The organism is Mesorhizobium sp. WSM3866, assembly GCF_002294795.1.
GTDB lineage: Bacteria > Pseudomonadota > Alphaproteobacteria > Rhizobiales > Rhizobiaceae > Mesorhizobium.
The window spans coordinates 1-230686 of the sequence record NZ_NSGC01000007.1; the positions used below are offsets into that span (position 1 = coordinate 1).

The 230686-nt window shown below is 64.0% G+C and carries 208 protein-coding genes, 1 tRNA gene and 3 pseudogenes (1 of these 212 cut by a window edge); 128 read left to right on the forward strand and 84 right to left on the reverse strand.

Translation table 11 applies throughout. The features are described 5' to 3' along the window. From CK222_RS16870 to CK222_RS16885, 4 genes are all read right to left on the reverse strand, one after another. On the reverse strand, positions 1-532 hold a 532-nt coding region (locus CK222_RS16870), incomplete at its 3' end, for a TCP-1/cpn60 chaperonin family protein (RefSeq protein ID WP_280951769.1). Between the two features lie 69 nt (positions 533-601). After that, positions 602-898, reverse strand: a complete 297-nt coding sequence (groES, locus tag CK222_RS16875; RefSeq protein ID WP_095801333.1) for a co-chaperone GroES — start codon at positions 896-898, stop codon at positions 602-604. A 258-nt stretch (positions 899-1156) separates the two neighbouring features. Next, on the reverse strand, positions 1157-2002 hold the full coding sequence (locus CK222_RS16880) for a hypothetical protein (protein ID WP_095801137.1): 846 nt from the start codon (positions 2000-2002) through the stop codon (positions 1157-1159). A 316-nt stretch (positions 2003-2318) separates the two neighbouring features. After that, the gene (locus CK222_RS16885) at positions 2319-3113 is read right to left on the reverse strand and encodes a methyltransferase domain-containing protein (protein ID WP_095801138.1); all 795 of its coding nucleotides are present in this window, start codon (positions 3111-3113) and stop codon (positions 2319-2321) included. A gap of 73 nt (positions 3114-3186) precedes the next feature. On the opposite strand from CK222_RS16885, the gene CK222_RS16890 reads away from it, so the two are divergent. Further along, the gene (locus tag CK222_RS16890; RefSeq protein ID WP_095801139.1) at positions 3187-4038 is read left to right on the forward strand and encodes a hypothetical protein; all 852 of its coding nucleotides are present in this window, start codon (positions 3187-3189) and stop codon (positions 4036-4038) included. On the opposite strand, the gene CK222_RS16895 is transcribed toward CK222_RS16890, so the two are convergent. Beyond that, positions 4035-4796: an SDR family oxidoreductase gene (locus CK222_RS16895; RefSeq protein ID WP_095801140.1), complete on the reverse strand. Its 762-nt coding sequence runs from the start codon at positions 4794-4796 to the stop codon at positions 4035-4037. The genes CK222_RS16890 and CK222_RS16895 overlap by 4 nt on opposite strands. A gap of 106 nt (positions 4797-4902) precedes the next feature. Here CK222_RS16895 and CK222_RS16900 point away from each other — a divergent pair, with 106 nt between their 5' ends. Beyond that, entirely contained in the window at positions 4903-5802 is a 900-nt protein-coding gene (locus CK222_RS16900; protein WP_095801141.1) for a LysR family transcriptional regulator, read from the forward strand. A 204-nt stretch (positions 5803-6006) separates the two neighbouring features. Here CK222_RS16900 and CK222_RS16905 read toward each other — a convergent pair whose 3' ends face one another. Further along, positions 6007-6633: a TetR/AcrR family transcriptional regulator gene (locus CK222_RS16905; protein ID WP_095801142.1), complete on the reverse strand. Its 627-nt coding sequence runs from the start codon at positions 6631-6633 to the stop codon at positions 6007-6009. 92 nt (positions 6634-6725) lie between these two features. Between CK222_RS16905 and CK222_RS16910 the strand changes: the two genes are divergently transcribed. From CK222_RS16910 to CK222_RS16925, 4 genes are all read left to right on the forward strand, one after another. Next, positions 6726-7910: an MFS transporter gene (locus CK222_RS16910; protein WP_095801143.1), complete on the forward strand. Its 1185-nt coding sequence runs from the start codon at positions 6726-6728 to the stop codon at positions 7908-7910. Between the two features lie 13 nt (positions 7911-7923). Continuing rightward, the gene (locus tag CK222_RS16915) at positions 7924-9204 is read left to right on the forward strand and encodes a D-arabinono-1,4-lactone oxidase (protein WP_095801334.1); all 1281 of its coding nucleotides are present in this window, start codon (positions 7924-7926) and stop codon (positions 9202-9204) included. Continuing rightward, entirely contained in the window at positions 9201-10337 is a 1137-nt protein-coding gene (locus CK222_RS16920; RefSeq protein ID WP_095801144.1) for an alanine racemase, read from the forward strand. The genes CK222_RS16915 and CK222_RS16920 overlap by 4 nt, the downstream gene beginning before the upstream one ends. Before the next feature lie 135 nt (positions 10338-10472). Further along, positions 10473-11408 (forward strand): bifunctional helix-turn-helix transcriptional regulator/GNAT family N-acetyltransferase, encoded by a 936-nt coding sequence (locus tag CK222_RS16925; protein ID WP_095801145.1) that lies wholly within the window; start codon positions 10473-10475, stop codon positions 11406-11408. Positions 11409-11573: 165 nt separating this feature from the next. Here CK222_RS16925 and CK222_RS16930 read toward each other — a convergent pair whose 3' ends face one another. Next, positions 11574-12407, reverse strand: coding sequence for an AraC family transcriptional regulator (locus CK222_RS16930; protein WP_095801146.1), 834 nt, complete (start codon positions 12405-12407; stop codon positions 11574-11576). A gap of 145 nt (positions 12408-12552) precedes the next feature. On the opposite strand from CK222_RS16930, the gene CK222_RS16935 reads away from it, so the two are divergent. Beyond that, positions 12553-14046, forward strand: a complete 1494-nt coding sequence (locus CK222_RS16935; protein WP_095801147.1) for a winged helix-turn-helix domain-containing protein — start codon at positions 12553-12555, stop codon at positions 14044-14046. A gap of 112 nt (positions 14047-14158) precedes the next feature. Here CK222_RS16935 and CK222_RS16940 read toward each other — a convergent pair whose 3' ends face one another. From CK222_RS16940 to CK222_RS16960, 5 genes are all read right to left on the reverse strand, one after another. After that, complete coding sequence (locus CK222_RS16940; RefSeq protein WP_127242041.1) at positions 14159-14491, reverse strand: hypothetical protein; 333 nt, start codon at positions 14489-14491, stop codon at positions 14159-14161. Between the two features lie 30 nt (positions 14492-14521). Then, positions 14522-14935: a hypothetical protein gene (locus CK222_RS16945; RefSeq protein WP_067324856.1), complete on the reverse strand. Its 414-nt coding sequence runs from the start codon at positions 14933-14935 to the stop codon at positions 14522-14524. Between the two features lie 76 nt (positions 14936-15011). Then, positions 15012-18116 carry an efflux RND transporter permease subunit gene (locus CK222_RS16950; protein ID WP_095801149.1) on the reverse strand — a complete coding sequence of 1035 codons (3105 nt, stop codon included), beginning with the start codon at positions 18114-18116 and terminating at the stop codon, positions 15012-15014. A 118-nt stretch (positions 18117-18234) separates the two neighbouring features. After that, a complete protein-coding gene (locus CK222_RS16955; protein ID WP_164746711.1) occupies positions 18235-19815 on the reverse strand; it encodes an FAD-dependent monooxygenase in 1581 nt (526 codons plus the stop codon). A gap of 2 nt (positions 19816-19817) precedes the next feature. Next, entirely contained in the window at positions 19818-20954 is a 1137-nt protein-coding gene (locus tag CK222_RS16960) for an efflux RND transporter periplasmic adaptor subunit (RefSeq protein WP_245433064.1), read from the reverse strand. A 9-nt stretch (positions 20955-20963) separates the two neighbouring features. Between CK222_RS16960 and CK222_RS31660 the strand changes: the two genes are divergently transcribed. After that, complete coding sequence (locus tag CK222_RS31660) at positions 20964-21191, forward strand: hypothetical protein (RefSeq protein WP_127240133.1); 228 nt, start codon at positions 20964-20966, stop codon at positions 21189-21191. Here the strand turns inward: CK222_RS31660 and CK222_RS16965 are convergent. Genes CK222_RS16965 through CK222_RS16990 form a run of 6 tightly spaced genes read right to left on the reverse strand, consistent with a single transcriptional unit; the run spans position 21173 to position 26980 of the window. Beyond that, positions 21173-22108 carry a phosphatidate cytidylyltransferase gene (locus CK222_RS16965; RefSeq protein ID WP_066996678.1) on the reverse strand — a complete coding sequence of 312 codons (936 nt, stop codon included), beginning with the start codon at positions 22106-22108 and terminating at the stop codon, positions 21173-21175. The two genes, CK222_RS31660 and CK222_RS16965, sit on opposite strands and share 19 nt — an antisense overlap. Continuing rightward, the gene (locus CK222_RS16970; RefSeq protein ID WP_095801151.1) at positions 22108-22767 is read right to left on the reverse strand and encodes a lysophospholipid acyltransferase family protein; all 660 of its coding nucleotides are present in this window, start codon (positions 22765-22767) and stop codon (positions 22108-22110) included. Before CK222_RS16970 ends, CK222_RS16965 begins: the two co-directional genes overlap by 1 nt. Further along, the gene (locus tag CK222_RS16975) at positions 22764-23207 is read right to left on the reverse strand and encodes a hypothetical protein (RefSeq protein WP_095801152.1); all 444 of its coding nucleotides are present in this window, start codon (positions 23205-23207) and stop codon (positions 22764-22766) included. Before CK222_RS16975 ends, CK222_RS16970 begins: the two co-directional genes overlap by 4 nt. Continuing rightward, a complete protein-coding gene (locus tag CK222_RS16980) occupies positions 23204-24535 on the reverse strand; it encodes a phosphatase PAP2/dual specificity phosphatase family protein (RefSeq protein WP_095801153.1) in 1332 nt (443 codons plus the stop codon). Before CK222_RS16980 ends, CK222_RS16975 begins: the two co-directional genes overlap by 4 nt. A 12-nt stretch (positions 24536-24547) precedes the next feature. After that, positions 24548-26335, reverse strand: a complete 1788-nt coding sequence (locus tag CK222_RS16985; RefSeq protein WP_176477659.1) for a bifunctional alpha/beta hydrolase/class I SAM-dependent methyltransferase — start codon at positions 26333-26335, stop codon at positions 24548-24550. A gap of 36 nt (positions 26336-26371) precedes the next feature. Next, a complete protein-coding gene (locus tag CK222_RS16990) occupies positions 26372-26980 on the reverse strand; it encodes a CDP-alcohol phosphatidyltransferase family protein (RefSeq protein ID WP_095801155.1) in 609 nt (202 codons plus the stop codon). A 272-nt stretch (positions 26981-27252) separates the two neighbouring features. On the opposite strand from CK222_RS16990, the gene CK222_RS16995 reads away from it, so the two are divergent. The 3 genes from CK222_RS16995 (at position 27253) to CK222_RS17005 (ending at position 30742) form a co-directional block, all read left to right on the forward strand. Then, positions 27253-27732 carry a MarR family transcriptional regulator gene (locus CK222_RS16995; RefSeq protein ID WP_095801336.1) on the forward strand — a complete coding sequence of 160 codons (480 nt, stop codon included), beginning with the start codon at positions 27253-27255 and terminating at the stop codon, positions 27730-27732. After that, on the forward strand, positions 27729-28913 hold the full coding sequence (locus CK222_RS17000; RefSeq protein ID WP_095801156.1) for an HlyD family secretion protein: 1185 nt from the start codon (positions 27729-27731) through the stop codon (positions 28911-28913). The genes CK222_RS16995 and CK222_RS17000 overlap by 4 nt, the downstream gene beginning before the upstream one ends. Before the next feature lie 296 nt (positions 28914-29209). Beyond that, entirely contained in the window at positions 29210-30742 is a 1533-nt protein-coding gene (locus tag CK222_RS17005) for a DHA2 family efflux MFS transporter permease subunit (RefSeq protein ID WP_067324872.1), read from the forward strand. A 206-nt stretch (positions 30743-30948) separates the two neighbouring features. Here CK222_RS17005 and CK222_RS17010 read toward each other — a convergent pair whose 3' ends face one another. Next, complete coding sequence (locus tag CK222_RS17010; protein ID WP_095801337.1) at positions 30949-31455, reverse strand: CAP domain-containing protein; 507 nt, start codon at positions 31453-31455, stop codon at positions 30949-30951. Positions 31456-31623: 168 nt separating this feature from the next. Here CK222_RS17010 and CK222_RS17015 point away from each other — a divergent pair, with 168 nt between their 5' ends. Beyond that, positions 31624-32448 (forward strand): DUF2189 domain-containing protein, encoded by an 825-nt coding sequence (locus tag CK222_RS17015; RefSeq protein WP_095801157.1) that lies wholly within the window; start codon positions 31624-31626, stop codon positions 32446-32448. Between the two features lie 55 nt (positions 32449-32503). Then, positions 32504-33385 (forward strand): dienelactone hydrolase family protein, encoded by an 882-nt coding sequence (locus CK222_RS17020; RefSeq protein ID WP_245433066.1) that lies wholly within the window; start codon positions 32504-32506, stop codon positions 33383-33385. A gap of 25 nt (positions 33386-33410) precedes the next feature. Here CK222_RS17020 and CK222_RS17025 read toward each other — a convergent pair whose 3' ends face one another. The 5 genes from CK222_RS17025 to CK222_RS17040 form a co-directional block, all read right to left on the reverse strand. After that, positions 33411-34043 carry a LysE family translocator gene (locus CK222_RS17025; protein WP_095801158.1) on the reverse strand — a complete coding sequence of 211 codons (633 nt, stop codon included), beginning with the start codon at positions 34041-34043 and terminating at the stop codon, positions 33411-33413. Then, positions 34019-34195, reverse strand: a complete 177-nt coding sequence (locus CK222_RS32300; RefSeq protein ID WP_176477660.1) for a hypothetical protein — start codon at positions 34193-34195, stop codon at positions 34019-34021. Before CK222_RS32300 ends, CK222_RS17025 begins: the two co-directional genes overlap by 25 nt. After that, entirely contained in the window at positions 34188-34616 is a 429-nt protein-coding gene (locus CK222_RS17030; protein WP_095801159.1) for a DUF4440 domain-containing protein, read from the reverse strand. The genes CK222_RS32300 and CK222_RS17030 overlap by 8 nt, the downstream gene beginning before the upstream one ends. A 100-nt stretch (positions 34617-34716) precedes the next feature. Next, positions 34717-36690, reverse strand: coding sequence for a pilus assembly protein TadG-related protein (locus CK222_RS17035; protein WP_176477673.1), 1974 nt, complete (start codon positions 36688-36690; stop codon positions 34717-34719). A 26-nt stretch (positions 36691-36716) separates the two neighbouring features. Further along, positions 36717-38678 (reverse strand): pilus assembly protein, encoded by a 1962-nt coding sequence (locus CK222_RS17040; RefSeq protein WP_095801160.1) that lies wholly within the window; start codon positions 38676-38678, stop codon positions 36717-36719. Positions 38679-38976: 298 nt separating this feature from the next. On the opposite strand from CK222_RS17040, the gene CK222_RS17045 reads away from it, so the two are divergent. Beyond that, positions 38977-39837, forward strand: a complete 861-nt coding sequence (locus tag CK222_RS17045) for a TIGR01459 family HAD-type hydrolase (RefSeq protein ID WP_095801161.1) — start codon at positions 38977-38979, stop codon at positions 39835-39837. Between the two features lie 47 nt (positions 39838-39884). Continuing rightward, positions 39885-40868: a bifunctional riboflavin kinase/FAD synthetase gene (locus CK222_RS17050; protein ID WP_067325110.1), complete on the forward strand. Its 984-nt coding sequence runs from the start codon at positions 39885-39887 to the stop codon at positions 40866-40868. Positions 40869-41054: 186 nt separating this feature from the next. Here CK222_RS17050 and CK222_RS17055 read toward each other — a convergent pair whose 3' ends face one another. After that, entirely contained in the window at positions 41055-41609 is a 555-nt protein-coding gene (locus tag CK222_RS17055; protein WP_095801162.1) for an HdeD family acid-resistance protein, read from the reverse strand. Between the two features lie 143 nt (positions 41610-41752). Between CK222_RS17055 and CK222_RS17060 the strand changes: the two genes are divergently transcribed. The 3 genes from CK222_RS17060 to CK222_RS17070 all read left to right on the forward strand — a co-directional run bounded on the left by CK222_RS17060 (position 41753) and on the right by CK222_RS17070 (position 44472). After that, positions 41753-43303, forward strand: coding sequence for an acid phosphatase (locus CK222_RS17060; protein ID WP_245433068.1), 1551 nt, complete (start codon positions 41753-41755; stop codon positions 43301-43303). Between the two features lie 23 nt (positions 43304-43326). Continuing rightward, positions 43327-43539, forward strand: coding sequence for a hypothetical protein (locus tag CK222_RS17065; protein ID WP_066996644.1), 213 nt, complete (start codon positions 43327-43329; stop codon positions 43537-43539). A 135-nt stretch (positions 43540-43674) separates the two neighbouring features. Next, positions 43675-44472, forward strand: a complete 798-nt coding sequence (locus tag CK222_RS17070) for a MipA/OmpV family protein (RefSeq protein WP_095778378.1) — start codon at positions 43675-43677, stop codon at positions 44470-44472. A 1-nt stretch (position 44473) separates the two neighbouring features. Here CK222_RS17070 and CK222_RS17075 read toward each other — a convergent pair whose 3' ends face one another. Next, on the reverse strand, positions 44474-44671 hold the full coding sequence (locus tag CK222_RS17075; RefSeq protein ID WP_067325119.1) for a hypothetical protein: 198 nt from the start codon (positions 44669-44671) through the stop codon (positions 44474-44476). Between the two features lie 53 nt (positions 44672-44724). On the opposite strand from CK222_RS17075, the gene ileS reads away from it, so the two are divergent. Continuing rightward, positions 44725-47709 (forward strand): isoleucine--tRNA ligase, encoded by a 2985-nt coding sequence (ileS, locus tag CK222_RS17080; protein ID WP_176477661.1) that lies wholly within the window; start codon positions 44725-44727, stop codon positions 47707-47709. Positions 47710-47956: 247 nt separating this feature from the next. Beyond that, positions 47957-48634 (forward strand): hypothetical protein, encoded by a 678-nt coding sequence (locus tag CK222_RS17085; RefSeq protein WP_082953915.1) that lies wholly within the window; start codon positions 47957-47959, stop codon positions 48632-48634. 85 nt (positions 48635-48719) lie between these two features. Here the strand turns inward: CK222_RS17085 and CK222_RS17090 are convergent, their stop codons facing one another. Then, on the reverse strand, positions 48720-49181 hold the full coding sequence (locus tag CK222_RS17090) for a nucleoside deaminase (protein ID WP_066996659.1): 462 nt from the start codon (positions 49179-49181) through the stop codon (positions 48720-48722). Positions 49182-49362: 181 nt separating this feature from the next. On the opposite strand from CK222_RS17090, the gene CK222_RS17095 reads away from it, so the two are divergent. The 10 genes from CK222_RS17095 (at position 49363) to CK222_RS17140 (ending at position 64225) form a co-directional block, all read left to right on the forward strand. Continuing rightward, entirely contained in the window at positions 49363-51441 is a 2079-nt protein-coding gene (locus CK222_RS17095) for a pseudouridine synthase (protein WP_095801164.1), read from the forward strand. Then, positions 51422-51976: a 16S rRNA (guanine(966)-N(2))-methyltransferase RsmD gene (gene rsmD / locus CK222_RS17100; RefSeq protein ID WP_067325125.1), complete on the forward strand. Its 555-nt coding sequence runs from the start codon at positions 51422-51424 to the stop codon at positions 51974-51976. Before CK222_RS17095 ends, rsmD begins: the two co-directional genes overlap by 20 nt. A gap of 125 nt (positions 51977-52101) precedes the next feature. Beyond that, a complete protein-coding gene (locus CK222_RS17105; RefSeq protein ID WP_066996668.1) occupies positions 52102-53463 on the forward strand; it encodes a pitrilysin family protein in 1362 nt (453 codons plus the stop codon). A gap of 209 nt (positions 53464-53672) precedes the next feature. Then, a complete protein-coding gene (locus CK222_RS17110; protein ID WP_245433078.1) occupies positions 53673-54998 on the forward strand; it encodes a pitrilysin family protein in 1326 nt (441 codons plus the stop codon). After that, a complete protein-coding gene (locus CK222_RS17115) occupies positions 54995-55846 on the forward strand; it encodes a patatin-like phospholipase family protein (RefSeq protein WP_095801166.1) in 852 nt (283 codons plus the stop codon). Before CK222_RS17110 ends, CK222_RS17115 begins: the two co-directional genes overlap by 4 nt. 457 nt (positions 55847-56303) lie before the next feature. After that, positions 56304-59564 carry a VCBS domain-containing protein gene (locus CK222_RS17120; RefSeq protein ID WP_141247072.1) on the forward strand — a complete coding sequence of 1087 codons (3261 nt, stop codon included), beginning with the start codon at positions 56304-56306 and terminating at the stop codon, positions 59562-59564. 177 nt (positions 59565-59741) lie between these two features. After that, on the forward strand, positions 59742-61442 hold the full coding sequence (locus tag CK222_RS17125) for a type I secretion system permease/ATPase (RefSeq protein ID WP_095801168.1): 1701 nt from the start codon (positions 59742-59744) through the stop codon (positions 61440-61442). After that, complete coding sequence (locus CK222_RS17130; protein ID WP_095801169.1) at positions 61439-62779, forward strand: HlyD family type I secretion periplasmic adaptor subunit; 1341 nt, start codon at positions 61439-61441, stop codon at positions 62777-62779. The genes CK222_RS17125 and CK222_RS17130 overlap by 4 nt, the downstream gene beginning before the upstream one ends. A gap of 148 nt (positions 62780-62927) precedes the next feature. Continuing rightward, positions 62928-63359 (forward strand): hypothetical protein, encoded by a 432-nt coding sequence (locus tag CK222_RS17135; protein ID WP_095801170.1) that lies wholly within the window; start codon positions 62928-62930, stop codon positions 63357-63359. Further along, positions 63359-64225 carry an alpha/beta hydrolase gene (locus CK222_RS17140; protein WP_095801171.1) on the forward strand — a complete coding sequence of 289 codons (867 nt, stop codon included), beginning with the start codon at positions 63359-63361 and terminating at the stop codon, positions 64223-64225. The genes CK222_RS17135 and CK222_RS17140 overlap by 1 nt, the downstream gene beginning before the upstream one ends. Before the next feature lie 23 nt (positions 64226-64248). Here the strand turns inward: CK222_RS17140 and CK222_RS17145 are convergent, their stop codons facing one another. Together CK222_RS17145 and CK222_RS17150 are read right to left on the reverse strand one after the other, a co-directional pair. Then, entirely contained in the window at positions 64249-64857 is a 609-nt protein-coding gene (locus CK222_RS17145) for a hypothetical protein (RefSeq protein WP_095801172.1), read from the reverse strand. Next, a complete protein-coding gene (locus tag CK222_RS17150; RefSeq protein ID WP_176477662.1) occupies positions 64854-66047 on the reverse strand; it encodes a cytochrome P450 in 1194 nt (397 codons plus the stop codon). Before CK222_RS17150 ends, CK222_RS17145 begins: the two co-directional genes overlap by 4 nt. 337 nt (positions 66048-66384) lie before the next feature. Here CK222_RS17150 and CK222_RS17155 point away from each other — a divergent pair, with 337 nt between their 5' ends. The 8 genes from CK222_RS17155 to CK222_RS17190 all read left to right on the forward strand — a co-directional run bounded on the left by CK222_RS17155 (position 66385) and on the right by CK222_RS17190 (position 75905). Beyond that, on the forward strand, positions 66385-67233 hold the full coding sequence (locus CK222_RS17155) for an Lpg1974 family pore-forming outer membrane protein (RefSeq protein ID WP_127239977.1): 849 nt from the start codon (positions 66385-66387) through the stop codon (positions 67231-67233). A 19-nt stretch (positions 67234-67252) separates the two neighbouring features. Continuing rightward, positions 67253-68107 carry an alpha/beta hydrolase gene (locus CK222_RS17160; RefSeq protein ID WP_176477663.1) on the forward strand — a complete coding sequence of 285 codons (855 nt, stop codon included), beginning with the start codon at positions 67253-67255 and terminating at the stop codon, positions 68105-68107. Positions 68108-68283: 176 nt separating this feature from the next. Further along, on the forward strand, positions 68284-70725 hold the full coding sequence (locus tag CK222_RS17165; RefSeq protein WP_095801176.1) for an ATP-binding protein: 2442 nt from the start codon (positions 68284-68286) through the stop codon (positions 70723-70725). Between the two features lie 5 nt (positions 70726-70730). Beyond that, positions 70731-71117 carry a response regulator gene (locus CK222_RS17170; protein WP_095801341.1) on the forward strand — a complete coding sequence of 129 codons (387 nt, stop codon included), beginning with the start codon at positions 70731-70733 and terminating at the stop codon, positions 71115-71117. Between the two features lie 183 nt (positions 71118-71300). Beyond that, positions 71301-71693, forward strand: coding sequence for a response regulator (locus tag CK222_RS17175; RefSeq protein ID WP_095801342.1), 393 nt, complete (start codon positions 71301-71303; stop codon positions 71691-71693). Then, on the forward strand, positions 71693-73441 hold the full coding sequence (locus tag CK222_RS17180) for a YaiO family outer membrane beta-barrel protein (RefSeq protein ID WP_095801177.1): 1749 nt from the start codon (positions 71693-71695) through the stop codon (positions 73439-73441). Before CK222_RS17175 ends, CK222_RS17180 begins: the two co-directional genes overlap by 1 nt. A gap of 2 nt (positions 73442-73443) precedes the next feature. Continuing rightward, positions 73444-74481 (forward strand): HEAT repeat domain-containing protein, encoded by a 1038-nt coding sequence (locus tag CK222_RS17185; RefSeq protein ID WP_095801178.1) that lies wholly within the window; start codon positions 73444-73446, stop codon positions 74479-74481. Further along, the gene (locus CK222_RS17190) at positions 74478-75905 is read left to right on the forward strand and encodes a glycosyltransferase family 2 protein (protein WP_067329678.1); all 1428 of its coding nucleotides are present in this window, start codon (positions 74478-74480) and stop codon (positions 75903-75905) included. The genes CK222_RS17185 and CK222_RS17190 overlap by 4 nt, the downstream gene beginning before the upstream one ends. A 15-nt stretch (positions 75906-75920) precedes the next feature. Here the strand turns inward: CK222_RS17190 and CK222_RS17195 are convergent, their stop codons facing one another. Continuing rightward, positions 75921-76226: an Hpt domain-containing protein gene (locus CK222_RS17195; protein WP_082954100.1), complete on the reverse strand. Its 306-nt coding sequence runs from the start codon at positions 76224-76226 to the stop codon at positions 75921-75923. Between the two features lie 42 nt (positions 76227-76268). On the opposite strand from CK222_RS17195, the gene CK222_RS17200 reads away from it, so the two are divergent. Both CK222_RS17200 and CK222_RS17205 read left to right on the forward strand, forming a co-directional pair. Beyond that, entirely contained in the window at positions 76269-77021 is a 753-nt protein-coding gene (locus CK222_RS17200; protein ID WP_245307703.1) for a class I SAM-dependent methyltransferase, read from the forward strand. A 156-nt stretch (positions 77022-77177) separates the two neighbouring features. Then, complete coding sequence (locus tag CK222_RS17205) at positions 77178-78950, forward strand: SLC13 family permease (RefSeq protein WP_095801179.1); 1773 nt, start codon at positions 77178-77180, stop codon at positions 78948-78950. A gap of 51 nt (positions 78951-79001) precedes the next feature. Here CK222_RS17205 and CK222_RS17210 read toward each other — a convergent pair. Then, positions 79002-80080, reverse strand: a pseudogene (locus CK222_RS17210) (mechanosensitive ion channel family protein). Positions 80081-80556: 476 nt separating this feature from the next. Between CK222_RS17210 and CK222_RS17215 the strand changes: the two are divergent. From CK222_RS17215 to CK222_RS17240, 6 genes are read left to right on the forward strand one after another with little or no spacing between them, the layout of a single operon-like run. After that, the gene (locus tag CK222_RS17215; RefSeq protein WP_280951770.1) at positions 80557-81525 is read left to right on the forward strand and encodes an amino acid ABC transporter ATP-binding protein; all 969 of its coding nucleotides are present in this window, start codon (positions 80557-80559) and stop codon (positions 81523-81525) included. 41 nt (positions 81526-81566) lie between these two features. Further along, positions 81567-82385, forward strand: coding sequence for a transporter substrate-binding domain-containing protein (locus tag CK222_RS17220; RefSeq protein ID WP_095801180.1), 819 nt, complete (start codon positions 81567-81569; stop codon positions 82383-82385). 54 nt (positions 82386-82439) lie between these two features. Beyond that, positions 82440-83153, forward strand: a complete 714-nt coding sequence (locus CK222_RS17225; protein WP_095801181.1) for an ABC transporter permease subunit — start codon at positions 82440-82442, stop codon at positions 83151-83153. 1 nt (position 83154) lies between these two features. Next, positions 83155-83874: an ABC transporter permease subunit gene (locus tag CK222_RS17230; RefSeq protein WP_067329696.1), complete on the forward strand. Its 720-nt coding sequence runs from the start codon at positions 83155-83157 to the stop codon at positions 83872-83874. After that, entirely contained in the window at positions 83862-84215 is a 354-nt protein-coding gene (locus tag CK222_RS17235) for a cupin domain-containing protein (protein ID WP_067329699.1), read from the forward strand. The genes CK222_RS17230 and CK222_RS17235 overlap by 13 nt, the downstream gene beginning before the upstream one ends. Positions 84216-84262: 47 nt before the next feature. Beyond that, complete coding sequence (locus tag CK222_RS17240) at positions 84263-85594, forward strand: FAD-binding oxidoreductase (RefSeq protein ID WP_095801344.1); 1332 nt, start codon at positions 84263-84265, stop codon at positions 85592-85594. 186 nt (positions 85595-85780) lie between these two features. On the opposite strand, the gene CK222_RS17245 is transcribed toward CK222_RS17240, so the two are convergent. Further along, entirely contained in the window at positions 85781-86455 is a 675-nt protein-coding gene (locus CK222_RS17245; RefSeq protein ID WP_095783156.1) for an FCD domain-containing protein, read from the reverse strand. A 137-nt stretch (positions 86456-86592) separates the two neighbouring features. Here CK222_RS17245 and CK222_RS17250 point away from each other — a divergent pair, with 137 nt between their 5' ends. The 6 genes from CK222_RS17250 to CK222_RS17275 all read left to right on the forward strand — a co-directional run bounded on the left by CK222_RS17250 (position 86593) and on the right by CK222_RS17275 (position 94981). Continuing rightward, positions 86593-88089 carry an NAD-dependent succinate-semialdehyde dehydrogenase gene (locus CK222_RS17250; protein WP_095801182.1) on the forward strand — a complete coding sequence of 499 codons (1497 nt, stop codon included), beginning with the start codon at positions 86593-86595 and terminating at the stop codon, positions 88087-88089. 322 nt (positions 88090-88411) lie between these two features. Further along, positions 88412-89467: a LacI family DNA-binding transcriptional regulator gene (locus CK222_RS17255; RefSeq protein WP_095801183.1), complete on the forward strand. Its 1056-nt coding sequence runs from the start codon at positions 88412-88414 to the stop codon at positions 89465-89467. Positions 89468-89531: 64 nt separating this feature from the next. Next, positions 89532-90779, forward strand: coding sequence for a sugar ABC transporter substrate-binding protein (locus CK222_RS17260; protein ID WP_095801184.1), 1248 nt, complete (start codon positions 89532-89534; stop codon positions 90777-90779). 396 nt (positions 90780-91175) lie between these two features. Then, positions 91176-92099, forward strand: a complete 924-nt coding sequence (locus tag CK222_RS17265; protein WP_095801185.1) for a sugar ABC transporter permease — start codon at positions 91176-91178, stop codon at positions 92097-92099. After that, entirely contained in the window at positions 92099-92956 is an 858-nt protein-coding gene (locus CK222_RS17270; protein WP_067000383.1) for a carbohydrate ABC transporter permease, read from the forward strand. Before CK222_RS17265 ends, CK222_RS17270 begins: the two co-directional genes overlap by 1 nt. A 27-nt stretch (positions 92957-92983) precedes the next feature. Continuing rightward, positions 92984-94981: a glycoside hydrolase family 127 protein gene (locus CK222_RS17275; RefSeq protein WP_095801186.1), complete on the forward strand. Its 1998-nt coding sequence runs from the start codon at positions 92984-92986 to the stop codon at positions 94979-94981. 10 nt (positions 94982-94991) lie between these two features. Here CK222_RS17275 and CK222_RS17280 read toward each other — a convergent pair whose 3' ends face one another. Together CK222_RS17280 and CK222_RS17285 are read right to left on the reverse strand one after the other, a co-directional pair. After that, positions 94992-95792: an endonuclease/exonuclease/phosphatase family protein gene (locus tag CK222_RS17280; RefSeq protein ID WP_095801187.1), complete on the reverse strand. Its 801-nt coding sequence runs from the start codon at positions 95790-95792 to the stop codon at positions 94992-94994. A gap of 25 nt (positions 95793-95817) precedes the next feature. Then, on the reverse strand, positions 95818-97278 hold the full coding sequence (locus tag CK222_RS17285; RefSeq protein ID WP_095801188.1) for a phospholipase D-like domain-containing protein: 1461 nt from the start codon (positions 97276-97278) through the stop codon (positions 95818-95820). 282 nt (positions 97279-97560) lie between these two features. Here CK222_RS17285 and CK222_RS17290 point away from each other — a divergent pair, with 282 nt between their 5' ends. Beyond that, complete coding sequence (locus CK222_RS17290; protein WP_095801345.1) at positions 97561-100239, forward strand: PAS domain S-box protein; 2679 nt, start codon at positions 97561-97563, stop codon at positions 100237-100239. Between the two features lie 40 nt (positions 100240-100279). Further along, complete coding sequence (locus CK222_RS17295; RefSeq protein WP_095801189.1) at positions 100280-100741, forward strand: response regulator; 462 nt, start codon at positions 100280-100282, stop codon at positions 100739-100741. On the opposite strand, the gene CK222_RS17300 is transcribed toward CK222_RS17295, so the two are convergent. Both CK222_RS17300 and CK222_RS17305 read right to left on the reverse strand, forming a co-directional pair. Next, positions 100672-101001, reverse strand: a complete 330-nt coding sequence (locus CK222_RS17300; RefSeq protein WP_176477664.1) for a hypothetical protein — start codon at positions 100999-101001, stop codon at positions 100672-100674. The two genes, CK222_RS17295 and CK222_RS17300, sit on opposite strands and share 70 nt — an antisense overlap. Before the next feature lie 77 nt (positions 101002-101078). Next, positions 101079-101828: a DUF899 family protein gene (locus CK222_RS17305; protein ID WP_067329733.1), complete on the reverse strand. Its 750-nt coding sequence runs from the start codon at positions 101826-101828 to the stop codon at positions 101079-101081. Positions 101829-101962: 134 nt separating this feature from the next. Here CK222_RS17305 and CK222_RS17310 point away from each other — a divergent pair, with 134 nt between their 5' ends. Continuing rightward, positions 101963-103183, forward strand: a complete 1221-nt coding sequence (locus CK222_RS17310; RefSeq protein WP_095801190.1) for a helix-turn-helix domain-containing protein — start codon at positions 101963-101965, stop codon at positions 103181-103183. 31 nt (positions 103184-103214) lie between these two features. After that, positions 103215-103853, forward strand: coding sequence for a PQQ-binding-like beta-propeller repeat protein (locus CK222_RS17315; protein ID WP_095801191.1), 639 nt, complete (start codon positions 103215-103217; stop codon positions 103851-103853). Positions 103854-103892: 39 nt separating this feature from the next. Here CK222_RS17315 and CK222_RS17320 read toward each other — a convergent pair whose 3' ends face one another. The 3 genes from CK222_RS17320 to CK222_RS17330 all read right to left on the reverse strand — a co-directional run bounded on the left by CK222_RS17320 (position 103893) and on the right by CK222_RS17330 (position 107055). After that, on the reverse strand, positions 103893-104981 hold the full coding sequence (locus CK222_RS17320; RefSeq protein WP_095801192.1) for an acyltransferase family protein: 1089 nt from the start codon (positions 104979-104981) through the stop codon (positions 103893-103895). 113 nt (positions 104982-105094) lie between these two features. Then, on the reverse strand, positions 105095-106336 hold the full coding sequence (locus CK222_RS17325; protein WP_095801193.1) for an MFS transporter: 1242 nt from the start codon (positions 106334-106336) through the stop codon (positions 105095-105097). Beyond that, positions 106324-107055, reverse strand: coding sequence for an MBL fold metallo-hydrolase (locus CK222_RS17330; protein ID WP_095801194.1), 732 nt, complete (start codon positions 107053-107055; stop codon positions 106324-106326). The genes CK222_RS17325 and CK222_RS17330 overlap by 13 nt, the downstream gene beginning before the upstream one ends. Positions 107056-107156: 101 nt before the next feature. Here CK222_RS17330 and CK222_RS17335 point away from each other — a divergent pair, with 101 nt between their 5' ends. The 7 genes from CK222_RS17335 to CK222_RS17370 all read left to right on the forward strand — a co-directional run bounded on the left by CK222_RS17335 (position 107157) and on the right by CK222_RS17370 (position 115158). Then, positions 107157-107822, forward strand: a complete 666-nt coding sequence (locus tag CK222_RS17335) for a metalloregulator ArsR/SmtB family transcription factor (RefSeq protein WP_067000409.1) — start codon at positions 107157-107159, stop codon at positions 107820-107822. 537 nt (positions 107823-108359) lie between these two features. Further along, the gene (locus tag CK222_RS17345; RefSeq protein WP_245433071.1) at positions 108360-109379 is read left to right on the forward strand and encodes an ABC transporter substrate-binding protein; all 1020 of its coding nucleotides are present in this window, start codon (positions 108360-108362) and stop codon (positions 109377-109379) included. A gap of 46 nt (positions 109380-109425) precedes the next feature. Continuing rightward, complete coding sequence (locus CK222_RS17350; protein ID WP_095801196.1) at positions 109426-110433, forward strand: ABC transporter substrate-binding protein; 1008 nt, start codon at positions 109426-109428, stop codon at positions 110431-110433. A 20-nt stretch (positions 110434-110453) separates the two neighbouring features. Continuing rightward, on the forward strand, positions 110454-111014 hold the full coding sequence (locus tag CK222_RS17355) for an SCO family protein (protein ID WP_128293172.1): 561 nt from the start codon (positions 110454-110456) through the stop codon (positions 111012-111014). Continuing rightward, positions 110980-113634 (forward strand): GAF domain-containing protein, encoded by a 2655-nt coding sequence (locus CK222_RS17360; protein ID WP_176477665.1) that lies wholly within the window; start codon positions 110980-110982, stop codon positions 113632-113634. Before CK222_RS17355 ends, CK222_RS17360 begins: the two co-directional genes overlap by 35 nt. Further along, positions 113631-113996, forward strand: coding sequence for a response regulator (locus CK222_RS17365; protein WP_095783172.1), 366 nt, complete (start codon positions 113631-113633; stop codon positions 113994-113996). The genes CK222_RS17360 and CK222_RS17365 overlap by 4 nt, the downstream gene beginning before the upstream one ends. Before the next feature lie 13 nt (positions 113997-114009). Then, complete coding sequence (locus tag CK222_RS17370; protein WP_095801199.1) at positions 114010-115158, forward strand: response regulator; 1149 nt, start codon at positions 114010-114012, stop codon at positions 115156-115158. Between the two features lie 196 nt (positions 115159-115354). Here the strand turns inward: CK222_RS17370 and efp are convergent, their stop codons facing one another. After that, entirely contained in the window at positions 115355-115924 is a 570-nt protein-coding gene (gene efp, locus CK222_RS17375; RefSeq protein ID WP_067000944.1) for an elongation factor P, read from the reverse strand. 129 nt (positions 115925-116053) lie between these two features. On the opposite strand from efp, the gene epmA reads away from it, so the two are divergent. From epmA to lpxK, 7 genes are all read left to right on the forward strand, one after another. Further along, on the forward strand, positions 116054-117097 hold the full coding sequence (epmA, locus tag CK222_RS17380) for an EF-P lysine aminoacylase EpmA (protein ID WP_095801200.1): 1044 nt from the start codon (positions 116054-116056) through the stop codon (positions 117095-117097). 218 nt (positions 117098-117315) lie between these two features. After that, positions 117316-118659 carry a TldD/PmbA family protein gene (locus CK222_RS17385; RefSeq protein ID WP_095801201.1) on the forward strand — a complete coding sequence of 448 codons (1344 nt, stop codon included), beginning with the start codon at positions 117316-117318 and terminating at the stop codon, positions 118657-118659. Between the two features lies 1 nt (position 118660). Further along, positions 118661-119455, forward strand: a complete 795-nt coding sequence (locus tag CK222_RS17390) for a 3'(2'),5'-bisphosphate nucleotidase CysQ (protein ID WP_095801202.1) — start codon at positions 118661-118663, stop codon at positions 119453-119455. A gap of 75 nt (positions 119456-119530) precedes the next feature. Beyond that, a complete protein-coding gene (locus tag CK222_RS17395) occupies positions 119531-119776 on the forward strand; it encodes a DUF4170 domain-containing protein (protein ID WP_040973997.1) in 246 nt (81 codons plus the stop codon). Positions 119777-119781: 5 nt separating this feature from the next. Next, positions 119782-120558 carry a lysophospholipid acyltransferase family protein gene (locus tag CK222_RS17400; protein ID WP_095801203.1) on the forward strand — a complete coding sequence of 259 codons (777 nt, stop codon included), beginning with the start codon at positions 119782-119784 and terminating at the stop codon, positions 120556-120558. Further along, entirely contained in the window at positions 120555-121871 is a 1317-nt protein-coding gene (gene waaA / locus CK222_RS17405) for a lipid IV(A) 3-deoxy-D-manno-octulosonic acid transferase (protein WP_095801204.1), read from the forward strand. Before CK222_RS17400 ends, waaA begins: the two co-directional genes overlap by 4 nt. Positions 121872-121933: 62 nt before the next feature. Continuing rightward, positions 121934-122971, forward strand: coding sequence for a tetraacyldisaccharide 4'-kinase (lpxK, locus tag CK222_RS17410; RefSeq protein WP_095801205.1), 1038 nt, complete (start codon positions 121934-121936; stop codon positions 122969-122971). A 6-nt stretch (positions 122972-122977) separates the two neighbouring features. Here lpxK and CK222_RS17415 read toward each other — a convergent pair whose 3' ends face one another. Continuing rightward, entirely contained in the window at positions 122978-123211 is a 234-nt protein-coding gene (locus CK222_RS17415; protein WP_095801346.1) for a DUF2093 domain-containing protein, read from the reverse strand. Between the two features lie 112 nt (positions 123212-123323). On the opposite strand from CK222_RS17415, the gene CK222_RS17420 reads away from it, so the two are divergent. Further along, positions 123324-123905 (forward strand): hypothetical protein, encoded by a 582-nt coding sequence (locus tag CK222_RS17420; protein WP_095801206.1) that lies wholly within the window; start codon positions 123324-123326, stop codon positions 123903-123905. 10 nt (positions 123906-123915) lie between these two features. Here CK222_RS17420 and CK222_RS17425 read toward each other — a convergent pair whose 3' ends face one another. Further along, entirely contained in the window at positions 123916-124842 is a 927-nt protein-coding gene (locus CK222_RS17425; RefSeq protein ID WP_095801207.1) for a LysR family transcriptional regulator, read from the reverse strand. Positions 124843-124932: 90 nt separating this feature from the next. Here CK222_RS17425 and CK222_RS17430 point away from each other — a divergent pair, with 90 nt between their 5' ends. After that, positions 124933-125826, forward strand: a complete 894-nt coding sequence (locus CK222_RS17430) for a DMT family transporter (RefSeq protein WP_095801347.1) — start codon at positions 124933-124935, stop codon at positions 125824-125826. 184 nt (positions 125827-126010) lie between these two features. On the opposite strand, the gene mutL is transcribed toward CK222_RS17430, so the two are convergent. Continuing rightward, complete coding sequence (gene mutL, locus CK222_RS17435) at positions 126011-127888, reverse strand: DNA mismatch repair endonuclease MutL (RefSeq protein WP_095801208.1); 1878 nt, start codon at positions 127886-127888, stop codon at positions 126011-126013. A 45-nt stretch (positions 127889-127933) separates the two neighbouring features. Beyond that, positions 127934-128836 (reverse strand): LysR substrate-binding domain-containing protein, encoded by a 903-nt coding sequence (locus tag CK222_RS17440; RefSeq protein ID WP_067000463.1) that lies wholly within the window; start codon positions 128834-128836, stop codon positions 127934-127936. Between the two features lie 90 nt (positions 128837-128926). On the opposite strand from CK222_RS17440, the gene CK222_RS17445 reads away from it, so the two are divergent. Continuing rightward, positions 128927-130477 (forward strand): trimethylamine methyltransferase family protein, encoded by a 1551-nt coding sequence (locus CK222_RS17445; RefSeq protein WP_095801209.1) that lies wholly within the window; start codon positions 128927-128929, stop codon positions 130475-130477. 51 nt (positions 130478-130528) lie between these two features. Here CK222_RS17445 and CK222_RS17450 read toward each other — a convergent pair whose 3' ends face one another. Further along, the gene (locus tag CK222_RS17450) at positions 130529-131212 is read right to left on the reverse strand and encodes a GntR family transcriptional regulator (protein ID WP_067000956.1); all 684 of its coding nucleotides are present in this window, start codon (positions 131210-131212) and stop codon (positions 130529-130531) included. 247 nt (positions 131213-131459) lie between these two features. On the opposite strand from CK222_RS17450, the gene CK222_RS17455 reads away from it, so the two are divergent. From CK222_RS17455 to CK222_RS17475, 5 genes are all read left to right on the forward strand, one after another. Continuing rightward, positions 131460-132500: a proline racemase family protein gene (locus tag CK222_RS17455; protein WP_095801210.1), complete on the forward strand. Its 1041-nt coding sequence runs from the start codon at positions 131460-131462 to the stop codon at positions 132498-132500. Between the two features lie 215 nt (positions 132501-132715). After that, positions 132716-134365 carry an ABC transporter substrate-binding protein gene (locus CK222_RS17460; protein ID WP_095801211.1) on the forward strand — a complete coding sequence of 550 codons (1650 nt, stop codon included), beginning with the start codon at positions 132716-132718 and terminating at the stop codon, positions 134363-134365. 100 nt (positions 134366-134465) lie between these two features. After that, the gene (locus tag CK222_RS17465; protein ID WP_095801212.1) at positions 134466-134939 is read left to right on the forward strand and encodes a DUF3828 domain-containing protein; all 474 of its coding nucleotides are present in this window, start codon (positions 134466-134468) and stop codon (positions 134937-134939) included. A gap of 4 nt (positions 134940-134943) precedes the next feature. Then, a complete protein-coding gene (locus CK222_RS17470) occupies positions 134944-135531 on the forward strand; it encodes a hypothetical protein (RefSeq protein WP_095801213.1) in 588 nt (195 codons plus the stop codon). A 25-nt stretch (positions 135532-135556) separates the two neighbouring features. Next, positions 135557-136420: an alpha/beta fold hydrolase gene (locus CK222_RS17475; RefSeq protein ID WP_095801214.1), complete on the forward strand. Its 864-nt coding sequence runs from the start codon at positions 135557-135559 to the stop codon at positions 136418-136420. A 16-nt stretch (positions 136421-136436) separates the two neighbouring features. On the opposite strand, the gene queF is transcribed toward CK222_RS17475, so the two are convergent. Then, entirely contained in the window at positions 136437-136898 is a 462-nt protein-coding gene (gene queF / locus CK222_RS17480) for a preQ(1) synthase (RefSeq protein WP_067330169.1), read from the reverse strand. A gap of 199 nt (positions 136899-137097) precedes the next feature. On the opposite strand from queF, the gene CK222_RS17485 reads away from it, so the two are divergent. Beyond that, entirely contained in the window at positions 137098-139143 is a 2046-nt protein-coding gene (locus tag CK222_RS17485; RefSeq protein ID WP_095801215.1) for an NADH:flavin oxidoreductase, read from the forward strand. A gap of 105 nt (positions 139144-139248) precedes the next feature. Continuing rightward, positions 139249-139986: an HD domain-containing protein gene (locus tag CK222_RS17490; RefSeq protein WP_095801216.1), complete on the forward strand. Its 738-nt coding sequence runs from the start codon at positions 139249-139251 to the stop codon at positions 139984-139986. Between the two features lie 124 nt (positions 139987-140110). On the opposite strand, the gene CK222_RS17495 is transcribed toward CK222_RS17490, so the two are convergent. Beyond that, the gene (locus tag CK222_RS17495) at positions 140111-140518 is read right to left on the reverse strand and encodes a hypothetical protein (protein ID WP_095801217.1); all 408 of its coding nucleotides are present in this window, start codon (positions 140516-140518) and stop codon (positions 140111-140113) included. A gap of 168 nt (positions 140519-140686) precedes the next feature. On the opposite strand from CK222_RS17495, the gene CK222_RS17500 reads away from it, so the two are divergent. After that, positions 140687-141115, forward strand: coding sequence for a MarR family winged helix-turn-helix transcriptional regulator (locus tag CK222_RS17500; RefSeq protein ID WP_095801218.1), 429 nt, complete (start codon positions 140687-140689; stop codon positions 141113-141115). Here CK222_RS17500 and CK222_RS17505 read toward each other — a convergent pair. Then, positions 141112-143181, reverse strand: a complete 2070-nt coding sequence (locus tag CK222_RS17505) for an EAL domain-containing protein (protein ID WP_095801219.1) — start codon at positions 143179-143181, stop codon at positions 141112-141114. The two genes, CK222_RS17500 and CK222_RS17505, sit on opposite strands and share 4 nt — an antisense overlap. 299 nt (positions 143182-143480) lie before the next feature. On the opposite strand from CK222_RS17505, the gene CK222_RS17510 reads away from it, so the two are divergent. Genes CK222_RS17510 through tdh form a run of 3 tightly spaced genes read left to right on the forward strand, consistent with a single transcriptional unit; the run spans position 143481 to position 146214 of the window. Then, on the forward strand, positions 143481-144668 hold the full coding sequence (locus CK222_RS17510) for a glycine C-acetyltransferase (RefSeq protein WP_095801220.1): 1188 nt from the start codon (positions 143481-143483) through the stop codon (positions 144666-144668). A 27-nt stretch (positions 144669-144695) separates the two neighbouring features. Then, entirely contained in the window at positions 144696-145139 is a 444-nt protein-coding gene (locus tag CK222_RS17515; protein ID WP_095801221.1) for an SRPBCC family protein, read from the forward strand. A gap of 40 nt (positions 145140-145179) precedes the next feature. Then, entirely contained in the window at positions 145180-146214 is a 1035-nt protein-coding gene (gene tdh / locus CK222_RS17520; RefSeq protein ID WP_095801222.1) for an L-threonine 3-dehydrogenase, read from the forward strand. Between the two features lie 82 nt (positions 146215-146296). Here the strand turns inward: tdh and CK222_RS17525 are convergent, their stop codons facing one another. Then, the gene (locus CK222_RS17525; RefSeq protein ID WP_164746692.1) at positions 146297-146740 is read right to left on the reverse strand and encodes a MarR family transcriptional regulator; all 444 of its coding nucleotides are present in this window, start codon (positions 146738-146740) and stop codon (positions 146297-146299) included. Between the two features lie 135 nt (positions 146741-146875). Between CK222_RS17525 and hmgA the strand changes: the two genes are divergently transcribed. The 5 genes from hmgA to CK222_RS17550 all read left to right on the forward strand — a co-directional run bounded on the left by hmgA (position 146876) and on the right by CK222_RS17550 (position 150505). Then, positions 146876-148189, forward strand: a complete 1314-nt coding sequence (hmgA, locus tag CK222_RS17530; RefSeq protein WP_095801224.1) for a homogentisate 1,2-dioxygenase — start codon at positions 146876-146878, stop codon at positions 148187-148189. 106 nt (positions 148190-148295) lie between these two features. Then, a complete protein-coding gene (locus CK222_RS17535; RefSeq protein WP_095801225.1) occupies positions 148296-149321 on the forward strand; it encodes a fumarylacetoacetate hydrolase family protein in 1026 nt (341 codons plus the stop codon). Positions 149322-149325: 4 nt separating this feature from the next. Continuing rightward, a complete protein-coding gene (locus CK222_RS17540) occupies positions 149326-149862 on the forward strand; it encodes a DinB family protein (RefSeq protein WP_095801226.1) in 537 nt (178 codons plus the stop codon). A gap of 75 nt (positions 149863-149937) precedes the next feature. Beyond that, complete coding sequence (locus CK222_RS17545; protein WP_095783194.1) at positions 149938-150198, forward strand: BrnT family toxin; 261 nt, start codon at positions 149938-149940, stop codon at positions 150196-150198. Next, positions 150185-150505, forward strand: coding sequence for a BrnA antitoxin family protein (locus CK222_RS17550; RefSeq protein WP_095801227.1), 321 nt, complete (start codon positions 150185-150187; stop codon positions 150503-150505). The genes CK222_RS17545 and CK222_RS17550 overlap by 14 nt, the downstream gene beginning before the upstream one ends. A gap of 29 nt (positions 150506-150534) precedes the next feature. Here CK222_RS17550 and hppD read toward each other — a convergent pair whose 3' ends face one another. Further along, the gene (hppD, locus tag CK222_RS17555; RefSeq protein ID WP_095801228.1) at positions 150535-151650 is read right to left on the reverse strand and encodes a 4-hydroxyphenylpyruvate dioxygenase; all 1116 of its coding nucleotides are present in this window, start codon (positions 151648-151650) and stop codon (positions 150535-150537) included. A gap of 138 nt (positions 151651-151788) precedes the next feature. On the opposite strand from hppD, the gene CK222_RS17560 reads away from it, so the two are divergent. Further along, entirely contained in the window at positions 151789-152256 is a 468-nt protein-coding gene (locus CK222_RS17560; RefSeq protein WP_059187534.1) for an Lrp/AsnC family transcriptional regulator, read from the forward strand. Between the two features lie 77 nt (positions 152257-152333). On the opposite strand, the gene CK222_RS17565 is transcribed toward CK222_RS17560, so the two are convergent. From CK222_RS17565 to aztA, 4 genes are all read right to left on the reverse strand, one after another. Next, the gene (locus tag CK222_RS17565; RefSeq protein WP_067000965.1) at positions 152334-152672 is read right to left on the reverse strand and encodes a TIGR01244 family sulfur transferase; all 339 of its coding nucleotides are present in this window, start codon (positions 152670-152672) and stop codon (positions 152334-152336) included. A 144-nt stretch (positions 152673-152816) separates the two neighbouring features. Beyond that, a complete protein-coding gene (gene aztC / locus CK222_RS17570; protein ID WP_095801229.1) occupies positions 152817-153758 on the reverse strand; it encodes a zinc ABC transporter substrate-binding protein AztC in 942 nt (313 codons plus the stop codon). 25 nt (positions 153759-153783) lie between these two features. Beyond that, a complete protein-coding gene (gene aztB, locus CK222_RS17575; RefSeq protein WP_067000522.1) occupies positions 153784-154659 on the reverse strand; it encodes a zinc ABC transporter permease AztB in 876 nt (291 codons plus the stop codon). Beyond that, positions 154659-155477 carry a zinc ABC transporter ATP-binding protein AztA gene (gene aztA, locus CK222_RS17580; protein WP_067330176.1) on the reverse strand — a complete coding sequence of 273 codons (819 nt, stop codon included), beginning with the start codon at positions 155475-155477 and terminating at the stop codon, positions 154659-154661. The genes aztB and aztA overlap by 1 nt, the downstream gene beginning before the upstream one ends. Positions 155478-155707: 230 nt before the next feature. On the opposite strand from aztA, the gene CK222_RS17585 reads away from it, so the two are divergent. Then, entirely contained in the window at positions 155708-156052 is a 345-nt protein-coding gene (locus tag CK222_RS17585) for a RidA family protein (RefSeq protein WP_095801230.1), read from the forward strand. 50 nt (positions 156053-156102) lie between these two features. Here the strand turns inward: CK222_RS17585 and hutC are convergent, their stop codons facing one another. Together hutC and CK222_RS17595 are read right to left on the reverse strand one after the other, a co-directional pair. Continuing rightward, a complete protein-coding gene (gene hutC / locus CK222_RS17590; RefSeq protein WP_095801231.1) occupies positions 156103-156849 on the reverse strand; it encodes a histidine utilization repressor in 747 nt (248 codons plus the stop codon). Between the two features lie 5 nt (positions 156850-156854). Next, entirely contained in the window at positions 156855-158210 is a 1356-nt protein-coding gene (locus CK222_RS17595; RefSeq protein ID WP_095801348.1) for a formimidoylglutamate deiminase, read from the reverse strand. 98 nt (positions 158211-158308) lie between these two features. Here CK222_RS17595 and hutI point away from each other — a divergent pair, with 98 nt between their 5' ends. From hutI to CK222_RS17640, 8 genes are all read left to right on the forward strand, one after another. After that, complete coding sequence (hutI, locus tag CK222_RS17600) at positions 158309-159538, forward strand: imidazolonepropionase (protein ID WP_176477666.1); 1230 nt, start codon at positions 158309-158311, stop codon at positions 159536-159538. Next, on the forward strand, positions 159535-161070 hold the full coding sequence (hutH, locus tag CK222_RS17605; RefSeq protein WP_095801232.1) for a histidine ammonia-lyase: 1536 nt from the start codon (positions 159535-159537) through the stop codon (positions 161068-161070). Before hutI ends, hutH begins: the two co-directional genes overlap by 4 nt. A 220-nt stretch (positions 161071-161290) precedes the next feature. Next, positions 161291-162106, forward strand: coding sequence for an N-formylglutamate deformylase (gene hutG, locus CK222_RS17615; RefSeq protein ID WP_095801234.1), 816 nt, complete (start codon positions 161291-161293; stop codon positions 162104-162106). A 36-nt stretch (positions 162107-162142) separates the two neighbouring features. After that, entirely contained in the window at positions 162143-163813 is a 1671-nt protein-coding gene (gene hutU, locus CK222_RS17620; RefSeq protein WP_095801235.1) for a urocanate hydratase, read from the forward strand. Positions 163814-163817: 4 nt separating this feature from the next. Next, positions 163818-164405, forward strand: a complete 588-nt coding sequence (locus CK222_RS17625) for a HutD family protein (protein ID WP_095801236.1) — start codon at positions 163818-163820, stop codon at positions 164403-164405. Positions 164406-164675: 270 nt separating this feature from the next. Then, the gene (locus tag CK222_RS17630) at positions 164676-173255 is read left to right on the forward strand and encodes a glucoamylase family protein (protein ID WP_095801237.1); all 8580 of its coding nucleotides are present in this window, start codon (positions 164676-164678) and stop codon (positions 173253-173255) included. 376 nt (positions 173256-173631) lie between these two features. Further along, positions 173632-175401, forward strand: a complete 1770-nt coding sequence (locus tag CK222_RS17635; RefSeq protein ID WP_067000546.1) for a glucan ABC transporter ATP-binding protein/ permease — start codon at positions 173632-173634, stop codon at positions 175399-175401. Between the two features lie 207 nt (positions 175402-175608). Then, on the forward strand, positions 175609-176367 hold the full coding sequence (locus CK222_RS17640; RefSeq protein ID WP_067000549.1) for a heme ABC transporter permease: 759 nt from the start codon (positions 175609-175611) through the stop codon (positions 176365-176367). A gap of 233 nt (positions 176368-176600) precedes the next feature. Here CK222_RS17640 and CK222_RS17645 read toward each other — a convergent pair whose 3' ends face one another. Next, positions 176601-177659 (reverse strand): D-TA family PLP-dependent enzyme, encoded by a 1059-nt coding sequence (locus CK222_RS17645; RefSeq protein WP_095801350.1) that lies wholly within the window; start codon positions 177657-177659, stop codon positions 176601-176603. Between the two features lie 207 nt (positions 177660-177866). Here CK222_RS17645 and CK222_RS17650 point away from each other — a divergent pair, with 207 nt between their 5' ends. Continuing rightward, positions 177867-178553 (forward strand): D-lyxose/D-mannose family sugar isomerase, encoded by a 687-nt coding sequence (locus CK222_RS17650; protein ID WP_067329872.1) that lies wholly within the window; start codon positions 177867-177869, stop codon positions 178551-178553. Positions 178554-178570: 17 nt separating this feature from the next. Here the strand turns inward: CK222_RS17650 and CK222_RS17655 are convergent, their stop codons facing one another. The 7 genes from CK222_RS17655 to CK222_RS17685 are packed head-to-tail and all read right to left on the reverse strand — an operon-like array spanning position 178571 to position 184810. Beyond that, positions 178571-178843 carry a hypothetical protein gene (locus CK222_RS17655; RefSeq protein ID WP_164747543.1) on the reverse strand — a complete coding sequence of 91 codons (273 nt, stop codon included), beginning with the start codon at positions 178841-178843 and terminating at the stop codon, positions 178571-178573. A 19-nt stretch (positions 178844-178862) separates the two neighbouring features. Next, the gene (locus CK222_RS17660; protein WP_095801239.1) at positions 178863-179726 is read right to left on the reverse strand and encodes an RDD family protein; all 864 of its coding nucleotides are present in this window, start codon (positions 179724-179726) and stop codon (positions 178863-178865) included. Further along, entirely contained in the window at positions 179713-180729 is a 1017-nt protein-coding gene (locus CK222_RS17665; RefSeq protein WP_095801240.1) for a stage II sporulation protein M, read from the reverse strand. The genes CK222_RS17660 and CK222_RS17665 overlap by 14 nt, the downstream gene beginning before the upstream one ends. Further along, a complete protein-coding gene (locus CK222_RS17670; protein WP_095801241.1) occupies positions 180726-182030 on the reverse strand; it encodes a DUF58 domain-containing protein in 1305 nt (434 codons plus the stop codon). The genes CK222_RS17665 and CK222_RS17670 overlap by 4 nt, the downstream gene beginning before the upstream one ends. Continuing rightward, positions 182027-182983 (reverse strand): MoxR family ATPase, encoded by a 957-nt coding sequence (locus CK222_RS17675; RefSeq protein ID WP_067000979.1) that lies wholly within the window; start codon positions 182981-182983, stop codon positions 182027-182029. The genes CK222_RS17670 and CK222_RS17675 overlap by 4 nt, the downstream gene beginning before the upstream one ends. Continuing rightward, positions 182970-184181 carry a hypothetical protein gene (locus tag CK222_RS17680; RefSeq protein ID WP_095801242.1) on the reverse strand — a complete coding sequence of 404 codons (1212 nt, stop codon included), beginning with the start codon at positions 184179-184181 and terminating at the stop codon, positions 182970-182972. The genes CK222_RS17675 and CK222_RS17680 overlap by 14 nt, the downstream gene beginning before the upstream one ends. Continuing rightward, positions 184178-184810 carry a DUF4129 domain-containing protein gene (locus CK222_RS17685; RefSeq protein ID WP_095801351.1) on the reverse strand — a complete coding sequence of 211 codons (633 nt, stop codon included), beginning with the start codon at positions 184808-184810 and terminating at the stop codon, positions 184178-184180. Before CK222_RS17685 ends, CK222_RS17680 begins: the two co-directional genes overlap by 4 nt. Positions 184811-184953: 143 nt before the next feature. Here CK222_RS17685 and CK222_RS17690 point away from each other — a divergent pair, with 143 nt between their 5' ends. Together CK222_RS17690 and CK222_RS17695 are read left to right on the forward strand one after the other, a co-directional pair. Next, positions 184954-185730 carry a hypothetical protein gene (locus CK222_RS17690; RefSeq protein WP_095801352.1) on the forward strand — a complete coding sequence of 259 codons (777 nt, stop codon included), beginning with the start codon at positions 184954-184956 and terminating at the stop codon, positions 185728-185730. Between the two features lie 254 nt (positions 185731-185984). Continuing rightward, positions 185985-186767 (forward strand): hypothetical protein, encoded by a 783-nt coding sequence (locus CK222_RS17695; RefSeq protein WP_095801243.1) that lies wholly within the window; start codon positions 185985-185987, stop codon positions 186765-186767. A 45-nt stretch (positions 186768-186812) separates the two neighbouring features. Here the strand turns inward: CK222_RS17695 and CK222_RS17700 are convergent. From CK222_RS17700 to CK222_RS17715, 5 genes and pseudogenes are all read right to left on the reverse strand, one after another. Further along, a pseudogene (locus CK222_RS17700) lies at positions 186813-187040 on the reverse strand (hypothetical protein); the annotation flags it as partial. A gap of 17 nt (positions 187041-187057) precedes the next feature. Further along, positions 187058-188698 (reverse strand): ABC transporter substrate-binding protein, encoded by a 1641-nt coding sequence (locus CK222_RS17705; RefSeq protein WP_095801244.1) that lies wholly within the window; start codon positions 188696-188698, stop codon positions 187058-187060. 270 nt (positions 188699-188968) lie between these two features. Further along, a complete protein-coding gene (locus CK222_RS17710) occupies positions 188969-189646 on the reverse strand; it encodes an isochorismatase family protein (protein WP_067329902.1) in 678 nt (225 codons plus the stop codon). Next, positions 189643-189972 carry a hypothetical protein gene (locus CK222_RS31680; protein ID WP_141247075.1) on the reverse strand — a complete coding sequence of 110 codons (330 nt, stop codon included), beginning with the start codon at positions 189970-189972 and terminating at the stop codon, positions 189643-189645. The genes CK222_RS17710 and CK222_RS31680 overlap by 4 nt, the downstream gene beginning before the upstream one ends. Next, on the reverse strand, positions 189969-191264 hold the full coding sequence (locus CK222_RS17715) for a Xaa-Pro peptidase family protein (protein ID WP_095801245.1): 1296 nt from the start codon (positions 191262-191264) through the stop codon (positions 189969-189971). The genes CK222_RS31680 and CK222_RS17715 overlap by 4 nt, the downstream gene beginning before the upstream one ends. A gap of 198 nt (positions 191265-191462) precedes the next feature. On the opposite strand from CK222_RS17715, the gene CK222_RS17720 reads away from it, so the two are divergent. Next, positions 191463-191810 carry a hypothetical protein gene (locus tag CK222_RS17720; RefSeq protein WP_067329908.1) on the forward strand — a complete coding sequence of 116 codons (348 nt, stop codon included), beginning with the start codon at positions 191463-191465 and terminating at the stop codon, positions 191808-191810. Between the two features lie 2 nt (positions 191811-191812). Here the strand turns inward: CK222_RS17720 and CK222_RS17725 are convergent, their stop codons facing one another. Then, positions 191813-192709, reverse strand: a complete 897-nt coding sequence (locus tag CK222_RS17725; RefSeq protein WP_245433081.1) for a GlxA family transcriptional regulator — start codon at positions 192707-192709, stop codon at positions 191813-191815. A 191-nt stretch (positions 192710-192900) separates the two neighbouring features. Between CK222_RS17725 and CK222_RS17730 the strand changes: the two genes are divergently transcribed. Beyond that, positions 192901-193398 carry a GAF domain-containing protein gene (locus CK222_RS17730; RefSeq protein ID WP_067000588.1) on the forward strand — a complete coding sequence of 166 codons (498 nt, stop codon included), beginning with the start codon at positions 192901-192903 and terminating at the stop codon, positions 193396-193398. A gap of 122 nt (positions 193399-193520) precedes the next feature. Beyond that, the gene (locus CK222_RS17735; protein WP_095801246.1) at positions 193521-194954 is read left to right on the forward strand and encodes an aldehyde dehydrogenase family protein; all 1434 of its coding nucleotides are present in this window, start codon (positions 193521-193523) and stop codon (positions 194952-194954) included. 109 nt (positions 194955-195063) lie between these two features. Here CK222_RS17735 and CK222_RS17740 read toward each other — a convergent pair whose 3' ends face one another. Then, on the reverse strand, positions 195064-195297 hold the full coding sequence (locus CK222_RS17740; RefSeq protein ID WP_067329916.1) for a hypothetical protein: 234 nt from the start codon (positions 195295-195297) through the stop codon (positions 195064-195066). Between the two features lie 997 nt (positions 195298-196294). Beyond that, a complete protein-coding gene (locus tag CK222_RS17745; protein WP_095801247.1) occupies positions 196295-196558 on the reverse strand; it encodes a hypothetical protein in 264 nt (87 codons plus the stop codon). 101 nt (positions 196559-196659) lie between these two features. On the opposite strand from CK222_RS17745, the gene CK222_RS17750 reads away from it, so the two are divergent. The 3 genes from CK222_RS17750 to CK222_RS17760 are packed head-to-tail and all read left to right on the forward strand — an operon-like array spanning position 196660 to position 197955. Beyond that, on the forward strand, positions 196660-197124 hold the full coding sequence (locus tag CK222_RS17750) for a hypothetical protein (protein ID WP_067329922.1): 465 nt from the start codon (positions 196660-196662) through the stop codon (positions 197122-197124). 46 nt (positions 197125-197170) lie between these two features. Beyond that, positions 197171-197686: a metallophosphoesterase gene (locus tag CK222_RS17755; protein ID WP_067329925.1), complete on the forward strand. Its 516-nt coding sequence runs from the start codon at positions 197171-197173 to the stop codon at positions 197684-197686. A gap of 44 nt (positions 197687-197730) precedes the next feature. Next, on the forward strand, positions 197731-197955 hold the full coding sequence (locus CK222_RS17760) for a hypothetical protein (RefSeq protein ID WP_067329928.1): 225 nt from the start codon (positions 197731-197733) through the stop codon (positions 197953-197955). A 10-nt stretch (positions 197956-197965) separates the two neighbouring features. Here CK222_RS17760 and CK222_RS17765 read toward each other — a convergent pair whose 3' ends face one another. Beyond that, complete coding sequence (locus CK222_RS17765) at positions 197966-198859, reverse strand: lipid kinase (RefSeq protein WP_067329930.1); 894 nt, start codon at positions 198857-198859, stop codon at positions 197966-197968. A 772-nt stretch (positions 198860-199631) separates the two neighbouring features. Here CK222_RS17765 and CK222_RS17770 point away from each other — a divergent pair. The 6 genes and pseudogenes from CK222_RS17770 to CK222_RS32915 form a co-directional block, all read left to right on the forward strand. Beyond that, a complete protein-coding gene (locus tag CK222_RS17770) occupies positions 199632-201587 on the forward strand; it encodes an HWE histidine kinase domain-containing protein (RefSeq protein ID WP_245433073.1) in 1956 nt (651 codons plus the stop codon). A gap of 173 nt (positions 201588-201760) precedes the next feature. Next, positions 201761-203230 carry a winged helix-turn-helix domain-containing tetratricopeptide repeat protein gene (locus tag CK222_RS17775; protein WP_245433075.1) on the forward strand — a complete coding sequence of 490 codons (1470 nt, stop codon included), beginning with the start codon at positions 201761-201763 and terminating at the stop codon, positions 203228-203230. Positions 203231-203328: 98 nt separating this feature from the next. Beyond that, entirely contained in the window at positions 203329-203574 is a 246-nt protein-coding gene (locus CK222_RS17780) for a hypothetical protein (protein WP_067329942.1), read from the forward strand. 451 nt (positions 203575-204025) lie between these two features. After that, a complete protein-coding gene (locus tag CK222_RS17785; protein WP_095801250.1) occupies positions 204026-204376 on the forward strand; it encodes a hypothetical protein in 351 nt (116 codons plus the stop codon). A 92-nt stretch (positions 204377-204468) separates the two neighbouring features. Next, a complete protein-coding gene (locus CK222_RS17790; RefSeq protein ID WP_095801251.1) occupies positions 204469-204654 on the forward strand; it encodes a hypothetical protein in 186 nt (61 codons plus the stop codon). 292 nt (positions 204655-204946) lie between these two features. Continuing rightward, positions 204947-205066 (forward strand): annotated as a pseudogene (locus tag CK222_RS32915) (PilZ domain-containing protein); the annotation flags it as partial. 692 nt (positions 205067-205758) lie between these two features. Here the strand turns inward: CK222_RS32915 and CK222_RS17805 are convergent. Beyond that, a tRNA-Gln gene (locus tag CK222_RS17805) sits at positions 205759-205832 on the reverse strand. A gap of 144 nt (positions 205833-205976) precedes the next feature. Then, on the reverse strand, positions 205977-206909 hold the full coding sequence (locus tag CK222_RS17810) for a YbhN family protein (RefSeq protein ID WP_067000626.1): 933 nt from the start codon (positions 206907-206909) through the stop codon (positions 205977-205979). A gap of 249 nt (positions 206910-207158) precedes the next feature. Here CK222_RS17810 and CK222_RS17815 point away from each other — a divergent pair, with 249 nt between their 5' ends. Beyond that, the gene (locus tag CK222_RS17815; protein WP_095801354.1) at positions 207159-208496 is read left to right on the forward strand and encodes a Ppx/GppA phosphatase family protein; all 1338 of its coding nucleotides are present in this window, start codon (positions 207159-207161) and stop codon (positions 208494-208496) included. Then, positions 208493-209188 (forward strand): RlmE family RNA methyltransferase, encoded by a 696-nt coding sequence (locus CK222_RS17820; protein ID WP_095801252.1) that lies wholly within the window; start codon positions 208493-208495, stop codon positions 209186-209188. Before CK222_RS17815 ends, CK222_RS17820 begins: the two co-directional genes overlap by 4 nt. Before the next feature lie 45 nt (positions 209189-209233). On the opposite strand, the gene CK222_RS17825 is transcribed toward CK222_RS17820, so the two are convergent. Then, the gene (locus tag CK222_RS17825; protein WP_095801253.1) at positions 209234-210655 is read right to left on the reverse strand and encodes an MFS transporter; all 1422 of its coding nucleotides are present in this window, start codon (positions 210653-210655) and stop codon (positions 209234-209236) included. A gap of 209 nt (positions 210656-210864) precedes the next feature. Here CK222_RS17825 and CK222_RS17830 point away from each other — a divergent pair, with 209 nt between their 5' ends. The 5 genes from CK222_RS17830 (at position 210865) to CK222_RS17850 (ending at position 214227) form a co-directional block, all read left to right on the forward strand. Then, positions 210865-211110, forward strand: coding sequence for a type II toxin-antitoxin system prevent-host-death family antitoxin (locus CK222_RS17830; protein WP_095783229.1), 246 nt, complete (start codon positions 210865-210867; stop codon positions 211108-211110). Continuing rightward, the gene (locus tag CK222_RS17835) at positions 211107-211556 is read left to right on the forward strand and encodes a PIN domain-containing protein (RefSeq protein ID WP_095801254.1); all 450 of its coding nucleotides are present in this window, start codon (positions 211107-211109) and stop codon (positions 211554-211556) included. Before CK222_RS17830 ends, CK222_RS17835 begins: the two co-directional genes overlap by 4 nt. Positions 211557-211698: 142 nt before the next feature. Further along, on the forward strand, positions 211699-213201 hold the full coding sequence (gene guaB / locus CK222_RS17840) for an IMP dehydrogenase (protein ID WP_067000642.1): 1503 nt from the start codon (positions 211699-211701) through the stop codon (positions 213199-213201). A gap of 43 nt (positions 213202-213244) precedes the next feature. Continuing rightward, on the forward strand, positions 213245-213793 hold the full coding sequence (locus CK222_RS17845; protein ID WP_245433083.1) for a hypothetical protein: 549 nt from the start codon (positions 213245-213247) through the stop codon (positions 213791-213793). Positions 213794-213807: 14 nt separating this feature from the next. After that, complete coding sequence (locus CK222_RS17850; protein WP_067000646.1) at positions 213808-214227, forward strand: MAPEG family protein; 420 nt, start codon at positions 213808-213810, stop codon at positions 214225-214227. Between the two features lie 105 nt (positions 214228-214332). On the opposite strand, the gene rnd is transcribed toward CK222_RS17850, so the two are convergent. The 3 genes from rnd to CK222_RS32920 form a co-directional block, all read right to left on the reverse strand. Beyond that, positions 214333-215484, reverse strand: coding sequence for a ribonuclease D (gene rnd, locus CK222_RS17855; protein ID WP_067329970.1), 1152 nt, complete (start codon positions 215482-215484; stop codon positions 214333-214335). Between the two features lie 168 nt (positions 215485-215652). Beyond that, on the reverse strand, positions 215653-216891 hold the full coding sequence (locus CK222_RS17860) for an MFS transporter (RefSeq protein ID WP_095801255.1): 1239 nt from the start codon (positions 216889-216891) through the stop codon (positions 215653-215655). A 129-nt stretch (positions 216892-217020) separates the two neighbouring features. After that, entirely contained in the window at positions 217021-217509 is a 489-nt protein-coding gene (locus tag CK222_RS32920; RefSeq protein ID WP_245307725.1) for an MFS transporter, read from the reverse strand. Between CK222_RS32920 and CK222_RS32925 the strand changes: the two genes are divergently transcribed. From CK222_RS32925 to aspS, 3 genes are all read left to right on the forward strand, one after another. Continuing rightward, positions 217394-218092 (forward strand): hypothetical protein, encoded by a 699-nt coding sequence (locus CK222_RS32925; RefSeq protein ID WP_245307713.1) that lies wholly within the window; start codon positions 217394-217396, stop codon positions 218090-218092. The two genes, CK222_RS32920 and CK222_RS32925, sit on opposite strands and share 116 nt — an antisense overlap. Then, positions 218079-218255 (forward strand): hypothetical protein, encoded by a 177-nt coding sequence (locus CK222_RS32930; RefSeq protein ID WP_245307716.1) that lies wholly within the window; start codon positions 218079-218081, stop codon positions 218253-218255. The genes CK222_RS32925 and CK222_RS32930 overlap by 14 nt, the downstream gene beginning before the upstream one ends. A gap of 118 nt (positions 218256-218373) precedes the next feature. Further along, positions 218374-220161 carry an aspartate--tRNA ligase gene (gene aspS, locus CK222_RS17875; protein ID WP_067329976.1) on the forward strand — a complete coding sequence of 596 codons (1788 nt, stop codon included), beginning with the start codon at positions 218374-218376 and terminating at the stop codon, positions 220159-220161. A gap of 310 nt (positions 220162-220471) precedes the next feature. Here aspS and CK222_RS17885 read toward each other — a convergent pair whose 3' ends face one another. Beyond that, positions 220472-221662, reverse strand: coding sequence for a hypothetical protein (locus tag CK222_RS17885; protein ID WP_067329980.1), 1191 nt, complete (start codon positions 221660-221662; stop codon positions 220472-220474). A 391-nt stretch (positions 221663-222053) separates the two neighbouring features. On the opposite strand from CK222_RS17885, the gene parC reads away from it, so the two are divergent. Both parC and CK222_RS17895 read left to right on the forward strand, forming a co-directional pair. Continuing rightward, positions 222054-224309, forward strand: a complete 2256-nt coding sequence (gene parC / locus CK222_RS17890; RefSeq protein WP_095801256.1) for a DNA topoisomerase IV subunit A — start codon at positions 222054-222056, stop codon at positions 224307-224309. 242 nt (positions 224310-224551) lie between these two features. Further along, the gene (locus tag CK222_RS17895; RefSeq protein WP_095801257.1) at positions 224552-225751 is read left to right on the forward strand and encodes an AI-2E family transporter; all 1200 of its coding nucleotides are present in this window, start codon (positions 224552-224554) and stop codon (positions 225749-225751) included. Here CK222_RS17895 and CK222_RS17900 read toward each other — a convergent pair. The 3 genes from CK222_RS17900 to CK222_RS17910 form a co-directional block, all read right to left on the reverse strand. Further along, positions 225739-226635, reverse strand: coding sequence for a DMT family transporter (locus tag CK222_RS17900; RefSeq protein ID WP_095801258.1), 897 nt, complete (start codon positions 226633-226635; stop codon positions 225739-225741). The genes CK222_RS17895 and CK222_RS17900 overlap by 13 nt on opposite strands. A gap of 121 nt (positions 226636-226756) precedes the next feature. Then, complete coding sequence (locus CK222_RS17905; RefSeq protein ID WP_095801259.1) at positions 226757-227521, reverse strand: arginyltransferase; 765 nt, start codon at positions 227519-227521, stop codon at positions 226757-226759. A 139-nt stretch (positions 227522-227660) separates the two neighbouring features. Continuing rightward, positions 227661-228131 carry an RDD family protein gene (locus tag CK222_RS17910; protein WP_067329997.1) on the reverse strand — a complete coding sequence of 157 codons (471 nt, stop codon included), beginning with the start codon at positions 228129-228131 and terminating at the stop codon, positions 227661-227663. Between the two features lie 200 nt (positions 228132-228331). Between CK222_RS17910 and sthA the strand changes: the two genes are divergently transcribed. Beyond that, entirely contained in the window at positions 228332-229720 is a 1389-nt protein-coding gene (sthA, locus tag CK222_RS17915; protein ID WP_067330000.1) for a Si-specific NAD(P)(+) transhydrogenase, read from the forward strand. Between the two features lie 25 nt (positions 229721-229745). On the opposite strand, the gene CK222_RS17920 is transcribed toward sthA, so the two are convergent. After that, positions 229746-230408 carry an alpha/beta hydrolase gene (locus CK222_RS17920; protein ID WP_095801260.1) on the reverse strand — a complete coding sequence of 221 codons (663 nt, stop codon included), beginning with the start codon at positions 230406-230408 and terminating at the stop codon, positions 229746-229748. 203 nt (positions 230409-230611) lie between these two features. On the opposite strand from CK222_RS17920, the gene opgC reads away from it, so the two are divergent. Continuing rightward, a protein-coding gene (opgC, locus tag CK222_RS17925) for an OpgC domain-containing protein (RefSeq protein ID WP_067330202.1) crosses the window boundary here: on the forward strand, positions 230612-230686 show its beginning. It continues 1098 nt past the right edge of the window; the window shows 75 of its 1173 coding nt (coding positions 1-75); its start codon is at positions 230612-230614; its stop codon lies off the right edge, out of view.

A 230686-nucleotide genomic window follows, 5' to 3' on the forward strand; every position in this document is an offset into this window, starting at 1 on the left:
CGACGGTGATGACGCCTTCGTTGCCGACCTTCTGCATCGCTTCCGCGATCATCTTGCCGACCGACTCGTCGCCATTGGCCGAGATCGTGCCGACCTGGGCGACTTCCTCGGAGGTCTTGATCTTCTTGGCAGCCTTGCCGAGAGCGGTAACGACTTCGGTGACGGCGAGGTCGATGCCGCGCTTCAGATCCATCGGGTTCATGCCGGCGGCAACGGCCTTGTTGCCTTCCTGGACGATGGCCTGGGCGAGAACGGTCGCGGTGGTCGTGCCGTCGCCGGCGATGTCGTTGGTCTTCGAAGCGACCTCACGCACCATCTGCGCGCCCATGTTCTCGAACTTGTCCTCGAGCTCGATCTCCTTGGCGACGGTGACGCCGTCCTTGGTGATGCGCGGGGCGCCGAACGACTTGTCGATGACGACGTTGCGGCCCTTCGGACCGAGGGTGACCTTCACCGCGTCGGCGAGGATGTTGACGCCGCGCAGCATGCGCTCGCGGGCATCACGGGAAAACTTTACGTCTTTTGCAGCCATTGTAAGCTCCTGGCAGGGGTTCGGGTCGAACCCGCAGATTCAAGATTCAGTTGACGGTGAGGCCGATGATCAGCCGATGATGCCCATGATGTCGGATTCCTTCATGATCAGAAGGTCCTCGCCATTGAGCTTGACTTCAGTGCCCGACCACTTGCCGAACAGCACACGGTCGCCGGCCTTGACGTCCAGCGGCACGAGCTTGCCGGCTTCGTCGCGAGCGCCGGAGCCGACGGCGATGATCTCGCCTTCCTGCGGCTTCTCCTTCGCCGTATCCGGGATGATAATCCCGCCGGCGGTCTTGGATTCGGATTCGACCCGGCGAACGACCACGCGGTCATGAAGCGGGCGGAACTTGGACTTTGCCATGTTGTCTTCCTCGAATGAGAACGGTGAGAACTGTTCCTCCATCCGGCGAGGCCGGATATAAGTTAGCACTCACCTAAGGCGAGTGCTAACGTGGCGCTGAGATAGGCTGATGGCATGCGAGAGTCAAGGCGCGCGGGGAGGGGCAATGGCGCAAAATTTTTTCAATGTACCGACGTGGTTCTGAAACACAGTGGTTGCCCCACGACTACTTGGCAGAAATTGCTCGTGAGTTCGATGGGACGGCCGGGCATCGGCTGCTTAATATCCAAGCCGCAAGCCGATCTCCTGAGTTTCAAGATCGACGAGCAAGCTGTTTCTTTCAAAATACCGGATACCGACGATATTATGTTCAAGGCCAGGGACAATTTCCACCTCAGGCTTGTAGGTGGTTGTAAAATTCCAATCGTCCTGGCCTTCGGTTTTCACCACCACCTTGGTGCCGACATTCAATGATGCATACGGTTTGGATGTATCGGTTGGGACCATTATGGTTGAGTTGCCGGTGTCGTACAGCGTCGGCCGACAAACCGGCTCAGAGCCCCATGAGAGACAGGAGTCAAGAGTGGGGAAATTGTATCGCGGGCTGGCCTGTTTCCATTTTTGTATCTTGAAATTCTTCTTCACGTCATCTGGGATGCCGACGTGGAGGGCTTCTACCTGTGGGCAGTTGCCGGCCTCATTTGTGCAGGCTTTCCACTTACTGCCGATCGCAGAAAGGTAGTAACCTCTATGCAGGCCGGGTCCCACGCTCACTGCGTCCATTGGCGATTTGATCATCTGATGTGGCCCGTCGCCCCCAATGGGCGAGATGCCAAAGATGCCTTTTGGCCAAAGCGGGCCGCCGACAACTTCACCTGTGTCGCGCCTGACTTTCTTGTAGCGGATTAGGAACGATATTCGCCTGTCCGTGGAGGCCAGCGCGCTTGACGAACCAAAAGTCACACGCGCCGAAGCGATATTTCCATACTCATCGTAGGTGCCATAGTGCATGACCACTTTTTGGGTCGTGACAATTATACCGTCCAATTCCAGGGTTTTCGCAACCTTGATACCGTTCTCGGAGCATAATCCGGCGGGGAGCGTCGAACGACAATCGATCGTCATTCCGCTTGAGCCGGTATCCAGCAAAAGAGGCTGATTTGATTTTCCGGTTTCCGAGAGAGAGAATTCTCACATAGAGCATACGAATATTCTTAGGGTTCCCCGGATACTCAAGTTTTATCAAGGGAATGGTTGCGGGAGTGCCATCGGCTCCGGCAGGAGAGGACGGATAGAGGAGTGCGCACAACAGGATCGACAGCAATGCCGCAAGTATCTTCATGCCCGAGCCCATCTTTTTGGCCGATAGATTTCGACGTGGCGAAGATGAATTATTGCAGGGCGCTTTGCAATTTTTGCGTCACAGCTCTGCCTGTAGATTTCAGCGGTTAGGTGGCCCCAGCACCAGCAGCGGACACCGCTCGGCGAGCCCGTAGCTTCCGGTCGAGGCCAATCGGACGTCTTTGAAGAAGACCTCGGCTTCCTCGATCAAGACGGCCGCCGGCGCAAAACTATAGACGGCGGACGAGTTCCGGTAGACGTCTATGGTTCCGATGACCGGTAGTTCCCATCCGGTTCGGGCCGACAGCTCCTCGCGGTCGGGAAACACCCTTTCGAAGTGTTCGAGGATGGCTTTGACCGGGATCGTGTAATCCGGCGCGTCGCCGATCGCGGTCATGGCCACGCGCCATTTGAGCTCATGGAAAGTCGAGACGCCGCCGCTTAGTGCCAGAGCGCGGACATCCTTCGGGTCGTCCGGCGTTGCGGGAGAGGCGTAAAGCCTGATGCCGGCGCGGCCGTCGGACTTGAGCGCGCGCGCGATCGACGCAAATAGGGTGCGCCTGAGGCCGGCGGCGCCGATGACCGAGAGACATCCGTCGCCGATCAGCGCCTCGACGCTTGCATCGGCGAACGGCAGATCGAACCAGTCGCCCCGCACCGCCTTGCGCGTATCGGTGTCGCCCGGCCAGATGCCGGCAATCATGTCCGAAGACTCGTCGACCGCCGTCATCGTGGCGCCGAGCCCGGCGAGCTCGGGTGTCACGCCAAGCATCACGACATCCGACGGGGCAAGGTCGAGCTCGCGGTCGTAGGTTTCGACAACCTCCGCCGGCGGCCGCAGGGGTGAGCCGAGCAACTGCCAATGTTTGCGAATTGCATTCCAATGCTCGGTCATGCAAACCCCAGCCCGGTAGCGCGTTGTATTCGATCGAATAGTGGACGACGCTTGATGCGCCAAGTGGGGAACAATGGCACGCATCGCCGTCATCACGCATGAGTTCGACCGGTTCCAAAGCCGGCGCGGGCTGCTATGGCGCCGGGACAGCCCATACATGCTCTTCGATCTGCTGGAGGAACTGAAGCGCCGCGGCCATTCGGTGCAGGTCCTCAGCGGCACGTCGGCGAAGCCGGCCGCCGACATCGCGGTGCTGCATGTCGACGCGACCGTAACGTCGCCCGATTATGTCGAGTATGCCCGCGCCTTTCCCTTCTGCCTCAATCTCGGCGCCGCCGATATTTCCAAGCGCCGCATCAGCGGCGCCGTCGTCGGCAAGGACGACGGCTGGAAGGGGCAGGTTATCGTGAAGAGCAGCCTCAACCATCGGGGAACGCCGGAACAGCAACTGAATCGGCGCGCGCGGCGCGCCGGCAAGCCGATGCCGTTTCCCGGCGTCCAGTCTTTCGACAAATACGAGACCCATGCCTCGCTCGCCGACGTTCCGGCGGAGCTGTTCGGACGCGAGGACCTCATTGTGGAAAGATTCATTCCCGAGCCTGAGCCGGATGGCTTTGCCGCCCGTTTCTGGCTGTTCTGCGGTGAGCGCGAGCGCTGTACACGCCATGTCTCGCCGCAGAGCCTGGTCAAGGGCGACGACACGATCCGTCGCGAGGCGGTTCCGGTGCCGGACGAGCTTCGCGCGCTAAGGCGCAAGCTCGGCTTCGACTACGGAAAGTTCGATTTCGTCATGCATGAGGGCAGGGCGGTGCTGCTCGATGCCAACAAAACGCCTGGACGCGCCCGCAATCTGTCGAGCTTCATCGCCGCCGGCAATGCCAATCTTGCCGACGGCTTCGAAGGGTTGATCCGCCAACACGCTTAGATATTCATGCCGCCCGAGACCTCGATGCGCTGGGCGTTGACCCAGCGATTGTCCTCCGACAGCAGCGAGGCGATCATCGGCCCGATATCGTCGGCGACGCCGGCGCGGCCGAGCGCCGTCATGCCAGCCACGACGCGGTTGATCTCGGCGTCGTCGCGCACATGGCCGCCGTTGAAGTCGGTGGCGATGGCGCCGGGCGCCACAGTGTTGGCGGTGATGCGGCGCTGGCTGAGCTCCTTGGCGAGGTAGCGCGTGAACACCTCGATGCCGCCCTTCATCATCGCATAGGCGGCCGAGCCCGGAACCGAGAAGCGCGCCAGCCCGCTCGACACGTTGACGATGCGGCCGCCATCGTTGATCAGCGGCAGCAGCGCCTGGGTTAGGAAGAACACGCCTTTGAGATGGATGTTCATCAGCGTGTCGAATTCCTCTTCCGTCGTCTCGGCGATCGGCTTGCGCAGGCCGGTCCCGGCATTGTTGACGAGATAATCGAAGCGGTCGCGCTGCCAGGTTCCCTGAAGCGTCTTTCTCAATGCCGCGACGAAAGCCGGGAAGGTGGTAACGGCGCCGGTGTCGAGCTCGAGCGCCGCGGCGCGGCCGCCTGCGGCCTCGATCTCGGCGATCGCCGCCTTCGCCTCGTCGGCGCGCGAGCGGTAGGTGAGGATGACGTCGACGCCCTTGCGGGCGAGGTTGAGCGCTGTGTTGCGGCCGAGGCCGCGGCTGCCGCCGGTGATGAGGGCAATGGCGCGAGTGGTCATGGTGAAAATCTCCGTCTTGGCGATGGTGATCCATATACTCGCGCGAATGACCGATATAATCTGGCATGGATTGCCAACTCTATTCAAGATTTGCGAACAATCCGCGATGGACAGGTTCGACAGCATGCGGCTCTTCACCCGCGTCGTGGAACGGCGCAGCTTCACGGCGGCCGCTGCCGATCTCGGCCTGCCGCGCTCCAGCGCCACCGCCGCGATTAAGCAGTTGGAGGAGCGGTTGGGCGTGCAGCTGCTGCGTCGCACCACGCGCCACGTCACCACCACGCTCGACGGTGAAGCCTATTACCAGCGTTGCATCGGCATCCTCGCCGACATCGAGGATGCCGAGGGCGGCTTCGGCGCGCATGAGGTGCGTGGGCGCCTCAGCGTCGACGTCAACGGCCATATGGCGCGCACCTTCCTGCTGCCGGAACTGCCGGCGCTGCTCGCCCGATATCCGGGCCTGACCGTGCATATCGGCGAAGGCGACCGCCTCGTCGACCTCGTGCGTGAAGGCGTCGATTGCGTCATCCGGGCCGGCACGCTTCCCGACAGCGACATGATCGTGCGGCGTCTCGGCATCGCGCGCGAAATCACCGTGGCCAGCCCCGCCTATCTCGAACGCCACGGCGTGCCGCGCACGCCGGACGACTTGGCTGGGCACATGATGATCGGCTTCGTGTCGTCGCGCACGAGGCAGGTGATGCCGCTGGAATTCACCGTCGACGGCATGGTTCGCGAGATCGTCCTGCCGTCGCGGGTCACGGTCGCCAATTCGGACACGAGTGCTGCGCTGGTCCGGCTGGGCTTCGGGCTGTTCCAGGCGCCAAGGCTCCGATATGCGGACGACCTCGAGGCAGGCCGGCTGGTCGAAGTGCTTCCCGATTTTCCGCCGACGCCCACGCCGATCTCGGTGCTCTATTCGCCGAGCCGGCAGTTGTCGCCACGGGTCAGGGTGTTTGTCGATTGGCTGGTGGAGATCCTGGGGCCGAAGCTGGATGCGGGGTAAGTTGGCAATCGCGGAGGGGATCGTATCCAGCGGTCGTCATCCTAGGGCGGAGCAAGGAGCGAAGCGACGCGCGCAGACCCTAGGATCCATGCCGTGACGCTAAGGCGTTGCAAGGATTGCAGAATTCTCCGCCGTTGCGCTCTATGACGGAGTCGCGGCATGGATCCTCGGGTCAAGCCCGAGGATGACCACCGTTAGGCATGCCTACAAAAACAGCCGCAACTGCGCGTGGATGATCGACCGGTAATCCTCGATCGTGCGCCGGCCTTCCGCCTCGTCCTGCGTCAGCGCCAGCCGCACGACGCCGCCGGCGAGCTGAAAGATCAGGAACACCACGCGCCCGAACGCCTCGCGCTGCTTAAGCTTCAGCGTCGGCGCCACACGGTCGCAGAACATCTTCGCCTGATGCCGCGTCTCGGCGATGTCGAGATGCTGCAGCGCCTTGTCGGCCTGGATCGCGTTCTGCAGATCCTGGATCGCCGGATCCGCCGCGACACGGCCGTAGTAATCGTCGAGCAGCCGATCGGCTGCAGCGGTCACGTCATCCACTCCCCGGATATCGGCGATGATCGCGCCGAAGCGAGCCCGGCTCTCCTCCGAGAAACGCTCGTAGAGCATCGCCAAGATCGCCGACTTGCTTGGAAAATAATGATAGACCGTGGCGATCGGCCCGCCCGCCAGCGCGCCGACTTCCTTCATCGTGACCGCGTCTATGCCCTTCTCGCCGATCAGCCGCATGGTCGTAGCGAGGATCGCGTCGATGCGCTCGCGGCTGCGCTCCTGCTTGGGCCTGCGTCTGGGTTCCGTCGCCGTTTGCCCAGTTTGCCTCATCTCGCGCCGGCAGTCGTTGATTCTCGGTTGACAGGAACGTGAATGCTGACAACTTGTCAGCTTTTTCACCGGGCTGCAAGGGAGGGCGCCTCGTGACTGCAACCGATGCCGCGCATGCGGAAAATGGCGACTGGCTGGTCGGCAACCCGACCGGCCTGCAACTCGCCGCGGCGCTCTGGATCGGCTCGGTCGGCCTGCTCATCCTGGGCTTGCAGCCGGTGCTGCTCGGCGCGCTCTACAGCGAAGGTCATGTCACCGGTGACGAGCTGGCACTGGTCGCCACCGCCGAGATGATCGCGATCGCCATCGGCTCGGCGATCGTGGCGATGCTCCTCCCGGCGCGCAACATGCGCTGGAAGAGCGCCGCGCTTTTGGTGCTGCTGGCGCTCGCCAATTTCTGGACCGCCTATGCGATGAGTTCCAATGCGCTGATCGGGGCGCGCACGCTCGCCGGGCTTGCTGAGGGTGGCTTGGTCGCCGTGGCGACCGAATTGATCGCCCGCTCGCGCCGGGCCGAGCGCATCGGCGGCTATTTCGTCACGCTGCAGACCTTGGCGCAATGCGCGCTGGCGCTGCTGCTCGCGCTTTATGCGGTGCCTGCCGCGGGCGCGGCCGGCGGATTCGTCGCGCTTGGCGTTCTCTGCCTGTTGTCGCTCGTCGTCGCGTGGATCGTGCCGGACGACTACGCCGACCTGCCGAAGGACGAGCATTTTGCCAATGTGCTCACCTTGCCGGCGCTCACGGCGCTGCTGTCGATCTTCTGCTACTTCATGTTCTTCGCCGCCGTCTGGGCATTTCTGGAGCCGCTCGGCGCCGAGTTCGGCATAGACGGCCGCACCGTCGGCCTGATGGTCTCGGCAAGCCTCGCCGCGCAGGTCATGGGCGCCATGACCGCCACTGTCTTCGAAGCGCGCATCGACTACCGCTTCGCCATCACCGTCATCGGCGCCATCGCGACGATCAGCTCGGTGCTGCTCGCTTCCGGCCCTGGGCTTTTGGTCTTCTGGTCGGTGGCGCTGGTGATGGGCTTCATCCTGCTCTTCATCGTGCCCTACCAGATCCGGCTGGCGATCACCGCCGACGAGACGCGCAATGCGGTACTGCTTGTGCCGGCGGCGCAGCTCTTCGGCCTCGCCATCGGCCCGGTGGCCGCTTCGCTGCTGATCGACGGCCAAAATTTCCGGCCGGTGCCGGAATTCGCCGCGGCAAGCGCGTTGGCCAGCGTGGCGCTGCTCGGCGTCTTCGTGCTGGTTGCCGGGCGCCGCGTTCCAGCCTGAGCGGGAGGTGACCATGGCAAACGCCTGGAGCAACTGGTCGGGTTTCGTGAACGCCGCGCCGAAGCTGATCGGCACGCCAGCCGATGTCGGCGAGCTGGCCGATCTGGTGCGTTCCGCGCCCGGTCCGCTGCGCGTCGCCGGCGCCGGCCATTCCTTCACGCCGCTGGTGCAGTCCGACGGCACCATCATCTCGCTGGCGAAGATCGAGGGGCTGGTTTCGCATGACGCCGCAGCCAATCGGGCACGCGTGAGGGCGGGGACAAGGCTTGGCGCGCTGATGCACATCCTGCAGGACATCGGCCAGGGCCTGCCCAATATGGGGGACATCGACAAGCAAGCGATCGGCGGCGCGCTGGGCACCGCGACGCATGGTTCCGGCCCGACGCTCGGCGCCTATCATACGCAGCTCGAGGCGGTGCAGTTCGTCGACGGGCAAGGCAAGCTGCGCGAATATAGCCGGGCGGGCGACCAGGATATGATCCATGCCACCGGCGTCGCGCTCGGCGCTTTCGGCGTGCTCACCGAAGTGACGATGAACAACATCCCGACCTACCGGCTGCGGCGCCGCAAATGGGTGTTACCGATCGGCGAAATGCTGCGCGACTTCGAGACGATGATGGGCGCACACCGTTCGGCAGAGTTCTATTACATCCCGTTTTCCGGCTATGCGCAGTTCATCGCCAGCGATCTCAGCGACGCAACGCCGGCGTCGCGGCCGACCGAGGATGACGAGGAGGGCCTGGCGACGTTGCGCAAGCTGCGCACCGTGCTGCGCCGGCTGCCGGCGCTCCGCCGGGCGCTGATCAAGGGTGCGGTCAAGAAGGTGCCGGCCGAGGATTATGTGCAGGACTGGCTCAACGTCTACGCCAGCGACCGTCGCACCAAATTCAACGAGATGGAGTACCACCTGCCTTACCAGGACGGTCCCCGGGCGCTGGCCGAGATCATCGCGCTGACCGAAAAGCATTTCCCGGAAGTCTATTTCCCGATGGAGGTGCGTTCGGTCGCCCCGGACGAATTCTGGCTCTCGCCCTTCCACAGGAGGCTGACCTGCTCGATCGCCATCCATCACGACGCGGCGAACGATCCGCTGCCCTTCATGCGCGCGGCCGAGCCGATCTTCCGCAAATATGGCGGGCGGCCGCATTGGGGGAAGATGCACAGCTTGACGGCGGCGGATTTCAAGAAACTCTATCCGCGCTGGGACGACGCAATGGCGGTGCGCCGCGACATCGATCCCGAGAACCGCTTCGTGTCGTCCTATATGGCCAGCCTGTTCGGCATCCAACAATGAGCGCCTATTTCGCCGAGCTGTCGAAGGCGCTCAAGGCCGCCGAAATCTTTCGGCCCTGCCTGGTGCTCGACCGCGACCGGCTGGACGCCAACATCGCGCTGGTGAAGCAGAGGCTGGCGCCGGGTCTTGCCGTGCGGTTGGTCGATAAGTCGCTGCCTTGCCTGCCGCTGCTTTCGCATATCTCCAAGTCGCTCGAAACCGGCCGCTTCATGACCTTCCATCCGCCGGTGACGCAGGCGGTGCTCGACGCCTTTCCCGCGGGCGATCTCCTCTATGGCAAGCCGATGCCGGTAGGTGCGGCGAAAGCGGCGCTGGCTAGAGGCGACGCCGGCGGGTGGTCGCGCGTCTGCTGGCTGATCGACACGCCGGAGCGCCTGTCCGAATACGGTGCGCTCGCCGCAGCGTTCGGCACCGAACTCCGCTTCGCCTTCGAGGTCGATGTCGGCCTGCATCGCGGCGGCTTTTCCGGTCCTGCCGAGATCAGGGCGCTGGCCATACCGAAGGACCTGCGCTGCGAAGGCATCATGGCCTATGAAGCGCATGCGCCGGAAATTCCCGGGCTGTTCGGCGGCGCGGCCGGCGCGCTGAAAAAGGCCGCGGCGAAGGCTGCCGAGTTCGTCGCGGCCCTCGATGCGGACCAGCGCCGCATCCTCAACATCGGCGGTTCCAAGACGGCGCTGCTGCATGGCGGCGGCGTGGCCAACGAAGTGTCGATCGGCTCGGCCTTCGTGCTGCCCAGCGATTTCGATACGCCCGGCCTCGACGGCTTCCGGCCGGCCGCTCTCATTGCGACGCCGATTCTGAAGGCGCTCGATCCGGTGCTCCCCGGCCCGGCGGCTATCTTCCGCACGCTGCAGGCGCTCGGCCTCTTCCCGAAGAAGGCCTGCTATCTCTATGGCGGCAAGTGGATGGCCGAACCGGTGTTCCCCGCAGGCATGAAGCCGAACGGCCTGATCGGGCTGTCTTCCAACCAGCAATTCATGGGGCTGCCGGCGGGCGCGGAGGTGAAGCCCGGTGACTACGCCTTCCTGCGGCCGACGCAGAGCGAGGCGGTGCTGCAGCATTTCGGCTCGCTCGCGGTGTTTGCCGGTGGGCGCATCGTCGAGTTCTGGCCGGTACTGCCGATGGGGTGAGGGGCGCCCCAACTGTCTTCGTCGCGATCCTTCGCGCCCCCCTCTGTCCCGTCGGCCTAAAGAAGTTCGGCACAATCAATTTATTTGACTCAGTCAACTAAATGATCGATCCTGTCCGCGACAGGAGGAATTCCCATGACCATCCACGATCACCCCGGCAAGCAGCGCATCGATGCCGTGCGCGCTTTCAACCGCTTCTACACCCGCCAGATCGGCCTGCTCGACGAGGGCCTCCTGAAGAGACCGTTCTCGCTGACCGAGGCTCGCGTGCTTTACGAGCTTGCCCATCGCGACGGGCTGGTCGCCAGCGACCTGGTGCGCGACCTCGATCTCGACCCCGGCTATGTCAGCCGGCTGCTGAAAAAATTCGAGGAGCGCGGCCTGGTCGAACGCGCCGCCACGGAGGCCGACGCGCGGCGGTCCTCGATCGCGCTGACGCCCGCGGGCAGGGAGGCCTTCGCGCCGCTCAACCAGGATTCGCACGACCAGGTGCGCGCGCTGCTCGATCGCCTGGCGCCGACCGACCAGGAGCGGCTGGTCAAGGCGATGCGCACGGTGCAGGACCTGCTCGGCGACAAACCCCAACCCAAAGTGCCTTATATCCTGCGGCCGCTGCAGGTCGGCGACATCGGCTGGATCACGCATCGCCAGGGCCTCATCTACGCGCAGGACTATGGCTGGGACGAAACCTATGAGGCGCTGGTTGCCGAGATCCTCGGCGAGTTCGTCAAGAACTTCGTTCCGCAATGGGAGCGCAGCTGGATAGCCGAGCGCGAAGGCGAGGTGGTCGGCTCGGTTTTCGTCATGCGCAAGTCGCCCAAGGTGGCGAAGCTCAGGCTGCTCTATGTCGAGCCGTCGGCGCGCGGCCTCGGCATCGGCCGGCGGCTGGTCGACGAGTGCATCGCCTTCTCGCGCGCCAAGGGCTACAAGACGCTGACGCTGTGGACCAACGACATTCTTGGCTCGGCCCGCCGCATCTACCAGGCGGCGGGCTTCAAGCTGGCCGAGGAAGAGCGCCACCATTCCTTCGGCAAGGATCTTGTCGGCCAGACCTGGAACTTGGAGCTGTAGCGCCTTTTCCTTCTCCCCTTGTGGGAGAAGGTGGATCGGCGCGCAGCGCGAGACGGATGAGGGGTGTTCCAGGGAACGCCACCGTCTCACTCCGCTGGAACACCCCTCATTCGTCGCCTTCGGCGACACCTTCTCCCACCGGGGGAGAAGGAGAGGGGCAGCGTCTCAACCTTCGATCGGCACCCAGATCTCCAGCCCGCCATTGCCGCTGCGCGGACCGAATTCGGGGCCGTAACGCTCGAAGTCGGGGGCGTCGGCGATCTCATGTCCGGATGCAGGCAGCCACTTGTTCCAGATGGTGTTGACCGTGCGTCGGATGGTCGAGATGTGTTCGCGATGCGCAAACACGGCATATTTGTGCGCCGGCACTCGAACCCGGTAAAAATCCTCCGGCAGATCGGAGAAATCCGACACCTCGACGCCGGCGACATAGTCGAAATTGCCGGCATCGTCGCCATTGGTGCAAACGCCGTAGGCGACGCCGGGAACCTCGCCGGGAATGTTGCCGACATAGGGTCCGAAGCGCTGCCACAGCATTGGGATGCCGGCGCTGGTCGCGCAGCTGTAGCGCTCGCCGAGCCCGGCGATGAGAAACGCCCGGCTGGTCTCGAAGCGCGGCGGCTCGAGCGCGGTGAGAAGCGAACTGTCCATGAGGATGGGCTCCACGAGGTCGAGGTTTTGGGTCGAGCCTCCAGCGCGCACCAGTTCCGGCGTGGTGCCGAACTGGTCGCGGAAGGCCCGTGTGAAAGCCTCATGCGAGCCGTAGCCGGCATCGAGCGCGACCGCCAGGATGTCGCTCGCGCCGCCCGCGAGCTTGCGCGCCGCTTCGCTGAGCCGCCGCGCCCGCATATAGCCCATGACCGACCGGCCGGTGGCGGCGCTGAAGGCGCGCGTCACATGGAAGCGCGACACGCCGCTGCTTGCCGCGACATCGTCGAGCGAAATCGCATCCGGCAGATGGCTTTCGACAAACCACAGCGCTTTCTCGGTCGGGTTCATGGCTCCTCGCATTTGGCGCGGCCACACTAGTCGGCGCGCCGACGGGCAGTTTGATCGAAATTGCGCAGTGCGCAATAATAGCCACGCTCATGCCGGGTTGAGTGGGATCGACTTGGCATTAGCGGCACGCGGAAGGGGTGTCCCGATGACGACGGCGACGGCCGATCAGGTGTTCCGATTTGGCGGGTTCACGCTCGACCTCGCCAAGGGAACGCTGCGCGGCATCAACGAGCCGCTGTTCCTGCGGCCGAAAGCCTACGCGCTGCTTTCGCATCTCGCCCGCAATATGGGCCGAGTCGTGCCGAAGTCGGAGCTGATGGATGTCGTCTGGCCCGGCGTCTATGTCACCGAGGATTCGCTCACCCAGTCGGTGCGCGAGATCCGCAAGGTGCTGGGCGAGGACATGGTGCGCACCGTCTCCAAGCGCGGCTATATGCTTGCCGCGGAAGCCGAAGCGGCGCCCGAGATCAGCAGCCAGCCGATCGTGGCGGTGGTGCGCTTCCGCAACGAGAGCGGCGATCCGGCCGACGAGGCGATGGTCGACGGCTTTGCCGAGGATCTCATCAACGGCGTGGCGCGCTTTGGCACCGTGACGGTGCTGGCGCGCAATTCAAGTTTTTCCTTCGCCTCTTTCGGCCGCGCCGAGTGGCCGCAGATCCGCGCTCGCATCGGCGCCGATTATCTGGTGGAGGGCTCGCTGCGCCGCCAGGGCGAGCATGTCGTAGTGGCCGTCAGCCTCGTCGACATCGCGAGCGCCAGCCAGCTCTGGGGCGACCGCTACCAGTCACAGGGCGCCGGCCTGTTCGCGATCGAGCGCGACATCGTCGAGCAGATCGTCAGCCGCCTGGTCACGCGGGTCACCAACGCCGGCCTCGAGCAGGCCTCGCGCAAGCCGGTGACCAGCCTTGCCGCGTACGAGCTCCTGCTGCGCGGCTTCGCGCTGCTGCGCGATCCCGCTCAGACCGACCAACGCGGCGCCGAGGCCTTGTTCGAGGCGGCGATCGCAAAAGATCCGAATTACGGGCTTGCCTATTCTTATCTCGCTTTGGCGCGCTCCCTGGACGGCGAGTTCGGGCGCGCCAGCGATGCTGTCCTGGAAAATGCGCGCGACCTTGCCGACAAAGGGCTGGCCCTGTCGCCCGACCAGCCGACCGGCCACCGCGTGCAGTCGCTGATCCGCCTCTATATGCGCGATCACGAGGCGGCCGAGCATCACATGCGCATCGCCTTGCAGCTCAACCCGTACGACGCCGACAGCATCGAGCAGATGGGCATGCTGCTCACCATGCGCGGCCGGCCGCTCGAAGCGCTGACCTGGCTGGCGCGCGGCATTCGCATCGATCCGCTGCATCCGCACTGGTACCAGTTCGACCGCGCCCTGGCGCTCTACATGATGGGCGAATATCGGCAGGCGGCGGAAGCGCTGGAGCTCGCGACGCGGCCGGCGCCCTGGATCAGGACGAGGCTGGCCGCCTGCTATGCCCAGATGGGCGACAGGGACAAGGCGCGGCGGCAGATCGCCCTCATCGAGGAGGGCGCTTCCTTCTCGCCGCTCGACTATGCGCTGCACGGCGTGCCGTTCGAAAATCCGGCCGATGCCGAGCATCTCTGCGAAGGCGTCAGGCTTGCCCTCGGCTAAAACATCTCGCCCCGGAAGTGTGCAGCGGTTCTGGGATATCAAAACAAAAACTTAAAGCGCGTCGCCCGAATCCGTTTCAGCGCGACGCGCTTTGGGCTGTGCCCGAGCCGCCTCAATCGACGACGACCACGATGTAGCGGCCTTGATAGGGCCGGTAGTAGGTCCGGCCGCAGCGCCAGACGTCGAAGCCGTTGACCTTGGTGCGAACGCAGCCTGCCGGCAGCGTGGCGACCCAGGCGGTGGTGTGCCTCAGCACACGCCATGTCGTGGCGCGCCGGGCGACGCCCGCGGCGCTGTGCGGTGTCCAGGGCGCCCCGATGCGGGCTTCGGCGGTACCGACCAGCGACAGGGCCGGCACGGCCGTGCCGACAATCTCGACGGCGGCGAGGCCGATGGCGAGCAACGCAGCGGCCGAGCGCATTTTCCTGAAAGATTTCACAGGCACTTTCGTTTCTCCTGAGGTTGGTGTTCAGTTCTAGTGGGAGGATGAAGCGGCCAGCCGGGTCGAACCCGTCAGCGCCGCCAGGTGAGCAACCACGAACAGCCAGTGCGCCGCGGTTGTTACGTAGCCGACGACGAGCACGTCGGCGGCGATGAAGAACTGCCAGAACAGAAGGTTGGCCGTTCCGAGCAGCACATGCACGGCAGCCAGCACGGCGTGCCAGTTGCGGGAGTAGGCGATGCGCCAGAGCGTCACGCCGATGATCAGGGCCAGCCCGTGCGCCTCGATGAAGCCGATGCCGGTGCCGGGTGCGTTGTTGAGCAGCACGGCTTCAGCCCCGCGCCCGAAGAACGAGCCGGCAATGTCGGTGGCGAGCCCGCCTGCGGAAGCAAGGACCAGGAAGCCGGCATTCACGCGAACGAGAAGATTTCCAAAGAAGGGTGTCATGATCGTTCCTTTCCGTTTTGGGTGATAAAGGTCGCCACGGCGGCGTTGGCCGCCGTGGCTGCTGGGAGGGCGCCGCTCAGGCCACCAGCGGCTGGGGCTCGGCTGCGGCCGCGGTCGGTTCGGCCGCGGGGGTGCTCTCAGCCGGCGCCTTGATGCCGAACCAGGTGACGTAGAGCGTCGGCAGGAAAACCAGCGTCAGCACGGTCGCCACCAAGAGGCCGCCCATCACCGCATAGGCCATCGGCCCCCAGAACACCGTCGGCGCGATCGGGATCATGCCGAGGATGGCGGCCGCCGCCGTGAGCAGGATCGGCCGCAACCGATGCGTGGTGGCGCTGATCACCGCTGCCCATGGTTCCTCGCCGGCGGCGATGTGCTGGTCGATCTGCGCGATCAGGATCACCGAGTTGCGGATCACCATGCCGATCAGCGACATCACGCCGAGGATCGCGACGAAGCCCATCGGAGCGCCCGACAAGAGCAGCGCGCCGGCGACGCCGATGATCGCAAGCGGAGCGGTGAGCAGCACCAGCACCAGGCGCTGGAAGCTCATCAGCTGCACCATCAGGACGGTGGCCATGATGAACAGCATCAGCGGGAACACCACGAAGATCGAGGCCTGGGCCTTGGCGCTGTCCTCGATCACGCCGCCCTGCTCGACGCTGTAGCGCGCCGGCAGTTCCGCCTTGAAGGCGGCGATGGCGCTCTCCAGCCGCCGCGTGACCAGCGTGGCATTTTCGCCCGGCGCGACATCGGCCTGGACGGTCACGGTCGGCAGCCGGCCGCGGCGCCAGATCAGCGGCGGCTCGGTCTGGTAGGTGAGCTTCGCCACCTGCTCGAGCGGCACCCGCCGTCCGCCGGAGGCGCTGATCGTCAGGCCGCGCAGCGTGTCGATGCTGGCGCGTTCGGTTTCCACCGCGCGGGCAACGATGTCGACGAGGTAGATGTCGTCGCGCATCTGGGTGATCTTCGAGCCGGAGAGCACCGCGTTGATCGTCTCCGACAGCTGCTGCGAGGAGATGCCCAGCGCGCGCGCCCGGTCCTGGTCGACATCGACCTTGATGACCTTGGCCGGCTCGTTCCAGTCGTAGTTGATATTGCGCACCGAGGCGTCGCTGCCCAGCACCTGCGCGAACTGCTGCGCCAGGCTGCGCGTCTTGTCCGGATCCGGACCGCTGACGCGGAACTTCAGCGGCCAGCCGACCGGCGGGCCGAGCTCCAGCGGCGTGACGCGCGCCATGACGTCGTCGAAGCCGGTCGACAGCTGCTTCTCCAGCCGGTCGATCACCGCCTGGCGCACGGCGTGGCCCTTGGTAACGACCACCGCCTGGGCGAAGAAGTCGTTGGCGAGCTGTGCGTCGAGCGGCAGGTAGAAGCGCACCGCGCCCTGGCCGACATAGAAGCTCCAGTGGTCGATATCTGGATCGGCGGCGAGCAGCTTCTCGACGCGCTCGACCACGGCATCCGTCGACTTGATCGAAGCGGTGCGCGGCAAAGTGAGGTCCAGCATGACCTCGGGCCGGTCGGACTTCGGGAAGAACTCCTGGCCGACGAAGCCCATCGCCACGACGGAGAGCGCGAACAGTCCGGCCGTCGCCGACAGCACCAGCCACTTCGCCCGCATCGCCATCTCGAGCAGCGCCTGGAAACCGCGGCCGATGCGCGAGGGCTGATGGCTGCCACCATGACCCTTGATGCGATCGGGCAGCAGGAAGACGCCGGTGAGCGGTGTGAACAGCACCGCGACCACCCAGGAGACGACGAGCGCGATCGCCACGACAGCGAACAGCGAGAAGCAGTATTCCCCGGCGCCGCTCTTGGCGAAGCCGACCGGCACGAAGCCGGCGATCGTCACCAGCGTGCCGGTGAGCATCGGGAAGGCGGTAGAGGTATATGCATAAGTGGCGGCCGAGATCTTGTCGTAGCCTTCCTCCATGCGCGAGATCATCATCTCGACCGCGATCATGGCATCGTCGACCAGCAGGCCGAGCGCGATGATCAGCGCGCCGAGCGAGATGCGCTGCAGCGAGATGCCGAAATACTCCATGGTGACGAAGGTGATCGCCAGCACCAGCGGGATGGCGACCGCTACGACGACGCCGGGACGCCAGCCGAGCGCCAGCAGCGAGACGGCGAGCACGATGGCGATCGCCTCGCCGAGGCTCTTGGTGAATTCGCCGACGGATTCTTCCACCACATGCGACTGGTCGGCGACCAGGCCGAGCTCGGCGCCGAGGGGCAGCTCGGCCTGCATCTCATGCATCTTCTCCTTGACGGTCTCGCCCAGCGCCAGCGCGTCGCCGCCCGAAGTCATCGAGATGGCGATGCCGACCGCAGGCTTGCCGTTGAAGCGGAACGTCGGCTGCGGCGGGTCGGAATAGGCGCGCTTGACCTCGGCGACGTCGCCCAGCCGGAAGTAATGGCCGTTGGCGTAGAAGTTGATGGCCTTGAGGCTTTCCTCGGAGGTGAAGCTGCCGGAGACGCGGATGGCGATGCGCTCCGGGCCGGCATCGACCGTGCCGCTCGGCGTCAGCGCGTTCTGTGCCTGCAGCGCCTGCGACAGCGTGCCGACATCGAGGCCGAGCGCCGCCACCTTCTGCGTCGAGAATTCGAGATAGATCTTCTCGTCCTGCTGGCCGATGAGGTCGACCTTGGCGACGTCCTTCACCGTCAGCAGCCCGGCGCGCAGGCTGGTGCCGAGATCCTTCAACTCGCGATGGCTGAGGCTGTCGGAGGTGAGCGCGTAGATCAGCGAATAGGTGTCGCCGAACTCGTCATTGTAGAACGGCCCCTGCACGCCGGACGGCAGCGTCGGCTTGATGTCGTCGAGCTTCTTGCGCACCTGGTACCAGAGCGGCTGCACCTGGTCGGCGGCCACCGTGTCCTTGAGGTTGACGAAGACGACGGATTCGCCGGGCTTGGTGTAGCTCTTGACGTAGTCGAGGTCCGGCAACTCCTCGAGCTTCTTCTCAATGCGATCGGTGATCTGCTCCACCGTGTCGCTGGTGCTGGCGCCCGGCCACATCGTCTTCACCACCATGGTCTTGATGGTGAAGGGCGGGTCCTCTTCGCGGCCGAGGCCGCCATAGGCGTAGAGGCCGGCAAGGGCGGCCGCTATCATCAGGTAGACAATGAAGCTGCGGTGCCGAAGCGCCCATTCGGAAAGATTGAAGCTGGTCATGATGTGGTTCCTTTTCAGGGCGCGCGCAAGCGCGCTCCGCCGGCGCCTGCCGGCTGGCCAAAACAAATGACGGTTTGGGTTCGGTCAGCGCCCGCCGCTTGGCGGGCACTGTCGCAATTCAGGCCAGGCTGTGCATGGTGCCCGGCACACGGTAAGGCGCGCGCTCGGCGGTTCTCGGCCTGATGGCGAGGCCCGCGAGATAGCGCTGAAAGGCGGCTGCCTCCTGGACTGGCGAGGCGAGCGCGACATGGCCGTCCGGCCTCACCAGATAGGCTGCGTCTCGCTGCAGGCCGGCCTTCCCGGCTGCGTCTGTCCAGGCGAACGCATGCACTGCAATTCCTGTCGGTGCGAGCATCGCCCGAAAATCGCAATTGACCTCGCCATAGACATGGACCTGCCAGTCGAGCGAGCGCAGCGGCTCGAAATTGTCGCCGCCCGCGCCCATGACGTTGCCGGCGACATAGGGCAGGCGGTCGCCGCCGCTGACCTTGCCCGCCATGCCCGAACTGATCGGCCCGGCGCGGTACTCGATCGCCGTCTGCGAGATCACGCCGAAGAATGCGCGAGACCCGAACGATGTGTGGAGCCCGATGTTCATGACCTTCGGCATCACGTAACGCCGGAACAGGCCGACCAGTCGCGAGCGGTTGGTGATGAAGCGGAACACCTTGTCGGTGCTTTCGATCAGCTTGTGGGCAAAGGCGATGCGCTCCGGCTCGTAGCTGTCGAGCAGGCGCGGATCGGCACGGCCCTGCACCACGGCGCCTAGCTTCCACGCGAGGTTCACAGCATCGCCCATGCCGGTGTTCATGCCCTGGCCGCCGGCCGGGCTATGGATGTGTCCGGCATCGCCGACGAGGAACACGCGGCCGGCGCGGAAGCGCTCGGCGACGCGATGATGGACGCGATAGGTCGAGAACCAGTTGACCTCCTCGACCGTGACGCCGGTGTCGCGCTCGACATCGGCGCGGATCGCCTCGAAGCTGATCGTCTCGTCGGCCTCATGCGCCTTCGGCACGATGCCAATGAGGCGCAGCGAGCCCGACTGCCGGACCGGCATCACGATAGCGAAGCCATAGGTGCTGATGGTCGTGTCCATGCCATTGCGGGTGACGTTGCCCGTGCCCTTCACGTCGGCGACGTAGAAGGCCTGCTCGTAGGTACCGCCCGGAAAGCCGATGTTCAGCCCATGGCGAACCGTGCTGCGGGCGCCGTCGCAACCGGCAAGATAGGCTGCGCTGACGGTCTCGGTCTTGCCGTTCCGCGAAAGCGTCGCGATGACCGCGTCACCCTTGTCCTGGAAGGCAACGAGCTCCGTACCGCGCTCGACCTCGACGCCGGCGCGTTCCAGATGCGTGATCAGCACGCGTTCATGGATATCCTGCGGCAGCGCGAAGGCGAAGGAGTAGGGGCTGATGCCGCGGCCGAAATCGGAAAGCGGCAGCCGCGCTGCGACGCCGGCCGGCGTATGCAACGTAAGCCGTTCCAGCCGGATGCCCTCGGCAAGGATGTCCTCGACGATGCCGATCTGGCGATGGAACTCCAGCGTGCGGGCCTGGACGGCGAGCGCGCGCGAGGTTTCACCCGGACCGGTGGCCTTGTCGAAGATGCGGACCGGGACGCCGAGCCTGGTCAGCCAGAGAGCGAGCGTCAGCCCGGTCGGACCGGCGCCGGCAATCAGGACCTTTGTCTTGGACATGGTCATTTTTCCTCTCCTTCAACGATACGCACTTTTTCGTGTTCCCGCAGCCGGTTCACGCCGGCGGTGACGACCAGATCGCCTTTGGCGAGGCCGCCGCTGACCACGACACGGTCGGTCTCGTATCGGGCAACCGTGACCGGCTTGAGCTCCACCGCCGACGAGGCGGACACGACCCACACGGCCGGCTTGCCGTCCTTGTCGAACAGCGCGCTGCCCGGCAGCACCATGACCGGCGCGCCGCCCATCTCGGCGCGGCCGGAAACACTTGCGCCGAAGCGCATCTCGTTGGGCGCATTCTCGATCGAGACCTTTACCTGGAAGGTGCGGGTCGCGGCGTCGGCCATAGGCGCGATCTCGCGGATGCTGCCGACCGCGGTGATCGCCGGATTGCTGAGCAGCGAGACAGTCACTTTTGGCGGGTGCTTGGTATCGGGTGCGTTGGCGAAGACCGCTTCGGCGATCGAGAACACGGCGTCGCGGCTCTCCGGATCGGCAACCCGCGCCACCATCTGTCCGACATTGACCGACTGGCCGGCTTCGGCACCGGTGGCGGTGACGATGCCGTCGAATTCCGCATGCAGCTCGGTATAGCCGAGTTGGTCCTTGGCCATCTCGAAGGCGATGTTCGCCGACTTGAGCTTGGCCTGCGCCGAACGCAGATTCTTCAGTGTCGCGTCATAATTGGCTCGGGTGGTAAAACCCTTGCCGAGCAGCGCACCGATCCGGGCCTCCGCAGCTTTTGCTTCGACAAGCACGGCCTGTGCCGCCGCGACATCGGCCTCGGCGCTGGCGAGCCGGTTGCGATAGTCCTGGTCTTCGATGCGGGCCAGCACCTCGCCTTTCTTCACCGTCGAACCGATCTCGGCGACACGTTCGAGCAGCTTGCCCGACACGCGGAAGCCGAGGTCGCTTTCTAGCCTCGGCCGGATCTCGCCGATGGCGATGCGGGTATCGGCGCTGAGCATCGGGACGGCCGCGATGGCCGTGACAAGCTTTGTCTCGGCTGCGGCGGGCTTCACGTTCGAGGCCTCGCTTCTGGCGCCGTGCCAGACCATGGCGCCGCCGCAGGCAAGAACGGCGATCGATCCGGCGACAAGGCGGCGCCGCAGCGGCCTGTTATGAAAAAGTGCAATCATGTTGTCTCCATGACCAAGGTTGCGGCCGCGCTGGGAGGATGCGGCGACCGGGAAATCAGTTGGCTGGAGAGGGAGATCGGGCTTTGCGGCCTGTCTTTTCGCCAGCCCGATCTTCTTGGCGCTTCCGGCTCCGGAAATCCCGAACGGTTTCTGAAAATTTTCCGATGTTTGGGTGAGGCGACCTTGGAATTGCGCAGGGGAGACGCCGATGCCGACGCTCAAACCGTCCAGAAATAGCGCACCAGGTGGAAGAAGATCGGCGCGGCGAAGACCAGGCTGTCGGTGCGGTCGAGCATGCCGCCATGGCCCTCGATCAGATGCCCCCAATCCTTCACGCCCTGGTCGCGCTTGATTGCGGAAGCGACCAGCCCGCCGAGGAATCCCATCGTGCAGGCGACGAAGGCGACGGCCGAGGCCTGCAATGGCGAGAACGGCGTGATGAAGGCGAGCAGCGCGCCGAGCAGGCTCGAGGCGACGAGCCCGCCGATCAGCCCCTCCCAGGTCTTCGACGGCGAGACCTTTGGCGAGAAGCGGTGCTTTCCGAACAGCTTGCCGAAGATGTACTGCAGCACGTCGCTGCCCTGCACGACGATGATCAGGAAGGCGACGAGCAGCAGGTTGCGGCCCTCGAAGCCGGGCACGTTCAGCGTCAGCAGCGCAGGGACGTGGCTTACGCAATAGACCGCGATCATGATCGCCCATTGCTGCGCCGAGACGCGCTCCAGGAAGCGCTCGGTATCGCCGTGCAGCGCCGTGATCGCCGGCATCAGCAGGAAGCAGTAGACCGGGATGAAGATCACGAACAGCCCGTACCAGGCCGTCCACACCAGCCAGTACTGGAACGGAATGACGATGCCGAACATGCCGAGCAGAACCCAATGGTCGCTGCGGCGGCTGTGCGTCAAGGTCACGAACTCGCGCAGCGCCGCGAACGAGATCAGCGCGAACAGGATGGTCATGCCGTAGCGGCCGAAGAAGAAGGCGACTGTCATCAGCGCCACCATCACCCACCAGGCATTGATGCGCTGGGTGAGGTTGGTGAGCGTCGCGCTGAGCGGCTTCGGCGCGCGCGCCGACAGCACGGCGGCGGTGGCGCTGGCGGTGGTCAGCACCACGAAAAGGCCGATGATCAGGATGCTGATTTCGTGGCGCATCATTCGTCTCGATCAGGGCGCGGATTGAGCGCCAGAAGTTCGGCCCGGGCGCGTTCGAGGAAGGCGCGGCGTTCCTCGCCCGGCGCCACCGCCACCGGCGCACCGAAGACGACGCGGCAAAGCAGCGGCACCGGCAGGAACTGGCCCTTGGGCAACACGCGCGACATGTTCTCGATCCAGCACGGGATCAGCTCCACTTCCGGCCGCGCCATCGACAGATTGTAGAGCCCGGAGCGGAACGGCAGCAGCTCGTCGCTCATGTTGCGCGTGCCTTCCGGGAAGATGATCAGCGAATGGCCTCGGTCGAGGACGGAAAGCATCACGGAGATCGGGTTCTCGTCCGGCCTCGTCCATTGCCGGCTGATCAGCACGGAGGACAGCATGTCCTCGGCAATGAAGCGGCGCAGCCGCGACTTTCGCCAATATTCGGCGGCGGCGACCGCATGTGTGGTGGCGCGTTCTCTTTCGCTGAGGCAGGCCGACAAAAGGATGAAGTCGCCATGGCTGGTGTGGTTGGCGAAATAGATGCGCTGCCCGTCCGATGGCTGGCAGCCGCTCCAGATCGGACGCACGCCGGTCACCGCCCGCGCCAGCGCCGACAGGCCGACCGAAGTCGCCGTCTGCAGCAGCGTGAAGGTCCGGAGCGACAGCTTGTTCATCCCGGCATCCAGAATCCGGCTGTCAGGAACGCGATGACGAAGATCGCGAAGGCGATGCGCTGCCGGGCAAGCAGGCGGCGCGTTCCGGCGATGCGGTCGTCGAGCGGGCGCGGAGACGAGGAGACAGGCTTGAGCCGCATGCGCGCCAGCACGTCGTCGACCGCGGCGCATCCCGAACGCTCATTGTCATGGCTCGCCATCAGCCGGAACAACAGCGCGTCGAAGGCGAGAAGCGCCGAAAACCCAAGCACCACGACGGCGCTTACCGCGGCGACCAGCAGCGCCAGCACCGCGATCGGCGCCTGGAGCGCGCCGCGCGCCGAAGCCACCAAAGGCGCGAAGCCGTCGCAGACGAGCACGATCGCGGCCGGCCATGCGGCGTGCTTGATCAGCATCGCGGCAAAGGCGGCTGTCCGCTGCTGATAGGCTTCGTCCGTCATGCCGGCTCGTCCAGTCCGATCTGAAGATGCACTGGTCGTCCGGACGCGGCGAGCTGCTTGCGCGCGTGGGACGGCGTTTGCGAGCGGCCGGTCGCGACGAGCCATCCGGCGATGACGGTGGCGCTGCGCTGGAAGCCGAGCGCGCAGCAGACCAGCACCGTGCCTTGCCGGCGCGCCGGCTCGATCGCCGCCACCGCTTGGTCGAGCGTGTCCGCCGGCGGCGGCAGCAGATCGAGCATGCCGAAGCTTTGCCAGCGGCCCGGCGCGTCGCGCGGCCGCTCAAGCTCGGCGGCGAGATCGATCACCGTGCCGAAGCCGTCAGCCTCGGCGGCGTTCGGGAACCGCCCAAGGAAGATGCCGTCGCTGACCGGCACGACCGGCGGCAGCTTGCGCGTCCAGGTCCAGACATTGACCCTGGCGCCTAGACGATAAGGCCAAAGCAGGATGCGGCTCGCCAGCGACACACGGCCATCCGCCGCCTTCTGGAACACTTTCGCGCCGGCCCCGGCATAGGCCAAGGCGACGATGGCCAGCGCCAGCGAAGGCCATAGAAGCAACAAGGCGAGGGCGGAGAAGAAGGCGCCGACCACAGCGCCCGTTAGCGCCAGAGCGGCGCCCAGCGCGTAGCATAGCGCAAGCCGCCATGCCCTGCCGTCGGCAGCCGGGCGGAAACCGGCGAACGGCAGCTCGCCCCGTGCCGGAAAGAGCCACAGGGCAAAGAAGCCGAGCAGCGCGCCGGTCGGGATGTCGATGAAATGATGCTGCCAGGTGGTCAGCACCGAGGCGCCGATCAGAAAGCACCAGCCGTGCCAGAGCCCCAGCAAAGGACCGGCGAGGCGCTGGCGCCAATGATCCCAGATGATCACCAACAGCGCGATATGCAGCGACGGCGCCTGGTTGAACGGCTTGTCGAAGCCGCCGAGGACCGCAAACAGGAAACCCGGCAGGCCGCTCGTTTCCGGCCGCACGAATGTGGCGGTCAGCGGAAACAGGATGAAGCAGGCGACGGCGACGATCTGCGCGGTGAGGCATCGGCCGGCCAGCCGGTCGACGCCCTGGCGGCTGTCGTTGAGCAGGAGCGACAGTCCGTAGAACAGGTTGATCGACCAGTAGGGCACGATTGTCCAGGCGACGAACGGAACATGGTGTTCCCAGGAGAACACGATGCTACCGACATGGTCGCGCGTCGAGGCGAGCCAATTGGCGAAGCCGTAGGTCGAATAGAAGAAAGGCGCGAGGAAAGCGAGCCACAGCGCTGCGCGCAGGACGACACGCCCATAGGGCTCGGCGCTGGGTGAAAGTGGCGGGGGCTCGGCACTGGAAGGCATGCGGCGGTGGTCCTAAAGCCGCCTTGCCAGCGAGACGGTGAAGATGCCCCATTGGTCGATGCGCTGGTCGAGCTTCTCGAAGCCTGCCGCCTCGACCAGCTGATCCATCTCGCCTTGCGTGCGCCGCCGCATCACCCAGGCTTGGCCGCCGCGATGCGAGGTCAGGCTGCGCGCGATCATTTCGAGCTGCGGGTGCCAGGGCTGGTTGGTGTAAACGAGCAGGCTGCCCGGCTGCATGGCGCGGGCAAGGCCGCCGAGCGAGCGCGCAATCAGCGCATTGTCGGAGAAGAGCTCGTAAAGGCCGGAGACGATGGCGAGGTCCGGCGCCGGATCGAGCGCGGCGAGCCCATCGCCGTCGAAGGCGTCGGCGCGCTGGAACGACACGCTGGCCGGCAATTGCCGCTCGGCGATCAGCTTGCGGCCGAGCTCGACATTGAGGTCGGAATAGTCGCGCAGCCGAACGCTGGTCGGTTGCTCCCGGCTCATGTCGATCGCATCGAGGACGTAGCGGCCGTGACCAGATGCAATGTCCACGATGTTGGTCGGCCGCCCAGTGGCCTTCAGCATTGCCAGCGCCGAGCCGATCAGCTCTTTGATGTGAAGCTTGCGCTGGCGGATGCCGCGCCAGCCGATGGCGTCGAGGAAGGTCCGGTCGACCATGCGGCCGATCGGCCCCAGGCCGCGCGGCTCGTTCTCATAGACATAGTCGAGCGTCGAACCGGAATCGAAGCCGGTGGTAACGCCGACCTTCATGCCTTGCGAGAACCAACTGCCGATGCGGATGAAGGCGCGGCTCGTCGCCCAGTAGAGGCCCCTGGGCGAAAGCAGATCGAGCGGCGAGGCGAGGCGGTCGGCCTCGTCGCGCGTGTAGCCGGCGATGTCCGCCTGCTTCAGGTCTACAGCTTCCGCGGGTGCCGCGAACTGCGCTTCGAGGAACGGCCGGATCAGGTCGAGCGCCTTGGCGCGGTCGCGCTCGCCCAGCGTATCGTGGAAGAAGCCCGGCAGCACGTGGCGCTCCTTCGCGCGGCTGCCGAGATTGACGAAGAACTCGTGCTGCGGCGCGTGCCGCACCACCCAGTCGCTGCCCGACAGAAGAAGCTGCGTCGGCACGGTGATGGCGCGCGCATCGGCAACGATGCGCGCCGCGTGCTGATAGAGCTCGACCAGGATGTTCGAGGCGATCGGCCTTGTGATCAGCTTGTCGTTTTCGAAGGAAGCAATGCGCACAGGGTCATGAGTGAGAAGGTTCGCCTTGACGTAGGAATTGACGAAGAAGCGCCCCTTGATCTTCTGCCACAGCGCGATGCCTTCCTTGGCGAAAGGGACATAGAGTTTCACCGAGAAGGCGGGCGAGGCGAGCACCATGGCGCGCAGCTTGGGCGCATAGTCGTGCACCCACGCGGCCGCCAGCACCGCGCCGAAGGACTGCGCGATCAACGCGATGTCCTGCGCGGCAAAGCCGTCCCTGGCGGCGATCTCGCGAATGAAACAGTCGATATCGCGCACCAGCGCGGCGAAAGACGGAGCGTAGCCGCGCTCGCCGGCGGAGCGGCCGTTGCCGCGCGCATCCCAGGCATAGAAGGCGTAGTCGGGCAGGCTGAGTTCGTCGACGAGATGCGCCATGCGGCCGCCATGCTCGTGTCCGCGATGGAAGAGCACGACCGCGCCCTTGGCCGTGGCCTGCATCGCCGGCCAGTAGCGGTAAAAGATCTGCGTGCCGTCATGGCTGCGGAAGGTGCGTTCCTGCGCCTGCCGCGCAAGGCTTTGCGCCGGCGCGCTGGCGACCTGTTCGTGAAGCATGGTGGTTCCCCCGGACGGCATGGCGAGTCTCGGTGCTCAGCCGGTGCTGCCAATAAGACCGGCGCGTATCCGGTTTATGGCGGTCAGCAGCGAAAGCGTAGCCATGGCCGGAAACACAAACGGCGCGATTGCCTCAGGCCAGAGCCCGGCGGCGGCGAGCACGGCGACCACGCCGAGCGCCAGCGCCCTGTCGCTCTTGCCGAACGGCCCGGCATAGTTTCGCCCGATCCCGGCGGCGATGCCGAGCACGCCGGCGAACTCGGTGAGCGCCGCGGCAATGGCAAAGGCGACGACACCCCAGGCGCCGAATTGGGGAAGGGCGGCAAACGGCAGGATCAGCGCAAGGTCGGAGACGACATCGCAGATCTCGTTGAGGTACATGCCGAGCGTCGAGGCCTGGCCATGTTCCCGCGCCAGCATGCCGTCAATCGCGTTGAGCGCCATGCGAAGGAAAAGCACAAGGGGGATGAGGAAGAGCAGCGGGCTCCAATCGGGGAGGATCGCGATCGCCGATCCAGCCGCGATGGACAGCAGAGCAGCCGCGATCGTTATGCCGTTGGCCGTCACACCCATCGCCGCCAGCCTGTTGACCAGCGGCCGCAGCCTGTCCTGGAAAGCCGGCTTCAGCGCATAGAGCGTCGGCATTGCGATGATCCCCCGATCCTCGCCGTCAGATGTATCACAAACATGCCGAACGGCACCAGCACAGCTGCTAAAACACTGTGAATCCCAGACAGTTGGCACCATGCCATGCACCCATTGCCTGAAGACGACGCCGGAGCCGGCGCTCTGTGGCGCTCTCATGCCCGCCGTGGCGAGCTTCGACCATGCAGCCCTGGCATGGCCGCATGCGGTTGCCGGCTTCTGGAACAACGCAGCCACTTGAATAGTAAGCACGCTTATTATATATGCCGCTCATGGTTTCAGATGGCATCGACAGATTGGGATTTTTGATCCACGACGTGCAGCGCCTCATGCGCAAGCGCTTCGAGGCGCGCGCCAGCGGGTTGGGCCTTTCCTCCGCGCAATGGCGGCTTCTCGTCCGCGTCGCCAAGGAGGCCGGTGTCGCGCAGGCGCGGCTCGCCGAACTGCTCGAGATCGAGCCGATCAGCGTCTCGCGCCTCGTCGACCGGATGGAGGAGGGCGGCTGGATCGAGCGTCGCGCCGATGCGGCCGACCGGCGTGTGCGCATGATCTTCCCGACCGAAAAGGCCAACGCGGCCTACGCCGATGTCAAAAGCCTCGCCGGCGAGGTCTATGAGGAATCGCTCACCGGCGTATCGCTGGAGGACCGTCGCATCCTGATCCGGGTGCTCGACACCATCGTGCAGAATTTGACCGACGGCGAGACGTCGTCGCTCGAAAAGATCAAGAATACGGAAGGGCGGGCAGCATGAACGCGGCAGCCAAGAAAGCAGACGACAACGTCACCAAGCTCGAGATCGAGGCGCCGGCGAAGCCGGAGGCTGCGCCAGTCTCCGCGGCAGCGGAGCCGCAGCCCGCACCGGCAGCACCGAGGAAGAAGCGCCGCACCGGCCGCTTCCTTTTGATGGTCGCCCTGCCGCTGGCGCTGCTCGCCGGCGGCGCCTATGTCTGGGTCACCGGCGGTCGCTACCAGGAGACCGAGAACGCCAACCTGCAGCAGGCCCGGATTTCGATTGCCTCGGATACGGCCGGCCGCATCGTCCAGGTCGGCATTGCCGACAACCAGACGGTCAAGGCGGGCGACCTTCTCTTCGTCATCGACCCCGAGCCTTACAAGATCGCGCTGGCCCAGGCCGACGCGGCTGTTGCCGCCGCGCGGCTCAATGTCGAGCAGCTGCGCGCCGCCTATAGCCAGGCGATGGCGCAGCAGAAGTCGGCCAAGAGCGAGGTCGACTATGCGCAGTCGCAATATGACCGCGCCGCCGATCTCGCTGAGAAGGGCATCAATGCCAAGTCGTCGCTGGACGAGGCCCGCAACGACCTCGACAAGGCCAAGCAGCAGCTCGCGGTCGCCGATCAGGGCATCATCAGCGCCAAGGCCGCGCTTGGCGGCAACCCCGACATCGAGACCGACAAGCATCCAAGCGTGATGTCGGGGCTCGCCGCGCGCGACAAGGCCGCCTACAACCTCTCGCAGACCACGGTGAAGGCGCCGTCGGACGGCATCGTCTATCAGGCCTCGTCCTTCAAGATCGGCCAGTATGTCTCCGTGGGCACGCCGCTGTTCGCGCTGGTCGAGACCGACGACACCTGGATCGACGCCAACTTCAAGGAGACGCAGCTCACCAATATGAAGCCGGGCCAGAAGGCCGAGATCGTGGTCGACACCTATCCGGGCCGGACCTTCGAGGCGACCGTCAAGGCGATCGGCGCCGGCACCGGCGCCGAGTTCTCGCTGCTGCCCGCCCAGAACGCCACCGGCAACTGGGTCAAGGTCACCCAGCGCATTCCCGTGCGCCTGGAACTGACCGACCCCGACGCCAAGATGGCGCTGCGGACCGGCATGAGCGCGACGGTCACCGTCGATACCGGCGTCGCGCGCGGATTGCCGTCGATCTTTGGTCACGCCACGGCCGGCGAGCACGCGCAATAAAGCAAAGTGAAGCCCGAGGCATGAGCCTCCGCAAGGGAATGGTCTGAAGGGATGGAGGGAAAGCCAAGCGTTTGAGGCGAGCCGCGTCGCGGCTTTGATCGAAGTTGAAGCTTTCGACACCGACCTGTCGGTCCTCAGGTTTCCGGGCGGCAGGCATCCGCTCCAACAGAGACTTCCGGTCGATGTAACCCCCACATCGATCCTCGCGTCCCACCGCGACGAGGGTCTCAAAGGAAGGCCTCGCCGCCCGGAATCCCAATGTACCCGTTTTTGTTACCTGCTGGAAGTTCAGCACCATGAGCACGCCCGAACCCTTCAAGGAAGTACCGCACCGCGGGCTGATCACGGTCGCGCTGATGCTGGCGACGGTCATGCAGGCGCTCGACACCACGATCGCCAATGTCGCGCTGCCGACCATGACCGGCGACCTCGGTGCCTCGCCCGACAACATCAACTGGGTGCTGACCTCCTATATCGTCGCCGCCGCCATCATGACGCCGGTCACCGGCTGGCTCGCCGACCGCCTCGGCCGCAAGGAGCTGTTCCTGGCCTCCGTCGTCGGCTTCACCATCTTCTCCATGCTTTGCGGCATGGCGTGGAGCCTCGAGACGATGGTGCTCTTCCGCCTGCTGCAGGGTGTGTTCGGAGCGGCGATCGTGCCGCTGTCGCAGACCTTCCTGCTCGATATCAATCCCCGCGAACGCCACGGCCAGGCCATGGCCATCTGGGGCGCCGGCATCATGCTGGGGCCGATCCTCGGCCCGACGCTCGGCGGCTGGCTGACCGAGAATTTCAACTGGCGCTGGGTGTTCTTCATCAACCTGCCGGTCGGCATCCTCGCCTTCATCGGCATGGCCGCCTACCTGCCTGTCGTCGCCAAGCGCGTGCGCAGCTTCGATTTCTTCGGCTTCGCCATGATCTCGCTCGGCGTCGGCGCGCTGCAGCTGATGCTCGACCGCGGCGGCGAGGTCGACTGGTTCTCCTCGACAGAGATCTGGATCGAGCTTGCGCTGTCGATCACCGGCTTCTGGGTGTTCATCATCCACACGGTGACGTCCGAACGTCCCTTCATCGATCCGAAAATCTTCCTCGACCGCAATTTCGTGACCGGGCTCGGCTTCATCTTCGTCATGGGCGTGCTGATCCTGGCTTCGATGTCGCTGCTGCCGCCGATGCTTGCCAACATCTTCGGCTACCCGACCGTCACCATCGGTGTCGTGCTCGGCCCGCGCGGTATCGGCACGATGATTTCGATGCTGTTCGTCGGCCGCATCATGCACAGGATCGACGCGCGTATTCTGGTCGCGATCGGCTTCCTGCTCACCGCGCAGTCGCTTTACACCATGGCGAGCTTCACGCCGCAGATGGACAACTGGCTGATCATCTCTTCGGGCGTCATCCAGGGCCTCGGCATGGGCATGGTGTTCGTGCCGCTCTCGGCGGTGGCCTTCGCCACGCTCGACGCGCGCTACCGCACCGACGCCACCTCGCTGTTCAGCCTTGTGCGCAATCTCGGCTCATCGATCGGCGTCTCGGTGGTTGCGGCGCTGATGGTGCAGAACACGCAGGTCAACCACAGCGAGCTCGGGGCGTTCATCAACCCCTACAACCCCAACCTGTGGGCAACCTCGCCCGCGGCGGCGAGCGGTGATCCCATGGCGCTTTCGCAAGTCGACAGGCTGGTCAACGTCCAGGCGATGATGATCTCCTACATCAACGACTTCAAACTCCTGATGGTGATGACGCTGCTGGCCGTCCCGTTCGTCATCCTGCTGCGCAAGCCGAAGGCAGCGCCGGCCGGCGGCGCGCCGGCGGCGCACATGGACTGATTTTCATCGCGCCGCCTCTGCGATGCGTAATCTCCCCCCTTGAGGGGGAGATGTCGCCGAAAGGCGACAGAGGGGGTCGCCGCGCATGGAACGCCAACCTTCATCTGCACATGCAAGCCGAGCCCGGTCGAACCGACCCTCTCTGCCTGCTGGCCATCTCCCCCTCAAGGGGAGAGATTACTCGTCGCTCCTGTCCCCTCTCTCCGCTACCTCCCCAGCACCAGTGCCCAGTAGCGCAGGCTGGGATCGCGGCCGTCGCGCACGTAAGCCAACCCGAAGCGGCTGAAGTCCGGGTCGAGCATGTTGCGCCGGTGGCCGTCCGAATGCATCCAGATGTCGAACAGCTTTTGCAGGTCGAAACGTCCCTCGGCGATGTTTTCGCCCGCGGCGCCGCGCACGCCATTGCCCTTCATGCGTGAGGCGAAATCCTTGCCCCAGCCCGTGGTGTGGCTCATACGGGCGCGCGACGCCATGTAGCCGGCCTGCTGCAGCGCCGCCTGCTCGAGCTGCGCGTCCGGGATGAGCGCCGGCAGTCCGGCCGATGTGCGGATTGTGCTCAACGTTCCTGTGGCGGAAGACGACACGCCGGCGCCTTCGCCGGTCGGCAGCGGGACGCTTGTGCAGGCGGCAATGCCGGCAAGCGCCGCAAGGCCGACGGTCTTGAGCAATGTGCGTCTGCCGAGATTGGGGGAATCGGTGGTCAGGCTGGTCATCCGGCCTCTGATACCGGCGATCGTGGCTTTTGCCGGGCAGCCGATGAAAATCGCGTTATGCGGCGACATCCTCCGGGAGATCGGTTATCATCCTGGCGTTCTAGAAGTGGCAGCCACGGGCGGGCCACCCAGGCGGTGACCGCCCCCCGAGCGATACGGAGGACGGTTATGGCTGGTTTTCATGTCATGGCGGACGCGCAAGGGCTGCATGTGCAGCCCACGGTGCGCCACATCACCACGTCGGATCTATGGGACGCGCTAAGGCTCGGCGCCGAGGATTTCTGGGCCAAGCCCTCGCACTACGTGTTCCTGTGCCTGATCTATCCGGTCGTCGGCCTGATCCTGACGCGGTGGACCTCCGGCTCGAGTGCAATCCAGCTCGTCTATCCGCTGATGTCGGGCTTTGCCTTGATCGGTCCCTTCGCGGCCATCGGCCTCTACGAGATCAGCCGCCGGCGCGAGCTCGGCATGAGCAGCCGCTGGCACCATGCGCTCGACGTGCGCCGTTCGCCGGCGCTGCCCTCGATCGCGGCGATCGGCGTCCTGCTTTTCGCGCTGTTCCTTCTGTGGCTGTTCACCGCGCAGTCGATCTACACCAGCCTGTTCGGCGCCGAGCCGCCGGCCTCCGTCGGAACTTTCCTGCGCGACGTGCTGACGACCGGCAAGGGCTGGACGCTGATCCTGCTCGGCAACGCTGCCGGCCTCGTCTTCGCGATCGTGGTGCTCGCCACGACCGTGATTGCCTTCCCGCTGCTGCTCGACCGCGACGTCGGCGCCGTCTCGGCGATCGAGACCTCGGCGCGCGCCGTAATAGTCAACCCGCTGCAGATGGCGCTCTGGGGCCTGACGGTTGCGGTGCTGCTGGTGATCGGCTCGATCCCGCTGTTTGCCGGCCTTGCCGTCGTCATGCCGGTCCTCGGCCACGCGACTTGGCATCTCTATCGCAAGGTGGTGGAGCCGCAGGATATCCGGCCCATCCGCCGGCCGATGTAGGCCGCGCCGGCTCGAACAAAGCAGACGGCCCGAAGCGGTTTACCGAGCCTGTTTCATGAAGATGTTCTTGAGGTCGCTCAAGATGGCGGCTTTCGTGGCCGGGCTTTGGGCTGTCGGCTGCATTGATACTACGCGTGCCAACGCTGACGAGTTGGCGCACTTTGAAAGCGCGGCCGTGAAGCCGACGCCGTTTCAGCAGCGCATTGCGCAACAAAACGGGCGAGCGCTCCAGGCCATTCCTGGCACGCCATTGAATGGGTATCTGACGCGACCGCCGGGTGAGGGGCCGTTCCCGGCGGTCGTCGTTCTCCATGGATGTTCGGGCCTATTCCCAACTGTAGAGAAAACCTGGTCGCAGCGATTGTCTTCCTGGGGTTACGTCGTACTCGTTGTCGACAGCTTCAGCACGCGCGGTATTCGCGAGACGTGTGATCACGGCCTGCTCGCCGATGGCAGCCTGTTTGCTGATCGCGTTTATGACGCCTACGGCGCTTTGGAGTTCCTGTCGAAATTGAGTTTCGTCGACCCGCAGCGCACAGCGTTGATGGGGTTCTCCGCCGGTGGGATCGCAACGCTCGCGGCCGTGCAACTTGGCGGCGCCGAGCGGCTGATGGATCGCAAGTTCAAGGCGGCTGTCGCTTACTATCCGAATTGTTCGGCTACGAATGGCGACGTGGCGGTCCCGACATTGATCCTGATCGGCGAGCTCGACGATTGGACCCCCGCCAAAAATTGCCGGGAAATGATGGCGCAGCGCAGCGGCAAGGGCAGCGCCGTGCAGCTTGATGTCTTCAAGGGCGCTCGCCACGCCTTTGCCTCCCCGTCATTCAAGACGGGCACCGAGCAGTATGGCCACCGGGTGGAGTACAACGCAGCTGCGGCCGAAAAATCGGCAAGCGACGTCCACACGTTTTTGAAGCAGGCCTTCAGCGGATAACAGCCATAGCCCTGATCATCCGATCTCAGCGCTGCGCCTCGGTCGCCATCTTCAAAGCCAGCGCCGTCAGCACGGTGCCCATCATCCAGCGCTGGACGACCAGCCAGAACGGCCGTCCGGCGAGGAAGGTGGCGATCGAGCCAGCCGTCACCGCGATCATGGCGTTGACGGTCAGGCTGATCGAGATCTGCGTCACGCCGAGCACCAGAAGCTGCGACAGCACATGGCCCTTGGCCGGGTTGATGAACTGCGGCAAGAGCGACAGATAGAGCACCGCCACCTTCGGATTGAGCAGGTTGGTCATCAGCCCCATGACGAACAGCTTGCGCGGCCTGTCCTTCGGCAGCTCGCGCACCTGGAATGGCGAGCGGCCGCCGGGCCTTAGCGCCTGCCAGGCGAGCCACAGCAAATAAAGCGCGCCGGCAAAGCGCAGCGCGTCATAGGCATAAGGCACGGCGAAGATGAGCGCGGTGATGCCAAAGGCCGCGGACACCACATAGAACAGGAAGCCCAGCGCCACGCCGCCCAGCGAGATCAGCCCGGCCCTCGGCCCTTGCGACAGCGAGCGCGAGATCAGATAGATCATGTTCGGGCCGGGTGTGAGCACCATGCCGAGGCAGATCAGCGCGAAGGTCAGATGGTTGGCGGCGTCAGGCATCGCTCGATCTCCAGCACCTGCGGCAGGGAAGGTCCGATGCCGGCGGGGACGGACATGTGCCTTGTGCCGCGCACCAGCGCAAGGGACTTGCCGGCGCCGTTCGTTGCGCCAGGGCGGGCAGCGCCGCAGGCTTTGGTAGCCTTTCTACTCACCGACGATCGAGGCTGCCGGACGAGGCGAGGTAATAGGATCGGCATGACGAAGGACGATCTTCCACGCGCCTTTCTCCCGCCGAAATATAGTGGTGGTTCGAAGTGCGATCGGAACAAGCTTGTCGCTGCCGCCGACCTTGGATCGGACCCGCTCGATCTCGATGATGTAACCCAAGTCGGTCGTTGCGTACTCGGAAACACGGTCAAAGCCGATAACCTCTCCGTCTCGGTAGTTGGTAGCGGCCCGGTCCATCGTTTCGGCAGCCTTTTTCCATCCTTTTGCCGGCGGGCCGAATGGATTGGCGATGACGACGTCATCCCGTTGTGAGAAGAGACTTTTCAATGGTTCGGGATTGCCCTTGACGAAGGCATCCAGGGCTAAATGATCCTGCTCGATGAGTTTCGCGAGGTCTGACAGCATCTCAGCATCCTCCGATAAAGGGGAAAGAGAATACTATCTGAAATCAAGCCCCTGATCCTGCCTTTTCGCTTCTTGGCGCGCCGGCGTCAGTTTATATCCCTTACCCCACCACGCGCAAATTCGATAGCTCGTTCGCAATCTCCTTGAAATTGTCGGACAGCGTCGCGCCGGTTGCATTCCAGAAAAGCTTGGCGGGCTTGCTGGGGTCGGCGGGATCCTTGCGGAAGCGGGAGTCGGATGAGCAGGTCTTCAGGGCGTCCATCGCCTGCTTGTCGCCGGCGTCGGTCGCGGACATGTCGAGCGCAACCGTCATCACCATGATGTTGGCCGCCTTGGCGTGGTCGCAGAGCTTGGCCATCTGCTCGTTGAGCGCGTTGGTGTAGTTGCCCGAGGAATAGTTGAACTGGCCGATGTCGCTGGAGGTGCCGCCGAACAGGCGGGTGACCGAGGTGCCTTTGTAGCCGACGCCGGTATAGCCGTAGGCGGCATAGGTCGATTTGTTGCCGGCCGGATCGGAGTTCACCGTCGAATAGGTGTTCTCGCCGTCGGTAAGCACGATGACGACCTTGTCGTTGCCGCGTTCGGTCTCCGGCCGCCCTTCGGTGAACGGCGCCCCGCTGGAAACGGTGCGCCAGCCCCAGGCCATGCCTTCCGGCACGTTGGTGTTGCCGTTGGGCTGCATCAGGTCGACAGCCGCCTTGATGGCCGCCAGCCCGTCCGCAGTGGTGACGTCGGTGAGCGGCGTGACCGGCGTCGTGGTGCAGCTATAGTTGGGACCGGCGCCCGTTGCCAGCACCGGCGCATTGATCGGCCGCGGCATGAAATATTTGGCCATGTTGGATTGGCGCGTCTTGCCGGTGGTGCTCGACGGATCGTCGTTCCACCAGCTGTTGGCGGCGCCGTAGGTCGCGGGGTTCGGCTCGTCGGGATCCTGCGTCACCTTCCAGTGGTTGCCGGGTTCGTCGGGCGCGAACATCGGCACGAACATGGTCGCCGGGTCGCCGACCCCGATGCCGGTGTTGTTCGGCCCGCCGGACGCAGGCGTATCGTCGACATTGTAAGGGTAGGGACGCACTTCGACGCAGCCCTGCCAGCTCGCGAACGGGCCGTAGGTGTCGTTGTAGTCGTATTCGTTGTGGCTTCGCTTGCAGGTGTTGTTGGACCGGTATTCGTCGCAGACGACGCGCTTGCTGCCGACGATGCGCTCGTGGCTGGTGACCACCTTCATGTCGCGATAGAGCGAAAAGCGGGTCAGTGCCTGGCCTACCTCGGTCCCCCAGCCGGTGCCGTTCTTGTACCAGATGCCGTTGATCTTCTGGGCGTGCTTGTCGGCGGCGTTGAGCGTCGACCAGTCGAAATTCTCGTTGGCGACCGGCGACAGCCCGTAGACATCCATCCAGGAGGCGTTGTCGTTATCGGGCCCGACATTGACCGAAGCCGCGAAGGGCACCAGGCTGAACTGGACCGGCTTGTCGATCTGCTTGATCTGCGCCGCCTGCTGCGCAAGTGTGTCGACCAACTGCTTGGCGGCCTGTTTGAGCAGATCGATGCGCTTCTGCCCCGTGCCGGATCCTTTCGTCGACATCGAGCCCGAATTGTCGAGCACCATCGCCACTTCCAGTGTGTTCTTCAAGCGCACCTGTGACTTCATCTCGATCTCAACGGGCTTTTTCGCGTCGACTTCGTCGACGCCGACGAGCATTGCCGAAGCCGGATAGAAATAGGGATGGTAGGTAAGAGTGGCGCTCATTGTCAGCAAGCCGCCGCCGGCCTGGCTGGTGGGTAGGGTGATGTTGAGCGCTACGTCCGCGGGGTCGATGGTGTTGAGGTTGGCGTTGAAGAAGTCGACGGCATATCCCTTGATTTGGTCGTCGGTGGCGCCTTCCGCCAACCGCCTTGCGGCGGCAAAATTCGCCGCATCGAGCGCGTTGAGCACCATCTGTTTCTGACGGTTGAGTTCGGTGAAGTCGACCGCGATTGCGAGGGCGCCCATCAGCGGCACCATGGCGATCGCCGTCATCAGGGCATAGTTGCCGCGCCGGTCGCGGCAAAAGCGAAGCCAGAATTCGCGCATCTTCAGCAAGCGGTTGCTCTTTCGGATCAACTGACGATGCGCAGGTTCGACAATTCGTTGCCGATCGCCTTGAAGTCGTCAGAAAGCGTGGCGCCGGTCGAGTTCCAGAATAGCTTCGCCGGCTTGCTCGGGTCGGCAGGGTCTCTGCGGAAGCGGGAGTCGGAAGCGCAAGCCTTTAGCGCAGCCATGGCCTTCTTCTCGTCCGCCTTGGTGTCAACCAAATCGAGCGAGACCGTCATCACCATGATCCCGGCCGCCTTGGCATTGGCGCATAGCGTCTGCATCTGTTCGTCAAGCGCGGCGGTGTAGTTGCCGTCCGTATAGGTGGTCTTAGGCACCGCGGTGCTCGTATTCATGAACAGGCGCGTGACGCTTGCCAGTGCGGAATTGACTTTGCCTGTATAGCCATAGGCCGCATAGGTGGAACGGTTGTTGGCGTAATTGGCGTCGCTGATCGCGCTGTAGGTATTGGCGCCGTCGGTCAGCACGATTACGACCTTGTCGTTGCCCTTTTCGTTGTTTGGCCGACCTTCGGTGAAGGGTTCGTTGCTTGAGACTGTCCGCCAGCCCCAGGCGAGCCCCTCGGGTACGTTCGTATTGCCAGTTGGCGCCATAGCATTGATGGCGTCAGTCAGTTGCTGCTTCTGCGCACTCACCGTGACGTCCTTGAGGGGCGTGATTGGACTGGTGGTGCAGGCTGCGTTCGGGCCGTCACCGGCACCGGCCGAAGTCGAACCGTAAGGCTTCACCAGAAAGTACTTCCGCATGTCCGATTGCCGCTGAACCGCGGTTGGGTTTAATGAATAAGGCCAGTCTGCCCACCAATTGTTCTCGTAGCCGTAGCTCAAGCTGTTGACATCATTCGCGCCGTCGCGGTTGAAGTCGCGCCACAGCGTGCCGGGCTCGTCCGGAGCGAACATGGGCACAAAGAGCGTCGCAGGATTGGACGTGGTCGGCGTCGTGTCGTCGTCGTTGTAGGGATAAGGCCTCGCTTCGACGCACCCCTGCCAACTCGCATAGCGGCTGGTAGTGTAGACATATTGCGGGTCAGTCCAATGTCCGTCGGTGCATTTGCCCTTTTTGTTGTACGCGTCGCAGATGTACTGCTTTGAGTTCGGCACCTCTTCGCGACCCGATTCCACGGTCATGTCGGCATAAAGGCTGAAGCGGGTCAGGGGCTCACCCTTGGTATCGCCCCAACCGTCACCGCGTTTGTACCAGGCGCCATTGACCTTCTCGGCGTACTTGTTCGGATCGTTGGCGGCGCTCATCGTCGTCCAGTCGAAATTCTCGTGCTGGACCGGGGAGATACCATCTTGATCCATCCAGCTGTCGCCGTCATGCGTCGGCCCGACATTGACCGAGGCAGAGAACGGAACCAGCGAGAACTGCACTGGCTTGGAGATCTGCTTCATCTGCTGGGCCTGCAGCGCCAGCGTGTCGACCAACTGCTTGGCGGCGGCTTTTAGCAGGTCAATACGCTTCTGCCCGGTTCCCGAGCCCAGGGTCGACATCGATCCGGAATTATCCAGCACGAGCGCCACTTCCAGCGTGTTCTTAAGTCGGATTTCCGACCTCGCCGAAACATTGACTACGTGGTCGCCCGCAGTCCCGCCGAGCAGCATCGCCGCCGCCGGCAGGAAATAGGGGTGATATTTGAGGGACGCCTCCAGGACCAGGGTGCCGCCGCCGGCATTGTTGTTGGGCAGCGTGACGGTCAGCGTCGTGTTGGCCGGAAGCACGTGCCTGAGATTGGCCTCGAAGAACTGCTTGGCGTAGGCCTTCGCGTCCGCGTCGCTCGCTCCGCTGACGATCTGTTGCGCTGTCGCGACCCCAGCAGCATCTAGGGCGTTGAGCGTCTCCTGCTTCTCTCTAACCATTTCCGTAAAATCGACGGCCAGTGCCACGGCACCCATCAGCGGCACCATCGTGATGACTGTCAACAGGGCGTAGTTGCCCCGCTTGTCGCCTATAAATCTGCCGATCATTGCGCTCAGCCCCCGCAAAAGACCCATACCGGTATACGACCATGGTCCTAGTTCGGTGCTACCATGGTCATAGATCCTTAAATTTCAGCTTGCCCGAAACGTTCAAGCACGCACCGCCATTTTGACGGCGTGTTAACCCTGCGCTTCCGAACGGGCGTGGTCGCGGCTCGTCCCGGCGGCGATGGCGAAAGCTGGTGACAGGATGGAGCGCTTCGGTTATGCGGGACCGGCCGTGGCGGCCTCCGAACCAAAAGGATGGCTGTCGCGGCTTTGCCTAGACCAGTCTCAGGATAACGGCATGGCGGACTCGCCAAACATCATCGCTTCGCTCACCGATCTGACGGAAAACTACGCGGCCATCCTGTGCGACGTGTGGGGCGTGGTGCACAATGGCGAATGGCACTTCCCCGTCGCCGCGGAGGCGCTTGCCCGGGCGCGCGCGGCAAAAGTGCCGGTGGTGCTGATCACCAATTCGCCGCGGCGCAGCGCCGACGTCGTTGCGCAGATGCATGCGATCGGCGTTCCGGCTGAAGCCTACGACCGTGTCGTCACCTCGGGCGACGTCACGCGCGACTTGATCGCCGAGGGTCCGAGGAAGATCTTCCACATCGGGCCCGAGCGCGACTTCACCCTCTATGACGGCTTGGACGTCGAACTCGTGGAGGAATTCGAAGCCTCCGGCGTCGTCTGCACCGGGTTCTATGACGACGAGGTGGAGAAGCCCGCCGAATACGCGGAACTGCTGCAGCGGCTGCGTGCCCGCAACCTGCCCTTCATCTGCGCCAACCCCGACATCCTGGTCGAGCGCGGCGAGCGCACCATCTGGTGTGCCGGCGCGCTGGCGCGCGACTACGCGCAGCTTGGCGGCCGCACGCTGATCGCCGGCAAGCCTTTCGCGCCGATCTACAACCTCGCCATGAAGGAGGTCGCCGGGCTGCTCGGCCACGCGGCCGAGCGCAAACAGGTTCTCGCCATCGGCGATGGCATGATGACCGACGTCAAGGGTGCCGCCGACAACGGGTTCGACGTGCTCTATGTCTCGGGCGGGATTCATGCGCGCGACTATGGCGACCCGCTGCGGCCGGATCCCGAAAGGCTGGCGGGATTCCTCACGACGCACGGTTATCGCCCGGTCGCCGTCATCCCGCGGCTGCAATAGGCGGGAAGCCGGACCATGACGGGCGCCCCGACATCACGCAGGTCGACATGACGCACGATTTCGAACGCATTTCGGCGGTCACGCCGTTGCCCGGGCATCTGCGCGGCGGCGTCGTGGCGATCGGCAATTTCGACGGCGTCCACCGCGGCCATCTGTCGGTGCTGGAACGGGCGCTGGCCGAAGCCGGCCGCCGCCGCGTGCCGGCCCTGGTGCTCACCTTCGAGCCGCACCCGCGCAAGGTGTTCAGGCCGGACGTGCCGCTCTTCGTGCTGACGCCGCCGCCGATGAAGGCGCGGCTCCTGGCCAGGCTCGGCTTTGCCGCCCTCGTCGAGCAGCCGTTCACGCGCGACTTCGCCTCGCTCTCGGCCGAGGCATTCGTGACCGATGTGCTGGAAATCAGGCTGGGCGTCAGCCATGCCGTCACCGGTTTCGACTTCCACTTCGGCAAGGACCGCCAGGGCGGCCCGGCTTTCCTGATGGCGGCCGGCGAACGCCACGGCTTCGGCGTCACGCTGGTCGACGCTTTCCGCGACGAAGGTGCCGAGGTCGTCTCGTCCAGCCGCATCCGCGCCCTGCTTTGCGAAGGCAAGGTCGGGGAAGCAGCCGGCCTGCTCGGCTATCGCTTCACCGTCGAGAGCGAGGTGATCGCCGGCCAGCAGCTCGGCCGCACGCTTGGCTTTCCGACCGCCAATATGAAGCTTTCGCCGGAAGCCACTCTGAAGGAAGGCATTTACGCCGTCCGCTTGCGCCGCGCCGATGGCACGCTCCATGACGGCGTCGCCAGCTTCGGCCGCCGGCCGACCGTCGACGATAATGGCGTGCCGCTGCTCGAAACCTATGTCTTCGATTTCTCCGGCGATCTCTATGGCGAGATCTGCCAGGTGTCGTTCTTCGGCTATCTGCGCCCCGAGCTCAAATTCGATGGGCTCGATGCGCTGGTCGCGCAGATGAAGCGCGACGAGGCCGAGGCGAGGGCGCTGCTCGCAGGTGTGCGTCCGCTATCGGAGCTGGACGCCGCCATCTGTTTCTGAGGTCTGGAAGGCGCGGTGGCGAAGAGAAGCGTCAAAGCGCTTGCGTCCGGCTAGCAGATTGCAAACCTTGGTGATTGGCGAAACGCCCTCTCATGTCGTCATCCCAGGGTCTTCGCGACGGAGCTTCTGCTTCGCCTGGGATGACGATGTTGGGCAGGCTTCGGCCGATCGCGAAGGTCGAGTAACCTACCGCTTGAGCGCCAGCCCGGTGGCAATGAAGCTCCAGCCTTGGAAGACCAGGTCGACGGCCAGGAACATGCCGAGCACCCACAGGCTGTTGACCGGCCAGCCCATGGCGATGATCAGGCCAAGCAGGATGGTGATGATCGCGGCTGCCAGCAGCCATCCCCAGCCTTGCTGCGGCCGGTGGTTCCAGGCGACCCAGGCCCTCAGCAGCCCGGAAGCAATGAGCGCGACGGCGAGCAGAAACGTCAGCACCGCCGAGGCGAGCAGTGGGTTGTAGAAGGCGAAAAAGCCGGCGACGGCATAGAGCAGGCCACTGAGCAACCAGTAGAAGAAGCGCCCCCAGGTCTTGACGCCGAACGCATGGATGATCTCGATGACGCCCCCCATCAGCATCAGCCAGCCGACGACATAGACCGAAGCGACGGTGGCGATGAAGAGATTGCCGAAGGCGATGCCGCCGAAAATCAGCAGCAGCACGCCGAGCGCCACGAACCATCCCCATTTGTCGCGCGTGCGTCCGATCGCGTCTTCCAGGGTATTGCCTTGCAAGCTCATGGCTTCGTCTCCCTGCAGAGTTCGCCGCGCATCCTGCGGTTGAAGGAAGGTAATCCCGATGTGATCACCCGTCCAGCGCGGTGGCTATTGCCAAGATGCACCGAAGCTGGTGTCATTTGACTTTGCGCAATGGAGGTACGGCGATGAAGCGATCCTATGGGCTCGCCCTGTTTTCCTCGGCTCTCGCCCTGTCCACTGTCGCTTCGCCTCCCGCCTTCGCGGCGCAGCCCGGCGATCCGCCGGACGGCATCGCCAAGATAGAGACGGTGGTCGTCATCTTCGCCGAGAACCGCGCCTTCGATAATCTCTATGGCCATTTTCCGGGTGCCGAGGGCATCGACAAGGCGAGCAAGGAAAGCTTGCAGCAGCGCGACCGTGACGGCTCGGTCCTGTCAGAACTGCCGCCGGTCTGGGACGGGCTGACCGCCAAGGGCGTCACGCCGCCGGTGACGCAGGCAATGACCGAGCACCTTCCGAACGAACCGTTCACGGTGAACGACCCAAAAGGGTTCAACGTGCCGCTCAGCGTCGTGACGCATGATCTGTGGCATCGCTTTTACCAGAACCAGATGCAGATCAACGGTGGCAAGAACGACATGTTCGTCGCCTGGGCCGATTCAGGCGCCATGCCGATGAGCAACTGGGACGCCTCCAAGACCGATATGTGGGCCATTGCGCAAAAATACGTGCTCGCTGACCATTTCTTCATGGGCGGCTTCGGCGGCTCCTTCTTCAATCACCAGTGGCTGATCTGCGCCTGCGCGCCGTACTACGCGAATGCCGACAACAGCCCGGCCAAGCCGTCGATCGCGGTGACGGACGCTAGCGGCACAGCGCTGAAGATCGCCGACAATTCGCCGAAATCGGCGCGCGACGGGATCCCGAAATTCGTCTCCGACGGCAACCTGACGCCGGATTTCTACGCGGTGAACACCATGCAGCCGCCATACCAGCCGAGCGGCAACGATCCGGCGCCCGGCGGCGACCGGCTGCTCGCGGATCCTACCAAGCCCACCACGCTGCCGCCGCAGACGGAACCGACCATCGGCGACATGCTCAGCCTCAAGCACATAAACTGGGCGTGGTATTCCGGAGCCTGGCAGTACACGCTCGACCACGGCAACAAAACACCGATCCCGAACTTCCAATATCATCATCAGCCGTTCAACTATTACGCCAATTACGCTCCGGGCACCGAGGCCAGGCGCGAACATCTGCGCGACGCCGGGTTGACTGGCGCGAGCTTCATCCAGGCCATCGACGACGGCGCCCTGCCGCAGGTCTCTTTCTATAAGCCGCAGGGCAATCTCAACGAGCACTCCGGCTATGCCGACATCCAGGCCGGCGACCGCCATATCGCCGACGTCGTGGCTCATCTGGAAAAGAGCCCGCAATGGCCGCACATGCTGGTCGTCGTCACCTATGATGAGAACGGCGGCATCTGGGATCACGTCGCACCGCCCAAGGGCGACCGCTGGGGACCGGGCACGCGCATTCCCGCGATCATCATTTCGCCTTTCGCCAAGCGCGGCTATGTCGATCATACCCCTTATGACACGACGTCGATCCTGCGCTTCATCACCGAGCGTTTCGAATTGCCGGTCCTGCACGGCATCGTGGTTCGCGACAAGGCCGTAGCCGCGCATGGCGAGCCGCCGCTCGGCGATCTTACCGGCGGGCTTGACCTGAATTGAGGGCGCGTTTTCGGAGGACCAACATGGACGCCGACCGGATCGTCGCGCTGGTCACGGCTGCCGGCATCGAGCTCACCGACCGGCGCCGCAACGCCAAAGGTGATGGTTGGTCGCTTAGCTTCTCCAGCGGCGCCACCGTTGAGGTGGGTGACGACGGATCGGCACGCGTCGCGGGGAAGGGCTCGAAGGCCGTGGCCAAGCTGCTGGACATGTCGCACGCGCCGCGCGGCAGCTGAGCCGGGCGGCCGATCTCCATGCTGGCGGTCCGCGCCGTCTCTGTTACGGATCTTAAGTCAAAATTTACCGCACTGACGCCATGCCTTCTGCGCTGCCCGGTGTTCCTGCCGGCCTGTTTCGCGTAAGGGTTGACGATGCGTATTGTCGGGACGATTCCGCTGGTTCTCGCCTCTGGCCTGATGGCCGTCACCTCTGCCCAGGCCGGCGAGGGGAGCTGGATTTCCGGCGACTGGTACCTGACGCTCGGCGCCACCGGTCTCGTTGCCCCGAATTTCGAGGGCGGCAAGAAATATATGCTGAGCGCCCAGCCCATCATCTCGCTCGGCAAGGCAGGGCCGGAGGCGCGTTTCACCTCGCGCAACGACAACATCTCGCTGGCGCTGATCGACGACGGCAGCGTGCGCGCCGGCTTGACCGGCAAGTTCCTGTTCTCGCGTTCCAGCAAGGACGAATTGCAAGGCCTTGATCCGGTGCGCTGGGGCGGCGAGGTCGGCGGCTTCTTCGAATTCTATCCGCTGGATTGGGTGCGGGCCCGGGCGGAGCTCAGACACGGCATCCGCGCCCATAACGGCTTCGTCGCCGACATCGCGGCGGACGCCTTCTACGACGTCACCCCGACCGTCCGCATTTCCGGCGGCCCCCGTGTCTCCTTCGCCTCGGCCGGCTATTTCGACGCCTATTACGGCGTCAACGCCACGGAAGCTGCGGCCTCGGGCCTCAGCGAATACCATCCGGGCGGCGGGCTGAAGTCGACCGGGCTCGGCGGCGCGATCACCTGGAAAGTGACCGAGCCGATGACGGCCAGCGTCTTCACCGAATATTCCCGCCTGATGGGGCCGGCGGCCGATTCCAGTCTGGTCAAGGAGCGCGGCGACCGCGATCAGTGGACCGTTGGCGTGTCGACCACCTACCGTTTCAATTTCTCGATGTAAGTCAAAATACCGGCGCTTTGGCTTGAAATCCGCGCTTTATTCCTGCCGCGGCATCCGCTAAAAGCCACGCCATGACGAGCTTTTCGCGCCTTTTTGCGATCGCGATACGAATTACGGGCCCGGTGTTCCGGGTGGCCTGAGCGCCGCCGGAGCCGCCGGGACTTTTGCGCGCGGCCCCCTCGCGCTTTTTCCAGATCATGATAGTTCAACGCCCGAGCTATTTTGCCAACGGGCAATGCACATGGCAGACCAATGACCGACACCCCCGTGACCGATACTGCTGAAACCATCGACTATTCCAAAACGCTTTACCTGCCGCAGACCAATTTCCCGATGCGCGCCGGCCTGCCCGAGAAGGAGCCCGGCTTGGTCAGGCGCTGGCAGGACATGGAGCTTTACCGCAAGCTGCGCGATGAAGCCGCCGGCCGAGAGAAATTCGTGCTGCATGACGGGCCGCCCTATGCCAATGGCAACATCCATATCGGCCACGCCCTCAACAAGATCCTCAAGGACGTCATCAACCGCTCCTTCCAGATGCGCGGCTACGACGCCAACTACGTGCCTGGCTGGGACTGCCATGGCCTGCCGATCGAGTGGAAGATCGAGGAGCAGTACCGGGCCAAGGGCAAGAACAAGGACGAGGTGCCGGTCAACGAGTTCCGAAGGGAATGCCGCGACTTCGCCGCCCACTGGATCAAGGTGCAGGGCGACGAGTTCCAGCGGCTCGGCGTCATCGGCGATTTCGACAATCCCTATACGACCATGGCCTATCACGCCGAGGCGCGGATCGCCGGCGAGCTTTTGAAATTCGCCATGTCCGGCCAGCTCTATCGCGGCTCGAAGCCGGTGATGTGGAGCGTGGTCGAGCGCACCGCGCTCGCCGAGGCCGAGGTCGAATACCAGGACTATGAGAGCGACACGATCTGGGCGAAGTTCCCGGTGGCGAGCCTTGCCCGGCCGGTCGACGCCGCCGATGCCGCGCCGGCGCTGAATGGGACGGCACTCGACCTGCTGGAGGCGCATGTCGTCATCTGGACAACGACGCCCTGGACGCTGCCCGGCAATCGCGCTGTCAGCTTTTCGCCGCGCGTCGCCTATGGCCTCTACGAAGTGACCGCGGCCGAGAACAGCTTCGGGCCGCAGCCCGGCGAGAAGCTGATCTTCGCCGACGCGCTGGCGGAGGACGCCGCTTCCAAAGCCAAGGTCAACTTGAACCGGCTTCACAACGTCTCCCCTGAACAGGCTGCAAGTCTTACGCTTTCGCATCCTTTCAGAGGACTGGGCGGCGGCTACGAGTTCCCCGTGCCGATGATCGCCGGCGAGCATGTCACCGACGATGCCGGCACCGGCTTCGTGCACACCGCGCCCAGCCACGGCCGCGAGGACTTCGATGCCTGGATGGATGCGGTGGCCGAACTCATCAAGCGCGGCGTCGACACCTCGATCCCGTTCCCGGTCGACGATGCCGGCTTCTTCACCAAGGACGCGCCGGGCTTCGGCCCGGACCGCGAGGGCGGCCCCGCGCGCGTCATCGACGACAACGGCAAGAAGGGGAACGCGAACCAGGCGGTGATCGAGGAACTGATCAAGCGCAACGCGCTGTTCGCGCGCGGCCGGCTGAAGCACAGCTATCCGCATTCCTGGCGCTCGAAGAAGCCCGTCATCTTCCGCAACACGCCGCAATGGTTCGTCTATATGGACAAGGACCTCGGCGACGGCACGACGCTGCGCAGCCGCGCGCTGCAGGCGATCGACGACACGCGCTTCGTGCCGGCGGCCGGCCAGAACCGCATCCGCGCCATGATCGAGGAGCGCCCCGACTGGGTGCTGTCGCGCCAGCGTGCCTGGGGCGTGCCGATCGCCGTCTTCGCCGATGCCGACGGCAATGTGCTGAAGGACGAGGCGGTCAACCAGCGCATCATGGACGCCTTCGAGCAGGAGGGCGCCGACGCATGGTTCGCGCCGGGCGCCAAGGAGCGCTTCCTCGGCAACCACGACGCCTCGAAATGGCACCAGGTGACGGACATCCTCGACGTCTGGTTCGATTCCGGCTCGACGCATGTCTTCACGCTGGAGGATCGGCCCGACCTCAAATGGCCGGCCGACGTCTATCTCGAAGGCTCCGACCAGCATCGCGGCTGGTTCCACTCCTCGCTGCTCGAAAGCTGCGGGATGAGGGGCAGGGCGCCTTACGAGACGGTCATCACCCATGGCTTCACCATGGACGAGGAAGGCCGCAAGATGTCGAAGTCGCTCGGCAACACGGTCGTGCCGCAGGACGTGATAAAACAGTCCGGCGCCGATATCCTGCGGCTCTGGGTGGTGACGACCGACTACTGGGAAGACCAGCGGCTCGGCAAGAACGTGCTGCAGACCAATATCGACGCCTACCGCAAGCTGAGGAACACCATTCGCTGGATGCTGGGCACGCTCGCCCATGACGATGGCGAGGACGTGCCGCTGGACAAGATGCCGGAGTTGGAGCGGCTGATGCTGCACCGGCTGTCCGAACTCGACGAGGCGGTGCGCCAGGGCTACGACGCCTTCGAGTTCAAGCGCATCACCCGCGCGCTGCTCGACTTCATGGTGGTGGAGCTTTCGGCCTTCTATTTCGACATCCGCAAGGACGCGCTCTACTGCGACGCGCCGTCCAGCTTGCGCCGCAAGGCGGCAGTGCAGGTCGTGCGCCATCTCTTCGAATGCCTGGTGAAGTGGCTGGCACCGATGCTGCCTTTCACGATGGAAGAGGCCTGGCTCGACCGTCACCCCGAAGCCGCCTCGGTGCATCTCGACCAGTTCCCGGCCATTCCGGATAACTGGAGGAACGAGGCGCTGGCCGAGAAATGGCGCAAGGTCCGGCAGGTGCGCCGCGTCGTCACCGGCGCGCTTGAGATCGCGCGCGCCGATAAACTGATCGGCTCCTCGCTGGAAGCCGTGCCGGTGGTCACCATCGACGATGCGGCGCTGGAAGCAGCCATCGCCGATGTCGACATGGCCGAGATGGCGATCACCAGCGATCTGGTCATCAGCCATGGCAAGGCGCCGCAAGGCGCTTTCACGCTGGATGACGTCAAGGGCGTCGCGGTCGTCGTCGAGAAGGCCCAGGATCGCGGTCTGGTCAAATGCGCGCGCTCCTGGCGCTACACGGCCGATGTCGGGCAGGATCCGGAATTTCACGATGTCTCGGCCCGCGATGCTGCCGTGCTGCGTGAACTTAGGGCACTCGGTCGTTTGTAGGTGCATGTCGCCCAAGAGTGCGCAGCGGTTTTGGGCTAACGATATGCACCCATGAAATAAGTGCAAAAGTGCCACGCCGGGCGGCGCAAATTCGCCCGCGCGTTGCCCTTGACAAGTGGTTGAGGTAAACACGCGACACTCCGGCAGACAAATTGTCGCCGGATTTCCATCGCAAACGCGGGGAAGAAGGGGACCGCGCCCCTGTGGCCGGTGGCGACCGAAAGGCTTTAAAGTGGGACTTTTTGGCATGACCGAAAGAACGTTTGCGCGCGCCGCGCTGCTGGCGCCGCTTGTGGCATCGGCCATAGCCATGTCGGGCTGCGTCGGCTCTCCGACCTACGGAACCGACAAGACCGCCGCCGAGCAACTCGCCGACGACGTTTCGGGCGCCATCGCGATCACGCCGAAGCGCCGCGATCCTATCGACTATAAGCCGCGCCCGGACCTGGTGAAGCCTGCGCCGGGACAGAAGGAAACTCTGCCGCCACCGCAGGAAAGCATCCAGACGGCGAGCGCCGACTGGCCCGAATCGCCCGAGGCGCGCCGCGCCCGCATTCGCGCCGACGCGACCGCCCACCAGAACGACCCGAACTACCAGCCGGAAGCGGTCGAGGACGTTCAGACCGACCCGGTGGCGGTGAAGAAGGCTTTGGCCGATTCTGCATCCAGCCATCCGCCGCGCTGGTCGCCGGACGATTCCAGCGCGACCCGAACCGCCGAGATCCAGCGCCGCCTCGCGGAGCAGAAGCAGGGCAATCCCAATGTCCGCAAGTATTTGAGCGAGCCGCCGCTTGCCTATCGTCAGGCCGCCGACACCGCGCCGCAAAACGAGCTCGGCGAGGACGAGTACAAGAAGGAGCGCCGGCTCAAGGCGCAGGCGGAAGGCAAGAAGGGCGGCGGCTGGTTTGACTGGCTGGGGCTGTAAGTAGCGAATAGCGAATTGCGAATAGGTCTCTGTTGCTCACTACTCACGACCTGCTTCTTTGCTACTCACTGCTTGCGTCAACCATTCACCATTCACTGCCATTCCGCCTCTCGCGAAAGAACTCCTTCAGGATGAGGGCCGCTTCGCTTTCGCCCAAGCCGGAATAGACGTCCGGCGCGTGGTGGCAGGTGGGCGAGGCGAAGAAGCGCACGCCGTTGACCACCGCGCCGCCCTTCTCGTCGGCCGCGCCGAAATAGAGCCGGCGGAGTCTCGCGAACGAAATGGCGCCGGCGCACATGGCGCAGGGCTCGAGCGTCACATAGAGATCGTGACCGGTAAGCCGCTCGCTGGCGAGTTGCCGGCAGGCTTCGCGGATCGCCAGCATTTCGGCATGCGCAGTCGGATCGGCCAACTCGCGCGTGCGGTTGCCGGCCTTGGCCACGACAATGTTGCCGTTGGCGATCACCGCGCCGACCGGCACTTCGCCCCGGCTTGCGGCCGCTTCGGCTTCCTTGAGCGCCAAAGCCATGAAATCCGGCCGCTTCACGCGCTTTGCATTCCGATTACTCCTCGCCACCCGACGGTGATCCTGTTATCTAGCGCGTGACCCTGAAAACCGGAATCGGTTTTTGCCGCGCTGCTGCATGCGCAAATCAAGATGACACTGCCTGCATAACGTGTCCGACCGGGCGCGTACGCCGCGGCAGTCCAAGAAGAGCAAGATCCATATGGACGACGACAAGAAATCATCACGCAAAGGGCCGGGCAAAGGCGGATCGAAACCGACGCCGCGCGGCGACAAGCCGTTCCGCCAGGGAGCGCGTTCGCAGGGCAAGCCCTTCGAGAAGCGCGATGGCGCGCGCAAGCCTTACACGCAGCGTGACGACAGGCCGATGGCCGCCGATGGCGAGCGCCCCGCGCGCGATTTCAAGCGCAGCTACAAGCCGCGCGCCGTCGAGGGCGCGGAACGCGGAGAACGACCGTTCCGCAAAGGACCGCGCCCCGAGGGAAAGCCGTTCGAAAAACGCGATGGCGCCCGCAAGCCCTATACGCCACGTGGCGATCGGCCAGCGGCCGCGGAAGGCGAGCGCCGCGATTTCAAACGCAGCTATAAGCCTCGTGACGGGGGCGAAGGTGGAGAGCGTGGCGAACGACCGTTCCGCAAAGGTCCGCCGCGCGACGGCAAACCCTTCGACAAGCGCGAAGGGCGCAAGCCCTACACGCCGCGCGGCGACCGGCCGATGGCCGCCGAAGGCGAACGCGCCGAACGGCGCTTCGATCGCCCCAAGCGCGACTTCGGCGATCGGCCCAAGCGGGATTTCGGCGATCGGCCCAAGCGCGACTTGGCCGACCGGCCGCAGCGCGAAGACGGAGGCGACTTCGCGCAGCGCCCGAAGCGGGATTTCGCCGATCGAGCGCCGCGCGACAGCGCCGCGAGAAAGCCGGAAGGCGGCTTCAAGCCGCGCCCGCGGCCCTCAGAAGCAGCGCCGGAGGCCGGCGAGCGCATCGCCAAGCGGCTGGCGCGCGCCGGCATCGCCTCGCGCCGCGACGCCGAGGAACTCATCGCCGCCGGCCGCGTCAAGGTCAACGGCAAGGTGCTGTCGTCGCCGGCCCTCAACGTCATGCCCGACGACGTCATCCATCTCGACGGCACGGAGATCCCGCCGATCGAGCGCACAAGGCTGTTCCTGTTCCACAAGCCGGCAGGCGTGGTCACCACCAACCGCGATCCGGAAGGCCGCAAGACCGTCTTCGACATGCTGCCGGCCGATCTGCCGCGGCTGATGACCGTGGGTCGCCTCGACATCAACACCGAAGGGCTGCTGCTGCTGACCAATGACGGCGGGCTGTCGCGGGTGCTCGAACTGCCGGCCACCGGATGGCTGCGGCGCTATCGCGTGCGCGTCCACGGCAAGGTCGAGGAGAGCAAGCTCACCGCCCTGCGCGACGGCATTGCCGTCGACGGCGTCTTCTACGGCTCGGTCGAGGCCTCGCTCGACCGCGAGCAGGGCAGCAATGCCTGGCTGACGATCGGCCTGCGCGAAGGCAAGAACCGCGAGGTCAAGAACATCCTCGGCGCGTTGGGGCTGGAGGTGACGCGGCTGATCCGCATCTCCTACGGGCCGTTCCAGCTCAACGAGCTGCCCGAGGGCCACGTGCTGGAAATCAAGGGCCGCACGCTGCGCGAGCAGCTCGGCGAGCGGCTGGTTGAAGAGTCCGGCGCCAATTTCGACGCCGAGATCCAAAAACCGTTCTCCAACAAGCCGGTGCGACGCAGCGAGCCGCGCCGCGATGAGGACGAGCGGCCGAAATTCACGCGCGAGGGCGACCGCCGGCCGATCGGCGAGGGCGGGCTGATCAAGGCCCGCAAGCGCCGTGAGGGCAGCCGCGACGAGGCGCTGAGCAAGCTTTCGACGAAGCCCGAGCGAGCCTTCGGCGAACGCGGTCCCCAGTCTCGCTTCGACAAGTCTGGCTTCGACAAATCCGAGCGCGGCTTCGGTAAGTCCGAGCGCGGCTTCGGCGGCAAGGCCGGCGGCAAGAAAGGCGAACCGCGGCCGATCGAACCGCCCGGCCAGCGCAAGGCCAATGTCTGGATGGCGCCGGGCGCGCGTCCCATCGGCAAGGGCAGGGCGGAGGCCGACGCCGCGAAGGCCGCGGAAGCGAAGGCGCGGAAGGCGTCGTTCAGGCCGGGCGGCAAGGGCACGCCGTTCGGCAAGCCAAGAGACGATCGGCCGGAGGGAAGCGGCGGCGACAGGCCGCGCGGTCCGAAGGGGCCGAGGGGTGGCAATGCGGATCGTCGGCGGTGAGTTTCGCGGGCGTCCGCTGGCGACGCCGCGTTCCAATGCCATCCGTCCGACCACCGATCGCACCCGCGAGGCGGTGTTCAACGTGCTTGCGCATCGCTATGCCGAAAAGCTCGAAGGCGGCCGTGTGCTCGATCTCTTCGCCGGCACCGGCGCGCTCGGGCTGGAGGCGCTGTCGCGCGGCGCCCCCTACTGCGTCTTCATCGAGGAATCGGCGGAAGGGCGCGGGCTGATCCGCGACAATGTCGAGGCCTTCGGGCTCACCGGGCGGACCAAAATCTTCCGCCGCGACGCGACCCATTTGGGCGAAGCCGGCACGCTGTCGCCCTTCGGCCTGGTCTTTGCCGACCCGCCCTATGGCAAGGGCCTCGGCGAGCGCGCGCTGCGCTCGGCAAAAGCCGGCGGCTGGCTCCTGCCCGGCGCGCTCTGCGTGGTCGAGGAGGCGGCGTCCGCGCCGTTCGAACCGGGCGCCGGTTTTTCCGTGGTGGACGAGCGCGGCTATGGCGACACGGTGATCCGGTTTGTCGAGGTGGGGTGAGGGGCACGTCCCTTCTCCCGCAAGGGAAAAGGAAATGACGCACGCGCCTCGAAAATGACGAACAAATCACTTTGCCTCGCCATGGAACCTTTTCTATCGTCGCGCGACCGAAACCGGAGCATTTGATGACATTGAACACCAGAGGCCTGCGCGCAGCATTCCTTGCCGGCGCGCTGGCGTTCGCGGCGCAGGCTCCGGCACGCGCCGCCGACGAAGCCGCGGTCAAGGATTTCCTGCTCGAGAACGGCCTGGAAGTCGTCGTCATTCCGGACCATCGCGCCCCGATCGTCACTCATATGGTATGGTACAAGATCGGCAGCGCCGACGAGCCGCCCGGCAAATCCGGCATCGCGCATTTCTTTGAGCATCTGATGTTCAAGGCTACGAGCAACCACGCAGCCGGCGAGTTCGACCGCGCCGTGGCCGACATCGGCGGCTCGAACAACGCCTTCACCTCCTACGACTACACCGCCTTCCATGAGACGGTGCCGCCTTCGGCGCTCGAGGAGATGATGGGGTTCGAGGCCGACCGCATGCGCAACCTCGTCCTCACCGACGATGTCATCAAGACCGAGCGCGACGTTATCCTGGAAGAGCGCCGCTCGCGCATCGACAACGATCCGCAGGCAGTGCTGGACGAGGAGGTCGACGCGACGCTCTGGCAGAACCAGCCCTACCGCATTCCGGTGATCGGCTGGATGCAGGAGATGGAGCAATTGAACCGCGAGGATGCCAAGGCGTTCTACGACACCTTCTACCGGCCGAACAACGCCGTGGTGATCGTCGCCGGCGACGTCGATCCGGACGCGGTGAAGGCAATGGCCGAAAGGACTTACGGAAAGGTGGCGCGCGGGCCGGACCTGCGGCCGCGCATCCGCCCGGTCGAGCCGGAGCAGAACACCAAGCGCACCGTGACGCTGACCGATGCGCGCGTCTCGGTGCCGAGTTTTTCCACGCAATGGGTGGTGCCGTCCTATCACACCGCCAAGCCCGGCGAGGCGGAGGCGCTCGATCTCCTGGCCGAAATCCTGGGCGGCGACAACCGCAGCCGCCTCTACCAGCAGCTGGTGGTGAAGCAGGGCATCGCCTCCGGGACCGGCGCGTTCTTTCAGGGCACCATGCTCGACGCCACCAACTTCACCGTCTATGGCTCGCCGCGCGGCGACGCCAAGCTTTCCGATGTCGAAGCGGCGGTCGATGCCGAGGTCGCGCGCATTGCCAAGGACGGCGTGACCGGTGACGAGCTGGAGCGGGCCAAGACCCGCTATGTCCGTTCGATGGTCTTTGCTCGCGACAAGCAGGACGACATGGCCAATATGTACGGCTCGACGCTCGCCACCGGCGGCAACGTGAAGGATGTCGAGGAATGGCCCGACCGCATCCGCAAGGTCACTGCCGCAGAGGTCAAGGCCGCGGCCGCCCGCTACCTGGTGCTCGACCGCTCGACGACCGGCTATCTCCTGCCGCAACAACAGGCGGGGAATTGATGATGAGCATGGAACGCGGACGAATGGGCGCTTCTTCCCTTCTCCCCTTGTGGGGTCCGAAGGACGGGGCGAGACCCGTGGCTCGCCCCCGGGCGGTGGACGCGAAGCGGCCGGATGAGGGGCGCCCCAGCTGGGCGATATGCTCCTCCGTCTCGGCGCTGTGCGCCGATCCACCTTCTCCCACAAAGGGAGAAGGTGGGGTCTACCGTATCGTCGCAACCCTCTGCTTTGCCCTATTCTTCCTGCTCTTGCCGGCGCTGGCCGCCCACGCGGAGATGAACATCCAGGAGGTGAAGTCGAAGAAAGGCATCACCGCCTGGCTGGTGGAAGACCATTCGATCCCGCTGGTTGCCATCCGCTTCGTCTTCGACGGCGGCACCGCGCAGGACCCTGCCGGCAAGGAAGGTCTGGTCAATCTGATGAGCGGCCTGTTCGACGAGGGCGCCGGCGACCTCGACAGCGAGGCCTTCCAGTCGAAGCTGGACGACGCCGGCGCCGAGATGAGTTTTCAGGCTGCACGCGACGGCCTTTATGGCTCGATGCGCATGCTGTCCGATCAAAAGGACGAGGCGTTCGGCCTGCTGAAGCTGGCGGTGAACAGCCCGCGCTTCGACCAGGCGCCGATCGATCGCATCCGCGCCCAGATGCTTTCGGGCATTCTCGCCAATGAGCGCGACCCCAACACGATCGCCCAGCAGCGCTGGCTGCGCGCGATCTATGGCAAGCATCCCTATGCGCGGCCGGATGAGGGGACGAAGGAGAGCCTGGCCACCATAACGGCCGCCGACCTCAAGGCCTTTCGCAAAGCGAGTTTCGCGCGCGCCGGCCTGCATGTGGCGGTGGTGGGCGACATCGACGCCGCCACGCTCTCCGGCAAGCTGGACGAGGTGTTCGGCGACCTGCCGCAGACGCAGACGCTGGCCCAGGTGGCGGACGTGTCGCTGAAGCTCGGCCAGCAACTGGAAGTGAACTACGATCTGCCGCAGACCTCGCTGCAGCTTGCCTGGCCCGGCGTCAAACGGAGCGATCCCGATTTTTACGCGGCCGTGCTGATGAACGAGATCCTCGGCGGCTCGACTTTCACGTCGCGGCTTTACGAGGAGGTGCGCGAGAAGCGCGGCCTTGCCTATAGCGTCAGCTCCGATCTCGTCGATCACGAGCATTCCAACGCGCTGCTGGTCACGACGGCGACGCGTTCCGACCGCGCCGCCGAGACGCTCGCCATTGTGCGTCAGGTGGTGAAGGAGATGGCCGAGAACGGCCCGACCGAGGAGGAGCTCACGGCGACCAAGAAATACATGATCGGCGCCTACGCCATCAACAATCTCGACTCCTCCAGTTCCATTGCCGCGACGCTGGTCGAGCTGCAGCTCGACGATCTCGGCATCGACTACATCAGGCGCCGCGCCGCGCTGATCAATGCGGTGACGCTTGCAGACGTCAAGGCGGCGGCAAGGAAGCTTCTGTCGGCCGACCCGGCGATAATGGTGATCGGACCGCCGCTGGTGCAGGTGGCGGGAGCCCGCAAGGGATGAGCCCGACCTTCGCGGTTGCCTTCGGCGGCGGCGGCGCGCGCGGGCTGGCGCACATTCACGCCATCGAGGCGTTGGACGAGCTAGGGATCAAACCGGTGGCGATCGCCGGCTCCTCGATCGGCGCCATCATGGGCGCCGGCATGGCCGCCGGCATGCGAGGGGCGGAGATCCACGAGTACGGCCGCTTGATCCTCGGCAGCCGCGCCGAGGTGGCCGCGCGCATGTGGCGCTCGCGGCCGGGCACGATCGCCGAGGCCATGCAGGGCGGCATCCGCGTCGGCCAGTTCAATATCGAGCGCATCCTGAAGGCCTTCCTGCCTGACGCCATTCCGGCGACCTTCGAAGAGCTGAAGATTCCGCTCAAGGTGACGGCGACCGACTATTTCGGCCACAAGCTCGCGGTGTTCTCGCAGGGCGATTTGCAATCGGCGCTGGCGGCCTCGGCCGCCATTCCGGCGGTGTTCCGCCCGGTGATGCGCGACGACCGATTGCTGATCGATGGCGGCATCTACAACCCGGTGCCCTTCGACCTGGTCGAGAAGGATGCCGACATCATCATCGCCATCGACGTGGTCGGGGCGCCGAGCGACGTCGAACGCAAGCATCCGACCACGGTCGACCTCATGTATGGCGCCACGCAGCTGATGATGCAGTCGATCATCGCCAACAAGCTGCGGCAGCACCCGCCGGATATTCTTATCCGCCCGGCCGTCTCGAAATACCGCGTCCTCGATTTCCTGAAGATCGAGACGCTGATGGCCGACACCGTCGAGATCAAGGACGAGCTGAAGCGCGCCGTCGAGAAGGCGGTTGCCGAGCGCGGCGGCAAGCTGGGCAAGGGGGTGTGAGCGGTGGGACAGGCCTGATCCGCTACGTGGAAGACCGATTCTATTTACCTGTGCGATGCAGTTTATCCATGTCTGCGTACAAGTACGCATTTTGTCATTAACTCTTCTTCGAATTCGACATTGACGCGCGCGCTGCGGTAGAGTTAATAATATCCTAATATATAGGGTAGCGCGAATTACCTCCCGACCGGCAACAACGAGTACGGCGCTACTGGGGTAGGGGAAAGCAACGCGGCGATCATCGCCGTCGTAGCCATCACCATCGAGCCACCACCTGTCTGTGAACCGCCTTGGGCTGGCCGTTCACGGCCGGACCGTCGGGTTGCGCCTGGTTGCATGGCACATTCTGATCCTCTCCCCGTAAGATTGGGCGCCGATCCATTCGGCATGGGGTAGTCAGCCGTCTCCGACGGCCAACGAGCAGGCGCGGAGCGCGTCTGCCAGGGGGATGAAAATAATGGCTACGCAAATCTCCGGTGCCGGCGGCACCACGACGTCGTTCTCCAACACGCCGCAGGCACAGGGCGATGTCTTCAACTACACGGAAGACAACGTGGTCATCGTGTCCGCATCCCAATCCATCATCCTATTGGACGTTTTGGCGAATGATTTGGGCGGCAATGCCAAGACCCTCTATTCGATCGACGACGGCACGTCCGCATCGACGGCTACGAAGCAATACGCGCCGATCGACCTGACGACCCAGGATGCGCAGGCAACCGGCATCTCCGCCTGGGAAGACATCGGCGGCGGCGTGCTGATCCGCATCAACAACGGCAAGGTCGAGATGAACCTTAGCGGTTATCTCGCGCAGCACGGCTTCACGAGCCTGCAGGCGCTCGGAGCCGGCGACCACATCAACGAGACTTTTACCTACGCAATCAAGCTCGGCAATGGAACGTTGAGCTGGGCGAGCGTCTCGGTCAACATTCAAGGCACCAATGACGGCGCCACCATCACAGCGGCGCCGGGCGCGGACACGACTGTGGTGGAAGCTGGCGGCGTCGCCAACGGCACGCCCGGCGACCCCGGCGCACATGGTCAGCTGATCATTTCGGACGTTGATGCCGGCCAGAACCATTTTCAGGCACCGCCGAGCCTCCAGGGCATGTACGGCACCTTCACTTTCGATGCGACGACGGGAGCGTGGACCTACGCGCTGAACCAGGCACTTGCCGACCCGCTGACGCAGGGCCAGAATGTCACCGACACGTTGACCGTGACATCCGCGGATGGCACGGCGAATTACAACATCGTCGTCAATATTACCGGCACCAACGATGCCGCGGTGCTGTCGGCCGATGTGAGGAACCTGACCGAGACCGATGCGGCCGCCGACATATCGAGCAGCGGCCAGCTGACCATCTCGGATGTCGACAGCCCGGCGACCTTCGTCGCCCAGGCCGGCACGGTCGGGACCTACGGCACCTTCGCCATCGATGCCGCCGGCGCCTGGACCTACACGGCCTCCTCGGCGCACAACGAGTTCGCCGCCGGCACCACCTACACCGACACCTTCGACGTGGTCAGCGCCGACGGCACCCACACCTCGGTGACCATCAACATCGACGGCACCAACGATGCCGCCATCATCGCCGGCACCACCAGCGGTGCGGTCGACGAGGACGGCGCCGACGCCCCGGTGACGGCGACCGGCTCACTGACGGCAAGCGACGTCGACAACACCGCCAACGCCTTCCAGGCCGCCAGCGGCAATGGCGACTCCGGCTACGGCAGCTTCTCCATCGATGCTGCCGGCAACTGGACCTACACGCTCGACGACACCAATCCGGCGGTCGACGCTCTCAACGACGGCGATCCGCTCAGCGACTCCTTCACCGTCTATTCCGAGGACGGCACGCCCCAGCTGATCACCATCTCGATCACCGGCACCAACGATGCCGCCATCATCGCCGGCACCACCAGCGGTGCGGTCGACGAGGACGGCGCCGACGCCCCGGTGACGGCGACCGGCTCACTGACGGCAAGCGACGTCGACAACACCGCCAACGCCTTCCAGGCCGCCAGCGGCAATGGCGACTCCGGCTACGGCAGCTTCTCCATCGATGCTGCCGGCAACTGGACCTACACGCTCGACGACACCAATCCGGCGGTCGACGCTCTCAACGACGGCGATCCGCTCAGCGACTCCTTCACCGTCTATTCCGAGGACGGCACGCCCCAGCTGATCACCATCTCGATCACCGGCACCAACGATGCCGCCATCATCGCCGGCAACGGCGCCCAGGACGCTTCGGTCACGGAGAAGAGCGGCGTCGCCAACGGCACACCTGGCGATGCTTTCGCTTCGGGCGACCTCAATGCGACCGACGTGGACAATCCCGCGACCTTCAACATGCAGGCCGCAGTCGCCAAAAGCTATGGCACTTTCTCGATCGATGCCAACGGCGCCTGGAGCTACACGCTCGACGACAACAATGCGACCGTTCAGGCGCTCAACAGCAGCGGCGCGAACACCACGCTGCATGAACTGGTGACGGTCTCGACCGTCGACGGCACGCAGCAGGTGATAGACATCACCATCCACGGCGCCAACGACGCCGCGGTGATCAGCGGCACCTCGGCGGGGACCGTCATCGAAGCGGGCACCTCCAATGGCGGAGGCACGCCGACCGCCACCGGGGACCTTCTGTCGGCTGATGTCGACAACAGTACGGACGCCTTCCAGGCCGTCAATTCAGCGACGGCCAGCGCGCTCGGCTACGGCAGCTACACCGTGACCGCCGCGGGAGTCTGGACCTACACGCTCGACAACTCGAATCCGACGGTCAATGCCTTGACCGGCAGCCAGTCCTTGAGCGACAGCTTTACTGTCTTCTCCGAGGACGGCACGGCGAAACTGGTCTCGATTACCATTAATGGCGCTGACGACGGCGCACCGCGCTTTGCTCCGACTGACATCCAGCTTACACCAAGCACCACCACCGGGGATGTGAACTTCAGCTCGTTCCAGTTCACCGGAACACTAAGCGCCACCGATCCGGACCCCGGCAGCTTCGTCTACAGCATCACTTCGCAATCAGACCCGGGGCTGTTCTCGATCACCGGCAGCACGCTGAATTCCGGAGATCTTTCGCCGAGCAAGGCCTATTCCATCACCGTGCAGGCAACCCAGGTGGGCGACCCCGCAGGACCACCGTACCAGTATAGTGAGACGTTCCAGGTCATCACTGGCAGCAACGGCAATTCAAGCGACGCGCTTAACGGAGCCAACGGTGGCGATGACGTGCTCTACGGCAACGGCGGCGCAGACATCATTCTCGGCATGGCGGGCAACGACACGCTGTTCGGCCAAAGCGGCAATGACACGCTCAACGGTGGCGATGGCATTGACAAGCTTGTCGGCGGGGCCGGCACTGACACGCTTACGGGTGGTCTGGGAGCAGATACATTCTACTATGGCTCAGCCGTTGCGGATTCGCCCGCAACCGCCGCAAACGACACCATCACCGACTTCGTCCATGCCGTCGATAAGATCGACCTGTCATCGATCGATGCCAATACCGGCAGCGGCGGCGATCAGGCCTTCCTGTTCGGCGGTCAGAACGCGAACACCGTCGCCAACAGCATCACCTGGTCCGAAAGCGGCGGCAACACGATTGTGCGTGTCGATGTCGACGGCAACGCAACGGCTGATTTTCAGATCAGGCTGACCGGCGTCAACCTCGGACTGACGGCCAGCGACTTCGTGCTGTAAACAAAGAGGTGAGCCGCGCCCGCGCGGCTCACCTGGTATCCCGCTACCCCAGGATTCAGCTTACGAATTAAGGTTTACGGCAGGTTTACGAGCGGATCGCGTGGCCGGGTGAGGGATCCGGAATAGTATCGTTCCGGGCATGCAGTTTGACAGGGGGCGGTTCTGCCGCTGGGTATTTTGAGTCTCGACAACAAATCTAAAATCGTCAGGGAAGCGCTTGGCGCCTGCCGCCGCTATTTCCTGTTTGCGGCGGTGTTCAGCCTGGCGATCAACCTGCTCTACCTCGCGTCGCCGCTCTACATGCTGCAGATCTACGACCGGGTGGTCACCAGCGGCAGCGAGACGACGCTGGCGATGCTGACGCTGGTGCTGCTTGCGGCGTTCCTGGCGCTCGCCGGTCTGGACCTCGTGCGCGCCGCGATCCTGACGCGCGCCAGCGCGCGGCTCGACCGGCTGCTTTCGGCCAGGATCCTGGCGGCTTCCGTCGAGACCCCGTCGCAGGGTGCCTCGCCAAGCCAGCCGATCCGCGATTTCGACACCTTCCGGCAGGTGATCACCGGCAGCGGTATCCATGCCCTGTTCGACCTGCCCTGGTCGCCGATCTATATCGGCATCATCTTCCTCCTGCATCCCTGGCTCGGCTTCTTCGCGTTGGGCTCCTCGCTGCTTCTCATCGCCATGGCGGTGCTCAACGAATATATCGTGCGGGCGCCGCTGAAGCAGGCCAACGACCTTGCCACGGCCAACTACAATTTCACCGAAATGAGCCTCAGGAACGCGGAAGTCATCCGCGCCATGGGCATGATCGACGGCCTCGTCCGGCGCTGGGGGCGCGATCGCGGCCTGGCGCTCGGCCAGCAGGGGCGGGCGAGCGACCGGGCAGCGGTCATGTCCGGGCTGATCCGCTTCCTGCGCCTCACCATGCAGTCGCTTATCCTCGGCCTCGGCGCCTATCTGGTGATCGAGCGGCAGATCACCGGCGGCTCGATGTTTGCGGCCAGCCTGCTGCTGGGCAGGGGGCTGCAGCCGGTCGAGCAGATCGTCGGCCTCTGGCGCAGCCTGATCCTGGCGCGGGCCGCCCTTGGCAGGGTCGAGAGGCTGCTGGACGGCGGCGCGCAGGGCGAACGCTCGTTCAACCTGCCGAAGCCCTCCGGCAAGGTCGCCGTCGAGCAGTTGAGCTTCGCCATTCCCAGCCTGCAGAAGGTGCTGCTGCGCGATGTGTCGTTCCGGCTCGAAGCAGGCGAGGCGCTCGGCATCGTCGGGCCTTCCGGCGCCGGCAAGTCGACGCTGGCGCGTCACCTAGCCGGCATCATGCAGCCGAGCCGCGGCACGGTCAGGCTCGATGGCGCCGACATGGCGCAGTGGGGAAGGGAGGCGCTCGGCGACCATATCGGCTACCTGCCGCAGGACATCGAGCTGTTTTCAGATACGGTGGCCGCCAATATCGGCCGCTTCAAGACCGATGTCGACCGCGAGGTGATCGAGGCGGCACGGCTCGCCGGCGTGCATGAGATGATCATCCGGCTGCCGCAAGGCTACGAGACGCAGATCGGCGAGGGCGGGGCGGTGCTGTCCGGCGGCTACCGGCAGCGCATCGCGCTTGCCCGCGCTGTCTTCGGCCTGCCGAACCTCATCGTGCTCGACGAGCCGAGCTCCAATCTCGATGCCGATGGCGATCGCGCCCTGGCCGAATGCGCGCTGGAGCTGAAGCGTCGCGGCAGCACGGTGATAATCGTCTCGCACCGGCCCTCGACTTTGGCCAATGTCGACAAGATCCTGCTCTTGCGGGATGGCGCGGTCGAAGCCTTCGGCATGAGAAACGAGATCGTGGCGCTGCTCAACCAGCGCGCGGCACCGATTACGATGGCGGCCCAATGACCGATATCGCCGCTTCCTATAGCAACCTCTCCGGCACCGAAGATGCGGGCGCCAATGCGGACTCGATCCGGGCACCGGTGTGGATCGGCCTGCTCATCATCGCCGCCTTCTTCGGCGTGTTCGGCGGCTGGGCCGCGGTCGCGCCGCTCAATGGCGCGGTGCTTGCCGATGCGGTGGTGAAGGTCGAGGGCAACCGCAAGAGCGTCCAGCATTTCGACGGCGGCACGGTGAAGGAAATCCGGGTCAAGGATGGCGACATCGTCAAGGCCGGCGATGTGCTGGTGCTGCTCGACGACACCCGCGCCCGGTCCGAATTCAACCTCTACTCGCAGCAATATGCGCTGCTGCGCGCCACCGATGCCCGCATCCGCGCCGAGCTCGACGGCCATGAGGCGGTTGCCTTCCCGAACGACATCACCGCCGAGCACCAGGCCTATCTGCAGGACGCCATGGCCAACCAGATTGCCGACCTCGAGAGCCAGCGCGCCTCGATGGCCGGCGCCAGGCAGATCCTGCAGAAGCGCATCGCCGAACTCGACGAGCAGATCGATGGCAAGCAGGCGCGCGTCGAGTCCTTCCGCGCGCAGCTCAAGTCGACGATCGACGAAAAGGCGAGCCTCAACAAGCTGCTGAAGGCGGGGCTGACGACGAAGCCGCGCATCCTGGAGCTCGACCGCTCGGCCTCCGACCTGCAGGGCCTGATCGACCAGGCGCTCGGCGAGATCGCCGGAAATCGCCAGAGCAAGGCCGAACTCGAAAGCCAGATCGCGCAGCTCACCAACGAGCGTCGCGCCAAACTTTCGGCCATGCTGATCGACACCCAGTCGAACCTTGCCGATCTGGTGCCGAAGATGTTTGCCGCACAGGCCACGGTGGACCGCGCCGAAGTGCGCGCGCCCTATGACGGCCAGGTGATGGACTTGACCGTCTTTTCGACCGGCGCGATCGTCGCGCCCGGCCAGACCATTTTGGATATCGTGCCGACCAGGAATTCGCTGATCGTTCAAGCGCAGGTCAAGGTCGAGGACATATCCAGCCTGCGCGCCGACATGACGGCCGAGGTCCGCTTCACCTCGTACAAGCAGCGCACGACGCCGGTCATCCACGGCCGCGTCACCCGCGTCTCGGCGGATCGCGTCACCGATGCCAAGACCGGCTTTCCCTATTACGTTGCCGACGTGGCGGTGAATCAGCAGGAACTCGCCGCCGCGCCGCAGATCCAGCTCTATCCCGGCATGCCGGCGCAGGTCATGATCGTCACCGAGGAACGCACCGCGCTGGACTACATTCTGGGGCCGCTGACCACGTCGCTGCATACGGCCTTCCGGCAGAAGTGAGGGAACTGCCCGTCAAGGGGTAGCGCAAGCATTGGACGGCTGCAGTCCAAGCATTGCGGCGGTGCCGGCGGTCGATTCCCATTTCCCCACTAGCCCTACCTTGACTGCTCAGCATAATCTCGCGCCCGTTTCCAACCCCTGAGTCCGCATGAGCAATCTCCTCTTCACCCGCGTTCCTTTCAATCCGGTCTCGCTCGGGCTTGTCTGCAACTTCATCGCTCACTATCCGCCATTCGACGGCTATGAATTCGGCCAGATGGTGAAGTCGCTTCGTTACCAGCTCGAGCAGCAGACGCATCTGATCGGCTCGATCGACGATGCAATCGTTGCCTATGTCGGCTGGATCGCGACCAGTCGCGAGGTTGCCGAGGCGTGGGTGGCGAACAATGGTCCGCTCAATCCCTATCCCGGCGGCCCTGCCGTCGCTGTGACGGTACTGGCGACGCGCTCGTCCTCGCACATCCTGCCGCTGATCAAGGAGGCCAAGCTGCTCAATCTTGACAAATCGGTCTATTGGAAGCGCGATTTCATAGATGCCCGCGGCTCCATGAAACGCGCTGTGCGCAAGCGGGACGCGTGATGGCGCATCCAGTATCCATCGAGGCGCTGACCCAGGAGATCCTCATCCGCCTCGACGACCGCTATGCGTCGATGTTCGTGCGTATCTGGCAGCCGGCGGGCGCGCCGCGCGCAACCGTGTTCTGTTTGCACGGCTTTACCGGCAACGGCGCCGATTTCGACTACCTGGCAGCCCTCCTTTGCCGCAACGGTTATCTGGTGATCTGCCCTGACTTGCTCGGGCGAGGCCGCAGCGCCTATCTGGGTTCGGGTTACGACATCAATGTCTACTACAATTGCCTGCGCGCGCTCGGTCAATTTGCCGGCAAGGAAAACCACTTCATCGGCTCCTCCTGGGGCGGCACGATCCTTTTGCTGTTTCTCTACATAACCCGCTCACGGGCGACCAAGGTGGTACTCAACGACGTTCCCATGCTTGGCGGAGCCAATGTCGACCGTATACGCGCCGAGATCATCCGCGACAGCGAAGCGAAGTTCGCCACTCGCGCCGAGGCCGAGGCGTATGTGCGCTCGACTCGCTCCTTCATGGGGCCGGTCGAGGAAGCCGTGTTTTCGCGCTATGTCGCCAACAAGGTCATTTCCGGCCCCGACGGTTTCCGCCTGGCCTATGACGCCGCCACGACCGGGAGCTTCGGTTCCATGGCCGGGCGCGACTACGATCTGTTTCAGATTGTCGCCAAGGTGCAGGCGCGGTTCCTCCTTATGTACGGCCGCGACAGCAATTTCATCGACAGGGAGGCCATCGAGCGCACGCGGCTTGTTCGTCCGGACCTGTGGGTGGCCGACAATGTCGATGCAGGCCACCCGCCCTCGCTGATGACTCTCGACCAGGCGCTGCTTATTCTCGGTTTCCTCACCGCCGCATGACGGGCGTCGAACCGATCTTTAATTTAAGTCGTTGACGTCACCCCGGACGCTTGCGCCTCGATCATCTCGATCCTGCACCAGCGCCGGCCTTGGCGAGTGATCGAGCACACGCCCAGTCCGCGTTCGGTCGTTGGTTCGGTGAGGCTAACCAGTTCGATGCTTGCGGCACGCGGCGGTTCGAGATGCAGCGCCCTTAGCACGAAGCGCCGGCCTGTGGCGGCCTGGTACCGGTTGAACACCACTGCAAGGATTTCAGCGTGGCTGCGCCGGCCAAGCACGAGGTAGCGATGGTAGGCGCCACTCCCGGGCAAGGCGATGTGAGGAGCGAGCCGAGGCTCCTTGCCGGACGGCCCCTCAGCCTTGTCGAGGTTGACGATGTAGAGGTCGAGTGGCGCGCCCTCGGTCGGCGCAAGCGAGACCACCACGGCCGTGCCGTGATCGCGTCGGAAGCTGATGGCCGCATGGTGGGCGATCGGCCGCAGGAACTTCAGGTCGAGTCGGGCGAAATCCGGGTAGCGGCGTTCGATCAGAGCCACGACGTCCAGCCCGCGCACGTAGCGGCGGCCACCGACATGTGGGAAAGAGAACCGCTCCCCCTCGACGAGCGGACGGGTCCGGGAGGCCTGGTTCATCGCCGGGCAACTGCGACCGAGGAGCCGGCCGCCGGCCGCAACGCCAGCCCATAGTCGAAGCGGATCACATCGTCCGCCCGGTTGAAGGTGAACTGGCGCACTATCGCTCGCACCGCCTCCCTGACCTCCAGCCGACCGAGGCGTGCGCCGCCGCACATGCGTGGCCCAGTGAGAAAAGGGATGAAGGCGCGACGGTCATACGTATCCTCGATGAATTCCTTGCGGCTGGCATCGAAGGACTTCGGATCGACCCAGAAAGCGGGATGCTGGTGCACGCCCACCACGGAGAGCAGAATGAGCTGCCCGGCCCGCAGCTGCCTGCCGTCCAGTGACGTCTCCGCCCCCACCTCCCGGACCAGGAAGGGGATCGGAGGTAAGTAGCGCATCGTCTCGTTGACGATGCAGTCGGTATAGGGCGTGTCCGGCTTGCCCGTATCGATCTCGTCCTGAATGCGCTGCTGCACCTTCTCGTTGGCGCCCAACCGATCGATCACCCACAGCACCGTGGCGACGGTGGTCTCTACGCCGGCAAAGACATTCATGACGAACTCTTCGACGGGCGAGAAACCCCGGACAGCCTTGGCCTTCTCAGCGAAGCGCGCCATCTCCGCCGCAGCGCATGGCTCGGCGGCGAGCTGGGCGGCAAAATCGGCGACCACCTGGCGGGCGTCGTACACGGCCCCGTCACGCTCGGAAATCGTAGGCGCTACCCAGGAAAAATATTGTAGCCGGCGCAGCACTTCGCGGACCCGGTCGATCAGCGTGAGCGTCTGCTCGATGTCCGCGACCAGGCCGAAGGCGCGATAGAAGATGGTGAGAGAGGCCGAAAACAGTGCCTTCTGGATCCCGTCCGGCGTCGCATCGCTTTGCAAGAGGCGGGCCGTGTAGATTTCGGATACCGCGTTTTGCTGGGCCGGCCTCGCAGCCGCCAGATAGGCATCCTGGGTGATCTCGCGCCGAATCGCCCAATTTTCATCGTTGGTGTTGAAACGGCTATAGCCCAGGGCCGAGATCATCGAGAAGTTCTTGCGGAACAGCGCCGGCGACTTGACGAGGTGGTCGACCGCATCAGGATGGTCGAACACCTGGAGGTTTCCGATGCGATTCTCGCCCGCTCCCTGTCGACCGCTTTGGGCGTAGAGCGCGTAAACGAGACTGTTGAGGACGTCCTCGATCTGCGATTGATTCATCTGGCCCCCGCCATCCGCAACCGGATATGGCCGGTTTCGGCGGCTGACATACCCGTCCAAGACGCTTAGCACATTTGCTTCGAGTCGATAGGCTGGTTGGACCCAGGTCCGACAGCTCACACGTGTAGCGGGATCCAAGGCCTCAGGTCCGCGTCCATGGGATGGTTGCTGTGGCAAAGGTGTCACAGCGCCTGACGAAGACATATCAGTGGCTTTCGCGGATGCTTCCCATGAGTTAGCTTGCCGCGGGTTTTGGGTTTGGATTCTTTTGGGGGAAAGCGTGCGGGCGCAGGCATCCGGTAAATTTTTGGCGACTGTTGCGGCCTCGGCTGCGTCAATGACTTCTGTCGGCGTGGTGGCGGCCCATGCGAATGACGCGCAGGCAACGGACCAGACGGTCGTCGATTCGCGCATCAAGCTCGCCTTTGAAGGCTCGTACTTTTCAAATGACATCCATGATGCCGACAAGCTCGGTCTTCCGCCCAGCAAGGCCGGCTTCAACGGCTCCATAGCGTTGACCAAGCAGATTTCGCCGGACATGGATTGGCGCCTGGCCGGCGCCTTTCATACCGGCAGGGACTGGTCGGAGGGCGACAGCGAAGCGGTCCCCGGTGGTGTGCTCAGCGCGTCTCTCAGTCACGGATTCGATTTCCAGACGGTCGACTTCGATCTCGGCAAGCATGTGAAGGTGCAAACGGCCGACATTCGTTTCTTCGGTGGCCTGCGACTGCTGCACGCCGACCAGACCGAGTTCCATTCATCCTTCTCGGCAACACCCACCGATCCCACAGACAAGGGCTTCTCCACTGACAAAATCGGCACCTCGGAATACTGGGGTATTGGTCCGCGCATCGGTGCGGAGGCTTACTATCCGGTTGGTGAGACGTGGGGCTTGACGGGTTCGGTTGCAGGGTCCGTCATGTGGGGGCGCCGCACCGACCGCATTCGGCAAAATGTGACATTTACGAACCCCGACGTGCAATTTTCCGATACACTGTCTAGCCAGCACTCGAGTGAGACCGTCTCCAATGTCGAGGCTTCGGTCGGCTTGAGTTGGACTCCCATCGCGAACACTACCTTTACGGCAGGCTACAAGATCGAGCAGTGGCACAATCTGATCGTGAACGCGGACCAGAAGAACCAGACCTTCGACGGTCCGTTCCTGCGCCTCGAAGTCAAGATGTGACGGCGGCGGCTCGCTGCAAGTGAATTTGGAAGCCGGTTTCGAGTCCAGGTTCGCGGCCAACGGCAACGTCAAATTGCACTACATTGCGGCGGGCTTCGGCCCGCCGATTCTGTTTTTGCACGGCTTTCCCGACCATGGCCTCGGCTGGCGTCGCCAGATCGAGGCACTCGAAGGCAGGTATAGGGTACTGGCGCCGGATCTGCGCGGCTTTGGGCGAAGCGATGCCCCGCAGGGGCATGCCAACTACGCACTCATGCCATGCCTTGTAGAGGATGTCCTGGCCGTGCTGGCGGCGGAGGGCCTTTCCCAGGTTTCGGTCGTTGGCCATGACTGGGGTGGCATGATCGCCTGGTGGCTGGCGATGCGCGTGCCGCAGCTCGTGCGCCATCTGGTGCTACTGTCGGCGCCGCACCCCCGCCACTACTTGCGCGCCATCCACGATCCGGCCAATGCCGGCACCATCAACTACATCCGTCGTTTCCAGGGGATCAGCGGCGCCATACCGACGCCGGAGGAGCTAGGCGGCTGGGTCGCCGACGCAGCCGAACGGCAGTTGCTCGTCGAGTCGCTTGAGCGCTCCCACCCTGATGCGATGCTTGGCTACTACAGAGCCAATATACCTTTGGGCAAGATGCCGGATATCGGTCCTCTGCCGCCAGTCAGGGCGCCGACTCTGGTGATGTTCGGCTCCGACGATCCCTACATTCCGGCCGGCGCCTATGACGGCACGTTCCGCGAGGTCGACAACGTCACATCGCTGCTGGCGCTACCTGGTGCGGGGCATTTCATCCATCACCAGGCCGCTGCCTTCGTCACCCGCGAGATCGAGGGCTGGGTGTCGCGGCCACCGTCGAGCTTCCGTAGTCTGGCTTAGAGCCACCCGCCGCCGAGCCCCTCGACATGTTCCGGTATGATCGCGTCGGTCCGACGGAATCTTGGTCGCCTGTCTCGTATTCGGCGTGTCACTCCGATTCAGCCTACTCCGCTCCCTCTTTAGACCTCGGATAGGTTTTGCCGGTATTTGTCGGAAAAAACGGAGCCGGAAAAGTAATGACCGAGATCTGGCACTCACTGCTGGCCAATCTTGCCCTGGTCTCCATCCTTATCGTCGCCTGGGACCTTGTGGCGGATTTCACCGGGCGTCTCTCGCGGCGGGCACATTCGCTGCTTTTGGGCGTGGTCATGTGCGCGGGCGCGGTCATTTCCATGGCGACGGCCTTGTCCGTTTCCGGCTTCATCGTCGACCTGCGTGCCGCGTTTATCGGTGCGGCCGCGTTCTTCGGCGGATGGCCGGCGATGTTCATCGCCGCTGCCGGCTCCATCGCCTATCGTCTTCACCTGGGCGGTCAGGGCGCCGAAGTCGGCGTCATGAGCATCCTGATCACCGCCGTCGTCGGCCTGGCCTGGCACCACATCGTCGCGGTCCGCTCGCGCACCATGTTCGACATACTCGGCCTCGGCCTGTCGGTCGCGCTGGCCGGGCTCATCACGCTTCTGGTCATTCCCTCGCAGGTCGTGACCGGCTTCGTGCAGCAGAGCACGTTGCCGTCGCTCCTGTTCCGCTTCCTGAGCACCTTCATCATTGCCGTGCTGCTCGACCGGCAGCAGCGGCGACGCGATCTCGCCATGTCCAACATGATATTCCGTGCCATGGTTCGCGAGCTGCCGGACAGTCTCAACGTGAAGGATGCTCGGGGGCGCTTCATCGCGGCCAATCCAGCCACCGCCGAACTGGTGCGCGCCGCCTCCGTCGAGGACCTCATCGGAAAGACGGATTTCGATTTCTATCCCAAGGACGTGGCCGAGCGCTTCAGGCAGGATGAATTGGGCGCACTGGAGGCCGGGCAGACGTTGCGCATCGATCAGCCCGCGCTCCTGCCTGACGGCAGGCAGGGCTGGCTTTACACGCTGAAGGCGCCGTTCCGCGACGAGGCCGGCAAGATCGTCGGCGTCATCACCTACAATCGCGACATCACCGAGCAGAAGCGAAACGCCCAGCTCAAGAACGACTTCATTTCCACGGTCAGCCACGAATTGCGAACGCCGCTGACATCCATCCGCGGCTCGCTTGGCCTGATCGCAGCCGGCGTCGCGGGCGAGCTGCCGCCCAAGGCCGCCAACCTCGTCAATATCGCCCACAACAACAGCGAAAGGCTGGTTCTCCTCATCAACGACATTCTCGACATGGAGAAGATCGAGTCGGGCGTCATCACCTTCAAGATCAAGCAGATGCCCGTGCGTGCGGTGCTGGAGCAGGCCATCGCCGCCAGTTCCAATTACATGGCCGAGAGCGGGATCCGCATCGTCCTGGTCGACGATGCCCCGCGCGCCGAAGCCAATATCGACCCCGATCGCCTGCACCAGGTGATGGCGAACCTGCTGTCGAATGCGATCAAGTTCTCCGATCCCGGCGGCACTGTCATGGTGAAGCTCCAGCGTCGCGAGCGCGACATGCTGCGCATCTCCGTTATCGATGAAGGCGCCGGCATCCCGGAAGCGTTCCGCAGCCGCATATTCGGCAAGTTCGAGCAGGCCGATGCGTCCAGCACCCGCAAGAAGGGGGGCACCGGACTGGGCCTGAGCATCGTGAAGACCATCGTCGAAAAGCTCGGCGGCGCCGTGTCCTTCGAAAGCGAGCAAGGCAAGGGAACCTCGTTTCACGTCGATCTTGCCGAAGCGCAGAGAAGTGTCGAGAAGCCGGTTTTGGTCGAGCGCCGGTCGCGAAAGCGTGATGGCCGCCTGCGCGTCCTCATCTGCGAGGACGAGCCCGACATCGCTGCGGTGATCGCCGCACTTCTCGACGCCGACGGCTTCTCCAGCGATGTCGCCCCCGATATCGGTACCGCAAAAGCGCTCCTGAACTCCCGCGACTATGTGGCGCTGACACTCGACATCAAGCTGGCCGGTGAATCCGGCATCAAGCTTTTCCACGACATCAGGGTCTCGCCGGTGAATTCCGAGATTTCGGTCATCGTCATCTCCGCCATCGCCGACGAAGCCAGGCGCTCGCTGAACGGAACCGCCATCGGCATCGTCGACTGGCTGGAGAAGCCGGTGGATTCGGGGCGCCTTCACGCCGCTCTCGCCAAGATCCTCGCCAGCAAGGTCGAGCGGAGGCCGAGGATCCTCCACGTCGAGGACGACGAGGGCGTCCTTGCCGTGATGTCAGCTGGCTTGGGTCCGGGCGTCTTGATCGCTTCCGCCAAAACGCTGCAGGAGGCGCGGAAGGCGGTCGCAAAGCATCGCTTCGACCTGGTCATCCTGGACATACTGCTTCCCGACGGATCGGGACTGGATCTGCTCATCGATCTGCCGCTGGAAACCCAAGTCATCGTGTTCTCGGCGGCCGAGTTGGATCAGAACCTCGGTGACCGGGTGCAGGCGATGATGACCAAGACCAAGGCGTCGGAGATCGATGTCGCCAGGCTGGTCAGGAGCATGTTGGTCTCATCGCTCGATAGCGCCAGACCTGCCTCCAGTGCCAAGGAGTGATGATTATGCCGGCAAGGATCCTCTATGTGGATGACGAGGACGACATCCGCGAAATCGCCCAGATGTCGCTGGAACTCGAGCCGGAATTCGAGGTGCGGTCCAGCGCCTCGGGCATCGCAGCGCTGACCGATGCCGCCGATTGGCGCCCTGACCTCATCCTGCTCGACGTGATGATGCCGGACATGGACGGGCCGGAAACACTGAGGCGCCTGGCCGATTCGCCGCTGACGGCCGCGATTCCGGTGGCGTTCATCACGGCACGCACCCAGACGCATGAGGTGGAGCGTTATCTCGCCATGGGAGCCGTGGGAGTGATCGCCAAGCCGTTCGACCCGCTGGCGCTTGCAGGCGAGGTGAGAAGGCTGCTTTTGGGGCGTTCCGGCCCGGTTTAGCCGGCGAGAAAGCCGCGCAAAAGATGCCTGTCGGCAAGGTCGGTTTTGCGTTTGCCGCTCCTATACCATGGCCCAATATTCATCTAGTGATTGTGTCGAAATGCGGCCGCCGCGAATCGGCTTTATCTAAGATCGCGCGGCGTCATCTCTCCGGGGGGCGATGGAACCGGAGCAGGACTGGTGGTGGATGGAACGAAGGCAAGAGTTCTGATCTGCGATGATGATCCCTTGTTGCTCGAGCTGATGGAATTCAGGCTGAGGGCGAAGGGCTACGAGGTCATCAAAGCGGTAGACGGCGCCGAGGCGCTGGCGAAGGCGGAGCAGGATGGCCCCGACATCATCGTGCTCGACGCGATGATGCCCAAGGCCGACGGCATCGAGGTGCTGGAGCGCATCAAGGGCGACCCGGTGCTGTCGAAGACTCCGGTGGTGATGCTGACCGCGCGCAAGGCCGAGAAGGACATCGTTTCGGCGCTTGAGAAGGGCGCCGACGATTATCTGGTGAAGCCGTTCATTCCCGAGGAGCTACTGGCCCGGCTGGCGCGTCTCATCGCCCGCAAGGGCGGGAAGCGCTGATGCGGCGCGGCCGGCGCTCAGCCTTAGCCGCATGTCTGATCCTGGCGATCGCCGCCGCTCCCGGCGCGGCGCTGGCGCAGACTGTCGACGAGCTCTACGCATCCGGCGTCAAGGCCAGGCAGGCGCAGCATTTCGACGAGGCCGCCGATCTTTTCCGGCGCGCGCTGGCGTTGAAAGCTGACAATGCCGACGCTCTTGTGCAGCTTGGCTTCGCCGAGCTCGGCCGCAACGATCTGCCGGCGGCGCGCGACGCCTTTTCCAGGGCGCTTTCCCTTGCCCCGGCCTATCGCGATGCGAGCTTCGGCATGGCCCAGGTCGAATTCCGCTCCGGCAATCTGGATGCGGCGCTGCCGCTCGCCGAGAAGGTCGCTGAGGCAGAGCCCGGCAATGCCGACGCGGCAGCGCTTCTAGAGAACATCCGCAAGGCCAAGCAGGCCAGCCAGGCGAAGCCGGTTCCGGCTGCCGCGGCGCCGGCGAAGAAGCCACCCCACCGGCGGCCCGATCCCGTCGCCATCCAGTTGGAGCAGGGCAGGCGGTTGCGGGCGGCGGGAAAGCTGCCCGAGGCCGAGACCGCCTATCGCCGCGCGCTCAAGCTGTCGCCCAGGAACACTGACACCCTGGTCGCGCTCGGCCTCGTCGTCGGCTCCACCCAGCGCTTCGACGAGGCCGGGCGGCTTTTCGACCGCGCGCTTGCGATCAGGCCCGGCCTTCTCGACGCGCGGCTGGGCAAGGTACGCCTGGCGATCTGGCAAGGCGACGCGCCGCGCGCCCGCGCCCTGGTCGGTGATGTGCTGGCCTCGGCGCCGGACAATGTCGAGGCGCTCAGCCTTGACGCGAGAATCGCTTTGCTCGAGGCCGACTACAAGCGGGCCGGGCAATCGTTGCAGCGCGCGCTGGCGCTGGATCCGCGCAATGCCGAGGCGCTGGTCGGGCTCGGCGATGTGCGCCGTGCCGAGGGCGACGACGAGGCCGCGCGGCAGGCCTACGGCCTGGCGCTCGCCATCGAGCCCGGTTCCGCCGATGTCGAGCAAAGGCTGGCCATGCCGCCGCCGCGCAAATGGCGGCTCGATCTCGGCAGCGAGGTGAGCGATCTCACCGACGGGCTCGGCGACTGGACCGACAGTTCGGCCGGCCTTGCCTATCGGCTATCGCCCCAAACGACGATCTCCGGCCGCACGCGGCTCGCCACCCGCTTCGGCAACACCGACGTCCAGATCGAGGGCCGCGTCGACCAGGCCTTCTCGCCGGCCTTCTCCGCCTATGCGCTGGCCGCTGCGACGCCGGATGCCGACTTTCTGGCGCGCTATTCGCTGGGCGCCGGCGCTTCGTGGCAGGTCGTGGCGCCGGCGAAGGTCTTCGGCCCGCTGTCGCTCAACATCGACGCCCGCTACGACAATTTCGCCGACGCCGACGTCACCAGCATCCAGCCCTGGCTGCAGGGCTATCTCCTTGACGGCCGTCTGGGGCTTTCCGCCCGCTGGGTGCATGCCGAGGACGATATCGGGACGCGCGCGGACGGCTATGTGCTTCGCGCCGACCTCGCGGTGACGCCGCATGTCAATCTCTTCGGCGGCTATGCCGACGCCCCCGAAATCTCCGACGGCACGCTGGTGCCGACGCGCACCGTCTTTGGCGGCCTCTCCTTCGACGTCAGCGATCCGCTGACGCTGCGCGCCAGCATCGCGCATGAACAACGCCCGACATTCGACCGAAGCATATTCGGGCTCGGGCTGACGGCGCGGTTCTGACCATGTGGTACGTCTGGAATCTCTCCATATTGCTCAGCGCGCTCTCCCTGGTGATCATGCTGTTTTTGATCGCGCGCCGTTTGTTGCGAGAGCGCCGGGACATCGCCAGAGCCGGACAGCGGCGCCAGCTTCTGACGGCGCTGATCGCTTTCACCGAAGACCGCGACCGCCAGACGTTGAATACGGCCATTCTTTCGGTGCCGCCGGGCGTGGCGATCGAGGCCGGCTTCGAGTTAATTTCCCTGCTGCGCGGCGAGGAGCGTGACGACGTGCTTGTCGCCTTAAGCGAATGCGGCCTGCCGGCCCTCGTCGGCAGGCAGCTGGAACGGGGCAATGTGGCCGAACGCATCCACGCGGCCGAGATGCTGGCGGCGCTGGGGCCGCAGAATGCGACGGCAAGCCTGCTTTCGGCGCTGGACCAGGACCGCTCGCGCGAAGTCAGGATCGCCGCCGCCATCGCGCTCTGCGATCTCGGCAGCCTGCCCCTGCTCGGCGTCGCGCTGGACAAGATCGGCGTGGCGGGACAGCGCTCGCGACGCCTGATCGAACTGTTCAGGCGCTTTCCGCGCACGCGCTTCAACGAGCTTGCGATCCATGCATCGCGCGTCGACGCCGTGCCCTTCATCAGGGCGGCCGCGATCGACGCGCTCGTCCGCGCCGGCGGCTTCGGCTTTGCCGCCTTCTTCGCCGGCCTGACCGGCGATGCCTCACCCGAGGTTGTCGCCGCGGCTCTGCGCGCGCTGGGCCTCACCGGACACGCCGATGCACCGGCGATCCTGACGAGCGCGATGGCAAACGACGACTGGGACGTGCGCGCCGCCGCCGCCGAGTCCGCGGGACGCCTCGGCCTTCCCGAACTTGCCCCGCCGCTGTCCAGGCTGCTGGACGACGAGGTCTGGAACGTGCGCTATGCCGCCGCCAACGCGCTGCGCTCCTTCGGCCAGCCGGGCGAGCGGCTGCTGCGCCAGATTGCCGACAGCGAGGTCTCGCGCAGCCAGCGCACCGCCTCGCTCATTCTTGCCGAGGGGCCGGCCGCATGATTGCCGACTGGAGCGACGAGATCGTCCTTGCCGCCACCATCCTGTCCTGGTTAATCATCGCGGCGGGGCTGGCGCAGACGACAATCTATCTGCTGCAGCTCGTCCTCGCCGGCTATGCGCTGTCCAAGCGCCCGCCGGTGGCGCGCTCGGCGCTGCTCTGGCAGCGCTACGGCGAGGTCGCGCCGCCAATCGCGCTTCTGGTGCCGGCCTATAACGAGGAAGTGAATGTGGTGGAGAGCGTCCATTCGATGCTGGCGCTCGAATATCCGAATTTCGAGGTCATCGTCGTCAATGATGGCTCGAAGGACCAGACCTTGCAGCGCCTGATCGAGGGCTTCAAGCTGGTGAAGTTCCATCGTCCCTACGAGGACGCGCTGGCGCACAAGCCGATCCGCGGGCTCTATTCCTCGCCGATGACCGAGCGGCTGTTCGTGGTCGACAAGGAGAATGGCGGCAAGGCGGACGCGCAGAATGCCGGCATCAATGTCTGCCGCGCGCCGCTCTTTTGCGTGATCGACGGCGATTCCATCCTCGAACCCGACGCGCTGATGCGCGCCGCCCAGCCTTTCATCGACGATCCCGAGCGCACCATCGCGGTGGGCGGCACGATCCGCATCGCCAACGGCTCGAAGATCGAGGCCGGCAGGGTGCGCGAGGTCCATTTGCCGAGCCGCCTGCTGCCGCTCTTCCAGGTGGTCGAGTATCTGCGCGCCTTCCTGATGGCCAGGCTTGCCTGGAGCAGCGTCAACACGCTGATGCTGGTCTCCGGCGCCTTCGGCATGTTCCGCCGCGCCGAAGTGGTGGCGGTGGGCGGCTTCACCAAGGGCTCGATGGGCGAGGACCTCGACCTCGTGATCAAGCTGCACCGCCACATGCGCGACAAGAAGCGCAAATACCGCGTTCAGTTCATTCCCGAGCCGGTGTGCTGGACCGAGGCGCCGGAAACGCTGAGCGTTCTGGCGAGGCAACGCACGCGCTGGCAGCGCGGCGCGCTCGAATGCTTCTTCCGCTACCGCGCCATGTTCTTGAACCCGCGCTATGGCCGCGTCGGCTTCCTCGGCTTCGGCCACATCTTCATCGTCGACGTTCTGGGGCCGGTGGCGGAGGTGCTGGGCTATATCCTGATCCCGGCCTTCTGGCTGCTCGGCATCCTGTCGGCCGAATATCTCCTGGCCTTCACTTCGCTGATCTTCACCTATGGCGTCTGCGTCAGCGTCTGCTCGCTCATCCTGGAAGAGGCCGAGCTGCAGCGCTTTCCGCGCGCCAGGGATCTCGCCGTTCTGACGGCGGCCGCCGTGGTCGAGAATTTCGGCTACCGCCAGCTCAACAATTTCTGGCGCGTGAAAGGCTGGTGGCAATTCTTGCGCGGCAACCAGGGCTGGGGCGAGATGACCAGGACCGGCCTCGGCGCCGCCAAGAAGTGAGCCCGGCGGGTGCCGTCAGGCCAGCGTCCGCTCGATCTCCCCGATTAAGGCATCGAGCGCCGCGCGGACATCGCCGCCTTCCGCCTGCTCGATGAGCAGCGTTTCCAGCTCTGACGCCCGCACGCTGATCTCCGCAAAGCCGAAAGTGCCGGCCGCGCCGGCGAGCGAATGCGCGAGCTTGGTCACGTCGGAGCCGGGCAGCGCCTCGCGCGCCGCCTGCAACTGCGCGAGCTGACCGGCGCAGCGGGTGAGGAAACGTTCGCGAAGAGGGGCGAAGGGATCGGTTGAGATGGAGATTCTCCCGAGCGAATGAGGAGATATTGAAACAGAAAGCGAGGCGAAGAGGAATGGCGGGTAGGCTGCTTGTTGCTCATCTGCCGCCCTTGCTTGGCTGCGTCGCCGGCCCCGCCGGTTACGCTGCGTTTAGCGCCGCCGTATAAGAAAGGGAATCCGGAGGGCAGCACACTGATGTTGGACAATTACGAGATGGACCGATTTGGCGTGATCCACCAAATCGACTTCACGCCGATCAAATACGACAAGCAATATATTTCCTATTACGAGGACCTGAGCGACCGGACGATCAAGCTCGGATATCAGCGGCTTGGCTGGGTGCTGGGATTGACCGGCGCGATCCCCCGCTCGGTGCTGGAAATTGGATACGGCACCGGCACATTCATCGAAGCCGCGAAGATAACTGGGGTCGCCGATTGCGCCGGCTACGATATCGCCGAGTTCCCGCTGCCCGCGGGGGTCCGCTTTGTCGGTTGGGACGAGGCGCTGGCCAGTTCGTGGGATCTGGTCGCCATGTTCGACGTGCTCGAACACATCCCGGATCTGGGTTTCCTCGGCCGCCTGCAGACCCGGCACCTCGCCGTCGCCGTCCCTTATTGCCGCTGGCGCGAGCTCGGCGCCGACGGCGACGCCTGGTTCCGAACCTGGCGTATGCGTCTCCCCAACGAGCATTTGCACCACTTCGACCGCGACTCGCTGGTGGCGTTGCTCGCCCACAGCGGGTTCGAATGCGTGACGCTGAACTGCTTCGAGGACGGCATCAGGCTGCGGCCCGGCGAAGCCGGCCCGAACATTCTGTCCGGCTTCTTCAGCAAGCGATAGGCGAGGTTCCATCCGCGCGCGAGGTCAGAGCCGGGCGAGGGGCCGCTCCCATGCGCGATGGCCTTCAGCTCCGCCAGCAGCCCAAGACCGTCGGGCCAAAGCAACAAAGGAGCAGTCTGGGCGTTCTGATCAGCCGCTTGCGGAGCAGCCGAAGACATGACCATGCCGCAAATCCTGTCGTTTGCCGTCACCTTCGTGATGATGGCAGCGTTCGTATGGGGTCGCTATCGCTATGATCTCGTCGCTGCCGCGGCGCTGCTGCTCGCCCTCGCCGTTGGGATTGTGCCGTTCGACAAAGCCTTCAGCGGGTTTAGCGACGATATCGTGATCATTGTCGGCAGTGCTCTGCTGGTGAGCGCAGGCATAGCGCGATCGGGCATCATGGAACTCGCCATCGCGCGCTTTGCTCCCAAATTGTCGGGAGTTCGCTCGCAACTGGCGCTGCTGGTGATCGTGGTGACGTGCCTGTCTGCCTTCGTCAAGAATATCGGCGCGCTGGCGATCATGATCCCGATCGCCTTTCAGTTCGCGCGCCGGTCCGGCACCTCGCCATCGATATTTCTGATGCCAATGGCGTTCGGGTCATTGCTCGGCGGTCTCATGACGCAGGTGGGCACTTCCCCGAACATCGTTGTTTCCCGGGTGCGAGAGCAGTTGACCGGAACGGCGTTTACAATGTTCGACTTCGCGCCCGTCGGAGCGGCTGTCGCCGCCGCCGGCATGATCTTCCTAATGTCTTTCTATTGGCTGTTGCCGGTGCGCGAAAAGCTCGGCGGGGCGCTGAATGAAGCCCTCGACATCAAGGACTACCTCACAGAGGCGCGCGTTGTCGGCGATTCCACCGTGCTTGGGAAGACCGTCGCCGACGTCATAAAGCTTGCCGGCGGCGATGCCGTCGTGACCTCGATCCTGCGCAATCGGACGATGCGGATGACGCCGCTGCCCGATGCTGTCCTGAAGGTGAACGACATCCTGTTGCTCGAAGGCGACCCGGCGGCGCTGGATCGCCTTGTCTCGCAAGGCAAGCTCAGCGTCACGGGCGATCGGGTGAATGAAGAGGTCACCACCAGCGAGATGGTCGCTATCGAGGCCGTCATTGGCGAAAGCTCGCCTTTGATCGGCTGGACGGCCCAGCGACTTGCCCTCTACGATCGCTTCAACGTCAACCTCCTGGCTGTCAGCCGTCGCGGCCAGCGCCTCGATCGCAGGCTCGCCAAGGTCGAGCTAAGGCTCGGCGACGTCGTCGTGTTGCAGGGCAATGCAACCACAATGCCCGAGACACTGCGCGGACTAGGCTGCCTGCCGCTGGCGGAAAGGCCTATCCTTCTTGGCAGCGTGCGCAAGGGTATCGTGCCCGTGGTAATCCTCGCCCTTGCCATGCTCACGACTGCCGTGGGTCTGCTCCCTGTTCCCGTCGCTTTCTTTGCGGCCGCGGTCGGGATCGTGCTGTTCAAGGTCATCCCGCTCCGCGACGTCTACCAGTCGCTGGATGGCCCAATCCTGGTGATGCTCGCCGTTCTCATCCCGGTGAGCGATTCGCTGCGCACTACGGGGGCGACCGCGCTGGTCGCCGCAGAGCTTGCCAGGTTCGGGACCATTCTTCCGGCGCCCGGCGCACTGATGCTCATCCTCGTTGCCGCCATGGCCGTGACGCCATTCCTCAACAATGCCGCCACCGTGCTTGTCATGGCGCCCGTCGCGTCGGAATTCGCCGCCGATCTGGGCTACAGGCCGGAAGCCTTTCTGATGGCTGTCGCCATCGGCGCCGGCTGCGACTTCCTCACGCCGATCGGGCACCAATGCAACACCCTTGTCATGGGGCCGGGAGGCTATCGTTTCAGCGACTATCCGCGTCTGGGGCTGCCGCTGTCGTTTCTTGTCGTCATTGTTGCCGTGCCGATGCTGGCGATCGTCTGGCCAATGAACTGACAAGCCATGGACGGATACGAACGACCTCGCTCTACCAAGCTGCCGGGAAGTTCACCGCAAATTGCTCTTCGGAAACAGCACGCGATCGGGTTCTGCATTCATTCGCGCCAGCATTTCCTTGATCAAGCGTGTTTTGGTGCGCCCAGCTTCCTTCGGCGGCACGAGGTAGCGCACGATGGCTTCGAGCCAGGTATTTTCACTGACGCGAAAATGCACCACCGGATGCTCCTTCACTTGCAACTCGTCCACCGGCGTTTTCGACAGGATGTCCTTATAGACCTTCACCTTCTGGCTCATGATGTCGCCGATCTGCTCGTCCACGACCTCTCGCATGGTTTTCGCCACGAATTCCAGATCGCTGTCGTAGCGAGCTGGAACTTGATTTCGTTCCAGACATAAGGAAACAGCGGCCAGGAATAGTTGAAGACCGGCGTGTCGAACACGGTGGAGTTCGGGAATTTGATGACTCGTCCGCTCGGATGATCGGTCCAAAGATGTTCGCCGCCGAATTCCCATAACGTCGTGTCGAGATAGCTGACGTCGATGACATCGCCATGGGCGTCGCCGATGCGAATCCGGTCGCCGACGCGATAGGGCGCCCGGGCCAGAATATAGATCCAGGCGATGAAACTGGAGATCGGCATCTGCAGCGCGAAGCCGAGAGTCAGTGAAATCAGCCCGAGCGAAACGACGGCGGCGTACCAGTTCACGAACAGAACCGAGATGGCCACGAAGACGACGGCGACCACGACGATCAATCGAAAGATTCGTTTCAGGTTGAAGCGCGAAACGCGATTGGGAATTCGGCCGATGAGAAAGACTTCGACGATATTCGCTATCGTCAACATGACGAAGATGAGAAGGCCGCCCCAGACGTAGTTCAGCACGCGGGCGCGCAAAGGCGCCTCAAACCATTCCACGCGCCAATTGATGAGAAGTTGGACGGCAAAGAGCAGCAAGGCTACGGCAGCGAAACCAGCCGTCCACCAGAGGTCTTCCTTGCGAAAGCTGAAGCGGAACTTTTCCTCGGGCTTTTTCGCCTGCTGCTGGATCGTTTTCGGATCGGCAGTCCGCTGCGCGGCCCGTTCGAGCCGGGAAAGGTTCTCCTGTTCCTTGTCGAGCCGTTCCATGGATTCGCCATCCGATGTCGCATCAACATCGAGCAGCGGCTAATCGTTCCGCGACGGCGGCGTTGGAATGAGGCGTTTGCCGGCGCTGGGATCTCGTCGCTATGTGGACGTGCTCGAACCGGATCGGGTTCCCCGACCGCTGCCGACCCGTCACCTGGCCGCCGCCGTCCCTTATTGCCGCTGGCGCGGGCTCGGCGCCGCCGGCGACGCGTGGGCGGCCCGGCGGAGCGGGCCCGAACATTCTGTTTAGGAAGCGATAGGCGAGTCTATGTTCGGCTGAGGGCCGGGCGAGGGGCGGATTATCTGCGATGATCTTCATTCCGCGAATTGGATCCGACGCGCCAAATGTAAGCTGTTCCTGCAGATTTTTCTCGCAACCAATTTGATCTATCTTGACACCGGTTGCGATACCAATGTCATATTGGTCCTAAGAATCCCGAGATTGGTTTCAAATAGTTGCTAGAGGCAGCGAGCCGATGAACGTGACTGACAGCAAGGGATATCGAACCGTTTCGAGGAGGAGCGCCATAGACGGCGCCGTCACCGACGAAAGTGGGAGCGATGGTCACAGTCGCCTAACACTTAACGAACTCGCGCAGACGATGGACAGCCGGGGCCAGCCCCATGTTGAGAAGGTGCGATCTGAATGGAACCGAAGACGCCGTGACACGGCCCCGGTTCTAAAGGTCCATGAACTCAGTAAGAATTTCGGCGCGGTCAGGATCCTTAACGACGTCACTTTCCAGATGGCGGAAGGGGAGGTCATATCCCTTATTGGCGCGTCTGGCTCGGGAAAGAGCACGTTGTTGCGCTGCATAAATTTTCTGGAGACGCCGACCTCAGGGAGGATGGAGGTGATGGGCGACGCAATCTCCATCACCACCAATCGACCGGGCAAGAGCGAAATCACCAACCGCGCAAAGATCCGGCTCTTTCGCCAGCGGACTGGCATGGTGTTCCAGAACTTCAATCTCTGGCCGCACCGGACCGTGATCGGCAACGTGACAGAGGCGCTCGTCTACGTGCTCGGGAAAGGAAGGCGGGAGGCCGAGGATATGGCGCTTTCGGCGCTTTCCAAGGTGGGGATGGCCGAATTCCGCGACCGCTATCCCAGTCAGCTTTCAGGCGGTCAACAACAGCGCGTGGCGATCGCACGGGTGCTGGCGATGCGACCAAAGATCATGCTTTTTGACGAGCCCACATCCGCGCTCGATCCGGAACTCGTGGGCGAGGTGCTGAAGGTGATCCGCACGCTGGCCGAAGAGGGGGCGACCATCCTTCTCGTCACCCATGAAATGCGGTTTGCGCGCGACGTGTCGAGCCGAATGATATTCCTGCGCAAAGGTATCCTTGAGCAGGACGATGCGCCGGAAGAGTTGTTTCGCAACCCTGCCTCGGAGGCGGTGAAACGGTTTCTCTCCAGCGTCATGCCAGCCGCCGCGTGATCGCGGTTTTCTTCAGCAGAACAAGAAAAGGGGTAACACTCATGCTTTCAGTTCAAACGTTTCGTTCGATTTTCGTATCCGGTTTCATGCTCGCCGCCGCAGCCGGTGCCGCGCGCGCCGAGGAAGGCGTCCTACGCGTCGGCACGGAAGGGGACGCGCCGCTGTTCAGCATGGCCGACGCCAACGGAAACGTCACCGGCTTCGACGCCGACGTTGCCAACGGTATCTGCGCCGAACTCAAGATGAAGTGCAAATTCGTGGTGCAGGCTTTCAGTTCGCTGGTTCCCTCCATGGATAGCGACCGCTTTGACGTGATCATTTCCGGCCTTGGCATCACTGCCGAGCGTCAGAAGAAGATCAACTACTCCATCCCGTACGCCACCACCCCGCTCTATTTCGTGGTCCCCAAAGATTCCGCTCTTGCCGGGCTCAAGAGTCTCGAGGAGATCGAAAAGGCGCTCGCGGGAAAGAGTGTCGGCGTCGTGACAGGTACGACCTATGCCAAATTCATCGGCAAGCGGGCGACCAGCGCCGATCTCAAGACTTATGATGCCACCACTCAGCAGACCGCTGATCTTGCGGCTGGCCGCCTGGATGCCGCTTTCGGCGACTCCCCGACCTGGATGGATTTCCTCGCTACACCGGACGGCGCCAACTTCACGAAGATCGATGTGAAGATTACGGCGATGAGCGATCCTGAAACCCTCGGCCACGGCATGGGTGTCGGCATGCGCAAGGGGAATGCCGAACTCAAGGCTAAGGTAGATGCCGCGCTCTGCAACATGATCGATGGAGGTAAGATCAAGGAGTCTTCCCTCAAGTGGTTCAAGGACGACTACACCATTCCGTGCAATAAGTGATCCTCTCGCAACAACTGGCCGTCGCAGCCCGCGGCGGCCCGACGGGTGTCATCCATGTTTGAAACTATCTGGTCGCTGGTTGTGGAGCAGGGCTGGGGACTCGCTTTGCTGCGCGGCGCCTTCGTGACGATCTGCATCGGGCTGGTCGGCATGATGATCGGGTTGATCGCAGCCGTCCCGTTTGCCATAGCGCGCTGGCAGCGGCTCCCGGTGCTGTCCCAGATGATCGATGTCTACAGCATCGTCGTCCGCGGCGTGCCGGGTCTTCTTGTGATCTATCTCCTGTTCTTTGGCTCTGTCGACTGGGTGCAGAAGATAGCCGTTGCCTTCGGCTACCGAGACATGGCTGAAAGTGCCTACCCGTCCATTATCGGCATCCTCGCCATCGCGACCATTTCCTGCGCCTATTCGATCGAGGTGATGCGAGGCGCTTTGGAAGCCGTTCCCAACGGTCTTCTTGAAGCCGCGAAATCTTTGGCGTTGCCTCGATCGGTCGCCTTTTTCAGAATCACGTTGCCGCTCGCGTTGAGACTTGCTCTCGGCGGGATCAACAATGTCTGGCAGATGACGATCAAGGATACTTCACTCGTTTCCATCGTCGGCATGCAGGAACTCATGCGTATGGCGGCTATCGCGGCGGGCATCACGCGCTCGCCACTTCTCTTTTACTGCATCGCTGCCTCGCTGTTCTTCGCCATGACAGCAGTCAGCCAGACCCTGTTCGGCCTGGCTGAGCGCCATATCAATCGCGGCTTCAGCGGAGGTTAGAATGGATTTCACCATTATTGCCTATGCGATTCCGTTCCTTCTCACCGGCGCAAAGACAACGCTTCTGATCTCGGTGTTCGGCGTGGGCTTAGGACTGCCATTCGGCATCCTGGTGGCGCTCGCGCGCACTTCGCGCAATCGCTTGGTTTGCACGGCGGCCGACGCCTATTGCGCCGTCTTTCGCGGCACGCCCATGCTGGTGCAGATATTCGTGATCTACTACGGATTAGGGCAGGTCGGGTTCTTTCGCTCCAACCCGGTGATTTGGTGGCTGATCGGCGACGGCCTGCACGCAGCCATTCTCGCGGTCCTGTTGAACACCGGTGCCTACACAGCCGAAATCTTTCGAACCGCGTTTTTATCCCTGCCGCGCGGGCTGATCGAGGCGGCGGAAGCCTGCGGCATGTCGCCTTGGATTATCTTGCGCCGGATTAAGTTCCCGCTGGCTTTGCGACAAGCGCTGCCATCCTACAGCAGTGAGGTTGCCATCATCGTCAAAGAATCCAGCCTCGCTTCGACCATCGCTGTGCTCGAAATCACCGGTTGGGCCAAACGCCTGATGAGCGAAACCTTCGCCATTATGGACATTTTCATCATCACCTCCGTCTTCTACCTCACCCTCAATGTCGTCGGACTGACTGCCTTGAAGCTTTTGGAGCGGCAACTTTGGTTCGAACGGCGTTCAACGCGCAGAAAGGCCACATCCCTATGTCCAAGTTGACGTTCATCGACCAGAATGTTCTTCCGCGCCCACGCGAAGGGCAGCCTCTGCCCGACCGCCTTGTGGAGGGCGATCCACGTTTTCTGAGCTGGGATATCGCCCAGACCGCAGACGGCGCCGTGAAGGCAGGGGTCTGGGAGGTCACGCCTGGCGCCTATCGTTCGATTAAGGGCGAGACTTTCGAGTTCTGCTACATCCTTTCGGGTGTCTCCGAACTCACTGAGGATGGCTGCCCGCCGCGCCGCATCGCGGCTGGCGACGCCTTCGTCATGCATCCGGGATTCACCGGCGTATGGCGTGCCATCGAAACCACGCGCAAACTCTGGGTCTCACGTGATTGACCGGTTTGCGCTTGCCCGCCGACCCGACCAAAAGCTGGTATGTTCCCATGACCGCCGATTCCGCTGGCCCCTTCAAATCCACGCCCTATTGGTGGGAGGATTGCACCTTCTCTCCCCTCCCAGTCCGCCGGGTCGCCTCCAAATGCGACGTGGCGATCGTTGGGGGAGGCTATGCAGGACTTTCGGCGGCCATCGAGCTTGCTCGTGCCGGTCGCAGTGTTCAGCTTTTCGATCGCCAGTCGCTGGGGCAGGCGGCTTCCAGTCGTAATGGCGGCATGGCGAGCGGGAGCATTCGACCCGGGCGCAAGGAATTGATCAGAAGATTCTGCGAGGCCCGCGCCACCGAGATCCTGATGGAGGGAAAGGCCGCACGGGAAGACCTGTGGGCCTTTCTGAAGGAGGAGAAGGTGGAGTGTGACTTCCATCTCTCCGGCCTGTTCGTCGGCGCGATCAACGCTGATGAATGCGACGAACTCAGCCGCTCCGCCGATCTACTGCGGCGCTTTCTGGGCATCGAGGCTCATCCCGTCGGCCGGTTGGACGTGCCGACCTATATCGGGACGGATTTCTACACGGGTGGATTCGTGCGGATGGATACCGGTGGCCTGCATCCGGCCAAGCTGCTTGCGGGTATTATACGGGTGGCAATGGCAACCGGAGCGGTAATCCATGAGAACACAGCCGTTACGGGAACCATCGCCGAGGCCGGCGGGGTCCGTGTGAGAACGTCGCGCGGTGACGTTCTCGCCAGGAAGGTGCTGATCTGCACGGATGCCTATACCGACGGCTTCGATCCTTGGCTGCGACGCCGTATTGTGCCGGTGCGCAGCCGCATCATCGCTACCGAGCCATTGGCAGAAGGCGTCATGGACCGGTTGATGCCGAAGCGCATGATGTATGGCGATATGCGCCAGCTCAGCTATTACTATCGCCCTTCGGCGGACGGATCGCGCATCCTCTTCGGCGGCAGGGACGGCACCACGGCGGGTGACGCGCTGGCGCCGACCACCCATTTGCGCAGCGAACTTGGCCGAATTTTCCCCGAACTGAGGGGCGTCGGCCTGACGCATAGTTGGTTTGGCCAGGTCGCCATGCATCGCGACATGGTGCCTCGGATTTTCACCTCGGGTGATACGGTTTACGCCACCGGCTTCTGCGGCTCCGGAGTGGTCTGGGCCCGCTGGCTGGGCAAGAAGGCCGCCTTCAAGATCCTCGGCGAAACCGAAAAGGCTCAGTCCGCCTTCGATTTCGACCCCGCTCCGAAGGCCGTGCCGTTTTACCGCGGCAAGCCATGGTTCATCCCGCTTGTCTATTCCCTTTACGAATGGCGGGATAAGCGTGCGATGCGCCGTCGCCAGCCCGAAGCAAAGAGGCGATAACCTTGCTCTTCCTTGGGGACGGGCCCGCCGCGTACAGGAACTTCATCTTGTCTGGATGGCGCGCACCGCGTCCGTCGTGAAAACAGTGTCAGATGCCCCGCCTTGAATAGAACGACAGGCGATTAGCGTTCGAACGCGCCATTCCGCTCGGTTCGGCAATCTCAAAATTTTGGCGATGAGGCCTACTCACCCCATTGTCTCCGATCCGAGTATGTTGGCTCTCGCGGTCAAGATATGGCTATGCATTCTTTGTTCGGCCTGCCCACCATCGCGGTCAGTGATCGCCTGTAAGATCGCGCGATGATGAGCCGTATACTCCTGCATACGCTCTTTCGTCAGAGACAGCTCTTTCATGCGCCCCCAAAGACGCCCCGCCCGAAGCGAGTGAATACCTTCGTAGAGCGAGGCCAGCAATCCATTGCGGGCCGCCACCACTACCAGTTGATGGAACGCGGCGTCCCAACGCTCGAACTCCGCCAGCGTCGCGGCGGTACTGCCATGCTGGATGACCTTGTGCATCTCTTCAGTTTCATAGGGGGTCGCCCGCAACGCCGCGAGCGCCGCCACCTTCGGCTCGATGATTAATCGTGCTTCGAAGACCTCAGCGGGATAGGTCCACAGTTCCTTCCGGGAGGCGTCGTGTGCGCGATACGGAGCGCTGGCAGTTGCCCCTCGCTCGGCGACGAAAGTGCCACGCCCGACATGGCGAAGCAGGCGCCCCTCTTGCTCCATCTCAGCCAGCATGCGCCGGAGGGCCGTGCGGGGTAAACCTAGCTTGAGCGCCAGATCGCGCTCGGGTGGCAGCCGGTCGCCTGGCTGCAATCCTGCCGCCTCGATGAAATCCCTCAAAACGACGGTCATGCAGCCACTCCAGAACGAATCGGGCAGATTTCTCCGCAACCAATTTGATCTATATTGACACCGGTTGCAATACCAATTTCATATTGGTTCCAGCGATCGTCCGACTGGTTGCGCATGTTTTCTAAAGCCGCGAGAGGATGGGTGTGAGTCAGACAGCAAGGGATATCGAACCTTTTTGCGTGGATGCTGCGGCTATCATTGCAAGCGCTCCTGTGGATCTGCTGGTGGGCGGCAAATGGACAAGTGCAACCGGCAGCAATCGGTTTAATGTCGCCGATCCATCCAACGGGCGCACGATCGCATCTGTCGCAGACGGCGCAGTCGCCGACGGAATCCGGGCGATCGATGCTGCGGAGGCTTCTGCGACGATGTGGAGGCAAACACCCTCACGCCGGCGATCGGACATCCTGATGCGCTGCCACCAGCTCATGCGCGATCGTGCCGAATGGCTGGCGCAACTGATATCTCTGGAGAACGGCAAGGCCCTCCCGGACGCTCGCGCAGAGGTAACCTATGCCGCGGAGTTTTTCCGATGGTACGCCGAGGAGGGGGTGCGTACTCTCGGCGACATCGGCCAGGCGCCGGGCGGTGCAAACCGAATCCTGGTTCAATACCAGCCGATTGGCATCGCCGTTCTTGTCACGCCCTGGAATTTCCCTGCGGCCATGGCGACCCGCAAAATCGCCCCGGCGCTCGCGGCGGGTTGCACGTGCGTACTGAAGCCGGCGGCTGAGACTCCACTGACCGCGTTGGCGATCGGTGCGATCCTCATGGAAGCCGGTTTGCCCGAAGGTGCCGTCAACATCGTGACGACCACGGCCGCGGGGCCTGTGGTGAGCGCGATGCTGCACGACAGTCGGGTGCGCAAACTGTCATTCACGGGTTCGACCGCCGTTGGGCGCATCCTGTTGCGTGAGGCCGCCAACCGGGTCATCAGCTGTTCCATGGAACTCGGCGGCAACGCTCCTTTCATCGTGTTCGATGATGCGGATCTGGACGATGCCGTGGCCGGCGCCATGGTCGCCAAGATGCGCAACGGCGGAGAAGCCTGCACTGCGGCGAATCGCTTCTATGTGCAGCGCGGCATTTACGACGCTTTTGTCCGCCGGCTTACCCAGGAAATGTCCTCGCTTTCAGTGGGGCCGGGTCTCCAAGCGACGACCCAGCTCGGGCCCCTTATTACCGCGACGGCCGTGGAGAAGGTTGATCGCTTGCTGAAGGATGCCGTTGCCCGTGGGGCGCGTATCGAAACGGGCGGCAAACCGCGGCCTGGCGAGGGCTTCTTCTATCCTCCGACAGTCCTAGCTGACGTTTCCCCCGATTCCGACATCGCGAAGGAAGAGATCTTTGGGCCGGTCGCAGCGGTCACGCCCTTCGATACGGAAGACGAGGCTGTCCGGCTGGCGAACGACACGGAGTATGGCCTCATATCCTACGTCTACAGTAGTGATCTCAGACGCGCCCTGAGGGTCGCCGAACGCATCGAAAGTGGAATGGTCGGCGTCAATCGTGGCCTAGTTTCGGACCCGGCAGCGCCGTTCGGGGGGATGAAGCAAAGCGGGCTCGGCCGCGAGGGAGGGCATCACGGCCTGCTTGAATATCTCCAACCAAAATACGTCGCGACCAACTGGTAATACCGCAAAATCGCTTCTCCGCCGAGTTGCGCCACATATCGGTCGTGCAGGTTTACGCTAGCTACTTCTGGGAAACCGACAAGCCTGCTTGCGGGCCCTTCCGGTTCTTCGAGACTGGAACTTATGATATCCCACGCACGTCAACGATTGGGCGAGCAGCCGCGTCGAGTCCTTTCCCCTTGCCAACGCCGCCACCTTCCCCTAATCTCCCTTGTGAGAAAACCTTTTCCCAAATCGCCCCGCGCCCGCTGACCTGACCCGTCATCTTCGCGCAGGGCGATAAGGGAAAACCTTTTCCCAACTCAGGGATGCGCCTCGAACCATGTCCGCCGACGCCGAGCCAGCGCCAGTTTCCGCCAAGCCGCCGGTCACCCTGCGCGAGGTGGCGGCTGCGGCCGGCGTCAGCGTGGCGACGGCGTCCAAGGCGCTGAACGGGCAGGGGCGCATGACCGCCGAGACGCGCGAGCGCATTCGTGAGGTGGCGCAGCGTCTCGGCTTCCGGCCGAACCACCTGGCGCAGAGCCTGCTGCGCAAGCGCTCCTTCACCGTCGGCCTGCTCACCAACGATACCTATGGCCGCTTCTCGCTGCCGCTGATGGCCGGCGTTTCGGATGCGCTGGTCGACAATGGCGTCTCGGTGTTCCTGTGCAACGTCGAGGACGACACGCGGCTCGGCCAGCTGCATGTCGAGGCCATGCTCGACAAGCGCGTCGACGGCATCATCGCCACGGGAAAACGCATCGACCGCCATCTGCCGATCGATCTCTCCAATCTGCGCATTCCCGTCGTCTATGCCTTCACCCAGCCGGATCCCGGCGCGGTCGGCCTGGTTTCCGACGACGCCGGCGGCGCGCGGCTCGCGGTCGAGCATTTTTTGCGGCTCGGGCGCCGCCGCATCGCCCATGTCACCGGACCGGCGGGCTTCACCGTGGTGCATGCGCGGGCCGAGGCTTACCGGGAGGTGCTCGAGGCGCACGGCCTGCCGGTCGGCGAGCCGCTGCTCGGCGCCTGGTCGGAAGCCTGGGGCCACGATGCGGTGGCGAAACTGTTCGGCAACGGCCGGGGCAGGCAAGGCTGGCCGGATGCCGTCTTTTGCGGCAACGACCAGATCGCCCGCGGCGTCATCGACGCGCTGCGCGAGCGCGGCATTCGCGTGCCTGACGATGTCGGCGTCATCGGCTTCGACAATTGGGAGATCGTGGCCGAGGCGACGCGCCCGCCGCTGACCTCGGTCGACATGAACCTTTCAGCGCTCGGCCGCGAGGCCGGGCTCGCTCTGCTTTCGCTCGTGGGCGGCCAGCCGGCCGCGCCGGGCATCAGGAAACTGCCGTGCCGGCTGGTGGTGCGTCAGTCATGCGGCCGTCCGCCGGACGGCTGAGGCATCGAACGAACGGCCGTCGCGCAACGGCCAAATTGGGAGGAGAACCATGAGGAGGAATACCGTGAAAACCATGTTTGCCAAGCTGGCCTTGGCCGCAGCCGTGATCGGCGGCGGCCTGCAGGCGGCGTCCGCCGAGACCGCCAACATCTGGGTGCGCGCCGACGGCTCGAATTTCATGCCGCGCATCGTCGACGCCTTCAACAAGGCGCACAAGGACCAGATCAAGCTCGACATCATCCCGAACGCCGAGATCATCCCGAAATATGGCGCGGCCGCCGCCGGCGGCACCGCGCCCGACGCGCTGTCGCTCGACCTGATCTACACGCCGTCCTTCGCCGCCGCCGGCCAGCTGGAAGACATCACCGACTGGGCGAAATCCTTGCCCTATTTTTCGAGCCTGTCGCCGGCGCATGTGAAGACCGGCACCTATAAGGGCCGCATCTACGGCCTGCCGTTCTCGGCCGATTCTTCGGTGCTGATCTGGAACAAGAAGCTGTTCAAGCAGGCCGGGCTCGATCCGGAAAAGGGGCCGAAGACCTGGGCCGAGATCGAGGCCGACGCCGAGAAGGTCAACGCGCTCGGCGGCGACATCAAGGGCTTCTACTTCTCCGGCAATTGCGGCGGCTGCAACATCTTCACCTTCACGCCGCTGGTCTGGGCCTCGGGCGGCGACATCCTCTCCGAGGACGGCTCCAAGGCGACGCTCGATAGCCCGCAGCTGCGCGGCGCGATCGACCTCTACCGCTCGATGGTCAAGAAAGGACTGGTGCCCGAGGGTGCGCAGACCGACACCGGCGCCAACTTCTTCGCCGCCTTTGCCGGCGGCAAGATCGGCCTCTCGCCGTCCGGCGCCTTCGCCATCGGCGCGCTCAACACCCAATACCCTGATATCGACTACGGCATCACCTTCCTGCCGGGCAAGGATGGCGGCTGGTCGTCCTTCGCCGGCGGCGACAATTTCGTCGTCACCAAGGGCACCAAGAAGATCGCCGTGGTGAAGGAGTTTTTGGACTTCGCCTACTCGCTCGAGGGCCAGACCATCCTCGCCAAATATGGTAGCCTTCCGGTGCGCGGCGACATCGCCAAGGAAGCGCTCAAGGACCTCGATCCGCGCTACCAGGTGGCGGCCGAGGCGATGGCCAAGGGCCGCACGCCCTATTCGGTGGTGTTCAACGACCTGATCAACTCCGCCAACGGGCCGTGGACGCAGATGGTCAACGAGGTCTTCTTCGGCGACGATGTCGACGGCGCGATTTCGAACGCGCAGGAGACCATGCAGTCGATCATCGACCAGGCGCCGAACAAGTAAAGCGCGGCCCTAAACCTCCCCCTCGAGGGGAGGTCGGGCCGCAGGTCCGGGTGGGGTCGCCCGCGAAGTACGCCGACGCTATCTCCCCGTAGGCGCACTTCACAGCGGACCCCACCCCGGCCTTCGGCCGGACCCTCCCCTCAAGGGGGAGGGGGACGCCGCGCTAAATGGCAGGATTATCGCGTTGAGAAAGCTCACTCATCATCATCGTCAAGTTGAGGCGCCGCGAGGTTCGCTTCCTCTTCTCCCCTTGTGGGAGAAGGTGGATCGGCGCGCAGCGCCGAGACGGATGAGGGGTGTTCCAGGGAACACCAGCATCTCACTCCGCTGGAACACCCCGCATCCGTCGCCTTCGGCGACACCTTCTCCCACAAGGGGAGAAGGGGGAGCCAAGCCATGACCTCCATCGCCGCAACCCACGCGCCCGCCCGAGCCAGACGCATCGGCGTCAGCCGCCGGCAATGGGTAGGCCTGCTCTATGTCCTGCCGGCCGTCGCCTTCGTCACCGTCTTCTTCGTCATCCCGCTCGGCATGACGGCGTGGATGTCGCTGCACAACTGGCCGCTGATGGGCGAGCACGCTTTCATCGGCCTCGACAATTACTTTGCCATCCTGCGCGACACCCGGTTCTGGAACGCGCTCAAATTCACCTTCTACTACACGCTGATCGTCACCATCGCGATCTTCGCCGTCGCCTTCCCGCTGGCGATCTTCATCGAGCGGCCGCGCCCGCTCACCAATCTCTACCGCACAGCCTTCTTCATGCCGGCGGTGGTGGGCTTTGCTTCCGCAAGCCTGCTGTGGTCGTGGCTGCTGAACGTCGATTCCGGCCTGTTCAGCCCGGCCGCTTACGACCTCGGCCTGACCGAGAGGAAGGTCAATCTTCTCGCCACCTTCCAGCCGGCCTTCTGGTCGATCATCGCCATGGTGGTCTGGAAAGTGGCCGGCTTCACCATGATCATCCTGATGACCGGCCTGCAGTCGATCCCGCAGGACCTGCAGGAGGCCGCCGTCATCGATGGGGCAGGGCCGTTCGCCCGCTTCAGGGCGATCACCCTGCCGCTGATGCGCCGCACCTTGGCGCTGGCGCTGATCCTGTCGGTCGCGGGCTCGATCCTCGCCTTCGACCAGTTCTACATCATCCTGCGCGGCGGCCCGCGCAACCAGACGCTGACGGCGGTCTACTGGATCTTCAACCAGTCCTTCGTCTCGTTCAAGCTCGGCTACGGCGCGGCACTTTCCATGGTGCTGCTGGTCATCCTGGTGGCGCTCAGCCTCATCCAGCTCTGGCTGCTGCGCAAGCCCGAGGGGCTCGACTGATGGCCGAGGCGATGTCGCAGCACCGCAAGGCGGCCTTCAGCCTGGCCAGGCATTCCACCGGCATCATCGCCTCGGTGCTGTTTTTGGCGCCGATCGTGTGGACGGTGCTCTCCACCTTCAAGCCCGCGCAGGAAGCGCGCCAGCCGCCGCTGCCGCCCTGGCCGACCACCGGCTTCTCGGTCGAGAACTATCAGACGCTGAACACCTTCGGCGACGGGCTTTGGGCCTCGGCGCAGAACAGCATCTATGTCTCGGTGATGACGGTGTTGCTCTCGGTGCTGGTCAGCGTGCTCGCCGGCTACGGCTTCTCGCGTTTCCGCTTCCCGTTCCGGGACTTCTTCTTCATCCTCATCCTGTCGACGATCATGATCCCATTCCAGTCGATCCTGACGCCGATCTTCCTGGTGCTGACGAAACTCGGTCTGCACAACACGCTGACCGGCCTGGTCTGCGTCTATGTCACGCTGCAGCTTCCCTTCTCGATCTTCATGATGCGCAACGCCTTCGACGCCGTGCCGCGCGAGATCGAGGAGGCGGCGCGCATGGATGGCGCCAACAATGTCACCATGCTGGTCAAGGTGATGCTGCCGCTGGTCTGGCCGGGCGTCGTCACCATCGCGCTTTTCGCCTTCCTCGGCGCCTGGAACGAGTTCCTGGCCGCGCTGGTGCTGATGACCGACCAGTCGAAATTCACCCTGCCGGTGATGATGACCGCGCTCCAGTCCGGCCGCTTCGGCGCCATCGATTGGGGCGCGGTGCAGGCGGGCGTCACGGTGATGATGGTGCCCTGCCTGATCCTGTTCCTCGCGCTGCAGCGCTTCTACATCCGCGGCCTGATGGCCGGGGCCGTCAAATGATTTCCCGCATTCGAATGGAGTGACGTTATGAACGCAGCACAATCCGCCACCGCAGCTCAGGCAGCCGCGACCGCGAAGCCGAAGCTTGCCTTCCGGCCGCTGCCCGTGCCGCAGGTCGAGGTCCGCGGCTTCTGGGGCGACCGTGTCGACGCGGTCGCCGCCAAGACCGCCGGCATCCTCTACGACCGCTGCGTCGAGGCGCGCATGCTGGAGCAGATCGATCCCGACCGGCCGTCGCCCGGCGTCGTCATTCCGTTCCATTCGCCGTCGCCAGACGAGGCCGACGCGCAGGGCGCCGAGTTCACCGGCTCGACGGTGACGACCCAGATGTTCTGGGATTCCGACTGGGGCAAGACCATCGAGACGGCCGCCTACTCGCTCTACCGGCGCCGCAATCCGGAGCTGGAGAAGAAGATCGACGCCGTCATCGACATGTACGGCAAGCTGCAGCAGGAGGACGGTTATCTCTCCAGCTGGTACCAGCGCATCCAGCCGGGTCTGCGCTGGACCAACCTGCGCGACTGCCACGAGCTCTACTGCGCCGGCCATCTGATCGAGGGCGCCGTCGCCTACTTTCAGGCGACGGGCAAGCGCAAGCTGCTCGACATCATGAGCCGCTACGCCGACCACATCGCCTCGATGTTCGGCCCGGAGCCCGGCAAGAAAAAAGGCTATTGCGGCCATGAGGAGATCGAGCTGGCGCTGGTGAAGCTCGCGCGGGCGACGGGTGAGAAGAAGTACATGGATCTGGCGAAGTACTTCATCGACCAGCGCGGCCAGCAGCCGCATTATTTCGACGAGGAGGCGCGCGCCCGCGGCGCCGACCCGAAGGCCTATCATTTCAAAACCTACGAATACAATCAGTCGCACAAGCCGGTGCGCGAGCAGGACAAGGTCGTCGGCCACGCTGTGCGGGCGATGTACCTCTTCTCCGGCATGGCCGACATTGCCACCGAATATGGCGACGACAGCTTGCGCGCGGCGCTCGACAGGCTGTGGGACGATCTGACCACCAAGAGCCTCTATGTCACCGGCGGCCTCGGGCCGTCGGCTCACAATGAGGGTTTCACCAGCGACTACGACCTGCCCAACGAAACCGCCTATGCCGAGACCTGCGCCTCGGTCGGCCTGGTGTTCTGGGCGAGCCGGATGCTCGGCATGGGGCCGAACCACCGCTATGCCGACATGATGGAGCGGGCGCTCTACAACGGCTCGATCTCGGGCCTGTCGCTCGACGGCTCGCTGTTCTTCTACGAGAACCCGCTGGAGAGCCGCGGCGGCCACCACCGCTGGAAATGGCACCGCTGCCCCTGCTGCCCGCCCAATATCGGCCGCATGGTGGCCTCCATCGGCAGCTATTTCTACGGCCTCGCCGACGACGCGCTGGCCGTGCATCTCTATGGCGACTCCACCGCACGCTTCGAGATCGCCGGCCGCCCGGTCAGCCTGGTCCAGACCAGCAACTATCCCTGGGACGGCGCGGTCTCGATCGAGATCGAGGCACAGACACCGGTCGAATTCACGCTTTACCTGCGCGTGCCTGCCTGGTGCCGCAACGCGGCGCTGAAGGTGAACGGCAACATGCTCGATCTCGATGCGGTCACGGTCGACGGCTATGCCGCGATCCGCCGCGAATGGCAAAAGGGCGACCGCGTCGAGCTCGACCTCGAAATGTCGATGGCCCGCCTCTTCGCCAATCCGGAGGTGCGTCAGGACATCGGCCGCGTCGCGCTGTCGCGCGGCCCGCTGCTCTACTGCGTCGAGGAGACCGACAATGGCGGCGGCCTGCACCGCATTGCGCTGCCGCGCGCGGCCAGGCTGGAGGCGCACAAAGAGCCGAACCTGCTCGGCGGTATCGTCACGCTTTCGGCGACCGGCAGCCGGGCCGAGGCGAAGAACTGGGGCGGCGATCTCTACCGTCCCGAGCCCCCGGAAACCGAAGAGACGACGCTCAAGGCGATTCCTTACTTCGCCTGGGACAACCGCGATCCCGGCGAGATGCTGGTCTGGCTCAGGGAAGGGTGAGCTACTCTTCCTATAGATGCACGTAAGCCGTGAGCGGCAGGTGGTCGGACGCCACGCGCGACAGCGGCGTGTCGTGCGCTTCCACCGCCGACACCATGCCGTCGCGGTTGCCCATGATCCGGTCGAGCGCCAGCACCGGCAGGCCGGACGGAAAGGTGGGCACCGCGGGCAGCGAGGGGCCGAAGGTGGTGTGCAGCGTGTTGAGCGCGGAGCGGTTGCCAAGCCGCCATTCGTTGAGGTCGCCGAGCAGGAGCGTCGGCCTTTCGTCGGCGCTGCTCATGATATCGAGCACGACGCGGGCCTGTTCCGAGCGCGATCGGCGCAACAGGCCGAGATGCGCGGCGATCACGCGCAGCGTCCGGTTCTCGTCGAGGTCGATCTCGGCGACCAGCGCCCCGCGCGGCTCAAGGCCGGGAAGCTTGATCTGGTGCACGTCGCGCACCGTGCCGCGCTTGAAGAGAAGCACGTTGCCGCGCCAGCCATGTGCCTTGCCGTTTCCGGTGACCGGCACCGGCACCAGCCCGGTTTCGATTTCGAGGCGGTTGAGGTCGAGCAGCCCGGCGCGGTCGCCGAAGCGGTTGTCGGCCTCCTGCAGCGCGATCACATCGGGGCTCATTTCGCGGATGACGCGCGCGGTCCGCTCGGGGTCGAACTTGCGGTCGGTGCCGATGCATTTGTGGACGTTGTAGGAGGCGACCACCATCTCGGCGCCGCCGACCCGTTTCGGCGCCGTGGCTTTCGCTTTCCGCATCTTTCTGCCGCGGATCGACAGGAGCACGGTTTCGGGGAGGGTGCGTCCGTTTCTCTCCATGGTTCCTGCTGCTCGTCTTCCTTGCCTACAGATAGGGCGATCCCAGCCACAGCAATCGGTCGAGGACACGAATGACGAAGGCTCTGGCCCTCAGCATCTCGAGTGTCACCGGTTTCGCCGACGCGATCGCCGCGTCGATACGCGCCTCGATCGCCCGGGCGAAGTTGGCATCCAGGACCTCCATGTCGATCTCGAAATTCAGCCTGAGCGACCGGGCGTCGAGATTGGACGAGCCGACATAAGCCCACGCGCCGTCGATTGCCATAAGTTTCGAGTGATCGAAGGGGCCTTCGTGCCGCCACACCCGGCAATAATGCTTCAGCACCTGGTCGAATTGTGCCGTCATGGCGCGGTCGACGAGGAAAAGGTTGTTCACCGCCGGCACCACGATGTCGATCTCGACACCGCGCGCGCCGGCCGTGGTCAGCGCGCTGATCAGCTCGCGGTCGGGCAGGAAATAGGGCGACATGATGCGGATCGATTTGCGGGCGACCGAAAACGCCCCCATCAGCAGCTTGTGGTTGGTTTCGTTCGCGGCATCCGGTCCTGTCGCCACGGCTCTGACCAACATCGGCTGGCCGGGCGGCGGGGCGGTTCGCTCGACTTGCCAGGCGTCGCCCTTCAGCGCCTCGTTGCTGGCGAAGCGCCAGTCCTCGGCGGCGACTGAGAACAGGTCGGCCACCACCGGCCCGGTGACCTCGAAATGCGTGTCCCTGGAGCTGTCGGAACCGGCGAATTCGGCCGAGAACCCCTTGCGGATGTTCATGCCTCCGGTAAACGCCACCGTCGCGTCGATGACCAGGACCTTCCTGTGGGTTCTGAGATTCGCATAAGGAAGTCTCAAGCCCATGACGATGTTGCCGTTGAAGAGATCGACGGCGACGTTGGCCTCCCTGAGCTGCTTCAGGATGCTGGGTACCGAATAGCGCACGCCGACGGCGTCGATCAGCACGCGCACGGCAACGCCGCGTTTGACCGCGGCGGAGAGCGACTGCACGAACATCTGTCCGACGGCGTCGTTGTCGAAAATGTAAGTTTCGAGAAGCACGCTCTTTTGCGCGCCGTCGATCGCCCGGCACATCGCCGTATAGGCCTCGTCGCCGGTCTCGAGCACGGCGATCGTGTTTCCCGAAGTCAGCGGACGCCGCGCCACCCTGTCGCCCAGTGTCTTCAATCCGACGAAGCGCTGGCCGAATTGGGCCTCGATCAAGGCTTCGACGGCGACGTCGCGATTGTGCCCGGCCTCATCCGCCGAACCGGCGCTGGGCCGCATGGCGCTGATCGTCGCGCGGCGGATGCGGTTGATGCCGGCGATGGCGTAGATGATCGCGCCGAGGAAGGGCGACAGAAGCATCACGCCGACCCACCCCGTGGCGGCGCGCACGTCTTCCTTCGTCATGATGGCATGGACGATGCCGACCGCCGCCATCGCCAACGACAGGAAAAGGATAAGCGTCGACCAGTGACTCGCTATCGCCTCGAACATCGGCCCGACTATTGTGCGAGCCGGCGCCGAAGGCAATGCGCCAGGTCAAGGCGGCCCGGATTCGCATGCAGCTCTTTCCGGCCCGGTTGCATGAGGGATCCCGCCAGTGTGACCGGTCGTTCGAACGCTTTGCGCCTCTGTGCGAAAATCGGTCCACCAGGCAAGACGAAATCGTCGTCGGCATTATGTCGGCGCTGCCTCAGTGCCGAAGTGTCGGAGCTCACGCGGGAACCTTCGGCGATCCGATGCGTTTGGCTCTTCGTTGCCGAGCGGGAATGGGAGATGCGCATCGAAAGCCTTCAAGGAACCGAGGGGTTTATCCGTACCCCGCAGGACGCCGTCGCCCTGCAAATCCCGCCCGACTTCATCGAGACGCTGCCCATTGCGATCTACGCTTGCGACGCGCAAGGCCGATTGCTTTGGTTCAACAAGCGCGCTGCCGATTTGTGGGGGCGAACGCCCTTGCTTGGCTCGGACAGCGAACTCTATTGCGGATCCCACAGGCTCTATCTCGATGGACGGCAGATCGCGCGCGCCCAAACCCCGATGGCCGCGGTGCTGCGAACCGGCATTCCCGTCAGGGGGGTTGAAGGAAAGCTCGAGCGGCCGGACGGCACGGCGATATGGGTGATGGTCCACATCGAACCGATCGAAGACGAGGACGGTCGGGTCGTCGGAGCCATCAACTGTTTCCATGACGTCACGGACCGGCGTCTGACCGATGAGATCATTGGGCAACAGGAGCAGCGGCTCGCTGCAACTTACCAGCATGCGGCGATTGGCATCGCTGAAGTCAACGCGAAGGGCGAACTCGGGCGCGTCAACGGCTACCTAGCCGACCTGCTCGGCTATTCCGCCGATGAACTTGTCGGCAGGTCGGTGTTCGATGCCACTCTGGCGGAGAATGTCGATGCGGACCTGCGTCAGTTCGAGCGTCAGGTGCGAGGCGAGATCGACAGCTACCGGCACGAAAAGCGCTTCATCCGCAAGGACGGGGCAAGAGTCTGGGTCGCGGTCACGTCCTCGAGCGTAAGGGACTCCGAAGGCCGCTTCTTGTATGCGGTGCGCGTCCAGCAGGATATCACCGCCCGCAAGAAGGCCGAGGCCGCGCTCGTCCGGCATCTGGAGCAGCAGGCGGCGCTTTACGAATTCACGGACAGCCTTCAGCGCGCGGCGAATCTCGGCGAGGTTCACGAGATAGCCCTCAGCACCATCATTCGCGCATTGGGTGCGGACCGGGCCTCCATACTCTTCTTCGACAACACCGGCTTCCTCAGATTTGCCGCCTCGCGAGGCCTGTCGCAAGCTTACAGAGCGGCCGTCGAAGGCCATTCCCCCTGGTCGCGCGACACACGCGATCCCGAACCGATCGCTATTGCCGACGTCGAGCAAAGCGGATTGCCGGACGACCTCAAGGCGGCTGTGCGGGACGAAGGCATTGCAGCGCTGGCTTTCATTCCGATCTCGGTGCGCGGTCAGCTGCTCGGCAAGTTCATGTCCTATTACGATCATCCGCACGATTTCGTGGAGTCCGAGCTTCGTTTTGCGCTGACAGTGGCCGGACAACTCGGCTTCGCGGTCGACCGCGTACGGCTCGAGACCGCCCGCCAGACGACGGAACGCGCGGCAAATCAGCTCGTGGCCGTTGTCGAATCCTCTCACGACGCGATCATCAGCAAGGACCTCAACGGCATTATCGCCTCATGGAATGCCAGCGCGGAGCGGCTGTTCGGCTTCACGGCCGACGAGGCGATCGGCAGGCACATCACGATGATCATCCCCGATGACCGGCTGGGCGAGGAGCCGGAGATCATCAGGCGCATCAGCAGCGGCGAAAACGTCGATCACTTCGAAACGGTGCGTCGCCGCAAGGACGGCAATCTCGTCGATATTTCCCTGACGATTTCGCCGATCCGCAACAGCCAGGGCCTCATCATCGGCGCCTCGAAGATTGCGCGCGACATCACCGACCAAAAGATGGCTGAAGCCAAGCTGCGGGCGAGCGAGCGTCAGCTGCGCGACCTGCTGGCGGCAATTCCGGCGGCGATCTACACGACGGATGCCGACGGCACGATAACCTTTTTCAACGAGGCGGCCGTCGAGCTTTCCGGGCGCGTTCCGCAGATCGGCAAGGATAAGTGGTGCGTGACGTGGAAACTGTTCTGGCCGGACGGAAGCCCGCTTCCTCACGACCAGTGCCCGATGGCGGTCGCCCTGAAGGAGGGGCGTCCGATACGCAACGCTGAAGCCGTCGCCGAGCGCCCGGACGGCGTGCGCATTCCCTTCATCCCGTATCCGACGCCGCTGCGCGATGAAGATGGCAAGATCGTCGGCGGCATCAACATGCTGGTCGATATCAGCGAACGCAAACAGGCCGAAACACAGCAGCGGCTGCTCTTCAATGAGCTCAATCATCGTGTGAAGAACAACATGCAGATGCTGCAGTCACTGCTGAGCTTGGCGGGTCAACGGGCAGCGAACCCGCAAGCGCGAGAAATCTTGCGTGAAGCCGGCAACCGCGTCGCGGCCATGGCCGCTGCTCAGCAGGTCCTGTACGAGACGGTCGATTCGACGCAGTTCAACGCGAAGGGTTTCTTGCTTGCGGTTTGCGGGACAATAAAGCAGACCTTCCCTAAGGAAGTCGCGGTTGAGTTCGAGGCTGATGATGCAAAGCTTTCGAATGACGTTGCAATGCCGCTGGCGCTGATCCTGAACGAGCTTCTGACCAACGCCATAAAATATGGAACTCCCGACGGAGCCGGCACAATCCGGGTCGGGCTTCGGCGCGATGTCGACGGCTTCCAGGTATTCGTCGAAGACAGCGGTCCCGGCTTTGACCTGGCTTCGGTCCGCGACCGTTCGTCCGGATTGAAGCTGGTTCAGGGCTTGGCGCGGCAGCTGCACGGCAAGCTTGTCGTTACCAAGGAACCGAAGACGCGCTGCAGCATTCGGTTCTCATGAAGCTCTTGCCGGCTCTTCTTCAGTTCCTGGATGGCTCTCGATGACCGAGCTTGCTGCCCCACACGGACGCCGTCGGCCAATCCCAACGAAAGCCGCGTCGGCCGAACCTGTGGCCGCCGCATTGCCCACGCGGATCTTGGTCGTCGAGGACGATTTTCTCATCTCCCTCGAGATGGAGAGCACTCTGACCGCGGCCGGTTTCGAGGTCGTAGTCGTCGGCTCGGGCGAGGAAGCGCTCGATAGCGCAGCTGCGGACCGGCCTGATCTGGTTGTGATGGATATCCGGCTGTCCGGCGCCATGGATGGAATTCAAACTGCCCTGGAGTTGTTTCGAATTTACGGTTTGCGGTCGGTTTTTGCGACGGCGCATTCCGATTCCGACGTCCGCGCCCGGGCAGCGCCAGCGGAGCCGCTGGGCTGGCTGGTAAAACCCTACACGCCGGCATCCCTGCTCTCAGCCATCCGCTCCGCGCTTAGGCCCGGCAGCTCGTCGGCAGGTTGAAGCGCCGATTCCGCCACCCCTCTGGCGAGCAGCCGCAGCCAGGGCGCGAGGTGGAAGGCAGCCATCAGGAAATACATCGGCGCCATGCCGCTGAGCACGGAGGCTCCGGGTCCGGACATGCACATCGCGTCCGGTCCGCTATCGGCGGCCGTGAGCAACGCCATGACGACAAAGGTCGGCGCCGCCGCGAGACATAACCAGTCGGCCAGGCCGAATCCGCTCAGGCCTGCCGGGCGAGGGGCGGGATTGTCGATGCTCATGATCTCCACCCTTCCAACTGCTTTCAGGAAAGTTCGGCTCTGGCGGCGCGGGCGACGCCGCCAGAGTCGCTTCGCGCTCAGGCGTTCTTGTTGCGAAACGCCGCTTCGCCGGCATCCGAGACCTCGACCCATCGCTGGTCGGGCGCGGCGCCTTCCTCATAGTTGTCGTGCCAGTTCCACCACTTGTAGGTCTGGGTCTGCGGATAGCCCTCGGGCGAATCCTCCCACACCTCCTGGCGGCCGAGCGGGGTGACGTCGAGATAGCTCCACACCGTGCCGAACGCCTCGTCGCCGCGATTGTTGACGAAATAGGTGCGGAAGATGCGGTTGCCGTCATGGATGAAGACGTTGTGGCCGTGCCATTCGTCGACGCCGAAATCCTTGTCCCAGCTGTCGGTGATGGTGTACCAGGGCATCTTCCAGTCCATCCGCTGCTTCAGACGCTGAATGTCGGCCTGCGGCGCCCGGGACGCATAGGCAAGCGTAGTGTCGCGGGCGTTGAGATGGGCGAGGTTGCCGACCATGTCGGCGCCGAGCGAGCAGCCCCGGCAGGCGTGCTCCGGCCAGCCATAGACGCCGGGCTCGAAGAAGGCGCGGTAGATGACCAGTTGCCGGCGGCCTTCGAAGAGGTCGAGCAGGCTTGCCTTGCCGTTTGGGCCTTCGAACACATAGTCCTTCTCGACAGGCATCCACGGCATGCGGCGGCGTTCCGCAGCCAGCGCGTCGCGGGCGCGGGTGAGCGCCTTTTCCTTCACCAGCATTTCTTCATACGCGCCTTCCCAGGCTTCCGGCGAAACGACCGGTGGTGTCTTCATGTGTTGGGTCATTGCTCTTGTCCCGTTCTTGCGTTTGGTTGGGGTGACAAGGGAAACTTAGAGCCGGACGGCGCGATGGTGAGAGTTACAAGTGTGACGCGATTTGATCCGGCAGACCCGGAAGGGGGCATCGGGGCGGGCATTGCATGGACTCGATGATCAATGCCGCCGGCCGCGCGCTCGCGACCGGTGATCCGCTGGGCGCCCTGAAGCGCGTCGCGTTGCGCGACGACGCCCCCGCGCTGGCGCTGCGCGGCATCGCGATGGCGCAGCTCGGCGACTTCGCCAAGGCCAAGGCGTTGCTGAAGAGCGCCGCCCGCGCCTTCAGCCCGAAAGAGGCGGTGGCGCGCGCCCGCTGCGTCGTCGCCGAGGCCGAGATCGCGCTGGTCTCGCGCGATCTCGGCTGGCCGGACAAAGCGTTGCGAGCCGCCCGCACGACGCTTGCCGCGCATGGCGATCGGGTCAACGCCGCCTATGCCGGCAGCCTCGAAGCGCGCCGCCTCATCCTGATCGGCCGGCTCGACGAGGCCGAGCGGCTGCTTGCCGGCTTCGATCCGGGGCCGTTGCCGCCGGTCGCGCGCGTCGCGCACGAGCTCGCGGCCGCGGGCATCGCGGTCAGGCGCCTGCGGACGAGGGCTGCGCGCGCCGCGCTTGGCCGAGCCGCTCTCGCGGCCTATGAAGCCAATATCCCGGCGCTGAAGGCGGAGGTCGAAAGCGCATCGCAGGTGCTGAACACGCCCGTCGCGCGGCTCGTATCGAACGGTTTGGAGACTCCGCTGCAGCTCGACGAGGTCGAGTCGCTGCTCACCTCAGGCGCCCTCGTCGTCGATGCCTGCCGCAATGTCGTGCGCAAAGCCGACACCGTAGTGTCGCTGGCGACGCGGCCGGTGCTGTTTGCGCTGGCGCGCACGCTGGCCGAGGCCTGGCCCGCGGATGCGTCGCGGGAGGCGCTGCTGAAGCGCGCCTTCCGCGCCAGGCACGCCGATGAATCGCATCGTGCGCGGCTCAGGGTCGAGATGGGTCGGCTGCGCGCCGAAATGAACGCGCTGGCGGAAATCAACGCGACGGCCGCCGGTTTTGCGTTAACGCCGCTGACCGCAGCCGAGGTCGTGGTGCTGGCGCCGCCTGTCGAGGAGGAGCATGGCGCAGTGCTCGCCTTCCTCGCCGACGGCGAGTCCTGGTCGAGCTCGGCGCTGGCGATCGCGCTCGGCGCCAGCCCGCGCACCGTGCAGCGGGCGCTGGAAGCGCTTTCGGCCGACAACAAGGTGCAGGCGGTCGGCCGCGGCAGGGCGCGCCGCTGGATGAGGCCGCCGGTGACCGGATTCCCGACTGTCTTGTTACTCCCGGGTCCGCTGCCGAGCGACTAGTCTGCGGCCATTGTTCGAATGGAGATCGAAAATGAAACGAGCCGCTGCCGAGATCCTGCGCGAATACGGCCCCTTTCCGGATGCCGAGCGCATCAATGGCGTCACCTATGACGGCAAGAATGTCTGGTTCGCCACCGGCGACAAGCTGAAGGCGCTTGACCCGGAGAGCGGCGCGATCGTGCAGTCGATCGACGTCGCCTCGCATGCCGGGACCGCCTTCGACGGCGAGCATCTCTACCAGATCGGCGAGGACCGCATCCACAAGGTGGACCCGAAGACAGGCAAGGTCGTCGCCACCATTCCCGCGCCCGGCAATGGCGGCGACTCTGGGCTTGCCTGGGCCGAGGGCTCGCTCTGGGTCGGCGAATACAGGGCCCACAAGATCCATCAGATCGATCCTGAAACGGGCAAGGTGATCCGCACCATCGAGTCGAAGCGCGTCGTCACCGGCGTCACCTGGGTCGACGGCGAGCTCTGGCATGCCACCTGGGAAGGGGAGGAGGGCGATCTCTTGCGCATCGACCCCGAGACGGGCGATGTGCTGCAGGAGCTGGCGATGCCCTCCGGCGTGTCGGGACTGGAATCCGATGGCCGCGGCTGCTTCTTCTGCGGAGGCGGCAGCAGCGGCAAGATCAAGGCCGTGCGACGTCCCGGACATGATGGCAAGTAGCCGGCACGCCGGCGGCTTGCCGAGACGAAACAGCCGGCCTCAGGCCGCCTCGCGCGCGGGCCGCGCAATAGCCTTGTCGGCCATCTTGGCGGCAGTCGGTCTGTCGACATGCGCCCAGGCCGGTCGCTCGAACAGGAAGGTTCCGAAGCCGGTGCGCTCGACGATGAAGTAGAGAACGACCGGGCTGATGACCGAGACGAGCAGCACCGCGAGGCTGAGCATGCCGGTTTGGGTCAGAAGGCCGCTTGCCAGCATGATCCCGCGGAAGATCGACATCGGGATGGTGAAGGCGACATAGACGACCAGCGAATGCTCGCCGAGCCAGCGCAGCCATTCCATCGCGGCGGATTTCGACAGGAAGCCGCCGGCGACGCAGAGCGCCACCGCGCCTGCGACGGCCAGCGCAAGATGAAGCGGCGGCCATGCGGCCAGGCCCATCTGCATGCCGACCGGCTCGACGGCGTAGCCCGGCGAGTAGACGAGCAGGCCGTTGACGATGGCCCACACGATCAGCCCGGCAGCGGCGGTCGCCGGACGAGTTTGCGTCCACGCGACCAGCCGGAACACCAGCGGCGCCATGACGAAGCCGAGATAGAAGAACACGAAATAGGCGGCGAATTGCGTGAGCGCATAGCTGTCCGAATGCGGTGCCCACATCTGCAGCGCGGCGGCAGCCGAGATGACGATCCAGTGCGGCACGCCTAGCTCGCGCAGGATGCGCGCCACGAGGCCGAACACGGCCAGCATGTAGATGAACCACAGCACGCCATAGGGTTGGACGACAGCCACGGCGAGGTCATGCAGCATGCCGGCGGGATCGCGGCTGAAGATGCCGATCTTCAGCCCGATCGAGATGACCGCCCACAGGACATAGAAATAGAGGTAGTGGACGACGCGCCGGTCGATATAGCGCCGCCAAGGCCGGTCGATCACCTGCGACAGGAACAGCCCCGAGATCAGGAAGAATTCCGGCATCCGGAACGGGGTCGCGAAGCCGATGACATAATGCAGGAAGCCGACGCCGCCGGTATATTCACCGGTGTTGTAGGCGGAATACATCATCACCACCAGGATGATCGAAAGACCTTTTGCCGTGTCCACCCACGGCATGCGCGTCGAAATGTTCATGAAAGACCCCGCAAAGGCACCCAGCGCCATAGTACCGGACAGGCGCGTCTCTAGCAGCATGAAGCTTCGGATATCGTAAACGCGGCGCTGTCGGGCTGGAGCTCGGAGCCGGGTCAGCGGCTGGTCTCTCCCATCGCCACCGCCACGATTGCGCCCGAGAGGAAGGTCAGTGCCGCGATCGCCGCGATCGCCGCGACGAAGCCGAAGAAGTCGGCGATGAGGCCCGCCGACAGCGCTCCGATTGCGTAGCCGAGATCGCGCCAGAAGCGATAGACGCTGAGTGAGCGCGCCCGCCATGACGGATGCGATGCGTCCGATACCGCCGCGATCAGGCTTGGATAGACCATCGCCGTGCCAAGGCCGAGCAGGAGGCTCGCCAGCAGCCACCAGCCGAAGTCGCGCGTCATGGCGGTGAGAAGAAGGCCGGCAGCCTGCACCCACATGCCGGCGACGATCAGGCCCTTGCGGCCCCAACGGTCGCTCAATGGCCCGGTTGCGACCTGTAAGACGCCCCAGACGGCGGGATAGACCGCCTTGAGGATGCCGATGCGCTCGACGCCGAGCCCGTTGGCGACGAAGAAGAGCGGAAAAAGCCCCCAGCTCATGCCGTCGTTGAGATTGTTGACCAGGCCCGCCTGCGAGGCCGCGAACAAATTGCGGTCCCGGAAAGAGGTCAGCATGAAGATCTCGCGAAAGCCGAGCGGGGAGACAGCTTTCGGATCGTTGGCCAGTTCCAGCCGCACATGCTCGCGCGTGTCGCGCACCAGAAGTACCGACAGAGCGGCACCCAGGATCGCATAGCCGATGCCGAGATAAATCGGCACCGGGCGCAGGCCGTAGCGGCCGGCCAGATAGCCGGTCAGAAATGCGGTGACGCCGACGGCGAGGTAGCCGGCGAACTCGTTGAGGCCGACCGCGAGCCCGCGCGATTTCGGCCCGACCAGATCGACCTTCATGATGACGGTCATCGACCAGGCAAGACCCTGGTTGATGCCGAGCAGCGCGTTGGCGGCAATGATCCACCCCCAACTCGGCGCCCAGATGATCATGAAGGGCACCGGGAGGCCGAACAGCCAGCCGAGGATCAGCACGCGCTTGCGACCCCATGTGTCGGCAAGCTGGCCGGAGACGAGATTGGCGCAGGCCTTGACCACGCCGAAGCTCACGATGAAGGAGGTGACGAGCGTCGTGGAAGCAACGTGGAATTCCTCCGCGCCGATCAGCGGCACGACGGTTCGCTCGATGCCGACCATACCGCCGACAAAGGCGTTGATCAGCACCAGCAGCGCGAACTGTTTCCAGTTGGCCTTGAGGCCGAGCGCGACGGCAGGCGCCGTTGCGCTCACGATCGCGATCCGGCGTTGGCGGCGCGGGTCCGGGCCGCGTCCGGCGGCGGGGGAGGGATGTCGGCGGTCATGGCGGCGATGAACTGGTCGACGTCCTCGATGCGGAAGGCCTTGTTGAAGCGCCGCTCAAAGCCGATGGTCGATGTCGGCTTGCCGCTGAGCGAGCGGCCGCACACCGAGCCGGAATAGGCGCCCGGCAGCACCTCGATGTGATCGGGCAATTCCTTCAGCCGGCGCACGCTGGCATAGAGCGCGCGGGCTCCGTCCTCGGCGCTCGAAGCAAGCTCGGTGCGACCGAGATCGCCAACCATCAGCGTGTGACCGGTGAGCACGAACCAGGGCTCGGTCGACCGCGTTCGGTCGGTGACTAAAAGGCTCAGATGCTCCGGCGTGTGGCCGGGCGTGTGCATCACGGTCGCCGTCACATTGCCGAGCTCCAGCACCTCGCCGTCCTTCACGTGGCGGAACGGGAAGCCCGCCTCGGCGCCTTCGAACAGCACGTATTCGGCGCCCGTCGCTTCGGCGAGCGCACGGCCTGCCGAGATATGGTCGGCGTGGATATGCGTGTCGACGACATAGAGGATGCGCATGCCTGTCGCGCGCGCCGCCTCGACATAAGGCGCGATCTCGCCGACCGGATCGACGACGGCAGCAGACGCCTTGCCGCCGCAGCCGAACAAATAGGAGGCGGCGACCGGGTCGGTATGCAGGAACTGCCTGAGAATCATCGCTTTTCTCCAAAGGGCAATTGCGGGTCGCTTGGCTTGACGGCAGGTCGAAACCATCATTCAATAATTACATTGAATGACGATGGGTCGCAGAAAGGTCGATGTCAATCCGCAATCCGAAGCTGGCGCTGTACGAACAGTTCGCGATCGTCGCCAAGGCGCTCGGCAATCCGCTGCGCCTGGAACTGATCGAGCATTTGGCCCAAGGCTCGCGCAGCGTCGAAGCGCTTGCTGCGAAGCTCGGCCAGCCGATCGCCAACATCTCCCAGCATCTGCAGGCGCTGCGCCGCGCCGGCATCGTCTCGGCCGAACGCGACGGCAAATACGTGCGCTATTCGCTGAGCGATGCGAGCGTGCTGTCGGCCTTTGCTGCGGTGCGCGGCATTGCCGAGCGGCAGCTTGCTGAGGTCGATCGCATTGTGCGCGACTGTTTCGAGGCACGTGACGACATACAGCCGGTCACGCGCGGCGAGCTTCAGGCGCTGATGCGCGACGGGCTGGTGACGCTGATCGACGTGCGCCCGCCGGACGAGTTCGCGCTTGGCCACGTGCCCGGCGCGGTCAATGTTCCCCTCGGAGAAGTCAAGGCCTGGTCCCAGGGTGCCGACCCCGGACGGGAAATCGTCGCCTACTGCCGCGGCCCATGGTGCGTGATGTCCTTCGAGGCGGTGGCCGCGCTGCGCTCGCTTGGCCATTCCGTGCGCCGCCTCGAGGACGGCATGCCGGAATGGAAAGCCGCTGGCCTTCCGGTGGAAATGGCGGCCTGACGGTGTCGCTAACAAATGCATGTCGCCCAAAAATGGGCAGCGGTTCTGGGGCAAGAGGCGCGAGCAAGTTTTGGGCTCGCAGCCGACGCAAATTGGGCGTATCGTGACATATCGTCGGTTGCTAATAAATGAGCCGGCGACTGAGAGCGCAAGACTCCCGCACCGGACTGGGCGCTAGCATCCACACCGCTCGTTGCGCCCACAAAACCACCTGCCTCTGTCGAAACCTCTTTTGCTCGGTTCCGGCCAGAATTGCCCTTCGCAATTCGGAATGGGAGCGTTCCGATGCAGCAGATCACGCAAACCCGCCGACGATTCCTAGCCGGTGCTGCCCTGGCAGGCGCTGCCGGTGTCGTCGTCCATCCGAGGTCACTCCATGCGGAACCGCCGCTGGAGCGAGGGCTGAAGATGTGAGCAACAGGCAAGCCCAGAGCCCGCCATGCAGGCATGGCCGACACTCGGGCTTGTGCAGAACATAGCGTCCACGGGTCAGCGTTCTCGGTGTCGCACTGGCCACCATCTGGAAAGGAGGTTCCCATGCATACCGTATATCCCGGACGGTTCAGCCGACGGAGGTTCCTGCGTGGGATTACGCTGGCGGGGACAGCGGGGCTTCTGGGCTGGCACCCCAGGCACGCCGCTGCGGAGCCACCGCCTGAGACGACGCGAATCCGGCTCGTCCGGATTCCCAGCATCTGTCAGGCCCCCCAGTATGTAGCCGAAGAACTGTTGCGCAGCGAAGGGTTCACCGAGGTGCACTACCTCCAAAGAGAGGGGACGGCAGACATCGCGCCGGCCCTCGCCTCCGGTGAAGCCGACCTCAGTGCGCATTTCGCCGCCCCGCTCCTTCTCCGCCTGGAGGCGGGGGATCCCATCGTCATCCTGGCAGGCCTCCACGTCGGCTGCTTTGAGCTGTTCGGGACCGATCGCATCCAGTCGATCCGCGACCTCAAGGGGAAGACCGTAGCCGTGCCTGCGCTAGATTCCAGCCGATACGTCTTCCTCGCCACTATGACGGCGTATGTGGGCCTGGACCTCCATAAGGACATACACTTCGTCACGCATCCGGGACCCGAGTCCATCCGGCTCCTAGGTGAGGGGAAGATCGATGCCTATCTAGGCTTTCCCCCTGAACCGCAGGAGATGCGGGAGCAGCAGATCGGCCATGTGGTGATCAGCAGCACCGTGGACCGGCCCTGGTCGCAATACTTCTGCTGCATGCTGGCTGGGGAGCGGGAGTTCGTCCGTACGCATCCGGTGGCCACCAAACGCGCCCTCCGCGCCATCTTGAAAGCGGCGGATTTCTGCGCCAGCGAGCCCGAGCAGTCCGCCCAGTTCTTGGTGCAGCAGGGTTATACTAAGCGCTATGACCATGCCCTCCAGGTCATGAAGGCGATCCCCTACGGTTGGCGTGAGTATAGCGCTGAGGACACCCTGCGCTTCTACGCCCTGCGTCTCCACGAGGTCGGGATGCTGAAGAGCACCCCCCAGAAGCTGTTGGCCCAAGGCACCGACTGGCGTTTCTTCAACGAACTGAAGCACGAGCTGAAGACCTGACTAGGCAGCCACCCGCGTGCCCATTTTCCACGTGAGGGAGAACCCCATGCAAATCATCCAGAACCGCCGCCACTTCATGGCCGGAGCTGCGGCAGCAGGCGCTGCAGCTCTCATCGGCACAACGACCGACGCTTGGGCCGAGGCACCCCCTGAAACGACCTCTGTTCGCTTGCCGCGGTGGATCGATGGCGCCTACTGCTGGGCAGGGATGTACCTGGCCGGAGAGTTCCTCAAAGCGGAGGGCTTCACCGACGTCCGCTACGTGCAGGGCGACGAAAAAGTCGATCAGGCGGTGTGGATTGCACGCGGCGACACGGATTTCAGCATGAACTACGCGCCGGTCCATGTCGCATCGATCGACGCGGGCGTGCCAATCAGGGTGCTTGGCGGTCTGCATTCGGGGTGCCTCGAGCTAATCGCCAACGACAGCATCCAAGGCATCCCGGATCTCAAGGGCAAGCGGGTAGGCATGCATGACATCCATGCGCCGTCGCGCGTGCTGGTCGCCCTGATGGCCGCCTATATTGGACTGGATCCCGTCAACGACATCGAATGGATCGAGGAAAGCAAGCCGGTGGAAGCCTTCGCCGACGGAAAGTTCGATGCATATCTCTTCACGCCGCCGGAAACGCAGCAACTGCGCGCAAAGAAAATCGGCCACACGATCCTCAACACGACCCTCGATCGCCCTTGGTCGCAGCACTTCTGCTGCATGACCTCGGCCGCTGCGGACTACGTGAACAGATACCCGGTGGCGACCAAGCGCGTGCTCAGGGCCATCCTCAAGGGCGCCGACCTATGCATTTCGGACCCCGCATGGAGTGCAGCGCAAATGGTCGATCGAGGTTTCGTCCCCAGCTACGAAATCGCGCTGCAAACGCTGAGCGACACGCGATACGGCGTATGGCGGGACTACGATGCCGAAGCGTCGATGCGCTTCTACGCGCTGCGCATGCAGGAGACGGGCATGATCAAGTCGAGCCCACAGCAGATCATCGCCGAGGGAACAGACTGGCGATTCCTGGAGCAACTGAAGCGTGAGCTCAAGACGTGAGCGGGTTGGCAGCCCGTATCTTGCTGCTGGCGCTGATGGCCGGGCCAGCGCAGGCGCATGACGCGCAGCACGATGAGCGATTGCCGGCAATCGGACCGGCTCCAGACTTTACGCTGACGTCGCAGGACCGGGAGCGCGTCTCGCTGCACGACTTTCGCGGCAAGGTGATCGCCATCGCATTCATCTATACGCACTGTGCCGACGTCTGTCCCATGCTGACCGCCCAGATGGCCAGCGTGCAGGAAAAGTTGGGCAGTGCGTTCGGACCCAAGATCGCCTTCATTTCGATCACCGTCGACCCGGAGCGCGATACGTCCGATGTTTTGAAGGAGTATGCGCAGAATTTTGGCGCCGATCTGAAGGGCTGGTCGTTTCTTACCGGCGATCCGGCGATTGTCCATGAGGTTGGACGGAAATATGGGGTCTTCGCGAAGCAGGCGGCGAACGGTGATGTCGACCATACCTTGTTGACCTCGCTCGTAGACCCGAATGGCATCTTGCGAGTACAATATCTTGGCGTCCGGTTCGACTTGGAGGAGTTCCGGGGTGACCTTCTCGGCCTCTTGGACGAAACCAAATAGCATAACGAACTGGCTCGTTGGCTGGGTTGCCCGGCTGCCGGCGCGCGTCCAGACCAAGCTCTTGATCGCGTTCCTGTCGATCGTCGGCCTGCTCATCGTGCTCGGTGCCGTCGGGTTGCAGGTGCTGAGTGGGGTCAACGATCAGACCAACGAGCTGATCAAGCTGCAGCGCAGGATCGCGGCCTACCGCCAAGTACAGCACGATACGACCACCCAGCTCTACGGTATTTCCACCGCCCTGTTGCTACAGGATAACCGGATGCTGGATACGGCGCTGCGCCAGCTCAATCAGTTCGGCTACGACCTCGAGCGCATGGAGTTCGTCGCCAAAGCCGAGGTGGAAGTGCTTGGCCAGGTCAGGCAAGAGTACGAAAAACTGACGGCCGGGGTGACGCACGTGGCAGAGCTTGTCCGCGCGGGCCGTACAGAGGAGGCGCGCAAGGTTCAGCTTGATGAAATCATACCGTCGGCTGATCGCCTCGAGCGGCTGACAAACCAGCTGGTCAACATGGCCGAAGCCGACATGGTGGCGGCCATCGAAACGACCGAGGGTGCGTACGGCACGTCCAGACTGATCGTGGTTTCGTTTGCCGTGGGCAGTATCCTGCTGGCGTTGGGGCTCGGTTACATCATCTCCTGGTCGTTGCTCGAACCGGTCAAGAAGATCGAGACGCGTCTCAGCCAGATAGCGGCCGGCGACTTCGCCCAACGGGTTGCCGTCGCCAATCGCGACGAACTTGGAGTGCTCGCTGCTAACGTCAACCAGACCTCCGACCAGCTGGGCCGCCTGTATCAGGAGATTGAGACACGCACGCAGCAGCTCGACGAAGCCCTTCAGCAGCAGACAGCCACTGCAGACGTTCTGAAGGTCATCAGCCGCTCTACCTTCGATTTACAGGTGGTGCTCGATACGTTGGTGGAATCGGCTGTCAGGCTCTGTCGCGCCGACAAGGGTGGCATCGTGCAGTTGCTTGATGGCGTATTCCGCTATGTGTCGACGCTTGGCTACCCGCCCAGTTTCCGTGCCTATGTCGACGCCAATCCACTTCCAGCGCTTGCCGCTGGGCGAGGCTCCGCCGTAGGGCGCGTAATCGAAGAACGGCGGATCGTGCAAATCGAAGACGTGACCGCTGATCCGGACTACCGCGTCGCCTTGATCGCTGAGGCAGGCGGATTCCGCACCGTCCTCGCTGCCCCGCTGTTGCGGGAAGGTGATCTCATTGGCGTATTCGTCATGACGAGGGCTGAACCGCAACCGTTCAGTCCCAAGGAGATCGCGCTCGTCGAGACATTCGCCGACCAGGCCGTGATCGCCATCGAAAATGCGCGGCTCTTCGAGGCGGTGCAGGCACGGACGCGCGAGCTTGCGGCGTCGGTTGGTGAGCTCGAGGCGCTCGGCGAAGTGAGCAAGGCGGTCAATTCGACGCTGGATCTCGACACGGTGCTGAAGACGATCGTTGCCAAGGCGGTCCAGTTGTCGGCGACGGATGCTGGCACGATCTATGTGTTCAGCAGCACGCGGCAGCAATTCCGCCCTCGCGCAAACTTTGGGATGAGCGATGAGCTTATCGCCGCAGTCTCGCAGCAGACGATCGGGCTGGCCGATATGGGTATTGGCGACGCGCCCGGACGGTGCATGCCGGTGCAGTTTCCCGACCTCGGCAAGGAAACCTCATCCTTCCTTGTGAGAAAGACGATCCTCGACGCCGGATATCGCGGCATCCTGATCGTTCCGCTGCTGAGGCCCAACAAGATCGTCGGTGCATTGGTCGTCAGGCGCCACAAGCCAGGCGCCTTCGATGAGCAAGTTGTTCACCTGTTGGAGACCTTCGCAGCCCAATCGGTGGTCGCGATCCAGAATGCCAAGCTGTTCCGCGAGATCGAGGAGAAAGGCGAGGAGCTGGAAGCAGCCAGCCGCCACAAGTCCCAGTTCCTGGCGAATATGAGCCACGAACTCAGGACACCGCTCAATTCAGTTCTGGGCTTCACAGAACTGCTGGTCGACGGCATCTATGGCGAACTCCCGGACAAGGCAAAGGCGACCGTCGCGCGTGTGCAGGCAAACGGCCGTCACCTCCTCGGGCTCATCAACGACGTGCTCGACCTGTCCAAGATCGAAGCCGGCCAGCTCACGCTGGCGATCGAGGACTACTCCGTCGCGCAGATTGTCCGATCGACCCTTACGGCGGTCGAGCCGCTGGCACGGGCGAAGGGTCTTGAGCTTTCAGCGACTGTTGCCGAGAACCTTCCGATCGGCCGTGGGGACGAACGCCGTTTGACGCAGATTCTGCTCAATCTCGCAGGCAATGCCGTCAAGTTCACCGAAACAGGTGCAGTCGACATTCTTGCCGATGCGGTCGATGGGAACTTCGAGATCACCGTCCGAGACACCGGTCCCGGCATTGCGTCCAAAGACCAGGCTCTCATCTTCGAAGAATTCCAGCAAGTCGACAACAGCAGCACCAGGCAGAAAGGTGGCACAGGTCTTGGCCTGGCGATCTCGAAGCGCATCGCCGAAATGCATGGCGGAACCTTAGACGTCGAGTCCGTGATCGGGTCAGGGTCGACATTCCGTCTGAAGGTCCCGATCAGGATGAATGAGGACGTGAGGGCCGCATGAGCAAACGAATCCTGATGGTCGAAGACACCGAGGACAACCGCCAAATCATCCGCGATCTCATTGCCACCACCGAGTACGAACTGATCGAGGCGGCGGACGGTGCCGCCGGCATCGCTGCAGCCGCAGCACACAGGCCAGACCTGATCCTTATGGACATTCAGCTCCCGGTGATCGACGGGTATGAAGCGGCCCGCCGCATCAAGGCCGACCCGGCGCTCCGGCACATTCCGATTATCGCCGTCACCTCCTACGCGTTGTCGGGCGACAAGGCGAAAGCCCTTGCTGCTGGGTGCGATGGTTACATTGCCAAGCCATTCAGTCCACGCCAGCTGCTTTCCGAGATTCGCGGTTTCCTTTCTTGAGGGAGGCAACACCTTGCACGATCCGCCTCGCATTCTCGCGGTTGACGATACTCCGGAAAACCTCGAGATCCTGCGCATGCGTCTCGAGGCGAATGGCTATGAAGTTGTAACCGCCGCCGATGGTGAAGAGGGGCTTGCGAAAGCCCGCGAACTCACGCCGGATCTGATCCTGCTCGACATCATGATGCCGAAGCTCGACGGCATCAGTGTGGTCCGCATGCTCAAGCAGGATCAATCGCTGCGATCGATCCCCGTCATTCTGGTCACCGCGAAAGCCGACACGCGCGACGTGGTCGAGGGGCTGGACGCCGGTGGCGACGACTATCTGACAAAGCCCTTCGAGCACAGGGCGCTGCTGGCGCGGGTGCGCTCGATGTTGCGCCAGAAGGCGCTTCACGACACTGTCGCGAGCCAAGCTAAGCGCCTCGAGGACCAAGCCGCGCAACTTTCCGACTGGAACCGCTCGCTCGAGCAAACCGTGGCCGGCCAGGTGACGGAGCTCGAGCGAATGGCGCGGCTCAGGCGGTTCCTGCCCGAACAGGTCGCCGACCTCATCGTTGCGGCGGGCAATGGAGATGCGCTCTTGCAGAGCCACCGCCGCGAGGTGACGGTTGTCTTTTGCGATTTGCGCGGCTTCACGGCGTTCGCAGAGACCGCCGAACCCGAAGAAGTCATGACAGTTCTGGCCGAGTATCATTCCTGTCTTGGCGAACAAATCGTCCGTCACGAGGGGACGCTCGAGCGGTTCGTGGGCGACGGTATCGTCGTGGTTTTCAACGATCCAATGCCATGTGCCGACCACAGCGAGAGAGCTGTCTCGATGGCTGCCGCAATGCGCGAAGCGATTGACGAGCATTCCGAGCGATGGCGCAAGCGGGACTATTTGCTTGGCTTTGGGATCGGCATTGCCAGGGGCCACGCAACCATCGGGCGCATCGGTTTTGATCAGCGCTCGGACTATGCCGTCATCGGCACTGTGTCGAACCATGCCGCCCGTTTATGCGAGGAGGCCAAATCGCGCCAGATTCTTGTTAGCCAACGGGTCCTCGGAGCTGTCGAGTCGCTGGTCGAATCCGTTCCTGTTGGCGAACTGACGCTGAAGGGCTTTCGCCGCCCGATGCCTGCCTATGAAATCGTGCGGTGGATCGGTCGGCCAATCTAGCGTTGAGCGCACTCCGGCTTCGTTCGGGCGATGCGGTGCGTCGAACCACCGGCGCCGCGGCGCGGATCTGCCGTTCACGTCGCGGCAACCGCAAATCCGCTTCGGGTCAGAGCCTCACGCCCAGACGGCGGACAAACCGTGCTGACGATAGGCCCGCCTGGCCGCAGGCGCGCTGTGATAGTTGACTGCTGTACCCTCAGTCCTTGGCGCGCTCGACATAGGAGCCGTCGGCGGTCATCACCACTACGCGCGTCCCGGTGGTGATGTGCGGCGGCACGGCGGTGCGCACGCCGTTGGAGAGCACGGCCGGCTTGTAGGACGAGGACGCCGTCTGGCCCTTGGTGACCGGCTCGGTATCGACCACCTCGAAGACGGCGCGCTGCGGCAGCGTCAGCGAGATCGGCGCGCCGTTGAACTGCGCCAGCTGCACCGCCATGCCTTCCTGCAGGTAGGGCGCCATGTCGCCGACCACGCTTTCTGAGGCCACGACCTGGTCGTAGCTTTCCGGGTTCATGAAATGGAAGCCTTCGCCGTCGGAATAGAGGAAGGTGTGCTCGCGCTCCTCGACATAGGCGCGCTCGACCATCTCGGTCGTGCGGTAGCGCTCCGAGATCTTCACCCCGTCGCCGATGCGGCGCATGTCGAGCTGCGTCACCGGCGTGCCCTTGCCAGGGTGGATGTTTTCGGCAAAGAGGATGACATAGAGCTTGCCGTCCTTATCGACGACGTTGCCTTTGCGTAAGGAACTGGCGATGACCTTGACCACGATATTCAATCCCAATCGAGTTTTTCGGCCTGCAAGCGTCTTTGCCCACGAAGCGGCGACGGCGGCCATCGCGTGCGCCGTAGCGCATCTTGCGTCGAACCGCCAGCCTCCTCGGCGATTTTCCCGCCCATGACCACCGCTTCGCCCTGGTGGACGCCGCATGTTCATGCCGACCGCCGGCCAAGGCTGATGGCGCGCAACGCCTTTGCCGCCGCCTTGCGCGGTTGGTTCGCGGAGCGCGATTTCGTTGAGGTGACGACGGCCGCCCTGCAGGTTTCGCCCGGCAACGAGGCGCACCTTGCGGCCTTCGCCACCGAGGCGATCGCGCCGGACGCGTCGCGCCAGCCGTTATACTTTCACACCTCGCCGGAATTCGCCTGCAAGAAGCTGCTTGCCGCCGGCGAGAAGCGCATCTTCAGCCTGGGCTCCGTTTACCGAAACCGCGAGCGTGGGCCGCTGCATCATCCCGAATTCACCATGCTCGAATGGTACCGCGTCGGCGAGGCCTATGAGCGCCTGATGGCCGACTGCGCCGAATTTCTGGCGCTCGCCGCGGAGAAGGCCGGGGCCAAAAGCTTTCGGTTTCGTGGCCGCGAGGCCGATCCCTTCGCCGAGCCGGAGCGGCTGAGCGTGGCGGAAGCATTCATGCGCCATGCCGGCATCGAACTGCTGGCGACCGTCGGCGCCGACGGCAGCACCGACCGCGAAGCGCTCCACCAGGGCCTGGTCCGCGCCGGCCTGCGCACCGCGCCCGACGACAATTGGGCCGACCTGTTCAGCCGCGTGATGGTGGAAAAGGTCGAGCCGGCGCTGGGGCAGGGACGGGCGACAATCCTCTATGGCTATCCAGTCTCCGAGGCGGCCCTTGCCCGGCCGAGCGCGGAGGACCCGCGCGTCGCCGAACGCTTCGAGCTCTACTGCTGCGGCGTCGAGCTCGCCAATGCGTTTGGCGAGCTCACCGATCCGGCCGAGCAGCGCCGCCGCTTCGTCGCCGAGATGGACGAGAAGGAGCGCATCTATGGCGAGCGCTATCCGCTGGACGAGGATTTCCTCGCCGCGCTTGCCATCATGCCGCAGGCGAGCGGCTCGGCCCTCGGCTTCGACCGGCTGGTGATGCTGGCAACCGGCGCCGCCAGGATTGAAGATGTGATCTGGGCGCCGGTGGCCGGCTAATCCGCACTGTTCATGCGGTTGCGGCGGGGCAGTGCGCTGCGAAGGGCCGCGATTGCCTTGAGATTGCCGCATCCGCCATTGCACAAGCGGTGGTGGAACAATAGATGGTGCAGCAGCATCCAAGACGATAGTGCGGGCTTCCAGAGATGGCGGCCCGGTATCCATGGATGTGCGGCAGCATCTGCCCTCCCGCACAGCTTGAACAAACAGGACTAACCATGACCAACACGCTCGACGCAGGGAAACTGACCGGCCGCGTCGCGGCGCTCGTCGAGGCGGCCAAGCGCGTCGGGGCGGACGCCGCCGACGCGGTCGCCGTGCGCGGCCGTTCGGCCGGCGTGTCGGTGCGGCTGGGCAAGGTCGAAGGCACCGAATCGTCGGAAAGCGAGGACGTGTCCCTGCGCGTCTTCGTCGGCCAGCGCGTGGCGAGCGTCTCGGCCACCGCCGCCTCCGACCCGAAGGCGCTTGCCGAGCGCGCCGTCGCCATGGCGAGAGTCTCCCCCGAGGATCCGTTCCAGGGCCTTGCCGACCCGGCGCTGCTCGCCCACAATTTGCGTGATCTCGACCTCTTCGATCCGACCGAGGTGTCGGCTGATCAGCTCAAGGAGGCGGCGCTGACAGCGGAAGCGGCGGCCCTTGCCGTCAAGGGCGTCACCAATTCCTCCGGCAGCAGCGCCAGCGCCGGCCTTGGCGGCCTGGTGCTTGCGACCTCGCATGGCTTTGTCGGCCAATATGTCGCGTCGCGCTTTTCGCGCTCGACCAGCGTCATTGCAGGCCAAGGCACGGGCATGGAACGCGACTATGAATTCTCCTCGCGCCAGCATTTCGCCGATCTCGACGCGCCGGAGGAGATCGGCCGCAAGGCCGGCGAACGCGCCGTGCGTCGCCTCGGCGCCCGCAAGGCGGCGACCGGCCCGGTCGACGTCGTGTTCGATCCGCGTGTGGCGCGCGGCATTGCCGGCCATCTCGCCGGCGCCATCAACGGCGCCGCGGTGGCGCGCAAGACCAGCTTCCTGCGCGACATGATGGGAAAGCAGGTAGCCTCAAGCGCGATCACCGTCACCGACGAGCCGCTGCGGCGTCGCGGCCAGGCGTCGCGGCCCTTCGACGGCGAAGGCGTCGAGGGCGACAAGCTGTTGATGGTCGACAGAGGCGTGCTCAACCACTGGTTTCTGTCGACCTCGGCCGCGCGCGAGCTTGGTCTCGTCACCAACGGCCGTGGCTCGCGCAGCGGCTCTTCGGTTTCGCCGTCCTCGACCAATCTGGCCATCGAGCCCGGCGATCGCGCGCCGGAGGAGCTGATCGCCTCGCTGCAGCGCGGCTTCTACGTCACCGAGGTCTTCGGCCAGGGCGTCGACATGGTGACCGGCGAATACAGCCGTGGCGCCTCCGGCTTCTGGATCGAGAACGGCGCGCTTGCCTATCCGGTGGCCGAGGTGACGATCGCCTCCAATTTGAAGACCATGTTCCTCAACATGGTGCCGGCGAGCGATCTCGACCGCAATTTCGGCACTGCCGCGCCGACGCTGCTGATCGAGGGGATGACCCTTGCCGGCGCCTGACATGGTCATCTCAGCCGAGACGCACGAAGACCTTGCTCTGCTGCGCGACGCCGCCCGGGAGGCGGGCACCATCGCCATGCGCTATTTCGGTCAAAACCCCCAGGTGTGGATGAAGGGCGGGACCTCGCCGGTCAGCGAAGCCGACCATGCGGCCGACGCCTATCTGCGCGAGACCCTGCTCAAGGCGCGGCCGAATTATGGCTGGCTGTCCGAAGAAACCGCCGACGATCATGCCAGGCTGTCGGCCCGCCGCACTTTCGTCGTCGACCCTATCGATGGCACGCGCGGCTTTCTCGATGGCCTGCATTCCTGGTGCGTCAGCGTCGCCGTGGTCGAGGATGGCCGCTCGCTGGCCGGCGTGCTCGAATGTCCGGCCAAGCGCGAGACCTATTGGGCGCTGCCGGGCGAGGGCGCGTTCCTCAACCGCAAGCGCATCCAGGTCCGCCAACTCGGCGATACCGTCGAGATCGGCGGGCCGAAGCCGCTGGTCGAGCGCATGCCCGCTTCCTGGCAAGCCCGGATGCGCCGCGTCGCTTACATACCCTCGCTCGCCTACCGGCTGGCGATGATCGCCAACGGCAAGCTCGACGCGACCTTCGTCAAGCCCAACGCGCATGACTGGGACATCGCCGCCGCCGACCTTATCCTCCGCGAAGCGGGCGGCGCCTTGCTCGACCGTACCGGCAAGCCGCCGCGCTATGCCGGCGAGGTGATCAACCATGGCGCGCTCGCCGCCGGCAGCGGCGAACTGCTGGGTGTCCTGGCCGGCGTCATTGCCGGAGCTGACCAAGGGTGAGTCGGCCCACGGTTTCAAAATCGGCGGCTTTGGTCTAAACATTTCACAAAATTCATGAATCTGCGAAGGATCGGCATGGCCGTGGAAGACGGAAAGAAACAGCTTTTGCACCTGGTGTTCGGCGGCGAGCTGAAAAAGCTGGGTGGAACCGAGTTCCGTGATCTGGATGCGCTCGACATCGTCGGCATCTACCCCGACTATCAATCGGCGCACGCCGCGTGGAAGGCGAAGGCGCAGGCCAGCGTCGACAATGCCCATATGCGCTATTTCGTCGTTCACCTGCACCGGTTGCTCGACCCGGAAACAAAGGCAGCCGGTTGACATCGATGGAGCATGAAGCGGTGAAAGGAGCGACGGGGCGCGCCGCCGGGCGGGGCGGGACTCGCACGCTGTGGCGCCGCATCCGAGAGCCGCTCGCCCAGTCGCGATTCGTCAAGAATTTCATCGCCAGCCTGTTCGCCTGGTTCGTGCGGCTGATTCGCATCACCAGCCCGCTGGTGAAAGGGTCGACGCAGGTCGCCGGCGGCGCCTATGCGCATCTCGAACCGGGCATCATCGCGCTGTGGCATGGCCAGCATCTCTTGACGCCGGCTTATTATCCCAAGGGCCGGCCGCTGGTCGCCATGGTCTCGCGCAGTGCCGACGCCGAGCTCAACGCGCTGATGCTGAACAGATTCGGCATCGAGGCGGTGCGCGGCTCGGGTGGCCGCGACAGTTCGAGGCATCTCGACAAAGGCGGCGCGAAAGCCTTGATTGCGCTCAAGAAAGCGCTGGTGGCCGGCAAGAATGTCGCGATGATCGCCGACATTCCGCATGGCACGCCGCGCGACGCGGGGCTGGGCATCGTGCTTTTGGCCAGGCTTTCCGGGCGCCCGATCCTGCCCTCGGCGATCGCCACCAGCCGCCGCAAGATGCTGGAAAAGAGCTGGGACAAGACCACCATCAACCTGCCGTTCGGCCGCTCCGCCGTTATTGTCGGACAGCCGGTCTTCGTGCCGGCCAACGCCGACGACGCCGAGATGGAGCGCAAGCGCCAGGAGGTCACCGCCTCGCTCAACGCCGCGACCGCCGAGGCCTACCGCCTCGTGGACGGCGACAAATGAGCGAGCGCTGGGCGCGCGCCGCCCTGACCGCCTATCGTTACGCCGGGGCCGTCGCCTATCCGCTGATCGGACCCTATGTCGCCTGGCGCGCCTCGCGCGGCAAGGAAGACCGCGTTCGCCGTCGCGAGCGCTACGGCGTCGCCGGCCGTCCGCGTCCGGAAGGACCGGTGATCTGGATCCACGCCGCGAGCGTCGGCGAGACGATCGCCGTCGTGCCGCTGGTCGAAAGCATTCTCGATTACGGCGTCAACATCGTGCTGACGACCGGCACCGTGACCTCGGCCAAGGTCGCCGACGAGCGGCTTGGCAGTCGCATCATCCACCAATATGTGCCGCTCGACCTCAAGCCCGCGGTAAGCCGCTTCCTCGATCACTGGCTGCCGGAGCTGGCCATCATAGCCGAATCGGAGATCTGGCCGATGACCATCCTGGAACTCGGCGCGCGCAACGTGCCGCAGGTCCTGGTCAATGGGCGGCTGTCGGACCGTTCGTTCCGGTCGTGGAAGAAGCGCGCCGGCGTCGCCGAGGCGCTGTTCGAGAATCTTGCCCATGTCGTTGCCCAGTCGGATGTCGACGGCGAGCGGTTCCGCGTCCTCGGCGCCCGGCCGGTGACCGTTTCCGGCAACCTCAAGGTGGACACCAACCCGCCGCCGGTCGACGAGCGGGCGCTGGCGATCCTGCAGCGCCAGATCGGCTTACGCCCGACCTGGGCGGCGATCTCGACCCATGACGGGGAGGAGGTCGCCGCGGCGGAAGTCCATGCGACCTTGCACAAGCGCCACCCTGGACTGCTGACCATCGTCGTGCCCCGCCATCCCGACCGCGCGGACGCGCTGGCCGCGCAGATATCCGGCATGGGGCTGAAAGTGGCGCGCCGCAGCAAGGGCGACCGCATCACGCCCGACACCGATATCCTGCTCGGCGACACGATCGGCGAGATGGGACTTTATCTCAGGCTGACCGAGATCGCGTTCGTCGGCCGCTCGCTGACCTCCGAGGGCGGCCAGAACCCGCTGGAGCCGGCGATGCTCGACACGGCGGTGCTGGCCGGCCGCAACGTGCAGAATTTCCGCGAAGCCTATCAGCGCCTGCTCGATCGCGGCGGCGCCAAGCTGGTGCGCGACCGCGACATGCTGGCCGGCGCCGTCAATTTCCTTTTGAGCAACGAGGCGGTGCGCCACGAGATGATGGCGGCGGGTGCAGCGACCGTCGATGAGATGCGCGGCGCGCTTCAGCGCACGCTGAAGTCGCTCGAACCCTACATCCAGCCGCTGGTCGTCAAGGCGCGCCTGAAAGGCGCCAACGGGCGCTAGCGCATGGCCCAAAAACTCGGATCCGATCTTTGGAAAGGGTCATGCGCCATGGAAGTCGCGCCATGACCAGCGAAGCGCCGCCCTTCTGGTGGGAAAAGCCGGACTGGCGCGTGCTGGCGCTTTCGCCGGTGTCCGCGATGTATGGAATGGTGGCTGGGCGCCGCATGCGGCACGCGCCGCGCGAGAAGGTCGCGGCACCTGTGCTGTGCGTCGGCAACTTTACCGTTGGCGGCAGCGGCAAGACGCCGGTCGCCATCGCGCTGGCGAAACAGGCAAAGCGCATGCAGCTCACGCCCGGCTTCCTGTCGCGCGGCCATGGCGGATCCTTCGCCAAGCCGCATGTCGTCGATGCGCATCACGACGCGGCCAAGCATGTCGGCGACGAGCCGCTGCTGCTTGCCGAACATGCGCCGGTCGCGGTGACGGCCAACCGCGCCGCCGGCGCCAAACTGCTGATGGCAGAGCATGGCTGCGACTTGCTGATCATGGATGACGGTTTCCAATCGGCGCGCATCCATATCGACTACGCGCTGGTCGTGGTCGATGCGCGTTTCGGCATCGGCAATGGCCGCGTCATTCCGGGCGGGCCGCTCCGGGCAAAGATCGTTGATCAGCTGGTGTTCACCGGCGGCTTGCTGAAGATGGGCGAGGGGAGCGCGGCCGATACGGTGGTACGCCAGGCGGCGCGCGCCGGCCGGCCGATCTTTTTGGCCCATGTCGAGCCGGCGAACCCGGCGCGCTTCGCCGGCGGGCGCTTCCTTGCCTTTGCAGGCATCGGCCATCCGGAAAAATTCTTCGATACGCTGCGCGGCGTCGGCGGCGAGGTCGCGCTGTCGCGCGCTTTTCCCGACCATCATTTCTACGCCGCGGACGAGCTTGCCGATCTGGCGGCGCTTGCCAAGCGCGAGGGGCTTCGGCTTGTCACCACGGCAAAGGATGCCGCGCGGCTTCGCCACGGCGCCGCACCCGCCGGCTTCCTGGAGCAGCTCGACGTGCTTGAGATCGACGCCGTGTTCGAGATCGACCACGTGCCGGAGCGCATCATCAATGAGACGCTGGATGCATGGCGGCAGCGCAAGATGAGACCGTCCTCATCCTAGGAGGTTCTACCCGCGCTTGCGCAGCTCCGGATGCGCCTCGATCTCACGCCGCAGCGACGCTGCCGCGTTCACATATGGCTCCTGCCTGGCGACGCTCCAGTATTTGAGCTCGTCCAGCGGGATGCTGTCGCCGGTCACCGCGCAGCGCACGAACGCGCCGGGGCTCGTCACCTGGAAGTCGCCGTCGAGATAGCGGATGCGCGCTTCCTTGCCGCCGGGGCCTTCAAAACGGTTCATCATGGAATGGCGCATAGGTTCATAGGGTTCAATCGCCACAAATCGAAGGCAAGGTCAAGCTTGGCGCAATGCTCATGTAGTATGCCGGTTGGCACAATGGTTGTCGGGAAGCGCCATGGACATCACCAACGCCAGCGTGACGTCGCTGCTGAAAGAGGCGCTGGCGCCGCGGCCGGTGCCGTCGCCCAAGGGCGAACCTGCGACCGCGGCGCTGGTCAAGGCGCTCGTCCAGCCGCCGGCGCCCTCCGTCGTGTCCTCCGCACAGGTGGCGGCGCAGGCGCTGAACGGCACGTTGCCGGCCGCTCGACCAACTCAGCGTCTGTCCTCGGCCGAGATCGAGAACGCCTACAGAGCCGTCCTGGAATCCGATGCCGGCCCTGATGGCGCCTCGACGAAGTCTCCGGTTGGCAGGTCGGCGGCTGACGCCGATCAGCTTTCGCGGGCGCTGCCCCAGGTTCCACCGCCGGCCGCCGATGGCACCGCAAGGGTCGTGGCGGCGCCCTCTTCGTTCTCGCCGGCGCTTGCGTCCGGAGTGCTGGTAGCGGCCAACGCCAATGCCCCGCCGCGCGGCGGCGTTCGCAGCCCCGGCCATGCCCCGCGATCCGAACCCGGCCAGACGCCGCTGTGGATGATATCGATCGTGACGGCCGTCGTCTCGGCTGCGACCACCACGATCGTGCTGATGCTGCTTCGCTGATCCGGGCGATCTAGTCCTCGTCCTGCAGGAAGGCTTCGAGCTTCTCCGGCGCCAGCCCCGCCTGTTCGGCGATGCGCCTGGCGAGATCGGCGGCGGCCGCCCGCGGCCGTCCGACCGGGCGGTCGAGCCAGTAGGACACCGGATTCAGCGCGACCCGCTCGTCAGCGGGAACAATCCGGCCCGACTTCAACTGGTCTGCCGTCAGCGGCGGCCGCGCCAGCGCGATGCCGAGCCCGTGCGCCGCCGCGTCGAGCACCAGATTGTAGTCCTCGAAACGCCGGTCCTGCGGGCGCGGGCGATAATCGACCCCCTGTGCCGCGAACCAGGCGCGCCAGGCGGACGCGTCGGAATCGTTGATCAGCGGGAATTTGAGCAGCCGGTCCGGGTCGCCGTGCCCGATCTCCTCCGCCAGCTCCGGCGAGGCGATCGGGAAGATGTGCTCCTCGAAAAGCTGGACCGAGACGCGGCCCGGAATGCGGCCGCGCCCGCAGCGCACCGAAAGGTCGATGCCTTCGTCGGCAAGGTCGGCCTGGCGGTTGTCGACGTCGAGCACGATGCGCAGCCGCGTCGGGTTGTTTTCGAGCGCCGCCATGCGCGGCATCAGCCAAAGGCCGCTGACCGAAGGGATCGAAGCCAGCCGCACCACCGCGGTGCCGCGCGGCTCGACCCAGCGGTCGGAATTGACCGAGATCAGCGCGAAGGCCTCTGTGGTGCGCAGGTGCAGCCGGTTGCCCTCATTGGTCAGCGTCACGCCGCGCGCGTTGCGCTCGAACACCTTGAGCCCGAGCCAGTCCTCCAGCTTGGCGATCTGACGGCTGATCGCGCCATGGGTGAGGTTGAGCCTTTCGGCCGCCGCGGAAAAGCTTCCGGTCCGCGCCGCCGCGTCGAAGGCGCGCAAAGTCTCGAGCGGCAATAGCTGGTCAGAGCTGTGAAGCATGCTCACAGCTGACCCTCGAATTGCTCGTTTGTCAATCGGCGGGCAATGGCGTTTTCTCTCTCCATGACACTGAAGGACGAGGATTCAGCAATGAGCGCGTACACCGGCACGTTGAATGAGACACAGCGCATGGACACCACGGCCGCGATCGCGGTGGCGCTGACGGTGGTCGGCTGGGCGTCTGCCTTCCCGGCGATCCGCGCTGGCCTTGCCGCCTTCCAGCCGCTGGAACTCGGGGCGCTGCGCTTCGCCATCGCGGCCGTGCCGGCAGCGATCTTCCTTGCGGTCAAGCGTCCGGCGCTGCCGAGGATCGATGAGCTGTGGCGTTTCGGCTTCGGCGGTGCCATCTTCGTCGCGCTCTACACCGCCATGCTCAATTTCGGCGAGCTCACCGTCTCGGCGGGCGCCGCCGGCTTCATCATCAATGTCAGCCCGATCTTCACGGCCATCATGGCCATGGCGCTGCTCGGCGAGCGCTTTTCCGGCATGGCCTGGCTTGGCACGGTGATCTCGTTTGCCGGCATCGGCATCATCGCGGTGGCGGACGGCCATGGCCTGCATTTCAACACCGGAGCGCTGCTGGTGCTGGGCTCGGCCCTTTGCTCGGCCGTCAACACCATCGTCCAGAAGCCGCTCTTTGCCCGCCACCATCCGCTGACGATCGCCGCTTCCAACATGGTGCTCGGCGCGCTCTGCCTGTCGCCCTTCCTGGCGGAAGCGTTTTCGCAGGCTGCGGTCGCCGACATGGCCGGCCTCGGCGCCGTCATCTATCTGGGCATTGTGCCCAGCCTGATCGCCTACGCCGCCTGGGCCACCGCGCTGTCGCGCCTGCCGGCCGCGCGCGCCTCGAACTTCCTCTATCTGGTCTCGCCGACCTCCGCTCTGATTGGATTCTTCTGGCTCGGCGAAGTACCGACTCTGCTCGGCATGCTCGGCGGCGCGCTGGCGCTCGGCGGTGTGATCGTGGTGAATTTGAAGCGGTAAGTCAAAGGGTTGAGGCCGGTGCCTTGAGTAAAGGAAAGAGCCGCCTCGAGCGGCCCTTTTCTTGCCCCTCATCCGGCCGCTACGCGGCCACGAGAACGGGTTGGTGCTGGCGCTGAAGGTCTCCTCTCCCCATAGGGAGAAGTCAGCGGAGTGAAGCGAGGCTGGGTGAGGGGAATTGGCGCGCTCACCTTCGCCCGAACAATCTTTCAATGTCGGCGAGTTTCAGCTCGATATAGGTCGGCCTGCCATGGTTGCAGGTGCCGGAGCCGGGCGTCGCCTCCATTTGGCGCAGCAGCGCGTTCATCTCCTCGGCCTTGAGCAGGCGGCCCGAGCGCACCGAGCCGTGGCAGGCCATGGTCGCGGCTATTCTGTCCAGCCGTTCCTTCAGCGTCTCGACCGTGTCGTTGTCGGCGATCTCGTCGGCGAGGTCACGCACCAGTTGCTGCACATTGGTTTCGCCGAGCATCGACGGCGTCTCGCGCACCGCCACCGCGCCCGGGCCGAAGCGCTCCAGGCCGAGGCCGAATTTGGCCAGTGTCTCGGAATGCATCGCCAGCCGTTCGGCATCCTCTTCCGGAAGGTCGACGATCTCGGGCAAAAGCAGCATCTGCGAAGGCACGGCGCGAGAGTGCAGCGCGTTCTTCAAGGCCTCGTAGACCAGCCGCTCATGTGCGGCATGCTGGTCGACGATGATGAGCGAATCCCGGGTTTGGGCGACGATATAGTTCTCATGCACCTGAGCGCGCGCCGCGCCCAGCACCGCGCCGAGCAGCGCCTCGGCCGGCTCGGCGATGCCCGCCCGCGCGTCGGCGCTTGCCAGCGGCCTGGTGTCGAAGGCAGCCTGATCGTTCTCGGCGAAGCCGCCTCGCGCCGGCCGCGCTTCGCCCATGTCGAGCGGCCGCTGCGGCGAGCGCGCCAAATTCGAACCGTGGTCGAAGCTGGAGCCGGAGGCGCGAAAAGCGGCCTCATAGCTGCGGTGGCCATTGGCCGGTCCGGGATGCGAATAGGACGCCGCGCCGGGCCGGAAAGCCGCCATCATGCCGGCCGCGCCGGTGGTCGCGGCCCGGATGCCGGCGCCGGCCATCGCCTCGCGGATGGCGCCGACAATCAACCCGCGCACCAGGCCCGGATCGCGGAAGCGCACATCGGCCTTGGCCGGGTGGACATTGACGTCGACGGTTGCCGGATCGAGCGAAAGGAACAGCACGGTCACCGCATGCCGGTCGCGCGGCAGCACGTCGGCGAAGGCGCCGCGGATCGCGCCGGCGATCAGCTTGTCGCGCACCGGCCGGCCGTTGACATAGGCATATTGCTGCAGCGCGTTGGCGCGGGTGTAGGAAGGGATCGAGACGTGGCCGGCAAGATGCACGCCGTCGCGCATTGCATGGATGGCAATGGCATTGTCGGGAAAGTCGGCGCCCATCACTTGCGCGACGCGGGCGAGCCGGCCCTCTGGCGTGTCGCCGGTCGCCGGCAGCTCCAGCGTCGAGCGGTCGGATCCGGCAAGCGTGAAGCGCACGGCGGGGAAGGCAATGGCGATGCGCTTCACCACGTCGCCGGTGGCCGAGCTTTCGGCGCGCTCGCCTTTCATGAATTTGAGCCGTGCCGGCGTGGCGAAGAACAGGTCGCGCACTTCCACGGTGGTGCCGCGGTTGGCCGCCGCCGGCTTGACGGCCGACACCCGGCCGCCCTCGATGCTGATCTCGGCCGCGCTGTCGCCGGCGGCCGTGCGCGAGCGGATCGAAAGCCTGGCCACCGAGCCGATCGACGGCAACGCCTCGCCGCGGAATCCCAGCGAGCGGATGTCGTGGATATCGTCCGACAGCTTCGATGTGCAGTGTCGGGCAACTGCCAGCGCCAGTTCGCGCTCGGGAATGCCCGAGCCGTCATCGGTGACGCGGATGAGCGAGAGCCCGCCGCCGGCGGTGACGATCTCGACGCGCGACGCGCCGGCGTCGAGCGCATTCTCGACCAACTCCTTCACCACGCTTGCGGGACGCTCGATGACCTCGCCGGCGGCGATCTGGTTGATCATCGTTTCGGAAAGCTGGCGAATGGGCATCCGAGGATTATAGGCGGATTCGAACGGTGTGGGGGAGGGGCTACTTCATGCCTGCGCCACCAGCCAGTCCCTGACCTTGCGCGCGTTGTCGCTGAGCTCGCGGTTCTTCGGCCAGATGACGTGGAAGCCGATGCCGGTCCTCATCACATGGTCGGTCACGGGCACCAGCAGCCCTGATGCCACCAGCCGCTCGACCAGATGCCGCCAGCCAAGCGAGATGCCTTGCCCTTCCATCACCGCCTGGATCACCAGGGCATAGTCGTTGATGCGCAGGCCGCGCTCGGCATTGCGCAGGCTGGTTCCGGCCGACGCGAACCATTCGTCCCAGTTCGGCGCCTCGCGATAGGGCTCCTCGAGATGGATCAGCCGGTGGGTGGCCAGTTCCTCCACCGTCTTCGGCATGCCGAATTTGGCGAGATAGCTCGGTCCCGCGACGGGGAAGATCTCTTCGTCGGACAGCGACAGCGAGTGATAGTCCGGCCAGTCGCGCGGCACACCGCCGCGCACGCCGAGCGGAATACCCTCGGCAATGATGTCGAGGTCGCGGTCGGCGGTCTGGATGCGCAGGTCGATGCCCGGCAGTTGGTCGCGGAACTGCTGCAGGCGCGGCATCATCCAGAACGAGCCGAAGGCGGTCGAGGCCGCAAGGGTCACATGGCCGCCGGTCGCCTGCAGGCGAAGGTCCTCGGCAGATTTGCGGATATGCGACAGCCCCAGCGAGACGTCCGCGTGGAAGCGCTCGCCGGCCTCGGTCAGGAGCACCTGGCGGTGGCGGCGCTGAAACAGCTTGGCGCCGAGCTGTTCCTCCAGTCCGCGCACCGCATAGGATACGGCCGCCTGGGTCATGCCGAGCTCGCGCCCGGCGGCGGTGAAGCTCGACAGCCGGCCTGCCGCCTCGAAGACGACGAGGCTGCCGGCCGAGGGCAGGAGGTGGCGTAGGCTTCGCATAAGCGCAGCTTATACAGGAGATCAGGATTTTCCAGCGTCACATCCATATTTCGTGTCGCTAACTTGGTCGGGCGGGATGAAGGAGACAACATGAACGCACCGGCCGCTGAATTGACTGAGCCGACCCACCGTCGCGGCGGCGGCCGCCTTGGGCGCAAGGCGCTGAGAAGCGCGCCGGTCGCGTCTTTCCCGACGCTCGTTCGCCAGATTCCGGCCTATGAGATCGTGCCCGACGAGGCGGTGGAGCTGATCCACGAGGAGTCGCTCAAAATCCTCGAGGAGGTTGGCTGCGAGTTCCGCGACGACGAAGCGATCGCGCTCTGGAAGGCGGCGGGCGCCGACGTCAAGGACACACGCGTCCGCATCGATCGCGCGCTGCTGATGGAGCTTGTCTCGAAGGTCCCGCCGGAATTCACGCTCAATGCGCGCAACCCCGAGCGTACGGTTCGCGTCGGCGGCAAGAACTCGATCTTCGTGCCGATGTACGGCGCGCCCTATGTGCGCGACCTCGACAACAAGCGGCGCTACGGCACGCTGAACGACCTCAACAATTTCCACAAGCTCGCCTACATGGCGCCGGCGCTGCATTCGTCGAGCTCGATCATCTGCGAGCCGATGGAGATCCCGGTGCCGAAGCGGCACCTCCACATCATTCATTCGGCGCTCAAGCACTCCGACAAGCCGTTCATGGGCATCGTGACGTCGAAGGAGCGGGCCGAAGACACGATGGCGATGGCTGCGATCGTGTTCGGCGAGGAGTTCGTGCGCGACAATCCGGTGCTGGTGGCGATCACCAATTGCAATTCGCCGCTGGTGTGGGACGCCACCATGCTTGACGCGATGCGGGTCTATGCCCGCCACAACCAGCCGCTGATCCTGGCACCCTTCGCGCTCTGCGGCGCCTCGACCTCGGCCTCCGCCGTCGGCGCGGTCGCGCAGGTCAATGCCGAGGCGCTGGCAGGCGTCGCATTCACCCAACTGATCCGCCCCGGCTCGCCGCAGATCTATGGCCAGTTCATGGTGACCGTCGACATGAAGACCGGCGCCCCGATGGGGGGCACGCCGGAGGCCGCGCAGATGATGTATCTGATGGGTGCGCTGGCGCGGAAATACAAACTGCCGTGGCGCACCTCGGGCTTCCACGTCGGCTCCAAGCTCAACGACGCCCAGGCCGGCTACGAGGCGAACATGCTTATGCATGCCGCGATCCTCGCCGGCGCCAATTACATCTGGCACTCCGCCGGCTGGCTTGAAGCCGGCCTTACCTGCGGCTATTCGAAATTCGCCACCGACTGCGAACAGCTCGTCGGTTGGTACAAATATGCCGGCGGCGTTCCCTTCGACGATTTCAAGGAGGCCATGGCGGCGATCCGCGAGGTCGGTCCGCAAGGGCATTTTCTCGGCACGCAGCACACGCTCGAGCATTTCGAGCGCGCCTTCTTCATGCCGAGCATCATGGACTTCAATTCCTTCGAACAATGGACAGCCGAGGGCGCGAAGGATCACGACACGCGCGGCCGCGAAAGGGCGCGCAACATGCTCGCCGACTACCAGGAGCCGAAGCTCGACGACGGCATCGCCGAAGGTCTCAAGGATTTGATCGCGCGGCGCGAGGAAAAGCTGCCTGATACCGTTAGTTGACAAAAATGGGCAAAGGCCGTCGGCAATCGTGACTGACAGCAAGCCAATGGCTCAGCCAGCGCGCACCTTACCGTTCGCCAGGTGTTTCTGAAGCGATTGACAGGCGTTCATAATATGATCGTAGACCAACTTTGCGGCCTGTTCGGTCTCGCCAGCGCGGCAGGCGGCCAGGATTTCGCGATGTTCTCGATCCGCAAGCTCATGACCGCCGGAAATCGTCAGCTGAACTCGCAGATAGCGCTCGATGCGATCGTTAACCGACCGGATCATGCGGAGCAGATATGGTCGCCCGGCGTCTAGATAAAGACTGGAATGGAACTCCCAATTTAGTTCCGCCCAGCGGCCGACGTCGGTTTCCTTCGCAAAGGAGTCGCAACTTGCTTGCGCTTTATCGAAGGTCTTCTCGTTCATGTGAGGAAGGGAAAGCCGAATTGCGTTCGATTCCAGCATGGCTCGGACCTCGAAAATCTGCACGATCTCCGGTTCCGACATGCTGGCGACAATTGCGCCCTTGTTTCGCTGAAATGCCACGAATCCCTCTGCCTCGAGCCGCTTCAAAGCTTCGCGCACCGGAATCTTGCTGATGTTGAACATGCGGGCGACGTCGTCTTGCCTGATCGGTTCGCCCTCATCAAGCGACCCGGATATGATTGCTCCGCGGATGAACTTCAAAACCACGTCGGAAGCGGTGGGGGCGGCACCCAAATCGGGAATGTCAGCAAATGCAAATGGCACGTGTAGAGTCTCCGCACGGAGCGTCAGATCTGCAAACATAGATATCGTAGACGATGTTCGCGATCAAATACGCTCGCGATTCTGCTCAACCCGAGTGTCTGTATGGCCTGAGATGCCGTCCGGCGTGGGCTCTTTTGAGCCCGGCCGATCAGCAGCAACTGGCGCATTTCCCTTCAATCGAGCCTTGACGAGAGCCGAAGATCGTATACGATATCCAATCGGAAGCCGCGGCTCTGGGGACTCCCGAATGCGAAGCACGAAGGTCATCCATGTTGTTTCCTGCCACGCGGAGGGCGAAGTCGGGGATGTCATCGTTGGCGGAGTTTCTCCTCCGCCGGGAGACACCGTCTGGGACCAGCGCAAATGGATCGCAGAAGACAACGGACTTCGTAACTTCGTTCTCAACGAACCGCGCGGCGGCGTCTTCCGGCACGTCAACCTTCTGGTCCCTCCGAAGCATCCCGATGCGCAGATGGCTTGGATCATAATGGAACCGGAGGATACACCCCCGATGTCCGGTTCCAATTCGATCTGCGTGTCGACGGTAATTCTGGACACCGGGATCATCCCCATGCAGGAGCCGGTAACCGAAATGGTGCTCGAGGCGCCGGGCGGTCTGGTACGCGTGCGGGCCGACTGTGCCGGAGGAAAAGCCCAGCGCATCACGGTCGAAAACGTACCATCATTCGCCAACAGGGTCGGTGTGCCGCTTGAGGTCGATGGCCTCGGTACCATCACGGTCGACACGGCCTATGGAGGCGACAGTTTCGTCGTCGTGGACGCACCTGCCCTAGGGTTAGCGCTTGAAACCGACGAGGCTCGTGATCTCGCCGAACTTGGGGTGCGCATCACCGATGCGGCCAATCGACAAATGGCGTTCTCCCACCCTGAGCGTCCCGATTGGCGCCACCATTCGTTCTGTCTTTTTGCCGGCGCCATCACCCAGGATGGCAACCGCCTCCGCGCAAAATCGGTCGTTTCGATAAAACCTGGCAAGCTCGACCGATCGCCGACCGGAACGGCGGTGTCGGCCCGCATGGCGCTCTTGCACGCGAAGGGTCAAATGACAGCCGAGGATTGCTTCACCGGTGTGTCCATCATCGGGTCAGAATTTCACGGCAAGATTCTCGGCACCACGCAGGTTGTCGGTATGCCCGCAATACGCCCCCAGATCAGCGGTCGCGGTTGGATCACCGGCATCCATCAGCACATGCTGGATCCTGAAGATCCTTGGCCGGCGGGCTATCGCGTGGCGGACACCTGGCCGATGAAGCGTGCGAAGGTGTGAAGGTGGTTCTTCGCCCGGCATCTTTCTCCAACTCATGCCCCAGAAAGCTTGACGCTCAACAAGGCTCGTATACGATATTCGAAATGCCGCAGGATGGAGCGAGTTCTCACTATCTCAGGCAAGACAGCTGGACGCACGCTCACGCTGCAGGCGCCATCTACAGCTGAAAAAAAGTGCACCAGGATGGCCAATGTTTCGCAACATGGGAGGAAAAAATGACAATCTTCAAAAGCAACGGTGATCGCGTTCCTGCCGCCATCGAGGCGATGGCTAAAGAAGCGCGCGTGGGGCGCGTGGACCGGCGCGAATTCCTGGCGCTGGCAAGCGCCTTCGGCGCGTCGACGGCGTTCGCCTATGGCATGATCGGCCTTGCCGCGCCGACAAAAGCCCTGGCGCAAGAGCCGAAGAAAGGCGGAACGCTGCATGTCGCGATGTCGGTCAAGGCGCAGAAGGACCCGCGCACCTATGACTGGACGGAGATGGCGAATGTCACCCGCACCTGGCTGGAGCCGCTCGTGCGCTACACGCACCAGTTCACCTTCGAGCCGGTGCTGCTCGAAAGCTGGGACGTCAACGACGACGCCACCGAATACACGCTGCATCTGCGCAAAGGCGTCACCTGGAACAACGGCGATGCCTTCAACGCCGATGACGTCGTCTTCAACCTCAATCGCTGGTGCGAGAAGGGGGCTTCCGGCAATTCCATGGCCGCCCGCGTCGGCGCGCTGGTCGACGCCAAGACCGGCAAGGCAAGGGATGGCGCGATCACCAAGGTCGATGACCATACGGTCAAGCTGAAGCTGTCCGAAGCCGATATCGCGATCATCCCGGGCTTCACCGACTATCCGGCGCTGGTCGTGCATCGCAACTTCGACAAGGATGGCGCCGATCCGATCAAGAAGCCGATCGGCACCGGCGCTTTCGAGCTGGTGTCTTACGATGTGGGCCAGAAAGCCGTGGTCAAGCGCCGCGAGAACGGCAAGTGGTGGGGCGGCGAAGCGCCGCTCGACGGGGTCGAGTTCATCGACTACGGCACCGACTTCAACGCCACGCTGAATGCCTTCGATTCCGGCGAGATCGATCTCGATTTCGAGACGCCGGCCGACTTCATCGACCCCCTAGACAAGATGGAGCTGGTGAAATCGGAAGTCGCGACGGCGACCACGCTCGTTGCGCGCACCAACATCACCCACAAGCCTTACGATGACAAACGGGTGCGCAATGCGCTGCAGATGGCGGTCGACAACAACCAGGTCATGCAGCTCGGCTACGCCGGCCGCGGCACGGTCGGCGAGAACCACCATGTCAGCCCGATCCATCCGGAATATTACCCGCTGCCGAAGAAGGAACGGGACGCGGCGGGCGCCAAGAAGCTGATGGCCGACGCCGGGCAGGCCGACTTCGAGCACGAGCTGATCACGGTCGAGGACGAATGGCAGAAGAACACCGGCGACGCGATCGCCGGCCAGTTGCGCGATGCCGGCATCAAGGTGAAGCGCACGGTGCTGCCCGGTTCGACCTTCTGGAACGACTGGACGAAATATCCTTATTCCATGACCATCTGGTACATGCGCCCGCTCGGCGTGCAGGTGCTGGCGCTGGGCTACCGTACCGGCGAGGCCTGGAACGAGACCGCGTTCTCGAACCCGGATTTCGACGCCAAGCTCAAGGAGGCGCTGTCGCAGATCGACGTCGCCAAGCGCAAGGAGGTGATGAAGGACGTCGAGCAGATTCTGCAGGACTCCGGCGTCATCATCCAGCCGTTCTGGCAGAAGCTCTACTGCCACATGAACAAGAAGGTGAAGAACTACGCCATGCACCAGACCTATCAAATGGACTTCCAGAACGTCTGGCTGGAAGCTTAAGGCGCGCAGCGCAAGGACTTCATGCGCCGTGAAAAAGCCGATATGCAGGATGCGTGGTGGTGATCGTGCCACCACGCCGCCGACCATCCGGAGATCCTGCATGAGACCGATGATGCTGGCAGTTGCCATCTCGATCGCCTTGCCTGCCGCGGCACTCGCCGGGCCGGCTTCCAACGCCGTGAAGTTCTTCTATGTGCCTGAAGTGAAGTTCGAGGCGGACGCGAAATACCGCGACCGCTTCACCGAGCCGGTCACCAAGCTCTTCGAAGCCAACGACAAGGCCCGCAAGGAGAAGCCCGACGAGGTATCCTGCATCGACTTCGACCCAGGCCTCGACGCCCAGGATTTCGACCAGAAGACCGTGTCGAAGACGCTGAAGCTTGCCGAGGCCGTCAATGGCGACACCGCCGAGGTGACGGCAAGCTTCGATCTTTTCCCGGAAGGCGATGACTCCAAACGCGAAATGGTGTGGTCGCTGAAGAAAGTGGACGGCAAGTGGAAGATCGCCGACATCACCTCCAAAACCAGCGACTGGACGCTCAGCGCGCTGGAATGCGGCTCCTCGACGGAGTGACGCCGTGCTTCGGCGTCTGGTCCTCGCGCTGTCGAGCTTGTCGATGCTGACCGCGGGGCTGAACGGCGGCGCCTACGGGCAAGGACTGTTCGGCTCGCCGCCGCCGAACGCGTCCTCTGGCGACAATGCGCCGGCGATCGAGAAGTCGGCGCCGGCCACAACGCCTGAAAGCAAGCTGGCCGAACCGGCGCCAGCTGCGCCCGTCCTGCACGGATCGCCGACGGCGGTGGTGAAGCCCTTCTACGAGCATCTCGGGCTGGAATTGGACCCCAGCCAGCGCGAGAACTTCAGCGATCCGGCGAAGAGCGTACTCGACAAAGCCGACGCGCTGCGCGCCTCGGGTCAGGGCGAGTGCCTCGATCCCAACATGGCGCTCGACAATGCCGATTACGACAAGCTCGCCATCGACAAGAGCCTGCGCACCATCGAAGCGATCAATGGTGACGAGGCCAAGGTGGTGGTCGTCTTCGTCGTCGAAGGCCACCAGCACCGTCTCGAATGGAAGCTGAAGAAGGTCGGCGGCGACTGGAAGATCTCCGACCTCCTGTCGGTCACCGGCGAATGGGCGCTCAGCCAGTACCAGTGCGAATGATGAAGTCGCGGTCAGGGCATCACAGATGAAACTCCGTGCTATCCTTGCGGCGGCGATTATCGGACTTTGCGCGGCCGACTGGGCGGCTGGAACAACGCTGATCGCCCGCGGGCTCCGTCAGAACTTGACGGCGCCGAGCGAGGTGCCCGTCGAGCGCGTCGTGCTCAACCAGGCTGGTGCGCCCGAACTTGTCGGTTGGGTGATTGGTCGAAAGGACAGTTGCGGTGCGATCGTCCTGTTGCACGGGCGCGGCGCCAACAGGCTAGCGATGCTGCAACGCGCAAAACTGCTATCCGATAGCGGCTATTCGGTTGCCCTGTTCGATCTGTCGGGGCACGGCGAGAGCGGCGGAACCGTACAAGGCTTCGGCTACATTGAAGGGCAGGACGCTGTCCGCATCCTGACATATGCCCGACAGCGCTTCCCCGGGCAAAAGATCGGCGCCGTGGGATCCTCGCTGGGAGCGGCAGCCTTTGTCTTTGCTGCACCGAAGGCGATCGCCGATGCCTACGTGCTGGAACAGCTCTACGCGACATTGCGCGAGACGACGGCTCGTCGAATGCCGTTCAGCATGCTGCGTAGCCTCCAAGCGGATGTCCTTCTGGCGCAGATGCCGCTTCGGCTCGGAATAAGCGCCGACGATGTCAGGCCGGTCGACCGCCTCGGCGAAATCGGCAAGCCGTTACTCTTGCTCGCCGGCGGCGAGGATCCCTTTATAGACCACGGGCAGGTAATGGCGCTGAAAAAAGCCGCTGCCTCGCAATTGGTCTGGTTCAACGGCGCCGGTCATGTCGATCTGTTGCGCCACGACCAGCAACGCTATCGCATTTCGGTCGTTCCGTTTCTTGCGACCAACCTGTGCCGAACCAATGCGGCCGGCCATGTCTGATGGCCGCTCGATAAACTCACCCGCGCCCGCGATATGGCGCGACCCCGGTGTCGGGCAGCCAGGCGCCTTCGGGCGGCGCGCCGGTCTGCCAGAAGACGTCGATGGGGATGCCGCCCCGCGGGAACCAGTAGCCGCCGACGCGCAGCCAGAGCGGCTTGGTCGCTTCGACGATGCGGCGGCCGATCATGACGGTGCATTCCTCGTGAAAGGCGCCATGGTTGCGGAACGAGGTCATGAACAGCTTCAGCGACTTCGATTCCACCAGCGTCTTGTCGGGCGCGTAGTCGATGACGATGTGGGCGAAGTCGGGCTGGCCGGTGACCGGGCAGAGCGAGGTGAATTCCGGGCAGGTGAAGCGCACGATCGCGGGCGGGCCGTCGCCTCGCTCGAACGGCACGGTTTCCAGGACTGCCTGTTCGGGACTCTGCGGCGTCTCGACGTGTTTGCCGAGCTGGGTCAGGTTTTTGGCGTCGGTCATCGATGGCTCCTCGCTGCCGCCGATGATTGCAAGGGCGGCAGGTGCAATCAGTTGAAAGTGCGCCGCGATCGAACGGACCCGGCGTGTTTGGCGGCTCATTAGCATTGGAGCGAAAGCCGCGCAGCGGTTTTCGGATGAATCCGATGCGTGAAATGGAAGCGGGAGCAGCGCCCGCGCAATTTGATACGGCAGGAAGACGATGACCAGCAACGACCCGCTTCTCCAACCTTATCCGCTCAAGCACCTGACGCTGAAGAACCGGGTGATGTCGACCAGCCATGAGCCGGCTTATTCCGAGGACGGCATGCCGAAGGAGCGCTACCGGCTCTACCACGCCGAGAAGGCCAAGGGCGGCATGGCGCTGACGATGACAGCGGGCTCTGCCATCGTGTCACGCGACAGCCCGGCCGCCTTCGGCAACCTGCATGTCTATGACGACGCCATCGTGCCGTGGCTCGCCGAACTTGCGGATGCCTGTCATGAGCATGACTGCAAGGTCATGATCCAGATCACCCATCTCGGTCGCCGCACCGGCTGGAACAAGGCCGACTGGCTGCCGGTGCTTTCCGCCTCGCCGGTGCGCGAGCCGGCGCATCGCGCCTTTCCCAAGACCATCGAGGACTGGGACATCGAGCGCATCGTTGCCGATTATGCTTCCGCCGCCCAGCGCTGCCAGGCGGCCGGCCTCGACGGCATCGAATTCGAATCCTACGGCCATCTGATGGACGGCTTCTGGTCGCCCGCCACCAACCATCGCGACGATGATTTCGGCGGCTCGCTCGACAACCGGCTGCGCTTCACCAACATGGTGCTGGATGCGGTTCGCGCCGCGGTCGGCGAGAAATTCGTCGTCGGCATCCGCATGGTCGCCGACGAGGATTTCGAAAAAGGCCTGTCGAAGGAGGAGGGCGTCGAGATCGCGAAACGTCTGGCTCGCTCCGGCAAGGTCGATTTCCTCAACATCATCCGCGGCTCGATCGAGACCGACGCGGCGCTGACCAAGGTCATCCCGGTGACCGGCATGCGCTCGTCGCCGCATCTCGATTTCGCCGGCGAGGTGAGGGCGGCGACGAAATTCCCGACTTTCCACGCGGCGCGGATCTCCGATGTCGCGACCGCGCGTCATGCGATCGCCTCCGGCAAGCTCGACATGGTCGGCATGACGCGCGCCCATATCGCCGATCCGCATATCATCAGGAAAGTGATGGAAGGGCGCGAGCACGAGATCCGGCCTTGCGTCGGCGCCACCTACTGCCTCGATCGCATCTATGAAGGCGGTGAGGCGCTCTGCGTCCACAACGCCGCCACCGGCCGCGAAGCGACGATCCCGCATGTCATCGCGAAAAGCGAAGGGCCGAAGAGGCGGGTGGTGGTCGTCGGCGCCGGGGCGGGCGGTCTGGAAGCCGCGCGTGTCGCCGCCGAACGCGGCCATCAGGTGATGGTCCTCGAAGCCTCCAGCCAGGCCGGCGGCCAGGTGCGGCTCGCGACGCAAAATCCCCGGCGCAAGGAACTGATCGGTATCATCGACTGGCGGCTTGCCGAGCTCGATCGCCTCGGCGTCGAGATCCGCTACGACACATGGGCCGAAAAGGACGATGTCCTCGCACTTTCGCCGGATGTGGTGATTGTCGCCACCGGCGGCCTGCCGCAGAACCCGCCGCTGGCAGCGGGCGACAATCTCGTCACCTCGAGCTGGGACATTATGGCCGGCAGCGTCAAGCCGGCCGAGAACGTGCTGCTCTATGACGACAATGGCGGCCATCAGGGCATGGGCGCGGCGGAATTGATTGCCAACAGCGGCTCGAAGCTGGAGCTGGTCTCGCCCGAACGCTTCTTCGCGCCGGAAATGGGCGGCCTGAACCACGTGCCCTATATGCGGGCTTTCCACGAGAAAGGCGTCACCGTCACCATCAACACTCGTCTGCGCTCCGTGCGACGCGAGGGTAACCAGCTCATCGCCGAGCTGGCGTCGGACTTCGCCGATGGCTGGCGCGGCGAGCGGCGCGTCGACCAGGTGGTGGTCGAGCATGGCACCGCGCCGCTCGACGATCTCTACCTCGCGCTGAAGCCGCTGTCGAAGAATGGCGGCGCGGTCGACTACGAGCGGCTGGTAAGCGGCGGCGACATTTTTCCGCCGCGCAATCCGGAAGGCGGCTTTGTTCTGTTCCGCATCGGCGACGCAGTCGCCTCGCGCAACATCCACGCCGCTATCTATGACGGCATCAGGTTCGGCATCCGGATCTGAACCTCGGTCCTCCAATGGCCAGGCTAGACCTGACAGATCTTATTTGCAATTTTCGGGCGCGGATTCGGAGGGCTGCAACCGGGGTCGCATAGTCGGGGGGCTTGCTTGACCGGAAAAGATCTGTTCGTTCCGCGCCAGACCAATACGGCGCTCTATATCCAATTGCACGAGTCCGGGCACTCGTTGGGCGATCTTCTACGCGTGCAGAAGGCCTATCGCGTGGCATGCGCGATGTTCAACGGCCGCTATCGAAAGTCAGGACGGCCCTTTATCTGCCATGCGGTAGGCGCCGCCTCGTCTGTGGCGCATTTCGAAAGGGATCTCGATTTCGTCCTCGCGGCGATGTTCCATGCTGCCTATGACAGCGGCCAGTATCCGGACGGCAGGTCCAGCAGGCGCAGCGAGGCGCACCGGAAATGGCTGGAGGCGCGGATCGGGCCGAGGGCTGAAGGCCTCGTCGCCCGCGTCGGCGCCATGAAATTCGACACCGGCGACCCCGAGCGCCTTCTGCAGGAGGGCGTGCCGGCCGGCGATGAGGACATCCTGTTCCTGCAGCTTGCGCACGAGGTCGACGACCTCGCCGACGGCGGCTTGGCATTCGCACCCAAATATGGCCGCTCGATCGAAACGCGGGTCGCGGCCTGCGCCATCTTGGCCAGGCAACTGGGCCGCGAGGATCTCGCCGCGACGATCGAAACATATGGCGGCCGTTATGAAGCGCTTGGCTGGGCGGCAGCGCTTCAGGACGTCAGACTGGAAGGTTTTCGCATCGCGCCGAATATGCGGACCTATATAAAGCTGCGACGGGAAAAACTACGCGGCGGTTCCGTTGAGGTGATCTGATGCACCGGTGACGGCCGCACCACGGAAACGCACCGGACCTTCAAGGAGAGCCACCTGCCGCGTTGGTCCGGTGCGCCGCGCGCGGCCGCCGGCCTGCACCGGTACCGCGCGAGCCGTTGAGGGGTCAGAACATCCTGGCCGTGGCCATGCACAATACGGTGATGACCAGCAGCCCGCCGGCGAGGCGTTCGCTTTTGGTCATTTTCGCGCGCAACTGCGTTTGCGTCGCTGCATCGGCACCGGCCAATCGCCTGCTGGAAGAGGCGACCAGGGCGCCCTGCACGCCGGCGGCGATCAGCGCCGTCGCAATGCCCAGCGCCAGCACCATTTCCATCGGGCCGAAAGCGCCTTCGTGGAAGAAATACCAAAGCAGCAGACCGGTCAAGAAGACCATGCCGGAGGCGCCGAGTTGCGGCCGGATAAAGCGCTCCGCCTTGATCTCCGGATCACGGGCAACCGCAATGGTCGTGCCGGCCCAGAAGACGCCGGCCATAACATGCAGGCCGATGACGACGATGTAGACATATTGCATGACTGCATTCCTCTCGTTCGCCCCGCCACCGGTGTGACGCTTTGCCTGTCGGTTTTGCCTATCGGCTGGGTCGACAACGTTAATAAGGCAAAGTTAGATATCTAATAGTTAGATGTCAATGCTTCATGCGGAGTTCCGCCAATCCATTGCTTGTTCTAGTGTCCAGCCATGACGCCATTTGATCGCCCGCCCATCGGCATGAATCTCGCTCGCACCGCCAAACTGGTGGCGCAGGCCTTTGACGCTGCCTTGGTGGAAGTCGGCGGAACGCTGCCGGTCTGGGTGACCTTGCTATCGGTCAAGTCGAAGGAACTGGCCAACCAGCGCGAGCTTGCCGGCATGATCGGCATCCAGGGCGCGACGCTGACGCATCACCTCAACGCCATGGAGGCGCAAGGGCTGCTGACGCGCCGCCGCGATCCGCAGAACCGCAGGGTGCATCAGGTGGCGCTGACCGAAACCGGTGAAGCGCTGTTCGAAAAGTTGCGCCTCGCGGCCGTCGCCTTCGACAAAAGGCTGAGAGCTGGACTGCCGGACGAACGGCTTGCGGAATTCGCCGGGGTGCTGGCGGCGCTTCGGGCGAATGTGGGAGGTTAAGCCCGGCTGCCCTGCAGCACCTTGAGCTTCGCCTTCTTCGGGCTGCGCGCGGTAAGCCATTCGCGCGCCTTGTCCTGAGGCATCGGGAAGGCGATCGAATAACCCTGCACCTGGTCGCAGCCGATCGCCATAAGCGAGTCAAGCTCGGCCTCCGTTTCCGCGCCCTCGGCGACGATCGAGATGCCGAGCCCGCGGGCAAGCTCGGTGATGGCGCGCACGATCTTGGTGTTGTCGCCGTTCTCGTTGATGTTCTGGACGAAGCGGCGGTCGATCTTCAGCCGATCGATCTCGTTCGGGTTGACATGGCTGAGTGAAGCATAGCCCGTGCCGAAATCGTCGAGCTCGAGATGGACGCCCGCCGCGCGGATATGCCTGAGCTTGGCGGCGATGCCGGTCTTCTCGTCGTCGAGGATGACGGATTCAACGATTTCCAGCGACAGCTTCTGCGGCGCAAGCCCTGCCCGCTCCAGCGTTCCGAACAGGAAATTGTCGAAATCCGGCTCGCGCAGCTCGGTGCCCGAGACATTGACGGCGATGCGTCCGAAATCGATGCCGGCGCGATCCCATTCGGCGGCTTCGTTGATCGCCTTGCTGATGACGATGCGGCCGATATCCGGCATGAAGCCGCACTTCTCCGCCACCGGGATGAATTCGCCGGGCGAGATCATGCCGCGCGTGGCGTGTTTCCAGCGCACCAGTGCTTCGATACCGCTGATCTTGCCGCTGGTGAGCGACACTTGCGGCTGGAAATAGACCTCGAAGGTCTTTTCCGCGATCGCCGTGCGGATGTCCTGCTCGAGCTGCTTGCGGTAGTCGAGCTCGCGCCGCAGCTCTTCGGAGAAGAAGGAGAAGCTGCCGCCGCCGAGCTTCTTGGCCGAATAGAGGGCGAGATCGGCATGGACGAGCAGGTCCTGCGCGTTGTCGGCGTCGACTGGATAGACGGCGATGCCGGCGCTGGCGCCAGGCATTATGGTCGTGCCCTGGAAGGTGATCGGCTCGTTGATGTTGGCGATGATGCGCTTGGCCAGTGCATGGATGTCCTCGGTGCTGCCGGCGCCGTTGAGGATCATCACGAACTCGTCGCCGCCGAGACGGGCGCAAAGATCCGATGCGCGGCAGGAATCGCGCATGCGTTGCGCGGTGACGACAAGCACATAGTCGCCCGCCGCGTGCCCCAGCGTGTCGTTGATCTGCTTGAAGCGGTCGAGGTCGAGTTGGATCACCGCCAGCCGCTCGCGGCGACGATGCGCGCCCTTGATCAGCGTGTCGAAATGATCGGTGAGGAAGGTGCGGTTGTGCAAGCCGGTCAGGCCGTCATGCACGGCGATGAAGGCCATCGAATTGCGGGCGTCGACCAGTTCATGCGTCTTGCGCAGGATGGCCTTGGACATCGGCCGGAAGATGAATAGCGCGACCAGCACGATGACGCCGATGGTGGCAAAGAACAGCGTGCGGTGCAGGCTGAGCATCTCATCCGACCGCTCGGTGGCGAAGGCGCTGATGCGCTGGCCGAGCGCGGCATAGCCGGACAAAGTCGCATTGGCGACGGAGGCGTCGAGGCCAACGCGCTCGCCGCCGCCCTTATAGCCGTCGCTTTGCATGCCAAGCTGGGATGCAAATGATGAAACCAGTCGATCGCCGTTGGCGATAAGGCCGACCGAGAAATAGTCGAGATGGAACGGCTTGCTAAACAGCACATATTCGATCGATTGCGGATCGTTGCGCGACGGCGATAGCGGATCGGCGCCGGTCTCCTTGAGCAGCCGGTCGTAATTGGTCTCGAACTCGCCCGTTGCCTGCTTGAGCGCTGTGACCAGCGCCGGCTGCTTGTCGCGCGGGGCGGCACCGGTCGCGCTGGCCAGGAAAACGATGCGCTGCGACAGCGCTTTCTGCGTGGAGACGATGTTGAGCAGTGCGTCATTGTGCTGCTGCTGCGCCATCAACTGCTGCAGCAGGATGAAGGAAGCCATCACCATGGCGGCGATGATCAGCAAGGCCAGCCAGTAGCCGCTCTTGATCAGCAGAATCAGCTTGCGCGAAACGCTGTGCACCGGCTGCTGAGACATAACTGAGTGACCCCTCCCGATCGACGGATTCCTGCCATGAATATGCGGCGCCAGAACCCTTGACGTGAAAGGGTTAACAGCTCGGCAAACCGGCACGGTGCCGGAGCCGGCGGCGCGACAAAGCTGAGAGGATGGTTATTATGTCCTTTCGCAGATCGTCGCATTTGAACACATCCTTGTCCGGGTGCGCTGAAGGAGCTGCGGCGCGGCTTGCGCAACGCCACCGAAGCGGTCGTTTTTGCGATGGATTTTTCTTGTCCGCAGCGCGACAGTCCGCATCGAACAAACAGGGCCAGACCATGAGCGCAGCGTTTCTCTCCCACATCGACAACGAGCTTGAAGGCCTGAAATCGGCCGGGCTCTACAAGTCCGAGCGCGTGATTTCCTCCACGCAGTCGGCCCTGATCGATGTTGCCGGCCAGAAGGTGGTGAATTTCTGCGCCAACAACTATCTCGGCCTCGCCGACAGCCCCGAGCTGCGCGATGCGGCGAAGCAGGCGCTAGACCGCTACGGCTACGGCATGGCGTCGGTGCGCTTCATCTGCGGCACCCAGGAAGAACACAAAGAGCTCGAAGCCACCATCTCATCCTTCCTCGGCATGGACGACACCATTCTCTACGGCTCCTGCTTCGACGCCAATGGCGGCCTGTTCGAGACGCTGCTCGGCGAGGAGGATGCCGTCATCTCGGACGCGCTGAACCACGCCTCGATCATCGACGGGGTGAGGCTCTCCAAGGCCAAGCGCTTCCGCTACGCCAACAACGACATGGCCGACCTCGAGGCGCGGCTGAAGGAGGCGAAGGACTGCCGCTTCCGACTGATCGCCACCGACGGCGTGTTCTCGATGGACGGCATCATCGCCAACCTGCAAGGAGTCTGCGACCTCGCCGAGAAATACGACGCCATGGTCATGGTCGATGACAGCCATGCCGTCGGCTTCGTCGGCAAGAACGGCCGTGGCTCGGCCGAGCACTGCGGCGTCGAGGGCAGGGTGGACATCATCACGGGCACGCTCGGCAAGGCGCTGGGCGGCGCGTCCGGCGGCTATACCGCGGGGAAGAAACAGGTGGTCGACTGGCTGCGTCAGCGCTCGCGGCCCTATCTCTTCTCCAACACGCTGATGCCGGCGATCGCCGGCGCCTCGCTGAAAGTCTTCGAGCTGATCCGCAATGGCGATGCGCTGCGCCGCCGCCTATATGCCAATGCGGAACGCTTCCGGTCTCAAATGGGCAAGCTCGGCTTTACGCTTGCCGGCGCGAATCATCCGATCATCCCGGTAATGCTGGGCGACGCCGCCCTTGCGCAGGAGATGGCGGCTCGCATGCTGAAGCGTGGCATCTACGTCATCGGCTTTTCGTTCCCGGTGGTGCCGAAGGGCCAGGCGCGCATTCGCACCCAGATGTCGGCGGCGCACTCCGGCGCCGATATCGATCGCGCCGTCGAGGCGTTCGGCGAGGTCGGGAAGGAACTGGGTGTAATCGCTTGACGCTACCGCCGGCAATGGAAAAGGGCCATGGCGATCGATGTAACGAGGAGTATCGAGATCGCCAGGCCGCGCGCGGTTGTCGCCGCCTTTTCTTCCGATCCGGACAATGTTCCGCGCTGGTACGTCAACATCAAGTCGGTGGAATGGAAGACTCCCCGACCGGCCCAGATAGGATCGAGAATTGCATTCGAGGCGCAGTTCCTCGGACGGCGGCTCGCTTATACCTACAAGATCCTGGATCTCGTGCCGGGCGAGAGGCTGGTGATGCGATCCGACGAAGGACCGTTTCCGATGGAGACGAGCTATGGATGGCGGGATTCCGGCGAAGGCCGCACGCATATGACGCTCCGGAATCGCGGCTCGCCGGCCGGCTTTTCCCGTCTCATGACCCCGCTCATAGCCGTGGCTGTCCGGCGTTCGACCGATCGCGATCTGCTGCGACTGAAGAGCATCCTGGAAGCGGCAGGTTGATGATCCGTCAGGACAGGGAAGATTTTCTGGAGAGTGTTCGATGTCCAACGTGATGAAGGCGCTGGTGAAGGCCAAGGCCGAGCCGGGCATCTGGATGGAAGAAGTGCCGGTGCCGGAAATCGGCCCCAACGACGTGCTGATCAAGGTCAGGAAGACCGCGATCTGCGGCACCGACGTCCACATCTACAATTGGGACCAGTGGGCGCAGAAGACCGTGCCGGTGCCGATGGTGACCGGCCATGAATTTGTCGGCACCGTCGCGGATTTCGGCGCGGCCGTCACCGAATACAAGGTCGGACAGCGCGTCTCGGGCGAGGGTCACATCGTCTGCGGCCACTGCCGCAACTGCCGCGCGGGGCGAGGGCATCTCTGCCGCAACACGCTCGGCGTCGGCGTCAACCGGCCCGGCGCCTTCGGCGAGTATGTAGCGATCCCACAGCACAATGTCGTGCCGATCCCCGACGACGTGCCGGACGAGATCGCGGCGATCTTTGATCCATTAGGCAACGCCGTCCACACCGCACTGTCCTTCGACCTGGTCGGCGAGGATGTGCTGGTCACCGGCGCCGGCCCGATCGGCATCATGGGCGCGCTGGTCGCGCAATGCGTCGGCGCGCGGAAAGTCGTCATCACCGACATCAACCCGGTCCGGCTGGAACTGGCGCGCAAGCTCGGCGTCCAGCATGTGGTCGACGCCTCGAAGGAGAAGCTGCGCGACGTGATGCCGGCACTCGGCATGACCGAAGGTTTCGACGTCGGGCTGGAGATGTCGGGCGCCGCGCCAGCCTTCCGCGACATGATTGACACCATGAACAATGGCGGCAAGATCGCCATCCTCGGCATCGCTCCCACCGGCTTCGAGATCGACTGGAACAAGGTCATCTTCAAGATGCTGCATCTCAAAGGCATCTACGGCCGCGAGATGTTCGAGACCTGGTACAAGATGATCGCCCTGGTGCAGGGGCCGCTGGATGTCTCGGGTCTGATCACGCATCGCATCGGCATCGACGATTTCCAGGTTGGGTTCGATGCGATGCGCAGCGGCAGTTCCGGCAAAGTGGTGATGGACTGGTAGGGTTTGGTTGAAGCAGCATCCTGGCAATGCTGCGGGACAGCTCCCTCTTTGGCCTGCCGGACAGAGGGGGTGTGAAGGATCGCTACGAAGAAGATAAAGCCTCTTCCAGTGCTGCCACCCCCCTGACAATCGCCGCTCTCTCTTCCTCGCTCAGCCTCGCCAGCAGCTCCCTTTCAAACGCCTTCGCCAGCGGCACCATTTCCCGGTAAGCGGCGAGCCCCGCCTTGGTCAGCGTCAGATGCTCGACGCGGCGGTCGTTCTCGTCCGGCGCTCTTGTCAGCCAGCGCCGGCGTTCGAGCTCGGCGACCGCGCGCGACACCTTGGTCTTGTGCATGGCCGACTGCTCGCCGAGTTCCGTCGCCGTCATCATCCCGCGCTGCCCGAGGCCTGAGAGCGTGCGCCATTCCGGCCGCGTCAGACCGTGGCGCTCCTTGTAGATGCGCGAGAATTCGCGGCTCACGGTGTCGGCCAGCCGGTAGAGCCGGTAGGGCAGGAAGTTTTCTAGCTCGAGAATTTCCGGTTTCATTTGGCGCACCATCGATGCGGGGTTCGGCGTTGATAGTTACATTTTCGATGGTTACAAATGAAACCAGTTTGGTCAACATCACCGGAAAGCCTTCCTCAACGCTGAGGGCGGCAGCCCGGGATCAGGGAGGATCGGATGGCCTTTTCCTATATGCCGGGCTTCGGCAATGATTTTGAGACCGAGACGCTGCCGGGATCGCTGCCGCAGGGCCGCAACTCGCCGCAGCGGCCGGCCTACGGGCTCTATGCCGAGCAGCTTTCGGGCTCGCCCTTCACCGCGCCGCGCGGCACCAACGAGCGCTCCTGGCTTTACCGCATCCGTCCCAGCGTGAAACACACCGGCCGCTTCAAGGGCGCGAGCTATCCCATGTGGAAGACGGCGCCCAACGTCGGCGACCACGAGCTGGCGCTCGGCCAATACCGATGGAACCCTGTTCCGATCCCGACCGAGCCGACCGACTTCATCTCCGGCATGCGCACCATGACCACCGCCGGCGACGCGGTCGGCCAGTCCGGCATGGCGGCGCATGTCTATGTCGCCAACCGCTCGATGGTCGACGACCATTTCTTCAATGCCGACGGCGAGCTCATGATCGTGCCGCAGGTCGGCACGCTGCGCTTTGTCACCGAGATGGGCGTCATCGAGCTTCGCCCCGGCGAGATCGCGGTGCTGCCGCGGGGCCTCGTCTTCAAGGTCGAGCTCGCCGACAGTCAGGCGCGCGGCTATGTTTGCGAGAACTACGGGGCAAAATTCACCATGCCCGACCGCGGCCCGATCGGCGCCAATTGCCTTGCCAATCCGCGCGACTTCAAGACCCCCTGCGCCTGGTTCGAGGAGAAGGAGACGCCATGCCGGCTGATTGTCAAATGGTGCGGCACTTTCCACGTCACTGAGCTCGGCCATTCGCCGCTCGACGTCGTCGCCTGGCACGGCAACTACGCGCCCTATAAATATGATCTGGCGACGTTTTCGCCGGTCGGCGCCATCCTGTTCGATCACCCTGACCCGTCGATCTTCACCGTGCTGACGGCGCCGAGCGGCGAGGAGGGCACCGCCAATGTCGACTTCGTCATCTTCCCGCCGCGCTGGCTGGTGGCGGAAAACACTTTTCGGCCGCCCTGGTACCACCGCAACATCATGAGCGAGTTCATGGGCCTGATCCACGGCCAGTACGATGCCAAGGAGGAAGGTTTTGTCCCCGGCGGCATCAGCCTGCATAACCAGATGCTGGCGCACGGACCCGACGCCTCCGGCTTTGAGAAGGCCTCCCGCGCCGACCTGAAACCGGTCAAGCTCGACAACACCATGGCCTTCATGTTCGAGACGCGCTTTCCGCAGATGCTGACGCGCTACGCCGCCGAGCTCGAAACCTTGCAGGAGAACTACATCGACTGCTGGGCCGACCTGAAGAAGCGCTTCAATGGCACGCCGGAAGGCGACTGGCCCTGATTGGTGAGGTCAGAGTCAGGAAAACATCGGCGGGTGGCTTGACGATAACTCGCCACGGCCTTGTTGTGGGACGAGCGGCACGAAGCCCGCGAGGAGAGGAAACCGCATGAAGCTTGCCACTTTGAAGAACGGGACGCGCGACGGAAAACTGGTCGTGGTCTCGCGCGATCTGACGCGGTTCACCGACGCTTCTTTCCTGGTGCCGACGCTGCAGGCTGCGCTCGACAATTGGGAGCGCTTGGCGCCGCATCTGGCGGCGATGGCGGAATCGCTCGAGACCAACGCGGTGCCCTCGGCCCGCTTTCACGAGCATGACGCCCATTCGCCGCTGCCGCGCGCCTATCAATGGGCGGACGGCTCCGCCTATGTGAACCATGTCGAGCTGGTGCGGAAGGCACGCGGCGCCGAGATGCCGGCGAGTTTCTGGACCGATCCGCTGATCTACCAGGGCGGCTCGGACTCCTTCCTTGCGCCGCGCGATCCGATCCGCATGGCCGACGAAGCCTTCGGCATCGACATGGAGGCGGAAGTTGCCGTCATCGTTGGCGATGTGCCGATGGGCGCCGGGCTGGGCGAGGCACGCGAGGCCATCCGCCTCGTCATGCTGGTCAATGATGTGACGCTTCGCGCCATCACGGGGCCGGAACTGGCAAAGGGCTTCGGCTTCTTCCAGTCGAAGCCGTCTTCTGCTTTCTCGCCGGTCGCGGTGACGCCGGACGAGCTTGGTGATGCCTGGGACGGCGGCAAGGTCAGCCTGCCGCTGCTCGCCGATCTCAACGGCAAACCGTTCGGCCGTGCCAATGCCGGCATCGACATGACCTTCTATTTCCCGGCCTTGATCGTGCATGCCGCGAAAACGCGGCCGCTCGCCGCCGGCGCCATCATCGGCTCCGGCACCGTCTCCAATAAGCTGAATGATGGGCCAGGCAAGCCGGTCGCGGCAGGCGGCGCCGGCTATTCGTGCATCGCCGAACTGCGCATGATCGAGACCATCGAGAGCGGCGAGCCGAAGACACCGTTCCTGCGCTTCGGCGACACGGTGCGGATCGAGATGAAGGACAAGGCCGGCCATTCGATCTTCGGCGCCATCGAGCAGAAGGTCGAGAAATACGAGGGGGAGAAAGGAACCTGAAAGGGTGACCTTGCTCGAGCACCTGCGCCGGATGGCGCGCAACAATTTGTGGTCGAACGACCGGCTCTACCGCGCCGTGCTGGAGCTTCAGCCCGGCGAGTTCGAGGCCGGTCGAACCAGTTTCTTTCCCTCGATCAAGGAGACGCTCAACCACATCCTTGCGGTTGATCGTCTCTATCTCGATTTTCTGACCGGTGGCGGCCTCGGTGCTGCGGCCTATGACGACTTCATACCGTTTGACGATGCGTCAAGCCTGGCCGCTACACAGACCGATTTTGACCGCAGGCTTGTCGCCTTCTGCGACGGCCTGTCGGAGGCAGATCTCGACCGCCGCGTCATCACCGACCGCCGCGAGGACGGCATGATCCCCGAAAGGATCGGCGACATCCTCGCCCATGTCTTCCTGCACGACATCCACCATCGCGGCCAAGTGCACGCGATGCTGTCGGGCACCTCGGTTGCACCGCCGCAATTGGATGAGTTCTTGCTCGATTACGACATTAAGCTCAGGAAGGACGAGGTCGAGCGGCTTGGGTTGTGAACAAGTGAGAACGCTTCGGGAATTATGGTAGTTACGAAAATTATTGACTTAATTCATGTAGGTACATAAATTCAGATGCAGATCGTCTGGGATGAACCTAAACGGTTGGCCAACATTGACAAACACGGCTTGGATTTCGCGGCGCTAGACGAGGAGTTTTTCCTTGCCTCGGCGATCCGGGCGGCCAAATCCGGCCGTTTCATGGCGATTGGTCGGGTAGTCGGCGGCGGCGTTGTTGCAGTGGTCTTTTCCCGGCTTGGCTCCGAAGGCATCTCGGTTATTTCAATGCGGGCGGCCAACCAGACGGAAAGGAGATTGTTCGATGGCGAAAGCTAAGCTGAACACTACAAAGCTGGACAACGGATTCAAGTCAGGCAAGGGATTCACCGAGGAAGATTGGGATGCGGTTTCGGACAATCCCGAATGGACCGAGGAGGATTTTCGGAATGCTCGTCCCTTCGCCGACGTGTTTCCGGACCTTGCCGAAAGCATTCGCCGCTCACGTGGTCGGCCGGCACTCGACAATCCGAAGAAGCAGGTAACGCTGCGCCTCGACAGCGATGTGGTTGCTCGTTTCCGTGCCAGCGGGCCCGGCTGGCAGAGCCGAATCAACGAAATTCTGAGGAAGGCCGCCGGCCTTTAGAGTAGCCGGCGGCTTGGTCTTTCGGCTGACTACGCCGCCCTGCCATCCAGCTTGATCACGCCACGCTTGATCTGGTCCTGCTCGATCGATTCGAACAGCGCGCGGAAATTCCCTTCGCCAAAACCTTCGTCGCCCTTCCTTTGGATAAATTCGAAGAAGATCGGCCCGATCACCGTCTTCGAGAAGATCTGCAGCAAGATCTTGGTCATACCGCCGTCGACGACGCCTTCGCCGTCGATCAGGATGCCGTGCTTCTTCATGCGCTCGATCGGCTCGTCATGGCCGTGCACGCGCTCATGCGACATCTCGTAATAGGTGTCGGGCGGGCCGGGCATGAACTTCAGCCCGTTGGCGGCGAGCTTGTCGGTGGCATCGTAGATCGCGTCCGTACCGACGGCAATGTGCTGGATGCCCTCGCCATCGTACTTCTTCAAATACTCGGCGATCTGGCTGGTTTCGTCCTTGGACTCGTTGAGCGGAATGCGAATCTTGCCGCAGGGCGAGGTGATCGCCCGGCTGACCAGTCCGGTGATCCTGCCGTCGATGTCGAAGAAATGGATCTGCTTGAAGCCGAACAGGTCACGGTAGAAATCCCACCACTTGTCCATGTTGCCGCGATAGACATTGTGGGTCAGGTGGTCGAGATAGTAGAAGCCGACGCCGTCGGGTTTTGGATTGCGCTCGCCCAGCCACTCGAACTCGGCATCGTAAGCCGAGCCCTTCTCGCCATAGATTTCGATGAAATAGAGGAGCGATCCGCCGATGCCGACGATCGCCGGCGCGTCGAGCGCCTTGTCGGTGCCCTCATAGGGCACAGCACCCTTCGACACGGCATGGTCGAAGGCATGCTTGGCATCGACCACGCGCCACGCCATCGAGGCGGCGCAGGGGCCGTGCTTTTCGACGAATTTCATCGCATGCGAGCCTGGCTCGGCATTGACGACATAGTTGATGTCGCCCTGGCGCCAGACGGTAATGTCCTTGGTGCGGTGCTTCGCCACCGCGACATAGCCCATGCGGGCAAAGAGCTCGGCGAGTTTTGCCGGGTCTGAATGCGCGAACTCAACGAATTCGAAGCCGTCGGTGCCGGCGGGATTCGCCTTGCTGATCTTGGCAGGCGGGGCGTCATGCGGGAAGGGGCCCATGGCAGTCCTCCGAAAGCTGGTGCGGCCGTGCTTGGCCAGTTTTCACCATAATAACGCTGGACGGCTGCATGGTGCTTGCATTCAACCGCCTGGAATGCCCATCATGTGCGTAGATTGTGCATGATTGGGGAGAAAATCATGGATGATGCGCGCCTTGATCAATTTGACCGCAAGATACTGGCGCTCCTGCAGGGCGATGCGCGGCTCACCAACAACGACCTTTCGGAGCGTGTGAACCTGTCGGCCTCGCAATGCTCGCGCCGCCGCCAGCGGCTGGAGGAAGATGGCTATATCAGGGGCTATCGCGCCGTGCTCGACCGCGACCGTCTCGGCTTTTCGCTGGTCAATGTGATTTCGGTGACCTTGGCCACCCACAACCGCGACAATGCCCGCCGCTTCGGCGAGCTGGTGGCGCGGCTGCCCGAGGTGCAGGAAGCGCACGCGCTGACCGGCGAGATGGATTACATCCTGAAGGTGGTGACGCCCGATCTCAAATCGCTTTCCGAGTTCGTCAACGGCGTGCTGCTGCCGCATGAATCGGTGCAGCACGTCAAGACAGCGATCGTGCTGGAAACGCTGAAAGAGACCGGCGCGCTGCCGATTTAGTTTGCGGAGATCTTTGTTGGATGCGACGGCGACGGAACGCGAACCTGCGGAATTGGCTCTCGCCAATGCGCAAGCTTTCACCCCCGCTGCTGCTGGATCAGCCCATAGAGGTTGGTGCAGCGCGCGCCGGAGCGGCAATAGGCGAAGACCGGGCCTTCGAGCTCGTCGAGCGCCTCGGCCTGATCCTCGACATTGTCCATGGTGAGCTGGCCGCTGATCACCGGGATGTAGCGGAAGGCGAGCCCCGCAGCTTCCGCGGCCGCCTTGACGCTGTCGGCAGAGGGCTGGCCCGGCTGCTCGTCGTCCGGCCGGTTGCAGATGACGCTCTTGAAGCCGGCGTCCTTGATGGCAACGATGTCCTCGGGCTGGATCTGCCCCGAGACCGAATAGTCTTCGCTGATCTGGCGGTATTCCATAGCGTCGTCCTCGCAATCCTTGGCCGCAGTCATGCCACCGCGCGGCATTAGCGGCAATCCGTAGCACCGGATCTCTCTGCCAAATAGAGAGTGCGGGGCGGAAAATCCAACCGGGCCGATTTTAGCCCGGTTGGGTGATGCCGCTTAGCTTCCGAGCAGCGCGCCTTTGAACTGCTCGATGTTGTTGTGCATCATGTCGATATAGGTCGAGGCCGGGCCGTCGGGCGGCGACAGCGCATCGGAATAGAGCGTGCCGCCGACCTTGATGCCGGTCTCGCTGGCGATCTGCTCGATGAGCCTGGGGTTGGTGATGTTCTCGATGAAGATCGCCGCCGCCTTGTCCTGCTTGACCTGGTTGACCAGCTTGGCCACGTCGGCGGCCGAAGGCTCGGAATCGGTCGAGATGCCTTGCGGAGCAAGGAAGGTCAGACCGTATGCATGCTCGAAATAGCCGAAGGCGTCGTGCGAGGTGATGACGACACGCTTGGCCTCGGGGATCGCCTGGATCGCCGCGGTCACTTCGCCCTCCAACGCGCCGAGCTTCTGGGTGTAGGCGGCGGCATTGGCCTTGTAGCTGTCGCAGCCCGCGCTATCGGCGGCGCAGAATGCATCGGCGATGTTCTTCACGTAGATCTTGGCATTGGCGATCGACTGGAAGGCGTGCGGGTCGTTGACCGTCTTGCCGCCGCCGGTGCCGGCGCCTTCAGCCGCGTCGGCATCGGCGAATTCCGGCTTGAAGGCGATTGGCGTCACGCCCTTGGTCAGCGTCACGATCGTCGCCTTGGTGGCGCTGGTGTCGACCAGGCGCTGCAAAAAGCCTTCGAAATGCAGACCGTTGACCAGCACGACATCGGCGCCGGCCATCGCCACCGCATCGGCGGGGGTCGGCTCGTAGACATGCGCGTCGCCGTCCGGGCCGACGATGGTGGTGATGTTGACGCGGTCGCCGCCGACATTTTTCGCAAAGTCAGCGATCACCGTGAAGCTCGCCACCACCTTGAGCGGCGCCGCAAAAGCGGACGATGTGGCGAAAGCGCTTAATGTTATAACGCTCAGCGCCAGGGCTGCGCGGAAGGATTTCAACATTGGGACAAGTCTCCTTGCTTGGGGATTAAGCTGTGCGGTGGCGGTGATGCACGATACGGGCGCGCAGCGCGCCGCGCGTGCCGAACAGGATCGAGCAGAAATAAACGACGCCGGCCGAAAGGATGATAGCCGGGCCGGACGGCAGTGAGGCGTGATAGGACAAAAGCAGTCCGGCTATGCAGGAGGCAAAGCCGATCAGCACCGCCAGCGCGCACATCGGCTCGACGCGAACCGTCCAGAAGCGGGCGGCGGCGGCCGGCAGCATCATCAGCCCGACCGAGAGCAGCGTGCCCAGCGCCTGGAAACCGCCGACGAGGTTGAGCACGACCAGCCCAAGAAAGATGAAATGGACCGGGCTGCCCATGCGGCTCACCGAGCGCAGGAACAGCGGATCGAGGCATTCGGCGACCAGCGCCCGCCAGAAGATGGCGAGGCAGGCGAGCGTCACAACCACGATGCCGCAGATCAGGATCAGCGCCTCGTTGTTGAGCGCCAGCACGGTGCCGAACAGCACATGCATCAGGTCGACGCTCGAGCCGCGGATCGACACCATAAGCACGCCGATGGCGAGCGAGATCAGATAGAAGGCCGCCATCGAGGCATCCTCGCGCTGGATGGTGAAGCGCGAAACCGCCCCTGCGCCGAGCGCGACGATGATGCCGGCGATCAGCCCGCCGACGGTCATCGGCAGGATCTCGAGGCCATAGAACAGGAAGCCCGCGGCGGCACCGGGCAGGATGGCGTGCGCCATTGCGTCGCCCGACAGGCTCATGCGCCTGAGCATCAGGAAGACGCCGACCGGGCAGGCGCCGAGCGACAGCATCAGCGAGCCGAACAGCGCCCGTTGCATGAAGGCGAAATCGGCGAAGGGCTGGATGAACAGGCCGTAGAGAAACTCCATCACGCCGCCCTCGGTCCGGAGCCATGGCCGTGATGATGATCATGCGCGTGCGCGTGGTCATGATGTTCGTGGTCATGGCCATGGTCATCGGGCTCGCACCAGGGCGCGTTCTCTTCCCAGGCCTCGTGAAAACGCCGCGCCTTGAGCAGGTTTTCAGGCCTGAGCGTCTGTTTTGTGTCGCCCCAGGCGACAGGCTGGCGGGCGAGCAGCAACGTCTCGGGAAAATTCCGCCGCACGAGATCGAGGTCGTGGACGACCACCATGATCGTGCGCTCCTCGCCATGCCAGCGCTTTATCAGCTGGATGAGGTCGCCGACGGTCTTGGCGTCGACGGCATTGAACGGCTCGTCGAGCAGGATGAGGTCGGCATCCTGCAACAGCACGCGGGCAAACAACGTGCGCTGCAGCTGACCCCCGGAGAGCGTGTCGATCGGCCGCTTCTCGAAGCCGCCGAGCCCGACCGCCATCAGCGCCTTGCTGACCGACTCGCGATCCTCTTTGGTGTAGCGTCCGAGCATGCCGCGCTTCGGCCACAGGCCAAGCGAGACCAGGTCGACCACCCGCGCCGGGAAGCTGCGGTCGAGCTCCGACTGCTGCGGCAGATAAGCGGTGCGCACGCCGGGCGCGCGGACAACCGTGCCCTCCATCGGCTTCAGCACGCCGACAATGCCCTTCATCAGCGTCGACTTGCCCGAGCCGTTGGCGCCGACGACGGCAGTCAGCGAGCCTTTTCGGACCGTGCCGTTGAGGTGATGGATGGCGGGATGGCTGTTGTAACCGAGCGTCAGGTCGCGGAAGGTCAGGCAGGCATTTGTCATCAGACGTTCCGGATCGGACACGAATTCGAGAGTACTCGTCGATATGTGATGTTATTACATTAGTCAACATGCCGGTTCGGCAGAATTGTGTCCAGATCGGTCAACTCGCCGTGTACACGGAAGCGGTCCGGAGCCGATAAATTGGCTCAATCGGTTTCGCGCCGGTCGGCCTTGCCCGAAGCCGGCACGAACTCTAAACAGGCGCGACCCTAGAAAAGAAGGAACCTCCCATGAGCATTCGTCGTATCGATGTCGGCCCGCGCATGAGCCAGATCGTCATTCACGGCAACACTGTCTATCTGGCCGGCCAAGTCGGTGAGCCCGGCGGCAACGTCGCCTCGCAGACTCGCCACATCCTGAAGACCATCGACGAATTGCTGGCCAAGGCTGGCACCGACAAGACCAAGATCGTGCAGGCGATCATCTGGCTGGCCGAGATGGGCACCTTCGCCGAGATGAATTCGGAGTGGGACAAGTGGGTGCCGCAGGGCCACACCCCCGCCCGCGCCACCGGCGAAGCCAAGCTCGCCACCCCGGAATATCTGGTCGAGATCATCGTTACGGCGGCGCTGTAAGGCGCAGGAACCGCCAATCTTCCCCGTGGGCCCCACGAGGGGAAGATCGCTCATCCCTGCGAAGGCGTGAACCGCGCCACAAGCGTGTGGCTTTCCGCCGGATAGATGAAGCGCACTTGCGTGACCGGATGCTCGGCGCTCCAGGTGCGGCGCTCGACCACCAGGCAGGGCGCGCCGGGATCGATGTCGAGCGTGTCGGCGATAGTTTCGTCAGCCGCCATGGCGCGGATACGGTGCTCGGCCTCGCTCCACGGCACGCGGCCGATCAGCCAGGGGCCGGGCGCGATGTCGAGAAATTCTTCCTCGCTGGCCTCGCCCACCGCCGAAAGATTGATCAGGCGCTGCTCGAGCGCGAATGGCCGTTCGCCGGCAAAATGCAGCCCCTCCAGCCAAAGCACTGGACCCGTGGCAGATAGCCCAAGCAGCGACCGATCCTCGGCATTGCCGCGTCGTTTCATGCGCTCCAGCCGTTCATAACGATAGGGCAGGCCAAGCGCCTCGACCTCGATCCTGATGTCGTGCAGTTCCAGCACCGCCGCCTGCGACTGCGGCTGGCGCACGAAGCTGCCCGAGCGGCGGCGGCGCTCGATCAACCCCGCCTTGGCGAGCTGCGACAGCGCCTTGTTCACAGTCATGCGGGAACAAACATACTGAGCCGTCAGCTCGTGCTCGAACGGGATGCGGTGGCCGGGCGCCCATGCACCCGACAGAATCTTTTCCCGGATGTCGGACAGGATCCGCTGGTGCAGCGACAGGGTCTCGCCGTCTTCCATCTCTGCCGTTTCGGTCATGCTCATCGGGATCAGCCCTCGGAAAGCGCCATCATCACTTTGCGGAAGCGCCCGGCGACCGCCTCGCGTTTGACATGCCTGCCGCCGCTCACTTGCTTCTTGCCATGCACCCAGACGCAATCGACCTTACTGCCATTGGCAAAGATCCAGGCGTCGAAGATGGCATCGCCCGCCTTGCCGGCAAGCGAGGGATGGCTAGCGTCGAGCGAGACGAAATCGGCGGGCCTGGCGACGGCGAGGGTTGAGGGGCCGGCGCCGAGCGCGATGCTGCCGCCATCGAGCGCGGCCTCGAACAGCGCGCGACCGGTAGAGCCGCCGGCGCGCGCCAGCACATTGCGGGCGCGGTGGGCAAGGCGCTGCGAATATTCGAGCTGCCGAAGCTCGTCCGGCGGGCCGATCAGCACATTGGAGTCGGAGCCGACGCCGAAGCGGCCGCCATGTTCGATGAACAGGGGGGCGGCGAAAGTGCCGTCGCCGAGATTGGCCTCGGTGATCGGGCAGAGGCCAGCGACGGCTCCGGCCTTGGCCATGGCGATCGTCTCGGCTTCGGTCATATGCGTGGCGTGGATCAGGCACCAGCGCCTGTCCACCTCAGCATGTCCGAGCAGCAACTCGACCGGACGCTTGCCTGACCAGGCGATGCAGTCCTCGATTTCCTTCACCTGCTCGGCGACATGGATGTGGATCGGCCCGTTCGGCGCCATTGCTGCAACCGCGTTGAGTTCGTCCGGCGTTGCGGCGCGCAGGCTGTGCGGCGCGACGCCGACGACGGCTTGCTCCAGCGAGCGAACGCCTTCGCGAGTTTTCTCAAGCAGACGTTCGAAGGGTCCGACATCATTGATGAATCGCCGCTGGCCTTCGTTGGGAGCAGCGCCGCCGAAGGCCGAATGGGCATAGAAGACCGGCAGCAGCGTCAGTCCGATGCCGGTGTCGGCGGCGGCAGCCGCGATCCGCTCCGCCATCTCGGCGATGTTGGCGTAAGGCTGCCCGTCGCGGTCGTGATGCAGATAGTGAAACTCGCCGACGCGCGAAAACCCGGCTTCCAGCATCTCCACATAAAGCTGCGCCGCGACCGCCTCGACCTGGTCCGGCGTCATCGACAGCGCGAAGCGGTACATCACCTCGCGCCAGCTCCAGAAACTGTCGGCCGAGGGACCGCGCAGTTCGGCAAGCCCCGCCATGCCGCGCTGGAAGGCGTGGCTATGCAGGTTGGGCATGCCGGGCAGGACGATGGCGTGGCGTTCGTCGCCGGCGTGTGCCGAAGAGCCCACTTCGACTTCAGAGATACGGCCGCCGTCGAAAGCGATCCTCACATTGCCCCGCCAACCGCCGGGCAGCAGCGCCTGTTCCGCAAAGATCGCCGTCACGTCCAAACTCCCAATCCGAATGCCCGAGCGACATTAACACTTGCGTCGCGTTTCAATATGTATATACATAATCGTCATCCTTTCAAATGGAAAAGATGATGGGTGGAGCAAACGGAAAGAGCGGCCTTCGTCTGTGGCGCAATGCGCGCCTGGCGACTATGGCCGAGGGTGCTGCCGGTCTCGGCATCGTCGAGAAAGGTGCGATCGCCGCGCGCGACGGGCTGATCGTCTATGCCGGATCGGAGGCCGACCTGCCGGCAGCCGCCGGGCAGGGCGTCGAAACGGTCGATTGCCAGGGCCGCTGGATCACCCCCGGCCTGATCGATTGCCACACCCACCTTGTCTATGCAGGCAACCGCGCCAACGAATTCGAGATGCGCTTGGCCGGCGCCACGTATGAGGAGGTGGCGAGGGCAGGGGGTGGCATCGTTTCCTCGGTCAAGTCGCTGCGCGCCGCGAGCGAAGACGAGCTCGTCTCCCAGACGCTGCCCCGCCTCGACGCGCTGATGGCCGAGGGCGTGACGACCGTCGAGGTCAAGTCCGGCTACGGCCTCGATGCCGACAATGAAAAAAAGTCGCTGCGCGCCGCGCGCCGTCTGGCCGGTGAGCGCTCCGTCACGATCCGTACGACCTGTCTCGCCGCCCATGCGCTGCCGCCTGAAGCCAGGGGCGACAAGGACGCTTTCATCGATCTCGTCGCCGGCACGATCCTCCCGGCGGTTGCCGCCGAAAAGCTCGCGGACGCCGTCGACGGTTTTTGCGAGGGCATTGCCTTCTCACCGGAACAGATCGCGCGCGTCTTCGATAAGGCGAAAGCGCTTGGCCTGCCGGTGAAGCTTCACGCCGACCAGTTGTCCAACCTGCATGGCGCCGCGCTTGCCGCGCGCTACGGCGCGCTGTCGGCTGATCACCTGGAATACACCGATGAGGAGGGCGCCGCGGCGATGGCCGGATCCGGCACCGTCGCGACCATCCTGCCCGGCGCCTACTATTTCATCCGCGAGACCAAGAGGCCGCCGGTCGATCTCTTCCGCCGCCACGGCGTGAAGATGGCGGTCGCCACCGACTCCAATCCCGGCACCTCGCCGCTCACCTCGCTGCTGCTCACCATGAACATGGCCGCGACGCTCTTTGGCCTGACCGTCGACGAATGCCTCGCCGGCGTCACCCGCGAGGCCGCGCGTGCGCTGGGGCTTCTCGACAGGACCGGCACGCTGGAAGCCGGCAAATCGGCCGACCTTGCCGTCTGGGACATCGAGCGTCCGGCCGAACTTGTCTACCGCATGGGCTTCAATCCGCTCCATGCCCGCATCTGGAGAGGACAATGACCGAACTGATCCTGAAGCCCGGCAGCGCAACGCTTGCCGACTGGCGCGCCATCTATCGCGGCGCCGTGCCGAAGCTCGACGATGCCTGCCGGCCGAAGATCAAGGCCAGCGCCGAAGCCGTCGCCCGCATCGTCGCCAAAGGCGAGCCGGTCTACGGCATCAACACCGGCTTCGGTAAGCTCGCCAGCGTTCGCATTCCGGCAAACGATCTTGAAACGCTGCAACGTAACATCGTGCTTTCCCACGCCGCGGGCGTCGGCGAACCGATGCCGGCCCCCGTGGTGCGGCTGATGATGGCGTTGAAGCTGGCGAGCCTCGCCCAGGGCGCTTCCGGCGTGCGCGCCGAGACCATCGACCTGCTCCAGGGGATGCTCGCCAACGACGTCATCCCGGTGGTGCCGGCGCAAGGTTCTGTCGGCGCCTCGGGCGACCTTGCGCCGCTCGCGCATATGACGGCCGTCATGATCGGCGTCGGTGAATGTTTTACCCCGCATGGTCGCTTCCCGGCCAAGGTCGCCTTCGTCTCGCATGGGCTGGAACCGGTCACGCTCGGCGCCAAGGAAGGCCTGGCGCTGCTCAACGGCACCCAGTTCTCGACCGCCTTCGCGCTCGCCGCCTTGTTCGAAGCAGAGACGCTCTACCAGTCGGCGCTGGTCGCCGGCGCGCTGTCGACCGATGCTGCCCGCGGCTCCGACGCGCCTTTCGATCCGCGCATCCATCTGTTGCGCAAGCATCGCGGCCAGATCGAGACCGCGGACGCGTTGCGCAATCTGATGGCCGGCAGCGCCATTCGTGAATCGCACCGCGTCGGTGACGAGCGCGTGCAGGATCCATACTGCCTGCGCTGCCAGCCGCAGGTGATGGGCGCCGCGCTCGACGTCCTGCGCAAGGCGGCCGACACGCTGGAGACCGAAGCCAACGGCGTCACCGACAACCCGCTGATCTTCGCCGAGGACGACACCGCGCTCTCGGGCGGCAATTTTCACGCCGAGCCGGTGGCCTTTGCCGCCGACATGATCGCGCTTGCCGTCTGCGAGATCGGCTCGCTGTCTGAGCGCCGCATCGCCATGCTGGTCGATCCGGCGCTCTCCGGCATGCCGGCTTTCCTGACGCCGAAGCCTGGCCTCAATTCCGGTTTCATGATCCCGCAGGTGACGGCGGCGGCGCTCGTTTCGGAAAACAAGCAGAAGGCCTATCCGGCGAGCGTCGATTCCATCCCGACCTCGGCCAACCAGGAAGACCATGTCTCGATGGCTGCCCACGGCGCGCGCCGCCTGCTCGGCATGATCGAGAATGCAACGGCCGTCATCGGCATCGAGCTGTTGGCAGCCGCGCAAGGCTGCGATTTCCATGCCCCGCTCGCTTCGAGCGAAGCGCTGGAAACGGTGCGCAAGCTGGTCCGAGCCGAGGTGCCGCATCTCGACAACGACCGGCATTTCCATCCCGACATGGAAAAGGCGATCGCCCTGGTCCGCAGCGGCGCGGCGGTTAAGGCGGCGGCTGCGGTGGCGCTGCCGGGGATTGCGTCATGAGATTGAATGCTCTGATAGGTCGCGATCCTTCACGCCCCCCTCTGTCCTGCCGGACATCTCCCCCACAAGGGGGGAGATTGGCAACTTTGGCGCCCCGCTCCTTCTTGCAACGTGGACGATTGGCGAAAGCCGGCGTGATATCTGATCTCCCCCCTCGTGGGGGAGATGTCCGGCAGGACAGAGGGGGGCGCCGTAGAGCTCCAACCCGTGGAGAGCTCCAATGACCACGCCCTGGCTCACCATCACACGCGGTACGGCGCCGCTGCTGGTCTCGATCCCGCACACCGGCATAGATCTTGCGGGCCTCGACAGCCGGTTGGTCTCGCCGTGGCTCGGCCGCCGCGACTGCGACTGGTGGATCGACAAGCTGTACGACTTCGCGAACGATCTTGGCGCCACGGTCGTCCACACCGCCATCTCGCGCACCGTCATCGACGTCAACCGCGACCCCTCCGGCGTCTCGCTTTATCCTGGACAGGCGACGACCACGCTCTGCCCCACCGACACGTTTGATGGCGATCCGCTCTACCGCATGGGCGAGGAGCCGACGCCGTCCGAGATCGACCTGCGCCGCGAGACTTACTTCGCGCCTTACCATGCCGCCCTGCAGGCTGAGATCGACCGTCTGCGCGACATGCACGAGAAGATCGTGCTCTATGACTGCCATTCAATTCGCTCGGTGCTGCCGCGCCTGTTCGAAGGCACGCTGCCGGTGTTCAATCTCGGCACCAATGACGGCAAGAGCACCGAACCATCGCTGCAGGAAAAGGTAGCCGCCATCCTCGCGGCGAGCAGCCAGTCCTGGGTGGTCAATGGGCGCTTCAAGGGCGGCTGGATCACCAGAAGTTTCGGCCGGCCGCAGAGCGGCGTCCATGCGCTGCAGATGGAGCTCTCGAACCGCGGCTATATGCGCGAGCCGTCGGAAAAGGGCGCGCCGGACAACTGGCCGGTGCCTTACGACCCAACCTACGCGGCGCCGATCCGCGCCACGCTGAAAACCATTCTCGAAACCGCGATTGCCTGGGCCGCGCGCTGACGCTCCCGCCGCACCTGATCGAAGGGAACTGCCGACATGACCGACCCTCGCCACAACATCCGTGAAGTCCGCGCGCCGCGCGGCGACAAGCTCAACGCCCGCTATTGGACGACCGAGGCGCCGCTGCGCATGCTGATGAACAATCTCGATCCGGAGGTTGCCGAGAACCCGAACGAGCTCGTGGTCTATGGCGGCATCGGCCGGGCGGCGCGCACCTGGAACGATTTCGACCGCATCGCCGCGTCGCTGAAGACGCTCGGCGAGGACGAGACGCTCTTGGTGCAGTCGGGCAAGCCGGTCGGCGTCTTCCGCACCCACAAGGACGCGCCGCGCGTCTTGATCGCCAATTCCAACATCGTGCCGCACTGGGCGACCTGGGAAAAATTCAACGATCTCGATAGGAAGGGCCTGATGATGTACGGCCAGATGACGGCCGGTTCCTGGATCTATATCGGCACGCAAGGCATCGTTCAGGGCACCTACGAGACCTTCGTCGAGGCCGGCCGCCAGCACTATGGCGGCAATCTCAAGGGCAAGTGGATCCTGACCGCCGGCCTCGGCGGCATGGGCGGCGCCCAGCCTCTGGCCGCTGTCATGGCCGGCGCCTCCTGCCTCGCCATCGAATGCAATCCGGACTCGATCGACTTCCGCTTGCGCACTCGCTACCTGGACGAGAAGGCCAAAACGCTCGACGAGGCGATGGAAATGATCGAGCGCTGGACCAAGGCCGGCGAGGCGAAGTCCGTCGGCCTGCTCGGCAATGCCGCCCAGATCGTGCCGGAGATGTTCAGGCGTGGGATCCGCCCCGATATCCTCACCGACCAGACCTCGGCGCATGACCCGATCAACGGCTATCTGCCCAAGGGCTGGACCATGGCCGAATGGCGCGAGAAGCGCGTCAGTGATCCGAAGGCGGTGGAGAAGGCGGCGCGCGCGTCGATGCGCGAGCATGTCGAGGCGATGGTGGCGTTCTGGAACGCCGGCGTGCCGACGCTCGACTACGGTAACAACATCCGCCAGGTCGCCAAGGACGAGGGTTTCGAAAATGCCTTCGCCTTCCCCGGCTTCGTGCCGGCTTACATCCGTCCGCTGTTCTGCCGCGGCATCGGCCCGTTCCGCTGGGCTGCGCTCTCGGGCGATCCGGAAGATATCTACAAGACCGACGCCAAGGTGCGCGAACTCACCCCCGGCAACACGCATCTGCACAATTGGCTCGACATGGCGCGCGAACGCATCTCCTTCCAGGGCCTGCCGGCGCGCATCTGCTGGGTCGGGCTTGGCGACCGCCACCGATTGGGGCTCGCCTTCAACGAAATGGTGGCCAACGGCGAGCTCAAGGCGCCGGTCGTGATCGGCCGCGACCATCTCGATTCCGGCTCGGTCGCCTCGCCGAACCGCGAGACCGAGGCGATGAAGGATGGCTCCGACGCCATTTCCGACTGGCCGCTGCTCAACGCGCTGCTCAACACCGCGTCCGGCGCCACCTGGGTCTCGCTGCATCACGGCGGCGGCGTCGGCATGGGCTTCTCGCAACATGCCGGCATGGTGATCGTCGCCGACGGAACGCCTGACGCGGCCAGGCGCCTGGAGCGCGTGCTGTGGAACGACCCGGCGACCGGCGTCATGCGTCACGCCGATGCCGGTTACGACATCGCCATCGAGTGCGCGAAGGAGCACCAGCTCAACCTGCCGGGCATACTGGGTTGAGGCGATGCGCATCCTTCGTGCCGCCGGCTATCGCGTCATGCCGTGGAAGAACGGCGGCGGCACGACCACCGAGATCGCCGTCTCGCCTGATGGCGCCGGTCTCGAGGATTTCGACTGGCGCATCTCCATGGCGCGCGTCGAGACCAGCGGGCCATTCTCCAGCTTCGCCGGGGTCGACCGCACGCTGTCGGTGCTGGAAGGCGACGGCATTATGCTCGACATCGCCGCTCGACCGCCGGCGCGGCTGACGCCAGCCTCGGCGCCGCTTCCTTTTCCCGGCGACGTGCCGACCCGCGCCACGTTGATGGGCGGCCCGATCACCGATCTCAACGTCATGAGCCGCCGCGGCTGCATCAGCCATACGGTCGAGCGCTTGCCTGTTTCGGGTGAAGTCGAGATAAGGTCGACCGACGGCACGACGATTATCTTGCCGGTTGGCGGTGGCGTCACAGTCCTCACGGACACCGCTGCCAGCCTCGGACCGCTTGATGCGCTCGTCCTCGATCAGCAGAGCCGGAAACTGCGCCTCCAGCCTGAAGGGCATGAGCTGATTTTTGTGATCCGCCTGCGCGTCACCGCCGCCAATGGTTAACGGCTGTTGCCAAACATGATCGCGGCGCGGGCGAAATATCGCCTGGGCCCTTGCATGTATCACGAAAAAGCCTGAATCCTTTCCCTGATCGGACCCGGGGCGGGAAGCGAGGGGCGTTCGCCCTTGAGTTGTCGAAAGGGGACGCCCCTGTCATGGAGCGCAAACAAACTTTCGGCCGAACCTGCCATGCAACAGATTGCATTTGAACCGGTTTTAGGGCCATTGCCGTGGCGGTGACGCCGCATCGCGCCCCGCCTTACGGAATAATCAATGAACATCCAGACGAATCCCGCCAAGATTGAACAAACTAGTGCCGGCTTCCCGACCGTCACGGAAGCGCCGATACGCTCCAATTTCCTGCCGGAAGACCGGCTGCGCGCGCTGGGCGCAGCACTCGCCAAGGGCGATGTCAGGGACCTGTTCGGGCTTTCGCCGTTCGAATTCCAGGCCCGCATCCGTGATAGCGCCAAGAAGATTCTCGAAGTCTACCGTTCGACCAACGCCGCCCAGGCCAAGGGCGAGACGATCACGCCCGCGGCGCAATGGCTGCTCGACAACAACTACCTGGTCGAAGAGACCATATTTCAGGTCAAGCGCGATCTGCCGCGCCGTTTCTACCGCCAGTTGCCGACACTCAAGCTTGCGGGCGGCACGGCGTTGCCGCGCGCCTTCGTCGTCGCCTGGAGCTATGTCGAGCATTCCGACAGCGCCGTCTCGGCGACCATGTTCAAGGCCATCGTCGAGGGCTTTCAATCGGTCGAGCCGCTGAAGATCGGCGAGCTCTGGGCGCTGCCGTCGCTGCTGCGGTTCGTGCTGATCGAAAACCTCCGACGCATCGCAGTGCGCGTCAACCGTACCAGAGAGATGCGCCAGATCGCCAACGAGGTCGCCGACCGGGTGCTGGCGACCGACGACAATGCCGACCGGACCAGGATCCTGTCGAGCTACGCCGCGCATGCGCAGGATACCACTTTCGCCACCCAGCTCCTTTATCGCCTGCGTGACGGTTCGCAGAACGCCGGCCGCGCGCTGGAATGGCTGGAGGGCGAGCTCGAGAAGACCGGCTCCGACGCCGAGGAGATCATCATCTCCGAGCATCAGACGCTGTCCAGCGGCAACGTCACCACCGGCAATATCATCCGCGGCCTGCGCCTCATCAACGACGTCGACTGGACGGTCTGGTTCGAGGGCGTCAGCCGCATCGACACGCTGCTGCGCGAGAAGACCGATTTCGCCGCGCTCGATTTCTTCTCGCGCGATCAGTATCGCACCGCGATCGAGCAGCTTGCGCGCCGCTCCGACCTTTCCGAATTCCGCGTCGCCGAAACGGCGATCGAGCTTGCAGGCCACATGCCTGGGGTCACCGATGCGTCCGGCGTGCCGGAAACTGCCGACCCCTCCGTGCATACCGATGTCGGCTTCTTCCTGGTCGGACCGCGTCGGCCGGAGCTGGAACAGGCGATCGGCTACCGGGCTCCCTTCTATGTGACTTTCAAGCGCGCCTTTGCCGCCACCGGCTGGCTCGGCATCGTCGTGCCGGTCTTCCTGCTGACGGTGCTCCTGCTTGTGCTGTCCGGCAACGCGCTTGCCAATCTCGGCCTCTCGGCGGGGGCGATCACGCTGATGCTGGCTTTGTTCGCGGTGCCGGCGAGCGAAGGCGCGTTGGCCTTCTTCAACACCGTCGTGGCGCTCTTCCTCAAGCCGACGCGGCTCGTCGGCTATGACTACAAGCACGGCATCCCCACCTCAGCGCGCACGCTGGTCGTCGTGCCTTCGCTCATCGGGTCGCGCGACGACGTCGAGGAAAACATCCGCAACATCGAGGTGCATCATCTCGCCAACACGGCAGAAGAGATCCATTTCGCGCTTTTGTCCGACTGGCCGGATTCCAAAACCGAAATCGACGCAGCCGACATCGAGATCCTGCAATATGCCCGCGACGAGATCGCCAGGCTGAACGCCCGCTACCCGTCGGAAGGTGCTCCGCGCTTCTATCTTCTGCATCGCCGCCGGCTCTACAATCAGGCCCAGGGCTGCTGGATGGGCTGGGAACGCAAGCGCGGCAAGCTGCACGAGCTCAACCTTCTGCTGCGCGGCGACAGCGATACCACCTTCCTGCCGCTCGATGTGCCGCTGCCGGACAAAGTCACCTATGTGATGACGCTCGACGCCGATACGCGCACCACCCGCGACGCCGTCTCGAGCCTTGTCGGCAAGCTCGCGCATCCGCTCAACCGTCCGCATTTCGATCCGGCAAAGCGCGTCGTCACAGCCGGCTACACCATCCTGCAGCCGCGCATCACCGCCTCGCTCACCAGCGGCGACGATGCCTCCTTCTTCCAGCGCGTCTTCTCGGCCAATCGCGGTCTTGACCCGTACGTCTTTGCCGTGTCCGACGTCTATCAGGACGTCTTCGGCGACGGCACTTTCACCGGCAAGGGCCTCTACCATATCGACGCCTTCGAAACGGCGCTGAAGGGCCGCATCGAGGAAAACACCATCCTCAGCCACGATTTGCTCGAAGGCGCCCTGGCGCGCGCCGCGCTCGTCACCGATGTCGAACTGGTCGAGGACTATCCGACCCGCTACTCGGTCGACGCCTCACGCCACCACCGCTGGGCGCGCGGCGACTGGCAATTGCTCGGCTTCATGTTCGATCCGCGCTCTGGCGTTCCGGCACTGTCGCGCTGGAAGATGGTCGATAACCTCCGCCGCTCGGTGACCCCGATCTTCTGGGTGATGGCCTGTATCGCCGGCTGGACGCTGCTGCCGTTCACGCAGGCCGCGCAGTGGCAGGCGCTGATGATCCTCAGCCTGTTCATGGCCCCGACTTTCGACATCGTCAACGGCATCCTGCCGAAGAGCGGCGACCAGACGCCGCGCGGCCATTTCTCGGCGCTGGCCCGCGACACTGTGTTCGGCACCGCGCTGGTGGCGCTGAAGGTGCTTTTGATGGCGCACCTTGCCTGGATGATGGGCGATGCCATCGTCCGCACTCTTTACCGGCTCTTCGTCAGCCGCCAGAACCTTCTGGAGTGGCGCACCGCCTCGCAGGCGCACAAGACCGGCGGCAGCGATCTCGGCGCCTATTACAGCATGATGTATGGCGCCGTGATCATCGGCGTCGTCGGCCTTGCCGTGCCGGTGCTGGCCGATTCCACCGGCGCGTTCGTCGCCTTCTTCTTCGCGATTTTCTGGATCGGCTCGCCCGCCGTCGCCTGCTGGATCAGCCGCTCGGCCGAGACCGAGGACAGGCTGCGCATTTCCGCCGCTGACATCCATGCGCTGCGCACCGTGGCGCGTCGCACCTGGCATTATTTCGAGACCTTCGTGACGGCCGAGCATCACCATCTGCCGCCCGACAATTTCCAGGAAAGCCCGGCCCCGGTGGTGGCGCCGCGTACCTCGCCGACCAACATCGGCGTCTACCTGCTCTCGGTGGTGTCGGCGCGCGACTTCGGCTGGATCAGCCTGTCGGATGCCATCACCCGCATCGACGCCACGATGACGACCATCGAGAACATGCCGCGCGACCGCGGGCATCTCTACAATTGGTACGACACGACGACGCTGAAGCCGCTTTATCCGCTCTATATCTCGGCGGTCGACAGCGGCAATCTCGCCGGCCATCTGGTCGCCGTGGCCGCGGCCTGCGCCGAATGGGCCGAGGCGCCTTCCGTCCACCTGCAGGGCGATTTCGAGGGCATCCTCGACACCGTCACCATCCTCGACGAGAGCCTGGAGGAACTGCCCGACGACCGCCGCCAGCTGCGGCCGCTGCGCCAGCGTCTTGCCGACCGCCTCGACGGCATGCGCCGGGCAGTGATGACCATCAAGGCGCAGCCCGAGATGGCCTCGATCCGCACGATCAATCTCGCGGTGCTGGCCGGCGAGATCCGCAAGCTCGCCACGGCCATCCACGTCGAGGCGGCGTCGCCCAAGAGCGACGTCATCGCCGACTGGGCGGCCAGGCTGGAGGCGACCTGCGAGGCCCATGTGCACGATTCGCACAATGACGAAAGCGCGGTCTCGGCGCTCCGCACCAAGCTGCTCGCGCTGCGCGGGCGCTGCCGCCGCTACGCCTTCGAGATGGATTTTTCCTTCCTGATGCGGCAGGAGCGCAAGCTCCTGTCGATTGGCTATCGCGTCGAGGAGCACCAGCTCGACGAGAGCTGCTACGACTTGCTCGCCTCCGAGGCGCGGCTGACCAGCCTGTTCGGCATCGCCAAGGGCGACTTGCCGACCGAGCACTGGTTCCGGCTCGGCAGGCCGATTGTCGAGATCGGTTTCAAGGGCGCGCTGATGTCCTGGTCGGGCTCGATGTTCGAGTACCTGATGCCGCCGCTGGTGATGAAGGAGCCGCAGGGCTCGATCCTCAACCAGACCAGCAAGCTCATCATCAAGCGCCAGATCCAGTATGCGCGCTCGAAGAACGTGCCCTGGGGCATCTCGGAAGCGGCCTACAATGCCCGCGACCGCGAGCTCACCTACCAGTACACCAACTTCGGCGTGCCCGGCCTCGGCCTGAAGCGTGGTCTCGGCCAGAACACCGTGATCGCGCCTTACGCCACCATCCTGGCGGCGCAGTTCAATCCGCGTGAGGCGGTGCAGAACCTGATGCGGCTGCGCGCGATCGGCGCGCTCGGCCGGCACGGCTTTTACGATGCGGTCGACTTCACGCCGCAGCGCGTGCCGGAAGGCACCGACCATGCCGTCGTCCAGAACTACATGGCCCACCATTCCGGCATGTCGATCGCCGCCGTGGCGGACGCCATCTTCGAGGGTCGGCTGCGCGAACGCTTCCACAGCGATCCGGTGATTGAGTCGGCCGAACTCCTCTTGCAGGAGAAGGCGCCGCGCGACATCCCGACCGCCACCGTCAGGACCGAGGCCGACGAGCGCTCCAAGGACGAGACCGAGACCGAGAGCCCGGACAGCCGCATCATCCTTGACCCGATCAAGGCGCTGCGCGCGACCAACGTCATGTCGAATGGCCGTTACTCGGTCATGGTCACCGCCACCGGCTCCGGCTACAGCCGCTTCGGCGAGCTTGCCATCACCCGTTGGCAGCCGGACCCGAGCGAAGACCGTCTCGGCTCCTATATCTTCTTGCGCGACACCGCGACCGGCGACTGGTGGTCGGCCACCGCCGAGCCGAAGCGCGCCGAGGGCGAGCGCGTGCAGACGCTGTTTGCCGACGACAAGGCGAGCTTTGCCAAATCGATCGGCTCGCTGCGTTCGGAGGTCGAGTGCATCGTCATCTCCGAAGGGAACGGCGAAGGCCGGCGCGTCACGCTTTACAATGACGGCCCCACCGACCGGCACATCGAGGTGACGTCCTTTGCCGAGCTGGTGCTGGGCAACGAAGCCTCCGACAACGCCCATCCGGCGTTCTCGAAGATGTTCGTCGAGACCGAGATCTCCGCTAACAACGGCGCGATCTTCGCCACCAGGCGCAAGCGCGAAAAGAACGAGCCCGACCTAACCATGGTGCATTTCGTCACCGATCCGTCGGGTCCCTCGCGCGACGCCGAGGCCGAGACCGATCGCCGCGCCTTCATCGGCCGTGGCCGCACCATCGCCGACGCTGCCGCCTTCGACCCCGGCGCCCGGCTCTCCGGCAGCCACGGCTTCACGCTCGACCCGGTGGCGGCACTTCGCCGCCAGGTGCGCGTGCCGGCCAACAAGAAGATCTCGCTGACCTTCTGGACCGTCGTCGGCGCCAACCGCGGCGAGCTCGACGAGGCGATCGGCCGCCTCGACCATCAGGAGAGCTTCGCCCGCCAGGCGATGCTCGCCTGGACGCGCAGCCAGGTGCAGACGCGCCATCTCGGCCTCAGCCTGACCGATGCCGCCAATGTGCAGAAGCTGGCGCGTTACCTGATCTATCCCGATCCGTTCCTGCGTCTGCCCGCCGACTCCATCGCCTCGGGCCTCGGCCGCCAGTCGAGCCTCTGGCCGACCAGCATCTCCGGCGATTTCCCCATCTTCCTGGTGCGCATCGGCGACGTCGCCGATCTCGAGATCGTCGCCCAGGCGCTGCGCTTCCAGGAATACATGCGCGCCCGCGGCATGATGATCGACTTCGTCGTCGTCAACGAGCAGGCATCCTCCTACGTGCAGGACCTGCAGCGCGCAGTGGAGACGCTGTGCGAGAACAGCCGCCTGCGTGGTCGCGAGCTTGGCCCGCGTCAGCACATCTTCGCCGTGCGCCGCGACCTGATGGACGAGCCGACCTACAAGACCCTACTGTCGGTCGCGCGTGTTGCGCTCCACACCCGCAACGGCACCATCTTCGACCAGCTCGAGCGGGCCGAAACGGCGGCATTGCAGGCTCGCGATGCTTTGCAGCAGGCGGAAGGCGTTCCGGCCCGCCAGCCGTCGCCGCCTTTGCCTGAGCCGACGCGGGCAAGCGAGGGGGGAGCCGATATTGCCGCCGACGGCACCGGCCTCAGCCTCTGGAACGGCTTTGGCGGCTTCGACGGCGACGGCCGCCACTACGTGACGCGGCTGACCGGCCGTCGTGTGACGCCGCAGCCCTGGATCAACGTCATCTCCAACGCTTCCTTCGGCTTCCACGTCTCTGCCGAGGGCGCCGGCTTCACCTGGAGCCGCAACAGCCGCGACTACCAGTTGACGCCGTGGTCGAACGACCCGGTGTCGAACCGGCCGGGCGAGGGCTTCTATATCTACGACCAGTTGAGCGGCAAGGCGTTCTCGCCGATGGCCGCGGTGGTGCGCGATCCCTCGATGACCTACGAGACCTGGCACGGGCAGGGGTTCTCGACCTTCCGCTCGAAGCGCGGGCCGCTCTCGATGGATCTGACGCAGGTCGTCGACCCGGTGGATCCGGTGAAGATCACGCGGCTGCGCATCCAGAATGCCGGCCCCGCGCCGGCAAGGCTGCGCGTCTATGCCTATGCCGAGTGGGTGCTCGGCGGCCATCGCTCGCGCACGGCGGCAACCATTGTGCCGACCAGGGACGCCGCGACGGGCGCCATGCTGGCGCAGAACCCCTACGGGCTCGACTTCGGCGAGCGGGTGGCTTTCCTCGCCGCGACGGCGCCTGTTCATTCGGTGACCGCCGACCGCGGCGAGTTCGTCGGCAGGCACGGCACGACCGAATATCCGCAGGCCGTGCTTGGCGGAGTTGCTTTGTCCGGCCGCGTCGAGGCAGGCGACGATCCGTGCGCGGTGATCGCCAGCGACATCGACATCCCGGCCGACGGCGACGTGACGCTGTTCTGGCTGCTTGGCGACGCCGCCACGGCCGCCGAGGCGAGCGCCCTGGTCCAGACCCACAGGGACAAGGATTTCGACCGGCGTCTGGCCGATAATGAGCGCGTCTGGCGCGGCTTCCTCGACACCATTCAGGTCGAAACGCCGGACAAGGCGCTCAACGCCATGGTCAACCACTGGCTGCCCTACCAGAGCCTGGCCTGCCGCATCCGCGCGCGGTCGGCCTTCTACCAGGCGAGCGGCGCCTTCGGCTTCCGCGACCAGTTGCAGGATACGCTGGCCTTGCTGGCGCATGATCCGAAGCTGGCGCGCGACCAGATTCTCAACGCCGCCCGCCGGCAGTTCCAGGAGGGCGACGTGCAGCACTGGTGGCTGCCCCGCACCGATGCCGGCGTGCGCACCATGATCTCGGACGATGTCGTGTGGCTGGCGCACGCGACGGCCCGCTACATCGAGGTGACGGGCGATGCCGCCATCCTCAAGGAGCAGATACCGTTCATCGACGGGCAGGAGCTTGGCGAGGGGGAGCACGACGCGTTCTTCACGCCCGAGATCACCAAGACCACAGCCTCGCTTTACGAGCACTGCGCGCGGGCGCTCGATCTGGCCATCAAGCGCAGCAGCCCGGCCGGCCTGCCGCTGATCCTCGGCGGCGACTGGAACGACGGCATGAACCGTGTCGGCGAGGGCGGCAAGGGCGAAAGCGTCTGGCTAGGCTGGTTCCTGCTGAAGACGCTGGGTGACTTCGCCCCCATCGCCAAGGGACAGAGCGATGGCAAGCGGGCGCAGGCCTGGACGAAGCACGCGGACCTGCTGAAGCGGGCGCTGGAGAGCACGGCCTGGGACGGCCAGTGGTACCGGCGCGGCAGCTTCGACGACGGCAGCCCGCTCGGCTCCCGCAATTCGGACGAATGCAAGATCGACTCCATCGCCCAGTCCTGGAGCGTGCTGTCGGGCGAGGGGGATCCTGCCCGCTCGACCACGGCCATGGAGCAGGCGACGAAGATGCTCGTCGACGACAAGCACAAGATCGTCAAGCTGTTCACGCCGCCCTTCTCGAACAGCGACAAGGATCCCGGCTATATCAAGAGCTACCCGCCGGGCGTGCGCGAGAACGGCGGCCAGTACACCCATGCCGCCACCTGGTTCGTCATCGCGCTGGCCGAGATGGGACGCACCGACGAGGCCTATCGCTGCTTCTCGATGCTGAACCCGGTCAACCACGCCTCGGACGAGGCGGCGGCCGAGCATTACCGCGTCGAGCCTTACGTCGTGGCGGCGGACATCTACGCCGGCGAAGGAAAAGGCGGCCGCGGCGGCTGGACCTGGTACACGGGGTCGGCCGGCTGGCTCTACCGGGCCGCGGTGGAAGGAATCCTCGGCATCGAGCGGCGCGGCAAGCAGATCACGTTTAGGCCGAAGCTGCCTGGCCACTGGGACGGCTACGCCGCCACACTCAAGATGTTCGGCGGCGAAATCAAGGTTCGCGTCATCCGCGACAAAAAGACCAAGTCGATCGCGCTTGAAGTCAATGGTTCGAAGACCAAATCAGGGTCTTTCGAACCGAAGGCCGGTGAGATGACCGACGTCGTCGTCAAGATACCTGCGTAGGATCAAAGACTTGACTTGCAGGCCGCGCATCTCTCGGGATGGGCGGCCGAGCTTGGCGTTTTACTTTGCCAATGGGCCGGGCAGCGTGCGCCCACGCTGCTTCAGGCACGGCTAAGCAAGTGCCAAGTGATTAAAAATGTGGCAGCGCTGGGCAGGTGCCATTGTTTTGCCGCAAGGCTGACATTTCACCTTTTATCTCAAACCGTTAGGTGATCACGTCAGATTTCGCACCGTCGTCATCTTTTGTTCGCTAAATGGGAACGGAAGGGATAGACGACGCATTGTTTCGCGACACATAAACCGGTACGTGTCAAAAAATGGTGCGGCGCACAATACCGACATTGAGCACGGACAAGAGTTTGGCGGAGTAGCTGAAGTGTCACTTCTGCAGATCTACTTTAGAGCGCTGAGTTATCTGGCTGCGGACAAGAAGCGCGTCGCGCTGATCTGCGGCGCCAACGTCGCGCTTGCCGCGATCGCCATTCTCGAGCCGATCCTTTTGGGCCGGGTGATCGGCGCCATTTCCGAAAAAGGTCCGGTGTTTTCGACGCTCGCCGTCTGGGCCGCTCTCGGTGTCTTCAATGTCATAGCTTTCGTGCTGGTGTCGCGCGGCGCCGACCGCTTCGCCCATGCCCGGCGTTCGGAAGTGCTGTGCCAGTCCTTCGAGCGCGTCATCACCATGCCGCTCGCCTGGCACCACCAGCGCGGCACGTCCAATTCGCTGCACACGCTGCTGCGCGCCGTCGAAACCCTGTTCAGCCTGTGGCTCGAATTCATGCGCGTGCATCTCTCGACGGCCATTGCGCTGGTGCTGCTGGTGCCGACCGCGCTTTCCATGGACATCCGCATGTCAATCGTGCTACTGGGCCTCGGCGTGCTCTACGTCGGAATCGGCCGTATCGTCATGCGCCGTACCAAGTCGGGGCAGACCGCCGTCGAGCGCCACTACCATACCGTGTTTGCCCATGTGACCGACAGCGTCAGCAACGTCGCCGTGCTGCAGAGCTACAACCGCATCGGCCATGAGACCGCGACGCTGAAGCGCTACGTCAAGGACCTGCTCGACGCGCAGAACCCGGTGCTCGACTGGTGGGCGATCGCCAATGCGCTGAACCGCCTGTCGTCGACCATCTCGATGATGATTGTGCTCTCGATTGGGGCTTATCTCGTCACCCGTGGCCAGCTCCGTGTCGGAGACGTCGTCGCCTTCACCGGCTTTGCCGGAATGCTGATCGCCCGTCTCGACCAGATGTCCGCCTTCACGACGCAGATTTCCGAGGCCCGCGCCAAGCTCGAGGATTTCTATCGCCTCGAGGACTCGGCCGCCGAAACCGCCGAGCCGGACGGCCTGCGCGAGTTGACCAACGTCACCGGCCGTGTGCGCTTCGAGGACGTCAGCTTCGAGTTCGCGAATTCGGGCCATGGTATCGAAAATGTCTCCTTCGAGGTGCCGGCCGGCAAGACCGTCGCCATCGTCGGCCCGACCGGCGCCGGCAAGACGACGCTTATCAACCTGCTGCAGCGCGTGTTCACGCCGTCCAGCGGCCGCATCCTGATCGACGGCATCGACACTCGCACGGTGACCCGCAAGTCGCTGCGCCACTCAATCGCCACCGTCTTCCAGGACGCCGGCCTGCTCAACCGCTCGATCGAGGATAACATCCGGGTCGGCCGCGCCGATGCGAGCAATGACGAGGTGCACGCCGCCGCCAATGCCGCCGCCGCACAGGACTTCATCCTGGCCAAGAGCAGCGGCTACGACACCGTCGTCGGCGAGCGCGGCGGCCAGCTCTCGGGCGGCGAGCGCCAGCGCATCGCCATCGCCCGCGCCGTGCTGAAGGATGCGCCGATCCTGGTGCTCGACGAGGCGACCAGCGCGCTCGACGTCGAGACCGAGGACCGAGTCAAGGAAGCGATCGACGAACTGCGCCGCAACCGCACGACCTTCATCATCGCCCACCGCCTGACCACCGTGCGCGACGCCGACTTGGTCGTCTTCATGGACAAGGGCAAGGTGGTCGAATACGGCGGCTTCACCGAGCTGTCGCTGCGCAACGGCCGCTTCGCAGCCCTGCTGCGCGCCGGCGGCCTGCTCAACGACGAGGAGGTCCGTCGCCTCAGCCGTCCGGTGACGGAAGCGGCGTAAGCTTTCTTCCCTTCTCCCCTTGTGGGACAAGGTGTCGCTGCAGGCGACAGATGAAGGTGTTCCAGGAAGATCAGCGTCTCACTCCGTCGCGCACCCTATCTGTCTCGGCGCTCGCGCGCCGATCCACCTTCTCTCACAAGGGGAGAAGGAGAGAGTGCGACAACCGTCCGATTGCCCCTGATGCATCGCCGGTCTATTTAGATCGGCATGAGCGACACCACCTCACGCCTCGCCGGCTGGATCGATCTCGCCAACCCGACGCGCTTCGTCGGGCTGGCCGACAAGGTCATTCCGTGGCTCGCGGCGACCGCGGCGATACTGCTCGGCGTCGGCCTCTATATGAGCTTCACCGCGCCGGAGGATTTCCAGCAGGGCATCACGGTGCGCATCATGTACATCCACGTGCCTTTCGCCTGGCTTGCGATGATGTGCTACACCATCATGGCGATCTCGGCGCTCGGCACGCTGGTCTGGCGCCACCCGCTGGCCGACGTGGCGCTGAAGGCAGCGGCTCCGATCGGCGCCACCTTCACCGCGCTCGCGCTGATCACCGGCTCGATCTGGGGCAAGCCGATGTGGGGCACCTGGTGGGTGTGGGACGCTCGGCTGACCTCGGTCTTCGTGCTTTTCCTCATGTATCTTGGGATTATCGCGCTGACCCGCGCACTGGACGACGCCGGCCGCGCCGCCTGGGCCGCCGCCATCATCACGCTGGTCGGCTTCATCAACATCCCGATCATCAAATTCTCGGTCGATTGGTGGAACACGCTGCACCAGCCGGCCTCGGTCTTCCGCCTCGGCGGCCCGACCATCGACCCTTCGATGCTGTGGCCGCTCGCCGTGATGGCGCTTGGCTTCACCGTGCTGTTCTTCGCGCTGCACCTGATGGCGATCCGCACGGAGATTTTCAGGCGCCGCGTGATCGCGATGCGCAGGGTTGCGGCGCGGCAGGCGGAACGGCAGTAGATTTTCGGACCAATAGCGGTCTGTCGCGTTCCTTCTCGCCCCCCTCTGTCCTGCCGGACATCTCCCCCACAAGGATGGTGCGTTGCTTTCGGCAACTTTCAGCGTTTGGAGGAGGGCGCGACGCCCGAGCCGCCAATCTCCCCCAAAGTGGGGGGAGATATCCGGCAGGACACGGGGGGCGCTGTCCCGCCAGCCTAGACGAACTTAAAACATCTGCGTGCGTCTCAGGATCCTCAAGCCATCTTCCCCCGCGCCGCCACTGGCAGCGTTTCCAGCACCTTGTCGCCGTCGATCAGATGCACCTGGTCGAACAAATTCGTCACCACGCAGCAATGATCGGGAACCACGCGCACGCGCTCGCCAATGCGCAGGGTGCCGCCGTCTGAAAGCGTGACGTTGCCGTGCTCCTCGCTCAGTCCAGTCACTCGCGCGCTGGGCACGCCGAGCAGCTCGCCGAAATCCGGCAGTCCTAGCGTATCGGAGGACAAAGCCTTGCTGCCGCTGTCGAGGATGGCGCGGGAGGGCGTCGGGTGGCTGACCACGGTGGCCAGCACCGTCAGCGCGCAATCGTCGAGCGTGCCGACGCCTTTGGCGACCTGGTAGCGGTCGAGATAGATGTAGGTGCCGGGCCGGTATTCGGTGACGACGCTGTCCTCGCCCGAGCGCCACATGTCCGGCGTGCCTCCGCTGGAGATGCGCCGGCATTCGAGCCCGGCCGCCGCAAGCGTCTCGCGCGCGTTCCGCAGCCACGCCTCGGCTTCGGCGGCGCGGCCCGCCGCCGGATAAGTCATCAGCCCGCCGAAGGTTAGTCCTCTGGCCTGGTCGATCACTTTCGCCAGTGCAACCGCCTCGGCCGGGCTCTGCACGCCGCAGCGGCCCATGCCGGTGTCGCATTCGACCAGCACCGGCAGCGGGTGGCCGGTATCGGTGAAGGTCGCGGCTAGCCCTGACAGCGTTTCGTGGCTGTCCGCCGTGACCGACAGCGTGACGCGGCCATGCAGTGCCTTCAGCCGCTCCAACTTGGCGCGGCCGAGAATGTTGTAGGGCAGGAAAATGTCCTCAAGCCCGGCATCGGCCATCACCTCGGCCTCGCCGATCTTCTGGCAGGTTATGCCGACCGCGCCAGCCGCGACCTGCTTCTTCGCCCAGTAGGGCAGCTTGTGCGTCTTGATATGCGGGCGGAGCTTCAGCCCGCGGCGGTCGGCATGCGCCTGCGCCTTTGCGATATTGGCTTCGGCGCGGGCCGCGTCGATCAGGATCGCCGGCGTGTCGAGATCGTCTATGCTTGCCATGAAGATCACCGTTCAAAAGCATGTCTCCCGAAAGTGGGAACCGGTTTCGGGATAAAGACATGCGCAATCAAAAACCCGTTGGGGTTATGGGCTTGATCGGGCCGGATGTCACGGGGCCAGAGCCGTCAGTTTGCGTCGACAGCGGACCGGCATTGCGATATTCGGGTTGGCAGATTTCAGCAGCCAGCGGCCGGAAGGAAGACGACCATGAAGCGCTCCAAAATCAACGACATCATCCGCGAAGCCGACGCCTTCATCCGCTCGTTCGGCTACATCATGCCGCCCTTCGCCTACTGGTCGCCGGAAGAGATGAAGGCGCACAAGGCGGACTCTTCGGCCATTTTCAGCTCGCGTCTCGGCTGGGACATCACCGACTACGGCCAGGAGAAGTTCGATGAGCTTGGTCTCTTCCTTTTTACCGTCCGCAACGGCCGCTACGCGGACATGAAGCTCGGCATGGGCATGCTCTACGCCGAGAAGATCATGATCTCGCGCAAGGACCAGCTGTCGCCCATGCACCGCCACAACATCAAGGCCGAGGACATCATCAACCGCGGCGGCGGCAAGCTGGTGCTGGAACTGTTCATGCACGACCGTGACGGCGGCATCGACCCGAAGGCCGAAGTGTCGGTGCCGGTCGACGGCACCATCACCAGATTGCCCGCCGGCGGGCTCCTGAAGCTCGACCCGGGCCAGAGCGTGACGCTGCTGCCGGGCGTCTGGCACGCCTTCTGGGCCGAGGGCAAGGACGTGCTGATCGGCGAGGTCTCGACCGTCAATGACGACCTCACCGACAACGTCTTCCGCGATCCGATCGGCCGCTTCTCCAACATCGAGGAGGATGTGGCGCCGGTTCACCTTCTGGTGTCCGACTACGAGAAGTGGGTGGGGTAGGCGGGGGCGCTGAGGCTCTATCCGGTCTGATTAAGAAGTGCGCGCAGCCGGCGCACTTCCGCGACCAGGCGAGGAACGTCCTGCCGCGCAGCCGCAATGAAATCTTGCTCCGCGACGGTCGCACCGGACCTTTCAATGTCTTCGCCGCGCTCTGCGCCGTTGCCGGTCTGGATGAAGTTGGATCCTCCGTCGAAATCCCGACCTTCGTCCCAAGATTTCCACGGTCCGGGGCAGGCTGCGGCCGCCCGCGATTCCATTTCCTGAAGTTCGAATTCGGGCAACGAACTCATCATTCCCTCGCTTAGGCGTCTACCGCGCGTACTTGTCCGCCTTCCGATTGCCCAGCAGCAGCTTGCGCTCCAGGTGCGCGCGCAGCTCGCCGTAATAGGCGGTGAGGAATGCCCTTGAATCGACCGGCTCGACCCTGGCGCCGATCTTGCGGCCTATCGTTTCCGCCACCGCTTTCATCGCGAAATAGTCGTCGCGGCGCAGCACTTCCTCCAGCTTGTGCAGCTCGGCGATGCCATAGGCGTCGAGCTGCGCGGCGCTGAACTGGAAGCGGGTCGCGACCGGATCCTTGCGCAGCGACAGATCCTCGAGCAGTGCCACCTTCGGCGCCTCGACCACCCAGGTTCCGGCGAGCAGGTCGCCAATCCGCAGCCGGTCGCGGTTGAAGAGCGGGAATAAGGAGAACAGCAGCGTCCACACCAGGCCGAAGATGGTCGACAGCGTGTCGGCGACGCCGGCGCTGCCGCGCGCCGCCAGGATCGACAGCGGCAGGAACACCTCGATCTCGCGCATCAGGTTGCGCGCGATGACCTGGTCGAGGCTGAGGCCGGCGCCGCTGCGCGAAGCGACGCGGACGCCGACCATCCGCTTGCCGGGCGTCGCCGCCCGCCGGCCCGCCTCGAAGGCGATGAAATAGACGTTGCGCAGCAGGAAGATGAAGATGATCCAGACGATGAAGAGCGGTTCGGCGTCCTTCACGCCGAGCCCGCCCAGGCCGAAGATCGCGACAAGGCTGACCGCGACGGCGGCGACGACGATGATCACCACATCGAGCAGGAATCCCGAAGCCCGCGTCCCGGCATCGGCCAGCTTGACGCGCAGGTCCACGCCCTCCGGCGTGACCAGCGGGCGCACCAGCGCGGCGGGATTCCTAGCCGTTGCCATGCCGCACCATCCGGAACAGGTAGAAATAAGAAATCCAGAGCGCCAGCATGCCGCCGCCGATCGAATAGCGGGCGATATCGCTTGTGATCGTCTGCCGGCCGATGCCTTCGAGCAGGCCGGCAAACAGCAACATCACGACGACGCCGACCATCGCGGTCGCCGCCACGCGGCCCGCTCGTGAGGCCGCGGCCATGCGCGTCAGCTCGCCGGGAAAGGCGATGCTGGTGCCGATGCGCATGCCGGCCGCGCCCGCGATGGCGATGGCGAAAAGCTCCGTCGTGCCGTGGATCGACAGCCAGCCGCCGAGCTCGAAACCGAGCCTCTTGGCGGCATAGATCTGGAAGATGGCGCCGAGCATGCAGCCATTCATCAGGATGATCAGCACGCTGGGCACCGCGAAGGCGAAGCCGAGCGCGAAGGCCAGGATCGACACCTGCGTGTTGTGGGTGAAGAGATAAGCGGCGAAGCCCGAGAGAAAGTGGTCGCCGCCGCCATAAAGCACGCTGCGCAGCATCTCGGCCGACGAATCCGGATTGCGCCCGCCGGCGAGGCTCGGCGCGATGATGGCGTCGTACCAGCGCTTGTCGGAGGCGACCAGCCAGTACCCGGCAATGGCGCCGATCACCGTCAAGGCGACCGATGCCCACACCTCGCGCCACAAGTCGCGGATCGCCGCCGGCCAGTCGTGCAGGAAGAAGTCGCCGATGCGCGTTCTCAAGGATCGCCGCGCGCCATAGAGGTAAAAATAGCCGCGCAGGCAGAGCGCTTCGAGGTAAGCAATCAGTGCGCTGTCGAGCGAAGTGGCTCGCGCCACCGAAAGCGAGGACAGTGCCGAGCGGTAGAGGAGGGGCAGTGACAGCAGCTCCTCTTCCGACAGCGCGCGCGGCGCGCGCTTCTCGACGCGGGCAAGCAGTGCCTCGAACGCCTTCCAGTCGGCCTCGCGCTCCTGGCGGAAGCTTGCCAGCGACTGGCGCACGGCATCGGTGCCGGCGGGCAGCGTCATAAGAGGTTTTCCTCCTTGAGCTGGATATAGCGCTCGACCAGCGCCGGGCCGAGCCGCTGGTGGTCGGCCTCGATGACATGCGCGCCGAGCAGCCTGAGCCTGCCGATCACCACCTGCCGCTGTCTGAGCAGGTCGCCGGCGGTGACCGCGCGGGCCACGTCCTCCGGGGCGGTAGGCGCCATATCGGCCAAAGTCTCCAGCTCGACATCCTTCATCAGCATGAACAGCACCAGATGCCGCTCGGTCAGCCGCCCGACGGTGCGCAGCATCAGCTCGGCGCTGATCGGGTCGACGAAATCGGTGAAAACGATGACCAGTGAGCGCCGGTCGAGCTTCGCGGCGAGCGTCGTCAGCGCCAGGGTGAAATTGGTCTCCTCGGTCGAATAGTCGATCTCGGCGGCGCGCTTCTGGATCATGGTGAAGCTCGGCGAGCCGCGCACGGCGCCGCTGGAAACGCGCGGCCTGGCGTCGAAAGAAAACAGGCTGACGAGGTCGCCGCCCTTGAGCGCAATGAAGGCGGACAACAGCGCCGCCGTCACGGCCCGGTCGACCTTCGGCACGCCCTCGACCGGCTCGCACATCAGCCGCCCGCTATCGATGGCTAGAACGATGTTGTTGTTCTCTTCGATGCGGAATTCGCGGGCAAGCAATTTGCCGTGGCGGGCGCTGCGCTTCCAGTCGATCATGCGCCGGCCCATGCCGGGCTGGTAGTCCTTCAGCGCCTCGAACTCGCGGCCCTGGCCGGCGCGCTTCTGCGCATGGCCGTCGGCAAGAGCGGAGCGCTGCAGCAGCGTGATCGCCTCGTCGCGGGCGCGGCTGACATCGGGCAGCACCGCTATCTTGCGCTCCACCGGCAGCACGGCCTGGTTCCAGATCAGCCCGAACGGCCCTTGCCAGCGCAGCCACAGCCGATCGAAGCTGGCGATGCCGCGCCGAATGGCGTCGAATTCGAGATCGAGCGTGCCGCCATTTGCCGGCAGTGTGCCGCCCGTGCCGTTGACCGGCGCCAGCCGCTGGTCATGCCCGACGCGCGCCTGCAGCCGGCGCGTTCGCGCCCCGAGACCGGCCGCGATGTGCAGCGTGAAACGTCCGCCGACGCCGACCTGCGGCGGTGCGGTGAGCGTGGCGCTGAGCGACGCGCGTCCGCGCCCGGCCGCCGCGTCGACCGCCAAGAAGGCAAGCAAAGCGCAAATCCAGAGCAGCCCGAGATACCAGACATGCGGCAGCGCGAGCGCGATCAGGAAGGCGGGAATCGCTCCCGCCGCCGCCGCCCATACCGCTCTGCCGCTCGGATAGATCAACGCGGCGCTTCCGTCTGGTCGACCAGGTCGGACACGATCTGCTCGACCAGCCGTCCGTCGATCTGCGCCGCCGGCGAGAGGATGACGCGGTGGCGCAGCGCCGGCACGGCTAAAGCCTTGACGTCGTCGGGGATGACATAGTTGCGGCCGTCGAGCGCCGCCCGGGCTCGCGCCGCGCGCGCCAGCATGGCGCCGGCGCGAGGACTGGCGCCGACCTCCAGATCCGGGCTTTCGCGCGTGCCGCGGACAAGGGCCGCGATGTAGCCGACGACGTCGTCGACCAGCGTGACGGCGCCCACTGTGGCAAGCGCCGCCTCCAGCGTCTTGCGGTCGGTCTGCGCCTTGATGCCGTATTGCTCGATATTGTGCGAGGCGGAGCCGCCGCCGTGGTGGATGATGATGGCACGTTCTTCCTGCGCGTCCGGATAGCTGACCCGGTGCTTGAACAGGAAGCGGTCGAGCTGGGCCTCGGGGAGCGGATAGACGCCTTGATGCTCGATCGGGTTCTGCGTCGCCACGACCATGAAATTCTTGCCGAGCGAATGGGTCGTGCCGTCGAATGTGACAGCGTGCTCCTGCATGGCTTCGAGCAGTGCAGCCTGCGTCTTCGGCGGCGTGCGGTTGATCTCGTCGGCAAGCAGCAGATCGCAGAAAATCGGGCCGCGCGTCAGCGTGAACTGGCCGGTCTGGAAATTGTAGATGTTGGCGCCGACGATGTCGCCGGGCATCAGGTCGGGCGTGAACTGGATGCGCCCATAGGCGACGCCGAGCGCCTGCGCGAAGCAGCGCGCGGTCATGGTCTTTGCGGTACCGGGCGGACCTTCGAGCAATATATGCCCGCCGGCGAACAGCGCCGTCAGCATCAGATCGACCGTGTCGCGCTGCCCGGTGATCGCTTTAGCCACCTCTTCCCTGATCGCGCTCGCCAGGGCTTTCACTTCATCGACGTTCACCGAGCCTCCTTGCCGTCCAGTCATGCAGCTCTTCCGCTGCTTCATGCATTGCGGCCAATGTGTTGGAACCGTTCGCAGCCTTGAACCGTGCGGTGAAGCCGTTCGCCTCATTTTTGTCGCGGGAATCCAGCCAGCGGTCCAGCGCTTCACCCTGCAGCCCGTGCGGCGCGCCAAGCAGCGCGGCGGCGCGCTGGCGCATCAGCGCGGCATAGCGGTCGCCGAGTTCCTGCAGCCGTCCTGCCCGCTTCAGGAGCATTGCCGTGGTGTCGACCAGCGCCTGCTTGCCGAAGGCGATGGCGCGACCCTCGGTGCGTGGCGGCCCGAAGCGGCCGAGCCCGTGCAGGAAGGCGAGGGCAGCCGCCACCAGCACCGACAGCGTCAGCGCCAGGAAGGGCGGTTCGACCAGGAGCTTGCCGAGATCGTAGTTCTGGCCGATGCCGTGAAGCGTCAGGTCGAACATAACCGCGCCCTTGGCGGGCTCCAGCATGGCGATCATGTCGAGTGCCGCTGCCGCCTTTTGCGGATCCTTCAGCGCCGCGTTGTTGATGAGATCGGGATCGGTCAGGATGTAGAAGGGTTCGCTGTCGAGTTCGGTGAGAACAGCCTTGCCGTCACCCGCCGCAATCAGCGGATGATTGTCGGCTACCCATTGCAACTCCTCGGGCACGGCGATCTTGCGCCCCTCTACATCGATCCGATCGACCGATGGCTTGCCGTCGCCGAGCTTGGCCTTGGCGAGGCGACCGAGCCAGTCGTTGACCGCCGTTGCGGGCAGCCGCTCGACTTTCGTCTCCCAGCCCTCCTGGCCCGGCTGCGGAAAGGTGACCCATTTGGGCAGCACGAAAAGCGTGTGCTTGCCCAAGCGGAGCTTGATGATGCGCTGAAGCGCCGCCGGGTCGCTGTTGGGCGCGATGGTGACGATCAGCAGGAATGTGGATGCCAGGGGAGATTGCAGATCCTTCTCCCCGCGCGCCATGGGCGGCGCCTGCCCGTTGGTGAGCTTCAGCCATTCCACGAGCCCGGCATAGCCGGTGCCGCCCTTGGAGAGCGGTGTTGCGCCGCCCTCGGGCTGACGAAAGTCCGGAGCGTAGGTCGAGAGCAGGAAGAATCCGGCGGCCGCGAGCAGGCTGGCGAAGATGCCCCAGAACAGCGTCCTGCGGCTGAACGGCTCTTGTGCCTCTGTCGCCTCCGCGCTCATGCCCAGGCATCCCGGAAGGCAAAGCGCTCATAGGCGCCGCGCGCCTGCTGCCAGCCCTCGGCGCCGACCGGCCGGCGAGCGAACAAGGCAGCCTCGACGATGCGCGCGATCTCACTGAAGGCAGCGCGGGGGCGAGACGGGATGGAACCTGCGGCGGCGATCTCGCGCGCGGTCAGCGACGGGCGCAGGAAGTCGGGCAGGCGGCTGGCGATGTCGGCAACGCTGCGCCGGAGCAGCAGATGCACCGCCTCGTCATAGTCGCCGCGCGCGGCGAGCGCATCGGCTTCGGAGAGCAGGATCTGAGCCGCGCCGGCATCCGGGCGCCATTCCTCCTGCGCCTCCGCCTCCTTGCTCACGCGCCGCCACGGCAGCCGCCAGGCGATGCCCTTCGCCTCGAGCACGAGCAGGAACACGATGATTGCGACGCCGATGATCACCGCGCCCCAGAACAGATAGATCATGTAAGGGCCTAGCTTTGCCAGGGCTTCCAGAAAAGGCTTCAGCCATTCCGGCGGCTCCGGCCGCACCAGCCCCGGCAGGTCAAACTGGATCGAATCGTCAGCCAGCAGCTGCTTGTGCATCTTGGCCAGCCATTCGGCGTCCGCTGTGGCCGGCTGTGCCGCTGTCACCAACTCGCTCCCCTGCTACCCACGGGTTCGACACTGGCAATACCGCAGGACAATTGCAAGTGATTGGACGCGTCTCGTCAATACTGGCAGATTTGCTTTGGGGCGATAGGCTGGCGTGGAGCGGCCAAGCAGGGGAGGGCGTCATGACTTCAGCCGCGTTGGTACGGCAGGAGAAGTATCAGATCGGCCGAGTGTTCAACAACACTTTCTCCGTGATCGGTCGTAATATTGTACTCTGCGTTGGTCTTGCGGCGCTGTTTTCAGGACTACCGCAACTGGTCACCCAGCTCGTGCGTCTAAATCCCCATCCTGGAAATCCGGCGAATTTCGCCGCGGCTATCACGAACCACAAGCTCGGCTTCATCGTTGGAATTGCGGTCATTGTAATACTCTATCTCGTTCTTGCGGTTCTGTTGCAGTCGAGCCTCGTCCGGGTGGCGATCGAGGACATGAACGGCAAGAAGCCGACTTTCGGCGATTCCATCGCAACAGCGATCCGCTTCCTGTTGCCCACGGTCGCCATAGGTCTGCTTGTAGCGCTCGGCGTTGGCGCGGCCTCGATTGCCTTGCTGGTGCCTGGGATTATCCTCGGGCTCGGCTGGTCGGTGGCAATACCGGTGCTCATTCAGGAGCGCTTGGGCGTTTTCGGCTCGATGTCGCGCAGCCGCGCCCTGACCAAAGGCAGCCGCTGGGCTCTGTTTGGCCTTTTCGTGATCCTGGTCATCATGGGGCTTCTGATGCAATCCATAACCGGAGTGGTCGTTTATCTATTCCATGGCATCGTCGCCGCCGTCGTGGCCGCCATGGTCCAGAGCATCGGCTCGATGGTGGGTTCCGTCGCAGCCGCCGTCAGCTATGTCGAACTGCGCCAGGTCAAGGAAGGCACCGGCGTCGATGAACTGGCGGAGATATTCTCGTAGTCTGGGATGCTGGCGAGGCCGGCCGAAGTGCTGGTGAGCGGCAGCCCCCGCTGAGAGCCTGCCTGTCCTGCAAAATCGCCTTCCTGGCCTCAAATCAGAGCGCGACCGTGAGCTTTTGCTGCAGTCGGCGGTTCTGGCTGACACCGGGAATACCCGAAACAATTGCAAGTCCACTGGACGGGGCCCGCCGTTCTTGGCAGATTTACTTTGAAGTTGCCGAATTGGATTCGGCAGCGGCTCGGGGGAAAGCTATCATGACCACTGCGACATTGGGACGACCAGGCAGATTCGAAATCGGCAGGGTGTTTAACAGCACTTTTGCCGTCATCACGCGCAACATAGGACTCTGCGTCGGGCTTGGGCTTTTGTTTGCCGGCCTGCCGACGCTGCTCATCAGGTTATGGACCCAACCGCAGATGGAAGCGGTGATGAATGGCGATCCGAGTGCCATGGCGGATCCGAACGCGGTGCTGCGCAACTCCTATCTCAGCATCCTCGCGGGATTGATTTCCTTCGTCTTCACGCTGCTGCTCCAGTCGTCGCTGGTGCGGGCAACAATCGAGGATCTGAACGGAAGGCGGCCATCGTTCGGCGACAGCGTGCAGATTGCCATCCGCTTCCTGTTGCCGACGCTTGCGATCGGCCTGCTCGTCGGCATCGGCTCTGCGCTTGCTATGATCGCGCTGATCGTTCCCGGCATCATCCTGTGGCTCGGCTGGTCGATGTCGGTTCCCGTTCTCATCCAGGAGCAGTTGGGCGTATTCGGCTCGATGTCGCGCAGCCGAGCGCTGACCAAAGGCAATCGCTGGTCGCTGTTCGGCCTCTTCCTCGTCCTGGTCATCATCGCGATGGTCATCCAGTGGGGGATCCTGGTGGTGCTGCTTCTCTTCGGCGGGATCCTCGCCGAACTGGGCGCCGCCGTGGTGCAGGCCGTCGTCTCGATGGTGCTCTCCGTTGCCACCGCGGTCAGCTATGTCGAACTGCGCCAAGTCAAGGAAGGCACCAGCGTCGACGAATTGGCGAAAATCTTCTCTTAGCAACGGCCTGGCCGCCTTCCACTTTGAGGGCGGCCGCCCGCTGTCTCAACGACAACAGCAGTGGTCTGCCTGCACGCTCGTGCGGCAGAGGCATGACGATGTGATCGGCACGTCCGCCTTGGTCAGCGCCAAAGCAAGTTTCGCCTGCAAGCCCGGCAGCTCCTCGCTCTCGCGGCGCCCCTTCAGGCATTCGACCAGCCCGTCCAGCGCCCAGACATTGTCCGGATGCTGGGCGCAGCGCTGCACGGCGCCGCTGAGGCCCAGATCGTCGCGATCGGTCCTGGGAGGAATCAGGACTCGAGCCAAACCGTCTCGAAATGCTGCTCGAGCGCCTGGTGCTGCTCGCAGCCATGCACGCCCTTGCGGTAGGTGCGGTAGACCGAGCGCCAGTAGGGCTGGATGATGATGCCGGAGTCGCGCAAATTCTGCTCGATCTTGGCCATGATCTCCTTGCGCTGGGCGGCATCCGGGGTCGCAAGTGCTTTATCGAGAAGCTCGTCGAACTCCTTGTTCGAATAAGCGCTTTCGTTCCAGGCCGCGCCCGATTTATAGGCCAGCGCCAGCACCTGGACGCCGAGCGGACGGCCGAGCCATTCGGTGCAGGAGTAGGGGAACTTGCTCCAGTCGTTCCAGAAGGTGGCGGCCGGCAGCACGGTGCGCTTGATCTTGAGGCCGGCCTCGCGGATCTGGGCGGCGATCGCGTCGGCGGTGCTCTTTTGCCATTCGATGTCGACCGAGATCAGCTCGTATTCGTGCTCGGCCTTGCCGGATTCGGCCAACAGCTTCTTCGCCGCGTCGACATCGCGCTTGGCAGGGCCGATATCGGCGAATTCGGGATGCATCGGTCCGACATGGTGGTTATCGGCGGGCTTGCCCCTGCCGTCGAGGCCGAGCTTCAGCACGGCCGCATTGTCGACGGCAAGCTGGGCGGCACGGCGCACCTTGACGTCGTCATAGGGCGCGTTGCCGACATTGAAGCGCGCGACGATGGTCGAGCCGGTCGCGATCTCAGAATTTTCGAGTCCCATCTGCTCGGTCTGCGACACGGCGTCCGAGGCGGTCTCGTGGTCGGTGTCGATCTCGCCGGATTCGAAGGCCGACAGCATGGCGTTGGGATCGGAGCCGTAGTCGACCCACTTGATGCCGTCGAGATAGAACTCGCCCTTCCACCAAGGCTTGTCCTTGCGCTTCACCTCCGCACCGGTCTCGGCGTCCCAACTCACCAGCTCGCACGGGCCGGTGGTGATGGCCAAAGCCTTCTTCGGATCGGCATCGCCTTCATAGGAGCGGTGCATGATCAGCGCCGGATAGTCGGCCATGCCGGCGATCAGCGAGATGTCGGGCTTTGGCAGGTTGAGCTTGACGGTGTAGTCGTCGACTTTCTGGATGCCGCCGTCGACCGGCTTCTTGGTGTCGGCGTTGACCAGCGCGCCCATGCGCGCGGCGACCGAATTGCCGGCGACCGAGGCATCGCACCAGCGGTTGAGGTTGTGGATCACGTCGTCGGCGTTGAAAGTGTCGCCGTTCGACCAGGTGATGCCTTTGCGCACGTGAAGCGTGATCGTCTTGGCGTCGTCGCTGGTCTCCCAGTTTTCGAGCAGCCAGGGCTCGAAGGTGAAGTCGGTTTTCCAGCGCACCAGATATTCGTTGCAATGGCGCGCCACATTCGACATCTCGACGCCATCGAAAGTGCGCGGATCCTTGAAGCCCTTCACGTTCATGGCGACGCGCAGGACCCCGCCGCGCTTCGGCTCCTCGGCCCGAGCGGGCGAGGGAGTAAGGCCGCCCAGCGCCAGCGCGCCGGCGGCGCTGACGCCCAAGCCGGCCATAAGCGCCAGATACTCGCGCCGGCTGATCGCGCCCTTCTTGAAATCACCCGCGGTCGGCTTTGCCCGCGGGTGCAGTTTTCTGTCGGTCAGCATGAATTTCATTGTCGTTCCCTCTATTGTTGGTGCAGGTCGCCCGCGCGGCGGCTTTTGGCGGCAACGACCTGCACGAAACCCAGGGGCGCCCCCCTGCCGTCAGGCGCGGAGGCGGATACGGCCGCTGGGCGCCGTTGCCTGCGAGGGGATCATAGGTCCGCTTTCCGCGACGAAATGTTTGGTTTTCCGCAATTCTTGTGCGCTGTTCCGCAGGCTAAAGTTGGCTGACGCGCATAATTGCTGCGCCTTGCCGGGCGGCTGGGTCTCCGGTCTTCGCGGTCAGAGCTCTGCGTAAAGTTGCGCCGCATTCTCGAAGGTGAAGCGCAGCGGCACCGATCCCTCGACCTGCCACACGCTCACCGTGTCGCCTGCCATCAGCCGGCAAGCGTCGAGCGTGTTGGTCACGGCGCCGCCATAGAGGCGGTTGGCGAGGTTGAGGATGCCGGTCTGGTGCATGGCGCTGCTGCCGCTGCCGCAGGCATCCTTGACCAAGAGCACGCGAAAACCGTGCGCCACCGCGTCCTTCACCGTGGCGTCGATGCAGGCTTCGGTCCACACGCCGGCAATCACCAGCCATTCGATGCCGGCTGCTTCGAGCTTGTCGCCAAAATCGTTCTTGCCGAAGACGCTGGCTTCCTGCTTGACCAGAGTGGCTTCGCCGTTTTGCGGCGCCACTTCATGGCAGATCGCCGTCAGCGGATCGTCCTTGTCGGAGAAGGCCGACTTGCCGCTCTCGTCGAGCGGATGGAACGGCCGCGCCTCGGCGAGGTCGACGATATAGGCCCAATGATAGAGCGGCACGAAATTGCGCCGCGCCGCCTCCTGCAGGCGTTCGACGTTGGCGAGGATGTCGGCAAAGCCCTCGACCAGATAGCGTTTGTCCTTGCGATGCTCCTCCTGGAGATCGATGAACACCGCGGCCACCGTGCCGCGCCGGATGGAAATGGGGGATTTCATGCGGATGCTCTCAAAGGGGTGCGGCGGCGCGTCGGAATGTGCCGCAGCGTATCAGCTTCGTCATTCCAGCGCGAAGCAGCCGCGAAGCGGCGTCGCGAAGACCCTGGAATCCATTCCGTTACCTTGACCGAAGAGTGCGGCCCAACAGAATTCTGCACCGTTGCGGCGCTCGGACGTAACGGAATGGATCCTAGGGTCTGCGCCGCGTCGCTTCGCACCTTGCTTCGCCCGAGGATGACGACGACATGAGTGCTGCGGCCAATCTCGAACGCCTGCGACAACGTATGGGCGGCGCCAACACAGCGTATCGGCGTCAAACCGCTCATTCCAGAAACTCATCCTCATAAGGAAACCGCGAAAGCAGCTCGGTCCCCGTTTCGGTAATGAGAATCTCGTCCTCCAGCTTGACGCCCTCGCGGCCGCCTTTCTCGCCGATATAGCTTTCGACGCTCACCACCATGCCCGGCACGATCATGCCGTCGCGGCCGTACGTCTCGTAATCCATCGCGTGGGCGATGAAGGGCGTCTCGCCATGCATGCCGACGCCGTGCATGACCGAGGTATAGCGCTGGTCGACGAAGCGGTCCGGGATTTTCCAGGCCCTCTCGGCGATCTCGCGGAAGGCCATGCCGGGTTTCACGATGGAAATGTTGTGCTGCACCTGGTCGTGCGCCATGCGGTAGAGCGATTTCTGGTAGGGCGTCGGCTTGCCCGGGCCGCAGCGGAAGGTGCGTGAGAAGTCGGAATAATAGCCGTAGCAGCCGATGGTGTCGGTATCGAGCGCGACCAGCTCGCCCGGCCTGATCTTGCGGCCGCTCGCCTCGTTGAACCACGGATTGGTGCGCTGTCCTGAAGTCAGCAGCCGGGTCTCGATGAACTCGCCGCCCTGGCGGATCACCTCGTGATACATAATGGCGAAGAGCTCGTTTTCGGAAACGCCGGGCTTGATCGCCTCGCGCACGGCGGCCACCGCGGCTTCGGCTCCGGCCATGGAAGCCTGCAGGCATCTCACCTCCTCCGGCGTTTTCACCGCGCGCACGGCAAGAATCTCGCCCTGGCAGTCCTTCACCTCGCAGCCGCGCTTTTCCAGAGCCACCGCCTGCAGATGGCTGCAGCGGTCGAGGCCGAGCTTCATCGAGCCGCCGCCATGCCTCTTCAGAAGCTCGGTGATCTCGTCGGCGAACGGCCCCGCCGTCTCGTCGTCGCGACCGGAGACGGAGGACCAGACGAGCTTGGAAGGACGCGCCTCGTCGATCGTGTCGAGCACCATCGAGACATGGTAGCTCTGCGGATATTCGAACAGCACGATTGGCCCATCGGTCGGGATGAAGAAGTAGCGGGTCGAATTGCGCAGGAAATAGCCGAACATGTTGCGCGAGCCGGTGGCGTAGCGCTGGTTATAGGGGTCGAACAGCACGACGCCGCCATAGCCCGCCTCGCGCATCCAGGCGCGCAGTTTGGCGAGCCGCCCCTTGCGCAGAGCGTCAGCGTCGATGAAGGACGGCTCGGTGTCGGAGAGCCACATGCCGCCGGCGGGATCGGCCGCGGCCGGATGGCGCATGCGGTCCTTGAAGTCCACATCCTCGGTGCTGTCGGGATCGAAAACGACGATGCTCATGGGTGCCTGGCCTTGAGTAGGTTGTAAATGCCGACCATGGCGCAGGAGGGGAGAAGGTATTGTGCGGAAAGCCGCTCATGCTGTGCCGGATGCCGCTGGCCGTGTGGAACTGCAACCGCTAAAATTCTGCTCGATGCCTCATCAGCTTTGAGACTTTGTGGTAAAGTCGCTGAATAATCTGGTATTGCGGACCACACCGTGGATTATCGAATAGCGCTTGGCCCCTTATACATCCTGCTTTTTTTCAGCTTCTGCCTTCTGGCCTATATTCAGCCGATTCTGCATTGGCTGGCCGACGATTTTGGCAACACAACCATGCTCGCATGTCTGGCGGCATATTTCGGCATTATCGTCGGATTGGTTTGGGCTATCAACAAAATCAACAAAGCATTCCCGACATTGGACCTTCCGCCTTCTTCCAATCGCCAAGGGGTGATCTGGGATGTCGCGGCGACCTATGAAGAGGCAAGGCCCAACGTCGCCGCCGAGAAATCGCCGCCTGTCAAAGTCCGGTCGGAAACTGGCAAACCGGACGTTGAACTCTGATCCTACCGCCGCCGCATCGCCTTCGGCGCCTGCCCATGCTCCTCCTTGAAAGCCCGCGCGAAACTCGACATCGAAGCAAAACCGCAGGCCAGCGCAACATCGCGCACCATCAGCGTCGAATGCGCCAGCAGATCGGCGGCGCGCTTCAGCCTGAGCCGCCGGTAATAGCCGTTCGGCGAGATATCCAGCTCGGCGCGGAAATTGCGCTCGAGCTTGTCGGGCGAGACCCCAAGCCGCTCAGCCAGCTCCGCCATGCCGAGCCGTTCCTCGACCGCGTCCTCCATGATGGCGATCGCCGACAGCACCAGCTCGTTCTGCACCCCGGTGCGCAGGCGCAGCGGCATCAGCTTGCGGTCGACGCTCGACCGCAGGGGAGAGTGCACGAACCATTCCGCGACACCAGCGGCAAGCTCTGCGCCGTAGTCGCGCGTGATGATCTCCAGCATCATGTCGAGGCTGCCGACGCCGCCGGCCGAGGTAAAACGCTTGCGGTCGATGACGAAGAGATCGCGCCTGAGCTCGATGTCGGGAAACGCCTCGGTGAAAGCGGCCTGGCTGGTCCAGTGCAAGGTGCAGGCATGGCCGTCGAGCAGGCCGGCGCGGGCGAGGAAGAACGCCGCATCCGCCACCGCGCCGATATGCGCGCCACCGCGCAGGCTTTTGCGGATCCAGCTCATCGCCTCGTCGGCCACGACATGGTCGGCATCGCCGCCCGAGCAGACGACGATGCGATCGACCTTCGGTGCGTTGGCGGCCGAGAAGCCGGGCTGGATGACGACGCCGTTGGAGGCTTCGACCGTGCCCTGATCCGCGCCGACGATCACCCATCGGTAGCAGTCGCGCTTCGCAAGAATGTTGGCGCCGCGCAGCGGCTCGATGACAGAAGAAAACGCCATCATCGGAAAGCCGGGAAAGACCAGCACCGCAAAGGTGAGCGGGGTCTCGCCTGCCTCCGGCTGCGCGCGGTCGCGTTTTCGGTTGGCGAGAATGGCGCTCACGACTTGTGTATTTCCCGCGCGCAGCATTGGTGGCAGATAAGGCCAAACTGTAGCGGGCGCTTCAGCGCCTTAGCAACGGAGAAACGACCAGGATGTTTGCGGCAACGGCCCTCGACACGAGCAACAAGCCGGCCTTCTACGATGAGCTGGCCAGGCAATTGAAAGCGCTGCTGGAAGGCGAGCGAGACTCGATCGCCAACGCCGCCAACACCTCGGCGCTCATCTACCAGATGGTGCCCGACCTCAACTGGGCGGGTTTCTATTTCCTTCAATCCGACGAAGAGCTGGTGCTCGGCCCCTTCCAGGGCAAGCCGGCCTGCGTGCGCATAGCGGTCGGCAAGGGCGTCTGCGGCACGGCGGTCGATCTCGATATGTCGATGCTGATCAAGGACGTGCACGATTTTCCCGGCCACATCGCCTGCGATGCCGACTCGCGCTCGGAACTGGTCGTGCTCTTGCGCGACGACGAAGGCATCTTCGGCGTGCTCGATCTCGACAGCCCGCTGCCAGGCCGCTTCGACAAGGAAGACCAGGCCGGCATCGAGAAGCTTGCCGCGATCTATGTGGCCGCCAGTTCCTTTGAGGACTGAACTCTTAGCGGACTGCGGTACGGCTCCGCCGCTGGCTCAACGACCCTGTCTTGCGTTGCCATACGCGCGTCGTTATCTCTGGCGGAATATGACGCTCGCCAAGCGCGCCGAAGGGAGAAGATATGTCGCACAATCTGCAGTTCTATATCGAAGGCGTGTGGGTCGATCCGGTGGTGCCGAACAATTTCGACGTCATCGATCCGTCGAACGAAGACGCCTTCGCGCAGATCTCGCTGGGCACCAAGGCCGATGTCGACAAGGCGGTCGCTGCCGCCAGGCGCGCCTTCGCTACTTTCGGCTTCAGTGAAGTCGAGGAGCGCCTCGACATCCTCAACCGCGTCATCGAGGTCTACAAGAAGCGCAGCAAGGACCTTGCGCTCGCCGTCTCGCGCGAGATGGGCGCGCCGCGCCAGATGGCGCTGGACAGCCAGGTCGGCGTCGGCCAGGCGCATCTGGAGAAGATGGCCGAGGTGCTGAAGACCTTCCAGTTTCGCCATGTCAAAGGCTCCTCGCTGATCGTCAAGGAGCCGATCGGCGTCGTCGGCCTGATCACGCCCTGGAACTGGCCGCTCAACCAGATCACCTGCAAGGTCGGCCCGGCGCTCGCCGCCGGCTGCACCATGGTGCTGAAGCCGTCGGAGATCGCGCCGCTCGACGCCATCATCTTCGCAGAGATCATGGACGAGGCCGGTGTGCCGAAGGGCGTCTTCAACCTGGTCAACGGCGATGGCCCAACTGTCGGGCAGGCTTTGGCCAGCCATCCGGATGTCGACATGATGTCCTTCACCGGCTCGACGCGGGCCGGCATCCTCGTCGCCAAGGCGGCCGCCGACACGGTGAAGCGTGTGCATCAGGAGCTCGGCGGTAAATCCGCCAACATCCTGTTCCCCGACGTCGATCTGCAAAGGGCGGTGACCAAGGGCGTGGCCGGCTGCTTTGGCAATAGCGGCCAGTCCTGCAACGCGCCGACCCGCATGTTCGTGCCGCGCGACCGGCATGACGAGGCCGCCGGCTATGCCAGGACGGCGGCGGAGAAACTCACCGTCGGGCCGGCCGACGCGCCGGGAACGAAGCTCGGCCCGGTGGTAAGCCAGCTGCAGTTCGACAAGATTCAAGACCTGATCCAGAGCGGCATCGACGAAGGCGCGACCCTGATCGCTGGCGGCCCCGGCCGTCCGGCCGAGCTCAACCGCGGCTACTATGTCCGCCCGACCGTCTTCGCCAACGTGACGCACGACATGCGCATCGCGCGCGAAGAAATCTTCGGGCCGGTGCTGTCGATCATGCCTTACGACACGGTCGAGCAGGCGATCGAGCTGGCCAACGACACCGTCTTCGGCCTCGCCTCCTACATCCAGGCCAAGGACATCGAGAAGGCGCGCCAGGCCGCGGCCCGCATGCGCTCCGGCAACGTCTATATCAACTATCCGACGTGGGACGCCGGCCTGCCCTTCGGCGGCTACAAGCAGTCCGGCAACGGCCGCGAATATGCCGAATACGGTCTCGAGGATTTTCTGGAGATCAAGGGCATCGCGGGATACGCGGCGGCGGAGTAGGCGGAGCAGAGGCCGGCGCAGGCAGATAGGGAAAGGGCGCGATCTCGGCTTCGCCATTTGCCATGAGCCGCTTGCCGCGACAGCCGATCAGCTCTTCCTCGCCGCCTTCTTACCCGCGCCTTGCCTCGATGATGCCCACCATGGCGCGGGTGAATTCGACCACGCTGTTTGCCGTGATGGCGGCATTGTCGGGGCTCTGGCCGATTTGCTCGGCTGCTCCGCAGCACGAGCGGCGGATGAGGTCGTAATGAGCAAGTCTTTCATCGTCCGGCAACGCCGCCAGGTTCAAGGCTCGACGGTGAAGCATGCGCAACAGCTGCGCCAGCGCTGTTTCGACACTCATGCGTTTGGCTCCGCATCGGTCGAACGTCTCGGCACATAAAGCGCCGGATCGTCGATCAGGGGGCGGTTCTCGTCCCCGATCCGGCAAGGCTGCGCCTTAGTCGTTAATACATCGTTGATCGCTAATATGATCGGCGAAGCCTTTGGGGCGGATTCCCGGATGCTATCGGATGCGGCGGAGGCAGATCATCCCCGCGCGGTACGGCTAACATCCTCGACATTTCAAAATCTAACGATCGGCAAAATGCACCAGTAAGGATGCTTGGTAAGGGTTGATTCAACCCTTGCTGGTATGTAAAAGGTGGCGGCTCCGGCCAGGGGTAGGGTTGCCTGAAAGCCGGAGCCGCCTGCGCGGCCGATGGGTAGTGTCCGCGCTGTCCCAGAATAGGACAGCGCGGTCTACGATTCGTTAATTCGCTAATATATCGTCGTATGGGAAGCTCGCGGACAGCGATGCCGGCAAACGACATATCCCAAGCAATTGAATTCTCACACGAAGTTCTAGCTGCAAATCTGGATTCGAACCAGGACCGGCGGAGTTAATAGTCCGCTGGTCTACCCGTTCCCTATCACCAGCAAACGCTGCCAGCTCCCAGATAAGATCCACCATGTCTTTGGCCTTGTTTTCGGGGGGCGTTGGGATCGAGTAGGGATGGTGATGGGGTCGACAGACCGGCCCGGCCGTCATCCTGAATGATGATTGCATCGATGCACTTCGTCGCCCAATGCTCAAGCCCTTTGCCATGGTTAACGAGTCATGGGCCGGCGGGACCTTCATAAAGACTTTGCTAATATTAGAAAGAAGACAAGCCGTTCAGCGGAACAAGCCTCGCTGAACGCAGTTCGGTGCGACGTGGCGTCGGCTATTGCCGTCGCGTTGGGAGACAGCAGCGCAAGCGAACCCGACAGGAAGCCAAGCCTTCGCAAGGCCTCTCGCGAGCTGCCAAGAAATGAGTGGAACATCACCCAGGTGCGCAATGACTACCTCCAAACACATTTCAGCGTTCGACCTCGATCAGTTGCGAGAAGCCTTCAAGCAATTGACTCGCGAGCAAGGTATCACAGTCGAAGAACGGGACGTATACGCCCAGCTTTTCCTGAAGCAGACCTGCGCCCCAGTTTTTCCGCTCGGGCCTGAACGGCGGCCGGTTCAGGCTTCGAGTTAGCTTGGTGTGCCGCATCGACGGTTGCGGGTCCACGGCAGCTTCCCGCAAAGTCCGGCGACACACTTGCGCCAAGCCAGGCTTGTCCGTCGAGATCATGGCCCGAACGCCGCTGCAGCTCTGCGATAGATCACCAGATGGTGGGCCGGGGGGCCCCCAACTGATCTGGACGCCCTATGAAGCGGCGCTAAATCAAGCCGATGCGGGTTGCGTTCAGTATATTTACTTTTCTTTTTTGCACCGCCTCTCTTCAGGCCCAGGAGTGGCAGCCGTTTGGGGTCCGGCAACTGGGCTTCACATTCGATGTTCCGCCTGGTTTCGTCCTCACCCAGCATTCGGATCAGGGTGCTGCATTCCAAGGCGAACAAGACGCGTTTCTTGCCGTGTGGGGCGCCAGACTTGGAAGAGCCAGCTTTCGGGCCGAGATCGAGCATCGCATGCTGGAAGACGAAAAGGCCGGCTGGAAGTTGACGTACCGGCGCCTGACCTCGACCTGGGCCAGCTATTCAGGGATCAACAACGGCGAGATCCGATATGTTCGCGCCATCAGGGTCTGTGATGACCGCGCCGCGCTTTTCACGATCAACTACAGCAGATCGGAGAAAACGCCTTATGATCGGATCATTGTGCGAATGGTAAGATCCCTAAGGGCCGAAGGCTGCTAGCCTTAGGCCCAGGGTGGGTTTCGATCTGCATTGCCGGCATGCCCTGATGCTATTTTTTACGAGCGACACGCATTTCAATGATGCCCGCATCCTGCGGATTGACCGGCGGCCTTTCGCATCGCTTGCCGAACATGACGAAGCGCTGATCTCTTTCTGGAACGAGACCGTCACGCCTGACGACGAGGTCTGGCATCTTGGCGACTTCGCGCGCCACGGCAAAGCAGGCGGGGAGGCACTTCTGTCGCGCCTCAATGGGCGCAAGAACCTGATCATCGGCAACAATGACCCGGACGAAACGACCGCCGCCGACGGATGGGCCAGTATTCAGCATTACGCGGAACTCAGGTTCAATGGGGTGCTTCTCATCCTGTGCCACTATCCGTTCCGCACCTGGAATCAGATGGGCAAGAAGTCGATCAATTTGCACGGTCACTCGCATGGGAAGCTTAAGCCGCTTCCACGCCAGTACGACGTTGGCGTAGATGCTTGGAACTTTCGGCCGGTCCCGCTTCCAGCATTGATCCAAAAAGGCGGTGCCCGGGCGCAAGCTTCGCTAGCTTAAAGTAGGTCAGCCGGCCAGCGAGAGCATCAGGGGCGGCCGTTCTTTTGGACCGCGCTAACCGAACACCCGAGTCCTTCATCATCGACGGCGAGATGATCACGCGGGATCCCGACGGACGGCCGAACTTCCATGCCATCCATTCGCGCATGACCTGGAACGCCCAGGCTCGCCTTCGTCGCTTTCGACCTTCTCTCCTCAACGGCGAGCACATTCGTGCTCTGCCGCTGATCGAGCGCAAGGCGAGGCACTGGAAACTGATCAAACCGTAAGACGGGGCGCTCACACGGCGCGATCCGGCGCGAAGACCGAGATCGCCTTTGGGTGAACCTTGAAATGGGCCGGTGTCGACGTGACGATCTCGCCATCGGTGTTGACCGGCATCGCCTTCCGCGTCTCGATGTCGAACTCGACGCACCTGGCCGTGCGCACCTCACGCCATGCGCCATGCGTTCCAGAACGGAAAGAGCGGAGCATCAGCGCCAGCTTCCAGAGGTTCGTCATTTCCAAGCTATAGAGATCGAGATGTCCGTCATCGATCTCGGCCGTTTCTTCCACGACGTTGCCGCCGCCGTAGTGCCGACCGTTTCCAACCGCGATCTGGTAGGTTTCCACCTCGATCGCCGCGCCTTTCTCGGTAATCTTCGCGTGAAACCGCGCGGCCCGGGTCAACACTTTCATCGCCGCCAGCGCATAGCCCAGCCTGCCGAAGCGCTTCTTCAGTGCGGGGTCAAGACCCTGCGCCAGTTCGGTGCTGAGTCCGATACTTGCGACATTGAAAAAGGCATGACCGTTGACCGTCCCGACATCGATCAGTCGGGTTCGGCCTCGCGCGATCACATCGGCGGCCTGCAGGAGATCCATCGGAATGTTGAGCGTACGAGCAAGGTCATTCGCCGTCCCCATAGGAATGATGCCCATCGGCAGGCCGCTTTCCATGATCGCCGTCGCCGCCGAGGACACCGAACCATCACCACCGCACACGACCACAAGATCGGCCATATGGCGTAAGCGAACGATGTCTCGAGCGATTTCAGGCAACGCCTCGAACATCTCAACAGTGACGGAAAGCCGACCTCGCCCCAGCCGCTCCACAATTGGCGCGAGCATCTCCTGGCCGCGCCGAGCCTTGGGATTGAGGAGCAGCAACGCGCGCCTTTTGGCTGCTTCGCTCATTCAAAGATCGGTCCGACTGATCATGGCTCAACGCAAATAGGGTGGCTGCTTCCGGATTTCGACCGCAAACCGACGCGAAACATCACGCCTGCCCGCCTATGGCGCGCGGTTTCTAAGCGACAAGCGCGCCTGCGGCGTCGGATCATTCGCGGCCAAAAGGTCCACATTGGCTATGGCGAAGCGCTTTCTTGAGAAGGCGGGCTGAAGCGATCCGCTTTCTGCAGTAGTACTCCCGAGGAGCGAGAGAGCCTCTTTGGCTAGTGAAGTTTGTCCTTGGAAGGTTTGGCGGCCGACTCGCTTCTTTAAGCGCTTGCTCCAGCTCCAGCCCGATCATGGGCTCGGGAATCGCAATCACGTCATTCCGGTATCGTCGAGACCTTCGCTGCCCGTGGACACCCGTCGGTGCCTGTCTCTTCCGCATCGAAGCTGGCCCCCTCAGCGAGATCGTTGTCCGTCACCTTTTCGTCCCTCGAATGAAAGGCGACGAGATACGCTGGCCCGCCGAGCCGGAAATGACGGCAAAACCAAGCTCTGGTTCCCTCGTGGCTCCTCTGTCCACCCCTCGGGCGGGACTCTTTGCAACTCAGTGATTTTCGCTTAGCCGCATTGTCTGGCGCCAAGCGGCCTTCGAGCTTGGCCATGTTCAGCAGTGTTAATCTAAGCTTGTCGTTCGCCAGCTTGCGGCTAAGCTTGCAGTATTGGGGAAGACAGGGAAACAGATTTGCCTCGTCGATCGGTACGAGCCCATCTGCTTGGACTAATCGCAGCGGCCGTGTTGCCGGTCTGGCTGTTTGCTGCCTATCTGTTCGTTGCCTACGCCCTGCATGAGCAGTCTCGTATCGAGCAGGAGGCGCTTTGGATTGCTCGTCAGGTGTCGCTGGTCGTTGATGGCGAACTCGTCAATCTCAAGACCCTTCTGGAAGGGCTCTCCAAGTCGCCTGCTCTCGCCAATGATGATCTGCAGGCTTTTAGCAACGAGGCGAGCCGCCTCGTCCAGGGTACGGATCAGGTAATCACGCTGCGTGATCTCGGTGGCCGCGCCTTGGCAAGCACTCAATCCGCCAAGGGCTCCGAGCCTTCGGCCGAACCGCTGACGCCCGAGGAGCGCGAGCACCTGGATCTTGCTGGCGTGCTGGTCAGCAACGTGTTCGCCGCGCCGCGATCGAACGCATACCGGATCGCGGTCACCAGACAAGTGTCGGGCTCGAAAGGCCAGTCGTTGCTGCTTTCGATGTCGGTCCCGACGGAACGCATTCGCCTTGCTATGCTGCCCGCGGTCCCAGCGGGGTGGACGGTCGCTGTCGGTGATCGTGAGGGCAACTACGTTGCAAGGTCCAAGTTGCATGGTGAGGTGACCGGCAAGCCCGGTTTGCCGGAATATTTAGCAAAGGTCGTCGGCCGCTCCGGTACGTTCCGATCTCGCAATTTCGAAGGCACCACGCTGCTGGCCGGGTACTATCGATCGCCCTATTCGGACTGGTTCTACACCGCCAATGTTCCGCTTTCTGATGTTCAGGCACCTCTCTGGTGGTCTCTCGCACAGATTGGCGCAACAGGCCTAACTGCGCTGCTTTTTTCGCTCACTCTGGGCTACGTGGTCGGTAAAACCTTCACCAAGGCGACAGTCGACCTCGCCGCGCGCGCCGATGCGCTCGGCAAAGGGAGCGAGGTCAAACCTATGTCGACGTCTGTCGCCGAGTTCGACACGATTGCCCAAGCCATGATCAAAGCCGGCCGTGCAATCGCGGAACGCACGCGCGAGTTGGAAACCGTTCTGGATACGGCGCCGGTGGCGGTCTGGTTCACCTATGATCCGCAAGCGCGACAGGTGATCCGCAACCGGTTCGCGGCGGAACTGATGGGCCTATCGACGGAGTCCCGGAGATCCTTTGGGACGCCCGACTTGGTGATCGAAACGCTGGCGTACAAAGACGGCCAGACCATCAGCCGGGAAGACCGTCCGCTGAGCAGAGCCATGCGCGGCGAGGAAACTGACAGTGAGGAATTCGCCTATACGCTGCCATCCGGGGTGCAACGTTACCTGCTTTCCAGCGCGCGGCCCGTCCGCGATGCGGCAGGCTCGGTAATAGGCGCTGTCCAGATCAGCCTCGACATCTCCGAGCGCAAACGGAGTGAGGAGCAGCGCCAACTGTTGATCAATGAACTAAACCACCGGGTCAAGAACACGCTGGCCGTAGTTCAGGCAATCGCGAGCCAGACCATGCGCAGCGCAACCAGCCTCGCGCTCGCAAAGGAGGCGCTTTCGGCCCGGCTGGTTTCGCTGGCACAAGCGCATGATATCCTCACCCGGGAGAATTGGAGCGGTGCCGATCTCAGCACGCTCATTGCCGCCTCGATCGACCCGCATGCCTCTCTCGATCGGTTCGATCTCACAGGCGAGCCGGTTTGGTTGCCCTCGAACGTGGCGCTTTCCTTCGCGCTGGCCATTCATGAACTTACCACGAACGCCATCAAATATGGGGCGCTCTCCAATCCTACCGGATCGGTCTCGATCTCGTGGCGGTTGGAATACGTCGATGGAGGCCGAATTCTGGTCCTGGAATGGTGCGAAGAAGGCGGCCCGCCGGTCGTGCCTGGCAAACACGGCTTTGGTACGCAACTCCTGCAGCGAGTGTTCGACAGCGAAAGAACGGGCGGGGTTGAGCTGGTCTACGATCGCTCCGGGCTGCGTTGCATTTTTAAGGTGGGATTGGACCGCAGCAAGTAGCGTAAGTGCCGACGCAAACACCAGACGGCGACGAGACCCGCGACGTCTTTCAGCGCTACCACCTAGGAAGAATGGAGAGTTTGGCCCGGGAATTTAGGGGGTGCCTGTTCCGACAACTTCCAAACGTCTAATATGCCCAAATGCAGCGGTGTCGCATCGCCTTCGGTCCGTTCGTGCTCGATCCCGACATGGGGACGCTTCTTAAAGACCAGATCCCGATCACTGTTGGGCATCGTGGGCTGACGCTGCTTGCTGCGCTTACCGCACGGCCCGGTGAGATCCTGACGAAGGCCGAGCTGATGGACGCTGCCTGGCCGGGCACCGCCGTTGAGGAAGGCAACCTTACCGTCCAAATCGCGACGCTGAGAAAGGCACTCGGTCCGGCCGATAACGGCGGTGAGTGGATCGCCACAGTGCCTCGCCTCGGGTACCGCTTCACGGGGACTGTCGAGCCGGTGGCGAGCGCGTCCTACGGAGCGATCCCACCGCCCGGCAAGCCGTCGATCGCGGTGCTGCCCTTTGTCAACTCGGGCGGCGATCCGGACCAGCAGTATCTCAGCGACGGCATAACCGAGGACATAATTACCGAGCTGGCCAGGTTCCGCTCCCTGCTCGTCATCGCACGCAATTCATCGTTTCAGTTCCGTCACCCCGCACTGGACACTGCCGAAGCCCACCGCAAGCTCGGAGTTCGCTACCTCGTCGCAGGCAGCATACGAAAGCTCGGTGATCGCATTCGGATCACCACACAATTGATTGATGCCGCCACCGGCACCCACCTTTGGGCCCAACGGTACGACCGGGCCCTCAACGACATCTTCGCATTGCAAGACGAGGTTGCGGCTCTTATCGCCTCGATGGTCGAAGGCCAAGCCGAGGCCGATTCTGCGAGCCGCAGCAGACGCAAGCGTCCGACCGATTGGGACGCATACGACTACTACCTGAAGGGGCGCGCGCACTTCTACCGATATGAACTGGACAAGGCCGAGCCCCTCTTCGCGCAGTGTATCAAGCTCGATTCGGCATTCGCTCAAGGTCACGCCTTCCTGGCGCAGGCCCTCGTCGGCAGATTTTGGTACGACAACGATCTGCGGACGCTACAGAAGGCCTGGGACGCCGCTCGAACGGCGCTCGCTCTCGACAGGAGCGATGGCGTCTGTCATCAGAGCATGGGGCTGGTGCTTACCCACATGCGCCAACACAGCGATGCGGGAGTGCATTTCGAGCGAGCGCGCTCGTTGAACCCGCTGGACGTGAACATAGCGGGGGATTACGCAAGCTGGCTCAACTACGGCGGACGGGCCGAGACGGCGCTCGACGTGCTCGAAACAGCGCTCCTGCGCGACCCGGTACCACCGATGTGGTTCTGGGAGGTGAAGGGTAGCTCCCTGTTCCTGCTTGGAAGGTACTCCGAAGCCGTCGCTTCGTATCAGAAGGCTGGCGACCAATTCTTCGTCCATGCTTTCCTCGCAGCGTCTTACGCACATTTGGGCGAGACGGAGAAGGCCCGCGCTGAAGTCGAGGAGGCACTGACCAGGAAACACGACCTGACTCTCCGGCTGATTTCAAATCTCCCGTTCGCCGACCATGTCGCCCTCGGGCTTTTCACATCAGGCTTCAGAAAGGCCGGTTTTCCCGCCTGAACGCACCCCAGGGAAGGCTATTTTCACACTCGGAGGGTGGATGCTTCCCATCTCTCAAATTTGAATGCGGGTGCATCTCGTGCGGCCCACAATAATGCATGCCGAACTATCTGTTCGAAGTCTTCCGAAATGGGCAAAGCCTCGGCGATGCTTGGGTCGACCTCGGCAACCTCACCGACCTGCGACGAGAAGCGCTGAAGGCGCTTCACGATATCGCTGCAGACGAAATCGCCTCAAGCGACTTGGATGAGACTGTGACCGTTGCCGTTCATGACGAAGCCGGCAGGCCGGTATATTCCGCAAGTCTCACCATTTCGCAGCCGTTGCCCGCCTTGAACGGCTAGGAGTCGTCCGCTCATCCTCTGGGGGAAAGACGGCAGCGGAAGAGAGCCTTTCCTGCTGCTGATCCATCGGCCGCTCGCCGCCCTGCGCACGCGAGTGGCGTTCCTCTGCAGCATATTGGCTTGGAAGACCGACCAGCCGGTTGAGCCTGAAGCCGCACATTATTCACCGTGGTGATGAGTGTTTCTGCGTTTTCCAAATTGGACGCGTACAACCTTTTTGGGCGATGGGTCGTTCAGAACGCCTCTGCTCTCAACGCCACCAGCGAAGCAGGGCTGCGTGCCTGACGACCGATGGAGCAGACATCGATGCCTGTCGGGAACGCGCGATCGGGCCCACGCTGCAGCGGACCTCGATTGCGGGCTGGAGGCAGAAGGCACTGCTTGCCCAGGGAAGTTGAATAGGGAGTTGGTCGGCTCCCCTAAGAGTTGCCTTTCGACCAAGGAGCGATCGATGAAGTCGGCTTTCCGGTACCTGATGTTCGCCGCGGCCTTGCTGTCGCCAGCGGGAATGAATGCAGTCCAGGCAGCGGACGCTCAAATGCCACTCGCTGTTGCGAGGCCCCGGGAACCCTCCATCACCACGAGCACGTCCGAGACGACCGGCATGTCCCGGGTCAACGGCCAGAACGCTACGGTGCTCCATGTGAATGCGACGAAGCCTGGATTGCATGCCGTGTCGCACCTCGATTCCCGCTTCGCGACGATCCTGTCTGGAACCTTCTACGTTGCGTTTGACGACACATACGACGCAACCAAGCTCAAGGCCCTTCCGCCTTGTGGCATCTACGCTGAGCCGGCCTAGGCAGCCGTTCGGTTGCCGAATGGTGTGAGTAAGAAAACCTGAAGGGTTGAGGCGACCTACACGCGTCATTGGTTCGCCTCAGGCATTGTTTCATGATTGCACTCGTCCGCATTGCCCTCAGCCGGCCCTACACCTTCATCGTGTTGGCGCTGCTGATCCTGATCATCGGCCCGCTCGTGGCCCTGCGCTCGGTGTGCCCCCACACCCAGCGGCGGGCTAAGGTGACCGGCGCCTTTTCTCGTGGGGGAGAATTGCCTGAGAGCCCGGCGCCGGCCTAGCGACTAGTGGTCCGCCGCATATGCAAGATAGCTAATTTCTACCTCAAAAGGACATGGTGTGATCGCGTAACCTCTTTGGCAATCGCCCTGGCGATCAGGAATAATCCTCACCGGTGCGGCGACCCCAATTTGCGAGGATCGCCATGACAATGAAATTTCCCTTCACGGAAGACACACTCGGCAAAAGCTGGAGGCCGGGACGGGTCTTTCTGTCTATTGCCTCACTTGCCGGCGGTCGGCGGTATTGGACGTTGCCGCACTGGTGAAACGGCTCGGGCCAGACCATAAATGCCTGCTTTGCGTACCAGTTGATGGGATCGCCTACAGGACTGTTGTTCGATGGCGCAAGAGTGATCGCGTAGGCGCTGAATTCAAGGGCACCGAGCCAAAGCCGAAGTTCCATTACGGTTGAATGCCGGCTCCGGCCTTCCTGTCTCTAGTGGCAGAAATGTCACGCAATCTGAATATGCAGCGCTTCAACTAGGGCGCGCTTATGATCCCTCTTACCGAGGCGTACCGTCTTGGCTGCGAGGGATGCGGGGACCACTGGAGCGCTCGCTGCGGCAACGCAGCGGGCGCTTCGCATGGGAGCGATGGCGATGTGCACCAGAGCAGGGCTAGCATCCGGCTTCCGGGCTTTCTGTCAGCTCACTCTCCGGCTGGACCGCCAGCGCGCGGTCTCGATGTCGTCGCGGGAAATCCCCATGTCGCTGAGCATGTCGTCCGGTGAGTCGCTCAGATCGTCAGTTGCCTTCAATAGCGCCCTCTGATCGGCTCGGCGACCAAACCAATCGACAACGGGACCAGCTACGACTAGAGGAAGGTTCATAAGCATAGGAAGGTTCACAAGCATCAGGGCACTCCCTTCACCGCTGCACAAGCTAGGCCGATGCGCCAGGAGCGTCTGTGACAGGATTCACAGACCCGTTAGTGCCTGCTAATTCAAGAACGTGCCGAGAACATCACCGCCATTCCGTGTGAGCGGGAATGTTTTGCAATGCACGGAAAACAAGGGCTTAGGTGAGAGCGTGTTGCAAATGTGATGTAACCACGGTCCGGAGACCATGTTTTCATCTAAGGCATTGTTCTGCTTGGATATTTCGTTGGCTGGGGAACCTGGATTCGAACCAGGACTAACGGAGTCAGAGTCCGCTGGTCTACCGTTAACCTATTCCCCAGCAGGCGCGGTCGGTATCGCGCGAAGCGGGCGGCTCAAGCGCCGCGAGCGCTGCCTTGTAGCCGCCATCCGAAAATAGTCAACCCCGCGCCGCAGTTCAACCGCAGCCTTTTTTCTGATTCGATCGCGGCCCGCATGGGGACGCTCAGCCTTCGCCGCGGCTGTATTGCGAATGCTCGAAGAACAGCACCACGCCGAGCCCGATCAGCAGCGGGATGATCAGGTAGAACAGGCGGAACACCAGGAGTGCGGCGAGCACGCCGACCGGATCCATATGCGACAGTCCGGCCAGGAAGACGACCTCGAAAACGCCGAGGGCGCCCGGCGCATGCGACAGCAAGCCGACCGAAAAGGATATCATGAAGACGCCCAGCACGACGAAATAGCCGGGATTGCCGGCCGCCGGCAACGCAAAGTAGATGATGGCCGCCGCCGCGAGCAGCTCGACCGGGCCGATTAGCAATTGCCGCGCCACGATCGGCAGTGCCGGGTAATGCAGCTGGAAGCTGCCGACCTTGAGCGGCCTCAGATGCAGCCAGCTGCAGAACACATAGACCGCAACCAGGATCAGCATGGCGAGGCCGGCGGCTGTTGCCAGCTCGTGGTGCGGGGTCGTGGTGAAACGGTCGACGATCTGCGGCTCCAGCACCAGCACGAGGCCCCCGACAAGCAGGCTGGAGAGCACGAAGGTGATCCAGCAGATCGCCACCAGCACGCCGACATCCTGGCCGGTCAGCCCCCGGGTCCCATAGGCGCGGTAGCGGATCACCGCGCCAGACAGCACCGAGCCGCCGATATTGTGCGACAGCGCATAGGTGGTGAAGGAGCAGAGCGTGACGAACAGCCACGAGACTTTCTTGCCGATATGGAGCAGCGCAATGTGGTCGTAGCCGGCGAGGGAGGCATAGGCGACGACGGAACTCAGCGCCGCCAGCACCCAGGCGCGCGGGGGGATGGCGACGATACCGGCCCAGACATCGTCGAGTGAGATGCCGCGCAACTCATGGATGAGCAGCCAGAGCGAGAACACCACGGCCGCTATGCCGATGACCGGCCAGAAATAGCGCGTCCAGTTCATGGCGTCGTCGTCATGCGATTAAGCTCATTGCTATGATGTTGCCCAAACCCGTTCCAAGTCTCATTGAGACATGCCTGATTGAAGCCGGCTATTCAACCGGCATGAGGTGGCCCCTGCGTGACGGCGCCAAAAATCGGGGCATGCGCTCTTGGTGATTGCAAAGCGCGCTGCTAGTCTGTTCTCAACTTGAAACAAATCGAGGTGCCTGCTGCGTCCTTGCTGGTTCGCGCGGCGCCGAAAGGAATTGAAGTGGAAGACCACGATACCGGCGCGGGCGCGTCGGCAGTGGGCGTGTCCGGGGCATCGCCGGCGGTACCGGCGGGCCCGCCCGCGGGGCGTTTCAGCCGCCATGCGGGCGCGCACGCAAGACATGCCGACAATCAAGGCAGCGAGAACCCGAAAGGCAAAACGCGCAAGCGCCGCAAGCGCAGGCGCGGCCGCAAGGTTTTCGCACGCGATGAGAACGGCGGAATACCCTCGCCGGGGCCCGTCGCCGCTCCCGCCAGCCTCGCGCCTGAACCCGCGCCGATCGTCCCCCAGCCGCGACCGTCGCTTCCGAATGGCGCGCGCCCGCCGCATCAGGAACTGCCGGTATTCGCAGCGCTCGATCTCGGCACCAACAATTGCCGGCTGCTGGTCGCGGTGCCCGCCCGCCACGGCCACTTCCGCGTCATCGATGCGTTCTCGCGCATTGTCAGGCTGGGCGAGGGGCTTTCGGCCAGCGGCCGGCTCGGCCAGGCGGCCATGGACCGTGCCGTCGAGGCGTTGAAGGTCTGCGGAGACAAGCTGCGCAACCGCAAGATCAGGAAGGCGAGGCTGATCGCCACCGAGGCCTGCCGCTCGGCCGAAAACGGCGTCGAGTTCCTCGAACGGGTCGAGCGCGAGGCCGGTCTGAAGCTGGAGATCATCGATCGCCAGACCGAGGCCCGGCTGGCCGTCTCCGGCTGCGGCTCGCTGGTCGAGCGCGAAACGCGCGGCGTGGTGCTGTTCGACATCGGCGGCGGCTCGTCCGAGATCGCATTGATCGACCTCACGCGCGGCCAGCGCTCGCCGCAGCTTGCCAACCACATCGTCTCCTGGACGTCGCTGCCGGTGGGTGTCGTCTCGCTCGCCGAACGTTTCGGCGGCCGCACGGTGACGCGCGAGACCTTCGCCGCCATGGTCGATGACGTTGCGGTGCGGCTCAAGGCCTTCGACGGGCGCAACCGGCTCGCGCATGTGCTCGCCAGTCCGAATTTCCATCTGCTCGGCACCTCCGGCACGGTGACGACGCTGGCCGGCGTCCATCTCGACCTGGAGCGCTACGATCGCCGCCGCGTCGACGGGCTGTGGATGGACCGTCAGAGCGTCGACCGCATGGTGGAAAAACTGATCGGCTGGGATTTCCAGCAGCGCGTCGCCAATCCCTGCATCGGCGCCGACCGCGCCGACCTGGTGCTTGCCGGCTGCGCCATCCTGGAAGCGATCCGCGGCGTGTGGCCGTCGGAGCGGCTGCGGGTCGCCGACCGCGGCTTGCGCGAAGGCATATTGAGCGAACTGATGGCCGATGACGGCGTCTGGCGTCATGACGGGCGCGGCCGACAATGAGCAGGAAGCCAGAGAAGCCGGGCTCGGCGGGCATGCGCGTGCTGAAGACCCGGATCAAGAAGAAGAGCGGCCTGAAGGAATCCTCGCGCCGTTGGCTCGAGCGGCACATGAACGACCCCTATGTGCAGCGCTCCAAGGCCGATGGTTACCGTTCGCGCGCCGCCTACAAGCTCACCGAGATCGACGACAAGCATCATCTTTTGAAACCCGGCATGAAGGTGATCGACCTCGGCGCCGCGCCCGGCGGCTGGTGCCAGGTGGCGGCGGCCCGCACCAAATCGAGCGCGGAAAACCCGCATGTCGTCGGCATCGACTATCTTGAGATGGACGCGGTGCCGGGCGCTGTCATCCTGCAGTTGGATTTCCTCGATCACGACGCGCCGCAAAAGCTGTCAGAGGCGCTCGGCGGTCAGCCCGATGTCGTGCTGTCGGACATGGCGGCCCCCACCACCGGGCACCGCCGGACCGATCATCTGCGCACCATGCATTTGTGCGAAGTGGCGGCGGATTTCGCGCTGCAGGTTTTGAAGCCCGGCGGCCATTTCCTCGCCAAGACCTTTCAGGGCGGGGCCGAGAACGAGCTGCTCTCGCGGCTCAAGCAGAATTTTCGCTCGGTTCATCATGTGAAGCCGCCGGCCTCGCGCGACGAGTCGGTGGAGCTTTATCTGCTGGCGAAGGAGTTCAAGGGGTAGCGCCTAACCTTCTCCCCTTGTCAGGAGAGAAGGGAAAGGTGGCGCTCATTTCCCCGCGGTCCCCACCGCCTCCAGCGTCTTCGGCGTCGACAATTTGCCATGTCCCGACACCGCATTGCCGGCGTCCGGCGCCAGCCGCATGAAGGTCAGCGATGCCGCCGCCGAAACCGCCGCGACGATGAAGAAGGCGATGTGGAAATCGCCAAGCGTCAGCGGGCCGCCATGGATCGAAGTCGACACTTCGAGGATGCCGCCGGCCAGCGCCACGCCGAGCGCGATCGACAACTGCTGGAACACGGCAACGATCGGCGTCGCCTTGCTGGTGTCGGCGGTCGATACTTCGGCGTAGGACAGCGCGTTGACGCCGGTGAAGAACATCGAGCGGATGAAGCCGCCGACCAAAAGGATCGCGAGCATCAGCGCATAGGGGGTTGCGGGGGTGAAAAGGCCGTAGATGGCAATCGAGCCGGCGGCGATCAGCGATCCCCAGATCAGCACCCGCCGGAACCCGGCGAGCCTGAAGAGCAGCGCGGTGACGAACTTCATGCCGATGGCGCCGACCGCGGAGACGAAGGTGATCATACCGGACTGGAACGGCGTCAGCCCGAAGCCGATCTGGAACATCAGCGGCAGCAGGAAAGGCACCGCGCCGATGCCGATGCGGAACAGCGAGCCGCCGAGCACGGAGGAGCGGAACACCTGGTTTCTGAAGAGCTCCAGCGCCAACAGCGGGTTCCTGGCGCGCCGAGCATGCAGCAGATAAAGCACGCCCGAAACCAGGCCGACGGCAACGGTAATGAAGCCGGCGATCGGCGGCAAAGCGGGGAGGCTGACCACCGAGAGGCCGAAGACGATGCCGGACGCCGCGAGGCCGCTGAGCACGAAGCCCGGGAAGTCGAGCGGCGGCGTTTTGGCGGGGTCGGTTTCCGGCAAATAGCGGGTGGCAAGCCAGATGCCCAAAAGCCCGATCGGCACGTTGATCAAAAAGATCCAGTGCCAAGTGAAATAGGTGGTGATGAAGCCGCCGATCGGCGGGCCGACCAACGGCCCGACCAGCGCCGGCACCGTCAGCCATGACATCGCCGCGACGAGCTCGCTCTTTGGCGTCGCGCGCACCAGCACCAGGCGCCCGACCGGCGTCATCATGGCGCCGCCCATGCCTTGCAGGAAACGCGACACCACGAAGGCCGGCAGCGAATTGGAGAAGGCGCAGGCGACCGAGCCGGCAATGAAGACGGCGATCGCGGCGCGAAACACGTTCTTGGCCCCGAACCGGTCCGCCATCCAGCCGCTAATCGGAATGAAGATTGCCAGCGACACGAGATAGGCCGTCAGCGCCAGCTTCAGCGCGATCGGGCTGGTGTGGATGTCGATGGCGATTGCCGGCAGCGAGGTCGCGATCACGGTCGAATCCATGTTCTCCATGAAAAGTGCGACCGCCAGGATGAGCGGGATGATGCGGTTCAAGGGGACGCCCTGATTTGACTTCGCGATTCCGGGCCTGGCTTTGGGGCGAGCCGGCACGCCGGGGCGGTACCACCAATTGGCCCGGATGTCGCATTAATTTGCTGTCACTTTTGTGCGACCGCAACCCTCGCTGGGAATCATCGCGCGCGCCGCTTGATAAACAGAGCCTCTGGGTTATTGTAGTGAAAATAACTACAGGTTATGCAGCCATGGACGAAACCGTTTCGGCAGCCGATGCCAATCGCAGGTTCTCCCACATCCTGCGTGATGTACGCGAGGGCCACAGCTACGTCGTGACCACCCATGGGCGGCCGGTGGCGCGGATCGTGCCTGCGCAGAAGCACGAGGGCGTGGCCTCCCGCTCGCACGCAGCATTGCTGTCGCGCCTCGAACGGCAGCCGATCCTCAATGCCGGACACTGGACCCGCGATGAACTTTATGAGGATGATCGGTGAAGGTCGCCATCGACCCCAACGTCCTGGCCTATGCTGAGGGCGTTAACAACGCGGAGAAGCGCGACGTCGTTATCGAGCTGCTACGCAACGTTCCACGAGAGGCCGCAGTCATTCCGGTCCAGGTGCTGGGCGAACTGTTCAATGTTCTCGTCCGCAAGGCCGGAAGACATTCCCAGGAAGCTCGGGATAAGCTGCTTAGCTGGAGCGACGCCTTCGCGGTTGCCGGAACGACGCCGGAAGTGATGATGAAGGCTGTCGATCTTGCGGCAGACCATCGTTTCGGCATCTGGGATGCTGTCATTCTTTCGACTGCTTCGCAAACGGTTTGCCGGCTACTCCTGTCGGAAGATCTGCAGGATGGCTTTACCTGGGGCGGTGTAACCGTCGTCAATCCTTTTGCATCGCCGCGGCACGCTCTGCTGGATGCTCTCCTAGGTGCGGAATAGGAACCTGAAGCGTCTCGCAACGATCGGCTTTTCATCGCCTGCGGGACGTGTTACCAGCCAGCGCCAATCCTGAAAGGGAAGATGAGAGTCGGCGCTGGCCATTTCGGCCCAGCGCCTTTTCCGCATTCAAAAAGGACTGGCCATGGCAAAAATCATCGAGACGTCCACCGGCGCATTGGCGCTGACCTTCGACGACGTGCTGTTGCAGCCCGGCCATTCCGAGGTCATGCCCGGCGAGACCGATATCCGCACCCGCATCGCCACCGACATCGACCTCAACGTGCCGATCCTCTCGGCCGCCATGGACACGGTCACCGAAGCGAGGCTGGCGATCGCCATGGCGCAAGCCGGCGGCATCGGCGTCATCCACCGCAATTTCTCGCCGGCCGAGCAGGCCGAGCAGGTCAGGCAGGTGAAGAAGTTCGAATCCGGCATGGTGGTCAATCCCGTTACCATCGGCCCCGACGCCACGCTCGCCGACGCCCTGGCACTGATGCGCGCTCATGGCATTTCCGGCATTCCGGTGGTCGAGAACGGCGGCACCGGCGGTCATACGGTCGGCCGGCTGGTCGGGATCCTCACCAACCGCGACGTGCGCTTCGCCTCCGATCCGTCGCAGAAGGTCTACGAATTGATGACGCGTGAGAACCTGATCACGGTGAAAGAGAATGTCGACCAGGACGAGGCCAAGCGCCTGTTGCACAAGCATCGCATCGAGAAGCTGGTGGTGGTCGACCGCAAGGGCAATTGCGTCGGCCTGATCACCGTCAAGGATATCGAGAAGTCGCAGCTCAACCCGCACGCCACCAAGGACGCTCAGGGGCGGCTGCGCGCAGCGGCCGCCACCAGCGTCGGCGACGACGGCTTCGAGCGCGCCGAGCGCCTGATCGATGCCGGCGTCGACCTTCTGGTCATCGACACCGCGCACGGCCATTCGCAGCGCGTGCTGGACGCGGTGACGCGTGCGAAGAAGCTCTCCAATTCGGTGCGCATCCTGGCCGGCAACGTGGCCACCGCCGAGGGCACGCAGGCGCTGATCGATGCCGGCGCCGACGCCGTCAAGGTCGGTATCGGTCCGGGCTCGATCTGCACCACCCGCATCGTCGCCGGCGTCGGCGTGCCGCAGCTCTCGGCGATCATGTCGGCGGTGGAGACGGCTGAGAAGTCGGGCGTGAGCGTCATCGCCGATGGCGGCATCAAATATTCGGGCGATCTCGCCAAGGCGCTCGCCGCCGGCGCAAGTGCCGCCATGATCGGCTCGCTGCTTGCCGGCACCGACGAGAGCCCGGGCGAGGTCTATCTGCACCAGGGCCGCTCCTTCAAGGCTTATCGCGGCATGGGTTCGGTCGGCGCCATGGCGCGTGGCTCGGCCGATCGCTACTTCCAGGCCGAGGTGCGCGACACCTTGAAACTGGTTCCGGAGGGCATCGAAGGACAGGTTCCCTACAAAGGACCTGTGGCTGGCGTGCTGCACCAGCTTGCGGGCGGCCTGAAAGCCGCTATGGGTTATGTCGGTGGGCGCGATCTTGCCGAGTTCCGCGAACGCGCCACCTTTGTGCGCATATCAAACGCCGGACTTCGTGAAAGCCACGCCCATGACGTCACGATCACCCGCGAAAGCCCGAACTATCCGGGCGGACTTTGATCAGGCAGACGAGCGGCCGGATCGCTTGGGACTATGGCGCAACCTGATCGTCACGGTGTTGCTCCTGTCGCGTCACGCGGCGGCGCTCTCGATTGGGTCCGCGGCGATCTTCATCGCCATGACGGCGCTCGAGTTCTTTTATTTCCGCCACCTGAGCGGCGGGCTTCCTTCGCTCGACATGCGTGTTACCGGCTTCACGCCGGATGAGGGCATGGCATGGCTGACGGCGCTCGGCCGGCGCGGCAGCGAGATCATCATCGTTTGGCATTATCTGACGTTTGATCTGCTCTTCCCGGCGCTGCTGTCGCTCACCTTGCTCAGCCTGATCCTGGCCTTCGGCAGGCGGCTGAGCACTTTCCGCTCCATGCCCGCGCAATTGAAGGCGCTGTCGGCACTGGTCCTGGTGTTGCCCTATACGATCGCCGACTACGCGCAGAACTTCGCCGTGGCGCGGCTTTTGTCGGATTTCCAGTCGGCCAATCCCGACTCGCTGGCCTTCGCCTCGTCGCTGACCGTGACAAAGTTCACGCTTCTGGCGATCCCCTTCGCGGTCGTTGCGGTCCTGGCGCTTGCCGGGCAGCGGCGGCGTTAAACGGTAGGGACAAGATGAACCAGACCGCCATCTTCTGGCCGATGCTGGCGCAGGTGCTGCTGGTCTACATCGTCTATCTGGTAATGCTGAAGCGGCGTTATCTTGCCGTGAAGTCCGGCGAGGCCAAGATCAGCCAGTACAAGGTCCGCTCGACCGAGCCGGCCTCAAGCGTTACCGTCGCCAACAACCTCATCAACCAGTTCGAGCTGCCGGTCCTCTTTCACGTGCTATGCTTGGCGCTGTTCGTTACCAATGGCGTGAATTACCTGACGCTGACGCTGATGTGGCTCTTCGTCGTCACGCGCTATGTGCACGCCTGGGTGCATCTCACCAGAAACTACCTGCTGCACCGCAGCCGCGCCTTCTTCCTCGGCGCGGGCATCCTTCTCGTCGCCTGGATCTGGTTCGCGCTGCACCTGCTTGGGGCGGTGTAGATTGATGCTTGTCGCCCAGAAGCGTGCGCGGTTCTGGGACAACGACACGCCATCAACTCAAGTATTTGAAGCACGTTGCCGGAATCCGTTTCAGCGCGACGCGGTTTAAAGGTCGAACACCGCTATCCTGCGCTTGTCGAACTTGATGCCGATCTCGCCGCGCACCAGTCTAAGCGCCTGCTCGCCGAACACGGCACGCCGCCAGCCTTGCAGCGCCGGCACGTCGGCGGCATCACCCTCGGCGGCGATGCGGTCGATGTCGTCGCTCGAGGCGAGCACCTTGGAGGCGACGCCTTCCTTCTCGGCGACGATCCTGAGCAGCACCTTGAGCAGTTCCGCCGCAGCGCTCGAGCCCTCCGGCGGCTGGAACGTCTTCGGCAGCTTGGGCATCGCTTCCTTCGGAAGGGAAAGGGCGGTGTTGACGGCGCTGAGCAGCGCGGTTGCCGTCGCCGAACGCTCCCAGCCCTTCGGCGTCGTCCGCAGCCGCCCCAATGCAGTCGCGTCGCGCGGCGCCTGTTGCGCGATTTCGTAGATCGCATCGTCCTTGAGCACGCGGCCGCGCGGCACGTCGCGCTCGCGCGCCTCGCGTTCGCGCCATGCCGCCACCGCCTGCACGATCGCCAGCTCCTGCGGCTTGCGCAGCCGCATCTTCAGCCGCTTCCAGGCATCCTCCGGATGCGGATCGTAGGTCTGGCGCGAGGTGAGGACGTCCATCTCCTCGTTGAGCCAGTGGGCGCGGTCCTCGCGCTTCAGCTCGGCGCTGAGATGCTCATATACCTTGATCAGGTGGGTGACGTCGGCGAGCGCGTATTCGAGTTGCTTGTCGGAGAGCGGCCGGTGCCGCCAGTCGGTGAAGCGCGAGGATTTGTCGAGCCGCGCGCCGGTGATGCGCTGCACCAGCTGATCGTAGGAGACGCTGTCGCCGAAGCCGCAGACCATGGCCGCCACCTGCGTGTCGAACACCGGATGCGGCACCAGGTCGCCCAGATGAACGATGATTTCGATGTCCTGGCGTGCGGCGTGAAAAACCTTGACCACCGCTTCGTTGGCCATCAGCCGGAAGAAGGGTTTGAGGTCGATGTCGGGCGAAAGCGGATCGATCAGCGCCGTCACGCCTGGCGCGGCCATCTGGATGAGGCAGAGGATCGGCCAGAAGGTCGTTTCGCGGATGAATTCGGTGTCGACGGTTACGAATTCGGACTTTTCGAACGCCGCGATGACGCTCTCGAGTTCTTTCTGGGTGGTGATGACGTGCATCAATTCGCTTTTGGCATCATATCAGGCCTCTTCAATTTCAGCCGCAAGCGCTTTCGTCAAGCCGCAGTTAGAGCAATTCCAGGAAAAGTGACGAACAGTTTTCCGTCCGTAATTGCATAAAATCAAAGAGATAGAGCGGTTCGGCGTGCCCGCGAAACGCTGAAACGCCTAATCCTGCTTGTCTGAATCGCCACCCCGCCGCGCCAGCCGCGCGAATAGCGTCGACGTGCGCAAAAGCGCGGTGAAGCGGCTGCGGCTGCCGGCCGGCACACTCGACCGCACCTGCATGCGGTAGAGGATCACAATGATGAGAACGGCATAGACGACGGCGTTGAAAACGAACAGCGCGCTCGGCCCGAAATGTTGCATCACCGCCGAGGCCGCAATCGGACCGCCGATCGCGCCGAAGGAGTAGAACAGCATCAGCGCCGCGTTGATCAGCACGAATTCGCCTTTGCCGGCCCGGTCGTTGGCATGCGCGGCCGATAGTGAATAGAGCGGCATGGCGAAGCTGCCGAAGATGAAAACGATGATGAAGTTGAGGAACGGGTCGGCGCGCGCCACGAAGGCCAGCGCCAGCCCGGCAAGCATGGCGCAGCACGTCGTCGCCAGCAGCACCGAGCGGCGGTCTCGGCGGTCGGAGAGATAGCCAAGCGGATATTGGATGAGGGCGCCTCCAAAAATGCCGACGCTGACGAAGGTCACGACATCGGCAACCGACATGCCGATCTCCTCGGCATAGACCGGCGACAGCGTGCGAAAGGCGCTGTTTGTGAGGCCGACGGCGATGCAGCCGATCGAGCCGAGTGGCGAGATCCGCCAGACGCGCGGCAGGTCGAGCTTGACGTCTTCCGGAGGCGCCGGGTTCGAGCGGTCCCCGAGCGAGACCGGCACCAGCGAAAAGGTGATCATCATCGACATGACGGCGAAGATGGCGAAACCGCCGGCGCCGAAGATCGGAATCAGGAATTGCGCGCCGGTAACCGAGCCGATGTCGACCATGCGATATATGGCGAGCACCCGCGCGCGGTCCTTGTTGCCGACGCCGGAATTCAGCCAGGCTTCCATGACGGTGAACAGGCCGGCAAAGCAGAAGCCGCCGGCAAAGCGCACCGCGCACCACATGACGGGGTCGATGACGAGCACCAGAAGCAGCGTGCCGACCGAGGCGATCGCGGCCAGCGCGGCAAAAGTCCGGACGTGGCCGACCGCCTTCAGGATACGCGTGACGGCCAGGCAGCCGAGCAGGAAACCGGCGAAATAGAACGTGCCCATCAGGCCGATATCGGAAGCGGAAAAGCCTTCCTGCGCCCCGCGCAAGGCAATCAGCGTTCCCTGCAGCCCATTGCCGCCAAGCAGGATGCCTGCGGCAATCAGGAGCGGAATAAGCGGACGGATGGACGACATTAAAGAGAGGCAATCACGGATCTGTGACCTCTTCTTGGACCATAGATCCTGTCAACGCCAGCGGCAAATGCAACTTCACATCCTTGCACCCGGCCGAGGAGATGGGCTGCCAATTGGGGTAGGGGTGTCCTAAGCCTTGCCGGCCCATATTTCTATCTCCAGCTCGACCGTAGCAGGTGTCTTGCCCGGAAACGCATGGATGTTCTCCACGGCCGGCCTCCGGCCAAGTGAACCTACCGTCAGCAGGCTGAGCGCGATGAAGGGGATGCCGATGCCATAGGCGGAGCGGATGCCCCAATGGTCCGATACGAAGCCGAGCAGCGGCGGGCCGAGCAGGAAAGCGATGAAGGAAATCTGCGAGAGCGCCGCGACGTTGATCGCCGCCGGGCGATCCGTCCGTTGCGCGGCGGCGGAGATCGCCAGCGGGAAGAGGGCGCTGCTGCCGATGCCCAACAGGGCAAAGCCAAACATCGAAACGGCCGGCAGCGGCGAGAAGAAGACGATGAGCACGCCGGCCGCCATCGCTGCCAAGAGCACGCGCGCGACCCCGCTTGGCGAGTGGCGGTCGACGAAGGAGTCGGCGAAAAGGCGTGTGGTTGCCTGCGAGAAGGCAAACAGCGCCACGGTCAAGCCCGGCGACGAAGGGGCCGGAGTCGAAGACGGTGCGCATGTAGATCGCCGACCAGTCGATGCTGGCGCCTTCGAGGAGCATCGCCGAAAGCGTCACGGCGACCAGGACCAGGATCGGCAATGTCGGCCGCGCGAACATCGGCGCCTTGTCGCCGGAGCTGGCGAAGCGGGCGGGCGCCGGCTCGAAGCCGCCGAGAAACAGGGCCGTTGCAATGGTCACCATCGGCACCACCAGCGCCAGATGCAGCTGCGGCGACAGGCCGAGATGCGCCATGGCGCCGCCGAACAGCCCGGCGCCGAAGAAGCCCGCGCTCCAGAGCTGACGGTCGCTACCAATTCGCCGGGCGTCGCATCGGCACTCGCCGATCTGCCCCTGGTCGAGCTGTTTGTGCTGGGCGGCAGGTATGTCCGCGACCTCGGCACCTGTGTCGGCGGCGATACGCTGGCCGCCGTGGCGCAGCTTGGCGCCGATCTGTTCTTCCTTGGCTCCTGCGGCCTCGATGCCCTCGCGTGGCGTCACCGCCTTCGATTCGGCGGAAGCGGAGGTCAAGCGCGCTATGGCCAGGAATAGCGCCGGCATCGTGATCGCCGTCACCAACGACAAGCTCGCCACCGCAGCGCCTTATCGCGTCGCCGCGCCCGACGCGATAAGCCATCTGGTGGTGGACAAGACGGCGCCTTCACCCATCCTTGCCGATTTCGAGCGCCTGGGTGCCGAAATCCACTTTGCCTGACCTGGGGCACCGCGCCTGCGTGTGACCGCTTGCCTTGACAAAGCCGGCCTCTCATGCGCTTTTCGCGCCAATTTTCGAGCCGGGCTTTCGCCCGCAATTCCGGACTCCACCAATGACAATGCATCGTTACCGCAGCCACACCTGTGCCCAATTGAGAAAGACCGACGTCGGCAATTCGGTCCGCCTGTCCGGCTGGGTGCATCGCGTGCGCGACCATGGCGGGCTGCTGTTCATCGACCTGCGCGACCATTACGGCCTGACCCAGATCGTCGCCGATCCGGACTCGCCGGCCTTCAAGGTCGCCGAGACGGTGCGCGGCGAATGGGTGATCCGCATCGACGGCGAGGTCAAAGCGCGCCTGCCGGAGACCGTCAACGCCAATTTGCCGACTGGCGAGATCGAGATTTTCGCGCGCGAGATCGAAGTGCTGTCGGCGGCCAAGGAGCTGCCGCTGCCGGTGTTCGGCGAGCCTGAATACCCCGAGGACATCCGCCTGAAATACCGCTTCCTCGACCTGCGCCGCGAGACGCTGCACAGGAACATCGTTGCGCGCACCAAGATCATCGCCGAGATGCGCAAGCGCATGGGCGAGGTCGGTTTCACCGAATTCTCGACGCCGATCCTGACCGCGTCGTCGCCCGAAGGCGCGCGCGACTTCCTGGTGCCGTCGCGCATCCATCCCGGCACCTTCTATGCCCTGCCGCAGGCGCCGCAGCAGTACAAGCAGCTGATCATGGTCTCCGGCTTCGACCGCTACTTCCAGATCGCGCCCTGCTTCCGTGACGAGGATCCGCGCGCCGACCGCCTGCCCGGCGAGTTCTACCAGCTCGACCTCGAGATGAGCTTCGTCGAGCAGGATGACGTGCTCTCCACCATGGAGCCGGTGCTTCGCGGCGTCTTCGAGACCTTTGCCGCCGGCAAGCCGGTGACTCAGCAATTCCGTCGCATTCCCTTCGACGAGGCGATGCGGACCTACGGCACCGACAAGCCGGACCTGCGCAACCCGATCGAGATGCAGGCGGTCTCGGATCATTTCCGCGATTCCGGCTTCAAGGTCTTCGCCAACATCCTGGCCAACGATCCGAAGGCCGAAGTCTGGGCTATCCCCGCCAAGACCGGCGGCAGCCGCGCCTTCTGCGATCGCATGAACTCCTGGGCGCAGGGCGAGGGCCAGCCAGGCCTCGGATACATCTTCTGGCGCAAGGAGGGCGACAAGCTCGAAGGCGCCGGACCGATCGCCAAGAACATCGGTGAGGAACGCACCGAGGCGGTGCGCCAGCAGCTTGGCCTTGCCGATGGCGATGCCGCCTTCTTCGTCGCCGGTGACCCGAAGAAGTTCGTTTCCTTCGCGGGCGCCGCGCGCACCCGCGCCGGCGAGGAATTGAACCTCGTCGACCGCGATCGCTTCGAACTCTGCTGGATCGTCGACTTTCCGTTCTTCGAATGGAACGAGGATGAGAAGAAGATCGACTTCGCCCACAATCCGTTCTCCATGCCGCAGGGCGGCATCGACGCGCTCGGCGGCCAGGAGCCGCTGGGCATCAAGGCGTTCCAATACGACATGGTCTGCAACGGTTTCGAGATCGCATCCGGCGGCATCCGCAACCACCTGCCGGAGACCATGGTCAAGGCCTTCGAGATGGTCGGCCTCGATCGCCAGACGGTCGAGGAGCGCTTCGGCGGCCTCTACCGCGCCTTCCAGTATGGCGCGCCGCCGCATGGCGGCATGGCGGCCGGCATCGACCGCATCGTCATGCTTTTGGTCGGCGCCAAGAACCTGCGCGAGGTCACCATGTTCCCGATGAACCAGCAGGCCTATGACCTGCTGATGAACGCGCCTTCGGAGGCCACCCCGCAGCAGCTTCGGGAGCTGTCGCTGCGCGTCGCCGTCGCGAAGAAGGACTGAGACGCGGGGACTCATCCTGAATCGATGGTAGCTCCGGGAGTGATTGGCGGCTGGCCTTCGCTCCAGAGCCATTTTCTCAAGGATTGGGTCAGAGCGTGTGGGCAACCGCCCGGATTTCAACCAATTGCTGCGGGAATGCCAGGCCCGAGACCCCGAGGAGGGTCACGGCAGGGCGGGGTGGTCCGACATACTCCTGTAAAGAGCGACAAACGCCTTCGTCGAGGAGGTCAGGCCCTGATCGTAGGAAAACGGCGATCCGGATCATCCGAACCGCCGTTGGATAATGCTGGCAGGTGCGAGGCGCCCCCGATCAGTCCTCGTTCGCCTTGACCTTCACGCCCAGCGTCTTCGGCAGGTCGAGCGGGTTGGACATGGCGCCGGCCATGATCAGCGCGAACGGCACCGACGCCGGCGGCTCGGCCGAGATCTCGAGGCTCTTGGGGTCGTCGAGGAACTTGTTGACCGCGGCCGACACCTCGGCCGTCAGTTCGGGATTGTTGAGCTGCGCCATGCCGAACGGCACGATCGCCTTGGCTTGATTGGCGACGTCCTTGCCGGACATGCCCTGCTGCTTGCCGACATAGTCGAGCACCTTGCCGGTCAGCGAATCGTCGTCGAAGCGCACCGAGGCGCCGTTGAAGGAAAGCTGCTGCAAGAGGCCGAGCATGGCCATGCCCTGCGCGGAATTGTCGGCACCCTCGGGCTGTGCAGCGAACTTCTTTTGCATCTCCTGCATCGACTTGATGAAGTCGAGGGTGTAGCCGCCGAGATTGAAGGTCATGCCGAGCGTGCCGGCATTCTCGACCGAGATGTCGTATTTCGAGAGCTCCATCTTGCCGTCGCTGGGCTGCCAGGTGCCGGCCATCGAGACCGTACCGGAGATATTCTGGTAGCCGAGCGCTTGAATCGCCTCCTTCGACTTCGGGTCCTCGACCAGTGTCAGGTCGGCGTTGAACTTTTCCGTGTTGGCGGTGAAGTCCATCGCCTTGCCGTCGGCCGGCGGGGTGATCTGGACGGCCAGCCCGTCCATCGAGAAGGCCGTCTTGTCGCCGACCTTGACGGTCATGTTGGAGAGCTCGGCCGACTTGTACATCATCAGCGAGCCGAGCGGGTCGGTGCTGCCTTCGGCCGGCACCTTCATGCCGTGAATGACAACGGGGCTGAGGTTGAGCGTCACGCCGTCCTGGCTGCGCTCGAATGCCGAGCTCGAGACGGTCGCGATCTCGAAGCCGCCATTGGCCTCGGTGATGCCCTCCAGCTTCACGTCGCCGATCGGCAGGGCTTCCTTCTCGGCTGCCGGCTTGATGGACACGCCCTGCAGCACCGCGTTCGAATTGTCGCCGGAGACGCCGGTCCAGGAAATGTCGACGCCCTGGGCGGCAAGGGCCGCCTTGACGCGGTCGGCCACCGCCGGATCGGCGGCGAAGGCGGTGTTGAGCGGCAGGGCCAGCAGAATGGTTGAAAAAGCCAGTTTCTTGAGCATTGAGCGTTGAATTTTCATGGCGAGTTCCCTGTCCTGAAAAGTGTTTTTGAATTCTACTCCATCACCATTCCGCGACGAACGGGTCGGGAACAAGGCGTTTCCCGGCACATTTGTCGAAAACGGCGATGAAAAGCAAACCCGGCCGGCACGCTTTGCATGATGCGGTGAATTTGTCATGAAGACCGCGGCTCTCCTGCGCCGGCGCGTTGCCTGCCCAGATAGAGGGCGCATGTAACAGATTGATGTTGGCCGGTTAGCCCGCTTGCTGCCGGGGCCGGTTGCAGAATGGGCAAACTGGAATGTTCAACTTGCCGCTTCCGTGAAATCCTTCACGTCGCCATTTGCGACGAATCCGCCGACTGCCAACCCGGCGCTTGCCGCGAATCACCCGCTCGGCTAGTCCAAATCCATGGGCAAAAGGCATTTGCCGCCTGAAGACAATGGCGGCGGCGACAACATCGAACCGGTCGATCTGAAGGAAGCGCTCGAGAAGCGCTATCTTGCCTATGCGCTGTCGACCATCATGCACCGGGCGCTGCCGGATGTGCGGGACGGACTGAAGCCGGTCCATCGCCGCATCATGCATGCCATGCGGCTCTTGCGGCTCAACCCGGATCAGGGCTTCGCCAAATGCGCCCGCATCGTCGGCGAGGTGATGGGTAAGTTCCATCCGCATGGCGACCAGTCGATCTACGACGCGCTGGTGCGGCTCGCGCAGGGATTCTCGATGCGCTACCCGCTGGTCGACGGGCAGGGCAATTTCGGCAATATCGACGGCGATAACGCCGCCGCCATGCGCTACACCGAAGCGCGCATGACGGAGGTGGCGACTGAGCTGCTTGCCGGCATCACCGAGGACGCCGTCGACTTCCGGCCGACCTATAATGAGGAGGACGAGGAACCCTCCGTTCTACCCGGCGCCTTCCCGAACCTGCTCGCCAACGGCTCGTCCGGCATTGCGGTCGGCATGGCGACCTCGATCCCGCCGCACAACGCCGCCGAGCTTTGCGACGCGGCACTTCATCTGATCGAGCATCCGGACGCGCCGGTGGCGAAGCTGATGGATTTCGTCCAAGGGCCGGATTTCCCGACCGGCGGCATCATCGTCGACAGCCGCGCCTCGATCCTCGAAGCCTATGAGAGCGGCCGCGGCGGTTTCCGCGTGCGCTCCAGATGGAGCCAGGAGGACCAGGGCAGGGGCACCTGGAGCATTGTCGTCACGGAAATCCCCTATGGCGTCCAGAAGGCCAGGCTGATCGAGAAGATCGCCGAGCTGCTGATGGCGCGCAAGCTGCCGCTGCTCGAGGACGTCCGCGACGAAAGCGCCGAGGATATCCGTATCGTGCTCGTGCCGAAGAGCCGCAGCGTCGATCCAGGCATCCTGATGGAATCGCTGTTCAAGCTGACCGAGCTCGAAAGCCGCTTCCCGCTCAACATGAACGTGCTGTCGCGCGGCAAGGTGCCGAACGTCCTGTCGCTGAAGGGCGTGCTGAAGGAATGGCTCGATCACCGCCGCGACGTGCTGATCCGCCGCTCGAGATATCGGCTGGGCGAGATCGAGAAGCGGCTGGAAATCCTGGCCGGCTATCTGATCGCCTATTTGAACATCGACGAGGTGATCAGGATCATCCGCGAGGAGGACGAGTCCAAGCAGGTGATGATGGCCCGCTGGTCGCTCACCGACAATCAGGCCGAAGCCATCCTGAACATGCGGCTGCGCGCCCTGCGCAAGCTGGAAGAGATCGAAATCCGCAAGGAGTTCGACGGCCTTACCGAGGAGAAGAAGCAGATCGAGGCATTGCTTGCCTCCCACGCCAAGCAATGGGCGACGATCAAGTGGGAAGTCGCTGAGGTTCGTAAGAAGTTCGGTCCGGAGACCAAGCTCGGCAAACGCCGCACCCAGTTCGCCGACGCGCCCGAGCATGACCTCACCGATATCGCGCACGCCATGATCGAGCGCGAGCCTGTCACCGTCGTGGTTTCGGAAAAGGGCTGGCTCCGCGCGATGAAGGGTCACCTGACCGACTATTCGCAGCTTGCCTTCAAGGAAGGCGACAGCCTGAAGCTCGCCTTCCACGCGCAGACGACCGACAAGATCCTGGTCTTCACCACCGGCGGCAAGTTCTACACCATCGGCGCCGACCGGCTGCCGGGCGGGCGCGGCCATGGCGAGCCGATCCGCATCATCGTCGACATGGAAAACGACCAGGACATCGTCACCGCCTTTGTCCACGACCCGAAGCGCAGGCTGCTTCTGGTCTCATACGACGCCAACGGCTTCGTCGTCTCCGAGGAAGAGGTGATCGCCAACACCCGCAAGGGCAAGCAGGTGATGAACGTCAAGGCGCCGGACGAGGCCAAACGCTGCATTCCGGTTGCCGGCGACCATCTCGCCATCGTCGGCGAGAATCGCAAGATGCTGATCTTCCCGCTGTCTGAAATCCCGGAAATGGCGCGCGGCAAGGGTGTGCGCCTGCAGAAATACAAGGACGGCGGCGTGCTGGACCTTAAGACCTTCACGATTGCAGCGGGGCTGACCTGGCAGGATTCGGCCGACCGCACCTTCACCAAGTCGCGCGAGGAATTGGCCGAGTGGATCGGCGCCCGTGCAGCCGCCGGTCGCATGGTGCCGAAGGGTTTCCCGAGGACGGGCAAGTTCGGGTAGCGGGGCTCCCTCTTCTCCCCGTGTGGGAGAAGGTGTCGCCGAAGGCGACGGATGAGCGTGTTCCAAGGAACGCAGAGGTCTCGCTCCGCTGGAACATCCTTTATCCGTCTCGGCGCTACGTGCCGATCCACCTTCTCCCTCACGGGGAGGAGGCTAGGCGCAAACATTTGGACTATCGTCACGATTGCTGCACTATGATGGTGCATAAGCAACCATCGAGCTGGCAGGGGAGAACCGCCGCGTTGAAGAGGGCTGAGATCCAGAAACCAGGGCAGCGCCTGTTCGGTCTGTCGGCGCCGCTGAGGGCTGCCGTCATCCCGCCGCTGTCGGCGGCGCGCTGGCTCCTGGTGCTGATCGTCGCCGCCGGCGTCTATTTCTTCCACGGCTTCCTGTTCCCGGTGCTGGCGGCGCTCGTCATCGCCTTCGCCAGCTGGCCGCTCTACCGCCGGCTGCTCGCCGGGGTCGGCGGCAACCGCACGATCGCCGCGACCCTCGCGATCCTGTTCATTCTGACCTTCCTGGTGGTGCCGATAGCGCTCGCCGGCACTTACGCCATCAACGAGCTTCGCGAGTGGGTGGTCTGGGCGATCGAGACCAACCGCCACGGCTCTGCCACGCCCCAATGGATCGCCACCATGCCGGTCGTCGGCGAATGGCTGAACCAGCAGTGGACGGCCAATCTCGGCCATCCCGGCGGCATCGGCGAATTGATCCAGATGGTCAGCGGCTCCAACATCGGCACCATCTATCGCGGCGCGCTGGCCGCCGGCGGCAGCGCCTTCGGGCTGCTGCTCACGCTGCTTTTCATGCTGATCGCGCTGTTCTTTGCCTATCGCGACGGCGAGGGCTTCGCGGCGCAGGTTGATCGCCTCGGCGAGCGCATCCTGCCGACGCGCTGGGAGCGCATCTCGCGCGTCGTGCCGGCTACCATTTCATCGACCGTCACCGGCATGACCGTCATCGCCATCGGCGAGGGCGTGGTGCTGGGCGTCGCCTATTGGCTGGCCGGCGTGCCGTCGCCGGTCACGCTCGGGGCGCTTACCGGCATCATGGCGCTGATCCCGGGCGGCGCGCCGCTCTCCTTCACGCTGGTGTCGATCTACCTCGCCGCCAGCGGCAAGTTGTTTGCGGGCCTTGCGCTGTTCGTCTGGGGCGCGGTCGAGCTTTTCATCGTCGACAAGACGCTGCGCCCGAAGCTGGTCGGCGGGCCGATCAAGCTGCCTTTCCTGCCGACCTTTTTCGGCCTGATCGGCGGCGTCAAGACGATGGGCTTCCTCGGCCTCTTCATAGGCCCTGTACTGATGGCGCTGCTCGTCGCCATCTGGCGCGAATGGCTGCGCGAGGTCGAGCTGATGGATGGGCTTCCACCTGCCGCTGAAGAAGGGAACGGGCCGCCACGGATCGAGACGGCGCCTGAGACCAGGAAAATTCAGGCCGGGTAGGCGACGGCGAGCGCCGCCCGGCGCCTGCGGCCTTCGTGCAATTGCCAGAGCGAGTGGGCTACCAGCGCCACGATCAGGATCGCGCCGCCGATCAGGCTGTTTCGTGTCGGAGCCTCGGCAAAGACCAGCCAGACCCAGACAGGCGCGAGCACCGTCTCCAGAACGTAAAACATCGCCACCTCCGGCCCTGAAATATATTTCGGGCCGGCGGCGAGACAGAAGAACGAGATCGGCATGATCACCGCGCCGTTGAAGATGATCCACCACGGCGCGTTGACGTGCAGTCCTTCACCCGAGACCATGAATGCGGCGAGCGCTAGCGGAAAGACGACGCCGACCAGCGCGGTGAAGCCCATGTCCTTGCCGCTGGCGCGCGAGATGGTGATGGCGAGTGCGACGAAGAAAGCCGAGCAGAGCGCCATGAAATCGCCGAACAGTTTTCCGGTGCCGACCGAACCGCCGACGATGATCAGCACGCCGACGATCATCGCCAGCATTGCGATCACGGTGCTCAGCCGCGGTCGTTCTCTGAGGAACAGCCAGGAGAGCAGCGCCGCGAAGACGGTGTTGAAGGCCAGGATGAAGACGAGGTCGGCGGTCGAGGTATGATAGACGGCGGTGACGAAGGTGATCGAAGTCAGGCCGTAGCAGATCGCCGCCGCCAGGCCCGACCAGCCGGGGATGAGCTTCGGCACTTTGCCGCGCACCGCGCGCCAGACGACCCAAATCAACAGGGTGGCGACAAGCGTTGTCCCGGTCCGCAGCGCCATGATGGTCCACGGGCTGCCATCCGCGAGCCGGATCAGGGGAATGTCGAAGGTGAGCACCAGGCCGCCGATGGCGGTGATCAGCAGGCCTTTCTGATGGTCGTGGTGGGAAGACATGATTGGTCTCGCAATGATTTGCAGGCGGCGGCTGGCTCGATGGCGCACGCTTCCAGCGAGTGGCGGAAACACCAGCTTCCTGCCCCTTGAAACAGTTTAAGAACGGGCTTTGGAAAAAAGGTCAGCGACTGACCGCTTCGTGGTCGTAGCGTTCCCAGCCTTTCGGACCGAGATGCTCCTGCGGCATGAACCGCATCTTATAGCTCATCTTGCGCGAGCCGTTGACCCAGTAGCCGAGATAGACGTGGGGCAGTCCCATCGCCTTGGCGCGGGCGATGTGATCGAGGATCATGAAGGTGCCGAGCGAGCGGTCCTCGAAATCGGGATTGAAGTAGGAATAGACCATCGACAAGCCGTCGGCCATCTTGTCGGTCAGCGCTACGGCAATCAATTCACCCTGGCCCTTGCCGGTGATGAAGGTGTCGGGGCCGCGGCGCCGGTATTCGATGATCTTGGTGTCGACATGCGTGTCCTCGACCATCATCGCATAGTCGAGCACTGTCATGTCGGACATCCCGCCGCGGCGATGGCGCGCGTCGAGATAGGCGCGAAATAGCGAATATTGCTCGGTGGAAGGCTGCGCGTCGTGCATGGCGCCGATGAGGTCGGCATTGCGCTGAGTGACGCGGCGCATGTTGCGGCTGGCGATGAACTCCTGCGCCAGGATGCGCACCGACACGCAGGCGCGGCAGGATTCGCAGGCCGGCCGGTAGGCGATGTTCTGGGAACGCCGGAAGCCGCCTTGCGTGAGCAGATCGTTCATCTCGGGCGCCTTGTCGCCGACAAGGTGCGTGAACACCTTCCGCTCGAACTGGCCCTCCAGATAGGGGCACGGGGACGGCGCGGTCAGGAAGAACTGCGGCGACTGGGTCGGATGCTGCGTCATGGATTCTTGGACACGCTCCTGCGAATCGCCCTACCTTTGGCCCGGCCGGCGAAAAATTCAACAGGATTGTGCTGTCGCGGCCGGCCCAAGCTGTTCATATCTAGCACAACCGGCGCGGCGACGGCGGCCGCACATAGCGTCAGCTATCGGTGCGGGTGACGACGGTGCCGAGAAGCAGGTCGTGCAGCGTCCGCTTGCGATCGGAAAACAGCGTGACCAGCAGCACCAGCGGCGTCAGGATGACGTTGCCGGCCCAGAACAGCACCGAATGCACGACGGCGGTCAGGCCGTCGATGCGCGTGCCGTCGAGCCTCTCAAGCCGGATGCCCATGATCTTCATGCCGGTTGTGGCCTGGTCGCGGCTGCCCAGCGTGTTCCAGATGTAGAGGATGGCAACCGCCGGAAGCAGGACGGAGAACAGCGCCCAGCCCAGGCCGAAGGTCAAAAGCCCGAGTAGGGCGACCAATATGGCGAAGGGGATGGTGAGCAGCGCCACGAAGAAATAGTCGAGGATGAAGGCGAAGATGCGCCTGGTGCGCACGCCGCGGTAGGCGCGTGTATCCTCGAGCCTTGTGGTGATAATCTCGCCGTCCAGCACGCGCGTGTTCATGTGTCATGCCCTCGCAACAGGCCGGAAATAAGTCTCGGCCATTCGCCTCTGAAATGGTGAAAGCCGGTGGCGGAATCAAGATGGACCGCTCGTGACGCCGGCGCGGCAGGCTGTGGCGAGCGGCGCTGCGGCGATTGAATTCCAGGCGCGGATCGCGTTAGCCTGCTGCGGCGCAACAAGACGCCGAGGGGATGGGGAATATGGACTACGACATGTTGGTCATCGGCAGCGGCCCCTCCGGGCGCCGCGCCGCGGTGCAGTCGGCAAAGCTCGGCAAGTCGGTTTTGGTCGTCGATAGGGGCCGGCGTCTCGGCGGCGTCTCCGTGCACACCGGCACCATTCCGTCCAAGACGCTGCGCGAAACGGTGCTCAATCTCTCCGGCTGGCGCGAGCGCGGCTTCTACGGGCGCGGCTACCGGGTCAAGCAGGATATTTCGGTCAGCGACCTCGTCGAGCGCCTGCACAAGACGCTCGATCACGAAGTCGAGGTGCTGCAGCATCAGTTCATGCGCAACGCGGTCAAAAGCGCGCGGGCCACGGCCAGATTCATCGGCGCAAACAAGGTCAGCCTGACCACCGACAATGGCGACTATAGCGAGATCGGTTTCGCCAATGCGCTGATCGCCGTCGGCACCAGGCCGCACCGCCCGCGCGACGTGCCGTTCGACAAGACGCGCGTCTTCGACAGCGACGAGATGCTGGAACTCGACCGGTTGCCGCGCACGCTGACCGTCATCGGCGCCGGCGTCATCGGCGTCGAATACGCGACCATCTTTTCGGCGCTCGACGTGCCGGTGACACTGGTCGAGCCGCGCAACACCATCCTCGATTTCGTCGATCGCGAAATCGTCGACGACTTCATCCATCAGATGCGCGACCGCGGCATGACCATTCGCCTCGGCAGCACGGTAAAAGAAATCGCCTCCAAGCCCGATCATGCCGAAGTGACCCTTGCCGACGGCCGCACCATCCGCTCCGAAATCGTGCTTTACGCTGCAGGCCGCAGCGGCAATCTTGGCAGCCTCGGGCTCGACATGGTCGGCATCGAGGCCGACAGCCGCGGCCGCATCAAGGTCGATCCCCAGACATTTCAGACCAGCGCGCCCAATATCTATGCCACCGGCGACGTCATCGGCTTTCCGAGTCTGGCCTCGACCTCGATGGAGCAGGGCAGGGTGGCTGCCTGCCATGCCTTCGGCGTGGCGCTGCCGCCGCCGCCGGAAACCTTTCCTTACGGCATCTACGCCGTGCCGGAAATCTCCACCGTCGGCCAGTCCGAGGAGCAGGTGCGCGAGAGCGGGATCGCCTATGAGGTCGGCGTGGCGCGCTTCCGGGAAACCTCGCGCGGCCACATCATGGGCGTCAACTCAGGTTTCCTGAAACTCCTGTTCTCGGTCGACACGCGCCGCCTGCTCGGCGCCCATATCGTCGGCGAGGGTGCGACCGAGCTCATCCATATCGGCCAGGCGGTGATCAATCTCGGCGGCACGGTCGACTTCTTCGTCAACAACACCTTCAACTATCCGACGCTGGCCGAAGCCTACAAGATCGCCGGGCTGGATGCCTGGAACCGGATGGGGCAGGGCTAGCCTCGGCAGCAGCGTCTATCTCTCGTCAGGCGGCCGGCGTCGAGGTCGCGGCAAGCCACTGCCGGGCGATCGCGGCATCCGCTTCGCCGAACTCATGGCCGGAGGCGACGATGCGCGCATCGACCTCGGCACGGCGCTGGCTGAAGAGCGTCACCAAGGCTGGCGCGAACGGGCCGTAGGTCTGGTCGGCCGCGCCGGCGATGATCAGCACCCGCGTTCCGGCAAGGTTCGTCGCCGGCGCATCGTCGAGCACCGGCATCGCCCTGAGCAGCGCCGCCTGCCTGACCAGGCCGGGATGAAGCAGCATCAGCGTGGAAACCAGATTGGCGCCGTTTGAGTAACCCAGGAAGGTCGCGCGGGTGAGATCAAGCTCGTGGAGCCGTTCGGCTTCCACTGCGAATTGGGCGAAAGCGGCCGTCTCCGCGCGGATACTCGACTGCTCGAAGCTGGTCGGCGTGATTCGTTCGAACCAGCGAAAACCGTCCTCCTGGCGGATGCGGCCGCGTGCTGCGACAACCACCGCGCGCGGCGCGATCCGCCTCGCCAGCGGCAAAAGTGTCGCTTCGTCCACGCCCGATCCATGCAGCACGAAAAGGCATTCGCCGCTCGCATTTTCCGGTCTGATCAGACGATAGGAAAAGGGCAGATCATCCTGCAGCTCGCTGTTTTTGCTGTCATGTTCGGACATGATCAGATCCTTTTGATTCTACGGTGATTCCGCTGATTTGCCGGCTTCAAAACGGAATGTTTTCAAGCTCCGCGAAAGTTGATTGAACCTGGCGCATTTCGGGCCGTTTCTGCGCCGATACACTCCCGAACGGGAGGAATCGAAGCGGTGCGTCGGGGGTCGCATTGCTGGACATGAAACACCAGCTCTGAGGCCTTTTGTCGATGACCATCCCCGTTTCTCAACGCGATACGCGTATCGATGTGCTGCGCGCGCTCGCCTTGCTCACCATTTTCGTC

Bases quoted from the DNA above. Each gene is read 5' to 3' on its own strand.
- CK222_RS16925 (WP_095801145.1), top strand. From the start codon at position 10,473: ATGACCATCCACGATCACCCCGGCAAGCAGCGCATCGATGCCGTGCGC.
- CK222_RS16970 (WP_095801151.1), bottom strand. From the start codon at position 22,767: ATGAACAAGCTGTCGCTCCGGACCTTCACGCTGCTGCAGACGGCGACT.
- queF (WP_067330169.1), bottom strand. From the start codon at position 136,898: ATGACCGACGCCAAAAACCTGACCCAGCTCGGCAAACACGTCGAGACG.
- CK222_RS17395 (WP_040973997.1), top strand. From the start codon at position 119,531: ATGGCCGTGGAAGACGGAAAGAAACAGCTTTTGCACCTGGTGTTCGGC.
- CK222_RS17165 (WP_095801176.1), top strand. From the start codon at position 68,284: ATGACCGAGATCTGGCACTCACTGCTGGCCAATCTTGCCCTGGTCTCC.
- CK222_RS17655 (WP_164747543.1), bottom strand. From the start codon at position 178,843: ATGAGTTCGTTGCCCGAATTCGAACTTCAGGAAATGGAATCGCGGGCG.
- CK222_RS17650 (WP_067329872.1), top strand. From the start codon at position 177,867: ATGAAGCGCTCCAAAATCAACGACATCATCCGCGAAGCCGACGCCTTC.
- CK222_RS16885 (WP_095801138.1), bottom strand. From the start codon at position 3,113: ATGACCGAGCATTGGAATGCAATTCGCAAACATTGGCAGTTGCTCGGC.
- CK222_RS17920 (WP_095801260.1), bottom strand. From the start codon at position 230,408: ATGTCCGAACATGACAGCAAAAACAGCGAGCTGCAGGATGATCTGCCC.
- CK222_RS17565 (WP_067000965.1), bottom strand. From the start codon at position 152,672: ATGGAATACCGCCAGATCAGCGAAGACTATTCGGTCTCGGGGCAGATC.
- CK222_RS17120 (WP_141247072.1), top strand. From the start codon at position 56,304: ATGGCTACGCAAATCTCCGGTGCCGGCGGCACCACGACGTCGTTCTCC.
- CK222_RS17500 (WP_095801218.1), top strand. From the start codon at position 140,687: ATGACGCCATTTGATCGCCCGCCCATCGGCATGAATCTCGCTCGCACC.
- CK222_RS17135 (WP_095801170.1), top strand. From the start codon at position 62,928: ATGAGCAATCTCCTCTTCACCCGCGTTCCTTTCAATCCGGTCTCGCTC.
- CK222_RS17560 (WP_059187534.1), top strand. From the start codon at position 151,789: ATGGATGATGCGCGCCTTGATCAATTTGACCGCAAGATACTGGCGCTC.
- CK222_RS17315 (WP_095801191.1), top strand. From the start codon at position 103,215: ATGAAACGAGCCGCTGCCGAGATCCTGCGCGAATACGGCCCCTTTCCG.
- CK222_RS17790 (WP_095801251.1), top strand. From the start codon at position 204,469: ATGATTGCACTCGTCCGCATTGCCCTCAGCCGGCCCTACACCTTCATC.
- lpxK (WP_095801205.1), top strand. From the start codon at position 121,934: ATGACCAGCGAAGCGCCGCCCTTCTGGTGGGAAAAGCCGGACTGGCGC.
- CK222_RS17495 (WP_095801217.1), bottom strand. From the start codon at position 140,518: ATGCAATATGTCTACATCGTCGTCATCGGCCTGCATGTTATGGCCGGC.
- CK222_RS16930 (WP_095801146.1), bottom strand. From the start codon at position 12,407: ATGAACCCGACCGAGAAAGCGCTGTGGTTTGTCGAAAGCCATCTGCCG.
- CK222_RS17515 (WP_095801221.1), top strand. From the start codon at position 144,696: ATGGCGATCGATGTAACGAGGAGTATCGAGATCGCCAGGCCGCGCGCG.
- CK222_RS17525 (WP_164746692.1), bottom strand. From the start codon at position 146,740: ATGAAACCGGAAATTCTCGAGCTAGAAAACTTCCTGCCCTACCGGCTC.
- CK222_RS17735 (WP_095801246.1), top strand. From the start codon at position 193,521: ATGTCGCACAATCTGCAGTTCTATATCGAAGGCGTGTGGGTCGATCCG.
- CK222_RS17300 (WP_176477664.1), bottom strand. From the start codon at position 101,001: ATGAGCATCGACAATCCCGCCCCTCGCCCGGCAGGCCTGAGCGGATTC.
- CK222_RS17215 (WP_280951770.1), top strand. From the start codon at position 80,557: ATGAACGTGACTGACAGCAAGGGATATCGAACCGTTTCGAGGAGGAGC.
- CK222_RS17285 (WP_095801188.1), bottom strand. From the start codon at position 97,278: ATGTTCGAGGCGATAGCGAGTCACTGGTCGACGCTTATCCTTTTCCTG.
- CK222_RS16990 (WP_095801155.1), bottom strand. From the start codon at position 26,980: ATGCCGACGCTCTATGCGCTGAAGCCGGCTTTCCAGGACAGGCTGCGG.
- CK222_RS17550 (WP_095801227.1), top strand. From the start codon at position 150,185: ATGGCGAAAGCTAAGCTGAACACTACAAAGCTGGACAACGGATTCAAG.
- CK222_RS17440 (WP_067000463.1), bottom strand. From the start codon at position 128,836: ATGCGAAGCCTACGCCACCTCCTGCCCTCGGCCGGCAGCCTCGTCGTC.
- CK222_RS17695 (WP_095801243.1), top strand. From the start codon at position 185,985: ATGACCACTGCGACATTGGGACGACCAGGCAGATTCGAAATCGGCAGG.
- hppD (WP_095801228.1), bottom strand. From the start codon at position 151,650: ATGGGCCCCTTCCCGCATGACGCCCCGCCTGCCAAGATCAGCAAGGCG.
- CK222_RS17020 (WP_245433066.1), top strand. From the start codon at position 32,504: ATGAAGATGTTCTTGAGGTCGCTCAAGATGGCGGCTTTCGTGGCCGGG.
- CK222_RS17730 (WP_067000588.1), top strand. From the start codon at position 192,901: ATGTTTGCGGCAACGGCCCTCGACACGAGCAACAAGCCGGCCTTCTAC.
- CK222_RS17145 (WP_095801172.1), bottom strand. From the start codon at position 64,857: ATGAACCAGGCCTCCCGGACCCGTCCGCTCGTCGAGGGGGAGCGGTTC.
- guaB (WP_067000642.1), top strand. From the start codon at position 211,699: ATGGCAAAAATCATCGAGACGTCCACCGGCGCATTGGCGCTGACCTTC.
- rnd (WP_067329970.1), bottom strand. From the start codon at position 215,484: ATGCACGTCATCACCACCCAGAAAGAACTCGAGAGCGTCATCGCGGCG.
- CK222_RS17070 (WP_095778378.1), top strand. From the start codon at position 43,675: ATGCGTATTGTCGGGACGATTCCGCTGGTTCTCGCCTCTGGCCTGATG.
- CK222_RS17045 (WP_095801161.1), top strand. From the start codon at position 38,977: ATGGCGGACTCGCCAAACATCATCGCTTCGCTCACCGATCTGACGGAA.
- CK222_RS17680 (WP_095801242.1), bottom strand. From the start codon at position 184,181: ATGAGCGCGGAGGCGACAGAGGCACAAGAGCCGTTCAGCCGCAGGACG.
- parC (WP_095801256.1), top strand. From the start codon at position 222,054: ATGGGCAAAAGGCATTTGCCGCCTGAAGACAATGGCGGCGGCGACAAC.
- waaA (WP_095801204.1), top strand. From the start codon at position 120,555: ATGAGCGAGCGCTGGGCGCGCGCCGCCCTGACCGCCTATCGTTACGCC.
- CK222_RS17290 (WP_095801345.1), top strand. From the start codon at position 97,561: ATGCGCATCGAAAGCCTTCAAGGAACCGAGGGGTTTATCCGTACCCCG.
- CK222_RS17065 (WP_066996644.1), top strand. From the start codon at position 43,327: ATGGACGCCGACCGGATCGTCGCGCTGGTCACGGCTGCCGGCATCGAG.
- CK222_RS17035 (WP_176477673.1), bottom strand. From the start codon at position 36,690: ATGCGCGAATTCTGGCTTCGCTTTTGCCGCGACCGGCGCGGCAACTAT.
- CK222_RS17535 (WP_095801225.1), top strand. From the start codon at position 148,296: ATGAAGCTTGCCACTTTGAAGAACGGGACGCGCGACGGAAAACTGGTC.
- CK222_RS17475 (WP_095801214.1), top strand. From the start codon at position 135,557: ATGAAACTCCGTGCTATCCTTGCGGCGGCGATTATCGGACTTTGCGCG.
- CK222_RS17055 (WP_095801162.1), bottom strand. From the start codon at position 41,609: ATGAGCTTGCAAGGCAATACCCTGGAAGACGCGATCGGACGCACGCGC.
- CK222_RS17510 (WP_095801220.1), top strand. From the start codon at position 143,481: ATGAGCGCAGCGTTTCTCTCCCACATCGACAACGAGCTTGAAGGCCTG.
- CK222_RS17705 (WP_095801244.1), bottom strand. From the start codon at position 188,698: ATGAAATTCATGCTGACCGACAGAAAACTGCACCCGCGGGCAAAGCCG.
- CK222_RS17465 (WP_095801212.1), top strand. From the start codon at position 134,466: ATGAGACCGATGATGCTGGCAGTTGCCATCTCGATCGCCTTGCCTGCC.
- CK222_RS17445 (WP_095801209.1), top strand. From the start codon at position 128,927: ATGAACGCACCGGCCGCTGAATTGACTGAGCCGACCCACCGTCGCGGC.
- CK222_RS17365 (WP_095783172.1), top strand. From the start codon at position 113,631: ATGAGCAAACGAATCCTGATGGTCGAAGACACCGAGGACAACCGCCAA.
- CK222_RS17665 (WP_095801240.1), bottom strand. From the start codon at position 180,729: ATGACGCTGCCCGCCGGCACCGATGCCGTGCGCCAGTCGCTGGCAAGC.
- CK222_RS17015 (WP_095801157.1), top strand. From the start codon at position 31,624: ATGGCTGGTTTTCATGTCATGGCGGACGCGCAAGGGCTGCATGTGCAG.
- CK222_RS17905 (WP_095801259.1), bottom strand. From the start codon at position 227,521: ATGACGCAGCATCCGACCCAGTCGCCGCAGTTCTTCCTGACCGCGCCG.
- CK222_RS17240 (WP_095801344.1), top strand. From the start codon at position 84,263: ATGACCGCCGATTCCGCTGGCCCCTTCAAATCCACGCCCTATTGGTGG.
- aztA (WP_067330176.1), bottom strand. From the start codon at position 155,477: ATGACAAATGCCTGCCTGACCTTCCGCGACCTGACGCTCGGTTACAAC.
- CK222_RS16935 (WP_095801147.1), top strand. From the start codon at position 12,553: ATGACGACGGCGACGGCCGATCAGGTGTTCCGATTTGGCGGGTTCACG.
- CK222_RS17155 (WP_127239977.1), top strand. From the start codon at position 66,385: ATGACTTCTGTCGGCGTGGTGGCGGCCCATGCGAATGACGCGCAGGCA.
- CK222_RS17830 (WP_095783229.1), top strand. From the start codon at position 210,865: ATGGACGAAACCGTTTCGGCAGCCGATGCCAATCGCAGGTTCTCCCAC.
- CK222_RS17860 (WP_095801255.1), bottom strand. From the start codon at position 216,891: ATGTCGTCCATCCGTCCGCTTATTCCGCTCCTGATTGCCGCAGGCATC.
- epmA (WP_095801200.1), top strand. From the start codon at position 116,054: ATGACCACCGCTTCGCCCTGGTGGACGCCGCATGTTCATGCCGACCGC.
- CK222_RS16980 (WP_095801153.1), bottom strand. From the start codon at position 24,535: ATGCCTTCCAGTGCCGAGCCCCCGCCACTTTCACCCAGCGCCGAGCCC.
- tdh (WP_095801222.1), top strand. From the start codon at position 145,180: ATGTCCAACGTGATGAAGGCGCTGGTGAAGGCCAAGGCCGAGCCGGGC.
- CK222_RS32930 (WP_245307716.1), top strand. From the start codon at position 218,079: ATGGCCAGGAATAGCGCCGGCATCGTGATCGCCGTCACCAACGACAAG.
- hutH (WP_095801232.1), top strand. From the start codon at position 159,535: ATGACCGAACTGATCCTGAAGCCCGGCAGCGCAACGCTTGCCGACTGG.
- CK222_RS17425 (WP_095801207.1), bottom strand. From the start codon at position 124,842: ATGCTTCACAGCTCTGACCAGCTATTGCCGCTCGAGACTTTGCGCGCC.
- CK222_RS31680 (WP_141247075.1), bottom strand. From the start codon at position 189,972: ATGAGCGGTTTGACGCCGATACGCTGTGTTGGCGCCGCCCATACGTTG.
- CK222_RS17060 (WP_245433068.1), top strand. From the start codon at position 41,753: ATGAAGCGATCCTATGGGCTCGCCCTGTTTTCCTCGGCTCTCGCCCTG.
- CK222_RS17460 (WP_095801211.1), top strand. From the start codon at position 132,716: ATGACAATCTTCAAAAGCAACGGTGATCGCGTTCCTGCCGCCATCGAG.
- CK222_RS17150 (WP_176477662.1), bottom strand. From the start codon at position 66,047: ATGAATCAATCGCAGATCGAGGACGTCCTCAACAGTCTCGTTTACGCG.
- CK222_RS17185 (WP_095801178.1), top strand. From the start codon at position 73,444: ATGTGGTACGTCTGGAATCTCTCCATATTGCTCAGCGCGCTCTCCCTG.
- CK222_RS17245 (WP_095783156.1), bottom strand. From the start codon at position 86,455: ATGACCGTCGTTTTGAGGGATTTCATCGAGGCGGCAGGATTGCAGCCA.
- CK222_RS32925 (WP_245307713.1), top strand. From the start codon at position 217,394: ATGAGCACGCCGGCCGCCATCGCTGCCAAGAGCACGCGCGCGACCCCG.
- hutG (WP_095801234.1), top strand. From the start codon at position 161,291: ATGACCACGCCCTGGCTCACCATCACACGCGGTACGGCGCCGCTGCTG.
- CK222_RS17745 (WP_095801247.1), bottom strand. From the start codon at position 196,558: ATGATCTCGACGGACAAGCCTGGCTTGGCGCAAGTGTGTCGCCGGACT.
- mutL (WP_095801208.1), bottom strand. From the start codon at position 127,888: ATGCCCATTCGCCAGCTTTCCGAAACGATGATCAACCAGATCGCCGCC.
- CK222_RS17810 (WP_067000626.1), bottom strand. From the start codon at position 206,909: ATGAACTGGACGCGCTATTTCTGGCCGGTCATCGGCATAGCGGCCGTG.
- CK222_RS17350 (WP_095801196.1), top strand. From the start codon at position 109,426: ATGCAAATCATCCAGAACCGCCGCCACTTCATGGCCGGAGCTGCGGCA.
- CK222_RS17415 (WP_095801346.1), bottom strand. From the start codon at position 123,211: ATGATGAACCGTTTTGAAGGCCCCGGCGGCAAGGAAGCGCGCATCCGC.
- CK222_RS17265 (WP_095801185.1), top strand. From the start codon at position 91,176: ATGACCTCCATCGCCGCAACCCACGCGCCCGCCCGAGCCAGACGCATC.
- CK222_RS17820 (WP_095801252.1), top strand. From the start codon at position 208,493: ATGAGCAGGAAGCCAGAGAAGCCGGGCTCGGCGGGCATGCGCGTGCTG.
- CK222_RS17230 (WP_067329696.1), top strand. From the start codon at position 83,155: ATGGATTTCACCATTATTGCCTATGCGATTCCGTTCCTTCTCACCGGC.
- CK222_RS17390 (WP_095801202.1), top strand. From the start codon at position 118,661: ATGGTCATCTCAGCCGAGACGCACGAAGACCTTGCTCTGCTGCGCGAC.
- CK222_RS16880 (WP_095801137.1), bottom strand. From the start codon at position 2,002: ATGACGATCGATTGTCGTTCGACGCTCCCCGCCGGATTATGCTCCGAG.
- CK222_RS17085 (WP_082953915.1), top strand. From the start codon at position 47,957: ATGACCGAAAGAACGTTTGCGCGCGCCGCGCTGCTGGCGCCGCTTGTG.
- CK222_RS17630 (WP_095801237.1), top strand. From the start codon at position 164,676: ATGAACATCCAGACGAATCCCGCCAAGATTGAACAAACTAGTGCCGGC.
- CK222_RS17280 (WP_095801187.1), bottom strand. From the start codon at position 95,792: ATGGAGAGAAACGGACGCACCCTCCCCGAAACCGTGCTCCTGTCGATC.
- aztC (WP_095801229.1), bottom strand. From the start codon at position 153,758: ATGTTGAAATCCTTCCGCGCAGCCCTGGCGCTGAGCGTTATAACATTA.
- aztB (WP_067000522.1), bottom strand. From the start codon at position 154,659: ATGGAGTTTCTCTACGGCCTGTTCATCCAGCCCTTCGCCGATTTCGCC.
- CK222_RS17725 (WP_245433081.1), bottom strand. From the start codon at position 192,709: ATGATGGCGTTTTCTTCTGTCATCGAGCCGCTGCGCGGCGCCAACATT.
- CK222_RS17625 (WP_095801236.1), top strand. From the start codon at position 163,818: ATGCGCATCCTTCGTGCCGCCGGCTATCGCGTCATGCCGTGGAAGAAC.
- CK222_RS17485 (WP_095801215.1), top strand. From the start codon at position 137,098: ATGACCAGCAACGACCCGCTTCTCCAACCTTATCCGCTCAAGCACCTG.
- CK222_RS17755 (WP_067329925.1), top strand. From the start codon at position 197,171: ATGCTATTTTTTACGAGCGACACGCATTTCAATGATGCCCGCATCCTG.
- CK222_RS17330 (WP_095801194.1), bottom strand. From the start codon at position 107,055: ATGATTCTCAGGCAGTTCCTGCATACCGACCCGGTCGCCGCCTCCTAT.
- CK222_RS17105 (WP_066996668.1), top strand. From the start codon at position 52,102: ATGACATTGAACACCAGAGGCCTGCGCGCAGCATTCCTTGCCGGCGCG.
- CK222_RS16985 (WP_176477659.1), bottom strand. From the start codon at position 26,335: ATGCTTCACGAACAGGTCGCCAGCGCGCCGGCGCAAAGCCTTGCGCGG.
- rsmD (WP_067325125.1), top strand. From the start codon at position 51,422: ATGCGGATCGTCGGCGGTGAGTTTCGCGGGCGTCCGCTGGCGACGCCG.
- CK222_RS17455 (WP_095801210.1), top strand. From the start codon at position 131,460: ATGCGAAGCACGAAGGTCATCCATGTTGTTTCCTGCCACGCGGAGGGC.
- CK222_RS16945 (WP_067324856.1), bottom strand. From the start codon at position 14,935: ATGACACCCTTCTTTGGAAATCTTCTCGTTCGCGTGAATGCCGGCTTC.
- CK222_RS17645 (WP_095801350.1), bottom strand. From the start codon at position 177,659: ATGGCAAGCATAGACGATCTCGACACGCCGGCGATCCTGATCGACGCG.
- CK222_RS17220 (WP_095801180.1), top strand. From the start codon at position 81,567: ATGCTTTCAGTTCAAACGTTTCGTTCGATTTTCGTATCCGGTTTCATG.
- CK222_RS16895 (WP_095801140.1), bottom strand. From the start codon at position 4,796: ATGACCACTCGCGCCATTGCCCTCATCACCGGCGGCAGCCGCGGCCTC.
- CK222_RS17400 (WP_095801203.1), top strand. From the start codon at position 119,782: ATGGAGCATGAAGCGGTGAAAGGAGCGACGGGGCGCGCCGCCGGGCGG.
- CK222_RS16905 (WP_095801142.1), bottom strand. From the start codon at position 6,633: ATGAGGCAAACTGGGCAAACGGCGACGGAACCCAGACGCAGGCCCAAG.
- CK222_RS16965 (WP_066996678.1), bottom strand. From the start codon at position 22,108: ATGCGCCACGAAATCAGCATCCTGATCATCGGCCTTTTCGTGGTGCTG.
- CK222_RS17030 (WP_095801159.1), bottom strand. From the start codon at position 34,616: ATGCTGTCAGACCTCGCGAAACTCATCGAGCAGGATCATTTAGCCCTG.
- CK222_RS17250 (WP_095801182.1), top strand. From the start codon at position 86,593: ATGGGTGTGAGTCAGACAGCAAGGGATATCGAACCTTTTTGCGTGGAT.
- CK222_RS17000 (WP_095801156.1), top strand. From the start codon at position 27,729: ATGAACGCGGCAGCCAAGAAAGCAGACGACAACGTCACCAAGCTCGAG.
- CK222_RS17765 (WP_067329930.1), bottom strand. From the start codon at position 198,859: ATGAGCGAAGCAGCCAAAAGGCGCGCGTTGCTGCTCCTCAATCCCAAG.
- CK222_RS16920 (WP_095801144.1), top strand. From the start codon at position 9,201: ATGAGCGCCTATTTCGCCGAGCTGTCGAAGGCGCTCAAGGCCGCCGAA.
- hutI (WP_176477666.1), top strand. From the start codon at position 158,309: ATGGGTGGAGCAAACGGAAAGAGCGGCCTTCGTCTGTGGCGCAATGCG.
- CK222_RS17345 (WP_245433071.1), top strand. From the start codon at position 108,360: ATGCATACCGTATATCCCGGACGGTTCAGCCGACGGAGGTTCCTGCGT.
- CK222_RS17040 (WP_095801160.1), bottom strand. From the start codon at position 38,678: ATGATCGGCAGATTTATAGGCGACAAGCGGGGCAACTACGCCCTGTTG.
- CK222_RS17190 (WP_067329678.1), top strand. From the start codon at position 74,478: ATGATTGCCGACTGGAGCGACGAGATCGTCCTTGCCGCCACCATCCTG.
- CK222_RS17335 (WP_067000409.1), top strand. From the start codon at position 107,157: ATGTCAATCCGCAATCCGAAGCTGGCGCTGTACGAACAGTTCGCGATC.
- CK222_RS17005 (WP_067324872.1), top strand. From the start codon at position 29,210: ATGAGCACGCCCGAACCCTTCAAGGAAGTACCGCACCGCGGGCTGATC.
- CK222_RS16975 (WP_095801152.1), bottom strand. From the start codon at position 23,207: ATGACGGACGAAGCCTATCAGCAGCGGACAGCCGCCTTTGCCGCGATG.
- CK222_RS17170 (WP_095801341.1), top strand. From the start codon at position 70,731: ATGCCGGCAAGGATCCTCTATGTGGATGACGAGGACGACATCCGCGAA.
- CK222_RS17660 (WP_095801239.1), bottom strand. From the start codon at position 179,726: ATGGCAACGGCTAGGAATCCCGCCGCGCTGGTGCGCCCGCTGGTCACG.
- CK222_RS17505 (WP_095801219.1), bottom strand. From the start codon at position 143,181: ATGTCTCAGCAGCCGGTGCACAGCGTTTCGCGCAAGCTGATTCTGCTG.
- CK222_RS17180 (WP_095801177.1), top strand. From the start codon at position 71,693: ATGCGGCGCGGCCGGCGCTCAGCCTTAGCCGCATGTCTGATCCTGGCG.
- CK222_RS17270 (WP_067000383.1), top strand. From the start codon at position 92,099: ATGGCCGAGGCGATGTCGCAGCACCGCAAGGCGGCCTTCAGCCTGGCC.
- CK222_RS16915 (WP_095801334.1), top strand. From the start codon at position 7,924: ATGGCAAACGCCTGGAGCAACTGGTCGGGTTTCGTGAACGCCGCGCCG.
- CK222_RS17640 (WP_067000549.1), top strand. From the start codon at position 175,609: ATGAGCGACACCACCTCACGCCTCGCCGGCTGGATCGATCTCGCCAAC.
- CK222_RS16995 (WP_095801336.1), top strand. From the start codon at position 27,253: ATGGTTTCAGATGGCATCGACAGATTGGGATTTTTGATCCACGACGTG.
- CK222_RS17910 (WP_067329997.1), bottom strand. From the start codon at position 228,131: ATGAACACGCGCGTGCTGGACGGCGAGATTATCACCACAAGGCTCGAG.
- CK222_RS17740 (WP_067329916.1), bottom strand. From the start codon at position 195,297: ATGAGTGTCGAAACAGCGCTGGCGCAGCTGTTGCGCATGCTTCACCGT.
- CK222_RS17420 (WP_095801206.1), top strand. From the start codon at position 123,324: ATGGACATCACCAACGCCAGCGTGACGTCGCTGCTGAAAGAGGCGCTG.
- ileS (WP_176477661.1), top strand. From the start codon at position 44,725: ATGACCGACACCCCCGTGACCGATACTGCTGAAACCATCGACTATTCC.
- aspS (WP_067329976.1), top strand. From the start codon at position 218,374: ATGCATCGTTACCGCAGCCACACCTGTGCCCAATTGAGAAAGACCGAC.
- CK222_RS17710 (WP_067329902.1), bottom strand. From the start codon at position 189,646: ATGAAATCCCCCATTTCCATCCGGCGCGGCACGGTGGCCGCGGTGTTC.
- CK222_RS17235 (WP_067329699.1), top strand. From the start codon at position 83,862: ATGTCCAAGTTGACGTTCATCGACCAGAATGTTCTTCCGCGCCCACGC.
- CK222_RS17010 (WP_095801337.1), bottom strand. From the start codon at position 31,455: ATGACCAGCCTGACCACCGATTCCCCCAATCTCGGCAGACGCACATTG.
- hmgA (WP_095801224.1), top strand. From the start codon at position 146,876: ATGGCCTTTTCCTATATGCCGGGCTTCGGCAATGATTTTGAGACCGAG.
- hutC (WP_095801231.1), bottom strand. From the start codon at position 156,849: ATGAGCATGACCGAAACGGCAGAGATGGAAGACGGCGAGACCCTGTCG.
- CK222_RS17750 (WP_067329922.1), top strand. From the start codon at position 196,660: ATGCGGGTTGCGTTCAGTATATTTACTTTTCTTTTTTGCACCGCCTCT.
- CK222_RS16955 (WP_164746711.1), bottom strand. From the start codon at position 19,815: ATGTCCAAGACAAAGGTCCTGATTGCCGGCGCCGGTCCGACCGGGCTG.
- CK222_RS17900 (WP_095801258.1), bottom strand. From the start codon at position 226,635: ATGTCTTCCCACCACGACCATCAGAAAGGCCTGCTGATCACCGCCATC.
- CK222_RS17225 (WP_095801181.1), top strand. From the start codon at position 82,440: ATGTTTGAAACTATCTGGTCGCTGGTTGTGGAGCAGGGCTGGGGACTC.
- CK222_RS17850 (WP_067000646.1), top strand. From the start codon at position 213,808: ATGAACCAGACCGCCATCTTCTGGCCGATGCTGGCGCAGGTGCTGCTG.
- CK222_RS17715 (WP_095801245.1), bottom strand. From the start codon at position 191,264: ATGAGCATCGTCGTTTTCGATCCCGACAGCACCGAGGATGTGGACTTC.
- CK222_RS17430 (WP_095801347.1), top strand. From the start codon at position 124,933: ATGAGCGCGTACACCGGCACGTTGAATGAGACACAGCGCATGGACACC.
- CK222_RS17095 (WP_095801164.1), top strand. From the start codon at position 49,363: ATGGACGACGACAAGAAATCATCACGCAAAGGGCCGGGCAAAGGCGGA.
- CK222_RS17205 (WP_095801179.1), top strand. From the start codon at position 77,178: ATGACCATGCCGCAAATCCTGTCGTTTGCCGTCACCTTCGTGATGATG.
- CK222_RS17255 (WP_095801183.1), top strand. From the start codon at position 88,412: ATGTCCGCCGACGCCGAGCCAGCGCCAGTTTCCGCCAAGCCGCCGGTC.
- CK222_RS17385 (WP_095801201.1), top strand. From the start codon at position 117,316: ATGACCAACACGCTCGACGCAGGGAAACTGACCGGCCGCGTCGCGGCG.
- CK222_RS17075 (WP_067325119.1), bottom strand. From the start codon at position 44,671: ATGATCTGGAAAAAGCGCGAGGGGGCCGCGCGCAAAAGTCCCGGCGGC.
- CK222_RS17320 (WP_095801192.1), bottom strand. From the start codon at position 104,981: ATGAACATTTCGACGCGCATGCCGTGGGTGGACACGGCAAAAGGTCTT.
- CK222_RS16890 (WP_095801139.1), top strand. From the start codon at position 3,187: ATGGCACGCATCGCCGTCATCACGCATGAGTTCGACCGGTTCCAAAGC.
- CK222_RS17885 (WP_067329980.1), bottom strand. From the start codon at position 221,662: ATGAAAATTCAACGCTCAATGCTCAAGAAACTGGCTTTTTCAACCATT.
- CK222_RS17780 (WP_067329942.1), top strand. From the start codon at position 203,329: ATGCCGAACTATCTGTTCGAAGTCTTCCGAAATGGGCAAAGCCTCGGC.
- CK222_RS17140 (WP_095801171.1), top strand. From the start codon at position 63,359: ATGGCGCATCCAGTATCCATCGAGGCGCTGACCCAGGAGATCCTCATC.
- groES (WP_095801333.1), bottom strand. From the start codon at position 898: ATGGCAAAGTCCAAGTTCCGCCCGCTTCATGACCGCGTGGTCGTTCGC.
- CK222_RS17585 (WP_095801230.1), top strand. From the start codon at position 155,708: ATGAGCATTCGTCGTATCGATGTCGGCCCGCGCATGAGCCAGATCGTC.
- CK222_RS17050 (WP_067325110.1), top strand. From the start codon at position 39,885: ATGACGCACGATTTCGAACGCATTTCGGCGGTCACGCCGTTGCCCGGG.
- CK222_RS16900 (WP_095801141.1), top strand. From the start codon at position 4,903: ATGGACAGGTTCGACAGCATGCGGCTCTTCACCCGCGTCGTGGAACGG.
- CK222_RS16950 (WP_095801149.1), bottom strand. From the start codon at position 18,116: ATGACCAGCTTCAATCTTTCCGAATGGGCGCTTCGGCACCGCAGCTTC.
- CK222_RS17115 (WP_095801166.1), top strand. From the start codon at position 54,995: ATGAGCCCGACCTTCGCGGTTGCCTTCGGCGGCGGCGGCGCGCGCGGG.
- CK222_RS17275 (WP_095801186.1), top strand. From the start codon at position 92,984: ATGAACGCAGCACAATCCGCCACCGCAGCTCAGGCAGCCGCGACCGCG.
- sthA (WP_067330000.1), top strand. From the start codon at position 228,332: ATGGACTACGACATGTTGGTCATCGGCAGCGGCCCCTCCGGGCGCCGC.
- CK222_RS16960 (WP_245433064.1), bottom strand. From the start codon at position 20,954: ATGATTGCACTTTTTCATAACAGGCCGCTGCGGCGCCGCCTTGTCGCC.
- CK222_RS31660 (WP_127240133.1), top strand. From the start codon at position 20,964: ATGACCAAGGTTGCGGCCGCGCTGGGAGGATGCGGCGACCGGGAAATC.
- CK222_RS17785 (WP_095801250.1), top strand. From the start codon at position 204,026: ATGAAGTCGGCTTTCCGGTACCTGATGTTCGCCGCGGCCTTGCTGTCG.
- CK222_RS17130 (WP_095801169.1), top strand. From the start codon at position 61,439: ATGACCGATATCGCCGCTTCCTATAGCAACCTCTCCGGCACCGAAGAT.
- CK222_RS17295 (WP_095801189.1), top strand. From the start codon at position 100,280: ATGACCGAGCTTGCTGCCCCACACGGACGCCGTCGGCCAATCCCAACG.
- CK222_RS17305 (WP_067329733.1), bottom strand. From the start codon at position 101,828: ATGACCCAACACATGAAGACACCACCGGTCGTTTCGCCGGAAGCCTGG.
- CK222_RS17545 (WP_095783194.1), top strand. From the start codon at position 149,938: ATGCAGATCGTCTGGGATGAACCTAAACGGTTGGCCAACATTGACAAA.
- CK222_RS17690 (WP_095801352.1), top strand. From the start codon at position 184,954: ATGACTTCAGCCGCGTTGGTACGGCAGGAGAAGTATCAGATCGGCCGA.
- hutU (WP_095801235.1), top strand. From the start codon at position 162,143: ATGACCGACCCTCGCCACAACATCCGTGAAGTCCGCGCGCCGCGCGGC.
- CK222_RS17025 (WP_095801158.1), bottom strand. From the start codon at position 34,043: ATGCCTGACGCCGCCAACCATCTGACCTTCGCGCTGATCTGCCTCGGC.
- CK222_RS17310 (WP_095801190.1), top strand. From the start codon at position 101,963: ATGGACTCGATGATCAATGCCGCCGGCCGCGCGCTCGCGACCGGTGAT.